Consider the following 230,686-nt stretch of genomic DNA (forward strand, 5'->3'; position numbering starts at 1 on the left):
GCAGGCTAGGTATGAAAGAGAGCAACAGGGCTGCTGCTCCCGTTACCAGATGGACGATTTTCAACATTTTAAAAAGCTCACATGCAAGAAGGATTACAAGAAATAGCTGGTAACGTCCGGTACGCTTCTGAACAAGATGAGGCGTGATGCACGAACGCTGGGCCAGCCTATGTGCCAGCGCTGAATGACAACTCGTTGGCGACACGCCGTGTATTTAACAGCAAAGCCTGATCCTACTCAAATCAGCAATCGATAATGGTGCCGGTGCCTGTCCGTCCCTGGCATCACGTTGTCCTTTAGTACCTCTGCACATGCTGAAACAGAGCGCTCTGGCGGATTTTGCTGATTATTCTTCAATTTTCTGCTCCTGGCAGCCCGCTGCGAACACGCAGTAATCGCCGTGGCATTGGCGTGAGTCGCTGCCAGCAGCCAGCGTCGTACCAACGGAAAGCTGCGCCATTCGGGTTCTCTTGATAGAGTAGCGGTCTTTACTGCTTTTCAATCCTCACCAAAAGGGCATGAAACATGGCAATCGATATCGGTATCAGTGAAGAGGATCGCAAATCGATCGTGGACGGTCTGTCGCATCTGCTGTCGGATACTTATGTGCTTTACCTCAAGACTCACAACTTTCACTGGAATGTCAGCGGGCCGATGTTTCGCACGCTGCATTTGATGTTTGAAGAACAGTATAACGAACTGGCACTGGCGGTTGATTCCATCGCCGAGCGTATTCGTGCTCTGGGCTTTCCGGCACCGGGTACTTATTCGACGTATGCGCGCCTGTCTTCCATCAAGGAAGAAGAAGGCGTACCAAGTGCTGAAGATATGATCAAAAGTCTGGTGCAGGGTCAAGAGGCTGTTGTCCGTACTGCTCGTAGTATCTTTCCTCTTCTTGACAAGGTGAGTGACGAGCCGACAGCTGATCTGCTGACGCAACGCATGCAGGTGCATGAGAAAACGGCCTGGATGTTGCGCTCGATGCTCGAGTCGAAGTAACGGCCAGGGACGAGTGGCTTCAAGTGCCACCCGTCCCGCTCCTGAACTGTTGATCCCCCGCCGTATCTGGTACTTCCTGTACCTGCCTTCATTGCGCAATCGCTCCGGCAATTCAAGGCCCTGCAGTCGCGCGTTGTGCTGCAGTTCTCCTCGCTTTTATTGGCGGCTCCTTCAAGGTTAATAACGCTATTCCGCTGTTTCCTGTAGCCATCTCCTACAGTGACAAAGTGTAGGGGCTTCTGGCTATAAAATCGTCAATCATGTTTTATACATCGGGACATTTATTTGTTTTTGAATATTTCTTTTGGTGTTTAAAACTCAATGATTCGAAGGTGACGGTTATGATGTTACGAAGTGCTGAGCGAGAGCTTAAGTTGCTGCATCGGGAGGTGGAAATACGCCATGACCCTTTTGTCGAGGATTTCAATATGACGCTGGCGCAACCACACTCCAAATCCGTTCGGCTTAACGGTCTGGCTACGTGCCTGCGTCTGGAGAACGTGTACTGGAACATTCTTTCAGGTATCGCCAGTTCCAATGAGTGCTCTGTCAATGCGGTACTGTCCTACATTGATCGGGAGGTTCACTTGCGGTACGGGGGCGTAAAGAATTTCAGTGGTTTGATTCGTGTTGTCTGTGTGGCGCATCTTTTGAAGGGCGACTGCCTGGAAAATTCCCACGTCTAGCATAGCTTTATCCTCATTCCTGTGGGCCCGCTCAGGTGTGCCTGCGCTTTCCCCCGCAGCGCGAGTGAACGGCTCGGCTGCGCGGGGTGGTCACGAACTTATCCGGTCGTTAATAGGTTCGTCCGGCTGCACGGTGCCAATTAACTCTATATAATCCTCCGTCTTGCTAGCGGGCGTGACTCTGCGTGGGTCAGGGCTGGCTTTGGCCTTGTGCCGGTGCCTTGTACCTCTGAGCGCAAGCCAGGAGCGAAATCGCCACCGAATTCGAATTACGAGAAGTGAAAACACCATCATGATGCGCAGCCATTATTGCGGCCAACTGAACGAGAGTCTGGAAGGCCAGGAAATTACCCTTTGCGGATGGGTCCACCGTCGTCGTGACCACGGGGGCGTTATCTTCCTCGATATCCGCGACCGTGAAGGCATGGCTCAAGTCGTGTTCGACCCTGATCGGGCCGACAGTTTCGCTGCCGCTGATCGCGTGCGCAGCGAGTACGTGGTCAAGGTCGTGGGCAAGGTTCGTGCTCGTCCGGCAGGTGCCGTGAATGCGAACATGGCGTCAGGCGCCATCGAGGTTCTGGGTTACGAGCTCGAGGTGTTGAACGAGTCCGAAACGCCGCCGTTCCCTCTGAATGAGTATTCCGACGTCGGCGAGGAAACACGCCTGCGCTATCGCTTCATCGACCTGCGCCGTCCGGAAATGGCCGAGAAGCTGCGTCTGCGTTCGCGTATCACTACCAGTATCCGTCGCTATCTGGATGACAACGGCTTCCTCGACGTCGAGACGCCGATCCTGACCCGCGCCACACCAGAAGGCGCTCGCGACTATCTGGTTCCAAGCCGCACACACCCGGGCAGCTTCTTCGCCCTGCCGCAATCGCCTCAGCTGTTCAAGCAACTGCTGATGGTCGCCGGCTTCGATCGTTACTACCAGATCGCCAAGTGCTTCCGCGACGAGGACCTGCGTGCCGACCGTCAGCCGGAATTCACCCAGATCGACATCGAAACCAGCTTCCTCAATGAAGAGGACATCATCGGTCTGACCGAGAAGATGGTTCGTCAGTTGTTCAAGGAAGTCCTGGACCTGGAGTTCGGTGATTTCCCGCACATGACCTTTGAAGAGGCCATGCGCCGCTACGGTTCCGACAAACCGGACCTGCGCAACCCGCTGGAACTGGTGGATGTTGCCGATCAGCTCACCGGCGTGGAATTCAAGGTGTTCAGCGGCCCGGCCAACGACCCCAAGGGGCGCGTTGCCGCACTGCGTGTACCGGGCGCCGCCAGCATGGCGCGCAGCCAGATCGACGACTACACCAAGTTCGTCAGCATCTATGGTGCCAAGGGGCTGGCCTACATCAAGGTCAACGAGCGCGCGAAGGGGCCGGAAGGCTTGCAGTCGCCGATCGTCAAGTTCATCCCGGAAGACAACCTGAACGTCATCCTCGATCGCGTTGGTGCGGTTGATGGCGACATCGTCTTCTTCGGTGCGGACAAGTTCAAGATCGTCAGCGAGGCCCTTGGCGCGCTGCGCATCAAGATCGGTAATGACCTCAAGCTGCACACTTGCGAGTGGGCACCGATGTGGGTCGTTGACTTCCCGATGTTCGAAGAAAACGACGACGGCAGCTTCACCGCCTTGCACCACCCCTTCACGGCACCCAAGTGCACGCCTGAAGAGCTGGAAGCCAACCCGGCGACCGCGCTGTCCCGTGCCTACGACATGGTGCTCAACGGCACCGAACTGGGCGGCGGTTCGATCCGTATCCATCGCAAGGAAATGCAACAGGCGGTCTTCCGTCTGCTGGGCATTGCCGAAGACGAGCAGCAGGAGAAGTTCGGCTTCCTGCTCGATGCCTTGAAATATGGTGCGCCACCGCACGGTGGTCTGGCTTTCGGTCTGGACCGTCTGGTAATGCTGATGACCGGCGCGCAATCGATTCGTGAAGTGATCGCGTTCCCGAAAACCCAGAGCGCGGCTGATGTCATGACCCAGGCGCCTGGCGTTGTCGATGCCAAAGCGTTGCGCGAGCTGCACATCCGTCTGCGCGAGCAGCCAAAGGCCGAGTGATGCCGGGCAGGGCGTATCAATGATGCGCCCTGCATTTACCCCTTATTGAGTGAAGCTTTTTGCCCGTCTGTTCAGGGCGAAAGGTGAAGGTGTTTCAAAAAGAATCTGGAGCGAAAAATGGCAGGTCATTCTAAGTGGGCGAACATCAAGCACCGCAAAGAGCGTCAGGATGCCAAAAAAGGCAAGATTTTCACCAAGTGGATCCGTGAGCTGACCGTTGCTGCGCGTCAGGGCGGTGGTGATCCCGGTTCCAACCCGCGTCTGCGTCTGGCGCTGGACAAGGCGCTTGGTGCGAACATGACCCGTGACACCATTGATCGTGCGGTGGCGCGAGGGGTAGGGGCCTCCGACGGTGATGATGTCGAGGAGCTGGGTTACGAGGGCTACGGTCCGGGCGGCGTGGCGATCATGGTCGAAACCATGACCGACAACCGCAACCGTACCGCGGCGGCTGTGCGCCATGCATTCACCAAATGCGGCGGCAATCTCGGCACCGACGGCTCTGTTGCCTACCTGTTCGATCGCAAGGGGCAGATCTCCTTCGCTGCCGGGGTCGATGAGGATTCGCTGATCGAGGCTGCCATGGAGGCTGATGCTGACGATGTCGTGACCAACGAAGACGGCTCGATCGATGTGTTCACATCGTTCTCCGGGTTTTATGCGGTGCGTAACGCATTGGAGGCTGCGGGTTTCAAGGCTGCAGACGCAGAGATTGTCATGCTGCCGACCACCAGTGCCGTGCTTGATCTGGAAACCGCTGAAAAGGTACTCAAGCTGATTGATATGCTCGAAGACCTGGATGACGTGCAGAACGTGTATTCAAATGCGGAGATCCCGGACGAAGTGATGGAGCAACTGGGCTGATCGCTTGCAGGTAACACCAGGTCGGAAGCCGGGGGAACGAAGCTGTGAGCAACGCGCAGCTATCGGCCCCCGGCTTCTGCCTTTATGCTGCACCTATTGTTTTGCGTGACTTCCTCAAGCTGCAGGCGTTATGACTCTTATTCTTGGTATCGATCCCGGTTCGCGAATCACCGGCTATGGCGTGGTACGCGACACCGGGCGCGGCTGTGTCTATGTCGCGTCGGGCTGCATCCGCACCGGCAGCGGCGAGCTGCATGAGCGTTTGCAGATCGTTTATCGCGGTGTGCGGGAAGTCATCAAGACCTACGAACCAGTGACGATGGGCATCGAAAAGGTTTTCATGGCGCGTAACGCCGATTCGGCATTGAAGCTGGGGCAGGCCAGGGGCGCAGCCATCGTGGCGGGTGCCGAAGAGGCGCTGGAAATTGCAGAATACACCGCAACCCAGGTCAAGCAGGCAGTTGCAGGAACCGGCGGTGCCAATAAGGAACAGGTGATGATGATGGTCATGCACCTGCTCAAGCTGACCCAGAAGCCGCAAATCGATGCGTCCGATGCCCTTGCCATCGCCCTGTGCCACGCGCATACGCGTTCCAGTCTGATTCCTCACGGCTTGGGCACTGCGCGCAGTCGCGGCGGCCGCTTGCGGCTCTAGAGGCATTATATGTCCGCTTATTTTCTATGATGACGGTGTTCAACTTCTTCGCGCGAGCGACAGGCAACACGAAAGGATCTGAAACGTGATTGGACGTTTACGCGGCTCTCTCGCCGAAAAGCAGCCTCCGCATCTGGTGCTGGATGTCAACGGTGTCGGCTATGAGGTGGAAGTGCCGATGACCACCCTGTACCGGCTGCCGCATGTTGGCGAGACGGTGACTTTGCACACCCACCTGGTGGTCCGCGAGGACGCGCACCTTTTGTACGGCTTCTACGAAAAACGCGAGCGCGAACTGTTTCGTGAGCTGATCCGGCTCAATGGCGTCGGCCCCAAGCTGGCACTGGCGCTGATGTCCGGTCTGGAAGTCGATGAGCTGGTACGTTGCGTACAGGCGCAGGACACGTCGGCGCTGACGCGTATCCCCGGTGTGGGCAAGAAGACTGCCGAGCGGCTGCTGGTCGAGCTCAAGGATCGTTTCAAGGCCTGGGAGGCCTTGCCAGGCACCTTTACGCTGGTTTCCAATGGTCCCAATCAGGCTGAGCCTGTGGCATCGGCAGAGTCCGATGCGGTCAGCGCACTGATTTCGCTGGGCTACAAACCTCAGGAGGCGAGCAAGGCTGTCTCCGCCATCAAGGAAAAAGATTTGAGCAGTGCGGATCTGATTCGCCGTGCGTTGAAGGGGATGGGTTAAGTGATAGACGCCGACCGTCTGATAACTGCCACTGGTGGCCGTGATCGTGATGAACAGATGGACCGCGCGATTCGGCCACTGAGCCTTGCGGATTACATCGGCCAGCCGACCGTACGCGAGCAGATGGAGTTGTTCATCCAGGCTGCCCGTGGTCGCAGCGAAGCGCTGGATCACACGCTGATCTTCGGTCCGCCCGGTCTGGGCAAGACCACGCTCGCCAACATCATCGCTCAGGAAATGGGCGTGTCGATCAAGAGTACGTCCGGCCCGGTCCTCGAGCGGCCCGGCGATCTGGCAGCGATCCTGACCAACCTTGAACCCAATGACGTGCTGTTCATCGACGAGATCCATCGTCTGTCGCCGATCGTCGAGGAAGTGCTGTACCCGGCAATGGAAGACTTCCAGCTCGACATCATGATCGGTGAAGGCCCGGCAGCGCGCTCGATCAAGCTTGATCTGCCGCCGTTCACGCTGGTCGGTGCGACCACTCGAGCCGGCATGCTGACCAATCCGCTGCGCGACCGCTTCGGCATCGTGCAGCGACTCGAGTTTTACAACATCGCCGATCTTTCCACGATCGTGTCGCGCTCGGCAGGCATTCTTGGGTTGGTCATCGAGCCGCAAGGCGCTTTCGAGATCGCCAGGCGCGCCCGTGGCACGCCGCGTATCGCCAACCGCCTGTTGCGTCGGGTGCGGGATTTTGCCGAAGTTCGTGGCAACGGGCAGATCACCCGGCAGACAGCCGACAAGGCCCTAAACCTGCTGGACGTCGACGAGCACGGCTTCGATCATCAGGACCGGCGTTTGCTGCTGACCATGATCGAGAAGTTCGACGGTGGTCCGGTGGGCGTGGACAGCCTGGCGGCGGCCATCAGCGAAGAGCGTCATACGATCGAAGACGTACTCGAGCCCTATTTGATCCAGCAAGGCTATATCATGCGCACACCTCGGGGGCGTGTGGTGACCCGGCATGCGTATCTGCATTTCGGCCTGAATATCCCGTCGAGGATGGGCGAGATACCGGTACCGGACGATTTCGGCGACGAGCCCGTGGATTTATAGCAATGGCTTGCAATTTATTTGCGGTCTCTGTGGTCACATTGCCAGTCCTGCCGCCGATACCAGTAACTAAGTGGCAAATCGTTGAAAAACAGTTGCCTGACCCGATTGGCAACCTGAGGAGTAAGCTCTAGAGTATGCGCGCGCAAAACGGGGTTCAGTCGTTCGCACATCGCTGTCGCGTTTATTACGAGGACACCGATGCCGGCGGCATCGTCTACTACGTCAATTATCTGAAATTCATGGAGCGGGCTCGTACCGAGCGGCTACGGGAATTGGGCTTTGCCCAATCCGAACTGGCGCAGGAAAACCTTTTATTTGTCGTGCACTCCAGTGAGGCTCGTTATCACCAGCCGGCGCGGCTGGATGACGAGTTGCTCGTCAGTGCAGAAGTAACCGAATTGAATCGCGTCAGCCTGCGCTTTAAACAGCAGATCAGGCGGGCGTCGGATGCAACGCTGCTCTGTGAAGGGCAGTTCCTGGTGGCGTGCGTGCGCGCCGATAGTTTTAAACCCCGGGCCATTCCCGAAGCTCTGCGAGCGGCCTTCGCCGACCAGAGCGGCGCGGGCATACATTCAGAGCAGGAGATAAAGCGTGGAAGCTAACGTCGTCGACCATTCCTCCATGTGGAGTTTGGTCAGCAATGCCAGCATTGTTGTTCAGTTGGTAATGCTGATTCTGGTAGCTGCTTCGGTCACTTCGTGGATCGTGATTTTTCAGCGCAGCAACATGCTGCGCGCAGGTCGACGTGCGCTGGACAGCTTTGAAGAGCGTTTCTGGTCGGGTATCGATCTGTCCAAGCTGTACCGTCAGGCGGGCAGCAACCCCGATCCGGATTCGGGCGTCGAGCAGATCTTCCGTGCCGGTTTCAAGGAGTTCTCGCGTCTGCGTCAGCAGTCCGGCGTCGATCCTGATGCGGTCATGGAAGGTGTGGCGCGCGCCATGCGTGTTGCCATCTCCCGCGAGGAAGAGAAACTCGAAGCCGGTCTGCCGTATCTGGCGACCGTGGGCTCTACCAGTCCTTATGTCGGTCTGTTCGGTACTGTCTGGGGGATCATGAACTCCTTCCGCGGTCTGGCGACTGCACAGCAGGCAACACTGGCTACCGTGGCACCGGGTATTGCCGAAGCATTGATTGCAACGGCCATCGGCCTGTTTGCAGCCATTCCGGCCGTTATTGCCTACAACCGTTTCGCCGCGCGCAGTGAGACCTTGATCAGCCGTTACTACACGTTTGCTGACGAGTTCCAGGCCATCCTGCACCGTAAAGTGCACACCAGCGAAGAGTGAGCAGGTAATTCCCCATGGCTTTAATCGCTCGAGATCGTCGCAGAAAACGCAAGCCGGTCGCCGAAATGAACGTAGTGCCCTACATCGACGTGATGCTGGTGTTGCTCGTGATTTTCATGGTGACGGCTCCCATGATCAACCAGGGCGTGAAAGTCGACTTGCCCAAGGTCTCCAGCGAGGCTTTGCCGCAAGACAACAACAATCAGGTCCTGACCATTTCGATCAAGGCTGACAAGACCTATTACTGGAACCTTGGCAGCGAAGTCGATACCGACAAGCAGATGGACAAGGCAATGACCCTGCCACAGCTGACTGCCGCAGTGACCAAGATCGTCGCTGCCGGTCGTGACGCAGGCAAGCAGACGCAGGTTTTCATTCGTGGTGACAAGACCGTCGATTACGGCTCGGTCATGGGCACGATGGGCGGGCTGCAGAAGGCTGGGGTCGGGAATGTTGGCTTGATTACCGAGGCACCCTGATGCAGCCGATTCGAGAGCCGTCCGCCTCGGAAAGCTACTTCTGGCCCAGTGTCTGGGCCGTGGCATTGCATATTCTGATTTTCGGCATGCTGTTCGTCAGCTTTGCCATGACTCCGGATCTGCCCGAAGCCAAGCCTATCGTTCAGGCAACGCTCTATCAGCTCAAGTCCAAGAGCCAGGCCACTACCCAGACCAACCAGAAGATTGCCGGTGAGGCGAAGAAAACCGCTGCGCGACAAACAGAAGTCGAACAGCTGGAGCAGAAAAAGATCGAGCAGCAAAAACAGGAAGCTGTAAAAGCTGCGGAACAAAAGAAAGAAGAGTCTGCTCAAAAAGCCGAAGAGCAGAAAGCAGCCGACGAAGCCAAAAAGGCCGAACAGAAAGCAGAAGAGGCCAAAAAGGCTGACGATGCCAAGAAAGCCGATGAAGCCAAGAAGGTTGCCGACGCCAAAAAGCTTGAAGAGAAGCAGCTGGCTGATATAGCCAAGAAGAAGGCCGAAGACGAGGCGAAGAAAAAAGCCGAAGAAGACGCCAAGAAAGCTGCTGCCGAGGAAGCCAAGAAACAGGCTGCTGATGAGGCCAAGAAAAAGGCCGCAGAAGACGCCAAGAAAAAGGCTGCCGAGGACGCGAAGAAAAAAGCCGCTGCCGATTCCGCCAAGAAGGCGCAGGAAGCAGCCCGTAAATCCGCTGAAGACAAGAAGGCGCAGGCACTGGCCGATTTGCTGTCCGATAAACCGGAGCGGCAACAGGCTTTGGCTGACGAGCGGGGCGATGAAACGGCTGGCAGTTTCGATGACCTGATTCGTGTAAGGGCTTCGGAAGGCTGGAGTCGTCCACCATCGGCACGTAACAACATGTCGGTAACGTTGCAGATCGGGATGTTGCCGGACGGTACGATTGCTTCTGTATCGATTGCCAAATCCAGTGGTGACGGACCGTTTGACAGCTCTGCGGTTGCTGCGGTGAAGAACATTGGACGTTTGACAGAAATGCAGGGTCTGAAGCCGGCTGACTTCGCGCCCTATCGTTCATTCAAGATGACATTCACACCTGGAGATCTAGCCTTGTGATCAACCTTTTTCGAGGACTGCTGGTCGTTCTCTGTTTCGCATCCGCAATGGTGTCGGCAGAAGAAAAGAACATTCTGGTCACCAGCGGCAGTGACCGCGCAGCGCCAATCGCTGTTGTGCCTTTCGGATGGCAGGGCGGTAGCGTTCTGCCTGAAGACATGGCCGAAATCATAAGCAACGATCTGCGCAACTCCGGCTACTACGCGCCGATCCCGAAGCAGAACATGATCAGCTTGCCGACCCAGGCCAGCGAAGTCATCTTCCGTGACTGGAAAGCGCTGGGTGCCCAGTACGTCATGGTCGGCAACATCACGCCTGCCGGCGGACGTCTGCAGATCCAGTACGCGCTGTTCAACGTGGCCACCGAGCAGCAGGTGCTGACCGGTAACGTGTCGGGTACCAATGATCAGTTGCGCGACATGGCGCACTACATTGCCGACCAGTCGTTCGAGAAGCTCACCGGTATCAAGGGTGCGTTTTCCACTCGTATGCTTTACGTGACGGCCGAACGCTTCTCGGAAAACAACACGCGTTACACCTTGCAGCGTTCGGATTACGACGGTGCTCGTGCAGTAACCCTGTTGCAATCCCGTGAGCCAATCCTGTCGCCGCGTTTTGCGCCGGACGGCAAACGTATTGCCTATGTCTCGTTCGAACAGAAGCGTCCACGCATCTTCGTTCAGCACATCGACACCGGTCGTCGCGAACAGATTACCAACTTCGAAGGCCTGAACGGCGCGCCTGCCTGGTCGCCGGATGGCAGCAAGCTGGCATTCGTACTGTCCAAGGACGGCAACCCGGAGATCTATGTAATCAATCTGGCGTCGCGTCAATTGAGCCGCGTGACCAACGATTCTTCGATTGATACTGAACCTTTCTTCGGCAAGGACGGGTCTACGCTATACTTCACGTCGGACCGTGGCGGCAAGCCACAGATCTACAAGACCAATATCAATGGCGGCGGTGCCGAACGCGTGACGTTCGTGGGTAACTACAACGCCAACCCGAAATTGTCAGCCGATGAAAAGACGCTGGTAATGATTCACCGGCAGGACGGCTTCACTAATTTCAAGGTGGCAGTGCAGGATTTGGCCCGCGGTAGCGTAAAAATCCTCACAGATAGCAACCTTGATGAGTCGCCTACTGTTGCGCCCAACGGCACCATGGTAATCTACGCCACCCGCCAGCAGGGCCGGGGAGTCTTGATGCTCGTGTCCATTAACGGACGCGTAAGGCTCCCGCTTCCTACCGCTCAAGGCGAAGTCAGAGAACCTTCCTGGTCCCCTTACCTGAACTGACGCGGCGCTACACGATTTGCTTAACACACTGGGGTTCATTAGGAGTTTCAAGATGGAAATGCTGAAGTTTGGTAAATTTGCTGCGCTGGCTCTGGCCATGGCTGTAGCTGTAGGTTGCTCGTCCAAAGGCGGCGACAATGCCGGTGCAGGCGGTGCTGCTGTTGATCCTAACGCTGGTTACGGCGCCAACTCGGGTGCTGTTGACGGCTCCCTGAGCGAAGAAGCTGCTCTGCGCGCAATCACCACCTTCTACTTCGAATACGACAGTTCGGACCTGAAGCCAGAAGCCATGCGCTCCCTGGACGTGCACGCCAAAGACCTGAAAGCTAACGGCGCTCGCGTTGTTCTGGAAGGCAACACCGACGAACGTGGTACTCGCGAGTACAACATGGCACTGGGCGAGCGTCGTGCGAAAGCCGTTCAGCGCTACCTGGTACTGCAAGGTGTTTCCCCAGCCCAGCTGGAACTGGTTTCCTACGGCGAAGAGCGTCCAGTTGCTACCGGCAACGACGAGCAGTCTTGGGCTCAGAACCGTCGCGTCGAACTGCGTAAGTAATTTGACATGCGAACGTGCCGACGTGCTCTAACCGTTTTGGCCCTCGCCCTTCCGCTTTCAGCGTTGGGTGCGGCACCTGTGGTCGATAACAATTCTGGCTCTGGCAGCAGCAGTTATCCGCCAGCGGGTTATGGCACGTCCGGCGCCTATGCCGGGGGAGGGGTTACGGCCCCTGCCTCGGCACAAGGTCAGCTGTTCATGCAGCTGCAGCAGATGCAGGACGAAATCGCGCGTTTGCGCGGTGTTGTCGAGGTCCAGCAAAATGACATCCAGCGCATGAAGCAGGAAGCTCTGGAGCGTTATCAGGAACTCGATCAACGTATAGCCAGTGGCTCAGCCGCTCCGGCTACCAATAATTCCCAACCTGCTGGTGGCGCTATCGACGCCGGCGGGACGCCTTCGGCCCCCGCGGCTCAGCAGGCACCGGCAGCAGGCACCGAGCCTCCTGATCCGGCGAAGGAAAAGCTTTATTACGAAGCCGCCTTCGATTTGATCAAGGCAAAGGATTTCGACAAGGCCAGCCAGGCCTTCACCGCTTTCCTGCGCAAATACCCAAACAGTTCGTATGCGGGCAATGCCCAATACTGGCTGGGTGAAGTCAATCTGGCCAAAGGCGACCTTCAGGGCGCCGGTCAGGCGTTCGCCAAAGTCAGTCAACAGTATCCGAAGCATGCCAAGGTGCCTGATTCGCTGTACAAGCTGGCTGATGTCGAACGCCGTCTGGGTCATACCGACAAGGTGAAAGGCATATTGCAGCAGGTCGTTGCCCAGTATCCTGGCACTTCAGCTGCACAATTGGCGCAGCGAGATCTGCAGCGCCTTTGATGTGTTGACCCGCTGATCAAGAAAGCCGCGCTAGTCGCGGCTTTTTTCGTTAGAATCTCGCACCCGAAATTCCGGTACACCTTACGCTTTTCTGGATTCCGCGATTGCCGAGTCCCTTGAAGTGCCTGACGGAGGCGGACGGCCTGTTTAGCTGTTACGCCCGTGGCTGATATGCAAGACACATTACGCATCACCGAAATCTTTCACTCGCTGCAGGGTGAAACCCGTACGGCTGGCCTGCCCACCGTATTTGTCCGCCTTACCGGCTGCCCGTTGCGCTGCCAGTACTGCGACAGTGCCTACGCGTTCAGCGGCGGCACTATTCAGACGCTGGACGACATCCTTGGACAAGTGGCTTCCTATCGCCCTCGTTATGTCTGCGTCACCGGTGGCGAACCGCTCGCCCAGCCCAATGCCATTGCGTTGCTGAGGCGTCTTTGCGACGCGGGCTATGAAGTATCGCTGGAGACCAGTGGTGCTTTGGACATCTCGGCGGTGGATCCTCGTGTCAGTCGCGTCGTAGACCTCAAGACCCCGGGGTCAAAAGAAGTCTCGCGTAACCGCTACGAGAACATGGAGCTGCTGACGGCGAACGATCAGGTCAAATTCGTGATCTGCTCGCGTGAGGATTATGACTGGGCGGTTTCCAAGCTGATCCAGTACGGTCTTGATCGTCGTGCGGGCGAAGTTCTGTTCTCGGCCAGTCACCACGAGCTCAAGGGCCGTGATCTGGCGGATTGGATCGTGGCTGACAACCTGCCGGTACGCCTGCAGATGCAGTTGCATAAAATTCTTTGGGATGACGAGCCGGGGCGCTGATATGAGTGAATTGACCAAGACTGAAAAAAGAGCCGTGATCCTCCTGTCTGGCGGCCTGGACTCTGCGACCGTCGTAGCCATGGCTCGCGCCGAGGGTTACGTCTGTTACACGATGAGCTTCGATTACGGCCAGCGTCATCGCGCCGAGCTGGATGCCGCTGCGCGCGTTGCCGGTGATCTCGGTGCCGTGGAGCACAAGGTCATCGGCCTGAACCTCAACGGTATTGGTGGCTCGGCATTGACCGACAGCTCCATTGCCGTGCCTGAGTCGCCTTCTGAAGGCATTCCGGTCACCTACGTACCGGCACGCAACACCGTCTTCCTGTCGCTCGCTCTGGGCTGGGCAGAGGTCCTTGGCGCGCGGGATATCTTCATTGGCGTCAATGCCGTGGATTACTCGGGTTATCCGGATTGCCGTCCCGAGTTTGTCGAGTCATTCGAGCGCATGGCCAATCTGGCGACCAAGGCCGGTGTGGAAGGGCAGCGCTTCACGATCAGGGCGCCGCTGCAGAATCTGAGCAAGTCGGACATCGTCAAGGCAGGCACTGCATTGGGGGTCGATTACTCGCTGACGGTTTCCTGCTACCAGGCTGACGATCAGGGCCGTGCCTGTGGCAAATGCGACAGCTGCCGCTTGCGCGCCGAGGGCTTTACCGCTGCCGGTATCGCAGACCCGACTCGCTATTTTTAAAGTTTTTCAAAAAAGGTGTTGAATTACTCATAAAAATCAGTAATATACGCGCCACACAACAGAGGGTCGTTAGCTCAGTTGGTAGAGCAGTTGGCTTTTAACCAATTGGTCGTAGGTTCGAATCCCACACGACCCACCATTTCGAAAATCTGGAAGGCCCATGAAAATGCGGATTTCCAGGTTTTTTTTTGCGTTGCGGATTGTCATGGTCGGATAGCTGCTCTGGGCTTCCGTCATGGGGCTGATGCAACGATCTGTAAGGCAGCTGGCAAATCTTTCGAAGCTGAAGGCAGTAAGCACCGATTGAGCGTGATGTGCACCCAGACAAGCAGCCGTCTGAACTCCCGATGGGTTTTTTCGGTTTCGCCCCTAACCCCGATTATTCTCTGGCTCGGATCTACGTTCTCATACCTCAAGCAGAGCAATGCGTTAAGTATTATGCCCGTGTAGTAGAAGGTTACCCCACTAACGACGTGCGCTTGATGACCAGGGCGGCGAACGAGGCAGTGAATCGTTTGTTTCGACCGGAGTTCAAGTACAGCAAGGCAGAGGTACTGTTGCTGGATCTGCGGCAGCCTGGCGAGTTTACGGATGACATGTTCGCAGCTTCGCAACTGGCGTCTGCGGAGAGGATGATGGGAGGCCTGGACGAGATCAGTACACGCTGGGGCAGAGGGGCTTTACGAACCGGGAGTGTTCCTTTCAATCCGGGATGGGCTATGCGCCGCGAGCTGATGAGTGAGAGTTATACAATCAGGCTCGATCAGTTGTGGGAGGTGAAAAGTCTGTAAGAGCTCTGTAAGGATCAAGGCGCGGATGCACTTGGGTTACTAGAGTTACCACGCCTACTTCGTCAAAATCTTCGAATCGAGATTTAGATAGAGCAGTTTTTTGTAGACGCAAAGTGATACGTTTGCAGTCATTCGCTAGTGAAATTTTAGTATTTCTGATTGTCATCTAATAGCTCCATTGAACTGACATCGTACATCCATCACTAAGCCAGCTGTCTAATTGATATCACCAGTTCGCTTCGGTGGTGAGAAGGAAAAGCTGTCTTCATATAATAAAGCTTGACTCGTCGCTTTTGAGAGGATAATTTTTATTCAAGTCTGATGTTGGATCCGAACGATGCAGATTTTTTAGCTCTGACGATTAGGCCGTTTCGCGATAGCATGATTGATGCCGTTGTATTTTAATGTATGCTAAAGCCATGTTGACTGCCTTTTTCTGTTGGGGCATATACTTCTTTTGCAGGCGGAAAGTTGGCAGTGCTGTGGGTCTTTAAACCCTCCGACGTAGGCTTTCGCTCAGCTCGGCTGATCGTACCGCGAACTCGGCGGCAAAGGTATTAGTATTATTTATGGAAATAGGTGCATTGCTGATTGCGATGCGAGCTCGGCAGTTGGCGGGGCGGGGCGGGGCGCCAGCCTTAGAAAGCCTCATTCCCCACAGCCTTATATAGAGATTGGACGCTCGGTATATGATTATGTTGCTCCGCTTTAAGGCGGCTCATCTTTGATGTCTGCAGGGGCGTTAAGGAATTCGGTCAGGTCGAAAAAAGTCGGTATACGCAAGCCAATGCGTGGTCGACCAGCGGTCGTTAATGCTTGCTAATCTTAGCGGACTAATAGGGTTTGAAGGGATTGGTTTAGGAATTTTGGATGTTGACGACTGCTGTGCACAGCTGCCGTTTCAGCTTTAGTTTAAAAAAACGTAACCGGGCAGCACGTCAGGTTGAAGAGGATAGCGTCACGTTATGGATGACCATTTTAATTCACCCAGTATTGATATTTTGTACGACTACGGTCCCTTTCTGAAAAAATGTGAGATGACGGGAGGCATAGGCAGCTATTCATCCGGAACGCCCACCCCTCGGGTAGCGATAGTCGGTGCCGGCATCAGTGGGCTGGTCGCTGCAACTGAATTATTACGTGCGGGAGTCAAGGACGTTGTTTTATATGAGTCGCGTGATCGAATCGGGGGGCGGGTATGGTCTCAAGTGTTCGATCAGACTCGTCCACGTTACATTGCAGAAATGGGTGCGATGCGCTTTCCTCCCAGCGCAACTGGCCTTTTCCACTACCTGAAAAAGTTTGGTATTTCAACGTCGACCACCTTTCCGGATCCAGGTGTGGTGGACACGGAGCTGCATTACCGTGGTAAACGCTATTACTGGCCAGCGGGCAAAAAGCCGCCCGCATTATTCAGGCGAGTTTATGAGGGGTGGCAGTCTTTATTGCGCGATGGTTACCTCCTTGAAGGCGGTTCTTTAGTTGCCCCGCTGGACATTGCCTCCATGCTCAAGTCGGGTCGTTTTGAAGAGGCAGCGATCGCATGGCAAGGATGGCTCAATGTATTCCGAGATTGTTCATTCTACAACGCGATTGTCTGTATTTTTACCGGCCCCCACCCGCCAGGCGGTGACCAATGGGCTCGCCCTGAAGACTTTGAGCTGTTCGGCTCGCTTGGCATAGGCTCGGGTGGTTTTCTGCCAGTCTTTCAGGCTGGCTTCACGGAAATACTCCGGATGGTCATCAATGGATACCAAAGTGATCAGCGACTGATTCCGGACGGGATATCCAGTCTGGCCACGAGACTCGCTGATCAGGCATTTGACGGCAAAACGTTAAGGGAGCGCATTTGTTTTAGTCGGGTAGGCCGCATTTCCAGAGACTCTGAAAAAATCATCATCCAGACAACAGCAGGAGAACAGGGCTTATTTGATCGAGTGATTGTCACTAGCAGTAATCGAGCCATGCAAATGATTCATTGCCTCACGGACAGCGAGCGCTTCCTGAGTCGTGACGTCGCTCGTGCTGTCCGCGAAACCCACCTGACCGGATCATCGAAGCTTTTCATTCTCACCCGTACCAAATTCTGGATAAAAAACAAACTTCCGACCACCATCCAGTCGGACGGCTTGGTGCGCGGCGTCTATTGTCTGGATTATCAGCCCGATGAACCTGATGGTCACGGAGTTGTTCTGCTCAGTTACACGTGGGAAGACGACGCTCAAAAAATGCTGGCGATGTCTGACAAAAAGACACGTTGTCAGGTACTGGTTAATGACCTCGCTGCGATGCATCCGACGTTCGCCAGTTATCTCCTGCCTGTTGAGGGGGATTATGAGCGGTATGTATTGCACCATGACTGGCTCACCGATCCCCATTCTGCGGGCGCTTTCAAACTCAATTACCCCGGCGAGGATGTTTACTCGCATCGATTGTTCTTTCAACCGATGACAGCGAACAGTCCCGATAAAGACACGGGGCTCTATCTGGCTGGCTGCAGTTGCTCTTTTGCCGGAGGGTGGATCGAAGGTGCTGTCCAGACAGCATTGAACAGTGCCTGTGCCGTGCTGCGCAGCACCGGAGGGCAGGTGTCAGAAGGCAACCCGCTTGACTGTATTAACGCCTCCTATCGCTATTAGCAGTCCTGAGAGAAGCGCTTATACAGGGAGAAGAGTATGCGCGAAATGATCACACTTGAATCGCTGTGCCGGGCATTGGCCGATGAACAGATTGCCGCTGAAGAGCTGCGCGGGCGGGCGCTCGACACTGAGGCCCGCTTGACCCTTTTGAACTGTTTCATACGCGAGGGCGATGCGGTCAGCCAGTTTGGCGAGGCTGATCAAGCAAGGAAGGGTACTTCACTCTGGGGCGTGCCAGTTTCCTTCAAGGATAATATCTGTGTTCGCGGTCTGCCGTTGACGGCCGGGACGCGAGGGATGTCCGGTTTCATAGCTGATCAGGATGCTGCGATTGTCAGTCAACTCAAAGCCCTCGGGGCTGTGGTTGCTGGCAAGAACAATATGCACGAACTTAGTTTCGGGGTGACATCCATCAATCCTCATTGGGGAGCCGTGGGAAACCCCGTTGCCCCCGGGTATTGTGCCGGGGGCAGTAGTGGTGGAAGTGCCGCCGCAGTGGCAAGTGGAATCGTTCCGCTGTCGGTGGGGACCGATACGGGGGGCTCGATAAGAATACCGGCGGCTTTTTGCGGCATTACGGGCTTCAGACCCACTACTGGACGCTTGTCAACGGCAGGCATTATCCCTGTTTCTCATACAAAGGATTGCGTTGGGTTACTGACACGAACAGCAGGCGACGCCGAATTTGTGTATGGGCTGTTGTCAGGCAAGCAGCAGTCTTTTCCTCTGAACAGGACGGGTCCCTGTCGAATCGGCCTACCGGTCTCCATGTGGTCTGATCTGGATGGCGAGGTGGAGAGGGCATGCATTAATGCACTCAGCCTGCTGCGCAAGACAGGGTTCGAGTTTGTTGAAATTGATGATGCCGATATTGTGGAACTGAACCAGACACTCACGTTCACCGTTCCGCTTTACGAATTCTTTGCCGACTTTGCTCAGTCATTGCTCTCCTTGGGCTGGAAGCACGGTATCCATCATATTTTTGCGCAGGTTGATGATGCCAACGTAAAAGGCATCATCAATCACCATCTTGGAGAGGGCGCTATAAAACCGGCTCACTATTTGAGTTCACTGCAAAATGGCGAGCTGTTGAAAAGAAAAATGGATGAGCTATTTGCTCGTCATCATATCAAGCTCCTGGGGTATCCCACGGTACCTTGCCGGGTACCTCATCTGGATCATGCTGACCGACCAGAGTTTTTCAGTCAGGCCATTCGCAATACCGACCTGGCCAGCAACGCGATGCTCCCCTCTATAACGATTCCCGTCGGGCCGGAAGGGCGGTTGCCGGTCGGCTTGAGCTTTGACGCGCCCAGAGCGCGAGATGCTTTTTTACTGAGCAACGTGAGTCTTATAGAGAAAGTATTAAAGGGTTGAGGTTTCAGTTGCCGACGCTTGTTGACGGGGTGTCGCGGTGTCGGCGTTTATCTACGCAAACCGACGTCAGGAGTTTCGATGAGCGTTTCCGAAAGACGCGTCTCTAGGTTGTTTGATCCAGGTAGTTTCAAGGAGGACCTCGAGGGCCAGAACACCCATTTCATCTGCGGGGCAGGAACGATCCACTCAATCAAGACCTATGTTGCGATGAGTCGCGGTCGTGACTGCGAGTTTCAAAGCAGTCGGCAATGGAGTACGGCTCAGCAAATTATAAAAACGGTAGGTTTGGCACGAGCTGCTGAAGCCCCGCTTATCTATATTCAAGATAAAATCGGGGATAATAATGATACTGAAGGCTTTGATACAGCCAGGGTTTTTTCTTCAGATATGTCAAGTTTGCTTCTTTCCCCGTCCGGGATGGGCAGCGTCAGCGCATCGCTGGCAGAGTTGGCAAAACTCAATTTGCTGATGTCCGTGATTTTAGGGCCGACATCAGGGCCTTTGGCGTTACCTGTGATGCTCGCCGATCTGGTGCTGATGACTCGTCGAGGAGCTCTGTGCATGGGACGACCTGACATGGTCAAGGCGATGCTCGCTCAACAGACCGATCTTTATTCCCTCGGCGGGTCCGATATCCACAGTACCGCGTCTGGGTCCGTGCACTTGGTTTTTGACGACGAGGCTGATCTGTTCGCCGATCTGAGAAAACTGCTCTTATATCTGATTGCTGGAAAAAGCTCGACGTACGGTGAGTTTTCAACCCCACTTGAAGTGGATTTCAACCGCCTGCTGCCCCCGTCTCATAATATTCCTTTTGATGTGCAGCATCTGGTACGTTCATTTGTCGATAGCGACAGCCTGATCGAAATCGGTGCCTCTCATGCGCCTGAGGTTTTAGTCGGGCTGGCCAGCCTGCAAGGGCAGGTTTTTGCCGTGGTTGCCAACAACTCCGCGCATGGCGGCGGCGTCATCTACAAAAGGACCGCCCGTAAAATGATTCATGTCATTGACCTGGCTGGGAAAATGAGCTTGCCCATTTTGTTTATCGCAGATATTCCTGGGATCATGATTGGGGAAGAGGCTGAACGCGATGGGATTTTTGCCGCTGTGGCAGATTTATTCAGAGCACATACCCGATGCAAGGTAAAAAAATTATTGTTGGTTGCTCGGAAGGCGTACACCGGTGGTGTTTATGCCATGAGCGGGCCAGGCTTTGAACCTGTCGCCGTGCTGGCCTATCCTGACGCCAATATAGGCGTTTTCAGTACCCTTACCATGGAAAAGATCATCAAGTCCTCAAGCATGACCGATGCGCAGAGAGCTGTGGTGTCCGCATTGGATGAAGAAATCAGATCGCCGTTATTGCTCAAAGACAAGGGCTTGATTACCGATGTCATCAGTGTGCGAGATACACGGCAGGCAGTGTTCAAGTATCTGTTTCATTAGGAGTGTTCAGCTCCGTACCTGACGGCGTCCCAGTGGTGGGCACCAGCAATTACTGCCCTGGGTTGCGTGCCCCTTCGCAATTGCAAAACTTGATGAGGGAATGACAGAAAACGTCTGGGTTGCCAAACAGATTGGACGGCCTGCGATCAAGGGCTTCAACACCGTGCTGGCTTATACCTTGGCAGAGCCAGGCTTTCCGAAGGGTTGCCCAGGACGCTTGGCAGCAGCTGTGGCAGGTAACGATCAAGGCAACGGCCTTCCTCATCTACCATGTATTCATCGGCGACCTATTTCGCCAAGAACGATTGTCCTGCAGTCCATAGCTGAACCTCGACACTCCAGAACGGTTTGGGTACGAAGTTTGAGATATCCCGGTCGCCGTCAACCACCAGCCGAAGGGGCGGTGCTTGAACGCTTCCGACGGAGAGCACACCGGTATACTCGGACTGTCGGCCCAGCAAGGTGAAAAGCCGCGAAAAAGTTCATGCCGGTGAGCCGGTCCGCTCTGGAGCGAGCGCGGAGAGATACAGCGGGTAGGTTTCAGAGCCTTGTTTGACGCTGTTGAGTGCCTGGTGGATGGATGCTTCGTTGAGCGCTGACAGCCAAAGCCTTTGAATCGGTCCCCGGTGCCCACAATAGTCGATCAGCGCGCGATCATCTCCCGCGGTCAGCGTTCGTCGCAATCACGAGCTCGGTGGCCTGCTTGAGTAGTTGCTTGACGATCTTGAACTGATCGGCTGTTTTCGGCTTGACGAGCACTTTCCATTCCGCAGGCAGGATTGTAAGTATGTCAAGCTCCAGTTTTTCAGGCGCTCTCCATAGGCATCGGGAGGAGCTGTTTTCAGTAGGTGTCCGCCCCCCCCCAGCTCACGGCCACACCATTGCCTTTGATGCAGCCGTCACCTCGTGTTTTGGCTCCGAGCACGGCGGCGATGTCTTTACCTCTCGCACAGATACAAGCGCATAAGTAGCGCCCGTTCATCAATATGCTACCTCCGACGGATTCTGGTACAAGGCTCGGACACGTTTCGCGGCGGCCGGCGCTGCATCTGAGATGAGATTCGTAGCATGTAGATGGATGCCGAGATGGAGCGCTGGCAGCACCTATTGCCCGAGCCGGTACATGAGCGCTTGCGGCATGAATCTATGGCCTCGGATCAATCGCCTGCTATCAAGGTGAAATGGGACGCGTATTGCGGTCTATGCCGGGAGGATTGATCTCGCTTGAGGAAGGCGGGCGCTGACCCACGGCGGCGCGCTGTTCCGGCATCTGGCTGCGGTAAGATTGGCCGTGTAGTGGTTTGTCAATATCAATAACCCGTGTACCCGCCGGGCTTATCAGATCGCCCTGCAGGACTTCTGCAGTTTCGTCGGCTCGGCCTAGGCGTTTCGCGCCGTGGCGCGCTCAGTTGGATTTCTGATTCGTCCGATATCAAACTCATTGCCCGCGCTTTGGTGTCGTATGCGCTGATCGTCTTGCCATAGCCAACGGCAAGCGTGCCTAACGACAACAGCGTCCATTAGGTCTTTTTAAAATCGGTGCGTCAGAGAGGACAAATAATGCAAGTGCTCTGTTCGATAATAAAGTTAATTATTCGCTGCCTCTCTGTGTAACTCATTATTATGAGTTGTGGATTTGGGGTTGCCAGGCGTGCGCCGAGACGAATTTTAGTCGTCCGTTCGTCGACATGCGTCAAAAAAATTATAGAAAATGAAAAGAGTGACGACATAGTGGCTTATAGCCATGGAGCGGCCTTTTATCTTTAGTTCGAGACCCTCGGTTATGAACAGGCTTATCCTGCCTCGGCACCTCTTTGTCCAGAAAACACATACAGTTCGAGTATTTACTCAAGTACGTCAATGGCCCTCCGGATGACGCCGCAGTGAGTTCAGATCTGTGACGTGACCTTTTTACCGAGCGTGTCGAGGGTTTCAGCAGATTCACATTATCAATTCATCCTGATGCGTATCGGACTCTATGTTCCGCTACCTGTCCGGCGGACTTTTATTTTCAAAAAATCAATGAGTAAAGATATATGTCCAGCGCAACATCTGGTGTGTTAAGTAATATGACGGTTCGGGCGAAGCTACTGGTGGGTTTCGGACTGTTGATTTTAATGATTTTGTTAATGGCTTATACGGGAAAGGATGCCACCGATACGTTGAAGCGTCGGGCTGAACTGTCTGGGGATATTGCTCAATTCAGCTCGATCGCCCGAGACATGCGTATCGAGCGTTTGGTTTATTTTTTAAAAGCGGATGATGCACAGGCTTCAAAGTGGTTGGAGGCACTCGAGCGGACGGAGCGTCAGCTGGTGAGCATCTCGCCCCGTTTCAAAACAGCCAATAACATCGCGCTGCTCAAAGAAGCCCAAACGACGATGCAGCTTTACCGTGGGTTCTATACTCGATCAGTCGAGGCTACTCGAGAGCGTGAGCAACTGCGGACCCTTGCCGGCGCTTCGGGCGAAACGATTAACGGTTTGTTGCTGAAGATCGCAGAAGCCGCCAACGACGAGAGCGGGAATGCCGCGGATCGTCAGAAACTCCCTGCACTGTTTATCTCTGTCCAGAAGATGCGAACCGCGTTTCGCTCTTATACGGCATCCCCGAGTAAAAGCGGGGAAGACACTGTCCGTCAGGCAATAGCGCAGGTGGTGGCCAGTATCGACACGCTCAAAGATACCAGTTTGCCCCGTGCTGACGTTCAAGCGTTGGCGGCAGGAATGGCCACCTATAGCGGGCAACTGGAAACATTAGTTGCCGCTCAGGCCAAAGTTGATGAGGCTCAAGGCGGTATCACAACGTCGATCGCCACCATTCTTGGCATTACGGACAAGATGACGGCTATCCAGAATGAGTTTCGTGCCTCCGATGCAGAGAAAGCACAGGAGAAGATTTTGCTCTGGCTGGGCCTTTCTGCTCTCTTGGGTGTTCTTGCGGCCTGGTTGATTACTCGATCAATTGTTCATCCACTCAAAGAGACTGTTGAAATCGTTGAAGTCGTTGCAGAAGGGGATTTTACGTACAAAACGCAAGTGACTCGAAATGATGAGTTGGGCGCGTTGCAGGGCAGCATGCTGCGCATGACGTCCGGGCTCCGAAGCTTGATTGGGGAAATGAAAGAGGGAATCGTGCAGGTGGCAAGCGCGGCAGAGCAGCTTTCAGCAGTAACCGAGCAGACCAGTGCGGGCGTGAACGCGCAGAAGCTGGAGACTGAGCAGATTGCCACTGCGATGCAGCAGATGACAGCCACTACTCATGAGGTATCTCGTAATGCAGCCCAAGCCGTAAATACTGCGCAAATCGCCAGTCAGTTGGCCCAGAAAGGTGGGCAAGTCGTTGACAGGACTCGTTCCCAGATAGAGACCCTGGCGCGTGAGATGAACATGACCAGAACAGCGATGGCGGCGCTTAGAGGGAATACTCAGAGCATCGGTGGCGTGCTGGATGTGATAAAAACGGTGGCTGATCAGACAAACCTTCTGGCGTTGAACGCGGCCATTGAAGCTGCGCGTGCCGGGGAGGCAGGACGTGGTTTCGCTGTCGTCGCGGACGAGGTAAGAGGCCTGGCCGTGCGCACCCGCACGTCGACAGACGAGATCGCGCTGCTTATAAACGAACTGCAAACCAGTACCGATCATATGGGCCAGGTTCTAGAGCAAAATCTGGCACTGACGGACAGCAGTGTCGAACTGTCTACGCAAGCCAGCGAAGTGCTGCAGAGTATTACCGCATCTGTTCATGAGATTGAGGTGATGAACGAACAGATCGCCGTTGCTACTGAGCAGCAAAGTAACGTCGGTGAAGAAATAGGCAGGGGCGTCACGAATGTCAGGGACATTTCAGACCAAACAGCCGCCGCCAGTGAAGAGACAGCGACATCGAGTGTTGAATTGGCCAGAGTCAGCGCCAGACTGCAGGAGATGACCAACCGGTTTAAAGTCTAGCCTGAAGGTCTGGCCCAATGCGTTTGTGGCTTGGGTCAGGCCTCAACAAGACCAGATCGAGTTCATACCGCGTTGCGGCACTCAGCCGCCATGCATGGGCTGCCGGTACGGCTGAAAAGAGCGGCCGCACAAGAGAATTGGCTATCTACAAAGACGAGTACCTATCGAGTCATCCGGGCGACGGGGGGGGGAGGTGGGACTGATCTGAAGCAAGCGTTCAAAGCGTCGGAAAACTTATTGAATGTTGCTCCCAAGGGGTGATCTATAGGGGCGGCGTTTTTGAATATTGCGAGGCTGTAGCAATTGTCGTGGTGGGTGGTCCCGGCGCCGCCATTCCGGGCGTCGATTCGGTTCAGCCCCACACCAAAAGATTCAGGAAAAGTAGACATGGAAAAAGAGGCTTTTTTGCAACTGCTGGCTGCCGAAGGGTTCGGCACCGTTGTTGAAGTCGAGCGCGAAGCGTTTGGTACGCTGGACTCGCATGCCCACAACTTCGAGGCGATGGCGCTGGTTCTGCACGGCAGCCTGGTCATCCATAAATCTGATGGCGATTTCACCTACAACTCAGGAGATATTTTTCACCTGGAATGTAACCAACCCCATTCGGAAGTGTTTGGTGAACATGGCGTACGGTACCTGGTGGGAAGAAAGTGACGAAGCTGGCATTTCAGCCTGGATTCATGTGATGTCAGACGTACAGGAAAGACCATGTTCGAACATCTTGACCTCAACGCGCTGATCGCCGCCTACGGCTATTGGGTCATTTTCCTGGGCTGTTTGCTGGAAGGCGAAACAGTGTTGATCCTTGGTGGTATGGCTGCGCACCAAGGTGCTCTGCAATTGCTGCAAGTGATCGGCTTGGCCACGTTGGGCGGTATGCTCGGCGATCAGTTGCTATTCTGGACCGGACGTTATTCCGGGGAGCGCCTGCTGCCCAGACTCAAACGTCACCAATCTGCCATCAAGCGGGTCGAGGGTCTTATCCAGCGTTACCCCACGACCTCCGTATTCGCTGTTCGCTTCCTCTACGGCATGCGCCTGGTGGGGCCTATGGTGATAGGTGCAAGTGGCCTGTCACCCTGGCGTTTCGCCCTGATCAATGTGCTGAGTGCGGCAGTCTGGGCAACCCTGTTCGTCTGCGCCGGCTATTGGGCGGGGGAAGCGTTACAGCATCTACTCGGCGACCTGAAGCCCTATCGTCTGCCGATCTTCCTCGCGGTGGTAGCACTGGTGATTCTTGCTGCGTTGGTGCGGTATGTGCACCGCCGATCCAGGGCAACGGATCGTTGAGACGGTGGCGTCGGCATGCAAGGCTGTAGCGCGCCTTGCCGACGTCGAGGTCGACAGCCAGTACCGGGCTTTCCGTGCCCTCGGCAAGCGGTCTTCAAGAACGCTTCTCATCGCTGCCTGCTGAGCCAGAAACAGCTGTTAAATCAGTTTTTTGGCGCTAGAATCGGCGCGCCTTAAGAAGTCTGGCCGGTGTCCACCGGATATCAGCCATAAGCCTTTGTACAGATGGCGCAGCCTCTGTCAGGCTTTTTTTATTGCCTGTATTTCGGGTGTAAACTTGCCTTTCGCGCACTGGCGCTTTCAGGTCCCGTGAACATGACACAGATCTCCGAACGTTTCCTGGTGCAGGCGCATCTCGATGCCAAACAGCCCAGGACGTTGAGCCCGGCAGAGCAGGCGCGTTACCGTGCCGACATTGCTGCTGAACTCAAGAAGCAGGACGCCGTGCTGGTTGCTCACTATTACTGTGATCCGGTTATCCAGGCGCTGGCCGAGGAGACCGGTGGCTGCGTGGCCGACTCCCTGGAAATGGCGCGCTTCAGCAATAACCACGCGGCCAGCACTGTATTGGTGGCGGGTGTGCGTTTCATGGGCGAAACCGCGAAGATCCTCAACCCGGAAAAACGCGTGTTCATGCCGACGCTTGAAGCCACCTGCTCGCTTGACGTGGGGTGCCCGGTCGACGAGTTTTCCGCCTTTTGCGACCAGCACCCGGAACGTACCGTGGTGGTGTATGCCAACACCTCGGCAGCCGTCAAAGCCCGCGCGGACTGGGTGGTGACCTCAGGCTGTGCGCTGGAAATCGTTGAGAGCCTGATGGACAACGGTGAGAAAATCATCTGGGCGCCAGACAAGCACCTGGGTCGCTACATCCAGCGTGAAACCGGTGCCGACATGCTGTTGTGGGACGGTGCCTGCATCGTTCACGAAGAGTTCAAGTCCAAGCAGCTCGAAGACATGAAAGCCCTGTACCCCGAGGCGGCGATTCTGGTTCACCCGGAGTCGCCGGAAGCGGTCATCGAGCTGGCTGACGTGGTCGGCTCGACCAGTCAGATGATTGCCGCAGCGCAACGCCTGCCCAACAAGACGTTCATCGTTGCCACTGACCGGGGCATCTTCTACAAGATGCAGCAGCTGTGCCCGGACAAGATCTTCATCGAGGCGCCTACGGCCGGCAACGGCGCGGCGTGCCGGAGTTGTGCACATTGCCCATGGATGGCGATGAATACGCTTGAACGCACCTTGCAGTGCCTGCGTGAGGGCAGTAACGAGATATTCGTCGACCCGGCGCTGATCCCCCATGCTGTACGCCCCTTGCAGCGCATGCTGGACTTCACTCAGGCAGCGCGTTTGCGACAGGCCGGCAACGCCTGACAGCGGTCATGAAAAAGCCCGACTGAAGCGTCGGGCTTTTCATTGTTGTACGTGTCAAGCCGTCTTGCGACGCCGGACGATCAGTTCATCATGTCCTTGACCATCCGCTCCTGCTCGATCAGATCCTTTTGCCGCGCATCGATACGTGACGCCAGCTGAAAATTATTGGCCGCACGGCGTTTGGCGAAGTCCAGCTGCTGGATCGCCTGACGGAAATCACCGACCAGCGCAAAATACTCGGCGCGCGCCTGATGCAGGCCGATCGTGTTGCCGTTCAGGCCACGGGTTTCCGCCACGACGTACCAGATGTCCGGATCATCCGGGCGGGTCTTGAGCAGTGCTTCAAGGCTTTTCTCGGCTTCGGCCGTGCGGTTCTGCTTGAGCAGCACGTCGATACGCACGTCATTGAGCGGATAATTGCCGGGGTACAGCGTCAGCATGCGATCGACACGCTGCTGCGCATCGGCCAGGCGGTTATTGGTGATGTCCAGGTCGATCTGCGTCAGGTTGTAGGTAATGTCATTCGGCGCTTTTTCGAGCAATGGCTTGAGGGTTTCCCTGGCCTCGTTCAGTTGTCCGCCCTTGATCTGCGCGATGGCCAGGCCATAGCGCGCCGGATCGGATTTCGGGTTTTCAACCAGTTGCGCACGGAAGCGTTTGGCGGCAATGCCTGGGGTTTCTTCGTAGATCAGCGCCACGCGGGCGCGCATCAGTTGGTACAGCAGACTGTCTTCCTTGCCGCCCGGTTTGGCCTGCTCGGCACGGTTGCGTGTGTCGGCGATCCGCGACTCGCTGACCGGGTGAGTCAGCAGAAACTCCGGAGGCCTGGCGTCGAATCGATACTGGCGCATGAGGCGCTCGAACATGGTCGGCATGTTGCGCGGGTCATAACCGGCCTTCTCCAGGTTGAGAATGCCGATGCGGTCGGCCTCCTGCTCGTTCTGGCGCGAAAAGCGCCGTTGTTCCTGGATCGCGGCAGCCTGTGAGCCGGCGATGGTGGCGATACCCGCGTCACCGGCGCCTGCGGCTGCCATGACGATACCCGCCAGCATCGCGGCCATGACCGGCACCTGCATGCGTTGCTGGGCCTCGATGCCCCTGGCGAAGTGGCGTTGTGACAAGTGAGCCAGTTCGTGAGCCAGTACCGAGGCATACTCACCCTCGGTCTGAGCGTTGAGAAACAACCCGCCGTTGACGCCGATGATGCCGCCGGGTGCGGCAAAGGCGTTGAGCTGCGGGCTGTTGATCAGGATGAATTCAAGCCGCCGGTCCTGAACCTGACTGGTCTCGGCAAGGCTGTAGACCGAAGTCTCGACGTAGTCCTTGAGTTGCGGGTCCGACAGCTGCGCCACCTGGCCGCGCAGCAACCCCAGCCACGCACGGCCCAGACGGTGCTCCTGTTCGGGGGAGACAATCGAGGAGCTGGCGTCACCAAGCGAGGGGAGGTCATCCGCCATGCCGTGTGTAGCGAACAGGCAAGCGAGGGTGAGCAGTGTAGGACGCAAAAAATTCATGCATGAAGCTCTGGTCAGAAGAACCTGTACTGTAGCTGGCTCAATGGCGTGCTGACCAGAGTGAGGTATTCTTGCCGCCTTGTTCGTCCTGCCTTTTCGGACCTGCTTTGTAATTCGATGTGTCCGCCTGGAGATAAACGATGTCTGACGCTGTAGTGCGCCCCGAGGCCTGTGACGCCGAACTGGATGCCAGTGGTCTCAACTGTCCGCTGCCCCTGCTGAAAGCCAAGATGGAGCTCAACCGCCTGGCCAGCGGCGCGGTGCTTAAAGTAATTGCCACCGATGCCGGTTCGCAGCGCGATTTTCGAACCTTTGCCAGGCTCGCCGGGCACGAGTTGCTGCATGAAGAGGTCGATGCCGGCATTTATCGTTACTGGCTGCGCAAGGCCTGACCCACTGCCGCGTTTTTTCCGAAAAGGATGTTTGATGTTCAATGTGCTTCGCAATTGGGTGCAACGCTACTTCTCTGACGAGGAGGCGGTGGTCCTGGCGGTTTTGCTGTTTCTGGCGTTCACCCTTGTCCTGACGCTGGGCGGCATGCTGGCGCCGGTCCTCGCCGGTCTGGTGCTGGCGTTTCTGATGCACGGGCTGGTCAGTGCCCTGGAGCGCCTGCGCATGCCCGAAATGGCCGCCGTCGGTCTGGTGTTCACCCTGTTTATCGGCGTATTGCTGGTGTTCCTGCTGGTATTGGTGCCACTGCTCTGGCACCAGTTGATCACTTTGTTCAACGAAGCCCCGGGTATGCTCGCCAAATGGCAATCCGTGCTGCTATTGCTGCCCGAGCGTTATCCGCATTTGGTGTCCGACGAGCAGGTGCTGCTGGCCATCGAGGTCGCCCGGGGTGAAGTGGGCAAGATCGGTCAACTGGCGCTGACGTTCTCGATCTCCAGCCTGCCGCTGCTGGTCAACCTGATGATCTATCTGGTGCTGGTGCCGATTCTGGTGTTCTTCTTCCTCAAGGATCGGCACATGATCGGCCGCTGGGCGCGCGGCTATCTGCCCCGTGAGCGCGCTTTGATCAACCGGGTGGCGGATGAGATGAAGCGCCAGATTGCCAACTATATTCGTGGCAAGGTCATCGAGATTTTTATCTGTGGTGGCGTGACCTACATTGCTTTCGCCGCGCTCGGGCTCAATTACGCAGCGTTGCTGGCAATGCTGGTAGGCATATCAGTGGTCGTGCCCTATGTCGGCGCGGTAGTGGTCACCGTGCCGGTGGCGTTGATCGGTCTGTTCCAGTGGGGCTGGGGTGACCAGTTCATCTACCTGATGATCGCTCACGGCATCATTCAGGCGCTGGATGGCAACGTGCTGGTGCCGCTGCTGTTTTCCGAGGCCGTCAATCTGCACCCGGTGGCAATCATCTGCGCCGTGCTGCTGTTCGGCGGGTTATGGGGGTTCTGGGGGATCTTCTTTGCGATTCCGCTGGCCACGCTGTTCAAGGCCGTGCTCGACGCCTGGCCGCGCAATGAGCCGACGGTAGCCCCGTTGCTTTGACGCGATAGCCGCGACAGCAGGGCTGAATCGCTGCGGCACCTTGCGCGCCGCAGCGGGGCACGCGGATCAGCCTTTGTTCAGGGCTTCGGCCTGCGCCAATACTTCAGCCACATGGCCCGGCACTTTCACGCCGCGCCATTCCTGACGCAGTACGCCTTCCTTGTCGATCAGGAAGGTGCTGCGGTCCACGCCCAGGTATTCCTTGCCATAGAGCTTCTTGAGCTTGATGACGTCGAACAGCTGGCAGACGGCTTCGTCCTTGTCCGAAATCAGCTCGAACGGGAAAGACTGCTTGGCCTTGAAGTTTTCATGGGTCTTCAGGCTGTCGCGGGAAACACCGAGCACAACCGTGTTGGCTGCCTGAAACTGCGCGATATGGTCACGAAAGTCCTGACCCTGCGTGGTGCAGCCGGGCGTGTTGTCTTTCGGGTAAAAATAAATCACCACCTGCTGGCCCTTGAGCGCAGACAGCTCGACAGCCTGTCCGCTGGTAGCGGGTGCCTGAAAATCGGGAACCGGATGATCTACTGTGACAGTCATGAGGACTCCTTACATGGGGGCTTGTGGGCGCCAGGGTTCGATCAGTGCGTCCAGATTCAACGCGTCGGCGAAATCGAGGAATTGATCGCGCAGCCAGCTGATCTGCGTCCCGGCAGGCAGTGTCACCGTGAACGTGGCGTTGAGCATGGTGCCGCCGGTCTGCGGAGCCTGATAGGTGTCGCAGATCAGGTTCTCCAGCTCGACGTTGTGGTCGATGAAGAACTGGCACAGCTCATTGATGATGTCCGGGCGGTACGCCGAGCTGACGTAGGCCACGTAGGGCAGGGCCTCAGGACGGTTCTCAAGAGTGGCGCTGCGCACGACGCTGGTCGTGAACGCATGCTTCTTGGAGAGGCTCGACAGACCGGTTTCAAGGCGCGCCAGAGCGTCCCAGCTGCCCGACACCTGAAGAATCAGCGCACTGCACTCGCCGTGGCGGGTGAGGCGCGAGGTGACGACCGAGCAGCGGTTTTCATGGCTGGCGCGGCACAGGACGTTGGTCAGCTCCATGGGGTTTGCGCCAAGGGCACTGATGACAAGGAATTGTTCGCGAACTGTGGGGGTGGACGACATGCAGCATTCCTAGACGATGAGCGGTCGGTACTTTTTCGGACTTGCGGGGCTGTTTCGACAATCGATGGCGCAAGATTACTTGCCGGGTCCCTCGGCGCCTGGCTCGCATGGATATACCATGACTGGGCTGGAGTGCGCTGGGGCGGGGCTTCTGGCGACAAATTCGACCGATTGAGCGAGGTGCGCAGGTGACCAGTACCGATCAAAGGACGAAGGGTAGCGAAAACCATCGCTCAGGGGAATGCTCAGAGCGCGGTACTTCGCTTGTACAAGGCTGATAGCGCCAGTACCATTACGGCTCTCTTTTTCCGGCAGGAGCGGTTGCATGATTGCGGGCAGTATGGTGGCACTGGTCACACCAATGGATGCACAAGGTCGTCTGGACTGGGACAGCCTGAGCAAACTGGTTGACTTCCACTTGCAAGAGGGCACCCACGCCATTGTTGCCGTAGGCACCACCGGTGAATCGGCGACGCTGGATGTGAACGAACACATCGAAGTCATCCGCCGGGTGGTCACTCAGGTTGCAGGTCGCATTCCGGTCATCGCCGGTACAGGCGCCAATTCGACGCGTGAAGCTGTCGAACTGACCACCAACGCCAAAAATGCGGGTGCCGACGCGTGCCTGCTGGTGACGCCTTACTACAACAAGCCGACTCAGGAAGGCCTGTTCCAGCATTTCAGCCACATCGCCAATGCCGTCGACATCCCGCAGATCCTCTACAACGTGCCGGGCCGTACGGCCTGCGACATGCTGCCAGAGACCGTTGCGCGTCTGTCGACGGTAAAAAACATCGTTGGTATCAAGGAAGCCACCGGCAACCTGCAACGCGCCAAGGACATCCTGGCCAGCGTCAGCAGCGATTTTCTGGTGTACTCCGGCGACGACGCTACAGCAGTCGAATTGATGCTGCTGGGCGGCAAGGGCAATATTTCCGTCACCGCCAACGTTGCACCGCGCGCCATGAGCGATCTGTGCGCAGCGGCCATGCGTGGCGATGCGCAAACGGCCCGGGCGATTCACGAAAAGCTCATGCCGCTCAACAACACCCTGTTCATCGAATCCAACCCTATCCCCGTGAAGTGGGCCTTGCATGAAATGGGTCTGATGCCAGACGGTATCCGTCTGCCGCTTACCTGGCTCAGCGAAGCCTGTCATGAACCGCTGCGTCAGGCCATGCGCCAGTCCGGCGTCCTGGTTTAATTGAGGAAGTATCACGCAATGAAGCGATTGGCCGGACTTTCCGCACTTGCTCTTATTATCTCCAGCACCAGCGGTTGCGGTTGGCTCTGGGGCGAAGATGGTTACTTCCGTGATCGCGGCAGCGATTACCTCCAGGCGACCCAGACCCCACCCATGCAGTTGCCCGCCGATGTCAGCGGCGTCAAGCGTCTGGATCCTTTGCTGCCGATCCCGCGTAACGTGGCTGACAGCACTCAGAAAGACGGCGAGTACACAGTGCCGCGTCCTCAGCCGCTGGGCACGACTTCCGAGTCGAGCGACTTCAGCCTGCAGAAGAGTGGTGATGCGCACTGGATCCTGGCGCAGCGTCAGCCCGCCGAAGTCTGGCCGGTGGCTCATCAGTATTTCGAAGACAACGGTTTCCGTATCGCTGAAGAGCGTCCACAGACGGGCGAATTCAGCTCCTCGTGGCAGCGCCTCGATGAGCTGTCCGCTTCGGTGGCCAAGCGTCTGAGCGCTGCTGGCGTCTCGGCCGACTCGGAAACCCGTGTACGGGTTCGCATCGAGCCGGGCGTGCAGCGCAATACCAGTGAAGTCTACGTGGTCAGCGTCGAGCGTCCTGCCGGCAGCACTGCCGACGTGGCCTTCCCGACACGCACCACCAACCTGGGCCTTGATGCCGCACTGACCGACGATCTGCTGGCCAGCATGGGCCGCAACGCCGAGAAGGGCGGTTCGATTTCCCTGCTGGCGGCACGTGACTACGACACCCCAAGCCGTGTTGCCTTGAGCGAAGACGGCAGCGGCAACCCGGTCTTGAACCTCGGTGCCGATCTGGACCGCGCATGGTCGAGCGTTGGCCGTGCGCTGGATCAGGGCGACTGGCGTGTCGAGGACATCAACCGCAGCCTGGGTCTGTACTACATCAACCTGGCTGAAAAGGCCAAGACGCCTGAAAACGAGCCTGGTTTCTTCGGCCGCATGTTTGGCAGCAAGTCGACCAAGGAAGAGATCGATGCCCGTGCCGAGCGCTATCAGGTCCGCCTGAGCAAGGTCGGTGACAACGTTCAAGTGACCGTCGAGAAGAACATCAACACCGTTGCACCTGCGGATATCGCACGTCGGGTGTTGAGCGTTATTCAAGACAACCTGGGTTAAGTGCGTTTCGCGGTTCTCGGCAGCGGCAGTCGTGGCAACGGCACGCTGGTCGCAAGCAACGATACGTACGTACTGGTCGATTGCGGTTTCTCCCTGCGGGAAACCGAGCGGCGCCTGGCTCGTCTGGGCGTCTCGGCAAGCCAGCTGAGCGCCATACTGGTGACCCACGAACATGCCGATCATGTGCATGGCGTGGGTTTGCTGTCGCGGCGCTACAATGTGCCGGTCTACCTCAGCAGCGGGACGTTGCGCGGAATGCGCAAGCCGGTTGAAATTGCCGGCCTGCTGGCAGGCGGGGAGAGTCTGCAGATCGGCGCACTGGACATCGACGTGGTGTCGGTCGCCCACGATGCGCTTGAACCGACGCAGTTCGTCTTCAGTGACGGCAAGCGCCGCTTCGGCCTGTTGACCGACCTTGGCTCTTACTGCTCCAACGTATTACAGCGTTATCAAGGCCTGGATGCCTTGATGATCGAGGCCAATCACTGTCGCGACATGCTTGCCCGAGGCCAGTATCCGGTCTTTCTCAAGCAGCGCGTGGGCTGTGAAACCGGTCATTTGAACAACCATCAGGCCGCCAATCTGGTGAGCGAACTGGGATGGCAGGACCTTCAGCACCTGGTGCTGGCGCATCTCAGCAGCAAGAACAATCTGCCGCATCTGGCCCGGCAATGTTTTGTCGATACCCTCGGGTGCGACCCGGACTGGCTGCAACTGGCCGATCAAGATTCAGGGCTCGACTGGCGACATATCGCCTAGCCCAACTACTTAGCAAGCGGAGCCCATCATGGAAAAACGTGAAGAACTCTACCGCGGCAAAGCCAAATCGGTTTACAAGACCGACGACGCTGACCGCTTGATCCTGCTGTTCCGCAACGACACCTCGGCGTTCGACGGTAAGCGCATCGAACAGCTCGACCGTAAAGGCATGGTGAACAACAAGTTCAACGCCTTCATCATGCAAAAGCTCGAAGAAGCGGGTATTCCAACCCAGTTCGACAAGCTGCTGGGCGACAACGAGTGCCTGGTCAAGAAGCTCGACATGATCCCGGTCGAATGCGTCGTGCGTAACTACGCGGCTGGCAGCCTGGTCAAGCGTCTGGGCATCGAAGAAGGCACCAAGCTCAACCCTTACACCTTCGAACTGTTCCTCAAGGACGACGCCAAGGGCGACCCGTTCATCAACGAATCCCACGTTGTGGCGTTCGGCTGGGGCACCGCCGAGCAACTGGCTCGCATGAAAGAGCTGTCGATCAAGGTCAATGACGTGCTGACCAAGCTGTTCGACGACGCCGGCCTGCTGCTGGTCGACTTCAAACTCGAATTCGGCGTATTCCACGGTGAAATCGTCCTCGGCGACGAATTCAGCCCGGACGGCTGCCGCCTCTGGGACAAGGACACCCGCAAGAAAATGGACAAGGACCGCTTCCGCCAGGGTCTGGGCGACGTCATCGAAGCCTACGAAGAAGTCGCAAACCGTCTGGGCGTGCCGCTGTAAGCGGAAAAAAACACGCAAGCGCTTGATAGCACGAAAAAAAACAGCAGAAGGGCTTCGCCTTCTGCGTTGATGCTGTTATGATGCGCGCCGTTGGAGAGATGCCAGAGTGGCCGAATGGGACGGATTCGAAATCCGTTGTACCCTCACCGGTACCTAGGGTTCGAATCCCTATCTCTCCGCCATATTCAGAAAACCCCTGTAATTCAAAGAGTTACGGGGGTTTTTATTTTTGGGTTGTACTACTCGTTTGTACTACTCAATCTACCCGCTGGCTGCCCTAAGTGCTGAGTTATTTTCTCGAGTACGGATTCGGGTGCCACAAAACTGATCTTCCCTCCCTCAAGCTTGACCTCAGTCTGAGCAAGCTCTGTCTCGTCAAGGAAGCCTTCAAGCTTCTTTTGTGTAAGCTGCACGATGCCAGCGTTGAGGTCAAAATTGCCGCTACGACGGACAGGCATTTTTCCCATACTCCCCTGTGAATGAGCCTTCAATGTAGCAGTATTTTCTGTGCTATTCGGGCAACTGATGGCGGTTTGCAATGCTTGCGGATAACCTCAAGAAACAACACATGGACGATAGCCGTTAAGGGGGCGTTATGAGGCGAGGAGAGGTTAATTGGCACGAGGCCATGGAGAATGCCGTGGAGTCGGTGGTGACCGAGATCAACGACATCAAGAGATTTCAGCAGGACTGCGAGCGCGACAAAAATATCGCGATGATGATGCAGATGGCTGAAAAGCAGATGACGCACTCAACCAGCTACACAAACCTCATTTTGGTTGCCGGGTACGCTGGGTATTTTGCGTTTTGGTCGACACTGGTGACAAAGCTTCCAAGCTGGCTGTACGCACTGAGCGGCCTGCTTGCTCTGCTGTCCCTCCTGCTTTTCATCTCTTGGGAAGTGACCAAGATGACATGGGGCACAGTGCATCTGAACCGTATCAACAAGATGATTATCAAGACGGTACGCGGGCCAAATTTCCTGCAAATCATCGATGCGGCTTCGTCCTTGCACAATGTCAGGATCAATAAGCTTTGGCTGTGGTTCTTGGTGCCCACTCTCATATCTGGGATAGGGGCCGGGCTGCTGCTGTTGGGATATTTCGCTGTTGAGGTATGGAAGAGCGTTCACTGACTCTCGCTATGCCTCAGTCCTAAAGGCTTCGAACGTGTGGCAAATTGATACCCATCAACCAAAACTATGGATGAGTTATGGCAATCCCTAATGAAGTGCTTCAGCAAGTGCGTGACAACCCAATTGAAGGGGGCATCAGCGTCTGCCGTTTCGCGTTGAAAACAGCGGATTCGGACAGAAATTACGATGGCCGTTGGAGTGAGGAAGATCATGGCGTCTTGATGGAGGGCGCTGCGATTATTCTGCATCTAGAGGAGCAATCTCTGATTTCGCACCTCGTTGCCCCTCCTGATGTGGATAGCGGCATGGAGTACGTATGCGGCAACCTGCGGAAGTTTTTGCAGGATGTACAGCACGAACTGATTGGGCAAACCTCCGCTAGCAAGCTTGATAGCTTGAAGAAGCAATTCGCCGTTACCTTGACGAATGGATTTGGATACGAGTTCACCGATGGTGACTTGAGGCGTATCCAGCAACTGATAAATGAGTTGCGTGAGATGGTGAGTGCAAACACCGAGTTGGATGAAGGCCACAAGCAACGCATGCTCAAGCGCCTTGAGAAGATGCAATCGGAGTTACACAAGAAAATGTCCGACATCAGTCGCTTCTACGAATTGATGGGGGATGCTGGTGTGGCTCTAGGAAGGCTGGGCGAGGGCGCCAAGCCATTTGTGGATAGGATCAAAGAGATAGTCGATATTGGGTGGAAGTCGCAGGCTCGTGCAGAGCAGTTGCAATCAGATGCCGAGAATCCAATGATCGGACATGAGCCAGAGCCAAAGCTTTTAGACTGATGCACGCCAATGTTCCTGTCATAGCCCCGATAACGTCGTGTCACCACACACCAAAAGAATGATCATGAAGGTATGGATTGGGGCGATTGCCCTGTTGGCTCTGGCAGAATGTGCCAATCACCCTTTGGGCTGCTCGATGGGTGTGGCACGGCACGACTCCCTTGTCGGCACCACCGGTTAACCTACAGTGTTGACTCAGGCGTCTCAGGTCAAATCATTGCTGGCGTGTGCACGGGCGAACGCTAGGCTAACTAGCTTCAGGCTCCTCCGGTTAGTTCGCCTACCAGTGCCGCGTGGCAATTGGAAAAAATCTCTGCCACCTGCTTCAACGTGTGGATGATCTCTTTGGCCTGTGTGTCGTCGTGTGAGAAGGTTTCGACCACGTTGTCATGCTGATCAAGCATCAGTAGCGTCTTGGTCAGCTTTTGGTGCTGTCCCATTCTTGAAAGCAGGGCATCGTAATCGTCCTCCCGGATGACGGACTTCTGTTTGTCTTTTTCCTTGTCCTTCGTAACTGGGTAGCGGAAGAACGTACTTGATGAGTCCGTTGCCTCGATTTCACTGATCCATTGCCCTAGCTCGGCGGGTAAGCTCCAATCTGTGTTTGTGTGGGTAGTTAGATACTCGGCGTGGTCTTCAAAAAGCGAGCAGAAGTGTTGATAAAGCTGTTGAAGGCCGTGGACGTTATGCATGGGCTTCCACTTCTCTCCGACAGGGATTTGAGGTTCGCCGGTTGCTGGTATGGCGCCGTACGGGATGTTGAGTTTCCTGTGCAAAATGATGATCGCTGACTTCAGGAAAAGCTCTATAGCGTGCCGGTAGAGAAAGCTCACAGGTAGATGAGTATTCAAGGTCGGGGTGTCTTCAAGAGCGTCAGCAGCGTCCCTAAACGAGTCTGCGACTGCACCAAACCCTGAGTCAAAATGCCTATCTAGCGGTAGCATCATGTAAAGCATTACTTGCCTCCTATGGAGATGGCGTATAAGCGAAAGCTCTATCACCCAGTTCTTTGCTGCCCTGTAGGCTCCACGGCGCATGATGAGGCGGTCTTGGTGTGGTAAACAGAGCTGTGTTCCTGGGATTGTGGCAGGATCGGTGCAAGACGCACGATGTGTATTCGAAGGGGGCGAGCCCTGTCCAAAAGCTGGCGGCAATCTCTGTAAAGGGCGGCTGATCACGCAAGGTTGCTGTTAGACCTCTGTATAAGGTGGGTCATTCTTTTCAACGCCTGATCGTTCTGCAAAGATGGTGTTCTGCTTAGCGGTACTTAGCCGAAACATCCGAAAAGCCAAGACGGCCTAACGCCTTTTCATAAAATCAGGAGCTAATCTTGGACGATGAGCATCAGAAATACTTCCTAAAGCTCGAAGTGATTCCGCCTAAGTTACTGGCTAAAATCCTAATAGAAAAGCGTCAGCCAAAAGGCTTTTCGGGCTGGATTCTAAAAAACGAAATCAGACCAATAAGCATCTACTGTTACCTATATGCCAAGTATGGTCCACCTAATGGCTTCATGAATTTTTTGAGGAATGATTCCTCAGACAACTTGGTGCATTGGGAATGGACTTTGATGAATAATGACGGCATGGTCATGTTTCAAGGTCACAACTACCGGACCGAGGTTCAATTTTTAGGAAACTTTAACCGGCCAGAGATTACCAAAGCTAATCTTGTATCGCAAATCAAGGCAGACCTTGGTGCTTATGGCAAACAGATGACGGCCATTCGCACGCAGCTTGAAAAGTGGACTGAGTTTGTTAATCCTTACCACAGTATAGAATCTACGATTGAGACTCAATTCAACAAGCTGAGAGAGCTTAAATTATCACCCGCAGTAGATAGAGTGCATACCCCAACTTCCGCAGATGAGTTGAAAACTTATCAAGAAAGATTCTCGAAGATGGCTGAAAGATACACCTTCGGCACTGGACTTGCGTTCGGCTTGAGATGCATGCTTCCTGTACAGGCAGAAACCTTCATCAATCTTTTAATCTTCGCACTAGCCAAAAGCGAGATAAGGGAAGATGACCTCAAGTACAGAGACTTTGTCTCAGACACCATATCAAATAGACTGCAACTTCTGCACATTAACTGCATGGGGTTTGAGCGGCCCGTTGATCATTCGCACGTCTCTTGCAGGAATTTCTATCAGCTCATGAATGACAGAAACGATTTGCTGCACGGAAACTTTAACGTAAATAAGTTAAAAATCGGTGATGTGTACTTTAATGGTAACGTGCCAGTGAAATATGAGTATGGCGATCTATGGCAGGATACTCTTGGTGTTAGAGTCGAAAGTGTTAAGCTTGAGCATATAGAGGCTAACTACTCTATCGTTCGGGAGTTTATCTCCTATTTATTGTCACTGCTCTCGCAGAAGGTTAAAGATCAGATTGAGCTCATCATGAGCGTTCGTGATCTTGGGTATAGCGAAAAGATGAGTAGAATGGGGGTGCTTTTCTCTTCAAGAACTATAGAGGGTTTTATGTTCTTTGAAAGTGAATTCATGACCTCAGAGTCTCCATCTGGCGAATGACCTTTTACGGCATACCCATTTGGATACGAAAAATGCTATTGGGTGCTTGATGCATGGCGCCCCCATGATTATAGAGATACGCTTGATCCTCTTATCAATGACAAGGAATGATCAACATGAACCCGTTCTCACCGGAAGGTGGTCGAGACACCATTTACTTAGAGCGCGACGGACACCGGTCTGGGCCGTTTAAGTGCAATTTTGGTAGCAAGAAATTTGGGCTGTATTACCCGGATATAGATGTCTCTGAAGGAGACAAGGTGATCAGGATTGTGCCGAATAAGGAAGAGGTCTACACGATCCATGAGGTGGATTACAGTTCGGGCTTGGGAGGCATGTCCGGAATACCTCCGCACTGGACGCTGTCGGTAACGAAAGACGCCGCGATTCCCAGAAGTCAGCCACGCACCACAACCAATCACATCAACATCCATGGTTCTACAGGGATCCAGATTGGCGACCACAACGTACAAAACCTCCAAGTGGCTTTGAGAGAGGTGCTTGCATCAATCGACAAGGCCGATGCACCACGGGAAGAGCGAGAGGAAGCCAAAAGCAGGTTGAATTCTTTCCTTGCTCACCCACTGGTGGCCGCTGCGGTCGGTTCCGGACTTCCGGTAGCCCTTGGACTCTTGAGCTGAAGGCGAGGTCTAAGCGCGATCATGCTTGCAAAGCGCGTAGTAAGGTTTCTACTCAGCCGTGGGTGTCTTTGCACGACATCCTAGACGGTGAGCGAGGTTGAACGACTCCTCTTTTGACAGGCACGTATGGATGCGTTAGCAACGCACTACAGAAGCGCTCACACGAGCGACCCTGTGGTGGTGTTTTGTAACGTATTGCTGCCGGTCACCTAACTGGCGGGTGATTTGTTGCTGATAGTCAACCTTGGGTGCGAGCGGCAACAGGGTGTTGGGATAGGCCGGAAGTCAGTCGCAAAAACTAGATTTGTATTTTGTATGCCGATCCAATCGGGAAAAAATGGAGTAATTCATCCTTCCATTGATGCTATCCAATGCTCAGTGAGCGGCTTTCTGGATTGCTGGGAATCAACCTGTAGCACTGGTGACGGAGGGCTGCAGGCCTTTTTTTGCCCAGTACCCAGACACAATGGAAGTGTACCGTGCTGTGCTGAGCGGTTTACCTCCTTTGGAAACGGGCTCACTCGTTCGAGTACTGTTCTGCCTCGTTGATGCAGTTCTCGCAGAGAGCGCTGCTATGGCAGGCCACTTGTTCGAGTGATATTGCCAACTCTTTGCCTTCAAGGACTATCTAGCAACCCTTGCGGTAGCTGCCCGGGTCCGTCAGACCCTCGCATGCTCTCTGGCGATGAGCGCAATGACTGCATTTTGAAGGGCGCTCAATTGGTCGGAACCCTTGGCAATGGCGAGCTTGGCTATTCCGCTAACCTTGGCGTGCTCATTGGATTTTTGCAGTGTTCAGGCGCTCGTTCCGCTCGTGCAGTACACGAACAATGAATACGACCTGGGTGCGAACCACATAGCTCACTACGAAGGGGTAGCGGGTAAGCACCAGCTCGCGCACGTCCGGGGTTTGGGAAGGGCGTCCCATCCCCGTAAACGTTGCAAGCTGCTCAATGGATTCCAGAATGGTATTTATGACTTCGTCAGCTCTCTGGTGGCCCATCAGCCCCGCGTAATGCTCATGAATCGCTTCCAGATCGCTATCGGCTTTTTCACTTAACTCGATTTGCGGCACGTGCTACCCACTTGGCTTTAACGGTTTCCAGATCGATCGTCTTCCCTGCATTGATGTCGGCCAAGCCTTCATCAATGGCTTTCAGATGCCACGCTTCTGCTTCAACGTAGCGAGACAGAGCACGTTTCAGGTGGTACTGACGATCACGGTCCGTGGCAAGGGCAAGCTGGTCGAGCATTTCGACCAAGCCTTCTTCTACTCGGAATGACAGAACAGGCGATGCCATATTGGCCTCCACGGCTGCTAGCTGTAAACAATGTATACAATAAATGAATCGGTATACTCAGTGTACTTGCTAGCGCACCGGGTGTGTCAACGTTCAGTCAAAACAGATTTTACCGAGAGTTTACGTTTATCGGCTTCTCATCCGTCTAGCGGTTCAGTCAGATGCCGTACAAGCCTATCCCTGAGGACTTCCAGCTCGTCGTCATTCAGACCCAACTGCTTACGGCAAGGATATGGCTGCGCTGACACAGTTGCCGGTGCCCTGCTGAAAGGCAGCTTTCACCGTGAACCCAGCCGAGACACCGCTCGAACGCAGCGCCCCGGCCGTTAGATCAAGCGCGGTAAGGCGCGTAGTCGATGTAGCCGTGCGCATCGCCACCGTAGTAGCTGTCACGGTCCGGGGTCGTCAGGGGCCAGCCGTTTTTCAGGCGGGCGACCAGGTCGGGGTTGCCGATGAAAGGCTGGCCAAACGCAGCCAGGTCGATCAGGTTTTCTTCCAGCAGCGCATCAGCGCGTTCACGGGTCATGTCGCCGGCGAGGATCAGCGCGGTGTTGCCCAGTTCGGCCTTGCAGTGCTTGAGCAGTTTGCGCAGTGCCTGTTCTTGCGCGGCGGAGCTTTCGCCGGCCATAAAGAAGTGCGTCTGGTCCATGACGTGTACATAGGCGATGCCGCGTTCGCGCATGCCTGCGCACAGCGCCGAGTAGGTTTCGTCGATCTCCGGGTAGAGCGGCATGTCGAACAACTGACCATAGGGCGAGATGCGAATACCAACGCGGTCGGCACCGATTCTGGCGCAGGCGGCATCGACCACTTCGAAGACGAAGCGCAGGCGATCTTGCAGGTTGCTCGCGCCGTACTGATCGCTGCGGTCGTTCACCAGGGGATTGAGGAACTGCTCCAGCAGGTAACCATTGGCGCCGTGAATTTCCACGCCGTCGAAACCGGCGTCGATCGCATTCTGCGCGGCCTGGGCGAAATCCTCGACGACTCGCGCCACTTCTTCGGTGGTGAGCGGGCGCGGCACGGAGGTGGGCACGAAGCCGGGTTCGCCGTCTTCTCCATAGGCGAATGCGACTGCGCCCTGTGCTTGTCTGGTGGTGGCGCTGACCGGTGCTTTGCCGTCGATCTGGATCGAGGTGTGGGACACGCGGCCGACATGCCAGAGCTGCGCGAACATGCGACCGCCGACGCTGTGGACCGAGTCGGTCACCAGCTTCCAACCCTGGATCTGCTCTGGGGTATAGATGCTTGGATTGAACAGGTAGCCCTGGCCTTCACGAGAGATCGGCGTACCTTCCGAAACGATCAGGCCGGCGGTGGCGCGCTGGGTGTAGTGCAGCGCGATCTGTTCGGTGGCGATATCCTCGGGGGCACGCGAGCGGGTCATGGGCGCCATGACGACGCGGTTGCTGAGGGGCGTGTTGCCGAGTTTGAATTCATTGAACAGAGTCAAGGCAGTTTCTCCTGTGGAGGGGGAATCAAAAGGACAATGACGGCAGCAGCCTTGGGGAAAGCGGCTGTCAGGGGATTACTGGCGACGTGTCGGCAGCAGCGCAACGATCACTCCGATGCCCATTGGCCACCCGCCAGCTTGCCAGGCAGGGATGTTGCGGCCGCCATCATCAGGACTGATAGTCCGAGCGTGAGGTGTTGTCCGGGGCCAGTTCAGCGCTGCGTGAGGGTTAACGCCGAACAGGTTTTGACATAGTCTATTGGAGAAACAGCGTTTTATTTTTGCTGGTTTCTATCAAGTGAGTGGAATGGAATTCATTAATCGGAGTGTCTATGTTTTCGTCTGAGCGCCTCAAGGGTATCGATGTGTTCGTCATCGTCGCCGATATGGGCAGCTTCACGGCCGCAGCTGAACGGTTGAACCTGACCAACTCGGCGATCAGCAAGAGCATTGCGCGATTGGAAGGGCGTCTGCGCACCCGGTTGTTCCAGCGCACTACGCGTCGGCTGTCGCTCACCGAGGCAGGGGAAACCTTCTACCGTACCTGCACAACGGTCCTTTCGGATCTGGAGGAAGTCGAGATTGCGCTGACTTCGACCCAGACCGAGCCACAGGGCAAGGTGCGTATTGATTTGCCAGCTTCGTACGGGCGTTTACATGTCTTGCCGTTGATTCTTGATTTCATGAAGCAGCACCCCAGGCTGCAGCCCCATGTGTCTTTTTCCGATCGCTACGTCGACCCGGTGCACGAGGGCATCGATATCGTCGTCAGGATCGGTGGTTCAGATGCCTGGCCAGCCGCCATCGCTCACCAGTTTTTTGGAACGCAGAAGCTGATTTTTTGCGCGTCACCCGAGTATGTGAACCAACATGGCGAGCCCAAAACGGTGTCGGACCTCGATGATCACCAGTGCATCGGCTATGGGCAAAATGACGGTATGGCGATCCCCTGGTATTTCAAGGGTCGCCAACCAGGGGATATGGAGCGCAGGATCATGCATCCGCACATTGCCGTGGGAGACGGAGAGGGTGAGGTGATGGCGGTATTGGCGGGGCTTGGCATCGCTCAGCTACCGACCTGGCTGGTCCAGGTGCATCTGAACAGCGGCAGGCTGGTGGAGGTGCTGCCGGATCTTGCTACCGAAGGCCTTCCGATGAATCTTGTCTGGCTTCGAAGTCGCGAGGCGCTGCCAAAAGTCAGCGCTTTGGTCGCCTACCTGGGAGCCAATCTCACGCCTGCCGGGCGTGTTGAGCGGCTTGAATAATCATCGAATCCGGGATGATCGCAAAGCCGCTGACAACACAGAAGCGCGAAGCCGTCCCTGTCTCCTCAGCCTGACGTGATCGAAAACTCGGGGAGGATGTGCTCCTGAAGTTCATCGATCAGCTCCAGAGAGGGGCGCCGCGTGGGCTTGAGGTTCAATGCAACATGATTGATCCCGGCTTCGCGTTGCCGCGAGAAGAAGTCTTTTAGCGCCTTTCGACCTCCCCGCAGCATCCGCCCCGTTTGTAGCGGCGCGTCAGGATTGGTGTCGAGATCGAACATCGCGCCATAGCCGAAAGGGACGAATCCCCTGGAAGCGGTTGCCTCACGCCAATGGGGTACAGCCTCCGGCATGCGCAGCGCGTCGCCATGCCAGATCCAGGCATCTACATTGGCTGCAAGCCACTCCAGGCTCTGTCCAGCACGACCGATGGCAATGATAGGGACGCGTTGAGCTGCGGGTTTGGGGACCAGATCGATATCGCCCCGCAACTGGCCGAAATGCTGTGTCTTCAGGCGCGGAAATGACTCTGAAATCAGCGTTTTGATCAGCGTTAGCGCTTCCCGATAGCGTTCCGCCCTGCTGGCAAAGTCGACCCCGAAAGCCGGGTACTCTGTTGCCCGGTCACCCGAAGCCATGCCAGCGAGAAAGCGGCCTCCCAGGAGTTGGTCCGCCGTAGCGATCTGCTTGGCGGTGATAACCGGCTCTCGCAACGGGCTGACGATGCCGGCAGTGCCGATGGCGATTCTATGAGTGAGCGCTGCCAGCCAGCCCGCGTACACCAGCGGATCGAGGACCTGGCCGGTATCGCCAAATGACGGATCGTAAAACGGCACATCGCGCAGCCACAGCGCCGCAGCATCGCTCTGATCGAGGCGCTGCACGATCTCGGCCTGGTCCTCCAGGCTGGGAAAAGGGCCGTCAGGATAGCCGCGCGCGGGCGAGATGAATCCGATGGTCAACTGATCGGGCTGGAATGTACCGCTGAACGCCGTATGGTTCTCCAGGCCGAGCGATTGATTGTTCTGAGTCATCGTTTTACTCCGTTTCGGAAATCGATCATTCGATTCTATAGATGACCTTTAGGCGGATCTCCGATCTTTTGGATCAGTCATTGTGAAAAAAAATCACCAATATGCTGTCTGCAACATTTAGGCGAACGACTGGCTGCCCATGCAGATTACAAGCACTGACATCATCCTCCTGCGAAATTACGTGGTTTTCATACCTACCCTTTGGCCATTCGCAAACTAATCCTGCCTCCCGGTTTCGCTTTCGCCCTTTCTGATCTATACCTTGGGTTCAACGTTTTGTGAGGCGAGGAGCTTTCAGATGTCAGACGTAGATCAGGTACAAAAGTCGCAACCTTCTCCCAGCCAGAGCCACGATGACGTGATTGCTCAGTTCAAGTGGCAGGGCAAGCAGATCGACTGGTTGCTGCAATGGCTGGTCAAGTTTGTTGCCAACACCAAGGTTGAGATGGGCGTGACGCTGTCGGTGGGCGGGAATCTGGTTTCCGGGCATCTGATTTCTCACGATGCGTATTTCGAGCAGTTGGCCGACGATATCTCGGCACCGTTCAGCTCGTTCGCCAACGGTACTGACGCGACCATGAAAGAGATGATCCTGTCCTTCAAGCCCGGTGAATCGTCTGAAGACACCCCGGCCTTCCATTTCATTCACTTGAAGGACTGCCGCACCTATTCCACCGACGGCAACCCGATTTGTGACGCCGGTGTGCTTTGGCGGGGGCGGATCTCGGCAGTCGACGGTTTCACCATCGGGCTTATCGCTGAAAAGCCTGGCGCAGCCTGACCCCATGGAGCCCCGACGTCCGTCGGGGCTTTTTCAACCCAAGACCAAGATGGCTTCCAGCGTGCCGACTGCACTGGCTGGTCACGGGATGCTGTGCCTGCAATAGCGTCACTTAGCCACTCTTTGCGCGACAAAATGTCGCAAGCCGCTGTCAGGCGAGTAATATGTTCGCCCTGACCTTATCTGCCGAATGGTTTTCGGCATGGCCTGATAAAGAGCTGGCGACAAGAAAAAACAACAAGAACTGAGCCAGGCTGCCCGCCCCGGTCGACGTAAAGAATTAATGAGTAGACGAAAAAGGCGATTAGAGAAAATGACCAAAACTTCGCGACCTTTGTACATTTCCTACGCAGGACCCTCACTGCTGGAAATGCCCCTGCTGAACAAAGGCAGTGCCTTCACCCCGCAAGAGCGGGTCGAATTCAATCTGATCGGTCTCCTGCCGCAGAACGTAGAGACGATCGAAGAGCAAGTCACCCGGGTCTACAGCCAGTACAAACAGTGTGCGAGCGACCTGGACAAGCATATCTACCTGCGTTCGATCCAGGACAACAACGAAACCCTGTTTTTCCGTCTGCTCGACTCCCACCTGGACGAGATGCTGCCGATCATCTACACGCCGACGGTGGGGCAGGCCTGTCAGGAATTCTCCAAGATCTACCGCACGCATCGCGGCCTGTTCATTTCCTACCCCGAGCGTGACCGCATCGATGACATTTTGCGCAGCGCGACCAAGGATCGGATCAAGATCATTGTCGTGACCGACAGCGAGCGAATTCTCGGTCTGGGCGATCAGGGCATCGGCGGCATGGGCATTCCGATCGGCAAACTGTCGTTGTACACCGCTTGCGGCGGGATCAGCCCGGCCTACACGCTGCCGATCGTGCTGGATGTCGGCACCAACAATCGTGAGCTGCTGGACGACCCGATGTACATGGGCTGGCGTCACGAGCGGGTATCGGGCAAGGAATACGAAGACTTCATCGCGCTGTTCATCGACGCGGTGCAGCGTCGCTGGCCGGACGTGCTGTTGCAGTTTGAAGATTTCGCCCAGTCCAACGCCATGCCGCTGCTCGAAAAGTATCGCGACGAACTGTGCTGCTTCAACGATGACATCCAGGGCACCGCTTCGGTTGCCGTGGGTACGTTGTTGGCGGCCTGCAAGGCCAAGAATGAAACCCTCGGCCAGCAGAAGGTGGTGTTTGTCGGAGCCGGTTCGGCAGGCTGCGGGATCGCCGAGCACATCATCGCAGCGATGCGCATTGAAGGCCTGAGCGAAAGCGAAGCGCGCAAACGTATCTTCATGGTTGATCGTTTCGGCCTGTTGACCGAAGGCATGGACAACCTGCTCGACTTCCAGAAACGACTGGCGCAAAAGACCGCCGACGTGTCTGGCTGGACTGCCGGATCAGAAGCCTTCCCGCAGTTGCTCGACGTGGTCACCCACGCCGGTGCCACAGTAATGATCGGCGTATCCGGGCAGCGCGGTCTGTTCACCGAGCAGGTGATTCGCGAACTGCACAAGCATTGTGCCAAACCCCTGGTCATGCCGCTGTCCAATCCGACGTCCAAAGTGGAAGCCACGCCGGAAGAAATCCTGCGCTGGACTGACGGCAATGCGCTGGTGGCCACCGGCAGTCCGTTTGCGCCAGTGGAAATCAACGGTCGCACGGTGCATATCGCCCAGTGCAACAACTCCTACATCTTTCCGGGCATCGGCCTCGGCGTGGTGGCCTGCAAGGCATCGCGCATCACTGACCGGATGCTCATGGCGGCGTCCAATGCGCTGGCCGAGTGCTCGCCGATGGTGACAGGGAAGGGCGATGCGGTGTTGCCGCCGCTCAAGGAAATCCAGCAGGTCAGCCGCAAGATCGCGTTGGCTGTGGCCAGGGAAGCGCAAGCCGAAGGGCTGGCGCTGGAAACTACCGAAGAGGCACTGCTTGAGGCCATCGAGCGTAATTTCTGGTTGCCGGGCTACCGGGCCTACCGCCGTCGCTCGGTCTGATCAGGCGCATTTGAAAGGATGACGTCTCCGCAAGCTTGCTTGCGGAGACACGCTGCTCTGCAAATGCGGTAATGCTGCAACGAATTTCTTTACAGTGAAATAAGCTTCATTCAACCCAATCCTCTCACCATTTTCACATAAAATTGATGATGCGCTGCCTACAGTGCGCGCCATCGGGGAGTTCACTGGCTCCTGAATGCCCGATGCATATTCATTCGATAAGCAGACCACGATGCCGACACCCAGAACTGTTCGTCCAGAAGTTGTAACCCTACTTGCCAGTGCGTTTCTGTTACTGGGTTTCAATATCAATCTCTGGCAGCATCTTTTCTCGATTACCAGCACCGATAGTAAAGGGTTGGCCATGCGCTTTGCGTTTGGCTTGATGATTTTTTGCGTGTTCAATATCGTGCTGACGCTGTTGGCATTCCGTCGTGTGTTTAAACCGGTGTTGATCAGTCTGTTTATGATCAGCGCGGGGGTGGTTTATTTCATGACCGAATACGGGGTCATGATCGACGCTGGCATGTTTCGAAACTTCGCCGAAACCAACGTTACGGAAGTGCAGGGGCTGCTGTCTTTAAAACTGGCCTTGTATATCCTTCTGCTGGGCGTAGTACCCTCGCTGATACTCTGGAAACTGCCGATCAGCTACCGTCGCTGGCACCTTGAACTGTTCAGCAAACTGCTGGTGACGGTTGCGTGCTGCGTGGCAATCGGCGGCGTTGCACTGGCCAATTACCAGGGGCTGTCGTCATTGTTTCGCAATCACCATGAGTTGCGCCTGATGGTGGTGCCAAGCAATTACATTGGTGCGTCGCTGGGCTACCTGAGTGAGCAGGTACTCTCTGCAAGGCGCCCGTTCGTCAAGATCGGCGAGGACGCCAAACGTTCTGCTGATTGGGCCACGCATGCTCGCAAATCGTTGACCGTGCTGGTGGTCGGCGAAAGTGCCCGGGCCGAGAACTTCGGAATCCTTGGTTACGGCCGCAACACCACACCCAACCTGAACAAGGAAAGCGGGCTGGTGGCGTTTACCGATGTGTATTCCTGCGGCACCGAAACCGCCGTGTCGGTGCCTTGCATGTTCTCCAACATGGGGCGCAAGAATTACAACGCTACCCAGGCGCGCAATCAGGAAGGCTTGCTGGATGTACTGAAGCGCGCGGGCATAGACGTGATATGGCGTGACAATCAGGCCGGCTGCAAAGGCACCTGTGATCGAGTGACCTTCCAGGACGTGAGCAATCTCAAGGACCCGCTGTTGTGCAACAACCATGAATGCCGGGACGAGATACTCTTGCAAAACCTGCAGACCTTTATCGACAGCCTCGACAAGGACACGGTGCTTGTTCTGCACCAGATGGGCAGCCACGGGCCTGAATACTACAAACGTTACCCAAAAGAGTTTGAAAAGTTTACCCCGGTGTGTGAAAGCAATGCGCTGAACAATTGCAGCCGGGACAGCATCGTCAATGCGTACGACAATACGTTGCTTTACACCGACCATGTACTGTCCACGCTGATTGATCTTTTACGCGCCAATCAAAACAAGGTCGATACCGCCATGGTCTACCTGTCGGACCATGGCGAGTCGCTGGGCGAGTACAACCTGTTCCTGCACGGCACGCCTTATGTGCTGGCGCCTGATCAGCAAAAGCATGTGCCGATGATGGTCTGGTTGTCCGATACCTATCAGAAGTCCTTTGCCGTCACGCCGGAGTGCCTGGCCAAACAGCGTAACGCACCGTTGAGTCAGGACAATCTTTTCCATTCCATGCTCGGCCTGCTGAAAGTCGACACCAAGGTCTATGACCCCAGTCTCGATATGTTTGCCGGATGCCGCAGCGAGTTGGCGGGCACCGACAAGTAACGACGCGCACGGTGTTCCGGGTATTGATCGTCCTCTCACGTTATGGGGACGATCATCGGCAGCGCGTTTGCCCGGCAGTCGCTGTTCCCGTCCGTCATTTGCATGAAGATGCGCCAGACCCGGACGACAGACGCGCGATAATCTCCCATGACGATATATACTGCGCGCCATTGTTGAAGGGAGAGCCATGTGGCCATCGATATTCACTGGATTCGCGACGACGACAGCCTCGCCCGGCATTGCGCACAATGGCAGTCACTGCCTTTCGTGGCGCTCGACACCGAGTTCATGCGGGTCGACACTTTTTATCCGATCGCCGCGCTGCTGCAGATCGGCGACGGGCAGAGCGCCTGGCTGATTGATCCTTTGCTGATCAACGACTGGCGGCCGCTGTCTGCGTTGCTCGAAAACCCCGACGTCATCAAAGTGGTGCATGCGTGCAGCGAAGACCTCGAGGTGTTGCTGCGCCTGACCGGCAGCCTGCCGGTTCCGCTGTTCGATACCCAGTTGGCAGCCGCCTACCTGAACCTCGGTTTTTCCATGGGCTACTCGCGCCTGGTGCAGGAGGTCCTCGACATCGACCTGCCCAAGGGCGAAACCCGTTCCGACTGGCTGCAACGCCCGTTGTCGGAAACGCAGATCAGCTACGCTGCCGAAGACGCCGTGCACCTGGCCGAGTTGTTCACCATCCTGCGCCCGCGCTTGTCCGACGACAAATACGCCTGGCTGCTGGATGACGGTGCCGAACTGGTCGCCAACCTGCGCCGTGAGGTGGACCCGTACGAGGTGTATCGCGACGCCAAGCTGGCCTGGAAGCTGTCCCGCGCCCAGCTGGCGGTGCTGCGCGAGTTGTGTGCCTGGCGTGAGCGTGAGGCGCGCGCCCGTAATCTGCCGCGCAACCGTATCGTGCGTGAGCACTCGCTCTGGCCATTGGCCAAGACCCAGCCGGACAACCTCGGCGCGCTAGCGCGGATCGAGGACATGCACCCGCGTACGGTCCGTCATGACGGCGAGTTTCTGCTCGAGCTGATCAAGACCGCGAGCGTGTTGCCTCCCGAAGAGTGGCCACCTGCGTTGCCCGAGCCACTGCCCATCGATGCGGCCGGGTCGATCAAGCGTCTGCGCGCAATCGGCCAGCAATACGCCGAGCAACTGGACATGGCCCCGGAGCTGATGCTGCGCAAGAAGACCCTCGAAGCCCTGCTCAAGAGCGGCTACCCCGACGGTCCTTACCAATTGCCCGACTCGCTGCGTGGCTGGCGTCGCGAGTTGATGGGTCAGGCGCTGCTGGACAGCCTGGCCACCCCCGGAGAACCGTCTTGAAGCGCATCTGCTCGATTTATCGCAGCCCGAAAAGAAACGAGATGTACCTTTACGTTCTGAAAAGCGACGTCCTCAAGCGTGTGCCGCCAGAGCTGCTGGTAGCCTTCGGCAAGCCCGCTCATGCATTCGATCTGGTGCTGAGCCCTGAGCGGGCGCTGTCGCGCGAAGATATCAATGTGGTGCTGGAGAACCTCGACAGCCAGGGCTATCACTTGCAGATGCCGCCGGCTGAAGACGATTACATCGAGCACTTGCCCGAAGAGCTGCTGCGCCGCAACGATCCCATGTAATCGTTGCTCACGTTGTAAAGCGGCCCACATCGACGTGGGTTGCCTGTCCTGTTTTTAAGGTTTTTGAAACATGCGCGTTCTGATTGCCGAGCACGATTACCACGTTTACACCCAATTGTTGCGCAAGGCTGCGCCTGATCTGGAAGTTTTCAGCACTGGCGATTCTGCCGAATTGTCGCGCATGGCCAGCGACTGCCCGGTCTGGCTGGGGCAGCCGGACCTGATGGCCAACCTGTTGCGGCAGGGGCACACGCCGCAATGGCTGCAATCCACCTGGGCGGGCATCACACCGCTGCTGGCTGACAGCCTGTCGCGGGACTATCGCCTGACCCGCGCGGTCGGGATTTTCGGGCAGGTCATGGCCGAATTCGTTTTGACCTACATGCTTGGCCATGAGCGCGAGGTGCTGGCGCGCCTGATGAGCCAGGTCGAGCGCAAGTGGGACAACCGCACCGGGCAGAGCCTGTCGGGCCGCAAGGCATTGATCGTCGGTGCCGGTGATATCGGTCAGCGCGTTGCCGAGTTCCTCCTGCCGTTCGGCGTGCAGGTGTACGGTGTGGCTTCCAGTGCGCGCACTCAGGAACCGTTCATCGAAGTGACGGCGTTGTCAGACATGACGCGTCTGCTCGGCGAGATGGATTACGTCATCAACCTGCTGCCCAACACGCCCGAGACGCACGACCTGTACGACGCCAAGCTGTTCGCCAGCTTCAAGCCCACGGCGCTGTTCATCAACGTCGGACGCGGGGTGGCGGTCGTCGACGCAGATCTGGTCGAGGCGTTGAAGGAAGGGCATCTGGCTGGCGCGGTGATTGACGTCTGCCGTCAGGAGCCTTTGCCGCAGCGGCATCCGTTCTGGACTGCCTACGGTCTGCTGTTGACCGGTCACAGCTCGGCGCCTACCTCACCTATGGCCATGACCGAGCTTTTCGTGCATAACCTGAACGCTTTTCAGGCCGGAGGAACGCTGCGCGGCGAGGTCGATTTTTCGCGAGGTTACTGACGCCCTTGCCAGCGAGCCGACGTTTCAGGCGTCGGCTCGCAGGTATCGATCACCGCAAACAGTCGGTTACAGCGAAAAATCACCTTCGGCGGCCAGTTCTGCCAGCGGCTTGCGCGGGCTTGGCACTTCGCGGCCTTGCAGGTAGTCCGGCAGGGTCGATTTGTCACCCAGCTTGCCAATCGCGACGGCCGCGTGCACTGCGTAGCCCTCGGGAATATTCAGTTCCTTGCGGGTCAGGTCCTGATCGAAACCAGCCATACCGTGGGTGTGCCAGCCGCTCAGGCTGGCCTGCAGTGCCAGGTAACCCCATGCCGAACCCGTGTCGAAGGTGTGCCACAGGGCCGGGCTCTCTTCGCTTGCGCCGGGGGCGACGAAGGTGGTCTTGGAAATGACGATCACCAAGGCCGCTGCGTGTTGCGCCCAACTGCGATTGAACTCGTTCAGCAAGCCCAGGTAACGCTCCCAGTTCGGCGTATCGCGACGTGCATAGAGAAAGCGCCAAGGCTGCGAGTTGTACGCCGAGGGCGCCCAGCGTGCGGCTTCGAAAAAGCTCAGCAGGGTTTCCTGGTCGATGCTTTGGCCGTTGAAGGCACGTGGCGACCAGCGTTCGGTGAATTGCGGGTCGATCGGGTGATCGGCGATGCGAGGGTTCGTGCTCATGAGAGTCCTTGATAGCGAAGGTTGAAAACGAGCGTGGCTTGATGGGCCGTGGTCGGCAGGCATCGCTTGAACGCACTGAAAACCCGTTAACGCTACTGTTTTGCCCTGTCGCTGACAAGTCCCGGCTACCGGCAGTCGCAAGTGCTTGGCCCGCACCCCGTGTACCTCTAGACTGGCGGCCTTTTCATTATCGATACCGTTATCCGAACCATGGCCGCTAAAGTTGAACCCTTCTGGATGCGCAAGACCCTTGACCAGCTCGATACCCAAGAGTGGGAGTCTTTGTGCGATGGCTGTGGCCTGTGCTGCCTGCAGAAGCTTGAGGATGAGGAAGACAACGCGGTTTATTACACGCGAATTGCCTGCAAGCTGCTGGATCTGAAAACCTGCCAGTGTTCCGATTACGCAAACCGTCGTGCCTCGGTGCCCGATTGCATTCAGTTAACGCCCGGTCAGGCAGATGAGTTCAAATGGCTGCCACCGACCTGTGGCTATCGCCTGGTCAGCGAGGGCAAGGATCTGCCGCTCTGGCACCATCTGGTGTGTGGTGATCGCACGGCCGTGCATCACGAGCGTATCTCCCAGTCAGGTCGCATGCTCAGCGAGAACAATGTGGCCGAAGACGACTGGGAGGATTACCTGATTTTTCGCGCAGGTTGAACGCTTAAATGACCGGTTTTGGCTCGGTCAGCTCTTCCACGCCTTTGGCAGCCGCCGTCTTCACGGCATGTTCAGCGTCGTCCTTGAGGGTGTTCAGTTGCGCACCGGCACGTTCGATGGTCGAGCGTGCGCTCTGCAGATCGCTGCGGCCTTTTTCCATCAGGCTCTTGGCCGAGCAGTGACCACTGATGCCGCGTGCCAGCGCCGCGCCGCCGATGGCCAGTTGGATCAGGCCCAGAAAGCCGCCACGACGGACGCCTTTACCCATCAGCAATACGCCGCCAGCCAGCGAGCCGATACGCTCCCAGCCCTGGACATTCTGCTCGGGTTTGCGTTGAAGCAGTTCAGGTGTGTCGATGCGTTCGATGATTGGGGTGTCGCGCATGATGGCTCTCCATGAGGTAGTAGGTCGGAGTTGGCAGATTGGAAGCAGTTGCTCGATTCACAGAAACTGACTGCCCATGCGCGACACAGGTTCAATGCTTTTCCGTCAGCGGTCGCTGGCCGGATCAATTTTCTCGCGACCGAACTGCGGACCCGAACGGGTATTGATACCTTTGGCCATGCGGTCATAGAGAACAACGTTGACGGTCGCCGCCAGATTCATGCAGCCCTCGGTCGGGATATAGACCACGTCTTCGCACCAGTCGCGAATCTCCTGATCCAGCGAGCCATCTTCCGGGCCGAAGATATACAGCGCGCGATCAGGGTGCGTGTATTCGGGCAATGCGCGGGCGCCGTCGACCAGTTCGACAGCCACCGGAATGCAACCCAGCGGCAGAATGCTTTTGAGGTCTTCGATGCCGATCAGCGGGATGTCCTGATGGATTTTCTTGGTGTCGGTGATGAAGTCCCGCGCGCGTTCATAGCGTTTACCGGTATAGAACACCGACGCCACGCCGTAACAGCCGGCCGCACGCATGACGGAGCCGACGTTTTCCGGGGACTTGGGGTTGTAAAGACCGATGCAGGCGTACCGTTTGTTGGCCACGGGGAGGGTGCTCTGAAGAAAACCGGGGATTATACGGCAGCCTCGGAGCAATACCATTGACTGTGTTCAGAACCACATGCGCACGCCGACCACCAGTCGCGCGTCCTGGGTGTCTTCGTCGTCCTCGCGCGCGTAATCGGCCGTCTTGCCGTAGGAGCGGTCCCAGCTCACCCCGACATAAGGGGCGAATTGCGGGGTGATCTCGTAGCGCAGTCTGAGGCCGAACTCGCTGGTCGACAGGCCCGAACCATTGCCGCGTTGCGGGTCGTTCTTGCCGTAGAAGTTCAGCTCCGCGGTGGGCTGCAGCACCAGATTGTTGGTCAGTTGGAGGTCGTAGTCGGCCTCCAGGCGAGCGGCGGTCTGTCCGGCTTCGCCGATGAACGCGGTGGCCTCGATATCCAGATCCGAAATGGCTTGGCCCTGCAGGCCGAAGGCGGCCCAGGTTTGCGGCGCGCCCGGTTTGAAATCCTGACGTGCTCCGGCGACCACGTCCCACCAAGGGCTGATCGAGTGGCCCCACAACGCCTGGATTTCCGCTTCTTCGGTCTTGCCGTTGGTTCGCTCACCTTCGGAGCGCAGCAGCAGGCGGTCGATATCACCGCCAATCCAGCCGGACAGGTCCCAGGCCAGAGCGCTGCCGTCGTTGGCGTCCTGCCATTCCAGCTTGTCGGCCAGAAAGTAACTGTTGATGGCGCTGTCATGAACCTGATGGCCGGCGTGGCTGGTGTACACCGCAGCCCGGTCCGCATCAGTGATCGGCGGGATCGGGGTTCGGCTCTGGTTGGGCGCAGCCTGTGTCGAGGGCGTGTCCTCGCTGTCGCCGGCGTTCATGTGCATCGCATGGCTGTCGTGGTCCATGCCCTCCATTTCGGCAGCCAAGGTCGAGGCCCACGGCGTGGCGGTCAGCCCGGCGGCCAGCAGCAGCATCGGCAGGCGGGGAGAATTCAGCGTTCTGCTCAACATCAAGGTCCTCATTCTTCCACCCGCACTTCGCGGAACATGCCCATTTCCATGTGGTACAGCATGTGACAGTGATAAGCCCAACGGCCCAGCGCATCGGCGGTCACGCGATAGCTGCGGCGTGATCCTGGTGGCATGTCGATGGTGTGTTTGCGCACCATGAACTGTCCATTCTCGTCTTCGAGGTCGCTCCACATGCCATGCAGATGGATGGGGTGGGTCATCATCGTGTCGTTGACCAGCACGACACGCACCCGCTCACCGTATTTGAGCATCAGCGGTTTGGCGTCCGAGAACTTCACACCGTCGAATGACCAGGCGTATTTTTCCATGTGCCCGGTCAGGTGCAGCTCGATCGTGCGACTGGGCTCACGGCCGTCCGGGTCTTCGAAGGTGCTGCGCAGGTCAGCGTAGGTCAGGACTCTGCGGCCATTGCCCCTGAGGCCGATGCCCGGATCGTCGAGCTTTGGCGAGGTGCTCATGGCTTGCATGTCGACCAGCGGGTTGTTGTTTTCGCTCTCGGGGTGCGATTGCGGAGTCGGCGTTTTCTGGGCCGGCGTCTGCGCGTGGTCCATTCCGGGCATCGCGTCGTGGCCCATCTTGCTGTGGTCCATGCCCGCCATGCCCATATCATCCATGCTCAACAGCGGGCGTGGATCGAGGGGCGGCACGGCAGCCTGCAGGCCGGGCCTGCTGGCCAGGGTGCCACGGGCATAACCGGTGCGGTCCATCGACTGGGCGAACAGCGTATAGGCACCTTCCGCCGGTTCGACAATCACGTCGAAGGTTTCCGCTACTGCGATGCGCAACTCATCGACGGTCACCGGCTTGACGTGCAGGCCGTCGCTGGCCACCACGGTCATCTTCAGGCCCGGAATACGCACGTCGAAGTACGTCATTGCCGAGCCGTTGATCAGCCGCAGTCGGATCCGCTCGCCAGGCTTGAACAGCCCGGTCCAGTTCATGTTCGGCGCCTGACCGTTCATCAGGTAGGTGTAGGTTGCGCCGCTGACATCCGCGAGATCGGTCGGGTCCATCCTCATCTGCGCCCACATCCAGCGATCACGGGTGGTCTCGCTCCAGCCTTTTTCACCCACGTCGTTGATGAAGTCGCCGACGGTGCGCTGGTTATTGTTGTAGTAATCGGACTGTTTCTTGAGCGTTTTCATCAGCTGGACCGGCTCTTCGTCGGTCCAGTCGCTGAGCATGATCACGTGTTCGCGGTCGTATTCGAACGGCTCCGGCTCTTTCGGGTCGATCACCAGTGGCCCGTAGACCCCCGACTGTTCCTGGAAGCCGGAGTGGCTGTGATACCAGTAGGTGCCATGCTGCCTGACCTTGAAGCGGTAGACATACAGGCCATCCGGCGCAATACCGTCAAAGCTCAACCCCGGCACGCCGTCCATGTTGGCCGGCAGGATGATGCCGTGCCAATGGATGGATGTGGCTTCGTCGAGCCGGTTTTTGACCCTCAGGGTCACGGTGTCGCCTTCGCGCCAGCGCAGCAGCGGGCCGGGAATACCGCCATTGATGGTCTGCGCGGTCTTGGCATTGCCGGTGATGTTGACCTGGGTTTCGCCGATATACAGATCGAACTCGGTGCCGGACAACCCGTTGGGCTGGCCCGGATTGGCCACCGCCCACGCCGGACTGCGCCACAACCCGAGGCCGCCGAGCAGGCCACTGGCGGCCAGCCCTTTCACAAAGGTTCGTCTTGAGGTTCGGGTGGGCATGGCGAGATATCCGGTCGGTCGGGTGGCCGCAGGCCAGGGGAAGTGCGGGTAGGGCAGGGGAGCGTGGCTGGTCGAAAGCGCCGAGGTTACTCGTCCTTTTTCATCAGCCCGGCCAGTGCAGCGAACGGGTTGTGAGTGGCCTTGGCGGTTTTCGGACTGCCCAGGGAGCCATCGGCGAAGTACTGCTGATCGGTGTAGCGCGAGTGCTCGTTATCGTGGCAATACAGGCACAGCAGCTCCCAGTTGGAGCCGTCCTGCGGGTTGTTGTCATGGTTGTGGTCGCGGTGGTGTACGGTCAATTCGCTGAGACGTTTGCCTGCGAACTCGCGCGCGCAGCGGCCGCAAACATGCGGGTACATGCGCAGCGCCTTGTCACGGTAGCCCATCTCGCGGTCGCGCTGGGCGTCGGCCAGGATGCGGTCCAGCTTGGCAGTATGGGAAGGAGGATTGGCCGTGCTCATGGTGTCACCTGTGCGTGTGCGCATTGAAAGCGGAATATCGGCAAGTTTAGCGCCAGATAGGCAAACTCACACCTGTTGGGAGAGTAATTGACCATCGACCATGCGCAGGCGCTTGGACAACGAGATGGCCAGGGCACGAATGATCTTGGCGGCGATTTTCGGTGCTTCCTCGAGCATCTTGTCCAGCGAATCACGGCCCAGGTTCAATAACTGGCAACTGGTGGCTGCGATACAACTGGCCGAGCGGCGCTCGCCATCCAGCACCGCCATTTCTCCGAAGGCGCGGCCGTGGCGCAGAACGGCGATTTCCACCTGTTGACCGTCTGCGGCAAGCTTCTGCACAGACACGGTGCCCTGATGGATGATGCACATGAAGGTTCCGGCGTCGCCCTCGGCAAAGATGGTCTCGCCTTTATCGATATCGGTAATGCTGAAATAGCCGGCTACGGTAAAGAAATCGCCCGGCAGCAGGGTGTCGAACAGGCCGCAATCGAGCAGCATGTCGCGTATGGCGTTGTTCAGGTTGGACAGTGGTTCTGACATGTTAGGTCTGGTAATCCTGACAAAGGGGCAACTCCGCTGCCCCCGATCCTAGTAAGACAGGTGTTTCACACCAAGTTCATTCAGCGATCTGCAATACCTTGAAGATAAATGCGTACTCCAGCGCCACGTCACGCAAGCCTTGGTAGCGACCGCTCATGCCACCGTGCCCGGCGCCCAGTTCGGTCTTGAGCAGCAACGGATTATCGTCGGTCTTGGTGGCGCGCAATTTAGCCACCCATTTGGCGGCTTCCCAATACTGCACACGGCTGTCGTTGTAACCGGCGATGACCAGCATGGCCGGATAGGCCTGAGCCGTGACGTTTTCGTAGGGCGCGTAAGCCTTGATGCGCGCGTAGACCTCCGGCTCCTGCGGGTTGCCCCATTCGTCGTATTCGGTGACGGTCAGCGGCAGGTCCGGGTCGAGCATGGTGTTCAGCACGTCGACGAACGGCACTTCGGCAATCGCTGCCTTGAACAGCTCGGGCCGTTGGTTGAGCACCGCACCGATCAGCAGACCACCGGCGCTGCCACCGCTGATCACCAGTTGTCCGGCGCTGGTCAGGCCCTGGGCGACAAGGTGTTCGGCGCAGGCAATGAAATCGCCGAAGGTGTTCTGTTTGTGTTCCTGCTTGCCGTTGCGATACCAGGCCTCGCCCAGCTCGCCGCCGCCGCGTACATGGGCGATGGCGAACGCCACGCCACGGTTGAGCAGGCTCAGGCGCGCGTGGGAAAACCACGGGTCGAGGCTCTCGCCATATGCGCCGTAGCCGTACAGGTACAGCGGGGTGGCCTGTCCGGCCAGTTCGCGCTTGACCACCAGGCTGATCGGCACCTGGGTGCCATCGCTGGCCGTGGCCCACAAACGCTGGCTGACGTAGGCATCGGCGTCGAAGGTGCCCAGTACCGGCGTTTCCTTGAGCACCACTTGCTCGCCGCTGGCCAGGGTCAGTTGACGGACCTGGGCCGGACGGTTCAGCGACTGGTAGCGCAGGCGGATTTTGTCGCTGTCGAATTCCAGCGTGTCCTGCACATACAGGCTGTAGGCGGCGTCAGGTAGCTGCACGCGATAGGTCGGCAGCGCTTGCGGACGTACTTCGATGATCGGCAGGCCGCCCTCGCGCAGGCTCAGGCTGATGCCTTTGGCGTTGAGGCTGACGCCTTCGAGCATGACCTTGTCGTCGTGCGCGACCAGCGTCTGCCAGTCCTCGCGCACCGGTACGCCACTGTCCTGTTGCGCAGCCTGATACAGCGCGAAGTTGATACCGCTCTGATTGCTGCGGATGAACCAGGTCCAGACGCCGTCGAGCAGCCCGTGGTCCGGGTAATATTCGTGACCTTCGCTGCGCGGTGCGAGGCAGGTGAAGGCCTGTTGCGGATGATCGGCGTCCAGCACCCAGGCTTCGCTGGTGGTTTTGCTGTTGAGCAGAATGATCAGTTGGCGCTCGGAGCTGCTGCGGAAACAGTGCAGGAAGAAGCGGCCGTCCGGCTCGTCGAACACCTGCTCGGCCGATGCCGTGCCCAGGGTATGGCGATGCAGCCTGCCCGGGCGATGGGTTTCGTCCAGCTCGCCGAAAAACAGGGTCTGGCTGTCGTTGGCCCAGGTCATGCTGCCGTCGCAGTTTTTGAAGGGCAGGCTGCTGATCTGACCGGTGCTCAGCTCCTTGACGTAAAGCTCATATATCTCGTCGCCACTGGTGTCCAGGCTGTAGGCCAGACGCTGGTGGTCAGGGCTGATGCTGAACGCGCCCAGCGAGAAAAAGCCGCCATCGGCCATCTCGTTAGGGTCGAGCAACAATTCCTCAGCGCTTTCGTCCACTGTGTTGCTGTCGTCGGCCGGGCGCGGGCAGCGGTAGTGCCGGGCGTATTCATCGCCTTGTGTGGTGCGGGTGTAATAAAGGTAGGGCCCCCAGGGGGAGGGCAGCGACAGGTCGGTTTCGAGGATGCGGCCCTTGATTTCCTCGAACAGGCTTTCGCGCAACCCGGTCTGTTCTGCCAGTTGCTGCTCCTGCCAGGCGTTTTCGGCCTTGAGGTAGTCGAGCACTTCGTCGGTGTCGCGGTTCTGCAGCCAGGCATAAGGGTCGGGACCGTCGGCCTTGCGAGCGATCGGGGCGCTGGAGGTTGCATTCGGGAAGGACATGCTGGGCTCTCTGTTAAGGCATCAATCAGGAAAATATCGGTACACGCTGAACCGAATACTGAAGCGAGGCAAGCCGCGTCAGGCAAAAGCCGTTATCATAAGCGCCTCTTTACCTGGCTTACCACGGACGTCATGACCGAAAACGACTATCTGATCGCCTGGAGCGTCTACGCCTTCGCCGCGTTGGGTTGCCTGCTGGTATGGTTTCTGATGACCCGCTGGATGTGGCGGTACCTCAAGGAGCCGTTGCTGGTGGCGGTCGCGGTGCTGCTGTTTACGCCGACCATGGTCGACCCTGCCAAGGACGCGATGGCGCCAGCCGTGGCGATCACTGCGCTCGACCTGATGTTCAAGGTCGGCAGCAATATCTGGACCGCCGTGTCGGACCTGGCCATGTATGGCATGTTCGCCTTCGCCGCGTACCTGCTGTTTGTGCTGATCCGCTGGCCGATCGAACGTAGCCGCAAGGCACGTCAACCGCAGCCGGTTGCTCAACCCGTCGAAACAGACCCCGCTGACGAGCCGTTTGCCGAGGATGACTCGTACGCCCGCAGATCCGCTGCGCCCATTCCTCCGGCCAGAGGCACGCGGGTCGAGCCGCGGTTGTAGATCCCGCTTCGTTGGCAAGCGCTGTTCACTGCGGCGCATGACCCGCTGCAAAACGTCTTGAAGCGAGAACCTGAGCATGTGTGAACTACTGGGCATGAGCGCCAACGTCCCGACCGACATTGTCTTCAGCTTTACCGGGCTGATGCAGCGTGGCGGCCGCACCGGTCCGCATCGCGATGGCTGGGGCATTGCCTTCTACGAGGGCCGTGGCCTGCGTCTGTTTCAGGACCCGGCAGCCAGCAGCGAATCGGAAGTCGCACAGCTGGTGCAGCGTTATCCCATCAAGAGCGAAGTCGTGATTGGCCATATTCGGCAGGCCAACGTCGGCAAGGTCTGCCTGTCCAACACCCATCCTTTCGTCCGTGAACTCTGGGGCCGTAACTGGTGCTTTGCCCATAACGGTCAGCTGGCGGATTTCACCCCGGGCGTTACCTTTTATCGGCCGGTGGGCGATACCGACAGCGAAGCGGCATTCTGCGACCTGCTCAATCGCGTCCGCGAAGCCTTTCCCGAGCCCGTCGACGTCGAGAAATTGCTGCCTACGCTGATCCAGGCGTGTGCCGAATATCGCAGCAAAGGCGTGTTCAACTGCCTGTTGAGCGACGGTGACTGGCTGTTTTGCTTTTGCAGTACCAAACTGGTTCAGATCACCCGCCGTGCTCCGTTCGGTCCGGCGAGGTTGAAAGATGTCGACGTGATTGTCGATTTTCAGGCTGAAACCACACCGCACGACGTGGTCACGGTCATTGCGACCGAGCCCTTGACCGAGAACGAAAACTGGAACCGCTATGAGCCGGGCCAGTGGAGCCTGTGGCGCAAGGGCGAGTGCGTGGTGCAAGGCTCGGTCGACACCGTCACCGAGACTGCCAGGCCGTAATACACCAGCACATCGGCTTACTGGATAAAAAAGAAGAGGGATATTGATGCTGCGAAGTTATCTGCGATTGGTCCTGTTCACCATGGGCCTGCTGTTCGGGGTCCAGATTCCCGGTTTCATCAGTGACTACAGCAAGCGTGTCGAAGCGCATCTGATCGAGGCGCAGCAAGCCGTAAAGGGCTATACCGCCACTGCGCAGCAGTTCTTCAAGGGCGATATCCAGGCGCTGATCCAGCACTATCGCAGCAGTGAGGACCCGGTTTTTCGCAGCGATGCGGACACCATCGATACCCTGATGAACCGCACGCATATCCTTGAGCGTCAGTGGCTCGGGCTCCAGGGGCCGTGGTATTCCAAAGCCATCTTCGTGGCCACCTCTTCCGATCCGGATATCCGTCGCGAAACCTTCAATGGCTATACGTGGCAAGTTCTGCTGGCCCCGGAAGTCATCGCCTGGGGCATCATCAGTGCGTTGCTGCTGGCGCTGGTCATCGAGAGCTTCGTGCTGTTGCTTGGCTGGGTTTTCAACGGCGGACGGCGCAAGCCGCAGCTGGAACGTGACTGGAGTTGACTGTGGGGCGGGGCATAGCGAAACATCGGCGCGCAGCTCATATGACTGCCCGTGTTTCATTATGTAGATAGGCGAGTACCGTTTCAGGTGCGTTCCACATCAGCACGTCGATGATTGAAAGGTTTTCGACGAAATTCAGAGGTCCCGTGGAATAACTGAATGAAGCGGGCTCGAGAAACCTCAGTTCTATGCCTCGTTCCTGCCATTCGCCGGGTATGAAAATTTCGCGTCCACCGGTGGCGTTGATGTACTGGCGCGCCCCCAGCACGGTGCTTATTTCCAGCGCCCATTGGCCTGCATGTTCAATGGGCGGCAGATCCAGGTTCATCGCCGCACAGCTTTCCCAGTTAAAACTCATGCCTAAATACTCGCAGACCACTTTCAGCGCGCGCGTGTTGAGTTCACACAGGTGGGTGGCAGGTGTGCCGAATGTCTGCTCGACCACCTGCAAGGTTTCCCGGAAGTACGGCGCCTGGCTTCGATAGTGTTCAAGCTGATTCTTGATTCGTCGGTGGGCACAGGCAAGGTCGATGATGGTCGCGTCCTTGATCAGTGCGCCCTCGCTGACACAGACCGGAACATTGATGTATTGCCAGTCGCCTTTGCTGCCCAGTACCCGATTGCGGTTCATCCAGCTTTTGCGTTTGTATTTGACGATGTCAAAGACCAGCCCGCGCTGGACCGCCGCAATGAGCTGGAAGTAACCGATGTAGGGGAAAAAGTAAGGCTGCATGATCCCGAGCGTTTCGTTCATAAGTAACCCGCGACGTCGCGACGTCGCGACGGCTGCTCAGGCAAAACGATGGAGTAACTGCAAAACGACCTACTCAATCAGCACTTTTGCGTCTGATTGGTTGTGTGGAACTGTCAGCGTAGTTTGGGTGTTCAAAATGATCATGCTGCTGGTCGGGTTGTATCGGTCGGTCGATGACCGGCTTATACAGCATTGGCAGCAGCCTTATTTCATTTCGCCAGGTAGCGCATGCCTTCTTCCAGACCGCTGAGGGTCAGCGGATACATCTGACCTTCAATCAAATCACGCACGATATGCGTCGAGGTGGTGTAGTCCCAGGCATCTTTCGGGTAGGGATTGATCCAGATGATCTTCTTGAATTTGGCCATGAAGCGCTGCATCCATACATAGCCCGCCTCTTCATTCCAGTGTTCGACGCTGCCGCCGGGCTGGGTGATTTCATAGGGCGCCATCGAGGCGTCGCCGATGAAAATCACTTTGTAGTCCTCGCCATACTTGTGCAGCAGGTCCTGGGTAGCGGTCCGCTCCGAGCTTCTGCGCAGGTTGTTCTTCCACACCGATTCATAGATGAAGTTATGGAAGTAGAAATACTCCATATGCTTGAATTCGGTCTTGCATGCGGAGAACAGTTCTTCACAGACCTTGACGTGCGAATCCATCGAGCCGCCGATGTCGAACAGCAGTAATAACTTGATGGTGTTGCGCCGCTCCGGACGCATCTGAATGTTCAGCAGGCCGGCATCGCGTGCGGTGTGATCGATAGTGCTGTCGATGTCCAGTTCATCCGCAGCGCCCTGACGAGCGAACTTGCGCAGGCGACGCAGGGCCACCTTGATATTGCGCGTCCCCAGCTCAACCTGATCATCCAGATTCTTGTACTCGCGCTGGTCCCAGACTTTGACGGCCTTGCCTTTGCGCTCGCCGGCCTCGCCGACGCGGATGCCTTCCGGATTGTAGCCACCCGAACCGAACGGGCTGGTGCCACCGGTGCCGATCCATTTGTTGCCACCGGCATGGCGTTCCTTCTGTTCTTCCAGACGTTTCTTGAACTCCTCGATCAGTTTGTCGAGGCCGCCCAGCGACTGGATCTGCGCGCGTTCCTCGTCCGTCAGCGAGCGCTCGAACTCTTTGCGCAGCCAGTCTTCCGGGATCAGCGCCTGCAAATGCTCGTCGAGGTTTTCCAGGCCGTTGAAATACGCACCGAAGGCGCGGTCGAACTTGTCGAAATGGCGCTCGTCCTTGACCAGAATCGTGCGCGCCAAGAAGTAGAACTCATCGATGTCGGCGAACACGACCCGCTGTTTCAGCGCATTGATCAGGTCCAGCAGTTCACGCAGAGACACCGGCACTTTGGCCGCGCGCATTTCGTTGAACAGGTTGAGCAGCATGGCTGTCGCCCTTTTACATGGCAGGTTGGATAGACACGATCAGCGATTGCCGCGACGGCTCATGAACGCCAGACGTTCCAGCAGATGTACGTCCTGCTCGTTCTTGACCAGCGCGCCGGCCAGTGGCGGAATGGCCTTGGTCGGATCGCGTTCGCGCAGCACGGCTTCACCGATGTTGTCGGCCATCAGCAGCTTCAGCCAGTCGACCAGCTCGGAAGTGGAGGGCTTCTTCTTCAGCCCCGGCACCTTGCGCACGTCAAAGAATACGTCCAGCGCTTCGCTCACCAGGTCTTTCTTGATGTCCGGGTAATGCACATCGACGATGCGTTGCAGCGTGGCCCGATCCGGAAAGGCGATGTAGTGAAAGAAGCAGCGACGCAGAAAGGCATCCGGCAGCTCCTTCTCGTTGTTGGAGGTAATGATGATGATCGGTCGCTTTTTGGCCTTGATGGTTTCATCGATCTCGTAAACGTAGAACTCCATCTTGTCGAGTTCCTGCAACAGGTCGTTGGGGAACTCGATATCGGCCTTGTCGATTTCGTCGATCAGCAGAATCACACGCTCCTCGGACTCGAAGGCTTCCCAGAGCTTGCCCTTTTTCAGGTAATTGCGTACGTCGTGGACCTTGTCGACGCCCAGTTGCGAGTCGCGCAGACGGCTCACCGCATCGTACTCGTACAGACCCTGATGGGCCTTGGTCGTGGACTTGATATGCCAGGTAATCAGTTTCGCGCCGAAGGACTCGGCCAGTTGCTCGGCGAGCATGGTCTTGCCGGTGCCGGGCTCGCCCTTGACCAGCAATGGACGCTCCAGCGTGATGGCCGCGTTGACCGCCAGCTTGAGATCGTCAGTGGCAACGTAGGCCGGCGTACCTTCGAACTTCATTGATCCATCCTTTTTCGCATGGGCGCGCGTAACCGGTCGGCACGCACGCCGTAAGAGGGGCAAGCAATGCCCTGACTATAACGTGGCGGCCCGATGGCTGTGAACGAAGACGCCTCATTCAGTTCTTGAATGGCGCGTCACGCTGTGACCGGGTTTAAATTGTAACGCTGCTTCTGGTATGGCTAATTTGGCGATACCGTGCGTGCCATGTCGACCAAATACAAATTCAGGGATAAATACAGGATTCAGCTGAGAGAAAAAGACCACCTGCCGCCGCATGTTCACCTGACTGGTGGGGGGCTGGACGTGCTGATTTGCCTTGAGCTTGTAGAGCCCATGCGCGGAACTGCACCGGCTGTTGTATTAAGGGAAGCTCTTGAATGGATACGCATTCACCGTAACGAACTGATGGAGGAATGGAAACGATGGCATCCATGAAACGCCCACGGCTCAAGGAGGTTCATGCCCAGTCCGGATATCGACTAGCCTTGACGTTCATCGACGATCAGCAATTCGTGCTCGACATGAGCGCGGATGTGCAGACTTTTCCTGGGTTACGGCCTTTGATCGCTGCCGATGCCTTTGCCCAGGCCCAAGTGGGCGATGATGGCTGGACGGTTGAATGGCCGGAGCCGGATATCCAGATCGGTGCCGATACCTTGTACCTTGACGCTCAGGCTCAAGCGGCCACCGATGAAAACACGCGTATTTTCATCGGGTGGCGGGCCCGCACGGGGTTGCCCCTGGCCCAGGCCGCAAAAGCATTGGGTGTGAGCCCGCGCAGCATCACCCGCTACAGCAACTCCCGCGAGCCGACACCACGCACCCTTGCGCTGGCTTGCCTGGGCTGGGATGCATTGCAGCAACAGGCACAGGCCGCCGAAGGGCGGGGTGTATACGGCACAGACAAAAAAACACGCTAGGAACCCTTGCTGCTCTCATAGCGCGCATTGAATGCCTGCACGAACGCATTGCGCAGGATCTGCAGAAACGCCTGGAAGCCGCTGATGTCCTGCTGATGGACACTGCCGCTGAGGTCGACGCGTGTGGCGAACTGGTTTTCCCGCTGGTTTTTCAATACGGTTTCGCTGGTGCCGACCAGCGCTTCCCAGATCGAACGGAAAACGCCCTTGTCCTTGTTTTCGACATCCTGCTGCCAGTTGAATACGTCCACATTGCGCAACAGCGGCTTTATGTAGCCCTTGAGCTGGCCTTTGTCGGCCTGCGCTTCAATCACCACGTCGCCATCGCCGGCGTTGAAATCGAACTTGCCGTAGGCCGACGAGAAGTCGTTGAGTTTCTTGAGCTGGATGCCGGTGGCGCGCAGTTTGAAGTCGAAGTCTTCAAAGTTGCTGAACGGGTCGAATCTGGCTGTGCTCTCCAGATCGGCGTGGCCCAGCAGGCGCGCCTTGCCCTTGAACTCGGCATCGCGATTGCCTTCCACGTCGACCACGTTAGTCAGGTTATAGATGCTGGCATTGACCTGATCCGCCTCGATTTTTACCTTGGGCGTGGAGTTGAAGTTATTGAACGTGATGCGCCCGTCGTCGATGCGCAATTCGTTGAGGGTGATAGGCAGCAACTTGTTCATCTGGGTACGCCAGTCGGTGCCTTGACCGGTCTGCGAGTCCTGCTTGCTGCCGCCGTCCACGAAGTTGATCTGCGGGCCAGTGAACAGGGCTTTCGCGACCACTGCATGGTCATACCAGAGAGAGTGCCAGCTGACTGCCAGTTCGATCATCGGCGCGTCGAAGAAGGGCACCGGAACCTTGCCATCGGTCTTGACGATCTTCAGCCCCTTGATCCGGTACGCCCCTCGCCACAGTGCCAGGTCCACATCGGTGATCTCGCCGCGGTAGTCACCCATATCGGCCAGTTTGTCGTTCAGATAGTCACGCACCAGATACGGCAGGGCGATATTGACAGCGATCAGCAGGACTACCAGAGCGGCCAGGGTCCATAGCGGCCAGCTGTAGCGACGTTTCATGACATGAGTCTCCTGTTTCAATGAAGGATTGACTGCTCGCGTCGTCATCCGTTCGGTCAGACTGGACGCCCCAGAGTTGGCGGCATAGGCTTTGGGTCTTTAACCGATGTGCACAAGGACACCCTCATGAGCCGTATCTACGCTGATAACGCCCATTCCATCGGTAATACGCCGTTGGTGCAGATCAACCGTATTGCGCCGCGCGGTGTCACCATCCTGGCCAAGATCGAAGGGCGTAATCCGGGCTATTCCGTCAAGTGCCGTATCGGCGCCAACATGATCTGGGACGCCGAAAGCAGCGGCAGGCTCAAACCGGGCATGACCATTGTCGAGCCGACCTCGGGCAACACCGGCATCGGTCTGGCCTTCGTTGCCGCTGCCCGTGGCTACAAGCTGATGCTCACCATGCCCGCTTCCATGAGCATAGAACGTCGCAAGGTACTCAAGGCACTGGGCGCAGAACTGGTGCTGACCGAAGCGGCCAAGGGCATGAAAGGCGCGATTGCCAAGGCCGAAGAACTGCTGGCAGGCAACCCCGAGAAATATTTCATGCCGGCGCAATTCGAAAACCCGGCCAACCCGGCCATCCATGAAAAGACCACTGGCCCGGAAATCTGGGCAGACACCGACGGTGCCATCGATGTCCTGGTGGCAGGCGTAGGAACTGGCGGGACTATCACCGGTATCTCCCGGTATATCAAGCACACCGAAGGCAAACCGATCCTGTCGGTCGCGGTCGAGCCGGACGGTTCGCCGATCATCACCCAGGCGATGGCCGGTGAAAAGATCACCCCCAGCCCACACAAGATTCAGGGCATCGGCGCCGGCTTCATCCCGAAAAACCTCGACCTGTCGATTGTCGACCGGGTAGAGCGTGTCACCGATGAAGAGTCCAAGGCCATGGCGCGGCGTCTGATGCAGGAGGAGGGCATTCTCTGCGGTATTTCCTGCGGCGCGGCAATGGCGGCGGCCGTCCGTCTGGCTGAAAAGCCGGAGATGCAGGGCAAGACGATCGTGGTGGTGCTGCCGGACTCCGGCGAACGTTACCTGTCGAGCATGCTGTTCAGCGATCTGTTTACCGATCAGGAGCTTTCCCAGTAACACATCTTCGCAAGTGCGCACTTCATGCGGGCAACGCAAGGGTTTATGATGGCCAGCTTACAACTCGCCGGACGATGAGCGCTGTCCGCCCGGCGTGCCAGTGATTATTCAGAATCATGCATCAGCACTGCCCGCGTGACGTTTGGCGTTATCTGCCCGCTTCAAGGAGAGCTTCATGACCCTTTCATTTGTTGCCAAGGCATCGATCCTGATGCTGTTTCTGGGCAGCACGCTGTACGTTCATTTGCGCGGTCGGGCCCGATTGCCCCTGTTGCGGCAGTTCGTCAACCATTCTGCATTGTTCGCACCGTACAACGCACTGATGTACCTGTTTTCCCGCGTGCCGTCCGAGCCGTATCTGGACCGCAGCAAATTCCCTGAACTGGACGTTCTCAAGGACAACTGGGAAACCATTCGCGACGAAGCCATGCACCTGTTCGACGAAGGCTATATTCGTGCGGCGGAGAAAAACAACGACGCCGGTTTTGGCTCGTTCTTCAAGAAGGGCTGGAAGCGCTTTTACCTGAAGTGGTACGACAAGGCCTTGCCGTCTGCCGAGGCGCTGTGCCCGAAAACAGTCGAACTGGTCAACAGCATTCCCAACGTCAAGGGCGCGATGTTCGCGCTGTTGCCGGGTGGCAGTCACCTCAATCCGCACCGCGATCCGTTTGCCGGCTCGCTGCGTTATCACCTGGGCCTGTCCACGCCCAACTCCGATGACTGCCGGATCTTCGTCGATGGCAAGGAATACGCCTGGCGTGACGGTCAGGACGTCATGTTCGATGAGACCTACGTTCACTGGGTCAAGAACGAGACCGACCAGACTCGTGTGATTCTGTTCTGTGACATCGAGCGTCCGCTGACCAACCGCTTCATGACCCGTATCAACCGCAGCGTCAGCGCGTTTCTGGGCCGCGCCACCGCTCCGCAGAACCTTGACGACGAGCGCGTCGGCGGAATCAACCAGGCGTATGCATTCAGCAAGCGTTTCAGCGATGGCTTCAGTGGCAAGGTCAAGCAGTTCAAGCGCGCCAACCCCAAGGCTTACCGCGTACTGCGCCCTGTTCTGGCAGTGGCGGTACTGACGCTGCTGGGCTACTGGTTGTTTGGTTAAGCGACAGTTTTTCCTGTTATTCCGCTCTGATCCGGTTGTTCGTGGCCTCTGCGAACAACCGGCATTCCGTTACCCGTCCAGACTCACATGCCGGCTCAACAGTGCGCGCAGCGCTGCAGGCTTGACCGGCTTGGGCAGATAATCGAGTCCCGCCGCATGCACCTGAGCGATCAACTCTGCCCGCCCATCGGCACTGATAAGCACGCCCGGCACCGGTTGACCCAGTCGGGTGCGTAGCCAGACCATGAGTTCAGTACCGGTTTCGCCTTCATCCAGGTGGTAATCCACCAGGGCAATCTGCGGTCGAACGCCATTGTTCAACAGCGCTTCGCATTCCTGGCGATTGCGCGCGGTCCAGACCTGACAGCCCCAGCGTGACAGCAGACTGTGCATACCGATCAGGATGCTGTCTTCGTTGTCGACACACAGCACCTGTGTGCCGTTCAGCGCGGGGCGGCTGACATCGGGCAGCGTAGCGGGGAGTGCCGCCTGGGGCGCGGCCAGCGGTACCCGGACGCTGAACACGCTGCCTTTGCCGGTCCATGAGCGCACCTGCAAAGGATGCTCGAGAATGCGGCACAAACCATCGGCAATCGCCAACCCCAGACCCAGCCCCTTGGCCGCGTGAGTCTTGTGGCTGTCGAGGCGTTTGAATTCTTCGAAGATCACCTTGCGCTTGTCCTCGGGAATGCCCGGCCCCCGGTCCCAGACTTCCAGACTCAGGCTCTCACCGTAGCGCCTGACACCCAGCAGAATGGGGCCTTTGGCATAGCGGAACGCGTTGGTCAAAAAGTTCTGCAGCACCCGGCGCAACAGCTTGATATCGCTGTCGACGCGCAGTGAACTGCCCCTCACACGAAAACTCAGGCCCTGCTCCTGAGCCAGCGCCTTGAATTCGGCACCGAGGGTGTCAAACAGCGCGCTGAGCGGAAACGGCTGGCGGTCCGGGGTGATCTTGCCGTTTTCGATGCGGGAAATATCCAGCAGGTCGCTGATCAGGTCTTCGGCAGAGCGCAGCGAGCTGTCCAGGTGCCGAACCAGTTGCTGAGCGTCGCTGGAAATCCCTTCCTGTTGATGTGACAGCGCGGCGGAGAACAGTCGTGCAGCGTTCAACGGCTGCATCAGGTCATGACTCACCGCGGCCAGGAAGCGGGTTTTCGATTCGTTGGCAGCTTCAGCGGTACCCTTGGCTTCGGTCAGCGCCTGGTTGAGCTGGGACAATTCGTGGGTACGTGCGGCTACCCGCTGCTCAAGGCTTTCATTGACGCCTTTGAGGGCGTGTTCGGCAGCGCGGAACTCGGTGATGTCGGTGAAACTCATGACGAACCCGCCGCCCGGCATCGGGTTGCCAATCAGTTCGATCACCTGGCCATTGGGAAACAACCGCTCCGAGGTATGAGCGCGGCCCTGGCGCATCCAGTGCAGACGGCGCGCAACGTGAACTTCTGCCTCGCCCGGTCCGCAGAGCCCGCGTTCGGCGTTGTAGCGGATGATGTCGGCAATCGGCCGGCCAACGCCGATCAGGCCTTCGGGGTAATTGAACAGCTCAAGGTAGCGACGATTCCAGGCCACCAGCCGCAGGGACTGGTCAACCACGCTGATGCCCTGGGTAATGTTTTCGATGGCACCCTGCAGCAGCGCGCGGTTGAACTGCAGGACTTCGGAGGCTTCGTCGGCGATGCGTACGACGTCTTCCAGCTGCATGTCGCGACCTTCGATAGCGGCCTTGACCACCGCGCGGGTCGAGGAGGTGCCGAGCACGCCGGCCAGCAGTCGCTCGGTATGCGCGATCCACTCACCGTCGGCATTCAGGCTGGGGTTGAAACCCTTGCCCTGCCTTTGGGCGAAACGGATGAAACTCTGCCGCGCGCGGTCTTCACCGACGAAGCGTGCCGACAGGCTGAGCAGGTCCTCGATCTGCACCGCAAGCAGCGGGCGGCTGAAGTCGCGCCCCTGGGTTTCCTGACCGATGAAACGCCCCGCCTGCCAATGCTCGGCCACTCGCGTGCGCGACAACATCGACACCCAGGCGAACAGCGTGCAGTTGCCGGCCATCGACAACACGACCCCCTGGGTCATCGGCGAGATAGGCAGGTCGAACGGGTTGCTGTGCAGCCAGGAAAGCAGCGGGAAAGTGCTCAGCGACCAGCCCATGCCATGCGCCGCCACTGGCAGCACGAGGGTGTAGAACCAGATGAAGATACCGGCCGCCAGCCCTGCGAAGACGCCACGCCGATTGGCCTGCTTCCAGTACAGCGCACCGAACATGGCGGGAGCCAGCTGGGTGATCGCGGCAAACGCGATCTGGCCGATGGTCGCCAGACTCGCCGTCGATCCGAGCATCCGGTAGCTGACATAGGCCAGCAGGAGAATCATCACGATGCTGATGCGTCTGACAGAAAGCATCCAGTGACGAAACGCTTCGAACGGCCGCTCGGTGTTTTTGCGTCTTAACAGCCACGGCAGCAGCATGTCGTTGGAAATCATCGTCGACAGCGCCACGCAGGCGACGATCACCATGCCGGTTGCCGCCGATGCTCCGCCGATGAAGGCCAGCAACGCGAGTGACGGGTGAGCGTGCGCCAGCGGCAGGCTGATCACGAACGAGTCGGGCAGCATGGAGCCGGGCAGGAGCATTTGTCCGGCCAGTGCAATCGGCACCACGAACAGCGCGGCCAGCGCCAGATAGGCCGGGAACACCCATTTGGCGAGATTCAGGTCCTGAGGCTCGATGTTCTCGACCACCGTCACGTGGAACTGGCGGGGCAGGCAGACAATCGCCATCATCGCCACGCCGGTCTGCACGAACATCGACGGCCAGTTGATCGTGTCTTTCCAGTATTCCTCAAGGCGTGGCGCGAGTTTGGCCTGATTGAACAGGTCGTCGAATCCGTCATACAGGCCGAACGTGACGAACACGCCGACTGCCATGAACGCAAACAGCTTGACCAGCGCCTCGAAGGCAATGGCCAGCACCATGCCGCGATGGTGTTCGGTGACATCCAGATTGCGTGCGCCGAAGACGATGGTGAACAGCGCGAGAATCAGCGACACCACCAGCGCAGTGTCCTGAGCGCGGGTGCCGGTGGAATCGGCCACGGCACCGATCAGGATATTCACCCCCAGCACGATGCCTTTGAGCTGCAACGCGATGTACGGCAGCATGCCGATCAGGCAGATCAGCGCCACCATCACCGCCAGGGACTGGGACTTGCCATAGCGCGCCGCGATGAAGTCGGCGATCGAGGTGATGTTTTCCTGCTTGCTGATCAGCACCATTTTTTGCAGCACCCAGGGTGCCAGCACCATCAGCACGATGGGCCCCAGATAAATCGGCAGAAACGACCATAACTGCTCGGCGGCCTGGCCCACTGCGCCGAAAAACGTCCAGCTGGTGCAGTACACCGCCAGCGACAGGCTGTAGACCCAGGCACGCATGGTCGGGCGCAGGGATGCGCTGTAGCGGTCGCCGTAGAAGGCGATGGCGAACATGATGGCCATATAGGTAAGGGCAACGGCCGCAATCAGCCCGCTGGACAGCGACATATCAAATTCCACACCGTATCGATAACGCGCAGTCTCGCACGATGGCCGCACTTCGTCTTTGTCGACCAAGGTCGAGCGTGGCGCGGTGTCGCAGCTGCCCCGACAAAGCCCGAAGTGATAAAAAAAGCGACACAGGTTTTGTAAAAGAAAATGTCCTATCGACATTCGGCGGCGTTACGTCTTCAATGTGCCTCGGATTGGCCGCTGCGTCAGTTCTCCCCAGCCTCTCAGGACCACGGACGATGAGCCAACAGTCACAATTCAGCCTGCTCGGGAAACGCCGTTTCCTGCCGTTTTTCATCACGCAGTCCCTCGGGGCATTCAATGACAACATCTTCAAGCAGTCATTGATCCTTGCCATTCTTTACAAGCTCAGCATCGATGGGGATCGCTCGATCTACGTCAATCTGTGCGCATTGCTGTTCATCCTGCCGTTCTTTCTGTTCTCGGCGCTGGCCGGGCAGTTCGGCGAGAAATACCCCAAGGACAAGTTGATCCGCATCATCAAGTTCGGCGAGATCGTCATCATGGTGGTCGGCGCCGCAGGCTTTCTGCTCAATCATCTGGAGTTGATGCTGGCCGCGCTGTTCGCCATGGGCACGCACTCGGCGCTGTTCGGGCCGGTCAAGTATTCGATCCTGCCCCAGCACCTGCGCGAGAGCGAACTGGTCGGCGGCAATGCGCTGGTCGAGATGGGCACCTTTCTGGCGATCCTGGCCGGCACCATCAGCGCGGGTGTGATGATGTCTTCTTCGCAATACGCCTGGGTGGTGGCGGCTGCCATCGTGCTGGTCGCCTGCCTGGGGTTCCTGGCCAGCTTCGGTATTCCGCGCGCCGAGGCTGCCTCGCCGGAGATGAAGCTCAACTGGAACATCTTCACCCAGTCGTGGGCGACCTTGCGTATGGGTCTTGGGCAAACGCCCGCGGTTTCGCGCTCGATTGTCGGCAACTCGTGGTTCTGGTTCGTGGGCGCTATCTACCTGACGCAGATCCCGGCCTATGCCAAGGAATGGATGTACGGCGACGAAACGGTCGTTACGCTGATTCTGGCCGTATTTTCCATCGGCATCGCGCTCGGCTCGTTGCTCTGTGAGCGCTTGTCCGGGCATAAGGTCGAGATCGGGCTGGTGCCGTTCGGCTCGATGGGCCTGACAATTTTTGGCCTGCTGCTGTGGTGGCATTCGGGCGGTTTCCCGCAGAACGTGCAGGCCAACGACTGGCTGGCAGTGCTGTCCTCCGGGCAGGGCTGGCTGGTGCTGTTCGACATTCTGGGTATCGGCGTATTCGGTGGCTTTTATATCGTGCCGCTGTACGCCTTGATCCAGTCGCGCACGCCGCTGAAAGAGCGCTCGCGCGTCATTGCCGCCAACAACATTCTCAACGCGCTGTTCATGGTGGTCTCGGCGATTGTCTCGATCCTGCTGCTGAGCGTTGCCAAGCTGTCGATTCCGCAGCTGTTTCTGGCCGTGTCGGTGATGAACATCGCGGTCAATATCTACATCTTCAAGATCGTCCCCGAGTTCACCATGCGCTTCATGATCTGGCTGCTTGGCCATTCCATGTACCGCGTCGAACACCGCAATCTGGACCGGATTCCGGACGAAGGCGCGGCGCTGCTGGTCTGCAACCATGTGTCCTTTGTCGATGCATTGCTGATTGCCGGTGCGGTGCGGCGCCCGATCCGCTTTGTCATGTACTACAAGATCTACCAGCTGCCTGTGCTTAACTTCATCTTTCGCACCGCCGGGACCATCCCCATTGCCGGGCGTAACGAAGACATGGACATCTACGAAACATCGTTCAAGCGCATCGCCCAATACCTCGCGGAAGGCGAACTGGTGTGCATCTTCCCGGAAGGCAAACTGACCACCGACGGCGAAATCAACGGCTTCAAGAACGGCATGAGCCGCATCATCCAGGAAACCCCGGTACCGGTCATTCCACTGGCACTGCAAGGCCTGTGGGGCAGCTTCTTCAGCCGCGACCCGAGCAAGACCCTGTTTCGCCGCCTGTGGTCTCGCGTCGTGCTGGTGGCCGGTTCGCCCATCGCAGCGGACGTGGCAACCCCCGTGGACGTACGTGAAGAAGTGAAAGCGCTGAGAGGAAAAGTGCAGTAGCGCCGGCGCTCCGTACGACTGACGTGCCAATCACTCCGCATTGGCACGATAGTCATCAGTTCCCGAGCCGTGTATTTAGCCAAATTGCTCTGAAGCGCTTTTCAACCACGATGGCACAGGCGACGCAGAGTGCGACGTTAGTGACGGCTGAGTCCTGGCGCTGATCCGGGGGTAGCCTGGCAGGACGCCAGGCAAGCCGCACCGTGCCATGGATGGCGCGTTGCGGCGACCCCCGGATCAGTGACAGGGCGAAGGAACCCGACGAAGTCGGGCCGGAAACGGAGCCAGGGGGTTTGCTTACTTTGGCCCCATCAAAGTAAGTCGCCGAGGGGCGAAAAGGTGACCTGAGCCGAACCCCGATCCACCTGACACCGCAGAACCGCCGTGTGACGCAGAGCGTCACGAACTGCATTCCCACGCGGAGCATGGGAACGATAGTCAACCGTCCAACTTTTTGGGGGCAGTTCACTGGAGCGTGAGGAACGATAGTCAACTGGCATCAACGGACGGACGTATTCTCTTCCTCCGGCATCTTCCTGAAATACGTCGACAGCAACGCCCCGGAAATATTGTGCCAGACACTGAACAGCGCACTTGGCACCGCCGCCAGCGGCGAAAAATGTGCACTGGCCAGCGCAGCGCCCAGCCCCGAGTTCTGCATACCGACCTCCAGCGCCAGCGACTTGCGTTGCGCCAATGGCAGCTTGAAAACCTTGCCAGTGAAATAACCCAGCAGAAAACCGAACGTGTTATGCAGAATCACCACCGCCATGATCAGCAGGCCGGATTCAGCGATTTTCGCCTGACTGGCGGCGACCACCGCGCAGACGATCATCACAATACTGACCACCGACACCAGCGGCAGCACATCGACCGCATAGCTGACCCGCGCGCCCAACAGACGCTGGGCAATCACGCCCAACACAATCGGCAGCATGACCAGTTGCAGGATCGACCAGAACATATCCAGAAAGGACACCGGCAGCCACGCCGACGCCAGGAACCAGATCAAGGTCGGGGTCAGCAGCGGGGCGAGCAGGGTAGTGACCGCAGCGATTGCCACCGCCAGCGCCAGATCACCCTTTGCCAGCCAGGCCATGACGTTGGATGAAGTGCCGCTCGGACAGCAGCCGACCAGAATCACACCCACAGCGATCTCCGGCGGCAGTTGAAACACCTGGCACAGCAACCAGGCCACACCGGGCATGATCACAAAGTGCGCGATCACACCCAGCGCCACTCGCCACGGGTTACGCGCCACTTCAGAGAAGTCTTCGAGTTTCAGGGTCAGGCCCATGCCGAACATGACCAGCCCCAGCAGCGGCACGATCCAGCTCTTAAGGCCAATGAATGCCTGCGGAAACAGAAATGCCAGAATGGCGAACAGCAAAACCCAGTAGGCAAACGTGTTGCCGACAAAACGACTCAAGGCTGCCAAAGCACGCATGGCCTGTTCCTTATTGTTGAATAACCGGGGTGAAATGAATGCGCCGTCTGACGAGACGGCGCGGTGTTTCGAGCGGCAGTGCTGCAAGAGCGGGTATCAGATGCCCTGCGGAATCTCTTCGCCGCCCAATGCCTCGAACAGCTCCGGCAGGAACTCGCCGAAGGTCAGCATCATCAGCGTGAAGCTGGCGTCCAGTTGTCCCAACGCTTCGTCGCCACCGTCCTGTTCGGCCTGATCCTGCAGCAGGTCCTCGAACTTCAGACGCTTGACCACCAGTTTATCGTCCAGCACGAACGACAGCTTGTCCTGCCAGGCCAGCGACAGTTGGGTCACGACCTTGCCTGTGCTCAGGTGCAGCTGGATTTCATCGCCGGTCAGGTCCTGACGCTTGCAACGCACGATGCCGCCATCTTCATGGGTGTCGCGCAGCTCGCACTCGTCCAGCACGAAGAAGTTGTCGGCCGCTTTCTGGGTCTTGACCCAGTCGGTCATGGTCGCACTCGGTGAAACCTTGACCGTCAGCGGACGTACCGGCAGCGAGCCGATGACTTCGCGCAGGGTCGACAACAGGTCCTCGGCGCGTTTCGGGCTGGAGGCATTGACCAGGATCAGGCCCTGTTTCGGCGCGATGGCGGCGAAGGTGGCGGAGCGACGGATAAACGCACGCGGCAGGAACGCCTGGATGATTTCATCCTTGAGCTGATCGCGTTCCTTCTTGTAGACCTTGCGCATCTGCTCGGCTTCGATCTCGTCGACCTTTTCCTTGAGCGCGTCACGCACGACGCTGCCCGGCAGAATGCGTTCTTCCTTGCGTGCTGCGATCAGCATGAAGTCCTGACTGATGTGTACCAATGGAGCGTCTTCGCCCTTGCCGAAAGGAGCGACGAAACCATAGGTGGCTACCTCCTGGCTGGCGCAGGCGCGCGCCGGCTTGGTCGCCAGTGCTGTCTCCAGCGCTTCGGCATCAAAAGGCACGTCCTGGGTCAGGCGATAGACAAGCAGGTTTTTGAACCACATGAGGTGAATCTCTCTTTCTATACAAAGGCGGGCATTATTCGCTCCTCAGCCGCTGGGGCCAACCCTGTACAGAGCGTTTGTAAGCCTTTGGAAGGATTATAAAAATTATTTAAAAAAGTGCTTGCCAGAGTACAGGTCGCTCCGTAGAATGCGCGCCACACCGAGAGTGAAGGGTGATTAGCTCAGCTGGGAGAGCAGCTGCCTTACAAGCAGCGGGTCGGCGGTTCGATCCCGTCATCACCCACCAAACTCGCTTTTAGTGTTACGCGCAGCGGTAGTTCAGTCGGTTAGAATACCGGCCTGTCACGCCGGGGGTCGCGGGTTCGAGTCCCGTCCGCTGCGCCATATTCCGCTTCAAGGCCCTTGAACTCCTTGAAGCAAACAGAAAGCCCGCCCAGTGCGGGCTTTCTGCTTTCTGTCGTTTGGAAATTCCAACCCCCTCGTGCAATGCCCCCGCGGCAGTTCTATTGAAGTTCTGTAAGAATTATTCTTCGCGAATGTAAGTAATGTCCTTAATTAGTGAAGTTTAAACCAGGCTTGTTAGTTAGCCTTGGTGAGCGCTTGATTTATCCTCTTTGCTGGTATTAGCTGAATGGGTTGATGGGGTATCCAGACATTAAACGTTTTTTGATGATCCCAGATAATTAATCCAGACCGACCGCCGAATCGAGGCGGTCTGATACGATAATGAGCAAAGGAATGACTATGAAAAATCGTTTTAAACTGTTTGTAGGCACTACGGCCTTGATCCTCTCTGCGAGCGCGCTGGCCAAGCCAGTACTGCACACGGCGACCATCGACCAGCACGGCAATATCGTTGCTCAGTCGTCGCCCTGGATCAAGTCTGTAAGTTACAGCAGCCAGAAAGACTACTTCGCGACGTATAAAGTGCTCTTCAAGGAAGGGCAGTTTAAAAAGTCTCCAGGGTTCTGCTCGGTGTCTTCCATTGATACCAGTGATCATGAGCGGCTGTTCTACGGGCACGCCAAGTTGGGCGGCGCTGCGACAACAGAACAGGTCAATGTATTGGGACTTATGGTCGGTAAGCGGGGGGCTTCGGGTGACTCCTCAATGAGTTTCCAGTTGGCCTGCAGCAATTGATTCAATGAACCCCGCCTGGTGCGGGGTTTTTTACGGCGGTCTGATCTGGAGGCGCACCTTCCGGCTTTCCATCCAGCGCATTTGCGCAGATCATTCCTCCACCTCCCAACAAGAAAGGACGTGTCATGAGCCTGCCTCTTCAGGGCATCAAGGTGGTGGAACTGGGTCAGCTCATTGCCGGGCCGTTCGCGACGAAGATTCTCGCCGAGTTCGGTGCCGAGGTCATCAAGGTCGAGCCGCCATTGACCGGTGATCCCCTGCGCAAATGGCGTTTGCTGCATAACGGCACGTCCGTCTGGTGGGCGGTGCAGTCCCGCAACAAACAGTCGGTAACCCTCGATCTGCGCCAGCCTCAGGCGCAGGAGATGGCACGGCGGCTGATCCGCGATGCCGATGTACTGGTCGAGAACTTCCGCCCTGGCACACTTGAGGGCTGGGGGTTGAGCTGGGAAGCGCTGCACGCCCTCAATCCGAAACTGATCATGCTGCGTGTCTCCGGCTACGGGCAGACCGGGCCGTATCGCGACCGGCCGGGTTTTGGCGTGATCGGTGAGGCCATGGGCGGTCTGCGTCATCTGTCGGGTGAGGCAGGGCGCACGCCAGTGCGTGTCGGCGTATCGATTGGCGATTCGCTGTCTGCGCTGCACGGTGTGATCGGCATTCTGCTGGCGCTTCGTCATCGCGAGCAGAATGGCGGCGACGGGCAGCAGATAGATGTCGCGTTGTACGAGTCAGTGTTCAACATGATGGAAAGCCTGATTCCCGAGTATTCGGTATTCGACACTGTCCGCGAGCCGGCTGGCAGCAGCCTGCCAGGCATCGCACCGAGCAATGCCTACCGCTGCAATGACGGCAAGTACGCGTTGATCGCGGGCAATGGCGACAGTATCTTCCGGCGCCTGATGGAAAAGATCGGCCGCGCGGACCTGGCCAGCGACCCCGAGCTTGAGCACAACGACGGGCGGGTCAGGTACGTAGCGCGCATCGATGCGGCCATCTCGACCTGGACCGCCGAACGCTCGATGGACGAAGTTCTTGCAGCGCTCAACGAGGCCCGTATTCCGGCAGGCAAGATCTACGACGCAGCCGATATCGCCAGTGACCCGCATTATCAGGCGCGGGACATGCTGTTGCAGGGCACGCTGGATGACGGAACGCCCGTCACCCTTCCGGGTATTGTGCCTAAACTTCAAGACACGCCGGGGCAGGTACGATCGTCTGCGCCAACACTCGGTCAACACACCGATGCTGTGCTTGAAGCGCATGGCATCGACGCTGCCACCCGTGCCGAGTGGCGTCGGCTTGGCATTATCTGATCCGAAACCTGACCATTGTCGTAAACAGAACTCTATTCCAAACGGAGCTGATCCCGTGATTGATCATCTGGACCACCTGGTACTGACCACTGCCGATATCGACGCCTGCAAGGATTTTTACGTACGCGTTCTGGGTATGACCCCTGAACGCTTTCGTCAGGGACGTCTGGCATTTCGCTTCGGCAATCAGAAAATCAACGTCCATGAACGCGGCAAGGAGTTCGAGCCCAAGGCCCATTTGCCAGTGCCGGGTGCGCTGGATCTGTGTTTCATCGCCACCATCCCGCTGGAGCAGGTGATTGTGCACCTGCAGGAGCAGGACTGGCCGATCGTCGAAGGTCCGGTCGAGCGCACCGGTGCTACCGGGCCGATCTGGTCGGTGTATGTGCGTGATCCGGATCTGAACCTGATCGAAATTTCCGAGCCGGCGGCTGATGTGTCGATGTAATCGCGCTCGATGAGGGCGGTTGCATCACTGCATCAGCAGCCCTTCGCAGGCGCTCCGTCCTTCGGCACGAACGCGCCTTTTTCGCCTGGCTTGGTGATGATATACGCACGTCGCCACGGCTGATCGTCGATCAGTTTCCAGCGATGGCCGGGGCCGGTGGTGTCCTGCGCCAGCAACACTTCCCCAGGGTGCAGGATAAAGTTCTCGCCGCCGGTGGTGGAAAATTCCAGCGTGCCGGACAGGGTGATCACGTACTGCTCTTCGGGGGCCGGATGCCAGTCAAAGGTCGAGTGTGCCGGGGTTTCCTTGAAGTGCAGGGCGCTGACATCGGTCATGGCTTTTTGATCGATCGAACCCTCGATGACGTGTGACAGATTGTCGGGGCCTGTGCACAGGCGGTAGGCCTTGATGCCCTCAGTGACAACCAACGGCGGCTTCTTGGCGGCATAGGCTGCGCTGACCGGTAACATGGCTGCGGCGGCGATTACGGCCAGGCTTGCCAACTGGCGAGCCGTCGAGCGCGTTGAGCGAAAACGAGTGGTCGGTTGCATAAAAATGTTCCTGAGCACGACAAACTGCGTGAGCCCTGGTCGCCAGTCGCGATGGTCGATGCAGGGTCTGGGCCGATTCGCCCACGCCGTGGATCGAAGCACATCCCGGGATGCTTAAAAATTATCTTTAATTTCATGTTGTTCGGCGCCGGCAGGCGTACGTAACGTCATATTCATCTATGTCACTTGCCGTCTCGGGTTTCCTTACGCTCATGACTCAATCAGTCAGGCTTCCAAGGAGCCCCGCATGCACCCCAGAAAAAGGCGCTACAAACGATCCATCGATCACCACCCCGGCATGCCGGCGCTCAGCGCGCCGTTCGATCATCCTGATGATGCGGCGCGTTATGCCCACGAGCGGATCGGCAATCGGCGTGATCGCGAATACGGTGGTTTCATTCTGGTTCGCAAGGATGGTAAATACATCGCGACCGAACCCATGAACGGCAGCGAGTTCAGCTTCGATCCCAATGAAGTCTTCCCGCGCAATGACCAGGAAGGTTACGTGCTCTACCCGCAAGGGCATGACGACTATGCGGTCTACCATTCTCATCCGTCACTGCAGGCCGGGCTGGACGAGTGGCCGGAGAGTGAAAAGGTCACGTACCCGAACAGTTTTTCAGTCGGCGACATTTATGCGGTGATCGATGATCAGGAGGTGTGTGCGGCGACGTATCTATCCGGGCCTGACGGCTCCCTGATCAAGTACACGCTGTCGCGCTCTGCCGCCGAAGACACATTGTTTGCGCGCGTCTCCGGCCCGCGCAGCATGCCGCACCTGTGTGAACTCAGCCAGATCCACAAGGCGCTGCAGAACCTCAGCATGATGCCCAGTGATGTGGTCCGCCTGCTGGCCGGTGCCGGGGATCTGCACGTGATAGTGCCCAGCCGCCTGTGGGGGCAGGCAGGCAAAGTGCCGGCCGACTGGCAGCCTTACCCGGACGATGCTGCCGCTCGTACACCTCCCGCCAAATCGCCTGCAAGCTGCGAAGCGCAATGGCCACCCCGACCTCTGAGCCTCAGCGCGCCGTTCAACAGTGCCGATGAGGCTGCACGTTACGCACATGGCCGTATCGGCAGTCGTATTCATTCGCAGATCATCGGTTTTCTTCTGTTCAATCCGGTCGCACGAGCCTATCGGATTGCCGAGCCGATTCTCGATGACGGCATGCCGGTGTATGCACCGTGTTCGGCATTTCATCCCGATGCCTATTATCGGCCTGCATTACCTGACGGCTACCGTGTGGACGGCATGTATTTCTGCTCAGCCAATCTGGCCGTCGAGGGCGGACGTGACGTCATCAACGATTTCTTCGAGCCGGATGACCTGCATCGGATGTTCAGTTACCGGCACAAACCGGCACAACGCCGTAAAGGCCTGCCGATTCGCTATGGTTTCGAGATGTCGGCGGTTTATTTCTCGGCAGCCGACGGCGCGCTGCTCTGTTACACCCCAAGCCAGTCCGCCGAGGAGTTTCAACTGTTGCAAAGCGTATCGCGAGTGTACTCCGGGGCCGAGTCCGTTCAAGCGCAACTCGCTGCCGGTAACCTCAGCGTGCAGGATTTCGCCCTTCGAGTGGCGCGGGCCGGGCTTCTGCGCGTGCTGCAGACCAGTGAGCGCTGGCCTGATGCCGGTGTGATCAGTCCCGTGGCCTGAGCCCTGTGCAGCGAGCCAGCGCCTTGCCTTCGCGAATCACAAACTGAACTGCAACTGAACAATGCGGTACAGATCCGGGAAAACCTTTGGATACCTGAACTTATCGGCGTTTTCTCCCTCTCATGCCGGTAGCCATTGATCGCGGCGGCCTGATAAGCTCGCGGCTTTACTCGTTTGCCCTTTTGGCGCATGAACAAGGAATTAGCATGAAACAGCATCGGTTGGCAGCGGCGATTGCCCTGGTCGGTCTGGTACTCGCAGGTTGTGACAAGCAAGCCAGCACCGTAGAGCTGAAAACCCCAGCACAAAAAGCGTCTTATGGCATCGGTCTGAACATGGGCAAAAGCCTGGCTCAGGAAGGTATGGATGATCTGGATTCCAAGGCTGTAGCCCTGGGTATCGAAGATGCTGTTGGCAAGAAAGATCAGAAACTCAAGGACGAAGAGCTGGTTGAAGCCTTCTCCGCGCTGCAAAAGCGTTCCGAAGAGCGTCTGGCGAAGATGAGCGAAGAGGCTTCTGCCGCTGGCAAGAAATTCCTCGAAGAGAACGGTAAGAAGGACGGCGTGGTCACCACCGCTTCCGGCCTGCAGTATCAGATCATCAAGAAAGCCGATGGCGCTCAGCCCAAGCCTACCGATGTTGTGACTGTTCACTACGAAGGCAAGCTGATCGACGGCAAGGTCTTCGACAGTTCCGTTGAGCGCGGCAGCCCGATCGACCTGCCGGTTGGCGGTGTGATTCCGGGTTGGGTCGAAGGTCTGCAACTGATGCACGTCGGCGAGAAGATCAAACTCTTCATCCCGAGTGATCTGGCTTACGGCGCACAGAGCCCGAGCCCGGCGATCCCTGCCAACTCGGTACTGGTGTTCGATCTTGAACTGTTGGGTATCAAGGACCCTGCAGCGGCACCGACTCCTGGTGCTGATGCCGACGAAGAAGAGGCAGCTCCTGCCGCTTCGGCTCCGGCCAAGAAGTAACGCACCACCTGGCTACAGAAAACGCCCTGTCTCGACAGGGCGTTTTTGTGTCCGGCTTATTTCCCGAACGCTTGGCCATTCGGGCAGTCCCACTATCATGGATGCATGCAAAGGCATTGTCCGACAGTCCGGCAAGATCAAGGCACTCGTTTAATAGAGGGTGTCGGGTTCACACGTTTGTAGTTTTTTTGTGAGTAAAAAACGCCCGATTTGACTACGGCCCCCCGAAAACGGGGGGTTGAGGCTGGAAAGAAGCCGCTGTTCACAAGGTTATCCACAATTATTGTGGATAACCTTGTGGCACTGGCCGGGCAGGTTCGGCGAATCTGCTTTTATCGAACGACATTTTGCTCAACGGGAGTGGGTATGAAAGCACCGTGGAATTTTATCCGTTATCTGCCCGGAGCCCGGCGTTTGCTGGCCGCTGGACGATTGCCAGGACTGTTGTTCGCTGTCGCGCGCAAGGGCAACAGTGAAGGTAATCGTCTGGGCAAACTCAAGGAAGACCTGCGTTTGCTGCAGGCCTTGTGCCTGGCTTACTGGCGGGGCGAATACCGCGCCATCAGCCCCAAAGCGATCCTGTCCATTGTCGCCGGTCTGATGTACTTCCTCAGCCCGCTGGACGCGATCCCCGACTGGATACCCGGCCTCGGCATGCTCGATGACATCGCCGTGCTGGCGTGGGTTACCAAGCACCTGAGCAATGAGCTGGACGCTTTTCGTGAATGGCGCGCGCAGCAATCGCCCGAGAAACTCATCGTGGTCGAGCAACTGCCGAAGACTCAGGCCCTGCTGGAGCAAGAGCGGGGTAAGGTGTAAGTCTCACGGATTGAACACAAGCCCTGGCGTTCCGCTGTTAAGATGCTTGCCTATGGATCAAGCCTGATCAGTATGCGGTCGTGTAGTACAAGGTGACTCTATGGATCTTCAAGTGATATCCCGTGACGGGGAGCCGGAATACGCCGTGCTGCCCTGGGCGCAGTATCAAGCACTGCTCAAGGCCGCCGGCCTGGCCGGCAAGCCTTCCGAGCCGGCTGCCTCGACTGGCGGCACCACCGCCAGTGAGCTTCCCGGGTTCGATGAATTGCGTGCACTGCGCGAGGCCAAAGGCCTTGAAGCGGCGAGTCTGGCGCGTACCGTCGGGATCAGCCCGTCCTATCTGGAACTGATCGAGAACGGTACTCGGCAGCCGGACGGCGCCATCAAACGCAGCCTGGCGTGGGAGCTTGGAGTGCCGGGCTGGCGAGGTGAGTCGTGAGCGTGCGCATCAGTCGTCAGCATTGGGATGGACTGCTCAATGAGCTCGATCTGGCCCGTCGCCAACGGCACCTGCTGACCTATCGCGCTCTGGTGGAACGCCTGCAACTGCCCAGCCCGGCCATGCAGACCCTTACGGCCGCCCTTGAGCACCTCGCCGCCATGGATGCCCGCGCTGAACAGCCCTTGCGCAGTTCGCTGGTCATCAGCCAGGGCGCCAGCCGCCTGCCGCGTCCCGGTTTTTTCGAGTGCGCCGAACGCCTTGGCCGTTTCTCCGGACCTTCGGACGGCGTCGCGGCAGCGTCATGGCACGCCTCGGAAGTGGTTCGGGTGTTTGAATACAGTTATCCGCAAGTGCAAGCGCAGTAGGGGTATGGCGCCGGCGCTCATGCCTGCATCAACAAATCCAGTCGCGTCGAATCGATGACGTGAATGCTGGCGCCGGCGACATCCTTGGCGAAGTGCTTGGCCTGTGAAGCGAGGTCGGCCAATTGGCTGGCATCGACCAGCGTGCAGCTTGCTTCATGCAAGTGCACCACGCCAATCGACAGTGACAACAGGGGGAATTCCTGGCGTTGGCCCTGACGGTTGAGGGCGATGAAACAACCGGCTTCCAGGTGTTCTGCGCGGTAGAAACGCCGGCATTGATTCTGAAAATCATCCAGCAGGGTTTTCAGGCGTCGTTCCCAGTCATCAAAGCCCAGCACCATCAGAAAATCATCCCCGCCGATGTGCCCGACAAAGTCCCTGGCCGGATCGATGCGGTCGTTCAGGCATTGCGCCAGACACAGCAGCACCTCGTCGCCACGCGCATAACCGTAGATATCGTTGAAGGGCTTGAAGCTGTCGATGTCCACATAGCAGATCATCGACGCACGGCCTTGCTGCAGCAGTCGAGTCAGGCATTGCTGAATCGGAACGTTGCCGGGCAGCAGGGTCAGCGGGTTGGCGTAACGTGCCTGCTGGATCTTCATTTCGGTAATCAGCTTGAGCACGTCGATCACTCGTCCGAGGCCCAGATAGGCACCGTTCGAGGTGATGATGAAATCCTCCTCGATGCGCTGCCGGGCACGGCTGGTCAACAGCCGGCTGACCTGTTGCAGCGACTGGCTGACCTCCACGGCGAGAAAGTCACTGCTCATCAGACGGCTGATCGGTTTGCGGGCAAACAGCTCGGTGCCGAAGGGCTTGAGCAGGGCCTCGGACAACGAATGCCGGTGCACGATGCCGCACGGTCGGGCGTCGTCATCCAGCACCGCCAGAGAATTGAGGTTGGCCTGCCTGCGAAACGCTTCCAGCACTTCAGCCGTGGGTGTCGACTGGCTGACTGATGGCTGCGGATTGAGCAGGGCAGACAGGTCGGCCGCTTCTTCGTTGAGCGGCGCTACTGCGGTTTCTGTCCTGGGCGGCATGGCGCGGGTGTCGCGCGGCGGGCGCTCCTGAGGTCGGGCCAGCAGATAGCCTTGAACCAGGTTCACGCCCATGTCTTTCAGCGTCGCCAGCTCTCCGGGCAATTCAATGCCTTCGGCAATGACCGTCGCTCTGGAGGCCTTGGCCATCTGCAGCATGGAGCCGACGAATTCGCGCTTCACCGCATCCTGGTGAATGCCGTCGATGAAGTGCCGATCGATTTTCACGTAGTCCGGGCGCAGCTCCGACCAGAGTCGCAAGCTCGAATAACCGGCACCCAGATCGTCCAGCGCGATGGAAAAGCCCATGTCGCGGTAGTGGTGCAACGCTTTGTACAGCAGGTCGAAATCGTCGGTGGGCATCTGCTCGGTCAACTCGATGACCACGTCCTTGGGCGCGATGTGGTAGCGACGCAGCATCTCCAGAGTCCGCCCCGGTGGATGCGAGGTTTCGAGCAGCGATTCGGGGGAGACGTTGAGAAACAGCTTGCCCGGCAACTTCTGCTGACTGAAACGTCGGCAGGCGCTGTCCCGACAACTCAACTCCAGCTCGCTCAGACGACCGGCCTGGCGGGCGATGGCGAACAGGTTCAGGGGCGAGTGCAGGGCGCTGTTGGACGGGCCGCGGGTCAAGGCTTCATAGCCCAGGATCCGGTGTTCCGACAGCGAGACGATGGGTTGGAACAAACTGTGCAAATCACCACGAGCCAGAATGGAACTCAGTGCGCTCAGCTGCTCTGTTATGGTCATGGTCGTCTCGAAGAGAATGAAAAAGGGCTGAGCGCTTTCGCGTTCAGCCCCGTATTTCACGACAGCTTCATGACTGTTTGATGACGTTGAAGCTAAATGGCCATCAATGAACCTGCGTTACTTTTTCGCGACAGCGGCACTCAGACCCAGGTAGTCGATGAGAATGCGCCCGGTCTCTGCCAGATAGGCATCGTCCTCGGGTTTGGTTTTCTCGTCTTCCACCGGCAGCGCGTCTTCGTCTTCCTTCTTCAGCTCTTTGAGCGGCTCTTCACCCTTGGCCTTGCGGCGGGTGTTTTCCAGCGCAAGTTGCTTGCTTTCGATAGACGCATGCTCGGCACGACGGTCGGCTTCATTGAGGCTGACGGTCTTCTCGTTCATCAGCTTCTTGGCCAGCGCCAGGCGATCCTCGATGAACACGAACTCGGCGTCTTTTGCCGAACGTGCCTCATGACGCGCCTGCAGTTGGGCCAGGAACGGCCTGAACGGGTCGATCGCCGGCTTGATCGCCGGTTTGATGCTGTCCCACGGCATGGCCTCGGGCAGCGCGCTCTCGCCGATTTCCTTGGTGTCGATCAGCGACGGGTAAGTGATGTCCGGTACCACGCCCTGATGCTGGGTGCTCTGACCGGAAACCCGGTAGAACTTGGCCAGGGTCAGTTTCAGTTCGCCGTGATTGAGCGGCTGAATGGTCTGCACGGTGCCTTTACCGAAGGTCTGACCACCGATCACCAGCGCGCGGTGATAATCCTGCATGGCCCCGGCGAAAATCTCCGACGCCGACGCAGACAGACGGTTGACCAGCAGTGCCATCGGGCCTTTGTAGAACGCGCCCTTGGCTTCGTCTTCCAGCACGTCGACCTTGCCGTCGGCATTGCGCACCAGCACGGTCGGGCCTTTGTCGATGAACAGGCTGGTCAGCTCGGTGGCTTCCTGCAATGAACCGCCACCGTTGTTGCGCAGATCCAGTACCACACCGTCGACCTTCTCGGCCTGCAATTCGGTGAGCAGTTTCTTCACGTCACGGGTGGTGCTCTTGTATTCCGGATCGCCAGCCCGGTAGGCCTTGAAGTCCAGATAGAAGGCCGGAATGTCGATGACCCCGAGCTTGTAATCCTTGCCGTCCTGCTTGAGGTGCAGGATCGACTTCTTGGCCGCCTGCTCTTCAAGTTTCACCGCTTCACGGGTGATGGCGACGATCTTGGTGGTCTGGTCGTTCGGCGCATTGCTGGCCGGGATGATCTCCAGGCGTACCACCGAGCCTTTCGGACCGCGGATCAGCTTGACCACTTCATCCAGACGCCAGCCGATCACGTCGACCATTTCCTTGTCGCCCTGAGCGACGGCCACGATCTTGTCGGCCGGGGCAACCTGCTTGGTCTTGGCCGCCGGACCTGCCGGCACCAGACGCACGATCTTCACGTTGTCATTATCGCTCTGCAACACGGCGCCGATGCCTTCCAGCGACAGGCTCATGTTGATGTCGAAGTTCTCCGCGCTGTCAGGTGACAGGTAGTTGGTGTGCGGATCGTAGGACATGGCGAACGTGTTGATGTAGGCCTGGAAGATATCTTCGGCGCGAGTCTGATTCAGACGCGCCTGCTGATTCTTATAGCGCTTGGTCAGGGTTTCCTGAATCTTCGCCGGATCCTTACCTGCAATCTTCAACCGCAGGACTTCATCCTTGATGCGCTTGCGCCACAGTTCGTCGAGCTCGGCGGTATCCTTGGGCCATGCGGCGTCCTTGCGGTCGACCAGCAGGGTTTCCTTGGTATTGAAGTCGAGCTTGTCGACGCCCTTGCCCAACTCGCCCAGCGCGAAGTTCAGACGCGCGTTGACGCGGTCCAGATAGCGCTTGTAGATGATGAAGCCGGCGTTCAGGTCGCCACTCTTCAGGAAGTCGTCGAACTGGAACTGCCATTTGTCGAACTCGGCAATGTCGCTGGCCATGAAGTAGCTGCGCGAGGGGTCCAGTTGCTTGATGTAGCTCTGGTAAATAATCGCTGAACGCTTGTCGTCCAGGGGCGGCTTGCTGTAGTGATGTCGTTTGAGCAGCTCAACCACGTTGAGACTGGCAATCACTTCGTCGCGGTCCGGCTGAAGATTATCCCAGCTGTTGGCGGCAAAGGTACTGGCTGACATCGGCAAAACGCTAAGGCCGACAAACAGTGCGAGGGCAGTGCTGGGGAATAGTTGCTTCATGCTGATTCGACGCGAGGACAATTGATAACGCATATTAGGCCGTCTTTGAGGTCGCCGGTTCCTTTGGACCCGGCCGCATAATGCAAAAGCCCGGGCAAAACAGCCACGGGCTCAGTCTGGACTCACTATGGAGGCACCGTGAAAGCATTGCAAGGCGTTGAAGGACATGTGGAATGGGTCGAGGAGCCGAGTCCGGCCCTCGATGTGGGGCAGGTACGTATCAAAGTGGCTGCGGCAGGTTTGAATCGTGCCGATCTGTTACAGCGCGAGGGCAAGTATCCGCCGCCGCCCGGAGTCACTCAGACGCTGGGTCTGGAGTGCTCCGGCGTGATCGCCGAAGTCGGTCCGGGTTCGTCCTGGGTGGTTGGAGACCGCGTCTGCGCGCTGTTGGCGGGCGGGGCGATGGCCGAAGAAGTGGTGGTCGATGGGCGACACGTGCTGCCGGTGCCGGAAGGGCTGTCGCTGCATGAGGCGGCAGCCATTCCCGAGGTCTATGCCACGGCGTGGCTGAACCTGTTTGAGCTCGCCGGGCTCAAGCCAGGCGAGAAGGTGTTGTTGCACGCTGGCGCAAGTGGGGTTGGTTCAGCCGGGATTCAGCTTTGCAAGGCGTTTGGCAACCCGGTCTGGGTCAGCGTCGGCTCGGCAGAACGGCTGGCCTATTGCGTCGAACTGGGTGCTCAGGGCGGCGTGGTGCGCAGCGAAAGTCTTGAAGGCCTGAACGATTTTGCACCGTTCAACGTCATCCTCGACCCGGTGGGGGCGAGCTATGCCGAACTCAACGTCAAACTGCTGGCCCTTGACGGCCGCTGGGTGCTGATCGGCGTCATGAGCGGCCGCGAGGCGAAAGTGGATCTGGCTCATGTGCTGGGCAAGCGTATCCGGTTGATGGGCTCGACCTTGCGCAGCCGCGACGACACGTTCAAGGCCGACCTGCTCAGTGACCTGGGACAGCACGTCTGGCCGCTGTTCACTGAAGGCCGCCTCAAGCCGCAACTGGCGAAATCCTTTGCGATCAAGGATGCCGAAGCGGCGTTCGAAGAGCTGGCGACCAATACGGTGTCCGGCAAGATCGTGCTGGTGATCGACGAAAGCCTGGTCTGACCCGGCGGCGCCTCTGGACTCAGCTCCAGTCGTGCACCGGCCAGCCTGCTTTCTGCGCGTGTTCCAGTAACACGGCATCGGGGTTGACCACGTTAGGGTGGTCAACCTTGAGCAGCAGCGGCAGGTCATTGCGCGAATCAGAATAGAAACTCGCACCCTCGAGATTTTCCCCCTCGGCATCCAGCCACTCCATCAGGCGCGTGATCTTGCCTTCCCGATAGGTCAGCACGCCGACAGTGGCCCCGCTGTAGACGCCATGCTGCACGTCCAGCTCGATACCCAGCACTTCGTCGATGCCAAGGCGTTCGGCGATCGGCTTGACCAGGTGCACGCCCGAAGCCGAGATCACCAGAATCCGGTCACCCTTGGCGCGGTGCTTTGCAATGCACGTGCAGGCGTCGCTGTAGATGATCGGTTCGATGACGTCCTCGACCCACGGGCCGACCAGATGCTCGATTTCTTCGGGGGTACGGCCAGCCATGGGCTCCAGGCTGAAGGCCATGTAGTCTTCCATCGCGAGCTTGCCCTCGCTGTAGGCGGCCATCAGTTCGTCGTTGCGTTGCATGAACGACGTCGAGTCAACCCAGCCCAGGCGACCCATCTGCTCGCTCCAGAGCGTGGCGCAGTCACCACCGATCAGGGTCTCGTCCAGGTCGAAAATTGCCAGGGGCATGTGTGCTTATCCTCAGTGTTGGTTACGTTAGCTTCAAGCTTCAAGCTTCAAGCTTCAAGCTTCAAGCTTCAAGCTTCAAGCGAAAGCTCGGCGGTTGCGTCAGTCAAGCGCGCACAGCGCCGACGGTTCAATGTTCAGTGTTACACGCCTTCCGTCCGGGTGCAGGTCGTCGGCGCTGCGGTTCAGTACGTCAACCACCAGTTCCACGCCACGGGCCTGTACCCGGTAACGTATGACGTTGCCGAGCAGACTGTGACTGCGTATTTCGCCTTCCAGTTCGCCGGTCAGGCTCAATTGGATCGATTCAGGGCGGATCGCCACACGGCTGTTGATCGGGCGCTGCATCAGGCGCGTGGCGTCGTCGGCTTCCAGCAGGTTGTAGTTGCCGATGAAGCCTGCGGCGAAGACGTCCACAGGCGCGGTGTAGAGGGTTTCGGCGTCGCCGCTCTGCACGATCCGGCCCTGGTTCATCAGGAAGATACGGTCTGACATGGTCAGTGCTTCTTCCTGGTCGTGGGTCACGAAAATGGTGGTCAGGCCCAGCTCGCGCTGAATGGCACGGATCTGTTCGCGCAGGTTCTTGCGAATCCGCGCATCCAGCGCCGACAGCGGCTCATCGAGCAACAGCAGACGCGGGCGAGTGACCAGTGAGCGCGCCAGCGCCACGCGCTGGCATTGCCCGCCGGACAACTGATGCGGGTAACGCGTGGCAAAATCGTGCAGCTCGACCATGCGCAGAATCTCGGCGACGCGCCGTGTACTCTCGTCGGCACTGACTTTCTGAATGCGCAGCCCGAAGGCGACGTTTTGCTCGACGGTCATGTTGGGAAACAGCGCGTAACTCTGGAACACCATGCCGATGTTGCGCTTTTGCGGGGTGAGCGGCACCAGATCGCTGCCATCGAGCAGAATGCGCCCGCTGTTGACCGGGGTCAGCCCGGCGATGCAGCGCAATAACGTGGATTTGCCGCAGCCCGACGGGCCCAGCAAGGTAACGAATTCACCCTTCGCAATGCTGCAGTTGATGTCGCTGAACACTGACGTGCTGGCGTAGCTTTTCTGCAGGTTTTCAATGCTGACAAAACTCATCTCAGTCTTTGTCCTTGTTCAGTCGATTGGCGGCCCAGGTCAGCACCAGCACGAAGAGGAAATAGGAAATCACCAGCGCGCTGTTGAAGTGACCGCTGCTGTTGCGCATGTTGTTGAGGTACACCTGCAGGGTTTCATAGCGCGTGCCGACCAGCAGGTTGGCGAACACGAATTCGCCGAACAGGAACGAGAACGACAGCAGCAGGGCAATCATCAGGCCCTTGCGCAGGTTGGGCAGCACCACCATGAATGCCGCCTGCCAGGTGCTGGCACCGAGCAACCGGGCGGCGTCCATCAGGTCTGTCAGGTTGATGGCTTGCAGGTTGTTGGTGATGGCGCGGTACATGAAGGGCAGGGCGACGGTGAAGTAACAGCCGATCAGAATCCACGGTGTGCCGACCATCGCCATGGGGCCTGAGCCATACAGCTGCAGCAGGCCGACCGAGGAAACCACGGGCGGCACGGCAAACGGCAGCAGGATGAGGATGTTCATCAGCCCGTCGAGGCGCGGAAAGTAGTAATGCACGACGAACAGCAGGGGCAGAATCAGCACCACCGAAAGGATCAGTGCGCCGACGCAGACCAGCAGTGACTGGCCGAACGCCGTCAGAAAGCGTGGGTCGCTCCACAGCGCCACGTACCATTTGAAGGTCAGGCCACTGGGCAGAATGGTCGCCGACCAGCTGGTCGCGATCGAGTACAGGAAGGTGCCGGCCAGCGGCAGCAACAGGATCAGGAACAGCAGGCAGACCACCGTCTTGTGATAAATGCTCGCAGGCCCTCGTTCAACGCGTGACATGGTAGCTCCTTCTCAACAGCCACTGATGGACCACCGTGACCAGGGTCATGAGACCGACCAGAATCATCGCCAGCGCGCTGGCCATGTTCGGGTCCAGCGTGATATCGCCCGCGACCATCGCCGCGATGCGGATGGGCAATACGTTGAAATTGCCGGTGGTCAGCGCGTAGACCGTGGCATACGCGCCCAGCGCGTTGGCCAGCAGAATGACGAAGGTGCCGAGCAGCGCCGGGGTCAGCACCGGCAGGCCGATGTAGCGCCAGAACTGATAGCTGCTGGCCCCCAGCAGCGCTGCCGACTCGTTCCAGTCTTCGCGCACGGCATCGAATGCGGGGTAGAGCAGCAGCACGCCCAGGGGAATCTGGAAGTAGGTATAAAGGATGATCAGTCCGGTCTTGGAATACAGGTTGAAGTCATCGATGATCCCGGTCTGCTTGAGTATCAGGGTCAGCGCGCCGTTGAACCCCAGCAGGATGATGAATGCGAACGCCAGTGGAACGCCGGCAAAATTGCTGGTCATGTTGGCGAATGAATTGACGAAATCGCGCAGCCGCGAATCCACCTTGCGCAGCGAATAGGCACCCAGAACGGAGATGATGATGCCGAACAGGCTCGACCAGAAGCTGATCTCCAGGCTGTACTGAATGGCCTGCCGATAGAACTTCGAGCTGAACGCCCGGGTGAAGTTTTCCCAGCCCCAGCCGGCATCGCTTTGCAGGCTGTGGATCGCGACCCACAACAGCGGTGCGATCTGAAACACGATGAAAAATACGGCGAACGGCAGCAGGCACAACAGCCCCAGCCACTTGCCTCGGGAAAAGGTCGTCAATTGAAGATCTCCCGGCAGACCGGTTTGTCGTGAGGGATACCCAGCAGCTCGCAAACGGTGCCGCACAGATCGGTCTGGCGCGGCGCTGCGTCGACATTCAGGCTGAAGGCATCGCCGATAACGAACAGCGGTACTTCACGCTCTTCCGGCAACAGCCCGTTGTGCGAGCGGTCGTTGTTCATGCCGTGGTCGGCGGTTACCAGCACCTGATACCCCGCATCCAGCCAGCGTTGCAGATAGTCAGCCAGAATGATGTCGGCGCTGCGGGCGCTGTTGCGGTACTGCGCAGTGTCGAGGCCGTGCTTGTGCCCGGCGTCGTCGATGTTCATGGGGTGGATCAGCAGAAAGTTCGGGGCGTGGCTGAGGCGCAGACTTTCGGCGTCGGCGAACAGGTGCGAATCAGGGTAGTGGTCGGCCCAGTAGAACAGCCCGTGCTGGATCGGCAGGTCCGCTGCCTCGGTGTGGCGGTCGCGTGCCGGGTCGAACGGCGTGCGGTTGTACAGCTCGCTGACCCAGTGATAGGCCGCCGCTGCCGTGCTCAGTCTGGCGTCGCGAGCATAGTGAAAGATGCTGCGCTGATTCGACAGGCGTGAGACGTTGTTATGCACGATGCCGCTGTCGATGGGCGCGACACCGGTCAGTATGCATTCGTAAAGGGGGCGGGAGAGGGCGGGCAGTTCGCATTCGATCTTGTAGAGCGCGGCCCTGCCTGCATCATGCCAGGCTTGCAGGTGCCCCATCGCATGGCGTGCGACTTCGTAATTGAGGCCGTCCAGCACGATCAGGATGACGTTGTGTTTCATGGGCAACTCGCTTTGAAAGAACGGGCGAGACTGGCTCGCCCGGTGTACACGACTTCATCCCTGAGCCGCAGGAGAGGATCAGTTCATCTCGATGATGACCTGCTCGTTCCACATCTGCGGCAGCGCTTTGGAGGTTTTCTCCCAGGCGTCTGCGTTCTTGATCGGCTTGGCGTTTTTGTACTGGTCTTGCGGCAGCAACTTGGCTTGAACATCTTCAGGCAATTTGATGTGCTCTACGCGAATCGGGCGCGCATTGCCTTCTGCCAGCCTGATCTGACCCGCGTCGCTGAAGGTGTACTCACGCGCCAGCTTGGCGGCGTTCGGGTGTTTGGCATACTTGTTGATGATGGTGGTGTAGCCGGAAATCACCGAGCCGTCCGACGGGATCAGCACGACGTAATCATCGGGTTTGGTCATCTTGGCTTTGTAGCTCAGGCCATTGAAGTCCCAGACCACACCGACTTCGATTTCGCCTTTCTCGATGGTCTGAATGGTCGGGTTGGCCAGCGACAGACGCTTCTGTTTGGCCAGATCGGTGAACAGTGCCAGGCCCGGTGCGATGTTGCTTTCGTCACCTTTCATGGCGATGGCCGCTGCCAGTACACCGTTGGCAGCCTGAGCCGCAGTGCTCACATCGCCGATGGAAACCTTGTATTTGCCGGTTTTCAGGTCAGCCCAGCTTTTCGGGATATCAGAGCCGTGCAGCAGGTTTTTGTTGACGATGAAGGCAATGGTGCCCGTATAGGCCAGCGCCCAGTGGCCGTCCGTGTCCTTGGCCCAGGTCGGGATCTGCTCCCAGGTGGTTGGCTTGTAAGGCTGGGTGACGCCTTTTGCTGCGGCGATAGGGCCGAATGCTGCGCCTACGTCGCCAATGTCACCGCTGGCGTTGTCTTTCTCCGCTTCGAACTTGGCGATCTCCTGGGCCGAACTCATGTCGGTGTCCATGTGCTTGAGGCCGTATTTGGCTTCCAGGTCTTTCCAGATGCCGCCCCAGTTTGCCCAGTCATCCGGCATGCCGAGGCTGTTGACTGCGCCTTCAGCCTTGGCCGCAGCCTCCAGCGTTTTAAGATCCGTGTCCGCCGCCATGACCAGCGAACTCATTGCCATGGCTGAACCGAGGAGTGATGCCAACAAAAGATGTTTCATTCGGAGCTCCTAGTGCACTTCTTGCAAGAAGTGTTCGTTGCGGATTGTTTGGTCTAGATCAGCAATACCTGAGCCAAGTTAGGCTTTTTGCATGACATTTTCGTGTCGTGTCGCGTAGACAAAAGCGTTTTTCAAGGGCCCTGGCAGTGCCTGGCGCTAAGCGTAGACCATCGCAACGTGCGCGCTGAGCAGGGGGTTCGGGGCTGTTTTCAGCACAGTTGGCATGCAACGTGATTTGTCCTGTAACAGGACAGTCATGTACCCGGCCTAGGCTCACAGCAAGGGAGTCAACGGCGTTGACCGCACTGATGTATGCCTCGTAACAGGGCTGGTCTAGTCCAGACGGATACCGGAATGCGCGAAGATGTACCACGGGCGGTAACAACGATTTGCCATGCGCTGCAGGAGCAGATCGAACACGGCTTGTTGCCGCATGGCAGCAAGTTGCCTGCAGAGCGCAAGCTCAGTGAGGTATTCGCCACCACGCGCATCACCTTGCGTGAAGCGCTTTTGCAACTCGAGTCGCAGGGGCTGATTTACCGCGAAGAGCGGCGTGGCTGGTTCATCTCGCCGCCGCGGCTGGCCTATGACCTGATCAGGCGCAGCCATTTCCACGCAATGGTCTGTGCCCAGGGAAGGGTGCCTCACACCCAGCTTCTTTCTGCACGCCTGCAACCTGCTTCAGCGATGATCTGTGAAATGCTGGAACTGCCGGCGCTTTCGAGCGTGATCCAGATCTGTCGCGCGCGGCGCATCGATCAGCGCCTGGTGCTGTATGTCGAGCACTACCTGAGGCCGGAGTTGTTCCCCGGCATTCTCGAACACGATCTGAACGAATCGCTGACCGCACTCTACGCCCGCTGCTACGACATTCACTGCGGCCGGGTGCGCTTCGACATGGTTCCCACGTCTTTGCACAGCGAAGCATCCGCAGCACTGAAGGTTTCACTGGGTAGTCCGGGCCTGCGCATTGCACGAGTCAATTACGACCGCAAAGACCGGTTGATCGATTGCGATCTCGAATACTGGCGTCATGATGCTATTCATGTGCGCGCTGAGGTGCATGGCGACTGAACGCCTGTATTTAAAACCTGCTTGCCAGGCACGGTCTGCACCGTCGTTAGTTGCCTGTTTTCTATAAGTAAATGCTCATTTCAGTGATCGGAAACTTGCGAGGTACAGGGCCTGTTTAATAGGCTCTGTGTAACGCATGCGTTTAACTAACAAAAAAAATCAATGAAGATAACGCTGTTGTCTCTTGGGGCGTGGGCGTAGATTAGTTGGTTTTTGTCATCAGGATTTTCAGAGTAATTATTCTAATATTCCATGAAGAATTTACAAAAAAGTTAGTATTAATTAATGTTTTTTAGTGGGGTGTGGTAGGTTTTTTAGTGCGGAAGGATGTGCGCTGTTAGTGGCTGTTTTGTGCACCATCGTTCCACATTGGATTAAGGCTGACATGGCGGTTGTCCTGTAAAGCAATGCTTGATAAGTGCAGCTGCTTTTATTTAAAGGATCTATGAGGATGCTGTAATGAATCTCGACAAGGCGTTGGTGCTGCGTACCTGTGCAAATAACATGGCCGATCATTGCGGCCTTATATGGCCCGCTTCCGGGACGGTTGAATCCAAATACTGGCAGTCAACCAGGCGTCACGAGAATGGTCTGGTGGGTTTACTGTGGGGCGCTGGAACCAGCGCTTTTCTAAGCGTGCATGCCGATGCGCGATGGATTGTCTGTGAAGTCGCCGTTGCAGACATCATCAGTCTGGATGAGCCGGGAATGGTCAAGTTTCCGCGCGCTGAGGTGGTTCATGTCGGCGACAGGATCAGCGCGTCACACTTCATTTCGGCGCGTCAGGCCGACCCTGCATCAACGCCCCCGCCCACGTCAATGACCACGCCCCCGCCCACGCCTGCGGCAGCACATGTCACATTACCTGTGGCGGCAAGTGTCACGTTACCGGTGGCCGAACAGGCCAGTCATGAAGTGTTCGATGTGGCGTTGGTCATCGCAGCGGCCCCCTCAGTAAATACCCTGCCGGTAACGACGCCGCAGAATTTGCAGACCGCCACTTACGGCAGCACGTTGAGTGGCGACAACCACAGTCGGCTCATTGCCGGTTATGGCAGTAACGAGACCGCTGGCAACCACAGTGATCTGATTGCCGGTTATGGAAGTACAGGAACCGCCGGTTCCGACAGCTCGCTGGTCGCAGGCTATGGAAGCACCCAGACTGCCGGAGGGGACAGCGCGCTGACGGCGGGTTACGGCAGCACCCAGACCGCCCGCGAAGGCAGCAACCTGACGGCAGGGTATGGCAGTACGGGAACAGCTGGCTCGGATAGTTCGTTGATCGCCGGTTACGGCAGTACTCAGACTTCCGGAGAAGACAGCTCGCTCACAGCGGGTTACGGCAGCACGCAGACGGCCCAGGAAGGCAGTAATCTGACGGCCGGGTACGGCAGCACCGGCACGGCGGGCTCCGATAGCTCGCTGATCGCCGGTTATGGCAGTACACAGACCTCTGGAGGTGACAGCTCGCTGACGGCGGGTTACGGCAGCACGCAGACGGCCCAGGAAGGCAGTAATCTGACGGCCGGGTACGGCAGCACCGGCACGGCGGGCTCGGATAGTTCGTTGATCGCCGGTTACGGCAGTACACAGACTTCCGGAGAAGACAGCTCGCTCACGGCGGGTTACGGCAGCACGCAAACGGCTCAGGAAGGCAGCAACCTTACCGCTGGGTACGGCAGCACCGGCACGGCGGGCTCGGATAGCTCGTTGATCGCCGGTTACGGCAGTACCCAGACTTCGGGCGGCGACAGTTCGCTGACCGCGGGCTACGGCAGTACGCAGACGGCTCAGGAAGGCAGCAACCTGACCTCCGGGTACGGCAGCACTGGTACCGCAGGTGCCGACAGCTCGCTGATCGCCGGTTATGGCAGCACGCAAACCTCGGGCAGTGACAGCGCCCTGACCGCCGGCTACGGCAGCACGCAAACGGCTCAGGAAGGCAGCAATCTCACTGCTGGGTATGGCAGCACCGGCACGGCAGGTTCCGACAGCTCGCTGATCGCCGGTTACGGCAGCACGCAAACCTCGGGCAGCGACAGTTCGCTCACGGCGGGTTACGGCAGTACGCAGACGGCCCAGGAGGGCAGCAATCTGACGGCGGGGTACGGCAGCACGGGTACAGCAGGTGTCGACAGCTCTCTGATCGCGGGATACGGCAGCACGCAGACCTCGGGAAGTGACAGTGCGCTGACAGCAGGTTACGGCAGTACGCAGACGGCCCAGGAAGGCAGCAATCTGACGGCGGGGTACGGCAGCACTGGCACGGCAGGTGCCGACAGTTCGCTGATCGCCGGATACGGCAGCACGCAGACCTCGGGAAGTGACAGTGCGCTGACAGCAGGTTACGGCAGTACGCAGACGGCCCAGGAAGGCAGCAACCTGACTGCGGGTTATGGCAGCACTGGTACGGCAGGTGCCGACAGCTCGTTGATCGCCGGATACGGCAGCACGCAGACCTCAGGCAGTGAAAGTTCGCTCACCGCGGGTTACGGCAGTACCCAGACGGCCCGTGAAGGCAGCACGCTGACAGCCGGGTATGGCAGTACGGGAACAGCTGGCGCTGACAGTTCGCTGATCGCCGGTTACGGCAGCACGCAAACCTCGGGCAGTGAAAGCTCGCTCACGGCAGGTTATGGCAGTACCCAGACCGCACAGCAGGGCAGCGTACTTACATCCGGCTATGGCAGTACGCAAACGGCGGGGGCTGCCAGTAACCTGACCACCGGTTATGGAAGTACCGGCACTGCGGGTCATGAAAGCTTCATCATCGCCGGTTACGGGAGTACACAGACAGCGGGCCACAAAAGTATCCTGACCGCGGGCTATGGGAGTACTCAGACTGCCAGGGACGGTAGCGACCTGATTGCGGGCTATGGCAGTACAGGAACCTCAGGCTCAAGCAGTTCGCTGATCGCAGGTTATGGCAGCACCCAGACCGCGAGTTACAAAAGCATGCTGACCGCCGGTTATGGCAGTACTCAGACGGCCAGAGAACACAGTGACCTTGTCGCAGGCTATGGCAGCACGTCAACGGCAGGTTCAAACAGTTCGCTGATCGCCGGATACGGCAGCACCCAGACGGCGGGCTTCAAAAGCATACTGACCGCCGGTTATGGCAGTACCCAGACGGCACAGGAGCGCAGTGATCTGGTCGCCGGCTATGGCAGCACGTCGACTGCGGGCTACTCCAGTTCCTTGATCGCCGGCTATGGCAGCACGCAGACGGCAGGCTACGGGAGCACGTTGACGACCGGTTATGGCAGTACGCAGACCGCGCAGGAAAACAGCTCGCTCACCACCGGTTACGGAAGTACCTCCACTGCGGGCTATTCCAGCTCGCTGATCGCGGGTTACGGCAGTACGCAGACGGCAGGCTACGAGAGCACGTTGACCGCCGGTTACGGCAGTACGCAAACCGCACAGGAGCGCAGTGACCTGGTGACAGGTTATGGAAGTACTTCCACTGCCGGCTATGCGAGTTCGTTGATTGCAGGTTATGGCAGCACGCAGACGGCAGGCTACGAGAGCACCTTGACCGCCGGTTACGGCAGCACGCAAACCGCACAGGAAAACAGCTCGCTCACCACAGGCTATGGGAGCACTTCCACCGCCGGCTTTGCCAGCTCGCTGATCGCCGGTTACGGCAGTACGCAAACAGCCGGCTACAAAAGTACCCTCACGGCCGGCTACGGCAGTACTCAGACCGCAGAGTACGGAAGTTCACTCACTGCGGGCTATGGCAGCACTGCGACGGCCGGGCAGGACAGCTCGTTGATCGCCGGTTATGGCAGCTCCCTGACCAGCGGAATCAGAAGTTTTCTGACGGCAGGCTATGGCAGTACGCTGATCGCCGGACTTCGCAGTGTTTTGATCGCCGGTTATGGCAGTAGCCTTACATCGGGCATTCGCAGCACATTGACTGCGGGTTATGGCAGTAACCAGATTGCAAGTTACGGCAGCTCGTTGATTGCAGGCCATGAAAGCATTCAGGTCGCCGGAAATAAAAGCATGCTGATCGCCGGCAAGGGCAGCTCGCAGACCGCAGGTTTTCGCAGCACGCTGATTGCCGGTGCGGGCAGCGTACAACTGGCGGGTGATCGCAGCCGTTTGATTGCCGGTGCAGACAGTAATCAGACCGCGGGTGACCGCAGCAAACTACTGGCCGGTAATAACAGTTATCTGACCGCCGGCGATAGAAGCAAACTCACCGGCGGGCATGACTGCACCCTGATGGCGGGCGATCAAAGCAGATTGACCGCTGGAAAGAACAGTATCTTGACGGCCGGCGCGCGTAGCAAACTTATTGGCAGTGAAGGCTCGACGCTCTCGGCTGGAGAAGACTCCACGCTGATTTTCAGGCTCTGGGACGGGAAGAGGTACAGGCAACTGGTTGCCAAAACGGGTGAGAACGGTGTTGAAGCCGATATACCGTATTACGTGAACGAAGATGACGATATTGTCGATAAACCCGACGAGGAAGATGACTGGATAGAGGTAGAGTAGCCAGCGATATTCAAGCACTCCACTACTGAATCATCGACAGGGTGTGTCGATGGAGTTCGGGACATGAAGTCCCTTTATAAACGAATGATCTTTTGTTGCGTAAGATATGGCTCAGGATCATGCAGGCAAAAGCAGCTTTTTTATCGTTGTGATTAGAGAGGTTTTATTTTTTTTCACTGGCGTTTACCGGGGGTCAATACTGACACGCGAGAGCAGCAGGCCGCTCCCGCGTTACCGATGATCGCCTCAGTCGTTATGGCAGCTCGTGGCTGGCATAGAACGCGCTCAATACCTTGACCAGATGCGCCAGGTCATGGCTGCCGGCCAGTTCGCGGATCGAGTGCATGGCGAACGTTGGCAAGCCGATATCTACCGTGCGGATACCCAGGTGGCTGGCAGTGATCGGTCCGATGGTCGAGCCGCAACCCATGTCGCTGCGTACCACAAAGCTCTGCACCGGGACTTCTTCGGCCATGCACAGATGGCGGAAGAAACCGGCGGTTTCGCTGTTGGTGGCGTAACGCTGGTTGCTGTTGACCTTGATCACCGGCCCGGCGTTGAGCTTGGGGCCGTGATTGGCGTCGTGCTTGTCAGCGTAGTTGGGATGAATGCCGTGGGCGTTGTCGGCTGAGATCAGCAGCGACTTCTGAATCGTGCGCACGTAGTCTTCGCTGCTTGGCAACAGGCGCTGGACGATCTGCTCAAGCATCGCGCCGTCTGCGCCACAGGCAGAAGACGAGCCAACCTCTTCGTGATCGGTGCACACCAGCAGGGCGGTTTCGTCGCTCTCGGTGTTGAGCAGTGCCTGCATCCCGGCGAAACACGACAACAGGTTGTCCAGGCGTGCGCCTGCCAGGAAATCCCCGTTGAGGCCGACCACAGCGGCGCCCTGGGTGTCGTAGAAGCTCAGCTCGTAATCGAGCACCACATCGGCATTGAGCCCGTGTTCGCGGGCCAGTTGGTCGGTCAGCAGCGCACGGAAGTCCGCGCGCTCGTCACCGGCTACCTGCGCCAGGATGGGCGGCAGTTCGTTTTGCGCGTTGATCGCCCAGCCTTCGTTGGCAGTGCGGTTCAGGTGAATGGCCAGATTGGGAATCACGGCGATCGGCAGCTTGAAGTCGATCAGTTGGCTTTCGACCTTGCCGTCGCGGCGGAAAGTGACGCGGCCGGCCAGCGACAGATCCCGATCAAACCAGGGGGCCAGCAAGGCGCCGCCGTAGACTTCGACGCCCAACTGCCAAAAACCCTGACGTTGCAGTTCCGGTTGCGGCTTGACCCGCAGGCACGGGCTGTCGGTGTGTGCGCCGACCATGCGGATGCCGCCCGTGAGTGGCGACTGACGGCCCATGCGGAAAGCGACGATGGAGGAGTCGTTACGGGTGACGAAGTAACGACCTCCGGTTTCTACTGCCCACGTATCACGTTCGTCCAGCCGCTGAAAACCTGCGGCTTCAAAGTGTTGCACGAGGGTGGCAGTGGCGTGGAATGGGGTAGGAGAAGCCTTCAGGAAATCAATAAGGCCTTTGTTCAACTCTGCGCGCATAAATAGCTCCAGACAACAATGGCGCGAGTTTACCGTATTGGATGATTTGCTGCCTTCGGTTGCGCTCATCGCGCAGCTCTCGTGCCGACGCGCTGTGTGACGCAGAGCGTCACGAACTGCATGCCGACGCGGAGCGTCGGCACGATAATCAAAACCGCAGTCATTGCCGCAAAAGTGCTTCTCAACCACGATGTCACTGACGACGCAGAGTGCGACGTTAGTGACGGCTGAGTCCTGGCGCTGATCCGGGGGTAGCCTGGCAGGACGCCAGGCTAGCCGCACCGCGCCATGGATGGCGCGTTGCGGCGACCCCCGGATCAGTGTCAGGGCGAAGGAACCCGACGAAGTCGGGCCGGAAACAGGAGCGGGGACTTTGCTCACTTTGGTCCCTCAAAGTGAGTCGCCGAGGGGCGAAAAGGTGACCTGAGCCGAACGTCAATCCACCTGATGTCGCAGAACTGCTGTGTGACGCAGAGCGTCACGAACGGCATTACCACGCGGAGCGTGGGAACGATAGTCAATCGATGACACCCCAGAGTCGCAGTATGTCGCTCACCGCCCAACTCAAATCAGAACGGCGCAGCACACTCGAAGGTCATTCGCTCGCCAGTCCCGGGATGCGTGAAGCTCAGCATGCTGGCATGCAGACACAGACGTGGATAGGCCGCCAGCGCTTCCGGATGCGCGTACAGCCCATCACCCAACAGCGGATGCCCGATCGACAGCATGTGCACACGCAACTGATGCGAGCGGCCAGTGATCGGCGTGAGCTCGACGCGACAATAAGTGTCATGCCGCTCGACAACCTTCCAGAACGTCAGCGCGTGTTTGCCACCCTCGTGGTCCACCACATGCCGGGGCTTGGTAGGCGGGTCGTAGCGCAACGGCAGATCGATGCTGCCGCTGTCCAGGGACGGTTGGCCCCAGCACAGCGCGGTGTAGGCTTTCTCGGTTTCGCGGTCATGAAACTGACGCGACAGTTCGCGATGCGTATCGGCATCGCGGGCCAGCAGAATGATGCCCGAGGTTTCCCAGTCCAGACGATGGACGATACGCGCTTCGGGGTAACCGTTTTCCTGCAGGCGGGTAATCAGGCAATCCTTGTTGTCGTCGGCACGACCGGGAACGGAAAGCAGCAGGGTAGGCTTATCGATCACCAGAACGGCGGCGTCCTGATGAATGATGCGGATGTTCGACAACGGCATGCAACGGCCTCGAAACGCTAGAAACGCCGACGGCGGCAAGGGCGCAGCTTCCGGAGAAGTGCGCCGATACCGCCGCGAGCGACTGCCTGATCAGCGATCGGGCAGGGTGATATTGAGTTCCAGAATAGAACAGCTGCCCTGGCTTTCCAGAGCGACCTGTACCTGATCAGACTCGATATTGACGTATTTACGGATCACTTCCACCAGCTCTTTCTGCAGCGCAGGAAGGTAGTCCGGGGTACTGCGTTGGCCGCGTTCGTGAGCAACGATGATCTGTAGACGCTCTTTCGCTACCGAGGCCGTGCTTCCTTTTTTGCGGTCACGAAAGAAGTCAAAAATATTCATTAATTACCCCCGAACAGGCGTTCAAAGAATCCTTTCTTATGCACATCCAGAAACCGGTGCTCAAGTGTTTTGCCCAGCAGGCGGTCGACCGCATCGCTGTAGGCCTGACCCGCGTCGCTCTGGTCATCGAGAATGACCGGCACGCCCTGGTTGGAAGCTTTCAGTACAGCCTGGGATTCGGGAATCACGCCGAGCAGGGTAACGGCAAGGATTTCCTTGACGTCTTCCACGCCGAGCATTTCGCCCTTGCTGACGCGCTCAGGGTTGTAGCGGGTCAGCAGCAAGTGTTCCTTGATCGGGTCTTCGCCGCGTTCGGCGCGACGCGATTTGCTGGCCAGCAGGCCCAGCATGCGGTCGGAGTCACGCACCGACGAGACTTCAGGGTTGGTCACGACGATGGCTTCGTCGGCGAAGTACATGGCCAGGTGAGCACCGGTTTCGATGCCGGCCGGCGAATCGCAGACGATGTATTCGAAGGATTCCTTCAGCTCCATGAGGACTTTTTCAACGCCCTCCTTGGTCAGTGCTTCCTTGTCGCGGGTCTGGCTGGCGGCCAGCACGAACAGGCCTTCGATCTTCTTGTCCTTGATCAGCGCCTGTTGCAGGTTGGCTTCACCATTGACCACGTTGACGAAGTCATACACGACACGACGTTCGCAACCCATGATCAGGTCGAGGTTACGCAGACCGACGTCGAAGTCGACGATGACTGTCTTGTGGCCGCGCAGTGCGAGGCCGGTACCGATGGCGGCGCTGGTGGTGGTCTTGCCCACACCACCCTTGCCGGATGTAACAACGAGAATCTTGGCCAAGGTGTATCACCCCTAGAGGAAAAGGACATTGAGTCCCTGAAAGGCATCTCCTGGCGCCGCGCACGCCGAAGCATTCTGGAAGTCCTGGGGTCTGATTCCGGAAAGCTAGCACTAAGCTATTACTTTCGACTCATATACCCGCTGAAAAGCAGTGCTTTTCAGAACTTCCTGCCGCCTTCACGACAATTTCGCGACGAATCAGAGATGCTTTGAAAATTGCGGCAGTATCCGTTAAAGACGAATGATGTTCAACACATCACCTGACAAGCTGATCTGGACCGGCGAGCCCCATAACGGGTCCCTGCGCAAGTCCTCGGACACCTTGTATTGCCCGGCAATCGAAATCAGCTCGGCACTCAACTGCTGACAGAAGATGCGTGCCTTGGTATCGCCCTTTATTCCCGCCAGTGCCCTGCCACGCATCGGGCCGTAGACATGGATGTTTCCATCGGCGAGAAGTTCCGCACCAGGACTGACCGGCGCGACTACCACCAGGTCGCCGCCCTGAGCGTAGATCTGCTGCCCGCCGCGTACCGGAGCGGTTATCACGCGGGTCGGCTTGATCAGTGGCTCGGGTGGTTTTTCCGGTATTTTTTTCGGTGCTTCGGCCTCGACCGGGTCGATCACGCGTTCACGTGCGCCGGACGGCGGCAGGACCGGGAGGTCGACGGCAATCGCCGCAGCAATGTCTTCGATGCGGTTGGCGCGGATCGCCAGGGTGCGCAGGCCATGCTGGCGACAGATGCGCACCAGACCCGGGAGATCCACCGGCCCCTCGTTCGGTGCGAGTTTGTCCAGAGCCAGGATCAACGGCGTATTGCTGAAGAAGTTGGGGGCTTGTGCCACCTTGGCGGCCAACTGCCTGTCGAGCGCTTCAAGGTTGGTTCGGGCCAGCTCCATCACGGTGATGGCGAGCATGCTGCCCTTGAGCTGAAATACAGGTTCCGGGTTTTGCGATTCAATCTGGCTCATGGTTGATATACACAACAGCTTGTCGCTAAAAGTGCCGAGACTTATAGCGAGAACGCCCGCGAGCCGCAAGCGGCCAGAACCGTTGTAGAATGCGCGGCCTTTGTTCTGACGGAAGCCCAAATGGATCGCCCGCGTCTTAAAGCCAGTTTCCTTCACCCCCGTTTCTGGCCGCTATGGCTGGGGCTGGGGCTCTTGTGGCTGATTGTTCAATTGCCATTTTGTGTTCTGCTGGTCATCGGTCGGGCACTGGGCGCCATCATGTACCGTGTGGCCACTGATCGAAAAAAAATCGCGTCGCGCAATCTGGAGCTGTGCTTCCCGCATTTGTCCGCGGCCGAGCGCAAGCGTCTGCTCAAGGAAAACTTCGCCTCCACCGGGATTGCCTTTTTCGAGATGGCGATGAGCTGGTGGTGGTCGAAAAAACGTCTGGCCAGGCTTGCCCACGTCGAAGGGCTCGAGCATTTGCAGAATGCCCAGGAAAAAGGCGAGGGCGTGATTCTGATGGCGCTGCATTTCACCACGCTGGAAATCGGCGCGGCGCTGCTGGGCCAGCAGCACACCATCGACGGCATGTATCGCGAGCACAAGAGCCCGCTGTTCGACTTCGTCCAGCGTCGCGGGCGCGAGCGCCATAACCTTGATTCGCTGGCTGTCGAGCGCGATGACGTGCGCGGCATGCTCAAGTTGCTGCGCGCCGGCCGGGCCATCTGGTATGCGCCGGATCAGGACTATGGCGCCAAGCAAAGCATTTTTGTGCCGCTGTTCGGCATCCAGGCCGCGACCGTGACCGCCACCAGCAAGTTCGCCCGCCTGGGCCGTGCGCAGGTTGTGCCCTTCACTCAGTGGCGTCTGGCAGACGGCAGTGGTTACCGGCTGGTGATCCATCCGCCGCTGGATAACTTTCCGGGGGAAAGCGACGAAGCCGATTGCCTGCGCATCAACCAATGGGTGGAAAAGGCCGTCACTGAATGCCCGGAACAATATCTTTGGGCCCATCGACGCTTCAAAAGTCGACCGCCAGGTGAACCGAAGCTATACAACAAGCATAAATAAAACGCGTCTTCGATCACCGAGGTCAGTTGTAGATGCCAGATCCTGCTGTTGCGATCAATGCTGTGAGGAGTCCGGTCGAACCGGTAACCGGGCTCATTCTTTCAGGTGGTGGTGCACGTGCCGCCTATCAGGTCGGGGTGCTTGCAGGCATTGCCGACCTGTTGCCTGCCGGGGCGCCCAACCCTTTTCCGGTCATTGTCGGCACGTCGGCAGGGGCGATCAATGCAGTGAAACTGGCCAGCGGTGCGCTGCACTTTCGCATTGCCATTCACCAATTGACCGAGTTCTGGCAGTCATTTCGCAGTCATCAGGTTTTACGCAGCGACTGGTCGGGTGTGATCCACCAGGCCAGCCGGTTTTTTGGCCGCAGCCTGATGGGCTTCGGACGAAACATTCCCGTTGCCTTGCTCAACAGCTCACCGCTGCGTGAACTGCTCAACGAGCGGCTGGACCTTTCCGGGATCGAAGCGGCGATCAATGCTCACCACCTGCGCGCGGTGGCGGTGACAGCCTTTGGCTACGAGTCGGGGCAAGCGGTCACGTTTTATCAAGGGCGGGGCACCATCGAGCCGTGGTTACGTCATCGGCGTATCGGTCGTCCGACGCAACTCACCGTGGATCACCTGCTTGCCAGCTCGGCTATCCCGTTGCTGTTCGCTCCAGTGATGCTCGATAAGGAATACTTTGGTGACGGAGCCGTGCGTCAATCTGCACCGATCAGCCCGGCGCTGCATCTAGGGGCCAATCGGGTGCTGGTCGTGGGTGTCAGCGGCAATCCGCGCGGGCTTAAAAGCGAACGACCCGCACCACGTCCACCGAACGGCATGCAGCCGAGTCTGGCGCAGATCAGCGGGCACATGCTCAACAGCACCTTTATTGATAACCTGGAAAGCGATATCGAATTGCTTGAACGACTGAACACGGCCAGCGCGTTGCTGCCCGATGAGCAGATCAGGCAGCCGGGCATGGAGCCGGTGGAAGTGCTGGTGATTTCGCCGAGCCGTCCGCTGGATGAAATCGCGGCCCGCCACCGCCGTGAACTGCCCCCCGCACTGCGCACGTTCCTGCGCGGGCCGGGCGCGACCAGGAGCAGCGGTGCCAGTGTGCTGAGCTATCTGCTGTTCGAGTCAGGTTATTGCAGCGAATTGATCGAGCTGGGGCGTCACGACGCGATTGCTCAGGGTGCCGAACTGAAGCGCTTTTTGCGTCTGACCTGACGTCGCCACGGCAGGAGCGAGCCCTGCCGTGGAGCGCGCTGTTATCTCACTCGGCGTACCTGCAACTGACCGCACGGCGGACCGCTCAGTTGCTCCCCGGTTTCGAGGCTGAACACCGAAAAGTGCAGGGGACAGGTGATGGACCGGCGTTTCTCGTTGACCACTCCATGCTCCAGCCATCCTTCACGATGCGGGCAACTGCTCGGTATCAGGTATTGCTCCTGGCCAATGTGTACGGTGAACGTGTCGGGACGACGAAACTCAGCAGGCTCGTTCAAGGCTGACCTCCTTGTTGAAATGCTTGAGCCGACGGGCTTTTTCTACCGCCAGGTCGAACGCCAGGTTGGTGATCTCGCGTCCCATGCAGATGCCGCGCCAGGCTTTTACCGGATCCAGATCCCCGCTGACGTCCATGGCCTTGAGCAGGCGCTGGCCCTCGATGGCGTGGAAAACGTCGATATGAACGTGTTCTGAATAGTAGGTATGAGCCTTGATCTGCAAGCGCTCGCAAAGCTGCGTGTAGCACTCGAAAAAGAACGGTACCACGGTCTCGAAGTAGGTGATGACGCCGGCAAACCATGACGCATCGTCCGCCCGCATCGCCAGCCAGCAGAACATATTGGGAAAGGTGAAACCGGCGCTGGAGTTGGCGTCTACGTAAAACTGCAGGTCCAGCGGCATTTCCAGTTCGCGCAACAGGTCCTGATAGAGCGTGGTATGCGAGCGTTTGAGGTTCCCCGAGCCGAACTCGTCGATCATCATGCGCAGCATGGGCATCTGTGCGGGAAGGCTGAGCCTGGGCATCAGGTGATAGAACACCTGTGCTTCGGTCAGGCCATCCAGTGCAAACTCCTGAACCAGAATCCGGAATTCGTCGAGGGTCATGTCGTTGGCGACATACTGTGCGCTGGGCGGTACTTCGCTGCTCTCCTGTTCGACCAGCTCGGCCAGCATTCTGCGCAGACCGGCAAGGTCATCAGGCGCATCTGCCGTCATGCTGCGTTCGATGGCATCCTCGATCCAGTGTTGCTCGAACGCCAGAATCGCCTGTGGCATGGGCACCCGCTTTTCGATAAGCGCACGGTTGGCCAGAAACAGTTGCTTGTGCAGGTCTTCCATCAGGCAGCCTCCTCGGTGACGACACGCTCGCTGTTGATCACGCCCCTGGCTCTGAGCTCGCGCTTGATATGCGCGTACCAGTCCGGGGCATTGAGCAGATAACCCTGGTTAAGCGTGGCGACTTGCTGGCTGAGTGCCGGCTGCTGCCGGGCAGCCGCTGTCCGGCACAGCAGCGGTTCCAGATTGGCCAGGGAAACCACATTGCCGTCGGACTCCAGGTCTCCGGCCAGCTGCATTTCCCAGCCGATGAAGTAGTCGACGCCCTCCTGTCGAATGGCATCTACCTGAGCCTGCGGGCGCGACAGCGAGGGCGAGTCCTTCAGGCCAATGACTCTGGGTAACTGCGCGATGGCCTTGAGGGTGGCGAAGGACTTTTCGTTGCCCGACAGGGCGGCCTCGTTGTACATGAAGATATCCATGTGCGTCGCGTCATGAATGGTCTGGTAATGCTCGATGATCGCCTGCTGGCTGATACCGGGCGTCAAGGGTGAGGTAAACATCACTGCTTGAGCACCGGCATCCTGAGCCAGGAGGGCAAAGTCCAGCACCTCCTGCGTCGAATGGCGTTCGATCCCGGCGATGACGCTGCGCTCGCCCGCGTGCCTGAGGGTCAGCGTCAGCATCTGCAGCCATTGCTGACGCGACAGCCGCCAGCCCTCTCCGGAGGTCAGGCATGGAATGTAGCCATCGACATGGGGCGCGAGGCTACCCAAAAGGCGTTCGAGGCTGGCTTCGCAGACTTGCTCCTGCGCGTTCAGAGGCGTTATCAGGGGGACCAGAATGCTTTTACCAGACATGTTGAAAGTCCTCGTTGCTGATCACCATGGCGCAGGACTGGTCATAGAGACGCTGGAGCATCTTCGGGAACGTCTGCCGTCGAATGGTGCTTTCGAATGGTTGAAGGAAAGGCTGCAGCACTTGCAGGCGCAGCAACTCCGGATCGTGGGTATAAAACGGGATTTCCTGCTCCAGCACTTGAGCAGCCAGCAGTTTCTTGTCGGCCGGCAGACCTCTGAACAGCGTTTCACCTGCTGCGCGCTGGAGCACCTGTTCGCTATAGCCCTCACGCTGTATTGCCATGTCGGTGTGCAAGACATCCATGAACGGGTAATAGGCGTCCTGCAGGGCACGGCCTTTCTTCCAGATGATGGCGTCGCAAATGCCTATCTGGGCGAAATTCATCTGCACGCTGCTCTCGTAGAACCGGGAGAAGAACTCCAGGGATTTGTCACGCACGCCGGGATCGGCATGGTGCATGCCCATGAAAACCGTGGCATCGATCATCGGCAGGTCGAAGTCAGACATGGAGGTTCTCCAGTGCCTGCGCAATTGCCTGAACGGCGGCCTCGAATTCGTCCGGCTTGCGTGCCAGTGCCAGGCGTATGTAGCGCTGGCCTTTTTCCGGCTGGCTCCAGTAGAAATACTTGCCCGGCAGTACGTAGACGTCCGATTGCAGCAGATAAGCCTGCAAGTCATCGGCGTTCACGCCGGCGGGTAGAATCTCGAACCAGGCCACGCTGGTATCGATCATCGGTTGCACATACTTCAAGACCTTGCCTTCAAGGCAGGCACGCGCCTTGCTGCGGTTGAGGTCCAGCACCGAGCGCACGGAGTCGAAGTCATCGTCGTTGCTGTCCTCGATGTAGCGGGTCACGACGTTGAGGATGAACGGTGAGACATTCAGCAGGACGCTGGTGACAATGCTGTAGATATCGGCGTTGATGTCGCGGCTGGCCATGAGCGTGGCGCATTTGGTGTCCTGCAGGGGCCAGGTCTTGCCCGTATCTTCCATGACCAGGTATTGAGTGCCGATGTCGTCGAGAATCGCGTAGGCATCCACGCGCTGCTTGCCGGAGGCTCTGAAGAACGAGGCGAAACAGAAATCGAGGATCAGCAGCTTGTTGTAATCCCGGCAGTAGCGGGCCACTTCGACAAACGTGTCCGGCCCCTCGGCAAACAGGCTGGAACCTGTCGGGTTGTTGGGATCGACCAGAAAGATTGCGTCCAGTCCGATGGCGGCCTTCTGCAACGTTGCGTACACCTCGGTCGATGACTTGAACAGGCTTTCATCCAGTGCCGACATGGGCACTTCCATGTGTTTCAACAGGTCATGCAGGTTGTCGAAACAGGGCTCGATCAGCCCGACGCTCATGTTCTTTTTGCGCAAGTAGGTCGCAGTGATATGCATGGCGATGGACGCGGCGTAGACGAGATAGATTTCGTCGTGGCGTTTCAACGCATGATGCTGGCCGTGGAAGGTGAAGAAGGCCTGAATGAACGTCTGTTCACTCTGATACTGCGTCTGGTTCTGTGCCCGATACCACAGCTCGGGCAGGCTGGCGACGATCATGCGCTGGGTCTCGCTCTGATCCTGGTGCGTGTGGGCATCGGCCAGATTGAAGCGGGTCTTGAGGGCAGAAATTTCGTGTTGGGTAATATCGTCCAGAACAGGAACTGCGTTCAAGGTGTCGATACCGGCATACAGACTATTCATACCATTATCCCTGTGGCGTCATTATTGTTTGGGAAGCCGCCGTCCTGGATATCCAGAACGCCGGAGCAGATTTCCTTATTTTCGGCGCCAATAACACTGTACCTAAGTGCAAACAGCAGGGCGTTAGTGTTTCAGCGTGTTGACCTGTTCTTAAGTACAGTAGATTTGCCTATTTAAATAAGTAATGCTTCACGCTGGTGACGCCGGGTGGGTTTTAGAATGTCGAGCGGGTTTGAATTTCAGGTAGCCAGTTACAGTAAAGTGCCCGTCACGTTGCTGGAAACGCTGTATGCCCTGCGCAAGAAGATCTTTTCGGATCGGCTTGAATGGAAGGTTCGTGTCAGTCAGGCGTTCGAGTTCGATGACTATGACAGTGCCGCTGCGACTTACCTGATAGGCAGCTGGAACGGGGTTCCGCTGGCCGGGCTCAGGCTGATCAACACCTGTGATCCGTACATGCTGGATGGACCGTTTCGCAGTTTTTTCGACTATCCGGCGCCCAGAAATGCTGGCATGGCGGAGTCGAGCCGGTTCTTTGTCGACACGGAACGTGCCCGGTCGCTGGGTATTCTGCACGCGCCACTGACCGAAATGCTGCTGTTCTCGATGCACAATCACGCTGCCTCGGCTGGTCTGGAGTCCATCATCACGGTGGTCAGCAAGGCGATGGCGCGGATCGTGCGCAAGTCCGGGTGGGAGCACCGTGTTCTGGCAACGGGGGAGGCTTCACCAGGCGAGACGGTATTGTTGCTGGATATGCCTGTGAACGCCGACAACCATCAACGGCTGCTCGGCAGCATTGCCCGCAGGCAGCCCGTCACGGATGACCTGTTGCGCTGGCCAATACCGCTCGATGCATCAGCATCCTTGCAGCGAGCACGCATGGACAGCGCAGCCTGAGTCAGACCATGCCCATATTAATGGCTTTGTACACGGCCTGTTTGGCAGTGCGCACTTCGAGTTTGCTGGAAACGTTGGACATGTGAAATTTCACGGTGCGTTCCGAAATGGAAAATATCTCGGCGATTTCGCTGTAGGCCTTGCCCATGGCTACCCATTTCAGCACGCCTATTTCGCGGCTGGATAATTTGCATCGGGTGGGCTGCGGGAAGAGTTCGTGGGGCGCCTGTGTCTTGGTCAAACGGTCATGAAAGCGGATGAGGCTCATCTGGATATCAGCGGCCTTGTCGCGGATTCGCTGATCGAAGTCAGTCTGTTGCCTGGCATTGCAAAGACTCAGAGCGGCAAAAAGCCCGCTTGCATCGTGCAGGGTGAAAGTGGCCCCGGAGGACAGCTGGTATTTGGCCGAGCGCTTCAGGAAGTCATCGGTCTCGACGCCCTGAATGGCATGCCGGGCCTCTCTCCAGAAAAATGGCGTAATGCTATGCCAGGCATGTTTGATGATGGGATCGGTAAGGTGATAGTTGGAGGCAATATACGACTTCAGCCAGGAATCAGGATAGTTGGACAGGATGACCGGTTTGACAGTGCGTGTCTTTGGGCTGGAAAAGTAGGCATAGGTGAAATCGCCAATACGATGCAGATCGTTTTCGAAGTCTTCAATCAATTGACGCAGCGGAGCAGGGGCTGCGTTGATCTTGAGGGGCGGGCAGTCAAGTTGGGTGTGCACGGTACGAACCTCCATGTAATACCTTGTCTATTGTTTGTTTGCGGCCTGGCCGTCTTCATTATCCTCATTTGTATTTTCCGCAGTACATGAAAACATGGACTGCGTGTGTCTTTTGTCTTTGAACAAGGGCTTAGCCGTTGAAAATAATACGCTCATCGACCTGCCGAGTTGCGAGCGCACGCATGTTCGGGGACTGGCCATCGCGCTGCGATGAGGCGTGTCAGTGATTTTTATTGCGATTGCAATCATATTCTTGGTTCCATCAAGGTGCAAGGATGCTTGTCCGACAGCAAGGAGTAGTGATGAACAGCGCAAACAGTCATTCGTTGGCACCCCAGACCCGGTTCGCGGCGTTGGCCTGCATGGACAAGATTCAGGCGGTCACGGGGCTTGCGCTGCGTGGGTGTTGTTCACCCCTGTTCGCGATGGCCGATATCGTCGAGCGTCTGACCAGAGATCCGTCCACCTCGCGGCGGATATCGGTGGTACGGGCCAGCAAACACATGTCACGCGGACAGGAAGGCATGCTCGCCAGCGCCTGGCCGCTGAGATTTGCTGCGCAGGCTGGCGCGGTGGAGTTGCCGCTGATTTACATGATCAGCAGCGAAACCTCCGCCGAGTTGAGCGCGCTCGCATCGGAGTCGTTCCAGCGGGGCATCTTCTGCAACGATATCGAGACGCTGCCGTCACGCTGGCCCAAGGGTGCCCATCCCTGGTTACCGCTGTGGCTGCTGTCGAACCGCAAATGCCAGCCGTTTGACCCTGCGGATGCTGCCGAAGCGCGGGCGATCACACTGCACGCCCTGCACAGTCTGTATGTCGAAGGCCGGAGCGGCTTCTATTACATGGCCTTGCACGACGAGTCCAATGAGGAAGTCAGTGAACTGAGCGATGCTCAGGCTGTGGCGGCCGTACAGGGCATGTACCGGATTGGCGACGCCGTTTGCGGTCATGAAGGCCGTCGCGTACGCCTTCTGGGGGCGGGTCTGGCGCTGCGCTCGGTACGCCAGGCTGCCCGCCTGCTCCGTGAACACTGGGACGTCGATTGCGAAATCTGGAGCTGCCCCAGCTATACCCGAGTGGCCCGCGATGCCGCAGCCGCACGACGCTGGAATCGTTTCCATTCTGCACAACCCGCACGATCCTGGCACCTGCGCGATTGCCTGGGCGAGGGGCAGGACGCGGTGGTAGCCGTCACCGGCTACCCGCAGGCCGTGGTTGAACAGCTGCGTGAGCATGTCCCGGGGCGGTTCGTCGGGCTGGGTGCCGATTCCGCGGCCCCGCAGGGTACGCCTGCAACCCGTCCGGAGTGGATCGTCGTACAGGCCCTGACTGCGCTTGCGGAAGGCGGGCAACTGGGCTACGAGCCGCTGAAACTCGCCTTGCGACGCTATCAGCTGGTCTGATGTCAGCCTTTTCCACCGCTTTGCCGGGCGGCCAGTGCGGCACGCTCCAGCGCGTCGGCGAACACGCGGCGCTGCTGGTCGTCGAATTGCGTCAGAAACAGCTCGTCGACTGCCGTTTCGTAAACCTGCCACATCTGTTTGCGCAGGGTCCGGCCCTTGTCGGTGATCGCTGCCACGGCGCCTCGTCCATCGCTGTCGGACCTGTGGCGCGCCACCAGCCCTTCGCTTTCAAGCCGGTCGACCAGGCGAGTCAGGTTGTAGCGTTCAATGGCCATGACGTCGGCCAGCTCATGCATGCGGCGCATGCCTTGCGGGCCGCTTTCAATGCCCCAGAGCGCGTCATACCACGCATAGGCAGGCAGCCCGGCCGCCGCCAGACGTCGTTCGATTTCGCGAATCAGACAGCGGTGTGCCCTGACGAATCTGAACCACGTATCCGGTTCGGCTGACGACATGATTCACCTTTGTCTGAAATTCTTGAGGGTTGCAATAGTAACCGAGCGCGGGATAAATTCCGGTATTTGATTGCAATTGCAATCAGATTTTTCAAGGCAGACGCCTGTCCGGCGTCCACTGCCGCATCACAGTAGGAGACGACGATGGCACAGCAACCCCGGTTTCTTGACGAGGATCCGCAAGAAACCCGCGAATGGCTCGAATCGATTGAGTCGGTACTCAACACTGAAGGGCGCCCGCGCGCGCACTATCTGATCGATCAGTTGCTGGACTTCGACGTCGCCCAACATGGCGATTTCTACGGTCGGGTCACCACGCCTTACGTCAACACCATCCCCAGTGACCGCCAGCAGCCTTATCCGGGCGACCTTCAGGTTGAAAAACGTATCAACGCGTTCATCCGCTGGAACGCCCTGGTGATGGTGCTGCGTGCCGGCAAGCATTCCGGCGTGGGCGGCCATATCGCTTCCTACGCATCTGCTGCCGTGCTTTACGACGTCGGGTTCGACCACTTCTTCCGCGGGCGTACCGAGCAGTTTGCCGGTGACCTCGTCTATATTCAGGGGCATTCTTCGCCGGGCATTTACGGCAGGGCGTATCTGGAAGGTCGTCTGAGCGAAGAGCAACTGGACAACTTCCGTCGCGAAACCGATCGTGACGGCATTTCTTCCTATCCGCACCCGCGCCTGATGCCGGACTTCTGGCAGTTCCCCACCGTCTCCATGGGGCTGGGGCCCATCACTGCGGCGTATCAGGCACGCTTCATGCGCTACCTGGAGAATCGCGGACTCAAGGAACATCAAGGACGCAAGGTCTGGGCGTTCCTGGGCGATGGCGAGATGGATCAGCCTGAGTCACAGGCAGCCATTGCTCTGGCCGGGCGCGAGAAACTCGACAACATCATTTTCGTCGTCAACTGCAACCTGCAACGCCTTGACGGGCCGGTACGCGGCAACAGCAAGGTCATTCAGGAGTTCGAAAGTCTGTATCGCGCCGCAGGCTGGAACGTGATCAAGGTCATCTGGGGCGGCGGTTGGGATGCGCTGCTCGAGAAGGACAAGAGCGGGCTGCTGCGTCAGCGCATGATGGAATGCGTGGATGGCGAGTACCAGAACTACAAATCCCAGAATGGCGCCTACGTTCGCGAGCATTTCTTCGGCAAGTACCCGGAGCTGCTGGAACTGGTCAGCGACATGAGCGATGACGACATCTGGAAGCTCTCGCGTGGCGGCCACGATCCGGAAAAAGTCTACAACGCCTACGCTGCCGCAATGCGCCACAAGGGTGGGCCGACCGTGATCCTGGCCAAGACCGTCAAAGGTTTCGGCATGGGCGAGGCGGGTGAGGGGCAGAACATCAACCACCAGTTGAAGAAGCTTGGGGCAGAGGCGATCAAGGCCTTTCGCGACCGCTTCTCGCTGGACATCACCGATGACCAGCTGGGCGACATGCCGTACCTGAAACCGGCCGAGGGCAGTACTGAAGCGCTGTACCTCAAGGCCCGCCGGGCTCAACTGGGCGGTTACATTCCGGCCCGTTTCAGTGACGCTGCCACCCTGCAGATTCCGCCGCTCTCGGTGCTGGATACCCAGCTCAAGAACACCGGCGATCGCGGCATATCCACGACCATGGCCTTCGTGCGCATCCTCTCGACGCTGCTCAAGGATCCGAACATCGGCAAACTGATCGTGCCGATCGTGCCGGATGAGTCACGAACCTTCGGTATGGAAAATCTGTTCCGTCAGATCGGTATTCATTCCCACGTCGGTCAGTTGTACACGCCGCAGGATGCAGGGCAACTGAGCTACTACAAGGAAAGCACCGACGGGCAGATCATGCAGGAAGGTCTGAATGAGTCAGGTGCGATTTCTTCCTGGATCGCGGCCAGTACTTCCTACGCCAACCACGGTGTGATGACCGTGCCGTTCTATATCTTCTACTCGATGTTCGGCTTCCAGCGTGTAGGCGATCTTGCCTGGGCAGCGGGCGACGCCAGGGCGCGGGGTTTTCTGCTGGGCGCCACGTCAGGCCGAACCACGCTGATGGGCGAGGGGCTGCAGCATGACGACGGGCACAGCCATGTCATGTCGTCGACGATACCGTGCTGCGTGTCTTACGACCCGACGTTTGCCTTCGAGCTGGCGGTGATCATTCAGGACGGCATGCGTCGTATGTTTGCCGAAAATGAGGATATCTATTACTACATCACCTTGCTCAACGAGAACTACCCGCACCCGGATCTGCCCGAAGGCGCAGAAGCCGGCATTCTCAAGGGGATGTACCCGTTGCAGGCCAGTGCATCGATCAATACCGGCAAGCACGTGCAGTTGATGGGCTGCGGGTCGATCCTGCTGGAAGTCATCGCGGCCGCCAGACTGCTCGAAGACGACTTTGGCGTGAGCAGCGAAATCTGGAGTGTCACCAGCCTGACCGAACTGCGTCGTGAAGGTCAGGATGCCGAACGCTGGAACCTGCTGAATCCCGAACAGGAGCCGCGTCTGAGCTACGTGGAAAGCTGTCTGGCAGACAGGGAAGGGCCGGTGATTGTGGCGACCGATTACATGAAAATCTTCGCCGACCAGATCCGTCCCTTTGTACCCATGCGCCGTTTCGTGGCACTGGGCACTGACGGTTTTGGCCAGTCCGATACGCGTGAGTCGCTGCGCCACTTCTTCGAAGTGGACCGTTACTTCGTGGCGGTGGCTGCACTCAAGGCGCTGGCCGATGACGGCAAGGTCGAGCGCAAGGTGGTGGCGCAGGCCATCGAACGTTACAAGATCGACCCAGGCAAGCAGAACCCTGTGCTGGTCTGAGTCGCGCTCGTATCTGCTCTGACACCAGCAAAGCGGTCCGCCTTGCTGGTGAAGGGGCTGCTACAGACGAAGGGAAGTCTGACGGTCCGAACCGGGTTCACGCCGTCAGACGATCTTCCCGGAAGTCACGAATCGCCTGCTCGATCTCTTCCTTGGTGTTCATCACGAAGGGGCCGTATTGCACGATCGGCTCACGCAAGGGCTTGCCTGCAATCAGTAACAGCCGTGCACCCGCGGTGCTGCTGATCTGTACGGCACCGCTGTCGGACAGCCTTGCCATATGGCGTTTGCCGATCGGCTGGGCGCTGCCTTCCAGCTCGACACTGCCTTCATAGACGTACAGCAGCACAAGGTGCCCTTCGGGTACGTGCGGGCTGATACGACTGCCGGCAGGCATATCAAAGTCAAAGTACAGAGGCTCGGTATCCGGGCGCTGTACTGCCCCGGCCTGTTGAACCTGACCATCGTCGAAATGCCCTGCCAATACCACCACCTGCACACCGGCCTGAGTGGTGATACTCGGAACGTTTTCCGGCTGGATGTCCTGATAGCTGGCGTCGCTCAGCTTGTTCTTGCCCGGTAGGTTCAGCCAGAGCTGAAAGCCGCGCATGGTGCCTTCTTCCTGTTCGGGCATTTCGCTGTGAATGATCCCGCGTGCTGCGGTCATCCACTGCACACCGCCGCTCTGCAGAAGGCCGACATTGCCCATATGGTCTTCATGACGCATACGGCCTTCAAGCATATAGGTCACCGTTTCGAAGCCACGGTGCGGGTGAGGTGGAAAGCCGGCGATGTAGTCATCCGGCTTGTCCGATCCGAACTCGTCCAGCATCAGAAACGGGTCGAACTGCTCCACACCACGCCCGCCGAAGACGCGCGTCAGTTTGACGCCCGCGCCATCGGACGCTGGCTGACCCGTTTGAATGGACAGGACTTTACGAAATTGAGTCATGGGAGAGGGAGCACTCCTTATCAGATGATACGAAGTGTCATGGTATGCCTGTCTATTCGATAAATTGATTCGAATGCCGGGACTTAATGATCGTATTGATCGATGTGTTGCGCGGTGGGTGTATTGGCGCGGGGTGACAGGCAACCTGCCCGGAATGACCTCCGGAGCAGGCTTGAAGCCAAAGGATGCTCAGTGCTTGCTGCCCTGCGTCGACATGCTCAGCAGCTGTTTCTCCTGATTCCAGTCAAACGGTTCTTCGTTCTGCTCGGCGTCGTAGCGGCGCTCTTCCAGCGCCTGATACAGCTCGATTTCATCATCCGGCATGAAATGCAGGCAGTCACCGGCGAAGAACCACAGCAGGTCGCGCGGCACCAGGTGCGCGATTTGCGGGTAACGCTGGATGACCTGGCAGAGGATGTCCTGACCCAGGTACTGGCTTTCGATGGGGTCCTGCGGCAGCAGCTCGACCAGTTCGTCGAAACGCTCCATGAACAGCGCGTGGCTTTCTTCCGGAACCTGCTCGGCCTCGCCCAGCGCGACCAGAATGCTGCGCAGGTGTGCCAGCAGGCCAAGTTGGTGATCGAGAGTGGCGTCGGCCATTGGGTAATCCTCAAATGCAAAAACAGGCGCGAGAGTATAAAGCTCTACGCGCCTGCTGTGTGGTGTGACCTGACTATCAGCGAATCTTGCCGGCTGCCAGGGTCAGTTCTTCCTTGTCGAAATCATCCACATCGATCACCTTGCGGCGGGCTGCCTCGGCGGTACGCAGGGTCTGCGCTTCGTCGGCCTGCAACACACCGAGGCGCAGCGCGGCGTCGATGACCGGCTCGCCAGCGTCCGGCTTGACCTGACCACTCTTGATGGCCACTTGCAGCTTCTTGTGCAGCGGATACGCAGCGCTGAGCAGGTCGATGGCCTGTTGCAGTGCGCCGACCGGATCGTCTGCCGATTGCGGGCGATAGCAGCCTGCCAGCAACTCTTCCAGCGTCGGATCGCCCTTGGCGCGGCCCAGTACCTGAGCAACTTCGGCATCCAGTCTGTCCGACGGCCCCTTGTGCCGGCGACCGAACGGGAACACTACGGCACGCAGCACCCCGCCCAGTATCCGGTTGGGGAAGTTGCTGAGGATCTCGTCCATTGCCCGTTCCGAATGCCCGAGGCTTTCTTCCATGGCCCAGCGGAACAACGGGCTCATGTGGTCCGGCGAACCGAGGTCGTGATAACGCTTGAGCGCTGCCGAGGCCAGGTACATATGGCTGAGCACGTCGCCCAGGCGGGCCGACAGGCGTTCGCGGCGTTTCAGCTCGCCGCCGAGCAGCATCATGCTCAAGTCGGCGAGCATCGCGAACGCTGCTGCCTGGCGGTTGAGCGCCCGGAAGTAGCCCTGGCTCAGGCCGTTGCCCGGCGCTCTTTCGAAATGGCCAAAACCCAGGTTGAGGATAAAGGTGCTGGCGGCATTGCTCACCGCAAAGCCGATGTGTTTGAGCAGCAGGCTGTCAAACTCGATCAGCGCCTGCTGTTTGTCCTCACGCCCGGCCAGGGCCATTTCCTTGAGTACGAACGGATGGCAGCGAATCGCGCCCTGGCCGAAGATCATCAGGTTGCGCGAGAGGATGTTGGCGCCCTCGACAGTGATGAAGATCGGCGCACCTTGCCAGTTGCGACCCAGGTAATTGTTCGGGCCCATGATGATGCCCTTGCCGCCATGCACGTCCATGGCGTGACCGATACACTCGCGGCCGCGCTCGGTCAGGTGATATTTGAGGATCGCAGAGAGCACTGAAGGCTTCTCGCCCAGGTCGACCGCATTGGCCGTCAGCATGCGCGCACTGTCCATCAGCCAGGCATTGCCGCCGATGCGCGCCAGTGCTTCCTGGATGCCTTCGAATGCCGAGATAGGCACATTGAACTGCTCACGCACCTTCGCGTACTGGCCGGTGACCAGGCTGGTGTACTTGGCAGCGCCGGTGCCGACGGCCGGCAGCGAGATCGAACGACCCACCGACAGGCAGTTCATCAGCATCATCCAGCCCTTGCCCAGCATCGGCTGACCGCCGATCAGGTAGCTCAGCGGGACGAACACGTCCTTGCCGGAGTTGGGGCCGTTCATGAACGCTGCTCCCAGAGGCAGGTGACGGCGGCCGATCTCCACGCCGGGCGTATCGGTCGGAATCAGCGCCAGGCTGATACCCAGATCTTCTTTTTCGCCGAGCAGGTGCTCAGGATCGTGGGCCTTGAAGGCCAGGCCGAGCAGAGTGGCGACCGGGCCGAGGGTGATGTAGCGTTTTTCCCAGGTCAGGCGCAGGCCGATGACTTCTTCACCCTGCCACTGACCTTTGCAGATGATCCCGGTGTCGGTCATCGCGCCAGCATCGGAACCGGCCAGCGGACCGGTCAGCGCGAAGCAGGGAATGTCTTCGCCGCGTGCCAGACGTGGCAAGTAGTGATTGCGTTGCTCGTCGGTGCCGTAATGCAGCAGCAATTCGGCCGGGCCGAGGGAGTTGGGCACCATCACTGTGGACGCCAGGTCGCCGCTGCGGGTGGCCAGCTTCATGGCCACCTGAGAGTGGGCGTAGGCCGAGAAGCCCTTGCCACCGAATTCCTTGGGGATGATCAGCGCGAAGAAGCCGTGCGCTTTCATGTGCGCCCAGGCTTCGGGCGGCAGGTCCATGGCCTGGCCGATTTCCCAGTCGCTGACCATTGCGCAGAGTTCTTCGGTCGGCCCGTCGATAAAGGCCTGTTCCTCTTCGGTCAGCTGGACTTTCGGGTAGGCCAGCAGCTTGTCCCAGTCCGGACGACCGCTGAACAGCTCGCCATCCCACCAGACCGTGCCGGCATCGATCGCATCGCGCTCGGTCTGCGACATCGGCGGCAGGACTTTTTGAAACCAGCTGAACATCGGCGCAGTGAAATGCTTACGGCGCAGATCGGGCAGCATTACCGGAACGAACACTGCCAGCCAGAGCAACCAGAACACTGTCTGCAGCCATCCTGGCGCGTGACTGAAAATACCCATGGCCAGCAGGTAGACAGCTACCACGCCAAGCGCCGGGAGCGGGGCGGTTCGCCGATGAGCCAGCCAGGCAATGCCGACGACCAGCACAACAATCCACAACAACAGCATAAGTATTCCTCCGTGATGACCGCCGCTGTGGCAGCGATCAAACTGGTCGCCAGGCAGTGGTGAGGCGACATCGATAGTGACCCCTGGTTGACGAGGAAGTTGCCGCCGCTTAGGGGTAGACTGTGAGCCTTTATTTATCAGCGACTGCGAGGGGAACGCAATGCTCAAGATCTGGGGACGGAAGAATTCCAGCAATGTGCGCAAGGCACTCTGGATTGCCGAGGAAGTGGGCATACCCTACGAGACGCAGGACGCTGGTGGTGCATTCGGCCTGGTCAACGAAGCGGCCTATCGCGCGAAAAACCCTAACGGCCGGATTCCGATGATTGAAGACGGCGACTTCGTGATGTGGGAGTCCAACGCCATCGTGCGCTATCTGGCCGCCCGGCATGCCCCCGATTCTGATTTATACCCCGCAGACCTGCAGGCCCGCGCCAATGCAGACAAGTGGATGGACTGGACCACCTCGACCATCGCCGCGCCGTTCAGCCCGGTGTTCTGGGGCGTAGTACGCACGCCGGCCGAGAAACAGGACTGGCCGGCCATCGAGCAAGGCATCAAGACGCTGCACAGCCTGCTGCTGGTGGCCGACGAGGCGCTGTCGCGACAGCCCTATCTGTCTGGCGATGCTTTCGGCATGGGCGATATTCCCCTGGGATGCTTCGCCTACGGCTGGTTTGAAATGCCGATTGAACGTCCGCCGCTGCCTCACCTCCAAGCCTGGTATGAGCGTCTCAAGACGCGCCCGGCTTATCGCAAGGCGGTCATGACCCCGTTGACCTGAGCATGTGATGTGAACAGGTGAAAGGGCTGATCGGGCGCATGTCCGGCGCTCGATATTTACTATTAACAGATGTGTCTGTACTTGAACGACGCAGCCGAGCACCATTGCGCGGCTGGGTCGTCACGGCAGGCGGCTGGTGACAGTCATCTTCAATTCCTTTTTCTGATGAGTACCTTTCCCGATATGTCTTCCGCTCTGTCCATTCGGCAGTTAACCAAAACCTACGGCAACGGTTTCCAGGCCTTGAATGGCATCGATCTGGACGTCGCCGAAGGTGATTTCTTCGCCTTGCTGGGCCCCAATGGCGCTGGCAAATCCACCACCATCGGCATCATCTCGACGCTGGTCAACAAGACCAGTGGCACGGTGAACATCTTTGGTCACGACCTGGATCGCGAGCCCGCTGCGCTCAAACGGTGCATCGGTGTCGTGCCGCAGGAGTTCAACTTCAACCAGTTCGAGAAGACCCTCGACATCGTCGTCACTCAGGCGGGCTACTACGGCATCCCGGCGAAAATCGCCAAGGAACGCGCCGAGCAGTACCTGACGCAGCTGGGGCTGTGGGAAAAGCGCGATGTGCCGTCGCGTTCACTGTCCGGCGGCATGAAGCGGCGCCTGATGATCGCCCGTGCGCTGATTCACGAGCCGCGCCTGCTGATCCTCGACGAACCCACCGCAGGTGTGGACATCGAGTTGCGCCGTTCGATGTGGACCTTTCTCACCGAGCTGAACAGCAAAGGCATCACCATCATCCTCACCACGCACTACCTGGAAGAGGCTGAACAGCTGTGCCGCAACATCGGCATCATCGACCACGGGGTGATCGTGCAGAACACCGGCATGAAGCAGTTGCTCAGCACGTTGACCGTCGAGACGTTCGTGCTCGATCTCAAGGCCTCCTGGCAGAGCGCGCCACAATTGCCCGGTTTCCCTTGCCGCCTGCTCGACAGCCACACCCTGGAAGTGCAGGTCGACAAGAACGTCGGCATCACGGCACTGTTCAGTCAGCTCGCCTTCCAGAACATCGAAGTCTTGAGCCTGCGTAATAAATCCAATCGCCTTGAGGAGTTGTTTGTGTCCCTGGTGGAAAAAAACCTCGCGAAGGTGGCGGTATGACCGTACCCAACGGCGAGTTGCGCCCCAACCTGATCGCCCTGAAAACCATCGTCTACCGTGAAGTGCACCGCTTCATGCGGATCTGGCCGCAGACCCTGCTGCCGCCAGCCATCACCATGGTCCTGTACTTCGTCATCTTCGGTAACCTCATCGGTCGCCAGATCGGCGACATGGGCGGCTTTACCTACATGCAGTACATCGTGCCGGGGCTGATCATGATGTCGGTGATCACCAACTCCTACGGCAACGTGGTCTCGAGCTTCTTTGGTGCCAAGTTTCAGCACTCCATCGAAGAACTGATGGTGTCGCCGGTCTCGCCGCACACCATTCTGGTCGGTTACACCCTGGGCGGTGTATTGCGTGGTCTGATGGTCGGTTTCATCGTCACCATGCTGTCGATGTTTTTCACCGACCTGCAAGTACATCACTTGGGCGTGACCATTATCGTGGTGGTGTTGACCGCGACAATTTTCTCGCTGCTGGGCTTCATCAACGCAGTGTTTGCGCGCAACTTCGATGATATCTCGATCATCCCGACCTTCGTCCTGACCCCGCTGACTTATCTGGGCGGCGTGTTCTACTCGATCAACCTGTTGCCACCGTTCTGGCAGACCGTGTCGCTGGCCAACCCGGTCCTGCACATGGTCAATGCCTTCCGCTACGGCATTCTGGGCGTCTCCGACATCAAGATCAGCATCGCCCTGGCGTTCATGATCGTGGCGACCTTCGTGCTGTATATCGGCTGCGCCAAGTTGCTGGTGAGCGGTCGCGGTATGCGTCAGTAACACATTGGCTTCGACCCGCCAGGCTGGCGGGTCGAGCGCTGGCCGGGACCGGCCGTTCAGATTCTGCAACACACCACCCCTTCCGACATTTCCCCTGTGCGCTGATTCTTGAGGCTTTCCGCTGCAAGGAACCGTCATGCGCACAGGGATGATCGCGCTCGCGCTCGGGCTGCTTGCCCTGCGTTTTCTACCGGCCCTGCCGCCGGCCTGGCTTCTGCTGCTGATGCCGATACTGGCGTTGATGTTGCTGCCGTTCCGTACCTATCCGCTGGCGTTCTTTCTGCTCGGTTTCACCTGGGCCTGCGTTTCGGCGCAGTGGGCATTGAGTGACCGCTTGGCGCAGCGTCTCGATGGTCAGACGCTGTGGGTGCAGGGCAAGGTGGTCGGTTTGCCGAGTGTCGCCGAAGGTGTGGTGCGCTTTGAACTGGAAGATGCCTGGTCACGACGTGCCAGGCTGCCGGCGCGAATCCGCGTGGCGTGGTACGGCGGCCAGCCCGTAAACAGCGGCGAGCGCTGGCGCATGGCGGTCAAACTCAAGCGGCCGGCCGGGCTGGTCAATCCGGATGCTTTCGACTATGAAGCCTGGCTACTGGCGCAGCGCATCGGTGCGACCGGCACGGTGGTGGATGGTCAGCTGTTGGCACCTGCGCGTGCCGCCTGGCGCGATGCCATTCGTCAGCGTCTTCTGACGGTCGATGCGCAGGGCCGGGAGGGCGGTCTGGCTGCGCTGGTGCTGGGCGATGGCTCAGGGCTGTCGAGCACCGACTGGCAGGTGTTGCAGGATACTGGCACTGTGCATCTGCTGGTCATTTCCGGCCAGCACATCGGTTTGCTGGCCGGGGTGATCTACGCGCTGGTCGCAGGCCTGGCGCGCTGGGGGCTGTGGCCACGCTTTTTGCCCTGGCTGCCGTCGGCGTGTGCACTGGCGTTCAGTGCTGCACTGGGCTACGGACTGCTGGCCGGTTTCGAGGTGCCGGTCCGGCGAGCCTGTGTGATGGTCGCGATGGTGCTGCTGTGGCGCTTGCGTTTTCGTCACCTGGGCGTGGTCTGGCCTTTGTTGCTGTCCTTCAACGCGGTGCTGATCTTCGAGCCGCTGGTGACGCTGCAGCCGGGTTTCTGGCTGTCCTTCGCGGCGGTCGGCATTCTGATCCTGATTTTCAGCGGGCGTCTTGGCGCCTGGAGCTGGTGGCAAAGCTGGACACGGGCGCAATGGCTGATCGCCGTTGGCTTGTTGCCGATCCTGCTGGCGCTGAACCTGCCGATCAGCCTCAGCGGCCCGTTTGCCAACCTGCTTGCGGTGCCTTGGGTCAGCGTGATTGTCCTGCCGCCGGCATTGCTCGGAACGCTGTTGCTGCCAGTCCCCGTGGTCGGGGAAGGTCTGCTCTGGCTGGCGGGCGGGGCGCTGCAGGGGCTGTTCGTATTCCTCGGCGCGGTGGCCGCCGCATTGCCGGCCTGGTTGCCCAGTGCCGTGCCGGTCTGGGCATGGTGGTTGAGTCTGCTCGGAGCCTTGCTCCTGTTGCTGCCCAAGGGCGTGCCCCTGCGTCCGCTGGGCTGGCCGTTGCTGTTGCTGTGCGTTTTTCCGCCGCTCGAATCAGTGCCTGAAGGTCAGGTCGATGTGTTGCAACTGGATGTGGGGCAGGGCCTGGCGATTCTCCTGCGCACCCGCAATCACACACTCCTGTATGACGCAGGTCCACGTTTCGGTGAGTTCGATATCGGTCAGCGCGTGGTCGTGCCCGCCATGCGCAAGGCGGGTGTCCGCCATCTTGACCTGATGTTGATCAGCCATTCCGACGCAGACCATGCCGGAGGTGCAGCAGCGGTTCATCAGGCCTTTCCGGTGGCCCGCGTGCTAGGCGGTGAGCTGGCCCGCCTCGCGCCGCAACTCGACGCCCGACTGTGCGAGAGCGGTGCACGCTGGGAGTGGGATGGCGTGGTGTTTTCCACGTGGCGCTGGGAGCAGGGGCCTGACGGCAATCCGGCCTCCTGCATCCTCAGCGTCGACGCTAGGGGCGAGCGTCTGCTGCTGGCGGGCGATATCGACGTGCACGCCGAGCGTGCGGCGATCGACAGCGGGTTCGACCTTCGTGCCCACTGGTTGCAGTCGCCGCATCACGGCAGCCGTACCTCGTCGTCCAAAGCATTTCTGCGCGCCGTGGCACCGGTTGGCGTGCTGATTTCCCGTGGTCGCAACAACGCGTTCGGTCACCCGCATCCGTTGGTCATGGCGCGCTATCGAGGCCTGGGCATCGCCAGTTACGACAGTGCCGAGCTGGGCGCGGTCCGTCTGCAACTGGGGACATTCGGAACGCCACAGGCCGAGCGCGCGCAACGGCGCTTCTGGCGTGATTGAGTGAATGGATATCGATCTCGGCGTTCGGCACTTGGCGACCCTATGGTAGAGTGGCGCCAATTTTTCGAGGGAGTGATCACTGTGTGGGAACTGGTCAAATCTGGCGGCTGGATGATGCTGCCGATTATTCTGAGCTCCATCGCCGCCGCCGGCATCATCATCGAGCGCCTGTGGACGTTGCGTGCCAGCCGTATCACGCCACCGCACCTGCTCGGGCAGGTCTGGCAGTGGATTCAGGAACAGAAGCTGGACAGCGAAAAGCTCAAGCAGCTGCGCGCTGACTCGCCGCTGGGCGAAATCCTTGCCGCAGGGCTGGCCAATTCCAGGCATGGTCGCGAGATCATGAAGGAATGCATCGAAGAAGCCGCTGCCCGGGTCATTCATGAACTGGAGCGCTACCTCAGCGCACTGGGCTCGATCGCTGCCATGGCGCCGTTGCTTGGTTTGCTCGGCACGGTGCTGGGCATGATCGATATCTTCGGCTCGTTCAACAGCTCCGGGGCCACCGCCAATGCCGGTGTGCTGGCAGGTGGTATTTCCAAGGCGCTGATCTGTACCGCGTCGGGTCTTATCGTAGCGATCCCGGCGATTTTCTTTCATCGCTTTCTGCAGAGCCGCGTCGATGAGCTGGTAGTCGGCATGGAACAACAGGCCATTCGTCTGGTTGAAGTGGTGCAGGGCGACCGCGATGTCGATCTGATCGACGCCAAGATCGATCTCAAGTCGCTGGCCAGAGCGGGCGGGGGCAAGAAGAAGTGAAATTTCGCCGTCGCAGACCCCGGGAAAACATCGACATCAATCTGGTCTCTCTGATTGATGTGGTGTTCATCCTGCTGCTGTTCTTCATTGTGACGACCACCTTTACCCGTGAAACCCAGTTGCGGGTGGATCTGCCCCAGGCCGTAACCGGAACGCCGGACGTGGATGCCAGCGCCAAACAGCTGGACATTGCCATCAACGCCGACGGGATTTTCTCGCTGAACAATCAGTTGTTGCCAAAAAACGACCTGGCGACGCTGATCGAGGCGCTGCAGCGCGAGTCGGGGGGCGATACCAGCCTGCCGCTGTCGATCAGCGCCGACGGCAAGACCCCGCACCAGTCGGTCATCACGGCCATGGATGCGGCGGGCAAGCTGGGCTTCAGTCATCTGCGCATGACCACTGTCGAGGCCACACCGGCTAACTGATGGCATTCACTGACCGTTTGCTCGACGCCTGGTACAAGGGCCACCCTGCGCTGGCGCTGTTGCGCCCGCTCGAAGGTCTTTACCGGCGTGTCGTAGAGCGCAAACGGGCGCGGTTTCTGGCGGGCGAAGGTGATATCTATCGAGCGCCGGTGCCGGTCATTGTGGTGGGTAATATCACCGTCGGTGGCACGGGCAAGACGCCGTTGATTCTCTGGATGATCGAGCATTGCCGCCGTCGCGGTTTGCGTGTCGGTGTGGTCAGCCGTGGCTACGGCGCCAAGCCGCCAAGCCTGCCGTGGCGTGTCCTGCCTGAACAAAGTGCCAGCGAGGCGGGGGACGAGCCGTTGCTCATCGTGCAGCGCTGCGGTGTGCCGCTGATGATCGATCCGGATCGCAGTCGCGCCGTACAAGCCTTGCTCGCTGCCGAATCGCTGGATGTGATTCTTTCCGACGACGGCTTGCAGCATTACCGGTTGGCCCGCGACCTGGAACTGGTGCTGATCGATGCCGCCCGTGGTCTGGGCAATCGCCGCTGTCTGCCTGCCGGGCCGTTGCGCGAACCGGCCGAGCGGCTGAACAGTGTCGACGCCTTGCTTTATAACGGTGCCACGGCTGACAGGGACGACGGCTATGCCTTCAGGCTCAAGCCTTCGGCACTGATCAATCTGCGCAGTGGCGAACGTCAGCCAGTGGATTATTTCCCGGCCGGGCAGGCGCTGCATGCGGTCGCCGGAATCGGCAATCCCCGACGTTTCTTCAATACCCTCGAAGGATTACACTGGCGACCGGTGCCTCACGCGTTCGCCGACCATGCTGTCTACAGTGCCGAAGCGCTGACATTTGCACCCGCGCTGCCCTTGGTCATGACCGAGAAGGATGCGGTGAAGTGTCGTGCCTTTGCCGCTGATGACTGGTGGTATCTGGCAGTGGATGCAGTACCTTCCGATGCCTTTGTCGGTTGGTTCGACCAGCAACTGCTACGTCTTTCTCCATGATTGCTTCAGGATCTCCTATGGACACCAAACTACTCGATATCCTCGCTTGCCCTGTCTGCAAGGGACCATTGAAGCTTAGCGCCGACAAGACCGAGCTGATCAGCAAGGGCGCAGGCCTTGCCTATCCGGTGCGCGACGGCATCCCGGTGATGCTCGAAAGCGAAGCTCGCACCCTGAGCACCGACGAGCGGCTGGAAAAATGACCGCAGCGTTTACCGTTGTCATTCCTGCGCGCTACGGCTCCAGCCGCTTTCCGGGCAAGCCGCTGAAAACCATTGCTGGCAAACCCATGGTTCAATTGGTCTGGGAGCAGGCCTGCAAGAGCAGCGCCGAACGCGTGGTGATTGCCACCGACGATGCGCGCATTGTCGAAGCCTGTCAGGCTTTTGGTGCCCAAGTGCTGCTGACGCGCGACGATCACAACTCCGGCACCGATCGTCTGGCCGAGGTGGCCGCGCAATTGGGCCTGGCGGCTGACGCGATTGTCGTCAATGTGCAGGGCGACGAGCCGATGATCCCGCCTGCGGTGATCGATCAGGTGGCGTCCAATCTGGCCGCCCATCCCGAAGCCGGCATGTCCACGCTGGCCGAGCCTATCGACGACGTGGCCGCGTTGTTCAACCCCAATATCGTCAAGGTGGCTACGGACATCAACGGCCTGGCGCTGACGTTCAGCCGGGCTCCCTTGCCGTGGGCGCGCGATGCGCTTGCAGCAAATCGCGACCAGCTGCCTGCCGGCGTGCCTTATCGTCGGCACATCGGGATCTACGCTTATCGTGCGGGTTTCCTGCATGACTTCGTCAGTTGGGGCCCGTGCTGGCTGGAAAACACCGAAAGCCTGGAACAATTGCGGGCGCTGTGGAATGGCGTGCGAATTCACGTTGCCGACGCGCTTGAAGCGCCACCCGGTGGCGTCGATACCCCCGAAGACCTGGAGCGCGTAAGGCGCTTGCTGGAGGGTTGATGCGCTTCGTCCAGTGTTCCGGGAAGGCGAGGGCATGAGCTTGCAGGTGCAATCAGCGATTTCCCTCAAGCCGTTCAATACGTTCGGTGTGGATGTTCAGGCCCGGTTGTTTGCCGAAGCGCACAGCGATGATGATGTTCGCGAGGCGCTGGCCTACTCGGCCAGGCATGACGTGCCGCTGCTGGTGATTGGAGGTGGCAGCAACCTGCTGCTCAGCGCTGACGTGCAGTCATTGGTGGTGCGCATGGCCAGCCGCGGCATTCGCATCGTGCACGAGGACTGTCTCGAGTCGATTGTCGAGGCAGAAGCTGGCGAGCCCTGGCATCCGTTCGTGCAGTCCTGTCTGGAGCTGGGGCTGGCGGGGCTGGAAAACCTCAGTCTGATCCCAGGCACCGTTGGCGCGGCACCCATGCAGAACATCGGTGCTTATGGCGTCGAGATCAAGGATGTCTTCCATAGCCTGACTGCGCTGGATCGTGAAACCGGCGAATTGCGCGAGTTTTCTCTGCAGGACTGTGCGTTCGGCTACCGCGACAGCGTGTTCAAGCATCAGGTCGCGCGCTGGTTGATCCTGCGTGTGCGTTTCAAGCTCAGTCGCGTAGCTCGCCTGCACCTCGAATATGGCCCGGTTCGTCAGCGTCTCGACGAGCAGGGTATCGATCGGCCGACGCCGTTCGATGTCAGCCGTGCGATCTGCGCCATTCGCAGTGAAAAGCTGCCTGACCCAGCAATGCTGGGCAATGCCGGCAGTTTCTTCAAAAACCCGATTATCACTGCCGAACTGTACGCAACGATCAAACAGCAGCACCCAGGCGTCGTCGGCTACCCGCAGGACGGTGGTCGAGTGAAGCTGGCGGCCGGGTGGCTGATCGAGCAGGCAGGCTGGAAGGGCTATCGCGATGGTGACGCCGGCGTGCACAAGCTCCAGTCGCTGGTGCTGGTCAACTATGGGCAGGCCAGTGGCTTGCAGCTACTAAGTCTGGCGCGCCGTATACAGACCGACATCGCTGAACGTTTTGGTGTCGAGCTGGAAATGGAGCCGAACCTCTACTGATAGCCTGGGGATGGTCTCTTGTGAGAGGGAGCTCGCTCGCGAAGAGATCAGATCAAGCGCCGCGTATTGAAGATGAGCGTGGTGCAAGCCTCAATCAACGGACATGAAAAAGCCCCGCCTGTTTGCACAGGCGGGGCTTTTTCATGGGCCGGGGTTAGACGAGGGGTTTAGGCTCGTTTTCTTTCTCGGCTTCATGTTGCGGTTTAACTGCTGGTTGCTCAGTTGCCGCTTCTTCGGTCTTTTCCTCGGCTGCCGGTGAAGGCTGGGCCGATTCTGCTTCAGCGGCAGCAGGCGCCGCCTCGACGACTGGAGCGCTGGCAGCAGCGGCTTCCTGTTGACGACGTGCTTCTTCTTCACGCTTGCGGCGACGAACTTCACGAGGATCGTTCGGTGCGCGGCCCGTGCTGCTGACCACTGGTGCAGGCGCTGCTTCTACCGCCGCAGGTGCCTGCTCTTGTGGGGCCGGAGCCTGTTCTTCAACGACCGGCTGAGGCGCGACGTAAGGAGCAGGTTCTTCTTGCAGCGCTACCGGCTCGACGACAGCAGCAGGTGCAGGCGTTGGCAGTTCGGATGATTCAGTGGCTGGCACTTCCTCATGAGCCGCTGCTTCGACCGGCGCCTGTGGTGCTGGCTCTGGCGTCGGCTTGAACGGCACTACGCGTTCTGCGTGAGGTGCTTCGAACAGTTCGGACTGCGCAGCAATGGCAGGTGCTTCGACCGCTGCCGGCTGAACTTCAACCTCTGGAGCAGACTGTGCTACAGGAGCATCGTCTGCCACAGGGGCTTCAACGGCCGGTGCTTCGACAGTCGACTCGGCAACGGTCGGTGCTTTTTCGGCAACCGGTGCTTCGGTGGCTGGCGTTTCAGCTACTGGCGTTTCGGTCGCAGATGCTTCGGCAGCAGCTGCCTGATGCGCCGGCTCGGCGTCTGCAGCGGCTGCGTTGCTGTTGGCACGTTCGGCCTGCTGATGCGCGTCGGCTTCTGCAGGCGCGCTGATCACGCTGCTGGCAGCGGACGCTGCGGCGGTGAAGCCCAGACCCGCCGACAGGTCGGTGGCGCTGCCTTCTTCTTCGTTGCCGTTCTCTTCGGAGCCTTCGATCACGTTGCCATTGGCATCGCGCTGACGCTCACGACGATTGCTGCGACGACGCTGGCCACGCGAGCGGCGGCGAGGGCGGTCGCCTTCGCTACCGTCGTTGCCTTCCTGGTTCTCGTCGTTGGTCTGCTCTTCGTTGAGCAGCACTTCCTCTTCTTCGCTCGCGGCAGCCGCGGCCTGTTCGGCGCGTGGTTGACGTTCTTCACGAGGCGCGCGCGGCTGGCGCTCTTCGCGTGGTGCGCGTTCAGGACGCTCCTCGCGAGCGAGGTTCACTGCCGGGGCTGCATCCAGAGGCTCGCGCAGTTCGCGAACCGGGCGATCTTCGCGCGCTTCACGTGGCTTGCGCTCGCGGGTGGTACGGGCTGGACGCTCTTCGCGCGGAGCCGACTCCTCGCGGGCTTCACGCGGTTCGCGAACGGTGCGCTCTTCACGAGGTGCACGTTCCTCACGCGGCGCACGCTCTTCGCGAGGTGCGCGCTCTGCACGTTCTTCGCGGGGGGCGCGTTCTTCACGAGGCTTGCGCTCTTCGTCGCGGCGATTGTTGCGGCCACGGCTCTGCTGGCGGCCGTTGCGGCGTTCTTCGTTGCGGGCTGGACGCTGTTCTGCAACAGGTTTCTCGACCACGACCGGAGCAACAGGCTCTTCCTTGGTCGCGAACAGGCTGACCAGAGATTTCACCAGACCCTTGAACAGGCTTGGCTCGTGAGCGACAGGTGCGGGTGCAGGCGTTGGTGCAGGGGCAGCGGCTTCTACCGGGACCGGCGCATTGGCGCGAGCCGGGGCAGTCTTGACGGCTGCTTCCTGACGAACAAGGGTGCGGGTTGCAGCGGCCAGCGGGGCAATTTCTTCCACTTCGGCAGCGGCAGCAGCGATTTCGTAGCTGGTCTGGCTGCTGTGCGCTTCAGGGCTGTCATCACGCAGACGCTGAACTTCGAAGTGCGGCGTTTCCAGCTGATCGTTCGGCAGAATGATGATGCGGGCACGGGTGCGCAGTTCGATCTTGGTGATCGAGTTGCGTTTTTCGTTGAGCAGGAAGGCCGCGACCGGGATCGGCACCTGAGCGCGCACTTCGGCAGTGCGGTCTTTCAGGGCTTCTTCTTCGATCAGGCGCAGGATGGCCAGCGACAGCGATTCAACATCACGGATGATGCCGGTGCCGTTGCAGCGAGGGCAGACGATGCCGCTGCTTTCGCCCAGCGATGGACGCAGGCGCTGACGGGACATTTCCAGCAGGCCGAAGCGCGAAATACGACCGATCTGCACGCGGGCACGGTCGGCTTCCAGGCTTTCGCGGACTTTCTCTTCCACGGCGCGCTGGTTCTTGGCCGGCGTCATGTCGATGAAGTCGATGACGATCAGGCCGCCGATGTCACGCAGACGCAGTTGACGGGCGATTTCCTCAGCCGCTTCAAGGTTGGTCTGCAGGGCGGTTTCTTCGATGTCGCTGCCTTTGGTGGCGCGCGCCGAGTTGATGTCGATGGACACCAGGGCTTCGGTCGGATCGATGACGATGGAGCCGCCGGAAGGCAGTTCGACAACGCGCTGGAAGGCGGTTTCGATCTGGCTTTCGATCTGGAAGCGGTTGAACAGCGGGACGCTGTCTTCGTAAAGCTTGATCTTGCTGGCGTACTGCGGCATCACCTGGCGGATGAAGGTCAGTGCTTCTTCCTGGGCTTCGATGCTGTCGATCAGGACTTCACCGATATCCTGACGCAGGTAGTCACGGATGGCGCGGATGATGACGTTGCTTTCCTGGTAGATCAGGAAAGGGGCGGAGCGATCGAGGGACGCTTCCTTGATGGCGGTCCACAGTTGCAGCAGGTAATCGAGGTCCCACTGCATTTCTTCGCTGCTGCGGCCCAGGCCTGCAGTACGAACGATCAGACCCATGTCGGCTGGCGCGATCAGGCCATTGAGGGCTTCACGCAGTTCGTTGCGCTCTTCACCTTCGATACGACGCGAGATGCCGCCGGCACGAGGGTTGTTGGGCATCAGAACCAGGTAGCGGCCGGCAAGGCTGATGAAGGTGGTCAGGGCTGCGCCCTTGTTGCCACGTTCTTCTTTCTCGACCTGAACGATGACTTCCTGGCCTTCGCTCAGGACGTCCTTGATGTTGACGCGGCCTTCAGGGGCTTTCTTGAAGTACTCGCGGGAGATTTCCTTGAGGGGCAGAAAGCCGTGGCGCTCAGAGCCGAAATCGACAAAGGCAGCCTCAAGGCTGGGTTCGATGCGAGTGATTCGGCCTTTATAGATGTTGGCCTTCTTCTGCTCGCGTGCACCTGACTCGATGTCCAGGTCGTAGAGGCGCTGGCCGTCTACCAGTGCAACACGCAACTCTTCGGGTTGAGTTGCGTTAATCAGCATTCTTTTCATGTAGTACCGTCGGTTTCCGGGCTGCCGGAAACGGCGTTCGGCACACACGACTTCTCACGGTCGGTGTCAGGGCACGTCAGGAGTGGTTGGACACTCCAGTGTCTAGCGAGGTCCTCGCCCAGAGGGGGCGGAGGGTCGCGACGACGTTTCCTGCTTGCTGTGGTGGCATAAGACACCCCTTTCAGCAAAAGCTTTGTCAGGAGGAGGAATCGACCATCGGTAGCGGACGAGATGAAGCGTCTAGAACAAGCCTTGTGCTACACAGTCCGATGGTTGTGCGTCTCCACCCTACACGTATCCCTGATAATTCGGGTGCTGCCGCGCGCAGAATCCGCAGCGGGTTGGCATTTACCGCGACCTTCGATAGGGAAGGTCGCGCATCATGGCTTGAGGCGTTGTTCCCGAAGCATTCGCTCGTAGCGTCTGAAAGCGACTGCACTTTGTGAACTGGCCATGAACTGTCCGCACTGGCCGCGAGCTGTCTGCTCTGCTGTCAGGCGTGTTTCCGGCCTCATGTCACCTGCGCTTGTTACGTTTTCAGCGTGCTCCGTTGTCACCGAACACCGCGTAGGACGGCCTCCCGTCCTTGTGAATTGCGTTGGTCAGGGCCGGTTGTCAACCGTTGGTCCGCTGTCCGGCCGCTTTTGGCGGCGTTCGCGACTATAGCAGCAATCATTAAGTGCTTCAAATCCATAAAAAATTGTTATCATTTGCGGCATGACGAATATTGCCCCTCCAACCCCCGGCGTCCAGCTGGTTGAGGTTGCCCCGGAACTTGCCGGTCAACGCATCGATAACTTTCTGATCACTTATCTCAAGGGTGTGCCCAAAACCTTGATTTACCGCATTTTGCGCAAAGGCGAAGTGCGTGTGAACAAGGGGCGGATCAAGCCGGAGTACAAGTTGCAGGCAGGCGATATCGTGCGCATTCCTCCTGTGCGCGTGCCTGAGCGCGACGAGCCCGTGCCGGTTGCGCAGGCGCTGCTGCAGCGTCTCGAAGCGGCGATCGTCTATGAAGACAAGGCGCTTATCGTGCTCAACAAGCCTGCAGGTATTGCCGTGCATGGCGGCAGCGGCCTGAGCTTCGGCGTGATCGAAGCGTTCCGCCAGTTGCGCCCGGATGCCAAGGAGCTCGAGCTGGTGCACCGCCTCGATCGCGATACATCCGGTCTGCTGATGATCGCCAAGAAACGCAGCATGCTGCGGCATCTGCACGAAGCCCTGCGCGGCGACGGCGTCGACAAGCGCTACATGGCGCTGGTCCGCGGTAACTGGGCAACGGCGCTGAAGCAGGTGCGTGCGCCATTGATGAAAAGCAACCTGCGCTCCGGCGAGCGCATGGTCGAAGTGAATGAAGAGGGCAAGGAAGCCCTGACGATTTTCAAGGTGCTGCGTCGTTTCGGCGACTTTGCCACCATGGTCGAAGCCAAGCCGGTCACCGGGCGTACTCACCAGATCCGCGTGCACACCTTGCATGCGGGTCATGCGATTGCAGGTGACACCAAGTACGGTGACGAGAATTTCAGTCGCGAAATTCGCGATCTGGGCGGCAAGCGTCTGTTTCTGCACGCTTACATGCTGACGGTGCCGATGCCCGATGGCAGCAAACTTAATGTGCAGGCGCCTGTCGATGACATGTGGGCCAAAACAGTGGAGCGTCTGAGTGCGCCGTGATTACGATCTGTTGATTTTCGACTGGGACGGCACACTGGCCGACTCGGTCGGGCGCATCATCCTGTCGATGCGCACGGCGGCCATCGAGACCGATCTTGAAGTGCGCGACGATACGGCGATCAAGGGGATTATCGGCCTGGGGTTGCCCGAGGCGATTCGAACCTTGTATCCGCAGATCAGTGGCAATCAGCTGATCGAATTTCGGCAGCACTACGCGGACAGTTACATGGCAATGGATAACGTGCCTTCGCCGCTGTTCGAGGGTGTGGTGGAGTCGATGCAGGCGTTTCGCGAGGACGGCTATCGTCTGGCGGTCGCTACCGGCAAGGCGCGTCGCGGGCTCGATCGGGTGCTGAAGGCCAATGGCTGGCTGGATTACTTCGATGCTACCCGCGCGGCCGACGAGACCGCCAGCAAGCCTGATCCGCTGATGTTGAACGAGATCATGGCGCACTGCGGGGTTACGCCGCAGCGTTCGCTGATGATCGGCGATGCTTCGTTCGATCTGCTGATGGCTCGCAACGCGGGTATGGATTCGGTTGCGGTGGGTTATGGCGCTCAGCCGCTGGAGTCGCTGCGCCAGTTCGAGCCGCGGCTGGCTATCGAGCATTTTTCCGAGCTGCGCACCTGGTTGAACGGGCGCAGCGTCTAGTTTTCGGGTTGGAGTGATTGGAACATGTCTGACGAATGGAAGGCACCCGTTTCGCAAAGCGCGGACGAGGGCATCAATGGCAGGGAAGAGGCTAAAAGCTGGAAGCTTCTTGAAAAGACGCTGCTGGCCAGTGTTCAGGAACAGCGCCGCGCGCGTCGCTGGGGGATCTTTTTCAAGCTGCTGACGTTCGCGTTCCTGTTTGTTGCAGTGATCGTTCCGATGCTGGATTTCGAGGGCGGCACTTCGCGCCGTTCCAGCCACACTGCGCTGATCGATGTGCAGGGCGTGATTGCCGACAAGGAGGCGGCCAGTGCCGAGAACATCGTCACTGCGCTGCAGAAGGCCTTCGAGGATGAAAAGACCAAGGGTGTGATTCTGCGTATCAACAGCCCGGGCGGCAGTCCTGTGCAGTCGGGCTATGTCTACGACGAAATCCGTCGCCTGCGCGCGGCGAAGCCGGACATCAAGGTGTATGCGGTCATTACCGATCTCGGTGCTTCGGGCGCTTATTACATCGCCAGCGCCGCTGACCAGATCTATGCCGATAAGGCCAGTCTGGTGGGGTCGATCGGTGTGACGGCAGCAGGTTTCGGCTTTGTCGGAGCCATGGACAAGCTCGGCGTTGATCGTCGTACCTATACCTCCGGCGAGCACAAGGCGTTCCTTGACCCGTTCCAGCCACAGAAGGCTGACGAAACGCAGTTCTGGCAGGGTGTGCTGGACACGACTCATCGCCAGTTCATTGCCAGTGTCAAACAGGGTCGTGGCGACCGCTTGAAGGACAAGGACCACCCAGAGCTGTTCTCCGGGCTGATCTGGACCGGCGAGCAGGCTGTTGCGCTCGGTCTGGTGGATGGGTTGGGCAGTGCGAGCTATGTCGCGCGGGATGTGATCAAGGAGAAGGACATCGTCGAGTACACCGTCGAAGAGTCGCCTTTTGATCGCTTTTCGAAAAAGCTGGGCACCAGCATCGCCGAGCGAATTGCCATGCTGGTCGGTTTCAACGGCCCAAGCCTGCGTTGATGGCTTGATGCAGATATAAAGAACCCGGCCACTGGCCGGGTTCTTTGTCTGAGTGTCAGGGTACGCTGACGCCTTCCTTTATTAGCATGTCCACCAGACGTATCAGGGGGAGACCGATCAGGCTGGTCGCGTCGCTGCCTTCGGTGCTACGAAACAGGCTGACGCCAAGGCCTTCTGCCTTGAAGCTGCCCGCGCAGTCATAGGGCTGTTCGGCATGCAGGTAGCGTTCGATGCTGGCCCGGTCGAGTTCGCGCATGTGCACTGTAAAAGGCACGCAGTCGACCTGGCACTCGCCGGTCGAGCTGTTGAACAGGGCCAGGCCGGTCAGGAAGGTCACGCTTTTGCCGCTCGCCGCCGTCAGCTGTTCCAGTGCGCGTTTGAAGCTGTGCGGCTTGCCCAGGACCTGTTCGTCAAGGACGGCGATCTGGTCGGAGCCAATGATCAGGTGGTGAGGATGCTCTGCAGTGAGTGCTTGGGCTTTCTCCCGGGCAAGGCGCTGTACGAGGTCGAATGCAGCCTCGTCCGGTCGCCGGCTTTCATCGATATCCGGAGACCTGCAGGTGAATGGCAGGCGCAGGCGGGCGAGCAGTTCGCGGCGGTATGAGGAGCTGGAAGCGAGGAGCAGGGATGGCATGCGGTTCTCCGTAGGCTGAACGTTGATTCTAAAGAGTGGCCGGAGTGACGAACAGGCCTGAATTTCCTTTGACATGCCCGGGGGGCATCCCTAGAATGCTGCGCCTATGTTGAATGACCCGATTCCATCTCACGTTGACCCGCGCAAATTGTCCGATCGCGGCACTACCCTTCAGGGTGAAGTGCTGCTGGGCGATCTGAAGAGACTCTGCGACCCGCTTGCCGACACTGTCGGTACGGTGCAGGCGAAATTCGTTTTTGAGCGTGACGAACGCCGTTCTGTGGTTATCCACAGTTCGATAGACGTCCCGGTCAAGATGGTTTGCCAGCGTTGTCTTGAGCTGGTGACCCTGCCGATCCACAGCGAATGCAGTTACGTTGTGGTGAAGGAGGGTGCGAATACCCAGTCGTTACCGAAAGGTTATGACGTGCTGGAACTGGGCGAAGATCCTTTGGATCTGCTGGCATTGATCGAGGAGGAGCTATTGCTCGCCTTGCCCATTGTGCCTGCTCATCATCCTGAAGAATGCCAGCAACCGGCGGGTCTCGATGAGCCCGAACCGAGCGTGGACGAGGTAACGCGGTCCAACCCGTTCAGTGTATTGGCGCAGTTAAAGCGTGACCCAAACGTTTAGGAGTTAATCAATTATGGCTGTTCAGCAGAACAAAAAATCCCGCTCTGCCCGTGACATGCGTCGTTCGCACGACGCTCTTGAGGCAAGCACTCTGTCGGTAGAAAAGACCACTGGTGAAATTCACCTGCGTCACCACGTATCGCCAGAAGGCGTATACCGTGGTCGTAAAGTGATCGACAAGGGCGCTGACGAGTAATTTCTTGTCCGCTCCGATCATCGCGATCGACGCAATGGGCGGGGACTTCGGTCCCCGCAACATTGTTCAGGCAAGCCTCGCGTGCCTGACCGCTACTCCCTCGCTTCACCTGGCCCTTGTCGGCCAAGCCTCCCTTATTGAAGAACTTGTCTCTGCCCATGAAGCAGTGGACCGCTCGCGCCTGCGTGTCATCCATGCCAGTGAAGCGATTGCGATGGACGAGCGTCCGTCTCAGGCGTTGCGTGGCAAGCCTGACTCTTCCATGCGCGTTGCTCTCGAGCTGGTGGCCAGCGGTCAGGCCCAGGCCTGTGTCAGTGCCGGCAATACCGGTGCGCTGATGGCGCTTTCGCGGTTTGTGCTTAAGACCTTGCCAGGGATTGATCGCCCGGCAATGATCGCAGCCATTCCCACTCGCTCAGGTCATTGCCAGTTGCTGGACCTGGGGGCGAACGTCGATTGCAGCGCCGAGGCGCTCTATCAGTTTGCAGTAATGGGCTCGGTGCTTGCCGAGATCCTGGGTGTCGCAACGCCCAGAGTGGCCTTGCTCAATGTGGGTACTGAAGACATCAAGGGCAATCAGCAGGTCAAGCGTGCTGCCGGTCTTTTACAGGCTGCCTCGGGGCTTAACTACATTGGCTACGTCGAAGGCGACGGGTTGTACAGGGGAGAGGCTGACGTGGTGGTGTGTGATGGTTTCGTCGGCAACGTGTTGCTCAAGTCGAGTGAGGGGCTGGCGACCATGATTGCGGCCAGAATCGAGACGCTGTTCCAGCGCAATCTGCTCAGCAGAGCGGTCGGCGCGCTGGCGTTGCCCTTGTTGAAGCGTTTGCAGACCGACCTGGCGCCCGCCCGTCATAATGGTGCGAGCCTGCTCGGATTGCAGGGGGTCGTGGTGAAAAGCCACGGTTCTGCAAGTGTTTCAGGTTTTCAGAGTGCGATTCAGCGAGCGGTCGTCGAATCCCGTGAAAACCTGCCACAGCGTTTGAAGGGGCGGCTTGAAACGATGTTTCAGGACGGCCGAACCTGAAAATGTGACGCATCAGACTGGTCAGTCATCCAACCGATCAGTCATGTAAATTAGAATTCCCGCGTTCGGCCTGTCCGGACGCCCATTTTGGCGACAATAATTCAGAGGCTTGTCAAATGTCTGCATCCCTCGCATTCGTCTTTCCGGGTCAAGGGTCGCAATCGCTCGGTATGCTCGCCGAGCAAGGCGCGCACCATCCGCTGATCCTCGACACTTTCGAGCAGGCTTCCGAAGCCCTCGGCTATGACCTGTGGGCATTGACTCAGAACGGTCCTGCCGAGCTGCTCAACCAGACCGACAAGACCCAGCCGGCCATTCTGACCGCTTCCGTTGCCTTGTGGCACGTGTGGCTGGCCGAGGGCGGTGCGGTTCCTGCATTCGTCGCCGGTCACAGTCTGGGTGAATACAGCGCACTGGTAGCCGCGCAAAGCCTGAGCCTGGGCGACGCCGTAAAGCTTGTCGAGCGTCGCGGTCAGTTGATGCAGGAAGCGGTGCCAGCGGGTCAGGGCGGCATGGCCGCCATTCTGGGTCTGGATGACGCCGACGTTATCGCAGCCTGCGCCGAAGCGGCACAGGGTGAGGTCGTCAGTGCCGTGAATTTCAACTCGCCGGGCCAGGTGGTGATTGCCGGTTCCGCCGAGGCCGTCAAGCGTGCCATGGAGCTGTGCAAGGCCCGTGGCGCCAAGCGCGCCTTGCCATTGCCGGTCAGCGTGCCATCGCACTGCGAACTGATGCGCCCGGCCGCCGAGCGTTTCGCCGAGGCCGTTGAAGCCATCGAATGGCAAGCGCCGGAAATTGCGCTGGTACAGAACGTCAGCGCCAGTGCCGTCAGTGATCTGGCGACGCTCAAGCGTGATTTGCTGGAGCAGTTATACAAGCCGGTGCGTTGGGTCGAGTCCATTCAATGCCTGGCGAGCCGCGGTGCGACCCAGCTCGTGGAATGCGGTCCGGGCAAAGTGCTGGCCGGTCTGAACAAACGTTGCGCCGACGGCGTGATGACCTACAACCTTGATACCCCGGACGCCTTTGCCGCCGCGCGCGCGGCACTGGCCTGATTAGGAGAAGCCTGCATGAGCCTTCAAGGTAAAGTGGCACTGGTAACCGGTGCAAGTCGCGGCATTGGCCAAGCCATTGCTCTGGAATTGGGACGCAACGGTGCTGTTGTCGTGGGTACCGCGACGTCAGAGTCCGGCGCCGAGCGCATCAGTACGACGTTCAAGGAAAACGGCATCGAAGGCTTTGGCCTGATGCTGGATGTCTGCGACGCCGAGTCTGTGAATTCGGTTCTGTCCACCATTCAGGAGCGCGTCGGCGCACCGTTGATTCTGGTCAATAACGCCGGTATCACCCGTGATAACCTGATGATGCGCATGAAAGATGACGAATGGTATGACGTCGTCAACACCAATCTGAACAGCCTTTTCCGTCTTTCCAAGGGCGTTTTGCGTGGTATGACCAAGGCGCGTTGGGGGCGTATTATCAGCATTGGTTCGGTTGTGGGTGCCATGGGCAACGCCGGTCAAGTAAACTATGCTTCCGCGAAGGCCGGTCTGGAAGGCTTCAGTCGGGCTCTGGCCCGTGAAGTGGGCTCGCGGGCGGTCACCGTGAATTCGGTGGCACCGGGTTTTATCGATACCGACATGACGCGTGAGCTGCCTGAGGCTCAGCGTGAGTCACTGATTACCCAGATACCCCTGGGCCGTTTGGGGCAAGCCGAAGAGATTGCGCACGTAGTCGCTTTTCTTGCGTCCGAAGGCGCAGGCTACGTTACCGGGGCCACAATCCCTGTTAACGGCGGCATGTACATGAGCTAATGTGACGACCTGTTTCAAAAAAATGTCATACGAGCTGTCTAAAATCCGTTATAAAGCTGCAATCTATGAATGGGCAAAGGTACGGTTGGGCATAAAAGGGGAGAGCGTTAAGCTTGAAATTCGCAAAACCTCTTCTATACACTTACCCACTGGCCAGATGCCTGAACATTTCCACTAGGAGTTAAAACTAGGTATGAGCACCACATCCATCGAAGAGCGCGTCAAGAAAATCGTTGCAGAGCAACTTGGCGTCAAACAAGAAGAGGTTGTCAACACTGCTTCTTTCGTTGAGGACCTGGGCGCTGACTCCCTGGACACCGTCGAGCTGGTAATGGCTCTGGAAGAGGAATTCGAGACCGAAATCCCTGACGAAGAAGCGGAAAAGATCACTACCGTTCAAGCAGCAATCGACTACGTCACTAGCCATCAGGCTTAAGATTTGTAATCGCTGACTGCTGTCACGGGAAAACCGCACTGCTTTAACCGGCGTGCGGTTTTTTCTTTAAAAAACGCTGTGATTGTTCCGTAAACAAGAGAGAAGGAGAGTCCTGTGTCGCGTAGACGCGTCGTGGTCACCGGGATGGGCATGCTTTCGCCACTGGGCAATGACGTGCCCAGCAGTTGGCAAGGCATTCTGGCGGGCCGCAGTGGCATTGGCCTTATCGAGCACACGGACTTGTCAGCCTTCACCACCCGCTTCGGCGGCTCGGTCAAGGGTTTCAACGTCGAAGAATACCTCGCGCCCAAAGAAGCGCGCCGCCTCGATCTCTTTATTCAGTATGGCCTTGCGGCCAGCTTTCAGGCCGTGCGTAATGCAGGCCTCGAAGTCACTGATGCAAACCGTGAGCGCATCGGCGTTGCCATGGGGTCGGGCATCGGTGGTCTGACCAATATCGAAAACAGCAGTCGCCTGCTGCACGAGCAGGGTCCGGGACGGATTTCACCGTTCTTCGTTCCTGGCTCGATCATCAATATGATTTCCGGTTTCCTGTCGATCCACCTGGGCGCACAGGGACCCAATTACTCCATCGCGACGGCTTGCACGACTGCAACCCACTGCATCGGCATGGCGGCTCGCAACATCGCCTATGACGAAGCGGACGTGATGATCGCCGGTGGCGCTGAAATGGCCGCCTGTGGACTCGGTCTGGGCGGCTTCGGTGCAGCGCGTGCGCTGTCGACCCGCAACGATGACCCGACCCGCGCCAGTCGCCCCTGGGACAAGGGCCGTGATGGCTTTGTCCTGTCCGACGGTGCCGGTGCCATGGTGCTCGAAGAGCTTGAGCACGCCAAGGCGCGTGGCGCGACCATTTATGCAGAACTGGTCGGGTTCGGCATGAGCGGCGACGCCTATCACATGACCTCGCCACCTGATGACGGCGCCGGTGCTGCACGCTGCATCGTCAATGCGCTGCGTGATGCCAAGGTCAATCCCGATCAGGTGCAGTACATCAACGCACACGGTACGTCGACGCCTGCAGGCGATCTGGCCGAAGCTTCTGCGATCAAGTCGGTATTCGGTGATCACGCCTACAAGCTGGCAGTCAGTTCGACCAAGTCGATGACCGGCCACCTGCTGGGCGCCGCCGGTGCTGTCGAAGCGATCTTCAGCGTCCTGGCAATGGTTGATCAGGTGGCTCCGCCGACCATCAACCTGGATGAGCCAAGCGAAGGCTGCGATCTGGACTTCGTGCCTCACGAAGCGCGCCGCATGCCGATCGACGTCGTTCTGTCGAACTCCTTCGGCTTTGGTGGCACCAACGGCTCGCTGGTATTCCGTCGGTTCGCCGAGTAATGCCCGACTGGGTCGATGGCTGCCCCGCAGACGCCTTGTCCCTCAAGGACCGAGGGCTGGCCTACGGCGATGGACTGTTTGAAACCATCGTCGTCAAGGCCGGGCAGCCATTGCTTCTGGAGCGTCATCTGCAGCGTCTCGAAAGCGGCTGCGCGCGCTTGTCGATCGCAACCGATCACGCGCTGATCCGTGCTGAAATGACCCGCTTCGCTGCAGAGCTTGGTGATGGGGTCATGAAGCTCATCCTGACCCGTGGCGACAGCCAGCGCGGCTACGCTCCTGCCCCCAATGCCCAATCGCGTCGAATCCTGCAGGGCGGCCCTGCGCCAGCCTATCCCGGTGCGCATGCCGAGCAGGGCGTGCGCCTGTTTGCCTGCCAGACGCGACTGGCGGAACAGCCGCTTCTGGCCGGCCTCAAGCACCTCAATCGTCTGGAGCAGGTACTGGCCCGCTCCGAGTGGCGTGACAGCGAGCACGCCGAGGGCTTGATGCGTGACACGTCAGGACGACTGATAGAGGGTGTCTACAGCAACCTGTTTCTGGTCAGTCAGGGCCGTCTGCTGACTGCTGATCTCAGTCGCTGCGGGGTCGCAGGTGCGATGCGTGCAGAGCTGCTGGATCAGGCACCAAAGCTGGGAGTGGCTGTCGATATCCGTGACCTGCACATGTCTGACCTTGAATCGGCAGACGAAGTGTTTCTATGCAACAGCGTGTACGGCGTCTGGCCGGTTTGCAGCTTTGCAGCGTTGAACTGGCCGGTCGGGCCGCTCACCCGTAAACTGCAAGGTATTGCTCGCACCCTTCTGGATATCTGATTTTGATCCGAAAAATATTGGTGTTGCTGGAAACAGCGGTTGTCCTGGCAGGTTTGCTGTTCGGCTTTGCTTTCTGGCAGCAGTACCAGGCGCTGAACCAACCGCTCGAGGTGGCTCAGGAACAACTGCTGGACGTTCCGGCCGGTTCGACGCCGACCGGCGTACTCAATCGATTGCAGGCCGATGGCGTAATCAAGGACGCTTTCTGGCTGCGTCTCTACTGGCGTTTCAACCTGTCCGGACAGGCCCTGCACAGCGGTGAATACCGCATGGTGCCGGGGATGAACGTCAAAGGCCTGTTCGACGTCTGGAAGCGCAAGGAAGTCGTGCAATACAGCCTGACGCTGGTCGAAGGCTGGAATTTCCGCCAGGTGCGTGCTGCGCTGGCCAAACAGGCCAAGCTCGATCAAACGCTGGCAGGTCTGTCCGACAGTGAGCTGATGGCGAAAATAGGCCATCCCGATGTGTTCCCTGAAGGCCGTTTCTTTCCGGACACCTATCGCTACGTGCGCGGCATGACCGATGCCGAATTGCTCAAGCAGGCTTATAGCCGTCTGGAAGAAGTACTCGACGAGGAATGGAATGCGCGGTCGCCAGAGGCGCCCTATTCAAACCCTTACCAGGCGCTGATCATGGCGTCGCTGGTCGAGAAGGAGACTGGCGTACCTCAGGAGCGCGGCCAGATAGCCGGCGTGTTCGTGCGTCGCCTGAAGCTGGGCATGCAGTTGCAGACCGACCCGACCGTGATCTACGGCATGGGCGAGCGCTACAACGGCAAGTTGACCCGCGCCAACCTCAAGGAAGCCACGCCCTACAACACCTACGTGATCGCTGGCCTGCCGCCGACGCCCATTTCGCTGGTAGGGCGTGAAGCGATTCATGCTGCTCTTAACCCGGTGGACGGCAGCAGTCTGTATTTCGTGGCCAAGGGCGATGGCAGCCATGTGTTCTCGGACGATCTGGATGCCCATAACGCGGCCGTGCGTGATTATCAGCTCAAGCGCCGTGCGGATTATCGCTCCAGCCCGGCACCTGCCGCACCTGCCACACCGGCACCCGTAACTGACTCGCCCCCTTCGGAAAGCGTGCCTGCGGATACTCCGGATGCGCCGCAGTCCGAGCCGAATGCACAATGATGACGATTAAGGATGACCTGTGACTGGCTTGTTTATCACTCTTGAAGGCCCGGAAGGTGCAGGCAAAAGTACCAACCGTGACTACCTGGCGGCGCAATTGCGTGCGCAGGGTGTTCAGGTACTGCTGACCCGCGAGCCGGGTGGTACTCCGCTGGCCGAGCGTATTCGCGAGCTGTTGCTGGCGCCCAGCGACGAGGCCATGAGCGCCGACACCGAGCTGCTGCTGGTGTTTGCGGCGCGTGCACAGCATTTGGCCGAAGTCATTCGTCCAGCGCTGGCGCGTGGCGAGGTGGTGCTCTGTGATCGGTTTACCGATGCCACCTACGCCTATCAGGGCGGCGGCCGCGGCCTGTCCCATCAGCGTATTGCAGCGCTGGAACAGTTCGTTCAAGGCGACCTGCGCCCTGACCTGACGCTGGTCTTCGACCTGCCGGTGGAGATCGGTCTGTCACGCGCCGCTGCACGCGGTCGGCTGGATCGCTTCGAGCAGGAAGGCAGAGCTTTCTTCGACGCTGTGCGCAGCACCTATCTGGAACGGGCCAGGGCCGAGCCTGCGCGCTATCGCCTGGTAGACGCCGCACAGACTCTGGCCGACGTTCAGGCTTGCCTCGACACCTTGCTGCCTCAGTTGCTGGAGCTGCAACGTGGCTGAAGCCTACCCCTGGCAGGCTTCGCTCTGGCAGCAGATGGCCGGTCGCGCCCAGCACGCTCACGCCTATCTGCTGCACGGGCCGGCGGGTATCGGCAAGCGCGCTCTGGCTGAACGACTGATGGCCAGCCTGTTGTGCAAGACCCCTGAAGGGCTTGATGCCTGTGGACACTGCAAGTCCTGTCTGCTGCTGGCGGCTGGCAGCCACCCTGACAACTACGTGCTCGAGCCGGAAGAGGCGGACAAGCCGATCAAGGTCGATCAGGTGCGTGATCTGGTCAGTTTTGTGGTGCAGACCGCTCAGATGGGCGGGCGCAAGGTGGTGCTCGTCGAGCCTGTGGAAGCGATGAATACCAACGCGGCCAATGCGTTGCTGAAAAGTCTGGAAGAGCCTTCAGGCAATACCGTTCTGTTGCTGGTCAGTCATCAACCGAGCCGCTTGCTGCCAACGGTCAAGAGCCGTTGTGTGCAGCAGGCGTGCCCGTTGCCCGGCGAACAGATGAGCCTCGACTGGCTGAGCGGCGCATTGCCCGATTGCACGCAGGACGAACGCTTCGAGTTGCTGACGCTGGCCGCCGGATCGCCGCTGGCTGCGGTGGCGCTGCACACGCAGGGCGTTCGCGAACAGCGCGCGCTGGTGGTCGACGGCGTCAAGAAGCTGCTCAAGCAACAACAGTCGGCTACCCAGCTGGCCGAGGGCTGGAAGGATATTCCGCTGTTATTGCTGTTCGACTGGTTCTGTGACTGGTCGCACCTGATCCTGCGCTATCAGATGACCCAGGACGAGGAAGGCCTTGGCCTGGGTGACATGCGCAAGGTCATTCAATACCTGGCGCAAAAATCTTCTTGCGCCAAAGTGCTGGAAATTCAGGACTGGATTCTGGCGCAGCGCCAGAAAGTCATGTCCAAGGCCAACCTCAATCGGGTTTTGCTGCTTGAAGCGTTGTTGGTGCAGTGGGCAGGCCTGCCGGGACAGGCGTAGACTCTGCGTTATCCGGAACCGTTGAGGTGTTGTCATGAGTCTGCCGCCGAGCACAGGTCCACGTAATGGCATTCTGTCCCTGACCATCAAGGACAAATCCGTTCTTTACGCTGCTTATATGCCGTTCATCAGAAACGGCGGGCTGTTCATTCCGACCAGCAAAAGCTACAAGTTGGGCGATGAAGTGTTCATGCTGCTCAATCTGATGGACGAACCGGAGAAGGTTCCGGTTGCCGGCCGCGTGGCCTGGATCACGCCAAAAGGTGCACAGGGCAATCGCACCGCTGGCGTTGGCGTGCAGTTCAATGACGGCGACAACACCGCCCGCAATCTGATCGAAACTCACCTGGTCGGCGCTCTCAAGTCCGATCGTCCAACCCATACGATGTAGTTGTGTTTTAAGCCATGCTTGTAGATTCCCATTGTCACCTCGATCGCCTTGACCTTGCCCAGCACGACGGCTCTCTGGATGCCGCACTCGACGCCGCGCGCGGCAGAGGGGTCGGGCATTTTCTCTGCATCGGTGTCAGCGCCGACAATGCGGGGGCGGTCAAGGCACTCGCCGAACGCTACGCGGATGTCGATTGCTCGGTGGGCATTCATCCGCTGGACGTGAAGCCCGGCGAAATGCCGCCCCTGGACTGGTTGCTCAAGGAGCTGGATCACCCACGGGTGGTGGCCATTGGCGAGACCGGTCTGGATTATCACTACGAACCTGAAGCGGCCGAGATTCAACAAGCGTCTTTCCGTGTTCACCTCGAGGCGGCCAGAATCACTGAAAAACCGGTGGTCATCCACACTCGGGGCGCACGTGCCGATACGCTCAGCCTGCTGCGTGAGGCTGCCTTGCCCCACGCCGGTGTCCTGCACTGTTTCACCGAGGACTGGGAGATGGCCAAGGCCGCGCTGGACCTGGGGTACTACATTTCGCTGTCCGGCATCGTGACGTTTCGTAATGCCGATGCCCTGCGCGACGTTGCAAGGCAGGTGCCCGCCGATCGTCTGCTGGTCGAGACCGATTCCCCGTACCTCGCGCCGATCCCTTACCGGGGCAAGCCGAACCTGCCCCAGTACGTACGTGAGGTTGCCGAGTTTCTGGCAATGCTGCGAGGCGAGTCCTACGAGCACTTTGCCGAGCAGACCACCGCCAACTTTGCCCGCCTGTTTCCGCTGGCGCACGTTCAGCGCTGACGGATGCTCAAATCCGCGGGCAGACAAATCGCAGGCAAAAAAAACCCGGATTCTGGGGGGTGAAGCCGGGTCAAGACCATTAGGAGTAAAACAAAGGCGCGCGAGTCCTTTGGCACCTCTACTGCCGAGTCATTTGGGGAATGATGACGCGTCAGCAGCTTAAGTATTGTTCAGGACGGCGTAGCGTCCAGTGTCTTTTGATCGTTTTTTAAACAGTTTTGGAATACTAAAGCCCTCCTTGAGTGCTCGATGAACACTTTGTATCGGGCGAAATGCGGGGGCGCTGCAGTCATGGAGTGGTGGGGTGGAGTTTTCCAACGGTTTTCTGCTGAGTCTGTCCTTGTGTCTGGACATTGGTCTGGCCAACATCGCCATGATCACGCTGTCCATGCAGCGCGGTTTTTCCAGGGGGCTATGGCTGGGGCTGGGAACCTGCGTCGGTGATCTGGCCTACGCAATCCTGGCGATGCTCGGCATGGCCGTGCTGCTGCAATATGAAGCCGTGCGCTACGTGCTGTGGATTGGCGGCACAGCAGTGCTGGCCTGGTTCTGCTTCAGGATGATCATCAGTGCCACTACCGTCAGCACCGGTCTCGACAGTCAGAAGGTTGAATCGGAAAAATCCAGCCTGGCGCTGTTCCTGCGCGGGATCTTTCTGGCGATGTCCTCGCCCAGCGCCATCCTCTGGTTCGCCGCAGTCGGCGGGGCGCTGATTGCCCGGCAAGGCTCTGATCTTGTCAGCGCTTCGACCTTTCTCGCCGGGTTCGTCGCTGCGGGCGTGGTCTGGTCGACCTCGCTGTGTGCGCTGGCTCATCAGGGTGGGCGATTCATGGGCGAACGAATGTTGCGCTGGTCATACATTGCCTCGGCGCTGATCTTTGCCTACTTCACGTTGTATGTGGTGATCACGGGTTATCTGGAGTTTTTCGTTGCCTCTCCAGCGTTGCCAGCGCACTAGGTTGCCACCGCACTGGAACGGTATCGGGCGCCCGGGCTGACCGGTGCGAATCGTTCATGCAGGTCGACAAGTATGGATGAACCGTGCAATTTAGCGCCGATTGGGCATAATACCCGGCTTCGATTTCGATCCTGACAGACCTCTCTATGCAGAAAGAACCTCGTAAGGTCCGTGAATTTCGCCGCCGTGAGCAGGAAATTCTCGACACCGCGCTAAAGCTGTTTCTCGAGCAAGGCGAAGACAGCGTCACTGTCGAGATGATCGCGGACGCCGTCGGCATTGGCAAAGGCACCATCTACAAGCACTTCAAGTCCAAGGCGGAAATCTACCTGCGCCTGATGCTCGACTACGAGCGGGACCTGAACGAGCTGCTGCATTCGGCCGACGTCGACAAGGACAAGGAATCGCTCTCGCGCGCCTACTTTGAATTCCGTATGCGTGACCCGCAGCGCTATCGTCTGTTCGACCGTCTGGAAGAGAAGGTGGTCAAGGGCAATCAGGTGCCTGAGCTGGTCGAAGAGCTGCACAAGATCCGCGCCTCCAACTTCGAACACCTGACGCTGCTGATCAAAGGCCGCATCAGCGAAGGCAAGCTCGAAGATGTCCCGCCTTACTACCATTACTGTGCTGCCTGGGCGCTGGTACATGGCGCTGTTGCGCTGTATCACTCGCCGTTCTGGAGCAACGTGCTGGAAGACCAGGAAGGCTTCTTCCACTTTCTCATGGACATCGGCGTACGCATGGGCAACAAGCGCAAGCGCGACGGCGACGTCAGCGCCGAACCCACGCCAGATCCCGCCGCCGAATAACGCGCCGCCCCGGTCTTGAGCATCAGCTTCAAGGCTTTGGCGTCGGCTGCGCCAGAGATGGCGCGGAAGCTGCATCCGACGACCATTCGCCGGTTTTCCGTCACCGGTATTTGGGAGGGGATAATGCGTAGCCTGGTTATGCTGCTCGCGCTTCTGGCGTTGAGTGGCTGCATGAAAGTCAGCGACATGGGCGAAGGTGTTCGCGAGCAATTCAGCGATGCAGGTCTGCTCGACCATAGCGAAACCCGTCGTACTGCCAACTGGCGCGTGCAGCCTGACTCGTTCATTTACATCGCTCAGGGCGCCTTCGTACCGCCAGGCAACGCCTATCCGCGGCCTAACGTGGTGGCTGAAGAAGCCTTCAAGGGCTTTATCGAGTACTTCCCGATGGTCCGTCGTGCCCGCGGCCCGCTGGGGCTGGATGAAGCCATGGTCGAGGCGCGTGCTGCGGGCGCGCATTATTTGCTCTACGCACGTTTCGCCAAGGCTGACGACCGCATCGGCAATGGCGATCAATGGGCCGATCAGGAAGCGGTGGACCGTCTGGGTGTCGACAGCGGTGTCATTCAGCTGATGCTGATCGAGACCGGGACCCGTTACCTCATCGACAGCGCACGTATTCGCAGCCGTGGCGGATTGCTGACGCTTTACGACAAAAGCCCCGAGGATTTGCTGGGGCCGCCGCTTGAGGACTACGCTCGTACCTTATTGGGTGTCGAACGCTAGGGCCCGTATCAGGAGAATGGAGTGAGCGATTCAAACAAGGCGGGTGATCTGTTCGCACAGATCCCCAAAACCAAAGGGTTGCCGCCTGTTCATTTGTGGAATCCGGACTTCTGCGGCGATATCGACATGCGTATCGCCCGCGACGGTACCTGGTATTACCTGGGCACGCCGATCGGCCGCAAACCGATGGTTCGGTTGTTCTCGACCATCATGCGCCGTGACGGCGATGACTATTTCCTGATCACTCCCGTCGAGAAGGTCGGCATCACCGTTGATGACGCGCCCTTTGTCGCCGTCAGCCTTGAGGTGCTGGGGGAGGGCGAGGGCCAGGTGTTGCGCTTTCTGACCAATGTAGAGGATCAGAGCGAAGCGGGACCGGAACACCCTTTGCGGGTTGTCACCGACCCTGATACCCAGGAACCGGCGCCGTACATTCACGTGCGGAGCAATCTGGAAGCGCTGATTCACCGCAATGTTTTCTATCAGTTGGTCGAGCTGGCCGTTTCCCGCGATATGGACGGACAGCGCTGGCTGGGCGTCTGGAGCCATGGCGTGTTCTTCCCGATAGGGCTCGAGCCTTGAAATACACACCTGATTGCCGGCTTGAATTGCCTGTCGGCAATGCGGCGGTTAAAGTGCCGCTCCCTGATTTTCCTGAGGTTTTTGCATGAGCCAGTCCTTTGATATCGCCGTAGTCGGCGCAACCGGTACTGTCGGCGAAACCGTTGTGCAGGTTCTGGAGGAGCGCAATTTTCCGGTGGGCAATCTGTACCTGTTGGCCAGCATCGAATCCGCAGGCCACTCGGTGCCGTTTCGAGGCAAGAATGTGCGCGTACGCGAAGTCGACGAGTTCGACTTCAGTAAGGTGCGCATGGCGTTTTTCGCTGCGGGACCTGCGGTCAGTCGCAGTCACGCCGAAAAGGCGGTAGCGGCGGGGTGCACGGTCATCGACCTGTCGGGGACATTTACCTCAACCCAGGCGCCGAATGTGGTGCCGGAAATAAATGCTACGCTTTTGCACAGCCGTGGCGTCGCTCCTTGTCTGGTTGCCAGCCCCAGTGCTTCTGCCACTGCGGTTGCCCTGGCTCTGGCGCCGTTGCGCGGCCTGATCGATATCCAGTCGGTGACGGTAACGGCGTGTCTGGCGGTATCGGCACTGGGGCGTGAAGGCGTCAGTGAGCTGGCACGTCAGACCACCGAGCTGTTGAATGTCCGTCCGCTGGAAACCCGGTTTTTTGATCGCCAGATGGCGTTCAACCTGCTGGCTCAAGTGGGGACTCCAGATGCGTCGGGGCACCTGCCGCTGGAAAGGCGTCTGGTCGAAGAATTGCGCGAACTGCTGGCGCTGCCATCGCTCAAAGTGTCTGCGACCTGCATTCAGGTACCGGTGTTCTTTGGTGACAGCTTCACTGTAGCGCTGCGCACGGCCGGAGCGGTCGACGTGGCGGCGGTCAACGCTGCACTCGAGTCTGCAGACGGGGTCGAGCTGGTCGATGCGGGTGATTACCCTACGCCGGTGGGCGATGCGGTGGGCCAGGACGTGGTTTATGTGGGACGCGTCAGGACGGGAACCGACGATTCCGAGCAGCTCAATCTGTGGCTGACCTCGGATAATGTGCGCAAAGGCGCTGCGCTCAACGCTGTGCAGGTTGGCGAATTGTTGATAAAAGACTATGTGTAAAAGATACTTGGCAACAATTTGAATAATTGTTTTAGCGGCGATACGCCTTACACCCAAATGCAGGACTACCTCCCCGGATCTCGGGGAATCTTTAAACAAGGGATGGGCTATGGTTCAGGTTCGTAAACTGGTATTAGCAATCGCTGCGGCATCAGCGCTGTCATCGGGTATGGCGCAGGCGCTGGGGCTCGGGGAATTGTCGGTCAAGTCGACCCTGAATCAGCCATTGGTAGCGGAAATCGAGTTGACCGAGGCTCAGGGGCTCAACGCAACGCAAGTTGTGCCCAGCCTGGCCACCACGGCCGACTTCGCGCAGGCGGGGGTGACCCGTCAGGCATTTCTCAACGATCTCACCTTTACCCCGGTTATCAATGCCAGCGGTAAAAGTGTCCTGCGCATTACATCCAGCAAGCCGGTGCGCGAGCCTTATGTGAAGTTTCTGGTTCAGGTGCTCTGGCCCAATGGCCGGTTGCTGCGTGAATACAGCCTTCTACTCGATCCGCCGAAATTCTCTCCCGAGGCAGCCGCTGCGGCCGCTGCCCCGGCCCCCGCTGCCGCGCCCGCCGCGCCTGCGCAACTGGCAACGGTAGCCCCTTCGGCAGAAGCGCCGGCAGCCGAGGCACCAGCGCCGGCACCGGCTGCCAACCCAGCCGCAGTGCCGCCGCCAGCCGCCGACAAGCAGTCGCAGTACGTCACCGCCAATAACGACACCTTGTGGGAAATTGCTGCGAAGGTGCGTACGGGCGGGACTGTCCAGCAAACCATGCTGGCGATTCAGGCGTTGAACCCGGATGCGTTCATTGGTGGCAACATCAACCGTCTGAAAAAGGGGCAGGTGCTGCGTCTTCCAACGCCGCAACAGACCACCGCGCTGCCGCAATCACAGGCAGTGGCAGAAGTTTCCCGCCAATACAGCGCCTGGCGTGAAGGTCGCCGTCTGCCGGCCGGTACCCGTCAGGTCGATGCTACCCGTCGTGACCGTGCGGGTGCGGCGCCTTCTAAAGTTGATACCTCCGACAACCTCAGCCTGGTTTCGGCAAGCGGCAAGCCTGCGGCGAAAGGTGCGGCGGGCGACGGTGACCTTGGCAACAAGCTGGCCGTGGCTCAGGAAGCGCTGGATACCACACGTCGCGACAATGCCGAGCTGAAAAGCCGCATGAACGACCTGCAAAGCCAGCTCGACAAGTTGCAGCGTCTGGTCGAGTTGAAAAACGGTCAGTTGGCCAAGATGCAGGCCGCTGGCGCCGCCGTGCCTCCTCCTGCCGCCACTCCTGATGCCGCGACGCCTGCCAATGCGGCAGTGCCTGCCTCGCTGGTCGACGCTAACGGTGCGCCGGTCAAACCGGCTGGCGAGATCGCGCCTGAAGATGCGCTGCCTGCCGGTGCTGCCGAAGTTGCGACGCCGGCGCCAGAGCAGCCGCTGGCGGTGGAGCCGGTTGCTGCAACTGACGAGGATGAGGATGCACTGCAGAAAATCATCAACAACCCTGTGCTGCTTGGCCTGATCGGCGGTGCGGTGTTGCTGATTCTGGCCTTGCTGCTGTTGTTCCTGGCGCGTCGTCGCGCGGCGAAGGCCGAGGCCGAGAAGCACAAGCGCATGGCGCGTGCGCTGGCCGAGGAGTCTGATTTCGTCTCTGACATGGACATGAATGCACCGCCCGCCAGCTTCGACGGGCTTGATGTGCCGCCGCCCAACGTGCGTATGGGCGGCGCCGCAGCCGCCGCTGCCGGTCGTGAACGTCCTGCCGATCCGCTGGTTCAGGCCGAGATCCATATCGCTTACGGGCGTATGAATCAGGCGATCGAGTTGCTGGAAGAAGCCGTCAACGAAGACCCCAAGCGCGACGATATCCGTCTGAAACTGATGGAAATCTACGCCGAGCAGGGTAACAACAAAGCCTATGCCGCCCACGAACGTAAACTGGTGGCTGCGGGAAAGCTTGAAGCTGAGGTCGAGCAGCGGGAAGAACTTAACTCGACCATGAAGCCGGTGGCACCTGTTGCTGCGCCGCTGGCTTCTGAAGCCTCATCGGCTGCTCCTGCCGTCGCTGCAGCCGCCGCGGCGGCTACAACAGCCGCACTGGTTGCAGAGCTTGATGCCAAATATCTCGAAGAACTGCTGGCCGATGATGCGGCAGAGCAGGATGCCGAGCCTGAGCCTGAGCCCGAGCCCGAGCCCGAAATTGTTGCTACACCTGAACCTGAGCCGGCAGTAGTCGCGCCGCTGGCCGCAGAGCCTGTTGAAGAGGCAGACCCGTTCGATAACGATTTTGACTTGAGCCTGGACGAGTTCGAAGAACCGTCTGTGCCTGAAGTCTCTACTGTGAATGACATCGATGACCTGATGCTCGACGAGCCCAAGGTATCGGCGGTAGCCGATGACGAAGAGCTGAGCTTCGAGTCGGTCATGCAGCAGCAGGAAGAGGCCCGTGCAGCGACAACGCCGCAAGACCTTGCCGACTTCGACCTCGATCTGTCCGAGGAAGACCCGGCCCTCAAGAGCGAAGATGATTTCCTGCTCGGTCTTGGCGAGGATCCACTGGATTTGGGTGAAACCTCGCCTGTACCGCCGGTCAGTGATGACCTGGAGCTTCCAGAGGATTTCGACCTGTCGCTGGCGGACGAGATTGAGACCGATCAGGCAAGTCAGGCGTTCGCGACTGAAATCGATGACGTCAATGCCGAGCTTGAGCGTCTTTCGCAGAATCTTGAGCATCCGCCGCTCGATGAGCCGAGATTCACTGCCGAGGATGCGGCAGCGCTGGATGACGAGCCGGACTTCGACTTCATGGCCGGTACTGACGAAGCGGCGACCAAACTCGATCTGGCGCGTGCCTACATCGACATGGGCGATGCGGACGGCGCTCGGGATATTCTTGATGAGGTCGTCACCGAGGGCGATGACGGTCAGAAAAGCGAAGCGCGGGAGATGCTTTCGCGGCTGGCCTGATTCAACTCCGGCAACCTGCACACGGCCGCTTATGCGGCCGTTTGCATTTCAGATGTCCCGCTTGAGTAGCGTGTTTTTTTTGCGGCCGTATAATGGCCGACTTTTCGCGAACCGACAGGCTGTACCACTTTGGCGAATATAGATAACCCGGCCGCCGAGATGGCGGCCGAGGGCTTTTCCCGAATCGCGCTGGGCGTTGAATACAAGGGCTCGCGCTATTGCGGCTGGCAGCGTCAGGCGTCCGGCGTGCTGACCGTGCAGGAAACCCTTGAAGACGCGTTGTCAAAAGTGGCCGCGTCACCGGTTTCACTGATGTGTGCCGGTCGCACGGACGCGGGCGTGCATGCCTGCGGTCAGGTGGTGCATTTCGACACCCAGGCCGAGCGCAGCATGAAGGCCTGGGTCATGGGCGCCAATATCAATCTGCCCCATGATGTCAGTGTCACCTGGGCCAGAGTCATGCCCGCCACCTTTCATGCGCGCTTCAAGGCCATTGCCCGGCGTTATCGTTACGTGATCTACAACGATCAGATCCGTCCGGCGCACCTGAACCAGGAAATTACCTGGAACCACCGCCCGCTGGATGTCGAGCGCATGGCGCAGGCTGCCGAATATCTGGTGGGTACTCACGATTTCAGCGCCTTTCGCGCCGGTCAGTGTCAGGCCAAGTCGCCGGTCAAGCAGTTGCACCATCTGCGCGTGACCCGTCACGGCAAGATGATCGTCATTGATGTGCGCGCCAATGCCTTTCTTCATCATATGGTGCGCAATATCGCCGGTGTACTGATGACCATCGGTACCGGAGAGCGACCGATCGAGTGGGCGCGGGAGGTGCTGGAAAGCCGGATTCGGCGCACCGGTGGTGTCACGGCCCATCCTTACGGGTTGTATCTGGTCGGGGTTGAGTACCGTGATGAATTCCCGCTGCCCGAGCGCTATATCGGCCCCCATTTTCTTACGGGCTTTGCGGAATTGGACGGCTGACGATCCGGGCCGCATTTGCTAACATCCGGGACTTTCCGAAAGGCCTGAGGTTACTCACGACATGTCAGCCGTTCGCAGCAAGATCTGCGGGATTACCCGCATAGAAGATGCACTGGCTGCCGCCGAGGCAGGTGCCGACGCGATCGGCCTGGTGTTCTACCCGAAAAGCCCGCGTGCGGTGACGGTATTGCAGGCGCGTGCCATTATTGCCGCGCTGCCGCCGTTCATCACCACGGTGGGCCTGTTCGTCAACGCCAGTCGCTGCGAGCTCAACGAGACACTGGATGCGGTTGCGCTGGACATGCTGCAGTTTCATGGCGATGAGACACCCGAGGAATGCGATGGGTATCATCGCCCGTACGTCAAGGCGCTGCGGGTCAAGGCCGGTGATGACATTGCCGGGGTCTGCCGGACCTATCGCAATGCACGCGGCGTGCTGCTCGATACCTACGTCGAAGGGGTGCCCGGCGGTACCGGAGAAACCTTCGATTGGGCATTGATTCCGGACGACCTGGACAAGCCGGTCATTCTGGCAGGCGGGCTGACGTCGGCCAATGTGGCGCAGGCCATCGCTCAGGTCCGGCCCTATGCAGTGGATGTCAGCGGCGGCGTTGAAAAGAGCAAGGGCATCAAGGATCGGGAGAAGATCCTGGCGTTCATGAGTGCGGTGCACGGCACCTGATGTGACGGCTATTGATCGGCCGCCGTCCATAAGCCTGTCCGCGCCAAGAGGCACGCGGGTCGAATCGAGTAAGCGGTGGTGCCACTGAGCAACGCCGTCGTTGTGAAAAATCGGGGTGAGGGGTGCGCAGGTCCGGCCGTGAGTCGATCGCTATCCTTTCATCGTCGTCCATATACGAATTTATCCGAGGGCATGCGACTGGCGTTTGATTTGTCAGTCGTTCGAGCCACACCGGTACTGGAGATATAAAGCATGAGCAACTGGTTGGTAGACAAACTGATCCCATCGATCATGCGTTCCGAGGTCAAGAAGAGCTCGGTTCCCGAAGGCCTCTGGCACAAATGCCCGTCCTGTGAGGCGGTGCTGTATCGCCCTGAGCTGGAAAAGACCCTGGACGTCTGCCCCAAGTGCAACCACCACATGCGTATCGGCGCACGTGCACGACTGAACATTTTTCTGGACGTCGAAGGGCGCGAAGAGCTGGGTGCCGATCTTGAGCCGGTCGACCGTCTGAAATTCCGCGACGGCAAGAAGTACAAGGATCGCCTGACCGCTGCGCAGAAGCAGACCGGTGAGAAGGACGCGCTGATCTCCATGAGCGGCACCTTGCTGGGCATGCCGGTAGTGGCTTCGGCATTCGAATTCTCGTTCATGGGTGGTTCGATGGGGGCCATTGTCGGCGAGCGTTTCGTACGTGCCGCCAACTACGCGCTGGAAAATCGCTGCCCGTTCGTCTGCTTCGCCGCTTCCGGCGGTGCGCGCATGCAGGAAGCGCTGATCTCGCTGATGCAGATGGCCAAGACCTCGGCTGTTCTGGCGCGCCTTCGCGAAGAAGGGCTGCCGTTCATCTCGGTGCTGACCGACCCGGTCTACGGTGGCGTTTCCGCCAGCCTGGCCATGCTGGGTGACGTTATCGTCGCCGAGCCCAAGGCGCTGATCGGTTTTGCCGGTCCGCGGGTCATCGAGCAAACTGTTCGCGAGAAGCTGCCTGAAGGCTTCCAGCGCAGCGAATTCCTGCTGGATCACGGCGCTATCGACATGATCGTCTCGCGCAGCGAGCTTCGTCCGCGCCTGGGTAACCTGCTGGCACAGATGATGAACCTGCCGACCCCTCGTTTTGTCGCCCCCGTTATCGAGCCAATCGTCGTCCCGCCGGCCCCTGCGACGATATGACTTCTACGTCCCTGAGCGACTGGCTCGCTTACCTGGAGCAACTGCATCCGTCTGCCATCGACATGGGGCTGGACCGGTCTCGACAGGTGGCGCTGCAGCTGGGGCTTACCCGCCCGGCGCGCCGGGTGATCACGGTGACGGGCACCAACGGCAAGGGTTCAACCTGCGCCTTTGTCGCCGCCTTGTTGCAGGCTCAGGGTCTGAAGGTCGGTGTCTACAGTTCCCCGCATCTGATTCGCTATAACGAGCGGGTAAAGGTGCAGGGCGTCGAGGCAACCGACCTGGAATTATGCGATGCCTTCGCTGCGGTCGAAGCGGCACGCGGCGACGTCACGCTGACTTATTTCGAAATGGGCACGCTGGCGGCATTCTGGCTGTTCGAGCAGGCCCGGCTCGATGCGGTCGTTCTGGAAGTCGGTCTGGGCGGTCGCCTGGATGCGGTCAATCTCGTCGATGCGGATATGGCGCTGGTCACCAGTATCGGGGTCGATCATGCCGAGTACCTGGGCGACACCCGTGAGTCGGTCGCCTTCGAGAAAGCCGGGATCTTTCGCGCCGGTTGTCCTGCGCTGTGCGGTGATCCGGCGCCACCCGAGCCGCTGCTGGCCAAAGCCCGCGAGCTGGGCTGTCCGTTGTTGTTGCGTGGCCGGGATTTCGATCTTTCCATAGGCGATGACAGCTGGGACTGGCGCGGTGTCGCTCATGGCGAACAGGTCGAGTTGCGCGGTCTGCCGCTGCTCGACCTGCCCATGCAGAATGCAGCGCTGGCACTTCAGGCTTTCGCCCTGCTGGGGTATCCACTGCAACCGGATGCGACCGGCAAGGTGCTTGCCGAGACCCGGCTTGCCGGTCGTCTCGATCGCAGGGTTGTCAGGTGGCACGGCAAGCAGCTCAACCTGCTGCTGGATGTAGGCCATAACCCTCATGCGGCCCGGTTTCTGGGGCGGCGTCTTGCGCGCCAGCCGCTTGGCGGCAAGCGCCTCGCGGTATTTGGTCTGCTCAGCGACAAGGATCTCGACGGCGTGGTCGCGCACCTGGCGCCGGTCATTGAAGAGTGGGCTGTTGCGTCGCTTCCGACCTCGCGCAGCCGGCCGGCAGAGGAGTTGCAGACGGCCTTGCAGAACCTTGGCGCCCGCGTGACGTCCTATCAGAGTATCGCGTTGGCGCTGGAAGCTCAGTGTGCGCATGCCACGCCCGATGACGAGATTCTGCTGTTCGGTTCATTTTACTGTGTTGCCGAGGCCCTGGAATGGTTGGCCCGGTACACCGATGAGGACGCTGCAAATGGCTTTGCTGGATAACGTATTCAAGCAGCGAATGGTGGGAGCACTGGTGCTGATCGCCGTGGCGGTCATCTTCCTGCCCATGCTTTTCACGCGTGAAGATGAAACACGTCAGGTGCAGGTCGAGGCCCCAGCCGCGCCCCAGGCGCCCGCGGCTTCGCAGGTGCGGGTCGATCCGGTGCCTGTTCCGGAGCCTCAGGTTCTGCCTCAGGAGCCTGTGCCGGGTGACGATGACATGAGCAGCAGCCAGCCGCCTTCCATGCCGATCGCGCCTGCGCCGACCGCCCAGACCGCACCTGCCGCTCCGGCCTCCAAACCAGCTGCCAAACCGGCACCTGCACCTGCACCTGCACCGGCGACAGCGGCTGCACCTGCGGCCCCCGCGGCCCCCGCCAAACCTGCGGCACCTGCTGGCGTCGACGCCAACGGCCTGTCGATCAGCTGGTCGGTGCAGTTGGCGAGCATGTCCAATCGTGCGAATGCCGACAATCTGCAAAAGACGCTGCGCACCCAGGGCTACAACGCCTACATTCGCACCGCTGATGGCGTGAACCGGGTGTTTGTCGGCCCGCTCATCGAGCGCGCCGAGGCTGATCGCCTGCGCGATCAGCTCGATAAACAGCAAAAGCTCAAGGGCATTGTGGTGCGCTTTCAGCCCGAGCGCGGTTGACCGTTCGGCACCTGGTGCCCCTGGCACAAAGGAAAATGCCTCGCGCCGGTAATCGCTGCTTACCGGCAGGCGGGCGCTCTGCTAAAATGCGCCGCCTTATCCGTCTGCAGGCTGCAACGTGCCATTTACTCCGGTTGACTGGGCAATTCTCGGAATTGTCGCCATCTCCGCCCTGATCAGTCTGAAGCGCGGCTTCGTAAAAGAAGCACTGTCGTTGACGACGTGGATCATTGCAGGTGTTGTGGCCTGGATGTTTGGCGCAGGGCTGTCGCAGTATCTGGTCAATTACATAGAAACACCTTCGGCCCGCGTGATCGCGAGCTGTACCATTCTTTTTGTCGCCACCCTGCTGGTAGGCGCCATGGTCAATTTTCTGATAGGCGAGCTGATTCGCGTCACCGGGCTTTCCGGGACCGATCGTTTTCTCGGCATGGTCTTCGGCGCAGCGCGCGGAGGCCTGCTTGTCGTTGTGGCGGTAGGGCTGTTGAGCCTGGGGCCGGTGCAACAGGATCAATGGTGGCAGCAGTCCAGGCTGGTGCCGCAATTTCTCATGGTCGCTGACTGGTCGAAAAACCTGATTCTCGGGATGTCCAGCAAGTGGCTCGCCAGCGGCATCAGCGTACCCGCTGACATGCCGTTCAAGGAACAGATCCTGCCGTCTACAATGCCGCAGGATGTGCTCGGTAAATCCAGTTCCACTAAGTAGGGGTTGTGTCGCATGTGTGGCATCGTCGGTATCGTCGGCAAGTCGAACGTCAATCAGGCGCTGTATGACGCGCTTACCGTCCTCCAGCACCGCGGCCAGGACGCTGCCGGTATCGTAACCAGCCATGATGGCCGGTTATTCCTGCGCAAGGACAACGGATTGGTGCGCGATGTGTTTCATCAACGTCATATGCAGCGTCTGGTCGGGCATATGGGCATCGGTCATGTGCGTTACCCCACCGCGGGCAGTTCGACGTCGGCCGAGGCTCAGCCGTTCTACGTCAACTCGCCTTACGGCATCACGCTGGCGCACAACGGCAACCTCACCAACGTCGAGCAGCTGGCCAAGGAAATTTACGAATCCGACCTGCGCCATGTGAACACCAATTCCGATTCGGAAGTGCTGCTCAACGTGTTCGCCCATGAACTGGCCGTGCGTGGCAAGTTGCAGCCAACCGAAGAGGATATCTTCGCGGCCGTGACCGACGTGCACAATCGCTGCCGCGGTGGTTATGCGGTCGTGGCCATGATCACCGGCTACGGTATCGTCGGCTTCCGTGACCCGGACGCCATTCGTCCTATCGTGTTCGGCCAGCGTCACACCGACGAAGGTGTCGAGTACATGATCGCCTCGGAAAGCGTATCGCTGGACGTGCTGGGCTTTACCCTGATTCGCGACCTTGCACCGGGCGAAGCGGTCTACATCACCGAAGACGGCAAGCTGCACACCCGTCAATGCGCGGCCAACCCCAAGTACGCACCGTGCATCTTCGAGCACGTCTATCTGGCGCGCCCGGATTCGATCATCGACGGCATCTCGGTCTACAAGGCGCGCCTGCGCATGGGCGAGAAGCTGGCCGACAAGATCCTGCGCGAGCGTCCGGATCACGATATCGACGTGGTCATCCCGATTCCGGACACCAGCCGTACTGCGGCGCTGGAGCTGGCCAACCATCTGGGCGTCAAGTTCCGCGAAGGCTTCGTCAAGAACCGTTACATCGGCCGGACCTTCATCATGCCGGGCCAGGCTGCGCGCAAGAAATCCGTACGCCAGAAGCTCAACGCCATCGAGCTGGAGTTCCGCGGCAAGAACGTGATGCTGGTGGATGACTCCATCGTACGCGGCACCACCTGCAAGCAGATCATCCAGATGGCCCGCGAAGCCGGTGCCAAGAATGTCTACTTCTGTTCTGCAGCCCCGGCTGTGCGCTACCCCAACGTCTACGGCATCGACATGCCGAGTGCTCACGAGCTGATTGCCCACAACCGCACCACGCAGGACGTGGCCGACCTCATCGGTGCCGACTGGCTGGTCTATCAGGATCTGAATGACCTGATCGAAGCGGTCAGCGGCAGCAAGAAAATCAAGATCGACAACTTCGATTGCTCGGTTTTCGACGGCAAGTACGTGACCGGCGACATCGACGAGCATTATTTGAACCGGATCGAGAGCGCGCGTAATGACGCCTCCAAGATCAAGACTCAGGCAGTGAGCGCGATCATCGATCTGTACAACAACTAATTGGGCAAGGAGTGGGCGGCATGACTCAGGAATGGGATGCAGGTCGGCTGGACAGCGACCTTGAAGGCGTAGGTTTCGATACCCTAGCCGTACGTGCCGGGCATCACCGCACACCGGAAGGAGAGCATGGCGAGCCCATGTTCTTCACCTCCAGTTACGTATTTCGCACCGCCGCCGACGCGGCTGCGCGTTTCTCCGGTGAGGTGCCGGGCAACGTCTACTCGCGTTACACCAACCCGACGGTGCGTTCGTTCGAAGAGCGCATTGCCGCACTGGAAGGTGCCGAGCAGGCCGTCGCTACGGCGACCGGCATGGCGGCAACCCTGGCTGTGGTGATGAGCCTGTGCAGCGCCGGTGATCATGTGCTGGTGTCACGCAGCGTTTTCGGCTCGACCATCAGCCTGTTCGACAAGTACTTCAAGCGCTTTGGTGTCGAGGTGGATTACGTTCCTCTCGCCGATCTGAGCGGCTGGGATGCGGCGATCAAGCCCAACACCAAAATGCTCTTCGTCGAATCGCCGTCCAATCCCCTGGCCGAGCTGGTCGACATCGCGGCGCTGGCCGAGATCGCCCACGCCAAGGGCGCGATGCTGATCGTCGACAACTGTTTCTGCACGCCGGCCTTGCAGCAGCCGCTGTTGTTGGGCGCTGACATTGTCGTGCATTCGGCCACCAAGTTCATCGATGGCCAGGGCCGTTGCATGGGCGGTGTGGTTGCCGGGCGCAGCGAGCATATGAAAGAAGTGGTCGGCTTCCTGCGTACTGCCGGGCCAACCCTCAGCCCGTTCAACGCGTGGATCTTCCTCAAGGGCCTCGAAACCCTGAACCTGCGGATGCGCGCTCACTGTGCCAATGCCCAGACGCTGGCCGAGTGGCTCGAGCAGCAGGACGGCATCGAAAAAGTCCATTACGCCGGACTGAAGAGTCACCCGCAGCACGAGCTGGCCCAGCGTCAGCAAAAGGGTTTCGGCGCGGTGGTGAGCTTCGAGGTCAAGGGCGGCAAGGACGGCGCATGGCGTTTTATCGATGCCACGCGACTGATTTCGATCACGGCCAACCTGGGTGACAGCAAAACCACGATCACTCACCCGAGCACCACCTCCCATGGTCGTCTGGCACCTCAGGAGCGTGAAGCCGCAGGTATTCGCGACAGCCTGATTCGGGTTGCAGTGGGGCTGGAAGACGTGGCTGACCTGCAGGCTGACCTGGCTCGTGGTCTGGCGGCGTTGTGAGTAGCGAGGCCAGCAATCCGGCCAGTGGCAAGCCGGGCGAGGAGTGGGCGCTGAAATTTGCCAGTGTCCACAACGGTCGTGTCGCTCTGGTGACTGGTTCCGCTCGCGGTATCGGGCTCGGCATTGCAGCGTGGCTGATTGCCGAGGGCTGGCAAGTGGTGCTGACCGATCTGGATCGTGCGCGTGGCTCGAAAGTGGCTGATGCGCTGGGTGAAAATGCCCTGTTTATTGCCATGGACGTTGCCAGTGAAGAGCAGGTCGCAGCGGGCGTGGCCGAGGTGCTTCGGCAGTTCGGTCGTCTCGATGCGCTGGTGTGCAACGCAGCGATCGCCGACCCGCACAACACGACGCTGGAAAGCCTTGAGCTGTCGCACTGGAACCGTGTGCTGGCAGTCAACCTCGGCGGTCCGATGCTGCTGGCCAAGCATTGTGCGCCATACCTGCGTGCGCATTGCGGCAGCATCGTCAACCTGACCTCCACACGCTCTCGCCAGTCGGAGGCCGATACCGAAGCTTATGCAGCCAGCAAGGGCGGTCTTATGGCGCTGACACATGCGCTGGCGATCAGCCTGGGGCCGGAGATTCGCGTCAACGCTGTCAGCCCTGGCTGGATCGACGCGCGTGACCCCTCGTTGCGCAGAGCCGAGCCGTTGTCCGAGACCGATCATGCCCAGCACCCGGCCGGCAGGGTAGGGACGGTGGAGGATGTTGCGGCGATGGTTGCCTGGCTGTTGTCCAGAAACGCCGGTTTCGTCACCGGGCAGGAGTTCGTGGTCGACGGCGGCATGACGCGCAAGATGGTGTACGCCGAGTAGTTTGCGCGGGCGAGCTTCGATTGAGCTATTGCTTGTGCTTTTGGTGTGTGGTGAGGGTTTTGTGATTGAGGCGGTTTTTAAAAAAACTTCAATCAGGCTATTGACTTAGGTTCGTTAGGTGCGTAAATTTCGCGGCCTCAACGAAGCAAAGGGTGATTAGCTCAGCTGGGAGAGCAGCTGCCTTACAAGCAGCGGGTCGGCGGTTCGATCCCGTCATCACCCACCATCGTTGAGTTTGAAAGCTGAAGTACGAGGGCTTTCAAAAGTGATTTTACAAAGCTTTCACGGACGCAAGTCCACAATGCGCAGCGGTAGTTCAGTCGGTTAGAATACCGGCCTGTCACGCCGGGGGTCGCGGGTTCGAGTCCCGTCCGCTGCGCCATATTTGTACAGATCGGGTTCGCCGGGTCTGCGATTGAAAAGCCCAAGGGTCTTTCAGTCACGTGTACAGGAAGCAGCCTACCCAAGGTTTGTTTCAAACAGGTTTACAGCGATACGCAGCGGTAGTTCAGTCGGTTAGAATACCGGCCTGTCACGCCGGGGGTCGCGGGTTCGAGTCCCGTCCGCTGCGCCATACACCGCTTCAAGGCCCTTGAACTCCTTGAAGCAAACAAGAAAGCGGCCCTAGGGTCGCTTTTTTGTTGTCTGCGTTTTGTGTGTCTGCGAGCCGGGGTTCGTGCGCCTGGGCATGGGTTGTATCCAAATCCTTTTGAACTGTACGTTGATCCAGCGTCGACCTTGTTGCAGACTTACCGCCATTTACCAGTTCGCAGTCTTGCTGGCAGTCTTTTCCTTCCTCAGGATTTTCGATGTTTAAGCTACTGAACGTTCGTACCGCCTTCTGGATTTCTGCCGTGTTGATGGCAGCCGGCTGTTCATCGCCCAAGCAGGCGGTTTACGATCATGAACACTTCGACGACGCCGGAACCTTCTCCCGAAGCTATCCTGCGACCGACATGGCTTACTGCGAGGCAGGGCGGCGTGCCTTGCTTAGTCAGGGCTATATCATTACCAGCAGCGACCCGAAGATGATTGCCGGCCGCAAGAGCTTCCAGCAGACCGGCGATACGCATATCGAGATCAGCTTCAATCTGGTGTGTGCCGCCGATGCGAAGGATGGCAATTCCACCATGTTTGCCAACGCCCTGCAGGACCGTTACGCGCTGAAGAAAACCAACAACTCGGCCAGCCTCGGTGTAGGCGTGCTGGGCTCCGTGTCGATGCCGATAGGCTCGACTGACGACTCGATGGTCAAGGTCGCCAGCGAGACCGTCTCGTCAGCGAAGTTCTACGAACGCTTTTTCGGTCTGGTGGAAAACTTCCTGCCGCCTGAAGTGAAAAAGGCTGCGCATATTGTCGAGAAGCCCAAGGCCGACCTGGGTGTGCCTGACACCGCTCCCGCAGCCCCGGCGGCTCCCGCCAAGGCTGCCGAGCCTGCGAAGCTGGCGCCTGCGTCGTCAGAAAACGCGCCGAAGGCCGAGCATGCTGCCGAACCGGTTACGCCTGCTGCAAGCGAACCTGTGCCTGCGCCGTCTGAACCGGCTTCGTTCAAGACAGAAACGGTCGAAACACCGGCCGCAGAACCTGCAGAAAGTACCACTCCCACGCCAGTCGAGCCCGCCCCGGCGCAGTAAAGTTTGGTGCGGAGCGTCGGTAACGAAGCCTGTCTTGCCCACGCTCCGCGTCCTGCCCTTGTGACGCAGAGCGTCACGAACTGCATTCCCACGCTGGAGCGTGAGGAACGATAGTCGTCAGGGATAACACCATCGTGCCCATGCTCCGCGTGGGTACGCCGGTCCGGACGCTCTGCGTCCTCTTGCGACGCGGAGCGTCGTGAACTGCATTCCCACGCTGGAGCGTGAGGAACGAGAGATATCCTCGGCCTCAGCCCAGAAACAGCCGGTACGCCGGGTTCTCGCTTTCGTCCCAATACCGGTAACCAATCTCGTCCAGCGCAGGGCCGACCAGATGCCGCTCTTCCTCCGGCACCACCAGCCCGGCAACCACTCGGCCATCGGCTGCGCCGTGGTTGCGGTAGTGGAACATGGAGATGGTCCAGCGCCCGCCCAGGCGGTTGAGGAAGTTGAACAGCGCGCCCGGTCGCTCCGGGAACTCGAAGCGCAGCACCACTTCATCGTCGACCCGCTCGGCATGCCCGCCGACCATGTGGCGGATGTGCAGTTTGGCCAGTTCGTTGTCTGTCAGGTCCAGCACCGGGAAGCCTTGCCCGGTCAGGCTGGCGATCAGGGCGCTGCGTGGGTCGTTCTCGGGATGGGTCTGCACGCCGACGAAGATGTGCGCCTCGCGGTCGGTGTGATAGCGGTAGTTGAATTCGGTGATCTGCCGCTTGCCGATGGCCTCGCAGAACGCCTTGAAGCTGCCCGGTTGCTCGGGGATGGTCACGGCAATGATCGCCTCGCGGCCTTCGCCCAGTTCGGCGCGTTCGGCCACGTGCCGCAAGCGGTCGAAGTTGACGTTGGCCCCGGAATCAATCGCCACCAGCGTCTGGCCGCTGACGCCGCGCTGCTCGACATATTTCTTGATCCCGGCCACGCCCAACGCGCCGGAGGGCTCGGTGATCGAGCGGGTGTCATCGTAGATGTCCTTGATCGCCGCACAGATCTCATCCGTGCTGACGGTGATCACTTCATCGACATAATGGCGGCACACTTCAAAGGTGTGATGGCCGATCTGCGCGACCGCCACGCCATCGGCAAACAGCCCGACCTGGCTCAACACCACGCGCTCCCCGGCGGCCATCGCCGCCTGCAGGCAGTTGGAATCGTCCGGCTCGACGCCGATCACCTTGATCTCCGGGCGCAGGTATTTCACGTAAGCCGCGATACCGGCAATCAGACCGCCACCCCCGACCGGAACAAAGATCGCATCCAGCTGACCCGGTTGCTGACGAAGGATCTCCATCGCCACAGTGCCTTGCCCGGCGATGGTGTCAGGGTCGTCATACGGATGGATGTAGACGAAACCTTGTTCGTCGACCAGCTTCAGCGAGTAGGCCAGCGCTTCCGGGAACGAATCGCCGTGCAGCACCACGGTGGCCCCCCGCGAGCGCACGCCCTCGACCTTGATCTCCGGCGTGGTGCGCGGCATGACGATGGTCGCCTTGATCCCCAGCTCACGCGCCGCCAGCGCCAGGCCCTGGGCATGATTGCCTGCCGAGGCCGTCACCACGCCCCGTGCGGTCTGCTCTGCGGGCAATTGTGCGAGCTTGTTGTACGCACCGCGAATTTTGAACGAGAACACCGGCTGCAGGTCTTCGCGCTTGAGCAGCACCTGATTGCCCAGCCGTTCGGACAGCTGGCGAGCGCCTTGCAGCGGCGTTTCGATGGCAACGTCGTAGACGCGCGAGGTGAGGATTTTGCGCGCGTAATAGTTGAGCAGAGCGTGCGGGGCCTGGCTCATCGCATCGCCTCTTCATACGTCGTGCCTGGATACCCGGCGAACGCGCGCGGCAGACCGATAATCAGGTCCAGAGAAGCGAGAAGGGCGATAGAGCGAGGGATGGCGATCATGTCTGACTCCTGATTCGGCAATTGTTGCCCGGGAGACAGAAGAAACCCGCCTCCAGGGCGGGTTTTTGGCAAACGTCGGCTAACCCGCCATGACTGGAATGACGGTAATAATCTGGCCGAGGTTGTGCTTGATGAGGTTCATGAGCAGGAGGTTAGGTCGACACTGGCATGCAAGTCAATAGCGCCCGTCAGCTACGGGGGTGACGTGAATACTGAATCGACCACGGTCTTTTTCGTCTGTTTGACAGGAATCAACATTTTTATTTCACATTGGCACTTTAATGTTGATCTTGCGGTCAGTTATTTCAGCTTTGATTATCACCCCCACTCACTCAGCCAAGAGGACGAAGAAATGGACGAATACCAGGAAGAACTACTCGAATACCGTGCATCGGAACTGGACCCGGTAGAGCCTGCCGACGACGCTACCGAACTGTGAACGGCTTCATGCGCTTTGACGCTGGCTGCGGCGGAACTCTCCCGGAGTCTGCCCGTTCCAGCGTTTGAAGGCGCGTTGAAAGGCTTCGGCAGAAGCGAATCCCAGCAGGTAGGCGATCTCCCCGAACGCCAGTTCAGTGTCGCGAATGTACGTCATTGCCAGGTCGCGCCGCGTGCCATTGAGCACTGCGCGAAAGCAGGTACCTTCCTCGGCCAGCTTGCGACGCAGCGTCCAGGTCGGCAGTTTGAGCCTTGCTGCCACTTCCTCCAGATCCGGTTCACTTCCGCCGTTCAATAACGGCCCCAGCAATTGAATGATGCGTTCACGCAGGCTGCGGGTGCGGGTCTGTTGTTCCAGTTCGCTTTCGCACAACTGCAACAGGTGCCGCCAGGTGCTTGGGCAATGGTCGGGGTTGCGCAATGCCAGGCTGGTCTGGTCCAGACGCAGTTGGTTGGTCGCCGCGCCAAACACCACCGGGTTATCACTCAGTACGGCGTATTGCGCGGCATAGTCAGGCGCTTCGAATTCGATCTCGACGCGTTGTGCGCGCAGTTCGGTGCCTGCCAGCGTGGAAAGCTGAGCCAGCCAGCCAGCTAAAATCGAGTCCACCACAAACCTGTTGTAAGCGTTATAGGGGCTGATTGAATAGAAGCGCATCCAGGCGCCGCCCGCGTCCTCATGGAAGCTCGACTGACCGCGATAATTGGAGCCATACAAGGGTTCAAAGCGGATCAGGGTGCGTGCCGCCTCGCGCACGTTGGGTGCCTGGGCCGCGGTGATACCGGCCAGACCTGCCTGCGCGAAACGACTCAGCTGGCCCATGCGCAAGCCCAGCCCGGGCTGGCCGGTCAGCTGGATGGCAGCGTGTCCCAGGCGCATGTAGCGCGGGATCGACAGCCGCGCCCGCGCCTGGCTCAGGCGAATCGGGTCAAGACCGTACTGCTCCAGCAGCGCGTCAGGGTTCCTGTCGAAACTGTTGACCGCATCGCTCAGGCTCTGGATGAAACCCACTGACAGATCACCCAGGCGCAGGGTCAGGGTCGGCATCGTCAAAGCCAGAGGTTGATCAGGCGCGCACCGCCAGCGGCAGCATTTTCCTGCTGCGGCTCGGCGATCGTCTGCCCAGCGTGGCTGGCAAAACTTTGCCCGGCCACGCCCTGATTCCAGAACTGCCCGCGCATGAACACGCTGATCCCGGCTTGCGCAGTGCTTTGCGGAACACGCCCGGTCAACGTCAGGTGATGCCAGGCTTCGCCCTCGCTGGGCGTGTCGGTCGGCACGTCGATGTCTGTATGCCTTGGCTTGCGCCACGGTTCGGACCAGGCGGCCTTGCCGATGACGAAGGCCGGCACTGCAATCAGTTGCGCACCGTTCTGGTTCAGGCGCGCGTAATTATCCGGGTACCAGCTGTCGCTGCCGATCAGCACACCCAAGCGCCCGGCCGGGGTGTCGATCACATTCAACGGTGCGTCGCTTGCCGTGCGCACATAACGCTTCTGATAGCGCTCGGGGTACAACTGACGCTGCGGCTGACCGAGCGGCAGCCCATCGCTGCCAAACGTCAGGCTGCTGTTATACAGCGCGCCACTGCCGACCTTCAGCTGGCCATCTTCAACGCTGGGATCGGGCAGCACAATCGAGCCTGCCACCAGTGTGACGCCGAACTCTCTGGCCAGGCCGCCAAACAGTGTCTGATAGTCCCGCGCCATCGATCGGGCCTTGATCCGCAGGTGGGCGTCATCCAGACGGTCCCTGCCTTCGGCCCCCAGGATCGCCGTGATAAATTGCAACGGATTGCTCCACGACAGCCATTCCATGGCGTCATCCAGCGTGGCGGCTTGATAGAGCTGATCCTTCTCGCCACTGGCGAACAGCCAGGTGCCGATATGTTCCGGCAGTACCACCACCGTGCGTGAGTTGATCAGCCCCTTGTCACGGGCCTGTTGCAAATAAGCGGCGAGCTTGCGGTGCAGTCGCTCGGTGTTCTGGTAATCAGTCGGAAACAGCTCGGGCTCGATCCCCAGCAGGTTGCCGCGCTCACCGGGCTGGCCTTCATTGATGGCCAGACGAATGCGCAGATCGGACAGGTAGTGACCCGCCGGACGTTGATCGGTCCAGATCGCGTAGCTGACGAGGCTGGCAACGCTCAGCAGAACCAGGCAGATGGCGAAGAATTTGCGCATAAAAAGATCGAATGACGGCCATCGGGAAATTGTCGACTAGGGTAGGGCGGCGTCAGGCGCTTGCCAAGTGCCACTGCGCGTTTGGATCAATAACTTGTCACTTTCGGTCATTGAGTGTGTGGCGGGATGCGTCTTTACTGGTGCCCATGAACCAGAGGACCCGCAGAGGTCCTTGCTATTCCGTGATTGACTCGATGGAGCTTCGCCATGACTGCTGCTCATTATCCGCACCTGCTGGCCCCGCTGGACCTGGGCTTCACGACCTTGCGCAACCGCACCCTGATGGGCTCGATGCACACCGGTCTCGAAGAGCGGCCGGGCGGCTTCGAGCGCATGGCGACCTATTTTGCCGAACGCGCCCGTGGCGGGGTCGGGCTGATGGTCACCGGCGGCATCGCGCCCAACGAAGAGGGCGGGGTGTATGACGGCGCGGCAAAACTCACCAACGCCAAAGAAGCGGAGCGCCATCGTATCGTGACCCAGGCGGTCCACGACGCTGGCGGCAAGATCTGCCTGCAGATCCTCCATGCCGGTCGCTACGCCTACAGCCGCAAGCAGGTCGCGCCCAGCGCCATTCAGGCGCCGATCAACCCGTTTACGCCGCGAGAACTGGATGAAGAGGGCATCGAAAAGCAGATCGCTGATTTCGTGACCTGCTCGACACTGGCCCGCAGTGCCGGTTATGACGGTGTCGAAATCATGGGCTCGGAAGGCTATTTCATCAATCAGTTCCTGGCCGCGCATACCAACCACCGGACCGACCGTTGGGGCGGCAGCTATGAAAACCGCATGCGGCTGGCGGTCGAGATCGTCAGGCGCGTGCGTGAGGCGGTCGGGGCGCAGTTCATCATCATCTTTCGCCTGTCGATGCTCGATCTTGTGGAAGGCGGCAGCAGTTGGGAAGAAATCGTCGAGCTGGCCAAGGCGGTCGAGCAGGCCGGTGCAACCCTGATCAACACCGGCATCGGCTGGCATGAAGCGCGCATTCCGACCATCGCCACCAAGGTGCCGCGCGCCGCATTCAGTAAGGTCACTGCGAAACTGCGCGGCTCGGTTAGCATCCCGCTGATTACCACCAACCGGATCAATACCCCGGAAGTTGCCGAGCGCATTCTCAGCGAAGGTGATGCAGACATGGTCTCGATGGCTCGTCCGTTTCTGGCCGATCCCGAGTTCGTCAACAAGGCCGCTGCGGGCCATGCCGAACGCATCAACACCTGCATCGGCTGCAACCAGGCCTGCCTCGACCACACCTTCGGCGGCAAGCTGACCAGCTGTCTGGTCAATCCGCGTGCCTGCCACGAGACCGAGCTCAATTACCTGCCCACCCTGCAGATCAGGAAAATTGCCGTAGTGGGTGCCGGGCCTGCCGGTCTGGCCGCGGCGACCGTCGCCGCACAGCGCGGGCATGAGGTGACGCTGTTCGATTCGGCCAGCGAAATCGGCGGCCAGTTCAATATCGCCAAGCGCGTGCCGGGCAAGGAGGAGTTCGCCGAAACGCTGCGTTACTTCCGCAACAAAGTGCAGGAGACGGGTGTTCAGTTACGTCTTGGCAATCGGGTAAAGGCTGCAGACCTGCTGGACGCAGGCTTTGACGAGGTGATTCTGGCGACCGGCATCGCGCCGCGCACACCGGCCATCCCCGGCATCGATAACCCCATGGTGTTGAGCTATCTGGACGTCATATTGCAGCGCAAGCCGGTCGGACGCCGCGTGGCGGTGATAGGCGCGGGTGGTATCGGTTTCGATGTGTCGGAATTTCTCGTGCATCAGGGCGTGGCCACCAGTCTGGATCGCGAGGCTTTCTGGAAAGAGTGGGGCATCGATATGACGTTGCAGGCTCGCGGCGGTGTCGCCGGGGTCAAACCCGAAGTCCACGCGCCGGCACGCCAGGTGTTTCTGTTGCAGCGCAAGAGCTCCAAGGTGGGCGACGGCCTGGGCAAAACCACCGGCTGGATTCACCGCACGGGGCTCAAGAACAAACAGGTGCAGATGCTCAATGCCGTTCAGTACCTGAAAATCGACGATGCAGGGCTGCATATTCGCATCGGCGAAGACGGCGAGGAAAAGCTGCTGGCGGTGGATAACGTAGTGATCTGTGCCGGGCAGGACCCGTTGCGTGAGCTGTATGACGATCTGCTCAACGCCGGGCAAAGCGTGCACCTGATCGGCGGCGCGGATGTTGCCGCAGAGCTGGACGCCAAGCGGGCCATCGACCAGGGCTCACGTCTGGCCGCCACTCTGTGACAGACAATGCCTGATCAAGGGTTTTGCAACGCAGCCTGCTGACCGGCGAAGACCCTGAAACGGCTTGTCTGTAAACTGCGGCGCATGATGCTCGACGCCCTCGGCTGGCAACCCACTGCTCCCCTGGAACGCTTGAACCTGCCCTGGCTGCAAGACGCCGGGGTCGAGGTTGCGATCCTGCGCCTGGACCTTATCGACGCGCTGATCAGCGGTAACAAATGGTTCAAGCTCAGCGAGCACCTCAGTCTGGCTGTTGATTCGGGGGCCGAGGGGTTGATCAGCCTCGGCGGCGCACATTCCAATCATCTGCGTGCCCTGGCCGCTGCAGGCAAACGCTTCGGTTTCCCGACGGTCGGCCTGTTGCGCGGTCATGCCCAGCAGACGCCGACGGTGCTCGATCTGCAGGCTTTCGGCATGCAACTGCACTGGCTGGGTTATGCCGGCTATCGTGAGCGGCATGCTGCGGGCTTCTGGTCGCCGTGGCAGGCCCGCTATCCCGGTCTTTATCCGATTGCCGAAGGCGGTGGCGGGCTTGCCGGTGCATTGGGTTGCGGTCGGTTGCGGGCAATGCTCGACGAGCAGCTCGGGCACCTGGGCTGGGACGATTACCACGGATGGTGGTTGGCGGCAGGCACCGGCACCACTCTGGTCGGCTTGCTGTTGGCAGAGGCGGGCGCCCGGCCGGTGTATGGGGCGATGGCTGTGCCCGAGGATCACGGGGTCGCGCAAAATATCATCGCGGTGCTGAATGAGGCGGCCGGTGCGCAAACCGATGTCGCGCCGCGCCTGCCACCCACTTGTATTCTGCTCGATGCCAGCCGCGGCGGTTTCGCCAGAACCGACGCGGCGCTGCTCGGTTTCATTGCCGACAGCGAGGCACAGAGCGGTGTACCTCTGGAGCCGCTGTACACCGGCAAGGCGTTGCTGGCCCTGCATGATGAAGTGCTGGCCGGTCGTTTCGCGCCCGGCACCCGGCTGGTCTTCGTCCACACCGGCGGCCTTCAGGGGCGGCGTGCGATGGGCCTGTAAGCCACGTGGCAGAGCCTTTGGCATGAATTCTGCGCAGAACGATGCGAGACGTCGGCCCTGACTACGTGGATGACACTTCTGGAGAGGGGCATCCGGGTCGCTGTCTCGATAATCGATCCATTCCAGATCAACACGCCGAGGCCCGCCATGACCACTACTACCGTAGAGCAAGTCGACCCTGCCACGCTGAAAAAAGTCATCGTCGCTGCGGCCATCGGCAACTTCGTCGAGTGGTTCGATTTTGCCGTCTATGGATTTCTGGCGACGACGATCGCGCTGCAGTTTTTCCCCAGCGGCGACAGCAGTGCAGCGTTGTTGAAAACCTTTGCCGTGTTCGCCGTGGCCTTTGCATTCAGACCGCTGGGCGGGATTTTCTTCGGCATGCTGGGTGACCGGATCGGGCGCAAGAAAACCCTGGCCATGACCATCCTGCTGATGGCCGGCGCCACCACACTGATCGGCCTGTTGCCGACCTATGCCGCGATCGGTGTGATGGCACCGGTGCTGCTGACCATCATTCGCTGTGCGCAGGGTTTCTCGGCCGGCGGCGAGTATGCCGGTGCCTGCGCGTACCTCATGGAGCACGCGCCGCGCACGCAACGTGCCTGGTACGGCAGCTTCGTTCCGGTCTCGACGTTCTCCGCATTCGCTGCCGCAGCAGTAGTGGCCTACGCGCTTGAGTCGTTGCTGTCGACCGAGGCCATGGGCAACTGGGGCTGGCGTCTGCCGTTTCTGATTGCTGCGCCGCTGGGGCTGGTCGGGCTGTACCTGCGCTGGAAGCTCGATGAAACCCCGGCGTTTCAGGCGGTTGCTCAAGAACACGCCGTGGCTCACTCGCCGCTCAAGGATACCTTGCGCCATCACGCCGCGGCGATGTGCTGTCTGGGCGCATTCGTGTCACTGACGGCGTTGTCGTTCTACATGTTCACCACCTACTTCGCGACCTACCTGCAAGTGGCCGGTGGACTGAGCAGGGCAACGGCGCTGCTGGTCTCGTTGATCGCGCTGGCCTTCGCCGCCGCCCTCTGCCCACTGGCCGGTGCCTATTCGGATCGGGTAGGGCGCCGGGTCACCATGGCAACGGCCTGCATTCTGTTGATGGTCGTGGTGGTTCCATCATTCCTGATGGCCAGCTCCGGCTCGTTCATCGCCTCGATCATCGGCGTCATGCTGCTCGCCGTGGGCGCAGTGCTGTGTGGCGTGGTAACAGCCGCACTGCTGTCGGAAACCTTTCCCACCCGTACCCGCTACACCGCCTCGGCGATCACCTACAACATGGCCTACACCCTGTTCGGCGGCACCGCGCCGCTGATGGCAACCTGGCTGATCAGCATGACCGGCAGCAACCTGTCGCCCGCGTTCTACCTCATCGCCGTGGCAGCACTGGCAATGGCCGGCGGCATGGCCCTGCCGGAAACCTCGAAAATATCGTTGCATGATGTACCTGTTACAGGCGAGGAACCGGTGGTGGGGTCAATTGCCTGAGGGCAGAGGCCGGAAACGAACATGGCTCGCATCGCAGAGCGCTGTGTGACGCAGAGCGTCACGAACTGCATTCCAACGCGGGGAACGATAGTCAAAACAATCTCATGCCTTACTCGCAGCCACTGGCGCAAAAGCGCTTTTCAACCGCGATGTTACTGACGACGCAGAGTGCGACGTTAGTGATGGCTGAGTCCTGGCGCTGATCCGGGGGTAGCCTGGCAGGACGCCAGGCTAGCCGCACCGCGCCATGGATGGCGCGTTGCGGCGACCCCCGGATCAGTGACAGGGCGAAGGAACCCGACGAAGTCGGGCCGGAAACCGGAGCGAGGGGTTTTGCCTACTTTGGCCCCATCAAAGTAGGTCGCCGAGGGGCGAAAAGGTGACCTGAGCCGAACGTCAATCCAGCTAATGTCGCAGAACCGCTGTGTGACGCAGAGCGTCACGAAAGGCATTACCACGCAGAGCGTGGGAACGAGAATCTGAGGCGAACCCCAATCCGCCTGATGTCGCAGAACCGCCGTGTGACGCAGAGCGTCACGAACTGCATTCCAATGCGGAGCGTTGGAACGATAGTCAACAGAATCCCATGTCTTACGCGCAGCCACTGGCGCAAAAGCGCTTTTCAACCGCGATGTCACTGACGACGCAGAGTGCGACGTTAGTGACGGCTGAGTCCTGGCGCTGATCCGGGGGTAGCCTGGCAGGACGCCAGGCTAGCCGCACCGCGCCATGGATGGCGCGTTGCGGCGACCCCCGGATCAGTGACAGGGCGAAGGAACCCGACGAAGTCGGGCCGGAAACCGGAGCGAGGGGGTTTGCCTACTTTGGCCCCATCAAAGTAGGTCGCCGAGGGGCGAAAAGGTGACCTGAGCCGAACGTCAATCCAGCTGATGTCGCAGAACCGCTGTGTGACGCAGAGCGTCACGAAAGGCATTACCACGCGGAGCGTGGGAACGAGAATCTGAGTCGAACCCCAATCCGCCTGATGTCGCAGAACCGCTGTGTGACGCAGAGCGTCACGAAAGGCATTACCACGCGGAGCGTGGGAACGAGAATCTGAGTCGAACCCCAATCCGCCTGATGTCGCAGAACCGCCGTGTGACGCAGAGCGTCACGAACTGCATTCCCACGCTGGAGCGTGGGAACGAGAATCTGAGTCGAACGCCAATCCAGCTGATGTCGCAGAACCGCTGTGTGACGCAGAGCGTCACGAAAGGCATTACCACGCGGAGCGTGGGAACGAGAATCTGAGTCGAACCTCAATCCAGCTGATGTCGCAGAACCGCCGTGTGACGCAGAGCGTCACGAAAGGCATTTCCGTCAGCAAAAATGCAACAAAACGTGGCACAGTCGCCCCGAAAAATGGCACATTGGCGCGCCCCGGTACGCGTGACACATCTTGTAATCATTCGTACCGGGCGGCCCGCGAACCCTTTTACGGATAAATACCATGGCGACCAGTGCTCCGCCCGCGACGGCGAAGGCCTCGACCACCCCTCAAGCCAGCCCGCTGGTGATGCGCATCATCGGTGCTGTTGCCCTCGCGCACCTGGTCAACGACCTGATTCAAGCCATCCTCCCGTCGATCTACCCGATGCTCAAGGCCAGCTACGACCTGAGCTTCACCCAGATCGGCCTGATTACCCTGACATTTCAGATCACAGCCTCGCTGCTGCAGCCCTGGGTCGGTTATTACACTGACCGCCATCCCAACCCGCTGGTACTGCCCGTCGGATCGATCTGCACGCTGATCGGCATCGTCATGATGTCGATGGTCGGCAGTTTCCCCTTGATCCTGCTGGCCGCCGCGCTGATCGGCATCGGCTCGTCAACGTTCCACCCGGAAGCCTCGCGTATCGCGCGGCTGGCCTCCGGTGGTCGTTACGGGCTCGCGCAATCGACCTTTCAGGTCGGCGGCAACACAGGCACGGCATTCGGACCGTTGCTGGCGGCGGCGATCATCATCCCGTTCGGCCAGGGCAATGTCGCCTGGATCGGCCTGTTTGCGTTGTTCTCGCTGGGGCTGCTGTATGCGATCAGCCGCTGGTATCGCACGCACCTCAACCTGTTCAAGCTCAAGGCCGGTCAGGCAGCCACTCATGGTCTGTCCAGAAAACGCGTGATTGCCTCGTTGGCAGTGCTGGCGTTCCTGGTGTTTTCCAAGTTCTTCTACATGACCAGCCTGACCAGCTATTTCACCTTCTACCTGATCGAGAAATTTGGTCTGTCGGTCGCCAGCTCGCAGTTGCACCTGTTCCTGTTTCTGGGCGCCGTGGCGGCGGGGACCTTTTTCGGCGGGCCGATCGGTGACCGAATTGGCCGCAAGGCGGTGATCTGGTTCTCGATTCTTGGTGCCGCGCCGTTCACCCTGGCGCTGCCCTATGCGGATCTGTTCTGGACCAGCGTACTCAGTGTGATCATTGGCTTCGTCCTGGCCTCGGCGTTTTCCGCCATCGTGGTCTACGCCCAGGAGCTGGTGCCTGGCAACGTGGGCATGATCGCCGGGCTGTTCTTCGGCCTGATGTTCGGCTTCGGCGGCATTGGCGCTGCCTTGCTCGGTTATCTGGCTGACAGCCACGGCATCCTGTTCGTCTACACGCTGTGCTCGTACCTGCCGCTGCTCGGTATCCTCGCGATTCTTCTGCCTCGGACCAAATAATGCTGATAGCAACGCTGATTTTCCTGTTCACCATCACGCTGGTCATCTGGCAACCCAAGGGCCTGGGTGTAGGCTGGAGTGCCGTATTGGGGGCAATTCTGGCGTTGCTGACAGGCGTCGTGCACGTCAGTGACATCGCTGTGGTGTGGGGCATCATCTGGAATGCCACGGCGACGTTCATTTCGCTGATCATCATCACGCTGCTGCTCGATGAGGCCGGTTTCTTCGCCTGGGCAGCGCTGCATGTGGCGCGCTGGGGCAAGGGCAACGGGCGCCGTTTGTTTGCCCTGTTCGTGCTATTCGGTGCGCTGGTGTCCGCCTTGTTCGCCAACGATGGCGCGGTGCTGATCCTCACCCCGATCGTCATTGCCATGATGCTGGCGTTGCGTTTCTCGCCTGCGTCGACGCTGGCGTTCGTCATGGCGGCCGGTTTCATCGCCGATACGGCCAGCCTGCCGCTGGTGGTCTCGAACCTGGTGAACATCGTGTCGGCGGATTACTTCAAGATCGGTTTCAACCGTTACGCAGCCGTCATGGTGCCGGTGAATCTGGCCAGTGTCGCCGCCACCCTGGCCGTGCTGATGTGGTATTTCCGTCGGGATATTCCCGCCGAGTTCGAGCCCGAACAGCTGGACAAGCCGGAAACGGTCATCCATGACCGCGCCACGTTTCTGGCCGGTTGGGCGGTGCTGGTGATTCTGCTGGTGGGCTGTTTCGCCCTTGAACCGCTGGGCATCCCGATCAGCGCGATCTCGTCGGTGTGTGCAGTGTTGCTGCTGGCCATCGCCGCCAAAGGGCATACGATCAAGACCCGCAAGGTGATGAAAGAAGCACCGTGGCACATCGTGGTCTTTTCGCTGGGCATGTACCTGGTGGTCTATGGCCTGCGTAACGCCGGGCTGACCGATTACCTGGCCAATCTGCTGGACTGGTTCGCGGGCTATGGCATCTGGGGCGCGGCGATGGGCACCGGCGTGATGACTGCGTTCCTGTCTTCGATCATGAACAACATGCCCACGGTACTCATCGGGCTGCTGTCCATCGACGCAAGTCATGCCAGCGGTGCGATCCAGGAAGCCATGATCTACGCCAACGTGATCGGTAGCGACCTCGGCCCGAAAATCACCCCCATCGGCAGCCTGGCCACGCTGCTCTGGCTGCATGTGCTGCAGCGCAAGGGCATCACTATCAGCTGGGGCTACTACTTCAAGGTCGGTATCGTGCTGACCGTGCCTGTGCTGCTGGTCACACTGGCTGCGCTGGCATTGCGGTTGAGTTGAGCGGATGACTGGTATCGGCGAGGTTCGGCCACATGTCCGACACCAGAAACAGCCGTTCGGCTTCTTCCCAGTGGCCCTCGGCATTCTCCCTGAGGCGCACCAATAGCTGCGCCGGGGCCAGCGGGTCGAGTTCACTCAGCCATTCGTGCAATTGTTGATCGCTCCATGCCTCGTTATAGAGTGCCGGCGCCAGCCAGGCATGGCGCGGCAGGGGCTGCCAGCGTCCCGGTTGGCTTTGCGCCAGGAACGACTTCCAGTCACGTTGATGTAGCCAGCGACCCTTGAGGTGCTGCGGATGAACGCCGGCAGGGGACTGGCATGAGCCTGGCCACGGATACAACAGGTAGCCGCCCAGCCACAACCGCGCAGTGAACGCTTCGACCCCCAGCGCTGCCAGCGTCGCCCGGCTTTCCGGGCGTGCCGACATCGGCAACTGATGCTGGCTCAGATGCGTCAGTTTGCGGTCCAGCCGGTCCTGACAGCCAGGCCCCAGCCAGTGCGCCGGGTCGCTGCCATCGCCGTCCTGTGGCCCCAGGTAGAGCTTGATCGCCAGTTCGACGTGGTGCACGCCTTCGCGATCACGCAGCAGCATGTCCAGCTCGCCCAGGGTCTGGCTGCCAAGCCTGATCGGCAGGTTGGCGGCGATTATTTCCACCCCCGGCGCATGCTGCAGGGCGAATTGCCAGAGCCGTTCGTAATAGCGGCCCAGTCTTCGTGTGGTGGCCTGCGCCAGCCAGTCTTCGAGCGGGCGGCTGTCGCGGTCCAGTTGCCAGAGAAAGTCCGCCAGTTGCTGTGGCGCTTTTACCCAGTCGCTGCCCGCCAGTGGATGGCGCTGCGGCCAGGGCGCGGTTTCAAGCATGGGCGGCGCGAGGATCACCCAGGCAAGGTCGCGCACTTCGGAATGCCGCAATTGGCGGGGGAGATCGATCAGGTCGGGGAATAGAGTCATGTGTCGAGGATAGCGTGAGTCGCCGCCGACAAACAGCGTGTTGCGCAAACAGCATATGCACGCCGGTGTTTTTGCTTTCGACGACAACGTATGACGTACGATGTGCGACAGGATGATCATCGAATATAAAAAGGTTATTGATAATTATCAGGCGCCTTCTCTTTGTGCACACTGTCATTCATATCCAGTATATTGTTGGCGTCAAACAGTTCAGGCGCCAGTCAAGGATGTTCATTGGCCGGTGTTTCTCAATGGTGGTCACCGTGTGGTGAACGTCATTCAATCAGTCGGTCGACTCGTGGGCTGCTTTATATAGGTGGTCTTCATGCGGCGGATATTCGACTCGGCAAATCGGATGCCTGGAGTTTTCTATGAACGGTGACATGCAGACCCGGATAAAACAACTGCTCTCACCCGCCATTGCACGTGTGCAATGTATTGCCATCGTTTGTTGGCTGGTTGTTCTGTCGGTCACGCCGTATCTGCAATTCGGTCTGCTGGAAGTACTGCTGACCCTTGGCCTGCTGGGCGCGTGCGCCTGGCAATATCGCGCAGTCGACTTCCGGGTCTGGCGATGTATGGGCATGGCCTTCGTGATCATTGTGGCACTGTGCTTTTCAAGGGCGGGCCATTTACGCACCGGAACGGACATCAACTGGTCACTCTCGGTCGCCGTAATGATTATTCTGTGTTCGACATTGTTAGTGGTGTATACCCGGGATTATCTGCTGGTGGCGGTACTCGCCTGGTGTATTCTTTCTCCCGCTCAGGGGATCGATACCGACAGTGTCGCGACGCTGTTCATGACACTGTTCTTTATCACGTCGGTCAGTCTGGGCAGTGTGCTGAATCATACTTACACGCGCACACTTCGTACGGTATTGAGTCTGGAGCATCAGTTTCGCGAATTGTCGATGACCGATGACCTGACCGCTATATTGAATCGCCGTGCACTGATGCAGGCACTGGATAATCATGTGCTGAATAATTCCGCGGGTTATTTTCTGATGCTCGACATTGATGACTTCAAAACCATCAATGATCAATTCGGCCACGACGCCGGTGATCAGGCGCTTCGGGTGATGGCTGGCTGCCTGCAAAAGACCGTGGGCAGTCTCGCCTTCGGACGCATGGGCGGAGAGGAGTTCGGCGTGATCCTGCCAATGTGCAGTGAAGACGACGCTCGTGATTATGTGCTGGACCTGTTGGAGTGCATCAGAAAATCCCTCGCTGTCAGCCCGCTGACCTGCAGTGCCGGGCTGGCCGACATCCCTGCGGCAGCGGACAGCTCGGCAGTGCTCAAGACCGCCGACATCAATTTGTATCAGGCCAAGCGGGGCGGCAAGGACCGGGCATTCTGGCGAGGTGCGCAGATAGGCGGCCAGCAGGCGCACGGGAGTGTGGAATGCGACAAAACCCGCGCCCTGACACGATAGGCGGCCATCGGACTTCATCGCGCCGCCCGTACCCTGTTGCAAGGTCCGCGAAACCCTTTTTTAACCCCGGTTTGCTGCTGTCAGGCCCTTTCGCCCATAATCACGTTTTTAAAGTCGTATCGAACCCGCAGCAGGAGCCTCATGGAGCAATTTCGCAATATCGGCATCATCGGTCGCCTGGGCAGTGTTCAGGTGCTCGAGACCGTTCGCCGACTCAAGAGATTCCTGCTGGACCGCCACCTGCACGTCATTCTCGAAGAAACGATCGCCGAGGTCCTGCCCGGTCATGGCCTGCAGACCTCATCGCGCAAGATGCTCGGCGAGGTCTGCGACATGGTCATTGTGGTCGGCGGCGACGGCAGCCTGCTGGGCGCGGCGCGGGCACTGGCCCGGCATAACGTTCCGGTGCTGGGCATCAACCGTGGCAGCCTGGGCTTTCTGACCGACATCCGCCCCGACGAGCTGGAGGTCAAATGCGCCGAAGTGCTCGACGGGCATTACCTGGTGGAAAACCGCTTTCTGCTCCAGGCCGAAGTGCGTCGCCACGGCGAGGCCATCGGTCAGGGCGATGCGCTCAACGACGTGGTGCTGCACCCCGGCAAGTCCACGCGCATGATCGAGTTCGAGATCTACATCGACGGTCAGTTCGTGTGCAGTCAGAAGGCCGACGGCCTGATCGTCGCCACACCGACCGGTTCGACCGCCTACGCGCTGTCGGCAGGCGGGCCGATCATGCACCCCAAGCTCGATGCCATCGTCATTGTGCCGATGTACCCGCATACCTTGTCCGGGCGGCCCATCGTGGTCGACGGCAACAGCGAGCTGAAAATCGTGGTGTCCAAGGACATGACCATTTACCCGCAAGTGTCGTGCGACGGCCAGAATCACTTCACCTGCGCGCCGGGTGACACCATTACGGTCAGCAAGAAACCGCAGAAACTGCGTCTGATCCATCCGCTGGATCACAACTATTACGAGGTCTGCCGCACCAAGCTCGGCTGGGGCAGCAAGCTCGGCGGCGGGGGCGATTAATGCTCGATCCGGCGCGTGGCTATGATCTGATCGGTGACGTGCACGGGTGCGCCCATACCCTCGAGCACTTGCTGGAGCTTCTCGGTTACCGTCTGCAGGCTGGCGTGTGGCGCCATCCTGAGCGCATCGTCATCTTCCTCGGCGACATCATCGACCGCGGCCCGCGTATTCGTGAAGCGCTGCACATCGTCCGCGACATGGTCCAGGCCGGTCAGGCGTTGTGCATCATGGGCAACCATGAGTTCAACGCGCTGGGCTGGGTGACCCCGGCCCTTTCCGAAAGCGGTCATCAGTTCGTGCGCGAGCACACCCCGCGTCATGCGCGGCTGATCGGCGAGACCCTGGCGCAGTTCGAGCAATATCCGGATGAGTGGAGCGAGTTCGTCAACTGGTTCTACGAGTTACCGCTGTACCTTGATGCCGGTCGCTTCAGGGTGGTGCACGCCTGCTGGGATGCGACCCTGATCGATCCGCTGCGTGGCCTGCATGGTACGGGGTGTATCGACAAGCATTTCGTCCAGGCATCGGCAGTGCCCGGCAGCTTCGCCAGTAATGTCTTCAATCGTCTGCTGCGTGGCACCGACATGCGCCTGCCGCACGGCCTGACCCTGACTGGCGGTGATGGCCTGACCCGCGAATTCTTCCGCACCAAGTTCTGGGAGGATGATCCGCAGACTTACGGCGACGTGGTCTTTCAGCCGGACGCCTTGCCCGAAGGGGTTGCCAAGACGCCATTGACCACGTCGGAAAAGAACGCCTTGCTGCGGTATGGCATCAATGAGCCGCTGCTGTTTGTCGGTCATTACTGGCGCAGCGGCATCCCTGCGCCTATCCGGCCGAACCTGGCCTGTCTGGATTACAGCGCCGTGCTCTACGGCAAACTGGTCGCCTATCGGCTGGACCAGGAAACACAGATCGATCCGGACAAATTCGTCTGGGTCGACGTGCAGCGTCCCGAGGTTTGAGAATGAGTCCTGTAGCTGTCCTGCGTTTGCCGCTGACCACCGACCTGAGCGGTTTTGTCAGGCTGTTGCTGCGCTTGCAGATTCCTCACCGGGTCAGTGAAGAGGCTGGCGAGCAAGTCCTGTGGGTGCCGGACGCGCCGCGACTGGTCGAAGAAGTGCGCGAGTTGTACACGCGCTTTCCCGAAGGCGACGAGCACGTTCAACTGGCGCAGGACAGCGCGAGCTCCACTTACAAGCCGCCCGGCCTGATCGAGCAGTTACGCAACAGCCCCGTGACGGCTTTGGTATTGCTGGTCACCTTGCTGGTGGCCGGCCTGACGCTGCTGGGCGATAACCTCGAAGCCGTCCGCTGGCTGACCTTTCAGGATTTCCGCATCAATGGCGAGTACGCAACGTTTCTGCCGTTGTCCGAAAACCTGGCGTCCGGGCAGTGGTGGCGGATCATCTCGCCCATGCTGATCCACTTCGGCATCCTGCACCTGGCCATGAACGGCATGTGGTTCTGGGAGCTGGGGCGGCGGATTGAAATTCGTCAGGGCAGCCTGTCGCTGCTGTTGCTGACCTTGCTGTTCTCGTCGGTTTCAAATTACGTGCAATACCTGTTCAGCGGCCCAAGCCTGTTTGGCGGACTGTCCGGAGTGCTGTATGGCCTGCTCGGGCATTGCTGGATTTTCCAGATGCTGGCACCCAACCCGGTCTACCGCCTGCCGCGCGGCGTGTTGATCATGATGCTGGTCTGGCTGGCACTGTGCCTGTCCGGGCTGGTGAGCATGCTCGGCTTCGGCGAAATCGCCAACGGTGCGCATGTCGGCGGGCTGATCATCGGTTGTGTCACCGGGCTGCTGGGTGGTGCGATTGCGCGCCGCAAGGCCTAGAATTACCCGCTATTTTCTGGAGTGCGCCATGTCGTCTTTTATAGAAATGATCGAAAACATCACCCCGGATATCTACGAGAGCCTGAAACTGGCTGTGGAAATCGGCAAATGGTCCGACGGTCGCAAGCTCACTCAGGAACAACGCGAGCTGTCCCTGCAGGCGCTGATTGCCTGGGAAGCGCAGAACCTGCCGGAAGACCAGCGCACCGGCTACATGGGGCCGCAGGAATGCGCCTCCAAATCGGCCCCGGTGCCCAATATCCTGTTCAAATCGGATGCAATTCATTGATCGAAATTGGTCGCGGAGCAGTCAACAAAATGTCGGCGCGTCAGGATGACACGTCGTGTGTGCAATACGCTTTTCGCCTGGGCGAGACCGAGATCGCGGTCAACCCGCTGATCGGCAAGACGCTGCGTCTGGAGTTTCTCGGCGCCATTCATTGCAGTCATTGCGGGCGCAAGACCAAGTCCAGCTACAGCCAGGGTTACTGCTACCCGTGCATGCTCAAGCTGGCGCAGTGCGACCTGTGCATCATGAGCCCGGAGAAATGCCATCACGATCAGGGTACCTGCCGTGATCCGGCGTGGGGCGAGCAGTTCTGCATGACCGATCACATCGTTTACCTGGCCAATTCGTCAGGCGTGAAAGTCGGTATTACCCGCTCAACGCAGTTGCCGACCCGCTGGCTGGATCAGGGCGCAAGCCAGGCACTGCCGATCCTGCGTGTGGCAACCCGTCAACAGTCCGGCTTCGTCGAAGACCTGCTGCGCAGCCAGGTGGCCGATCGCACCAACTGGCGTGCCTTGCTCAAGGGCGACGCTCAACCCGTCGACCTCAAGGCCATTCGCCAGGAGCTGTTCGACAGTTGCGGCGCAGGGCTGCTGGGATTGCAAGAACGATTCGGGCTGCAGGCCATCCAATTGCTACATGACGCCGAGCCTGTCGAGTTTCGTTACCCGGTCGAGGCGTATCCGACCAAGATTGTCAGCTTCAATCTGGACAAGAACCCGATTGCCGAAGGCACGCTGCTGGGGATCAAGGGCCAATACCTGATTTTCGACACGGGCGTGATCAATATTCGCAAATACACGGCCTATCAGTTGGCCGTGCATCAGTAGAAGGATTCCAGCATGCGCACCGAACAACCGAAAATGATTTACCTGAAGGATTACCAGGCTCCCGAGTACCTCATCGATGAGACGAACCTGACCTTCGAACTGTTCGACGACCACTCGCTGGTCCACGCGCAGCTGGTCATGCGCCGCAACCCGGAGCGCGGTGCAGGCCTGCCACCGCTGGTGCTGGATGGGCAGCATCTGGAACTGCTTTCGGTCAAGCTGGGCGATGTGGAGCTTGGCGCTGCCGATTATCAGCTGACCGACGACCACCTGACCCTGCACCCGCAGGCTGACAGCTTTACGGTCGACAGCACCGTGCGCATCCATCCGGAATCCAACACCGCACTGGAAGGGCTGTACAAGTCCAGCGGCATGTTCTGCACCCAGTGCGAGGCCGAAGGCTTCCGCAAGATCACCTATTACCTCGACCGTCCTGACGTGATGAGCAAGTTCACCACCACCGTCAGCGCCGACAAGCAGGGCTTCCCGATCCTGCTGTCCAACGGTAACCCGGTGGCCAGCGGCGAAGAAGAGGATGGCCGGCACTGGGCGACGTGGGAAGATCCGTTCATGAAACCGGCCTACCTGTTTGCGCTGGTGGCCGGCGATCTGTGGTGTATCGAAGACACGTTCACCACCATGAATGAGCGGAACGTGACCCTGCGTATCTACGTCGAGCCGGAAAACATCGACAAGTGCCAGCACGCCATGACCAGCCTGAAGAAGTCCATGCGCTGGGACGAAGAGACCTACGGTCGCGAGTACGACCTGGACATCTTCATGATTGTCGCGGTCAACGATTTCAACATGGGCGCGATGGAGAACAAGGGCCTCAATATCTTCAACTCCAGCGCCGTGCTGGCGCGTGCCGAGACGGCGACCGATGCCGCACACCAGCGTGTCGAAGCGATCGTCGCCCACGAATACTTCCACAACTGGTCGGGCAACCGCGTGACCTGCCGTGACTGGTTCCAGCTGTCGCTCAAGGAAGGCTTCACGGTGTACCGCGACGCCGGTTTCTCGGCCGACATGAACTCGGCCACGGTCAAGCGTATCCAGGACGTTGCCTATCTGCGTACTCACCAGTTCGCCGAAGATGCGGGGCCGATGGCTCACGCTGTGCGCCCGGACAGCTTTATCGAAATCTCCAACTTCTACACCCTGACCGTGTACGAAAAGGGCTCGGAAGTGGTCGGCATGCTTCACACCCTGCTGGGGGCTGAAGGCTTCCGCAAGGGCAGCGATCTGTATTTCGAGCGCCACGACGGCCAGGCCGTGACCTGCGATGACTTCATCAAGGCCATGGAAGACGCCAATGGCGTCGATCTGACTCAGTTCAAGCGCTGGTACAGTCAGGCGGGCACGCCGCGTCTGGCGGTCAGCGAGTCTTACGACGCTGCGGCCAAGACCTACAGCCTGACCTTCCGCCAGAGCTGCCCGACCACACCGGGCCAGCCTGGTGATCAGAAACAGCCTTTCGTGATTCCGGTCGAGCTGGGCTTGCTAGACAGCAAAGGTGGCGAGATCGCCCTGCGTCTGGCCAACGAAACCGCCGCAACCGGCAGCACGCGGGTGCTTTCGGTGACTGAGGCCGAGCAGACGTTCACCTTTGTCGATGTCGCTGAAAAGCCACTGCCGTCCTTGCTGCGTGGCTTCTCGGCACCGGTCAAGCTGAGCTTCCCGTACGACCGCGATCAGTTGATGTTCCTGATGCAGCACGACAGCGACGGCTTCAACCGTTGGGATGCGGGCCAGCAACTGTCGGTTCAGGTGTTACAGGAACTGATCGGCCAGCATCAGCAAGGCCAGGCGCTGCTCATGGATCAGCGCCTGATCACTGCGCTGGGCACCGTGCTGGCGGATGATGGCCTGGATCAGGCGATGGTCGCAGAAATGCTGTCGTTGCCGGGCGAGGCTTATCTGACCGAAATCAGCGAAGTGGCCGATGTCGATGCGATTCACGCCGCTCGCGAATTTGCCCGTCAGCAGCTCGCAGAGGGGCTGTTCGATGGGCTGCTGGCGCGCTATCAGGCCAACCGCGAAGTGTCGAAGGTCACGCCTTATGTGGCCGAAGCCGCGCACTTCGCCCGTCGTGCCCTGCAGAACATCGCGCTGTCGTACCTGATGCTCAGCGGCAAGCCGGAGGTACTGGCAGCCACTATCGACCAGTTCGACACCAGCGACAACATGACCGAGCGCCTCACCGCGCTGGCCGTGCTGGTCAATTCGCCGTTCACTGCCGAGCGCGACAAGGCGCTTGACGTGTTTGCCGAGAACTTCAAGAGCAATGCGCTGGTCATGGATCAGTGGTTCAGCGTTCAGGCGGCGAGCACGTTGCCGGGCGGCCTGCAGCGTGTTCAGGAACTCATGAAGCACCCAGCCTTCAGCATCAAGAATCCGAACAAGGTGCGTGCCTTGATCGGTGCCTTTGCCGGGCAGAACCTGGTCAACTTCCATGCGGCAGATGGCTCCGGCTATCGCTTCCTGGCAGACCTGGTGATCGAGCTGAACGCGCTGAACCCGCAGATCGCTTCTCGTCAATTGGCACCACTGACCCGCTGGCGCAAATACGACAGCGCCCGTCAGGCGCGGATGAAAGCCGAGCTGGAACGCATCCTCGCCTCCGGAAAACTGTCGGCGGACGTGTATGAAGTGGTGAGCAAAAGCCTGGCTGAATGAGGGTTTGTGCTGTGCCTATTGCCTGAACTGCATGGGTGATAAAGGCGCTGTCTGCTGATGCGGACAGCGCCTTTTTTGCGTCCCGTTGATGGGGGGGGCGATTGTCTGCTATCCGCGCATCACGCCTTATTCAGCACTCGCTAAAGTTCTTATGGCTCATGGACAAAAAATAAGTCTTTTTAGATGAAATTTAGGTAATGGAACCGTCTTCGGGACAAGGCCACACAGTGTTGGCAGCGCTGTAGAGGCCGTCCTGTCTTGAAAGTAATCAAGATCACGGAGGTCTGTTTTCAGCGGTGCCTGGTGCGGAAAAAGTACTTTCGCTCACTCCCGTTAAACTGACTTTAAATAAGGTGAAAAGTGTTCAGGATCAATACCGGATCGTCGTCATATAATGTTCAAAGTTCCGCATCCTATGAAGGTTCTGAGGGCGTAAAATCGTATGGTTTGCATGATAATTTAAATGTAAGGGCCAACACCACAAAGGTCACTGATTATGTGGGTACCAAGGCCGCCAATCAGATTCCTTGCCTTCTAAGCAACGCGACGTTCCAGGGCGACGTTATATCCGTAGCAAACTCAATGGCAGTCCTTGCTGCAATGGGGCAAGGGCACGGTAATGTTATTGTCGCCGACCTGGATAAGGCACACCTTGCCGGCGTGCAATCAGTCCTCGCAATTGCTCAATCATCTGGCAGTCAAGAGGCATGGTTGAGAGAGGTGAAACGCCAGCATAAGTCCGGCTATGCAGATCATCTTGAACTATTGATACAACGCAATCAGGAGCATCTGTCATTCGACTCGTTAAAGCAGCGCCTGCATCGCGGAGGCGTCAGCATCGTCCAGGCAGATATGGCCAGTGACAGCGCAACAGAGTTGGCCGGGCTGGCCCCGCATGGCGTATCCGGAATGTACGTGAGTAATATTGAAATGTACCTCGGCGGTTTTCTTGATAAAGCCAACACTTCCATCAACGAGAGGCAGCAGGCACTGAACACGTTCAAGAATAATATCGTCTCGCTTATGGGGGCCGAGGCATTTCTTATTCGTGGCGAATCGGTAGGTATGCAGGTTCACAATAAGAATGCCGCTATCAACGACTGGATACCCCAAGTCCGTTAACGACCAGGCTGGGTCACACCATCGACAGGAAGGTCTTTTCTTCCCCGCCTTCCTGTCTCTAACCTTGTTCGAACCTTCCGCCCGCTCGGGCGTTTTCAAATGACGTTGGCGCTGAAATAAGTTGCCAATACGGGTGCCTGCGGTCAGCAGTTGCACGGTCAGGGCTTTACCTCCTCGCGATCAATCAGCACGTACAGAGTGCTGCGGCGTAGTGCTATTCAAAAAGGACGGTCCTTCCTATAAAAAATCTCACATGTGATGCATATCTATCTTCAGAAACATCTGCTACGTTGCTTACCTGATTCACGGCCAGCAGCAAGGGGAAGCGCCAATGCCTCGTAAAACCCAGGGCGATAACGCAGCGGTCCCGGCCAAGGTTTCCAAGAGTTCCACCGATTACATGCGTGAAATGCGCCTGCGGCTCAAGGAGGCGGGGCTGGTGAAGCGCGAATTCTGGATCCGGCCGGAAAATGTCGATGCCCTGCGGGGTATCGAAAAAGCCTTAAGACAGCCCTTTTTGGGCGACAGAATAAAACTGGAGGACTTCATGACCGAGAATACCCACTGGACCATCAGCTCTCTGCAGAAGGCACTCAGCGAACTGGAACTGGTGACGAACGGCAAGATCGAGCTCGACGTGACCGAGGGCGATGCCTCGGGGATCAGGCTGACCATGGCTGACTACGGCGACCTGCCGATCTACATCGCCGTAGAAGGCGAGCAGATTCTCGCCGACGCGACCTTGATCGAAGTGAACAAGATCAAGAACGTGCAAGCGTTCAACGACGTTGTCCTGCGCAGCCGCGACCTGTTTCCGCTGTCGTCGGTCGGCATCGAAAAGCTGGGCGGCGGTCAGGAAGTCTACTGCCTGTTCGGCGCATTGAGCGCGGCATCGTCGCTCACGGTCGTGGTGCAGGAAATTCTCACCCTCGCGGACAACGTGATCCGTGCGGCCGATGCTTTTGAAGATCATTTCATCTACTGAACAGCGCTGTCAGGCGGAGAACATTCATGACTACAAGTATCTGGAAAAAACTGGTGACCGCTGTTCGTGGCGGCGCTTCCGAAGTGGGCGAGTCGATTGCCGACGCCAATGCCATCCGCATTCTGGACCAGGAAATCCGCGACGCCGAGAACGCGCTGGTCAAGGCCCGCGACGGGCTGATCACCATCAAGGCCAAGCACAAACTTTCGGCACAGCGTCTTGAAGAGCACGCTACCAGCATTGCCAACTGGGAAGGCCGCGCCATGCAGGCCCTGAACAAGGGTGAAGAAGCCCTGGCCGTAGAATGCGCGAACAAGATCGCCGAAATCGAAGCCCTGCGTGATCAGGAGCAGGAACTGGCCGACCAGTTCAGCAAGCAGGTCAACCTGCTGCAGGATCAGGTGATCAAGGCCGAATCGCGAATCAAGAGCCTCAAGCAGCAGGTCGAGATGGCCAAGGCCCGTGAAACCGTGCAAAAGGCCCGCGTTGCAACGGCTACTGCAACCGGTGGTGCCAGCGGCGCCGTCGAAACCGCAGTCGGCTCGCTGGCACGTCTCAAGCAGCGCCAGGATGAACAGGACGCCAAGCTCGAAGCGGCTGAAGAGCTGGCCACCGAGTCCAGCGGCAGCGATCTGGAGCGTCGTCTGCAGGATGCCGGAATCGGTGCCAAAAGCGGCGGTGCGCAAGATGTACTGGCGCGCCTGAAAGCTAAAAGTCAGACGCCGGCTCAGTAAGCGCTGCAACAAGGCAGGCGAGGGTGGTGCATGGCGTTTTCCCGACGACTCAAGGTCATCCTCGTCCTGTCGGCCGTGTTGATTGCGGTACAGGCAATCAACTCGATGACCAGCAACAGTCTGCTGCAGTTCGGTATCATGCCGCGCAGCCTCACCGGGTTGCGCGGCATTGTGTTTGCCCCCTTTTTGCACGGGTCGATTCAGCACTTGCTCAGCAATCTGTTGCCGTTCATTGTGCTGAGCTGGCTGGTGGCGACCGAGGGTGTCAGGCGGTATGCATGGGTCGCCGGGCTGGTCTGCCTGCTGGGCGGTTTGCTGGTCTGGAGCTTCGGTCGCAGCAATATTCATGTCGGCGCAAGCGGTCTGATTTTTGGTTTGTGGGCTTATCTGCTGGCGCGGGCGTGGTATCAGCGCAGTATCGCCAGTGTGCTGATCGCGCTGCTGGTGCTGGCCGCTTACAGCGGGCTGGTGTTCGGCTTCGTTCCGGTGGCCGGTGTGTCGTTCGAATCACATATCGCGGGTGCACTTGCAGGCGTTTGTGTGGCCTGGCTGATGCATTCCAGGGCATTGCTGGCGCAGAAATGAGTCAGTCTCGCGCTCGCAGGCAGTGCGCCTGTTGCGCTTGAAGAGCGTTATATATCGTCACCCGTCACTGCAAGGAAACGGATTATGAGTTGGTTCAAACGGGCCATGGGCCTGGAAGCCCCCAAGGCATCAGGCCGGGACGGCACACAACCGGTCAGCACGGTCAGTCCGCTGGGGCTGGCGTCCGGACGGATGCTGTGCCTGGACAGTTCGCTGAAACTGTTGCTCGACGGTCACTCGGAAGTGGTCGTTCCGGGCGATGAAAAGGTCTGGTCCGTGGGGCATATCGATCTCGGCCAGTCCATGGCGCTGCATCGTTTCTACCTCGATAACGAGGACTATTTTCTGCAAGTGGTCAGCACTGGCCCCAACCCGGAAGACGTACAGGACATCATCCTGTTCGGCTACTACGGCGCCGAGCCGATCACCAGCGAGGATGAGTTGCTGCGCCTGACCGGCCCGTCGTCGAAGATCGGCCTGCCGACCTACGAGCACGATGGCGAGGTCTTCGAGCGGCAATGGGGGACTTCACCCGGCCAGACCGAGCTGACGCCACTCGATGAAGACATTGTCAGTCCTGACGCGACTTATCGTGTCAGGCACCTGAGCATGCTGTACGCCCGCGAAACAGGACTGATCAACCGCCGTGAGTTTCTGCTGTTTTCCGTAGAGGAAGACGAGGAGGGCAGCATCACGCTCACCACGGCGGTCGGCATAACGCTGCAATCCACTGATATCAACGTTCTTTGACAAGGAAATCCTCATGATCGACGCGCTGCGTATGTCGCTCAATGCCACTGCTGTATTCGGCTTCGTCATGTACATCCTGGTGGCGGCGATTCTGTTCGCGCTGTTCCAGCTCATCTACAGCCGGATCACGCCGCACAAGGAATTTGCGCTGATTCGCGAGAATAACAGCGCAGCGGCAGTTGCCCTCGGTGGCTCGCTGATCGGTTTCGCGCTGCCGGCCAGTAACATTATCAGCTACAGCATCAGCATTCTGGACGTGGTCGTCTGGGCAGTGATCGCCGCCGTCGTGCAACTGCTGGCGTTCGGCGTTACCAGCCTGGTGCTCAAGGGCCTGTCGACGCGTATCGCCAAGGGTGAAATGGCGGCAGCCATCTATTCGGCCAGCGTCGCGATCAGCGTCGGTCTTCTCAACGCGGCCTGCATGACCCCGTCGGTCTGACGGCAGCCTTGAACAAGGAGACTCACGATGAGACGTAGTTCAGTAAAACTGGTACTCGCCGGTGCGCTGCCGCTGGCCCTTGCCGGTTGCGGTCCGTCCGAGAAAAAGGACACCGTCAACGCCAAGGCCAATTTCAGTTCGGTGCAGGAATGCGTCGATGCCAAGGTGCCGGTAAATATCTGTTCGGATGCCTACATGCAGGCGCTGTCCGACCATCGCCGCATTGCGCCGACCTATGATGACAAGGCGTCCTGCGACGCGGACTTCGTCCCGGATTATTGCCAGGTCACCTCTGACGGCAAGTACATGCCTAAACTCGGCGGCTTCGAACTGGGCTTTTCCGGGCAAGTGCCGAAAGAGGCGCTGGACCGCGCCAATCAGGAAGTCACCCAGTCTGCTCCGTCGGGCATGAGCGGCACCACCGGGCTGATGGCCGGCCTGCTGATCGGCAATCTGCTCAGCAACGGCTTCGGCAATAACCGCTATTACTCGCAGCCCATTTACCAGACGCGCGATGACCGGGGCGGTTATTACAGCTCGTCCCTGCCGAGTCAGATCGATCGCGGCAAGACCTTCGGGCGCTCGACCCAGGCGCAATCCAGCCCGGATCGCAGCTACGGCAAGAGCACCCTGGGGCGCAACCTGGGCAGCTCGGGTTCCGGCTCGTCTTCGGTGTCATCGACCATCTCGCGCGGCGGCTTCGGCAGCCAGGCCTCGGCACGCAGTGGCTGGGGCGGCAAGAGCAGCAGTGGCAGCAGCAGTTTCGGAGGCTGACGGTTCGCGGCATGAAAAAGATCAGCATCGAGGAACGTCCGGACTGGCGCACCACCGCCGAGCGTGAAGGGTTCAACTTTCACACCATCGATGGCGAGCGTTACTGGGACGAGCGCGGGTATTACCTGTTCAGCGAACAGCAGATTACCCGCGATCTTGAAGCGCCCACCCAGGAGCTTCACCAGATGTGCATGGATGCCGTGGCGCGAGTGGTGGACAGCGAAGCGCTGCTCCATCAACTGGCGATCCCGGAAGCGTTCTTCGACCTGATCCAGAGCTCATGGAAGGAGGGACATCCGCATCTGTACGGACGCTTCGATTTTGCCTACGACGGCACGGGCCCGGCAAAGATGTACGAAATCAATGCCGATACGCCGACCAGTCTGATGGAAGCCGGGGCGGTGCAACTGCTCTGGCTGGAAGAGCAGATGGCGCGCGGCGTGCTGCCTGCGCATGCCACCCAGTTCAACTCGATTGCCGAGGATCTGGTTCGGGCCTTTGCCGAGTTTCCCGGTACGACTCCGTTCTACTTCTCGGCGATGTCCGGTTCCATCGAAGACCGGGGCACCACCGATTTTCTGCGGCGTATGGCGGCACACGTCGGCATCGATGCGAGGCATATCGATATCGAAGACATCGGGCTCGGCGCTGACGGGCGTTTTGTCGATCTGGACGGGCGCTGGATCGAGCGCTTGTTCAAGCTGCACGCGTGGGAGCATATCTTTCACGAGGAATTCGGTCAGCACGTGTCAGCGAGCGGCACTCAGTTTGTCGAACCGGCGTGGAAGGCGATTCTCAGCAACAAGGGTATTCTGCCGTTGTTGTGGCAGTTCAACGAAGGCCATCCGAACCTGCTGCCCGCGCATGTCGACCAGGACGCGAACAAAGCGGTCCCCAAAGGCTGGGTACGCAAACCGTACTTTTCCCGTGAGGGCGCCAATATCGAAATGCGCACGCCTGGCGATCAGGTGATCTCGGTCGATGGGCCCTACACCGATGCGCCCTACATTCTGCAGGCGTACTCGCCGCTTCCGCGATTCGGCGACAGCTACACGCTGATCGGCTCCTGGGTCATCGGCGATCTTGCGTCCGGGATCGGCATTCGTGAAGACGACAGCCTGATCACCAAGGACACCAGCCGCTTCCTGCCACACGTCGTCATCGACTGAGCCCTGCCTGTCATCACCCGGTGTTACTGGCTTGAAGCAAGTAACACTCTTGTTGTTACCACACGTTCATATACCCGCCATCAAGCAGCGATAATAAGTGGTTTTATGAGTGTGCTGTCTGACAATCAAACAGACGATGTTGTTGTTTTTAATCCTGGTCATAACGCGGGGGCACGACGTTTCAGATCTGTACCTTATATAAGGTGTGATCTGTTCTTTATCGCCTGTTGGCATTCACGTTGCATTACTGTGGGCTATTCCGGGTGCCTGCTTCATTGGTGTTTAACAGCGCGTTGTCGATTCTTCTTGTTCTGTGAAGTTTCCTACAGACATATTCCCGATAGATAACCTGTTCGCGGTAAGAATACGTGGGCAATTCGGTTTGCCTGTTAAACAAACGGTTATTGGCCGAACGTCAATAACCGTGTCGCCCTTACAACCTGCCGTTTACACGGAACTATTCCCGGCCTGGACGCCAGACACGCGTCCCGACGTGGCCATGCAAGGAGAGCCCACATGCTCATGAAACTTCGGCTGGGCGGCGCGCTGACGCTGCTGTTCGCGATCGACACCTGCCAGGCAGTGGATGCCACGTTGCTCGGGAGTCGTTTGACCCCACTGGGAGGCGAGATGGCAGGTAATGCCACGGGGACCATTCCACCCTGGACAGGCGGAATCACCCGGCCCCCGCCCGGGTACAAAGGCTCGGGCACTCGGCATGTCGATCCGTATTCCGCTGACAAACCCCTGTTCACCATTACTCACGCCAATATGCAGCACTACCGCACGCGCCTGACGCCTGGGCAGGTAGCGATGTTCGACACCTACCCCGACAGCTACCGGATGCCGGTATACCCCACGCGACGTTCCGGATCGGCGCCGCAATGGGTCTACGACAACACCCGCCGCAATGCGCAGAAAGCCCGGTTGATCGGCGGCGGCAACGGTTTTGTCGATGCCTACGGCGGCATTCCATTTCCGCTTCCGGAAAAGGGCATTCAGGCCGTGTGGAACCACATTGCACGGTATCGCGGCCATTATGCGGTGCGACGTACTTCGGAAGTTGCCATACAGCGCGACGGCAGTTTCAAACTGAACACTTCGCGTCAGGAAGTGCTGTTTCGTTTCTATGATCCTGCGGGCAGCTTTGCCAGTCTGGATAACGTGCTGTTCTATTACCTGTCGTTTATCCAGTGCCCGACGCGCATGGCCGGTTCTGCCGTGCTGGTCCACGAAACACTGGACCAGATCCAGGAGCCGCGGCAGGCGTGGACCTACAGTGCGCGGCAGCGTCGGGTACGCCGCGCGCCGAGTCTGGCTTACGACATGCCGATCCCGGCCTCTGAAGGCTTGCGCACGGCCGACGACACCGACATGTTCAATGGCTCGCCGGATCGTTACGACTGGAGGTTACTGGGCAAACGCGAGGTCTATATTCCCTACAACAACTACCGGATTTCCAGTCCTGACATTACCTATCGCCAATTATTGCAGGTAGGGCATCTTAACCCGGCCTATACGCGCCATGAGCTGCATCGCGTATGGGTGGTGGAGGGCACGCTCAAACCGACCGCGCGTCATGTCTATTCAAGACGCACGCTGTACCTGGACGAGGACAGTTGGCAGGCTGCAATCGTCGATCAGTACGACGCTCGGGGGCAGTTGTGGCGCGTCTCCATGGCGTACCTGAAGAACTATTACGAACTGCCGACCACCTGGTCCGCACTGGACGTTTTCCATGACTTGCAGGCGCGGCGTTATCACGTGCAGAACCTCGACAATCAGGAGCCTGGCACCAGTGACTTCTCTCAGCCGGTACCCAGCGTGAACGCCTTCAAACCAGCGGCCTTGCGGCGCAGGAGCATTCGCTGACCGGCGTCTGGTCAATCTGTCCGATCAACCGTCGTTATGTTTCATCAATCACATTCAGCACGCTTAACAAAAGATAACGACATGTCGATTGTCAGGCATTTGCAAAGCTGCCTAGGATGGCCGAGCTTCCAGACAGGTAACGCCATAGCGCTGCGGGCGTCGACATCGATATGAGTTATCCGGCACCCGCACCCGATAACAGCCACCTGATAATAATAAGAGCGGAAAAGTCCATGCGTGAGTCTTTCCATCGTCGCACCCGGTTATGCGCGGGCATGTTTCTGGCTGCCGTTGCGTCATCCGTGTTTGCGCTGCCAGCCATGGCCGGTTCCGAGGCGCCAGCCCCTGCCGCCGCTGCAGATACGCCTGTTTACGCCATCGAGTCGGCCAAAGCCTCTCGCACGTTGTTGCTGGACGTCGCCCATGCGGGGGCGCGGCTGGTCGTGGTGGGTGACCATGGGCATATTCTGCTTTCCGATGATCAGGGCAAGACCTGGAGTCAGGCCCGCGTGCCTACCCGGCAGTTGTTGACGGCCGTATTTTTTGTGGATGAACAGCATGGCTGGGCGGTCGGTCACGACGCGCAGGTACTGGCCAGCAGCGATGGGGGCAAGAGCTGGAACAAGCAGTTCGAGGACTTGAAGCGCGAGGCTCCGCTGCTGGATGTCTGGTTCAAGGACCTCGACAACGGCCTGGCCATCGGTGCCTACGGCCTGCTGCTGAGCACGGCCGATGGCGGGCAGCACTGGGAAGATGTCAGCGACCGGCTGGACAACGAGGATCAATACCACCTGAACGGCATTGCTCAGGTAAAGGATGCCGGCCTGTTCATTGTCGGCGAAGCGGGCAGCATGTTTCGCTCCCGCGACGAGGGGCAGACCTGGGAGAAAATCGACGGCCTGTATCAAGGCTCGTTATTCGGCGTGATCGGCACGGCTCAGCCGTCCACGTTGCTGGCCTATGGTCTGCGCGGCAATCTGTTTCGCTCCAGCGATTTTGGTGACAGCTGGCAGCCGATCGAACTGAAGGGCGCGCGCGGGCCTCTCGAGTTCGGCCTGGCCAGCGCTACGCTGCTGGCCGATGGCTCGCTGGTGCTGGTCGGCAATGGCGGCAGTGTCATGCGCAGCACCGATGACGGGGAAACATTCGCGGTCTTCAATCGACCTGATCGCATCTCGCTGGCCGGGGTTACCGGCAATTCTCAGGGCAATCTGATTCTGGTAGGACAGGGCGGCGTTCGCCTCACCTCGTCGACGGGCGCCGATACGACCCAACAATAAGACCTTTCAGGGCGGGATATTCAGGCATGAGCACGCACCAGCACGCGCAAGATCCGGATGAAAAGGCAACCTTCCTTGAACGCCTGATTTTCAACCATCGCCCGGCAGTGATTCTCCTCTGCCTGCTGGCCAGCCTGTTTCTGTTCTGGCAGGCCACGCAGGTGCGGCCTTCCACCAGTTTCGAGAAGATGATCCCGCTGTCTCATCCGTTCGTTCAGAACATGCTCAAGCATCGTAACGATCTGGCGAACCTTGGTAACACGGTGCGCATATCGGTCGAAGCGGTGGACGGCGACATCTTCTCCAAGGAGTACATGGAGACCCTGCGCCAGATCAGCGACGAAGTGTTTTACATCCCCGGCGTGGACCGCTCCGGGCTCAAGTCGCTGTGGAGCCCCAGCGTGCGCTGGACCGAAGTGACGGAAGAGGGCTTTGCGGGAGGCGAGGTGATCCCGCAGAGCTACGACGGCTCGGAGGCCAGTCTGGACCAGTTGCGCAACAACGTGCTCAAGTCCGGACAGGTCGGGCGCCTGGTCGCCAATGATTTCAGGTCGAGCATCATTGATGTTCCGCTGCAGGAGTCCTACCCGGACCCGGCAGACCAGGGCAAATTACTGGCGCTGGACTATCAGCAATTCTCCCACCAGCTCGAAGAAAAGATCCGCGACAAGTATCAGGCGCAAAACCCCGACATCAGGATTCACATCGTCGGCTTCGCCAAGAAGGTCGGCGACCTGATCGACGGTCTGTTCATGGTGGTGATGTTCTTTGGCATCGCCTTTCTGATCACGCTGGTGCTGCTGATCTGGTTCACCCGGTGTATCCGCAGCACGGTGGCAGTACTGAGCACCACGCTGATCGCGGTGATCTGGCAATTGGGGCTGATGCATGTGGTCGGCTTCGGTATCGACCCGTATTCGATGCTGGTGCCGTTTCTGATTTTCGCCATCGGCATCTCTCACGGTGTGCAGAAAATCAACGGTATTGCCCTGCAATCCAGCGAGGCCGACAACGCCCTGACCGCTGCGCGGCGGACGTTTCGTCAGCTGTTTCTGCCCGGCATGATTGCGATTCTGGCCGATGCGGTGGGCTTTATCACGCTGCTGATTATCGACATCGGGGTGATCCGCGAGCTGGCCATCGGCGCTTCCATTGGTGTGGCGGTGATCGTGTTCACCAACCTGATCCTGCTGCCGGTGGCGATTTCCTACGTGGGCATCAGCAAAAAGGCAGTGAGCCGCAGCAAGCAGGATGCGGTCTCCGAGCATCCTTTCTGGCGATTGCTGGCGAACTTTGCCAGCGCCAGAGTCGCGCCGGTGTCGATTGTGCTGGCGCTGCTGGCCTTCGGAGGGGGGCTTTGGTATAGCCAGAACCTGAAGATCGGCGACCTGGATCAGGGCGCGCCCGAACTGCGCCCCGACTCGCGTTACAACAGGGACAACGCGTTCATCATCAACCATTACTCGACCAGTTCCGATGTGCTGGTGGTCATGGTCAAGACAGGCCCCGAGGGTTGCTCGGCGTATTCGACAATGTCAGCGATCAACGAGCTGGCCTGGAAGATGGAGAACACCCAGGGCGTGCAGTCGGCCATTTCCCTGGTCACGGTGTCGAGACAGATGATCAAGGGCATTAACGAGGGCAACCTGAAATGGGAGAGTCTGTCGCGTAACAAAGACGTGCTGAACAACTCCATCGCCCGCGCCGACGGCCTGTACAACACCGATTGTTCGCTGGCGCCGCTGCTGGTGTTCCTCAACGACCATAAAGCCGAAACCCTCGACCGGGCGGTGCATGCAGTGCAGGACTTCGCCAGACAGAACGATACGCCGGACCGGCAATTTCTGCTGGCCGCCGGCAATGCCGGCATCGAGGCCGCGACCAACGAAGTGATCAGGCAGTCCGAGTGGGTGATTCTGCTGCTGGTCTACCTCTGCGTGGCCGCGATGTGCATGATCACCTTCCGCTCATGGGCCGCCACGCTGTGCATCGTCCTGCCGCTGGTGCTGACCTCGGTGCTGGGCAACGCCCTGATGGCCTTCATGGGCATCGGCGTCAAGGTCGCGACCCTGCCGGTGGTGGCGCTGGGCGTTGGCATCGGCGTCGATTACGGCATCTACATTTACAGCCGTCTCGAGAGTTTCCTGCGCGCCGGACTGCCATTGCAGGAAGCCTATTACGAAACCCTCAAATCCACCGGCAAGGCCGTGCTGTTCACTGGCCTGTGTCTGGCCATCGGTGTGTGCACCTGGATCTTCTCGGCGATCAAGTTCCAGGCCGACATGGGCCTGATGCTGACCTTCATGCTGCTGTGGAACATGTTCGGCGCACTGTGGCTGCTGCCTGCGCTGGCGCGGTTTCTGATCAGGCCGGAGAAGATGGCGGGGAAGGTGGGGAATTCGTTGTTTTCACATTGAGACACACATGAGGTTATCCATCCTCTTCTTGGTGACGTGTCTTCGCTCTGTGCTGAACGTTTCGCAGCGCGCGGTTGCTTTGCTGAACGGCTTGTGTCGGGTCAAGGTTGCCTTGCACTGGAAAAGGGGGACAAGGGGGTGAAAAAAAGGGCGAAAAATAGAGTTTTTAGGGTGATAGAGTTAAGGTTTTTATGAGACGCCTATCAGAAACATCAAGATATTGTTCTGTCGGGCGGGGCTATTAGTGTGCGGCTTAATAAGATGTCGTAAGAAATACTATAATCGCGCAAAGCGAGTGATAGTGTGGGGCAATGTGCCGGTATTTAAAGTCTGAGAGTTACTTAAGTTGCGTGAAGGGTGGTGCATAGTTATCATAATTTGCATGGGCTTCTCACTTGAGAGTTAGCCATTTCAAGTAGTTCATGGAGTAGAGTGATGGCACTTTCATTGCGCGGTGATACGGTTGGCCATGAAAAAAGCACCGGCAGACAAAAGCTGGAATGGGAGTTCGAACAGAGTGCAAGTGAGCGGGGTGTTCATCACTATACCTATTTTTTTTATCATCACGCGCCAGCGTTACGGCAACATGGCTTTGTTCTGGTCAGCGGTCCGGAGGCAGGGAAAAATAATAGTCATTGCGCAGAGCGGCAGGACGTCGCGGATGCGATTTGGGACGTTGCTTGCTCTGAGCCACTATTTACCGGTTTACTGAACAGGCCGACATCATCAAATGACCGCGGCGAAATGATCGACGCCGGTACCACCTCTGACGGGATGACGGCGTTCTACCTCGGCGAAGAGAAGGCATTCAGTTTACTGCGGTTTGCAAATAAAGAAACCGGAACAGGAAGTACGCAAGGCGAGTACAGTCTTGCGGCAGAGGTGAAGTCGCTGGTTCGTGAGTTTCATCATAAGTTGACGGGCCTGGTCATGGGCGTCAATGAGTCGGACGAAACCTTCACTATTACGGACCGTGAAAAGGAGGTGTACATATGGACAGCCATCGGCAAGACCTGTAATGAAATTGCCGTCATTCTAAATATATCCAAAAGAACGGTAGATTTTCATATTTCCAATGTCATCTCGAAGTTGGGTGTCAGAACCAAACTCCAGGCCTGCATACAACTGACCAAGATGGGAATTTTGTAAGGGGTTTTTGGAACCCATGACGACTGGGTTGAGTGGCGGGCGCCAAGGCAGTCAACGCGTTGAGTGAGCCTGGATTCTTCTTGTGCGATTCCGACACAGCGCGAGGCCGATCGGAATGCTCATTGACCCCATCTGGATGCCCGCGCGATGGCTATCGGTCATCGCCATTCGTGGTCTGCGTACCTTCTCGTGCCGACTGTTCGCACAGTGTCTGCGGTGCAGTGCCGTATGGCGAATGACGTCTGTTTTGCAGGCGATAAATACTCAGTATCTGGCGCATGACCGATTGCGTATCGCGACGACCCGAGATGATGCCACCCTTGGCCAGATTGGCTTCGGCATAGTCAGGGTCTTGCAGGAGAATGGAGTGTGCCTTGTGCAGGTTCCAGTAGGGGATGCCTGCGAACAGGTGATGGGTCAGGTGCAGGTTGTCCCCGTGCATGCCGATAAACAGCCTCTCCCACCAGGAGGGAAAACGGTTGCGGGTGATACGCAAGGCCTCCTGCTCCCTGCCGAATAATCCAAAATGTTCAGAAACTTCCGACAGCCAGCCGATGACCTGAAAGGCCGTCAGATAAGGAACGAGCCAGAACATCAAGTAACCGTACACGCCCGTGGTGGCATAGAAAAGCGAGAATAAAACAGCGTGTACCGCGATCAGTGTCAGGGCTTTGCGAGGGGATTTCAACAGTGCGCCCAACCGATGAATGACGAGGTAGCGCAGGTAGCTGAATATATTCAGAAACAGCACGGTTCTAAGCAGGTGGTTGAACATGAAGTCGAATCGATCTTCGGTCGCCTGCAGCCCGGATTCAATATAGTAACGATAGTCCGGGTCCTTGTCGGCGTCACCGAGATGATGGTGATGCATGTGCACATGCGAATGTCGATAAGCCTCGTAATCCTGAAAGATGGGTAATCCGGTCAGGTAGTGGCCAATGGCATAATTGAGGCGGCGGCTTTGGGTCAGGGTTAAATGGGCTGCTTCATGAACGAGAGAGGCAAGGGCGCGTTGCCGTGAACCGATAATCAGCACACTGAGGGGGTAAGCATACAATGACCATTGGGTAAGTGCGACAGCGGAAGCAATGACAAGAACATCCCCCGACCAACCCAATAGCCATCGCCAGTTATTCTTTTTATAAAGACACGTCAGTTCAAGTTTTAGTGCATTTGTACAGTGAAATCGTTGGACGGTCTGCATCGTTTACCTCGACAGGTTGTGCTCTGCAATGCGTTGGTAATTAGGGCGTTATATAGACTAGAGAGGGGCGGGGAGCCGCGTAAGCTGCTATTTTTTACAGGTAGACAGTTGGCGGTGGCGTGTGGTCTTTTTAAAGAAGTCAATCACCGCTAACAAAAACGGATACACCGGTTTTTTTACGAGGTTGATGTCACCTGATCAATATGTTATCCGAGGCCGTCATGAACAGTTTTGAGAAAAATAATACCGCACCGTCACGCTCTCAAGATCTCGCTATGCGGGCCGGCGCACAGCATATAACCGGTACTGAAGGGCCACTCTCCATGTCTCAGGAACAAGCCTGGTTTCTTGAGACGTTAGTACCAGAGAGTATTGCTTATAACTTTCAGGCCATGCTGAACATTCGCGGCAACCTTGATATCAACGTGCTTGAACGTGCGCTGAACAGGGTGGTTGAACGCCATCAGTCACTGTCCACTGTTTTTGATGAGGTTGACGGAGAACCACGGCAAACTATCCAGGACGCCTGGTCCGTGAACATTCCGATCGTTGACCTGTCTGCCAGCAGTGAAGCGGTACGGCAGACCTACATGAATTCTATTGTGAAAGCTGAAATTGCCCAGAAGATCGAAGTGGCGAAACTTCCGCTGATTCGCTGGGTACTGTTCAAATTCAGCGATCAGTTCCACGTATTGCTGCATATCGAACACCACCTCATTCATGACGGCTGGTCATTCCGGCTGTTTCTCAAAGAGCTGAATCATTTTTACAATGAAGAAAAGGGCCGCGCGAATCAGGAGCCCCTTGAGCCGGTGATCCAGTTCATCGATTACTGCCAATGGGAGCGCGACTGGCTGGATTCGGCTGAAGGCCGTCAAGGCCGAGACTTCTGGTACGGACGTCTTGAAACCTGGCCGGCCTACACGCATTCGCCGTTTCCGGCAGAGAAGGACGCGCAAGCCGCATTGGATTTTGTCGGAAGTTCGGTGTCGGTGCCGCTGCCGGGTAAGTTGATCAGCGCACTGCAGGCGTATGGGTCGGAAAATAAATCCACCCTGTTCGAGACCATGTTTTCGCTGTTTGCCTGCGTGGTAGCGGCGCGTTCGGGTCAGACGCAACAGCTGATAGGCACCGCCGTCGCCAACCGTGACTTGCCGGGCATCGAAAACACCATCGGTATGCTGGTCAACATGTTGCCGCTGCGCATCGACATTGATGCGAATACGTCCTGGGCGCCTTTACTGGCAGCCGTGAAAGAAGAAATCCGCACGGCTTGCCTGCAGTCGCATGTACCGTTTTCAACAATGGTTGCCGATCTGAGTCCGGATCGTGTCACTCAGCAATTGCCGTACATCCAGGTTGCTTTCAGCTTTCATAACTCCATGTCCCGCACCCTGGACTTTGCGGACATTGATGTCGAGGTGGTGGAAGGGCTGGCAAACGGTTCTGCGAAATTCGACCTCAACGTCATTTGCGTTTTCGATGACGAAGTGAACCCGGCCGCTGGTGGTCGCTTCATGCTTGAGTACTCCACCGCTGTCGCCAAAGAGGCAGATGTCAGAGCGCTGATGGCCGATTTTCTTCACCTGGCTGGCGCCTGGCTCGAGCAACCTGCAGAAAGTCTCGCCAATGTACGCAAGGCTGCTGTGCTGGCCGCGCCGTCAGGCAGTTCTTCTGTCAATCCTGGTGTGGAATTCTGGAAACAATCACTCGACCTCGAAGCTTCGGGGCTTCTGCCTGACCATGCGCTTAATCGCGCAGTCAGCGGGCCGCTTGCGCGTCATGAAATCCCTCTTCCGGATGAAAGCCTTGCGCGCCTGTTTCAAGCGTGTGAGCAGCGCAACATTGAACCTGAGGCAGCGCTTTTTTCTCTCTATGCCGTAACCATGGCTCGTTATGGCGGGCATCAAACCGTCGTGGCCGGTCTGGGTACTGCTGCCGATGGACAGCGTCTGGCCATACCGTTGCCACTCAAGTTGACGCTCGCTGCGCATGACACGTTTGCCGATGTCTTCCTGCGCGCACAACAGCACTGCGAGCAGGCTCGTCACTGGCACAAATCTTCTGCCCAGGGTCTGGAACAAGCGCTTGATGACAGTGTTGCGGCCTCGGGAAGAGCGCCGCAGTCATTGATACAGTCGGTATTCTGCGACGGTGTTTCCGCGCGTGCAGAGCAGGGAGGCGCGTCGGGCAGTCTGCACTCGCCTCTCGAATTCGTCCTGGACCGTTCCAGCACAAAGGCCTCGTTGTCACTCGGCTATGCTGCTGATCTGTTCGCTCAGGAAACAGCCACTTCAATGGCCGGGCATTACGTCCAGTTGCTGGAAAAGGCCAGCGAATCACTGGACGAAACGCTGGCGCAAAGTCTATCGGCCCAGCACCAGGCTGCCATTCAGACACAGTGTGAAGGGCTTGACTCAAGCTATCCTGAAACGTCCCTGCACGCCATCGTCGAGGCCTTTGCGGCCACACAGCCCGAGGCCATCGCTGTGCGGTGCGGCGATGCAGTGCTGACGTACGCTCAGCTCAATGAATCCGCCGACAAAGTTGCCGACACATTGCTTCGCAAGGGCGTGCAGCCGGGTGACGTCGTGGGCATCTGCATGATGCGCTCCGAATTGCTGGTTGCGGCGCTGTTGGGCGTGCTCAAGGCCGGTGCATGCTACCTCTCGATCGACTGTGCATTGCCTGCAGAGCGTCGTAATTGGCTTCTGGAGGAGGCGGACGTCAAGTGGGCACTGATCGATGAGAGTGCTCCGGCTTTACGTGATGCAACCTCAACACTGTTGATAGGGCAGTTGGTGAATGAGCAGGACGACCCACGCGTGTCGCCGCTGGCCAAACCTGTCATCAGCGCGGATGCTCGCTGCTATTACATGTTTACATCGGGTTCCACGGGCACTCCGAAGGCCACGGCCAGTACCCACCGCGCGGTGGTGAGTCTGGTCAAGGGTACGGACTATATCGATATCAAGGGTGACGACCGCTTCCTGTTTTTCGCGCCCCTCGCGTTCGATGCGTCGACCTTTGAAATCTGGGGCGCCTTGCTGAACGGCGCGCAGTTGGTGGTTCAGCCTGGCGAAGCCGGCGGACTGGATGACCTGGCACACACACTGGAAAATCAGCAGGTCAGTGTGCTCTGGCTGACGTCCGCATTGTTCCAGGAGATGGTCGATCAATATCCTCAGGCGATGGCTGGCGTCAGGCATGTACTGACCGGCGGTGACGTTGTTTCGCCGCAAAGCATGCGCAGTTTGCTGGCACGCTCCACCGGGACGCTCACCATCTGTTACGGCCCGACTGAAGGCACGGTCTTTACCACGGCCTACAGCATGGACAAGGTCGAACAAGTGACTGACAAACCCTTGATCGGATGGCCGATTGCACAGGCCGATGCCTACATCGTGGATGTTTTCGGGCAGCTTGCCGAGCCCGGTGTTCCAGGGGAGTTATTCATCGGCGGCACAGGGATCACCGGTGCCTACCTCAAGCGTCCGGAACTGAGCCAGGAGCGGTTTGTGACGCTGGAGCGGTTCCCCGGCAAAACACTCTTCCGCACCGGTGATCTGGCGCGCTGGACCCCGGGCCGCGGTATCGAGTTCCTTGGACGCAGTGACAGTCAGATAAAGATCCGTGGCTTGCGTATAGAACCGGGTGAGGTCGAGCAGGCGATACGTCAATTGCCGGGTGTCACAGCGTGCTCACTGATTCTGCGCACATTGAACCTGGACAAACAGCTGGTCGCCTTCGTCAGTCTGGACGGCAGCGTTGCACTGGATGAGCAACAGATTCGTGTGGCGTTGAGAGAATGCCTGCCCGACTACATGGTGCCTGCCGAAGTGCATGTGATCGAGCAACTGCCGGTCAATGCGAGCGGCAAGGTCGACAAGCGTGCCTTGCTTGAACTGGCGACTCAAAACGGCCGTGCAAGGGTTACCAGCGAGCGACCGTCGACGGCTCTGGAAAAATCCATTGCCGAGGTCTGGGCGCACATCCTCAACGTGCCGGACGTGGGTAGAAATGAAGACTTCTTCTCCATCGGCGGACACTCGTTGGCCGGTATGCGGATCATGTCGAGGCTGAGCAAGCAATTTGGCACTCGTCTGTCGCTGAATCTGCTCTTCGAGTATCCCAGCGTCGAGACGCTTGCAGGTGCTATCGAACGCTCGGCCGAGCCGTTGACGGCCTGACCGTTTTTCAGGCGCGTGGTGGGTAGCAACAGCACCCCCACGCGCTTTCTCACCTCTAAGCCTCCCAATTTACCTTCCTCGCAGCGACATCGGTCGCTGTCGAGGTGGAGATGGTCATGTCTCAAAAAAAGCCGGTCACTTCAACCACCGAGTCCGCTGTCAGGATGCCGACCCCGGCAGCCGGAGGTTTCCTGAATTTATCGCCTGCGCAAAAAAGCCTCTGGTTCATGCACCAGATGGAAGATGCCAGCGCCACGTACAATGTGCCTTTTGCGCTGCGTATTGACGGGGCACTGGATCGCGCGGCCCTCGAGCGGGCAGTGGACAGTGTCTATCAGCGCCAGAGTGCACTGCGCTATCGTTTTCCCTGTATCGATGGGCAGCCGGTGATTCGCCTTGTCGATGAGCAACTGCTGATTCGCAAGGTTGACCTGCGAGCCGAACCGGACAGCGAAGCCGCGCTGAAAGCGTTCGAGCAAAGCGAAGCGCGTTATGTTTTCGATCTTGAGCATGAAGCGCTTCTGCGCGCGACGTTGCTGCACTGTGCGACCGACGAGCATGTTCTGTTGATCAATGTTCATCACATCGTTTTCGACGGTTGGTCGATGCAGATCTTCCTCTCCGAAGTGGCCTCAGCCTATTCGGCGCTGGTGCGGGGCAGCGAGGTAAACGCGGAGCCGTTGAACTTCGACTTTGGCGATTATTTGAGTCTGAGCCCATCGAACGCTGAACGGGCTCCCGATATCGACCACTGGCAGCGGCGATTGGTCGGTGCGCCGCCGGTATTGCCATTACCGCTGGATAACAAGCGTCCGGCCGTTCAGCGTTACGCAGGCCAGCGTTGTCATTTTCAAGTGCCTGAAGCCGTCTCGGACGCGCTGAAAAACCTGGCAAGGGAGTGTCGCGTCACGCCCTATATGGTAGGGCTCGCGGCCTTTTCCGTGCTGCTGTATCGCTATACGCAAGAGGCGGATCTGGTCATCGGATCGCCGATGTCGAATCGGCAGTCCTCTGACCTGGAAGGCGTGATCGGTTTCTTCGTCAATACGCTGCCAAACCGGATCGATGCATCGGGTTCTCCTTCTTTCGTCGAGTTGCTAAAAAGAGTTCGTGCCTCGGTGCTCGATACGTTCGAGCATGCCCATGTGCCCTTCGATCAGATTGTCGAGGCCATTCAGCCCCCACGTTCCCTGAGCCATGCGCCGGTGTTTCAGGTGCTGTTCGATATGGCCAACGAAGATTTTTCGGTCGAGCTGGAAAACCTGCGCACTCGTGTTTATACGCTCGACTCCTGTACCGCCAAATATGACCTGAGTCTTACCCTGGCACTGACTGCGCGCGGCATGAGCGGCGCAATCGAGTATGACACCGCATTGCTGGATGAGCGCGCAGTGCAGGGGATGATTGATAGCCTGCTGATCATTATGGAGCAGGTGTCGCGCAACCCGGACGGGGCCATTGACGATTTTTCGCTATTGTCGTGCGAAGCTGTGGAGCAGGCGTTGCGCCTGGCCAATCATCAGCCCGCAGCGCCGCAGGCGCCCTTTGCACCTTTTCATCAATGGTTCAAACGCAGTGCCGCGCAATGGGGCGAGGCGGATGCGCTGGTCTATGAAAACCGTCGTTACAGCTATGCGCAACTGGATGCAGAGGCCCGGGTACTGGCGGGCCACATGCATGCTGCCGGCGTTCGGCGTGGTGACCGGGTTGCAGTGGTGCAACGCTATGGGCCAGAGGTCATCATCGCGTTACTGGCGGTGCATCAGGTCGGGGGCATTTATGTGCCGCTGGCGATCGACGATGCCCGTCATGCTGATCTGCTCAAGGACATCGAGCCCAGACTGGTGCTCACACTGAGCGCCTGTCAGGAGCAACTGAGGGGTTATCCATGCCTTGTGCAGGATGATTTGCCGCAGGCCACCGGCACACTGCACGAGAACGAATTCGAGGGGCGCAACACACAGCCGGAAGACATCGCCTACATTATTTTTACCTCCGGTTCTACCGGGCGTCCCAAGGGCGTCAGTGTCTCCCACGGCAGTTGGGTAAGTCTGCTCCAGGCGCTGGAGCAGACTTACGGTCAGACCGAGCCAGGTGTCACCGGCATTTTGCAGATGGCCAATTTCACGTTTGACGTATTCATGAGCGATGTGGTCCGCGCGCTGGCGGTTGGCGCACGGTTGATAATGTGCCCGCGGCAGAGTCTGGCTGACCCTGAACAACTCTATGAGCTGATCACGGCTGAACGGGTGACGTTGCTCGAGTTCGTGCCGGCGGTCCTGCGGCAGATGATACGTTACCTGGAAGAGACGGGACGGCGTCTGGATACCCTGCGTACGCTGACCTGTGGCGCGGATGTCTGGTTCGTCCACGAGTATCGGAAAATGCAGACGCTGTGTGGACCGCAGACCAGGGTTGTCAGTGTTTACGGAGTCACCGAGGCAACCTGCGAAAGCGCTACGTTCGAGCCCGATGCGGGGTGGTATGACCCTGAGCGCAGCTTGCCAATCGGCGGTCCGTTGCCGAACACGTCCCTGTACCTGGTCGACGCAACGCTGAATCTGGTACCGCGCACTGTCCCCGGCGAATTGTTGATTGGTGGCGGCGCAGTGGCGTCCGGTTACATGAATCGCCCTGAACTGAACGAGAAAAGCTTCCTGACAGGTTCGTTCTCGGCCAGCGGACGGTTTTTACCTGGCGTCGGCGAGCAGCGGTTCTATCGCACCGGCGATCTGTGTCGGCACATGCGCGACGGCACCATCGAGTTTCTGGGCCGCAGTGACAACCAGGTCAAGATTCGTGGCTTCCGCATCGAGTTGGGGGAAGTCGAGAGCGTACTTGCCGACCATCCGGACGTGAATGAATGCGCGGTGGTGACCCGCCAGTCACCAGGCGCTGAGGCCGAGCTGATCGGTTATGTACAAACCCGCGCTACAGCGCAGCAACTCAATGCCTACCTTGGCGAGCGCCTGCCGGGCCACATGGTGCCGCGCCTGTTGGTGGTCCTGGCGGCACTGCCCTTGACCGCAAACGGCAAGATCGATCGCAAGAGCCTGCCGGAGCCCGATTGGACGCAGGACTCACGCGCCTATGCCGCACCGCGTAACAGTCTGGAAGAGCAGCTTGTCGAAGACTGGCAACACCTGCTCAACGTGCCGCGTGTGGGCATTGACGACAATTTTTTCGAGAGTGGCGGGCATTCTCTGCTGGTCACCCAGGTCATTGCGCAGATCAAAAAACGCTTTGGTGTGGCGCTCAGCATTGCCAACCTGTTCGAAGGGCCTACCGTCGCCCAGGTCGCCGAAAAGATTATGCTGAGTATGATCCAGATCTCCCAAGGGGCCAGTGTCGCTTCCAGGCCGGCCGCGATCGGTCGCAGCAGCGGTATCGAGCGTCAACGTCTGTCGTTTGCCCAACGCCGACTGTGGTTGACCCAGCACAGTGAACCGGGCACTGCCTACAACATGCCGGAAATATGCCGGCTGACCGGGCAACTGGATATTCCTGCGCTGGAAGGTGCATTGAATCTGCTGCTTGAGCGCCATGAAGTCTTGCGCACGCATTTCACCCGTGAGCTTGAAACGTTTGTAGACACGCAGGGCGTCACGCAGAAAGAGCCGTTGGTTGTGACAAGCCACGCTGACAGCGCACGTGTACCGTTCAGGCTGCAAACCATCGCTCGCGAAGCGCTCACGGCTGCGCTGGAGGTGGAGGTGCACACGCCGTTCGTGCTGGACAAGGAACTGCCGATACGCGCGTTGCTTCTGCAGACGGCGTCGGATGAGCATGTTCTGTGCCTGACGCTGCATCACATCGCCTACGACGGCTGGTCGAGTGCCTTGCTTCGTCAGGAGCTGGCAGTGTTCTATCGGCACTTGACGCAAGGTGAGCGCATCACACTGAGCCCACTGGAGGCTCAGTATCAGGACTATGCGGCCTGGCAACGAAATCAACTCGAAACCGGGGCCTTCACGACTCAAATCGATGCCTGGAAGGCATCGCTGCAGGACTTGCCGCCGCCTCTGGTACTGCCTGTACGTTCCAGTCCGCGAGAAGGAAATCCGTTGGCTGGCGACTACGTTGCGCTGACTCTGCCTGGCGACTGCTCGGCAAGGCTCGATCAGCTTTGCCTGCGTCTGCAATGCACGCCGGCCATGGTCATGCACGCCGCGTTCGCGCTGCTATTGCATCGCTACACCGGGCAGGACGACATTTTGATCGGCATGCCATTCTCGGGAAGGGACCATGATGAAAGTACGAACCTGATCGGGTTTTTCGTTAACCTGCTTCCGTTACGGCTGCGTTTGCGAGGCCCTCTGCGTGTGGCGCAGGTTATCGAACAGAGTCGTCAGGCCCTGCTTGCCGCCGAGGCAAATCAGTCGGTGCCGATCGATTACCTGGCGCAAGTGCTCAACCCGCAGCGGCTGCCGGGCAAGCATCCTTTTTTCCAGGCAGGCCTGGTGGTGCAGAGTACGACGGCCGTACCGCTTAGCTTGCCGCACGTGAAATCGGAAGAAATCTCCTTGGCCTCCACTGAGGTGAAGCTGGACCTGATGCTGGAGTTGCGTGCTGTCAAAGGCGAAGGGGTGAGTGGGGTATTCAAATATCGCACGTCGCTGTTCGAGCGTTCTGTTATCTCGGGCATGGCAGGGCATTTCCAGTGTCTGCTGGAAAATATGCTGGCTAATGACGAGCAGACCGTCGCGCAGGTGAAGATGCTGTCTGCAACCGAACAGCAGAGGCTGATCAGCCAGTTCAACGATACGGCGCGCGACTTTGGCGATGGCGATGTCGTCAGCCGTTTTGAACAGCGTGTACGTCAGACTCCCCAGGCTATGGCCCTTCAGTTGCAACAACGCTGCTGGACATACGCCGAACTGGACCGGTTAGCCAACGGCATCGCCCACGCGTTGATAAAGAAGGGTGTGCAAGCCGGTGAGCACATCGGCCTGTTCACTGGACGGCATCCCTATCTGGTGGCAGGCATGCTTGGCATCCTCAAGGCGCGCTGTGCCTTTGTCCCCTTGAATCCGCAGGATTCGATGGAAGGTGCGCTGGGCTACATGATCAAAGACGCAGCATTGCACCGCGTGGTGGGTCATCGAGGCTTGGCACACGAGCTTGCCGCTCTGGGGCTGGAGACGTTGCTGGTCGACGACTTCGAAGGTGACCAGGGCGAATGGTCTGCTCCGGCCTGCCAGCGTGAGCCTCAGGATCTGGCCTATATTCTTTACACCTCTGGCTCGACCGGGCAGCCCAAGGGGGTAATGGTTTCGCAGCGCAATATCGATAACACCGCGAATGCATTTGCGCGAACACTGGAACTGACTGGTCAGTCGCGCCAGCTGCAGTACTTTTCGCCAGTCTTCGACGGGGTTTGTGGCGAGGTGTTTCCGGTACTGATCAGCGGCGCCACACTGGTATTTGCAGCCTCTGAACAGCTGCTCCCGGGGCCGGATCTGGTGACGCTTCTGCGCGAGCAACGTATCACTCATCTGCAGATCACGCCGACGGCCCTGCGCTTGCTCCCCCATGCCGAGCTTGCCGAGCTTAAAGTCATCATCAGCGCCGGTGAAGCCTGTCCGGCCAACGTCGCCCAGACCTGGGCAGCCGGCAGACGTTTCCTCAATGGTTACGGTCCGACCGAAACGACGGTGTATGCATCTGCCCGGGATTACTGGGATGAACGAGGTGCCTTGGTATTGCGGCCTCTGGACAACGTCAGAATGTATGTCCTTGACCGGTATCTGAACCCTCTTCCCTGCGGTGTACCCGGCGAGCTTTACATTGGCGGGAGCGGGGTGGCACAGGGTTATCTGAATCTGGATGAGCGCACCGCGCAAGCGTTTCTTCCCGACCCATACGGCGTTTCGCCCGAGGCGCGGCTGTACCGCACTGGCGACTTTGTCGTGCGTCAGTTCAACGGAAGCCTGAGCTATGTCGGGCGTATCGATAATCAGGTCAAGATTCGCGGTTTTCGCATTGAGCTGGGCGACGTCGAAACGCGCTTGAACGCGATAGCCGGGCTGGAGCAGGCCGTCGTGGTGGTCAAACAGGATGACCAGGGGCACAAGGCTCTGGTGGGGTATTACGTCGGCAAACCGAGCGTTGCACAGGTACGTGCAGAGCTGGCCAGGGTGCTGCCGGCACATAGTGTGCCGGAGCGTCTTGTCTGCTTGCCCGAGCTGCCGCTCAGCCGTACTGGCAAAGTCGATCGCAAGTCGCTCGAAAATCGCGTTGATCAGCGCGCTCAGGAAGGCACTGCGGTCGGGACGCCGGCGGCAGCCGTCAGGCCTGCTGGAAAACGTCTGCACAACACGGTCAGAAAGATCTGGCAGGAAGTGCTCGATTGCCAGGAAATCGATTCGGACGACAATTTTTTCGATCTCGGTGGCCACTCGTTACGCATCGTCGAGACGCAAAAACGTTTGAGCGAGCTTTTGCAGGCGCCCGTGGCCATGACAGACCTTTTCGAATACCCGACGCTGCGTGGTCTGGTCGCTCACCTGGAACGCTTGCATGGGCCGCTGCCGGAGGTTGGCCAAGCCAGCGAGGCATCACCTGCCATTGATCCAGGGAATCGCACGCTGGCGGTCGTCGGCATGGCCGGGCGCTTTCCGGGCGCCGCTGACCTGAGCGAGTTCTGGCAGAACCTCACCGAAGGGGTGGAGTCGACTCTTTACTTCAGTGATGAGGTCATGCTCGCGCATGGCGTAAACCCCGATCTGCTGGAGCGTGCCGATTTCGTCAAGTGTGGCAATCGTCTCGAGGACGTCGACAAGTTCGATGCCGAGTTCTTCGGCTTTTCACCGCGTGAAGCACAGCTGATGGATCCTCAGCAGCGCATCTTTCTTCAATGCGCGTGGGCCGCGATGGAAGCCGCCGGTTACGGCGGCGCTCTGAACGATTTGCGTGTGGGCGTATTTGCAAGCGCGAGCACCAGCCATTACCTGCTCGATCACGTTTACCCGAGGCGCCAGGAGCTGCAACTGGAGAACATCCAGTGGTTGTTGGGTAATGGCCGCGATTTCATGGCTTCGCGTGTGGCTTACAAACTCAATCTCGCGGGACCTGCGATTACCGTCGAAACGGCTTGCTCCTCGTCACTGGTGGCGGTCCAGATGGCCTGCGAAAGCTTGCTGCGAGGCGAGTCGGATATGGTGATCGTCGGCGGTGCTTCGGTCGAAGCTCAATACTACGGTTACCAGGCGGCACCGGGCAGCATCATTTCCGTCGATGGCCATTGCCGGCCGTTCGATGCCCAGGCCAGTGGCACCACTGGCGGCAGCGGTTGTGCAGTGTTGGTCCTCAAACTGGCTGACAGGGCAATCGAAGATCGCGACCATATTCATGCCTTGATCAAGGGCGGGGCGATCAATAACGATGGCTCCAGTAAGGTCAGTTACACCGCGCCCAGTGTTCATGGGCAGGCCCAGGTGGTGAGCGCTGCACTCGATGCAGCGAATATCAGCGCAGATTCCATTGGTTACGTCGAGGCGCATGGCACCGGCACTCGTCTGGGTGACCCGGTAGAAGTCCGTGCGCTGACGCAGGCCTATACCAGCGCTTTGCCACATTTCACGCCGGGCTTTTGTGCCCTTGGTTCGTTGAAGAGCAACATCGGTCATCTTGATGCGGCCTCAGGCATCGCCGGGCTGGTCAAAGCCATACTTGCCGTGCAACACAACGTGCTGCCTGCAAGCCTGAACTTCACGCGGGCCAATCCCGAAATCGATTTCAGCGACAGCCCGTTTTATGTCAACACGACCTCCAGGCCGTGGCCGGCAGCGGCCTCGCCACGTCGGGCAGGCGTCAGCTCCTTCGGCATCGGCGGGACCAATGCGCATGTCATTGTCGAGGAACCTCCTCAACCGTCGGTACGCCCGCATGACGATAGCGAACGCTGGTACATACTGCCGTTCTCTGCACGCTCCGCAGCAGCGCTGGATCATCAGCGTCGGCAACTGATCACCTGTCTGCAGAATCCCGCAGCCGATCTACGCGATATCGCCTTCACGCTGGGAGAGGGTCGTACACGTTTTGCCTTCAGGGACAGCGTCGTCAGCCAGAGTATTGCCGGAGCCTTGCACGCGCTGCAGGCGCCTTCGTCCACAGCGCTAATGGAACGCAGGCAGGACCGTCCGATCGTGTTCATGTTCTCCGGGCAGGGCAGCCAGTACGCGGGAATGTTCAAGGGCCTCTACGACAGTGAGGCAGTATTTCGGCAGACAGTTGACCGCTGTGCAGTCATATTGCAGCGTTATGGCGTCGACATTCTGGCCTGTCTGTACCCGCCAGCGGGTAGCAAAACAGGCGACGCCCTGAGCCGGACGGAGATCGCGCAGCCGGCACTTTTTGTGGTCGAGTACGCGTGCGCCCTGTTGTTGCAAAGCCGCGGTATCCACCCGCAGGCGCTCATAGGCCATAGCCTTGGGGAGCTGGTGGCTGCCTGTTTTGCCGGGGTCTACAGTGTTGAAGACAGCTTGAAACTGGTTGTCGAGCGGGGCCGCCTGATGCAACGTCAAGCGCCCGGTGCGATGCTTGCCGTTGGCCTCTCGGAAGCAGACTGCGCGCGTTTTCTGGAGCCCGGCGTGGAGCTGGCTACCGTCAATGGGCCGCTGCAATGTGTCCTGGCGGGTGATTTTGAAGCCATTGCGCGGGTCGAGCGACAACTGGCCGAGGAAGGGCTCGTAGGGCGTGTACTGGATACCTCGCACGCTTTTCATTCCCGCATGATGGCTCCAGCTGCGCACGCGTTGAAGGCCGTTGTTAACGGGTTCTCTGTTCAGCCCCCGACTATCGCGCTCGTGTCCAACCACAACGGTGGTTGGTTCTCGATCGATTCGAGCAGCCAGAGTGATTATTGGGCGTCTCATCTGCTGGAAACCGTGCGCTTTTCTGACGGTATCGGGCTGCTTGCCGACGAACTGGAAGACCCGATTTTTCTCGAAGTCGGCCCGGGCCGTGCTCTTCAGAGTGCACTGAAATCCTATGCTGAGCCCTTGTGCGTGCTTGGTTGCACTCGGCATGCACGGGACAGCCGGTCGGACGAGGCGGCATTGGCGCAAGGCATCGCGTCATTGTGGAGGCAGGGGGCACGTTTCGGTTGGGCGCAGGCCACAGGGTGTACAGACGGCGCACGCGTGCCGCTGCCGACCTATCCGTTCGCGCGGGACAGCCACTGGATCGAGGCTGCCGGGACGGCTTCTTCAGCGCAGCACGAGGCACCGTTGTTCCTGCATTGGCAGCGTATGAATGGTAATCGCCGGCAGTTCCGGTTGAGCCTTTCGCCGCAACTCTGGCTGGTGGACGAACACCGGGTTTTCGAAGGAAGGCCAGTGCTTTCCGGCACCGGATGCGTCGAACTGGTGCGCAATGCCTATGCGCGTATGGAAGGTGTCGAGTCGATCGAGCTGAGTGATGTTTACTTCCCGACACCTCTGGTTCTGGAAGATGAGCAGGCCTCGCAACGCGTGCTGATTACGTTCAAGGATCATGCCGAGAGCACCGAGTTTTTCCTCGAGTCGGTATCGGACGAGGGTAACGGTCCGCAGCAGCGCACGATGCTGCACGCCCAGGGCTTCATCAAGCGCCACGACCGGGAGCGTTCCGTACCCACAGCGTTGATGCAGCTTCAGGCCGACCATGCTGACTGTCTTGCCGATGAAGTCGAACATGCGGCATTGAACACGCGTCTCGGCTTGTTCGGGCCTCGCTGGAAGTGCTTTCGTTCTATCTGGCTTAGTGAGGATGAGGGGTTGGCGCTCCTGGAACTCGATCAGGCGTTTGCCGCTGATGTTGAGCACTTTGCGCTGCATCCGGCGTTGCTCGACATGGCGACTGGTTTTCTCTCGATCATGGAAAACCGCGCCCGCAGATTGCCGTTCCATTACCAGCGCCTGACTATTCATGCACCACTGCGCTCCCGGCTTTACAGCCATGCACGGCGGGTCCGCAGTAATGTTTATGATGTGCAACTGTTCGAAGTCGACAGCGACGGCGGAGTCGGGGCGCTGCTGGCCGAGGTGACAGGCTTCACTTTGCGCGAGGAGCGAGTGGCATCGGAAGCACAGCGCACTGAGCCCCTGGACTGGTGCCAGGCGCCTGCATGGCGCCCGGCATTGCCGCCGAGGAGCGACTCGCCATTACAAGGGCCCTGGCTGGTTGTGATGCGCGGCGTTGCAGCCGATAACAGCATGCTCTTCTCGCTGCCGCCGGACAGTGTCTGCATAGCAGATGCCGGTGATTCCGGCACTGCGGTCGCGACAATTGCTCGCGGCGATGCTCAGGCGTATGAGCAACTGTTCAATACACTGGCGGCGCAAGATGCCTTGCCGAGTCAGATCATTTACATGGCTGGTCAGGCGCAACCGACGCACGGCGAACACGCTGCCATTGGGCTGTTTACCGATCTTATGTCGCTGGTACAGGCGTACATCCCTCATGCCGCAAACACCACTGTGTTGTCACTGGTGACCGAAGGTGCCTGCCAGGTGGATGACGATGAGCCGGTCAACAGCTGTGTAGCGACCTTGTCTGGAGTGGTTCGCACACTTGCGTGGGAGCTGCCACAGATTCAGTGCCGTCATTTCGATCTGCCGCTTGCCAATGCGGCAGAGAACGAGACGCTGCTGCTTCAGGCACTCCAGCACATCGATCCAGACCAGGCATCTCCGCTTGCTTCGACCCTGGCGTTGCGCAAACAGACGTTCCATGAGCCTTGCCTGCGAGCGCTGCAAGTCTCGCCACCTTCGCAGCCGTTCGAGGAGGGCGGGACCTACGTGGTTACCGGTGGTCTGGGCGGCATGGGGCTTGCGCTGGCCAGTCATCTGGCTGCGAAGGCAAAAGCCGTCACGTTAGTCCTGATGTCCCGTTCTGCGACAGTCACGGATGAGGTCGGGCAAGCGCTGCAGGCGTTGGAACAGCAGGGCGCGCGGATTCAACACATGGCGGTCGATTGCGCTGATCGCGAGGCTTTCACTGCAGCGCTGCACCAGGTCAGACTTCAGCATGGACGTATCTCTGGAGCCATACACGCGGCAGGCGTGCAAGCCAGCGGTCTCATTCAACTGAGCCAGGCAACTGCATGGGCACAGGTCATGGGCAGCAAGGTAGTCGGCACCGATGTGCTGATAGAGGTTTTGCGCCAGGAACCTGTCGATTTCATATTCCTGTGTTCGTCGTTGGCGTCGGTGCTGGGTGGTCTGGGCCAGGCGGATTACGCCGCCGCCAACGCTTACCTGGATGCTCGGGCGCAGGCGTGTCGTCAGGAGGGCATACCAGTGGTTTCGCTCAACTGGGATGCATGGGCGCAGGCAGGTATGCGTGTTGCCTATGACAGGGCACACCCCGAGCAGGCGCCGATTGATAATGTGCGCGGGCTGACCAACGCAGAAGGTTGCCAGCTGTTCGAGCTGGCCCTGGCGCAGAACACGGCTCAGGTCATCGTGAGCAAGGCGCAGGATCTGCAACAACTGATCGAGCAACTGCAGCGCGGCGGTGCGACATCGGCTGGCCGTGCAACACCGCTGTTCGACTCCGGGGCCGAGCGTGTTGCGCCACGCAATGCGGTGGAACAGGAAGTCGCGCAGTTGTGGCAAGAGCTGCTAGGCGGCGATATGCCGGGTGTGCTGGATAACTTCTTCGATCTGGGCGGGCACTCGCTGTTGGGCTCCCAGCTGATTTCGCGAATTCGTTCGCGCTTTCAGCAGTGCCTGACGTTGGCCGAGTTTCTCGATGAGCCGACCATCGAGCGAATCGCCCGTTCATTGGGCAGTGGCGCCGACGATACGCCCATCGATGCCGATGAAGCCGCCGTCCGCTACTGTCTGGTGCCGGTGCAGCGAAACGGCGAGGGGAGACCATTCTTCTGTCTGCCGGGCATGGGGGGCAACGTCAATCAAGTGCTTGGGTTGGCCAAGGCCATGGGTACGCAGCGGCCTTTTTACGGTCTGCAATGCCTTGGGCTCGATGGCAAGGCTGAGCCTCACCTCAGCGTCGAGGATATGGCCGAACACTATATTCGCTGCATGAAATCGGTTCAGGCGCACGGGCCGTATCTGTTGGGCGGGCATTCACTTGGCGGAAAAGTAGCGTATGAAATCGCCAGGCGTCTCGAAGCGCGTGGCGACCAGGTGGGCTTGCTGGCGCTGTTCGACTCGGCGGCACCGCCCTATACGCAAATGCAGGTGCCCACTGATGCTCAGGTACTGGGTTCGCTGCTGAGTATCTTCGGGCATTACTTCGACAAGCCGATCAAGCTTGGCCGCGAGGAGTTGCAGGCGCTCGAGCATCTGGATGATGAGGAAAAGATCCGCTACCTGAAAGACACACTGGAAAGTCACGGGTTGCTGGATGCGCGTGGCGATGAGGGAAGCATCCGGGGGCTGTTCAACGTGTACAAGGCTGCTGCCGCATTCGGTATGCGCTATGACCCGCCCAAAGTTGCGCTTGATGCCTCGCTGGTGCTGTTTCGCGCGGTCGACTCGATGCCCTCCGGCATCAACCTGCCCGAGATCCGCGACACGGATGCCTGGGGCTGGGAGTCGTTCAGTGCGGCGAAGGTAAGAACGGTCGATGTCTCGGGAGACCACTTTACCTGCCTGTCCGTCCACGCCCGGCAAATTGCCGATGTATTGATCGAGCAACTCGCCGAGTGTGATCGATAACCCGTTCTTTGCGGAACATGGCGAGCAGGCTCAGCGCCTGCTCGCCTACATTAATCAGTCTGAGGTCTACATATGTCTGGAGGTTACTCAAAAGGTGACACCCGTCCACCCATGCGCTTCATTCTTCTGATATTGGGGCTCGATGTGCTTGGCATCGGTCTGGCGATCCCTGTCATGCCGACGCTGATCGCGACTATCTGGCCATCGTCTACCGAGCATGTCTCGTTGGCGCTGGGTGTGGCGTTGACACTTTATTCAGCGATGCAGTTTCTGTGTGCGCCGCTGCTGGGGGCGCTGAGCGACTGCCATGGGCGTCGACCGATATTGCTTCTGGCGCTGGCCGGCATGTGCCTGGGCAATCTGATGGCTGGCTTCGCCGGCAGCCTGACGGTCTTGCTGATAGGCCGTGCCATCGCAGGAATCACTGCCGCCAATATCGCCACTGCGATGGCCTATATTGCGGACATCAGTGAGGGTGAGCAGCGCACGCATTTCTACGGTGCAGCGGGCAGTGTCATCGCCATAGCGCTTGTTTTCGGCCCGGTCATAGGCGGGGGACTTGCGTCTTACGGACCGCACTTGCCCTTTCTGGTCGCTGGCGGCCTGGCGGCAATCAACCTGCTGTATGGCTACATGAGGTTGCCGGAAAGCCTTGCGGCCGAGCATCGGCGTGCCTTCGAATGGCGGCGAACCAACCCGTTTGGCAGCCTGCGAGGACTCTGGAGTACGCAAGGCCTGCGGCCGTATCTGCTGGCTGCGACGTGCTCCTGGTTCGCCTACGGGATATTTCAAAGCTGCTTTGTGCTGGCCAATCAGATGCGTTATGGCTGGAGCATGCTTGAAGTGTCGTACGCATTGGCGGCACTCGCTCTGGGCATGGCGTTCGCGCAGCGCGTACTGGTACGCAAGCTGACGCCAATCATGTCCAACCAGCGGATCATCGTTACAGGTTATGCCTGTTGCCTGCTGGGTTATGGTTTCTATACGGCTGCTGCAAGCGTCTGGCTGACGGTGGTGGGCATGTGTTTCCATGCTGTCGGACTGATCGCCGAGCCGGCATTGCGCAGTGAGCTCTCGCGTCATGCCAGTGCAGGGCATCAGGGCGAGTTGCAGGGCGGGCTGACATCCCTGTTGAGTCTGGTGGGCGGTGTAGCGCCAGTGATTGGCGCCCTGATATTTGCGGGTAACGTTGGCTCAGGCCAGCATGTCCTGTGGCTGGGCGCTCCCTTTCTGGTCAGCCTGTTGATGTACGTGCTGGCGATAGGCTGCATCCAGAGGGGGAGAACTTCAGCCGCCTGTAACGGTTGATCCTCGCGCTGGTAACCCATCAGCCTCCGCCGAGCACCACACTCAGCGCGTTGCGTGCATCGTCCAGTTGCACCAGCGAGGCGTGGCGTGCGCCCAGCGCGTCGCGGTTCTGGATGGCGGTGAGGATCGCCTTGTGACGCGGCATGGCCAGTTCGTGCAGGTTGGGACGCTTGTTGGAGTATTTGAGCGCTTCGCGCAACGCCAGTGACAGCATGTTGCACAGGTGAGCCAGCAAGTCGTTGTGGGTGGCGTCGGCGATGCGGCTGTGGAAGTCGAGATCGGGTTGCAACAGGTCTTCCGGCGTCGGTGCGGCTTCCATGCGCAGGTAGGCTTCGTGGATCGACTCGATCTCTGCGTCGGTGGCATGCTGCGCGGCCAGTGCTGCAACTGCTGGTTCGATGACAGCGCGTACGCTGGTCAGCAGATTGAAGAAATCATTCTGCGGCGAGCTTTGCATGACCCAGTGCAGTACGTCCGGGTCCAGCAGATGCCATTCGCGACGCGCCTTGACCACCGTGCCGACACGCGGCCGCGAATAAACCAGACCCTTGGCCACCAGAACCCGCGTGGCTTCACGCAGGACCGGGCGGCTGACGGCATACTCTTCGCAGAGCAACGCTTCGGCAGGCAGCTTTTCGTCAGGCTTGAAACGGCCGGACACGATTTGCATGCCCAGTTCCTGGACAATACGGGCGTGCATGCTTTTTCGGTCGGAAGGCTTTCGATAATCCATGGGAACGCTGGTCGGTCCTGGCGGTAATTGCTGGGCATCATACCATTGCGTAACACTTGCGGCGGCTGCCTGCGTCAGGCAAACCGCCGCTTTGGTCAGTGCGAGTGGCGGGGCACTTCGGAACCTCTGCAGCCGACCAGGAAGTCGAAATCACAGCCCTGATCCGCCTGCATCACCCGGTCTACGTACAGTTGACGGTAGCCACCGAGCAACAGCTGCTGCGGTGCCTGCCAGTCGGCGAGGCGCGATGCCAGTTCGGCTTCCGGGATGTCCAGATGCAGACGCCCGCCAGCGCAGTCGAGCTCGATCCAGTCGCCTTCCTTGACCACCGCCAGCGGGCCGCCCGCTGCGGCTTCCGGCGCAACATGCAGAACCACGGTGCCGTAAGCTGTGCCGCTCATGCGCGCATCGGAAATGCGCACCATGTCAGTCACGCCCTGCGCCAGCAGCTTGGCTGGCAAGCCCATGTTGCCGACCTCGGCCATGCCCGGATAGCCCTTGGGGCCGCAGTTCTTGAGCACCATGACCGAGTTGGCATCAATGTCCAGATCCGGATCGTTGATCCGTGACTTGTACATCTCGAAATTCTCGAACACCACTGCGCGTCCACGGTGTTGCATCAGCGCCGGCGTCGCGGCCGAAGGCTTGAGCACGGCACCCAGCGGCGCGAGGTTGCCGCGCAGCACGCAAATCCCGCCGTCGGCGCGGATCGGGTTGTCCAGCGCGCGGATTACCTGATCTTCACCATAGATCGGTGAGTTGCAGGTGTTTTCGCCGATGCTCTTGCCATTGACGGTCAAAGCATCCGGGTTGGGCAGCAGCTTGGCTTCGTTCATACGGCGCAGCACGGCGGGCAGGCCGCCGGCGTAATAGAACTCTTCCATCAGGAAGCGCCCCGACGGTTGCAGGTCGACAATCGTCGGCATGCCACGGCCCATGCGTGACCAGTCATCCAGGTCCAGGTCGACGCCGATGCGTCCGGCGATGGCCTTCAGGTGAATCACGGCGTTGGTCGAGCCACCGATGGCCGCGTTGACCCGGATGGCGTTTTCGAATGCAGCCTTGGTGAGAATCTTCGACAGGCGCAGGTCTTCACGGACCATATCGACGGCGCGCATGCCGGACATGTGCGCCAGCACGTAACGCCGCGAATCCACCGCCGGAATGGCCGCGTTGTGCGGCAGCGAAGTGCCCAGCGCTTCGGCCATGCAGGCCATGGTCGAGGCCGTGCCCATGGTGTTGCAGGTGCCTGCCGAGCGCGACATGCCGGCTTCGGCGGAGAGGAATTCATCCAGGCTGATGGTCCCGGCCTTGTAGGACTCGTGCATCTGCCAGACGATGGTGCCGGCGCCGATGTCCTTGCCTTCATGCTTGCCGTTGAGCATCGGTCCGCCGGTGACGACGATGGCGGGGATGTCACAGCTGGCAGCCCCCATCAACAGGGCAGGGGTGGTCTTGTCACAACCGGTCAACAGCACGACCCCATCGATAGGGTTGCCGCGAATCGCTTCCTCAACGTCCATGCTCGCCAGGTTGCGGGTGAACATTGCGGTAGGGCGCAGGTTGGATTCGCCGTTGGAAAACACCGGAAACTCCACCGGCCAGCCGCCTGCTTCAATCACGCCACGTTTGACATGCTCGGCGATCTGCCGGAAATGCGCGTTGCAGGGGGTCAACTCCGACCAGGTATTGCAGATGCCGATGATCGGCTTGCCCTGAAACTGGTGGTCGGCAATACCCTGATTCTTCATCCAGCTGCGGTACATGAAGCCATTCTTGTCGGCGGTGCCAAACCACTGGGCAGAACGGAGGGTCGGTTTTTTATCGGAGTCAGACATGATCGGCTCTCTTATTGTAAGACTTAATGGCGATACTGCTGGCTAAGGTAAGCCTAAAAAACGCGTATTGGAAGAGTTGTCAGTTTAAATAGTATTACTATATAGTCGGTTGTAGACGAGGGATCATCTGGCGCATGTGCTGCGTTATTCAGCCCCCAGGCACAGAGGCGATCCCCGCAGGTTCCATAACAAAAACAATGGGAGACCGCCTACATGAGCCAGGAACTGCGGCTTATACGCCGCATCACGTTCAAACTGATTCCTTTCCTCATCCTGCTGTACCTGATCGCTTATGTAGACCGCTCTGCCGTGGGCTTTGCCAAGCTGCACATGGGCGCGGACATCGGTATCGGCGACGCCGCCTACGGGCTGGGTGCCGGGCTGTTCTTCATCGGCTACTTCCTGCTGGAGATCCCCAGCAACCTGATGCTCGAGCGTTTCGGCGCACGTCGCTGGTTCGCGCGGATCATGATCACCTGGGGCGCGATCACCATCGGCATGGCCTTCGTCCAGGGGCCGCACAGCTTCTATGTGATGAGATTTTTGCTGGGCGCTGCCGAGGCGGGCTTCTTTCCCGGTGTGCTGTACTACATCACCCAGTGGTTTCCGGTGCGCCATCGCGGCAAGATTCTTGGCCTTTTCATCCTCTCGCAACCCATCGCCATGATGATCACAGGGCCCGTGTCCGGCGGTTTGCTGGGCATGGACGGCACACTCGGCCTGCATGGCTGGCAATGGCTGTTCATCGCCATCGGCACGCCAGCGATTCTGCTGACCTGGCCGGTGCTGCGCTGGTTGCCGGATGGTCCGCAGCAGGTCAAATGGATGGACCAGGCCGAGAAGGACTGGCTGACCGGTGAGCTGAAAAAGGACCTTGAAGAGTACGGCCAGACTCGCCACGGCAATCCGTTGCATGCCTTGAAAGACAAACGCGTGCTGTTGCTGGCGCTGTTCTACCTGCCGGTGACCTTGAGCATCTACGGTCTGGGCCTGTGGCTGCCGACGCTGATCAAACAGTTTGGCGGCAGTGACCTGACCACCGGCTTCGTGTCATCGGTGCCTTACATTTTCGGCATCATCGGCCTGCTGATCGTGCCGCGCAGCTCTGACCGTCTCAACGACCGTTACGGGCATCTGGCCGTGCTTTATGTGCTGGGGGCCATCGGCCTGTTCTGCAGCGCCTGGCTGACCATGCCGGTGGCGCAGCTGGCTGCATTGTGCGTCGTGGCGTTCGCGCTGTTTTCCTGCACGGCGGTGTTCTGGACCTTGCCGGGGCGGTTCTTCGCCGGTGCCAGTGCCGCAGCCGGTATCGCGCTGATCAATTCGGTCGGCAACCTGGGCGGCTACATCGGTCCGTTCGTGATCGGCGCGTTGAAGGAAATCACCGGCAGTCTGGCATCAGGCCTGTATTTCCTGTCGGGCGTCATGGTCTTCGGGCTGCTGCTGACCGGCATCGTTTATCACGTGCTGGAGCGCAAGCATGTGCTGCCAGCGTCCGACTTCGCGGCGAGTGCCAGGGCGAGATAGGTTTTCAGCGGCCCATTATCTGGAAGGAGAATTTCATGCGGTTAGTACAGTTTGAATTGAGCGACGGTCAGCGCCGGGTCGGGCTGGTCGACGGTGATCAGGTGCGTGAGGTCCAGGGTGTCGAGAGTGTTCGCGAGCTGGCGCTGGCGGCTATCGAGGCAGGTTCGGCGCTGGCGCATCAGGTCGAGCAGCGTGGCGTTGGCGAGACGCACGACTATTCGCAGTTGCTTGAGGAGTTGCGGATCCTGCCGCCGCTCGACCATCCTGATCCGGCGCACCTGCTGGTCAGCGGCACCGGGCTGACACATCTGGGCAGTGCGTCGGCACGCGACAAGATGCACCAGCAGTCCGGCGACGAAGCCTCGATGACCGACACCATGCGTATCTTCAGATGGGGCGTCGAAGGCGGCAAGCCGACGGCGGGGCAGGCCGGTGTTCAGCCCGAGTGGTTCTACAAGGGTGACGGCAGCATTGTCGTGCGTCCCGGACATTCGTTTTCGCTGCCGCCCTTTGCCGAAGACGGCGGGGAAGAGCCTGAGCTGAGCGGCCTGTATGTGATCGGTCATGACCGCAAGCCTTATCGCCTGGGCTTCGCCATCGGTAATGAATACTCCGATCACGTCATGGAGCGTCGCAACTACCTGTATCTGGCGCATTCGAAACTGCGCGCCTGTTCGTTCGGGCCGGAGTTGCGCGTGGGCGACTTGCCGCAAAGCCTGTCGGGCACCAGTCGGGTCTGGCGCGATGGCAAGGTGCTGTGGGAGAAAGAGTTCCTCAGTGGCGAAGCGAACATGTGCCACAGCCTGGAAAACCTTGAATACCACCACTTCAAGTACGCGCAATTCCTCAGGCCGGGTGACGTGCATGTGCATTTCTTCGGCACCGCCACCCTGTCGTTCGCCGATGGCGTGCGCACCCAGCCGGGCGATCGTTTCGAGATCAGTCAGGCCGAGTTCGGTCAGCCGCTGGTCAACGGCCTGGCACCGAGCGAGCCGGTGTTTCAGCCGGGCGGCATCGGCAAGCTGTAAGCGCAGACGCGGATTGCTCACCGTGCCAGCGCTCGGCGCTGGTACGGCTCTGCGTCCTCTCCTGACTGTGTGACGGCGATCACCAGTGTATCTGTGCCCGCGTTTTGCCCTATCATTCGCGCTTTTGCTGGCCGGATGAATTTCATGACTACCACGCCCACCACACTGTTTGCCGCCCTCAAAGCCACCACCATGCTGGAAATCGACGGCCTGCACGCCTGGGACTTCTCTCTGGGCGAGGAACTGAACGTCGAATGCATGGACGGCCGCGAGCGCAAGGTATGGCGTTTCACCACGGCGCAAATCGACGCTGCGACCTTCGATGAATCCCTGCAAAGCTGGGTGATCAATGACGGCAACGCCGATCACCGGATCATCTGCTGCCTGGATGCCTTTACCTCTTCCGATGAAGATGATTCCGCGCAGGATTGAGTAAATGCGGGCTGGCGCTGTCATAGACCCGACCGTGCCGTAACAGGCATCAATAACCTCAACAAAATGGATGCCCCCATGCCCCATAAATTTCTGCCGTGGCTGGCGATTGCCAGTGCCATGAGCGCATTTACCCTGCAGGCCCAAGTCATGCCCGATACTGAATTGCTGATCGGTTCCTACACGCAAGGCAAGAGTGAAGGGATCTATCGTTTTGCCTTCGACAGTAAAACCGGGATGATCGACGCCAAGCCGCTGCAAGTGGTCAAAGCCGAAAACCCGTCGTGGCTGACCGTCTCCAGAGACCAGCGCTATCTGTTCGCAGTCAATGAAAACGGCCCCGGACAAAAAGACGTGGTTGGTAAGGTCAGCAGCTTTGCGATCGACCCGAAAACCCGTCAGATCACGCCGATCAATCAGGTTCAAAGCCGCGGCGAAGAACCGACGCACTCCAGCCTGAGCTACGACGGCCGTTACCTGTTCGTGGCCAACTACGCGGTAAACCCTGACCCGGGCGGCGCGCTGACCGTGGTGCCGGTGGGCAAGGACGGCACCTTGAGTGAAGCCGTTCAGGTCCTGCCGCTGGGGCCTGGAAGCAAGGTCAACAGTGAGCGGCAGATGTCCTCACATGTGCACCTGGCCGTGCCGACCCCGGATGACAAGTACGTGGTGACTGCCGACCTGGGCGCTGACAAGCTGTTCGTTTATCACTACGACGCAAGCCAGGCCAAGCCATTGCAGCCAGCCAAGGTGCCGTTCGTGCAGTTGCCGGGCGGCTCCGGACCCCGTCATACGCTCTTCAGCGCTGATGGCAAGCATGCCTGGCTGGTGCTGGAAATGACGGCTCAGGTCGTGGTGTTCGACTACCACGACGGCGTCTTCAAGCAGACCCAACTGGTCGACATGAAGAACAAGGGCGTGGACGAGAAAAACGGTGGTGGCGCCTTGCACACTTCACCGGATGGCAAATTTCTGTACGTGACCAATCGGGGTGACGCGAATCAGGTCGTGGTGTTCCGCATCGATCAGGCCAGCGGCAAGCTTGAAGAAATTCAGCGTCGTTCCCTGGAAGGCAAGGAGCCTCGCGAGTTCGCTTTCGATCCGACCGGCCAGTTCATGCTGTTCGCCAATCAGAAGAGCAACCAGATCGTGACCGTACGCCGTGATCCGCAGAGCGGCAAGATCGGTGAAACGGTGCAGAAATTCGATGCAGATGCACCTTCTTACCTGCGTTTTCTGACCGACAAGTAATCCGCTTCGGCTCCAGCCCGCACGATACAAGGGCTGGGGCCGTTATCATTCTTGATGATATGGGTTAGTGCTACAAAAGATTTCTGCTGAACCACCCTCGGGCGTAAGTTTGAGTCACGGCCATAACGGTCAGGACTTCAAACCAGCGTACAGACAGACAAGAGGGGTGACCGACATGAATTTCAATCTTTTCTCCATCATCGCTGCATCTGCTATCTCGGCAAGCGTCGCTCTCCCGGCCAGCGCCAGCGTCGAAGTGAACGACAAGAAAGCCCACTCGACTCAGACCTACACCACCAAATACCTGCAACAGAGCGCTAATTTCTACGCAGCGCTGGACCACAAATCCGCTCAATGATTGATCAGCCGTCACGCTTTCGCGAGCATGTTCGCCCACACAGGTCCCTGCGACTTACTGCCCAATGCGCGGCAGACCAGGCATGGAATGTCAGGCGAGCCTGTTCGCGAAAGCGCTGATGGCGGCACATCCGCGCCTGGAAACAAGGCTTCTGCCCAGCGGGCGTAGGAGCGAACTTGTTCGCGAAGGCGGTACTTCGGGCGCTACATTTTCTCTGAATTTAACGTCCCTTTCGCGAACAAGCGAAGCGTCGCCCGGTCCACTCCTACGCCCTCCCGGGCAGAATCAAAAGCTGAAGACTGTCAGGCGAGCCTGTTCGCGAAAGCGCTGATGGCACAACATTCAAGAGCGGACGCAGAGCGTCCAGAACGGCATTCCCACGCGGAGCGTGAGGAACGATAGTCAACTGCCGTGCCTCACGTTCTGCGTCACAGGTCTCTCAGTGCCCCACCTCGATGGTGCTCAATCCATTGCCCTGACGACGCACCTTGATCTGCACCGGGATTCGTTCGTGCATTTCCTGGACGTGGGAGATCACGCCGACCTTGCGACCCTGTGCCTGCAAGCCGTCGAGAGCGTCCATCGCCAGTTGCAGCGACTCCGGGTCGAGGCTGCCGAAACCTTCGTCGATGAACAGTGACTCGATGCGCAAGGTGCTGGATGCCATGGAAGCGAGGCCCAGCGCCAGTGCCAGCGAGACAAGGAAGGTTTCCCCGCCGGACAGCGAGTGAACCGAGCGCAGTTCGTCGCCCATTTCCGTGTCCATGACCAGTAGACCGAGCATGCTGCCGCCGCGTTTCAGGCGGTAGCGGCGCACCAGTTGCCTGAGCTGCGCATTGGCGTGATGGACCAGCAAGTCGAGGTTGTAGGCCTGGGCGATTTTGCGAAACCTGTCGCCTTCTGCCGAGCCGATCAATGAGGCCAGACGTGCCCAGCGCAGGTATTCGCTGTTGGCGTCGGCGATGCGCGCCTGCAGTTCGCTGTTGGCGTTGCTGCGGCGCTGATCTTCACTGAGCTCGGCCCGCAGGTCGGCGCAGTGCTGCTCGCTGAGCGCCGACTGTTCAAGGGCCTGTTGCAGCGCTGTCGCCAGTTGCGCACTGTCGGTCAGGTCACTGTGTTGCGCCTGATGCTGTTGCAGACGCTGAT

Annotated in this window: 198 protein-coding genes, 7 tRNA genes and 4 pseudogenes (2 of these 209 only partly in view); 149 read left to right on the top strand and 60 right to left on the bottom strand. The window is 58.9% G+C overall.

Annotated features, from left to right (window positions below; translation table 11 throughout):
- A protein-coding gene (locus AC54XV_RS07755; RefSeq protein WP_004406145.1) for a cold-shock protein crosses the window boundary here: on the bottom strand, nt 1–67 show its 5' end (the start). Its footprint begins 542 nt before the window's first position; only the first 67 of its 609 coding nucleotides appear in the window; the start codon lies at nt 65–67; its stop codon lies beyond the left edge, outside the window.
- A gap of 458 nt (nt 68–525) precedes the next feature.
- On the opposite strand from AC54XV_RS07755, the gene AC54XV_RS07760 reads away from it, so the two are divergent.
- The 17 genes from AC54XV_RS07760 (at nt 526) to AC54XV_RS07840 (ending at nt 14,192) form a co-directional block, all read left to right on the top strand.
- Nucleotides 526–999 (top strand): Dps family protein, encoded by a 474-nt coding sequence (locus AC54XV_RS07760; RefSeq protein WP_003314356.1) that lies wholly within the window; start codon nt 526–528, stop codon nt 997–999.
- A 341-nt stretch (nt 1,000–1,340) separates the two neighbouring features.
- A complete protein-coding gene (locus AC54XV_RS07765) occupies nt 1,341–1,685 on the top strand; it encodes a ribbon-helix-helix domain-containing protein (RefSeq protein ID WP_004406139.1) in 345 nt (114 codons plus the stop codon).
- 292 nt (nt 1,686–1,977) lie between these two features.
- The gene (gene aspS, locus AC54XV_RS07770) at nt 1,978–3,753 is read left to right on the top strand and encodes an aspartate--tRNA ligase (protein ID WP_002554661.1); all 1,776 of its coding nucleotides are present in this window, start codon (nt 1,978–1,980) and stop codon (nt 3,751–3,753) included.
- A gap of 117 nt (nt 3,754–3,870) precedes the next feature.
- Nucleotides 3,871–4,617: a YebC/PmpR family DNA-binding transcriptional regulator gene (locus tag AC54XV_RS07775; RefSeq protein WP_003339485.1), complete on the top strand. Its 747-nt coding sequence runs from the start codon at nt 3,871–3,873 to the stop codon at nt 4,615–4,617.
- A 130-nt stretch (nt 4,618–4,747) separates the two neighbouring features.
- Complete coding sequence (gene ruvC / locus AC54XV_RS07780) at nt 4,748–5,272, top strand: crossover junction endodeoxyribonuclease RuvC (RefSeq protein WP_011266999.1); 525 nt, start codon at nt 4,748–4,750, stop codon at nt 5,270–5,272.
- 85 nt (nt 5,273–5,357) lie between these two features.
- The gene (ruvA, locus tag AC54XV_RS07785; RefSeq protein WP_004406125.1) at nt 5,358–5,966 is read left to right on the top strand and encodes a Holliday junction branch migration protein RuvA; all 609 of its coding nucleotides are present in this window, start codon (nt 5,358–5,360) and stop codon (nt 5,964–5,966) included.
- Nucleotides 5,967–7,028, top strand: a complete 1,062-nt coding sequence (gene ruvB / locus AC54XV_RS07790) for a Holliday junction branch migration DNA helicase RuvB (RefSeq protein ID WP_003409396.1) — start codon at nt 5,967–5,969, stop codon at nt 7,026–7,028.
- 134 nt (nt 7,029–7,162) lie between these two features.
- Nucleotides 7,163–7,630: a tol-pal system-associated acyl-CoA thioesterase gene (gene ybgC, locus AC54XV_RS07795; protein WP_004406122.1), complete on the top strand. Its 468-nt coding sequence runs from the start codon at nt 7,163–7,165 to the stop codon at nt 7,628–7,630.
- Nucleotides 7,620–8,315 carry a protein TolQ gene (gene tolQ / locus AC54XV_RS07800; RefSeq protein ID WP_002554655.1) on the top strand — a complete coding sequence of 232 codons (696 nt, stop codon included), beginning with the start codon at nt 7,620–7,622 and terminating at the stop codon, nt 8,313–8,315. Before ybgC ends, tolQ begins: the two co-directional genes overlap by 11 nt.
- 14 nt (nt 8,316–8,329) lie before the next feature.
- Nucleotides 8,330–8,794: a protein TolR gene (tolR, locus tag AC54XV_RS07805; protein ID WP_002554654.1), complete on the top strand. Its 465-nt coding sequence runs from the start codon at nt 8,330–8,332 to the stop codon at nt 8,792–8,794.
- Nucleotides 8,794–9,864, top strand: coding sequence for a cell envelope integrity protein TolA (gene tolA / locus AC54XV_RS07810; RefSeq protein ID WP_004406115.1), 1,071 nt, complete (start codon nt 8,794–8,796; stop codon nt 9,862–9,864). The genes tolR and tolA overlap by 1 nt, the downstream gene beginning before the upstream one ends.
- A gap of 47 nt (nt 9,865–9,911) precedes the next feature.
- Complete coding sequence (gene tolB / locus AC54XV_RS07815) at nt 9,912–11,162, top strand: Tol-Pal system beta propeller repeat protein TolB (protein WP_218961292.1); 1,251 nt, start codon at nt 9,912–9,914, stop codon at nt 11,160–11,162.
- A 52-nt stretch (nt 11,163–11,214) separates the two neighbouring features.
- Nucleotides 11,215–11,718 carry a peptidoglycan-associated lipoprotein Pal gene (pal, locus tag AC54XV_RS07820; RefSeq protein WP_003314369.1) on the top strand — a complete coding sequence of 168 codons (504 nt, stop codon included), beginning with the start codon at nt 11,215–11,217 and terminating at the stop codon, nt 11,716–11,718.
- Between the two features lie 6 nt (nt 11,719–11,724).
- Nucleotides 11,725–12,543, top strand: a complete 819-nt coding sequence (ybgF, locus tag AC54XV_RS07825) for a tol-pal system protein YbgF (RefSeq protein ID WP_057449775.1) — start codon at nt 11,725–11,727, stop codon at nt 12,541–12,543.
- Nucleotides 12,544–12,714: 171 nt separating this feature from the next.
- On the top strand, nt 12,715–13,362 hold the full coding sequence (gene queE, locus AC54XV_RS07830; protein ID WP_004406110.1) for a 7-carboxy-7-deazaguanine synthase QueE: 648 nt from the start codon (nt 12,715–12,717) through the stop codon (nt 13,360–13,362).
- Nucleotide 13,363: 1 nt separating this feature from the next.
- Nucleotides 13,364–14,053, top strand: coding sequence for a 7-cyano-7-deazaguanine synthase QueC (queC, locus tag AC54XV_RS07835; RefSeq protein WP_032656440.1), 690 nt, complete (start codon nt 13,364–13,366; stop codon nt 14,051–14,053).
- A gap of 63 nt (nt 14,054–14,116) precedes the next feature.
- Nucleotides 14,117–14,192: transfer RNA gene (locus tag AC54XV_RS07840), tRNA-Lys, on the top strand.
- Between the two features lie 199 nt (nt 14,193–14,391).
- On the opposite strand, the pseudogene AC54XV_RS07845 reads toward AC54XV_RS07840, so the two are convergent.
- A pseudogene (locus tag AC54XV_RS07845) lies at nt 14,392–14,508 on the bottom strand (site-specific integrase); the annotation flags it as partial.
- Between the two features lie 3 nt (nt 14,509–14,511).
- On the opposite strand from AC54XV_RS07845, the pseudogene AC54XV_RS07850 reads away from it, so the two are divergent.
- The 4 genes and pseudogenes from AC54XV_RS07850 to AC54XV_RS07865 all read left to right on the top strand — a co-directional run.
- A pseudogene (locus AC54XV_RS07850) lies at nt 14,512–14,844 on the top strand (DUF4113 domain-containing protein); the annotation flags it as partial.
- 965 nt (nt 14,845–15,809) lie between these two features.
- On the top strand, nt 15,810–17,483 hold the full coding sequence (gene iaaM / locus AC54XV_RS07855; protein ID WP_004406103.1) for a tryptophan 2-monooxygenase: 1,674 nt from the start codon (nt 15,810–15,812) through the stop codon (nt 17,481–17,483).
- A gap of 36 nt (nt 17,484–17,519) precedes the next feature.
- Nucleotides 17,520–18,860 carry an amidase family protein gene (locus AC54XV_RS07860; protein ID WP_004406102.1) on the top strand — a complete coding sequence of 447 codons (1,341 nt, stop codon included), beginning with the start codon at nt 17,520–17,522 and terminating at the stop codon, nt 18,858–18,860.
- A gap of 78 nt (nt 18,861–18,938) precedes the next feature.
- Nucleotides 18,939–20,306, top strand: coding sequence for a carboxyl transferase domain-containing protein (locus tag AC54XV_RS07865; protein WP_032656442.1), 1,368 nt, complete (start codon nt 18,939–18,941; stop codon nt 20,304–20,306).
- Nucleotides 20,307–20,596: 290 nt separating this feature from the next.
- Here the strand turns inward: AC54XV_RS07865 and AC54XV_RS07870 are convergent.
- A pseudogene (locus tag AC54XV_RS07870) lies at nt 20,597–21,271 on the bottom strand (DNA topoisomerase); the annotation flags it as partial.
- Nucleotides 21,272–22,435: 1,164 nt separating this feature from the next.
- Here AC54XV_RS07870 and AC54XV_RS07875 point away from each other — a divergent pair.
- From AC54XV_RS07875 to nadA, 5 genes and pseudogenes are all read left to right on the top strand, one after another.
- Nucleotides 22,436–23,398 (top strand): annotated as a pseudogene (locus AC54XV_RS07875) (methyl-accepting chemotaxis protein); the annotation flags it as partial.
- A gap of 27 nt (nt 23,399–23,425) precedes the next feature.
- Nucleotides 23,426–24,256: a methyl-accepting chemotaxis protein gene (locus AC54XV_RS07880; RefSeq protein ID WP_373686961.1), complete on the top strand. Its 831-nt coding sequence runs from the start codon at nt 23,426–23,428 to the stop codon at nt 24,254–24,256.
- A 387-nt stretch (nt 24,257–24,643) separates the two neighbouring features.
- On the top strand, nt 24,644–24,910 hold the full coding sequence (locus tag AC54XV_RS07885) for a cupin domain-containing protein (RefSeq protein ID WP_011267084.1): 267 nt from the start codon (nt 24,644–24,646) through the stop codon (nt 24,908–24,910).
- Between the two features lie 54 nt (nt 24,911–24,964).
- The gene (locus AC54XV_RS07890; protein ID WP_011267085.1) at nt 24,965–25,546 is read left to right on the top strand and encodes a DedA family protein; all 582 of its coding nucleotides are present in this window, start codon (nt 24,965–24,967) and stop codon (nt 25,544–25,546) included.
- A gap of 315 nt (nt 25,547–25,861) precedes the next feature.
- Nucleotides 25,862–26,920 (top strand): quinolinate synthase NadA, encoded by a 1,059-nt coding sequence (gene nadA / locus AC54XV_RS07895; protein ID WP_011267086.1) that lies wholly within the window; start codon nt 25,862–25,864, stop codon nt 26,918–26,920.
- 80 nt (nt 26,921–27,000) lie between these two features.
- Here the strand turns inward: nadA and AC54XV_RS07900 are convergent, their stop codons facing one another.
- A complete protein-coding gene (locus AC54XV_RS07900) occupies nt 27,001–28,434 on the bottom strand; it encodes a M48 family metalloprotease (RefSeq protein WP_003409438.1) in 1,434 nt (477 codons plus the stop codon).
- Between the two features lie 140 nt (nt 28,435–28,574).
- On the opposite strand from AC54XV_RS07900, the gene AC54XV_RS07905 reads away from it, so the two are divergent.
- Nucleotides 28,575–28,826 (top strand): sulfurtransferase TusA family protein, encoded by a 252-nt coding sequence (locus tag AC54XV_RS07905; RefSeq protein ID WP_003317380.1) that lies wholly within the window; start codon nt 28,575–28,577, stop codon nt 28,824–28,826.
- Nucleotides 28,827–28,860: 34 nt separating this feature from the next.
- Complete coding sequence (locus AC54XV_RS07910) at nt 28,861–29,931, top strand: AI-2E family transporter (RefSeq protein WP_011267087.1); 1,071 nt, start codon at nt 28,861–28,863, stop codon at nt 29,929–29,931.
- 66 nt (nt 29,932–29,997) lie between these two features.
- Here the strand turns inward: AC54XV_RS07910 and AC54XV_RS07915 are convergent, their stop codons facing one another.
- On the bottom strand, nt 29,998–30,471 hold the full coding sequence (locus tag AC54XV_RS07915) for a peroxiredoxin (RefSeq protein ID WP_058398533.1): 474 nt from the start codon (nt 30,469–30,471) through the stop codon (nt 29,998–30,000).
- Nucleotides 30,472–30,480: 9 nt separating this feature from the next.
- Nucleotides 30,481–31,044, bottom strand: a complete 564-nt coding sequence (locus AC54XV_RS07920) for a glycine cleavage system transcriptional repressor (protein ID WP_003317383.1) — start codon at nt 31,042–31,044, stop codon at nt 30,481–30,483.
- 325 nt (nt 31,045–31,369) lie between these two features.
- Between AC54XV_RS07920 and dapA the strand changes: the two genes are divergently transcribed.
- The 7 genes from dapA (at nt 31,370) to AC54XV_RS07955 (ending at nt 36,812) form a co-directional block, all read left to right on the top strand.
- Entirely contained in the window at nt 31,370–32,248 is an 879-nt protein-coding gene (gene dapA, locus AC54XV_RS07925) for a 4-hydroxy-tetrahydrodipicolinate synthase (protein WP_003317384.1), read from the top strand.
- Nucleotides 32,249–32,266: 18 nt separating this feature from the next.
- Nucleotides 32,267–33,385 carry an NlpB/DapX family lipoprotein gene (gene bamC / locus AC54XV_RS07930; protein ID WP_004406091.1) on the top strand — a complete coding sequence of 373 codons (1,119 nt, stop codon included), beginning with the start codon at nt 32,267–32,269 and terminating at the stop codon, nt 33,383–33,385.
- Entirely contained in the window at nt 33,386–34,144 is a 759-nt protein-coding gene (locus tag AC54XV_RS07935) for an MBL fold metallo-hydrolase (protein ID WP_004406084.1), read from the top strand.
- A gap of 28 nt (nt 34,145–34,172) precedes the next feature.
- Nucleotides 34,173–34,883, top strand: a complete 711-nt coding sequence (gene purC / locus AC54XV_RS07940) for a phosphoribosylaminoimidazolesuccinocarboxamide synthase (protein WP_024651789.1) — start codon at nt 34,173–34,175, stop codon at nt 34,881–34,883.
- A gap of 92 nt (nt 34,884–34,975) precedes the next feature.
- Nucleotides 34,976–35,065: transfer RNA gene (locus AC54XV_RS07945), tRNA-Ser, on the top strand.
- 470 nt (nt 35,066–35,535) lie between these two features.
- On the top strand, nt 35,536–36,018 hold the full coding sequence (locus AC54XV_RS07950; protein WP_173402403.1) for a hypothetical protein: 483 nt from the start codon (nt 35,536–35,538) through the stop codon (nt 36,016–36,018).
- Nucleotides 36,019–36,095: 77 nt separating this feature from the next.
- Complete coding sequence (locus AC54XV_RS07955) at nt 36,096–36,812, top strand: hypothetical protein (RefSeq protein ID WP_024692239.1); 717 nt, start codon at nt 36,096–36,098, stop codon at nt 36,810–36,812.
- 257 nt (nt 36,813–37,069) lie between these two features.
- Here AC54XV_RS07955 and AC54XV_RS07960 read toward each other — a convergent pair whose 3' ends face one another.
- Complete coding sequence (locus tag AC54XV_RS07960) at nt 37,070–37,768, bottom strand: hypothetical protein (protein WP_058398534.1); 699 nt, start codon at nt 37,766–37,768, stop codon at nt 37,070–37,072.
- 374 nt (nt 37,769–38,142) lie between these two features.
- Here AC54XV_RS07960 and AC54XV_RS07965 point away from each other — a divergent pair, with 374 nt between their 5' ends.
- Together AC54XV_RS07965 and AC54XV_RS07970 are read left to right on the top strand one after the other, a co-directional pair.
- Nucleotides 38,143–39,348 carry a hypothetical protein gene (locus tag AC54XV_RS07965; RefSeq protein ID WP_129450725.1) on the top strand — a complete coding sequence of 402 codons (1,206 nt, stop codon included), beginning with the start codon at nt 38,143–38,145 and terminating at the stop codon, nt 39,346–39,348.
- A gap of 116 nt (nt 39,349–39,464) precedes the next feature.
- Entirely contained in the window at nt 39,465–39,989 is a 525-nt protein-coding gene (locus AC54XV_RS07970) for an RIP homotypic interaction motif-containing protein (RefSeq protein ID WP_024692242.1), read from the top strand.
- A gap of 775 nt (nt 39,990–40,764) precedes the next feature.
- Here the strand turns inward: AC54XV_RS07970 and AC54XV_RS07975 are convergent.
- From AC54XV_RS07975 to AC54XV_RS07985, 3 genes are all read right to left on the bottom strand, one after another.
- Nucleotides 40,765–41,064, bottom strand: a complete 300-nt coding sequence (locus tag AC54XV_RS07975; protein WP_080395982.1) for a type II toxin-antitoxin system RelE/ParE family toxin — start codon at nt 41,062–41,064, stop codon at nt 40,765–40,767.
- Nucleotides 41,042–41,290, bottom strand: a complete 249-nt coding sequence (locus tag AC54XV_RS07980; RefSeq protein ID WP_058398537.1) for a CopG family ribbon-helix-helix protein — start codon at nt 41,288–41,290, stop codon at nt 41,042–41,044. Before AC54XV_RS07980 ends, AC54XV_RS07975 begins: the two co-directional genes overlap by 23 nt.
- A gap of 331 nt (nt 41,291–41,621) precedes the next feature.
- Nucleotides 41,622–42,743, bottom strand: a complete 1,122-nt coding sequence (locus AC54XV_RS07985) for an alkene reductase (RefSeq protein ID WP_058398538.1) — start codon at nt 42,741–42,743, stop codon at nt 41,622–41,624.
- A gap of 332 nt (nt 42,744–43,075) precedes the next feature.
- On the opposite strand from AC54XV_RS07985, the gene AC54XV_RS07990 reads away from it, so the two are divergent.
- Nucleotides 43,076–44,008, top strand: a complete 933-nt coding sequence (locus AC54XV_RS07990) for a LysR family transcriptional regulator (RefSeq protein WP_054092081.1) — start codon at nt 43,076–43,078, stop codon at nt 44,006–44,008.
- A gap of 65 nt (nt 44,009–44,073) precedes the next feature.
- Here the strand turns inward: AC54XV_RS07990 and AC54XV_RS07995 are convergent, their stop codons facing one another.
- A complete protein-coding gene (locus AC54XV_RS07995) occupies nt 44,074–45,042 on the bottom strand; it encodes an LLM class oxidoreductase (protein WP_058398539.1) in 969 nt (322 codons plus the stop codon).
- Between the two features lie 298 nt (nt 45,043–45,340).
- Here AC54XV_RS07995 and gvpU point away from each other — a divergent pair, with 298 nt between their 5' ends.
- The 6 genes from gvpU to AC54XV_RS08025 all read left to right on the top strand — a co-directional run bounded on the left by gvpU (nt 45,341) and on the right by AC54XV_RS08025 (nt 52,317).
- Nucleotides 45,341–45,823, top strand: a complete 483-nt coding sequence (gvpU, locus tag AC54XV_RS08000) for a gas vesicle accessory protein GvpU (protein WP_010432140.1) — start codon at nt 45,341–45,343, stop codon at nt 45,821–45,823.
- Between the two features lie 313 nt (nt 45,824–46,136).
- The gene (locus AC54XV_RS08005; protein ID WP_003409449.1) at nt 46,137–47,828 is read left to right on the top strand and encodes an NAD-dependent malic enzyme; all 1,692 of its coding nucleotides are present in this window, start codon (nt 46,137–46,139) and stop codon (nt 47,826–47,828) included.
- 232 nt (nt 47,829–48,060) lie between these two features.
- Entirely contained in the window at nt 48,061–49,701 is a 1,641-nt protein-coding gene (locus AC54XV_RS08010; protein ID WP_058398547.1) for a phosphoethanolamine transferase, read from the top strand.
- 189 nt (nt 49,702–49,890) lie between these two features.
- Nucleotides 49,891–51,024 carry a ribonuclease D gene (rnd, locus tag AC54XV_RS08015; protein ID WP_010432132.1) on the top strand — a complete coding sequence of 378 codons (1,134 nt, stop codon included), beginning with the start codon at nt 49,891–49,893 and terminating at the stop codon, nt 51,022–51,024.
- Nucleotides 51,021–51,314: a YcgL domain-containing protein gene (locus AC54XV_RS08020; RefSeq protein ID WP_024639940.1), complete on the top strand. Its 294-nt coding sequence runs from the start codon at nt 51,021–51,023 to the stop codon at nt 51,312–51,314. The genes rnd and AC54XV_RS08020 overlap by 4 nt, the downstream gene beginning before the upstream one ends.
- A 70-nt stretch (nt 51,315–51,384) precedes the next feature.
- A complete protein-coding gene (locus AC54XV_RS08025; protein WP_058398540.1) occupies nt 51,385–52,317 on the top strand; it encodes a D-2-hydroxyacid dehydrogenase in 933 nt (310 codons plus the stop codon).
- A gap of 66 nt (nt 52,318–52,383) precedes the next feature.
- Here the strand turns inward: AC54XV_RS08025 and AC54XV_RS08030 are convergent, their stop codons facing one another.
- Nucleotides 52,384–52,977, bottom strand: coding sequence for a nitroreductase family protein (locus tag AC54XV_RS08030; protein ID WP_011267101.1), 594 nt, complete (start codon nt 52,975–52,977; stop codon nt 52,384–52,386).
- A gap of 210 nt (nt 52,978–53,187) precedes the next feature.
- Here AC54XV_RS08030 and AC54XV_RS08035 point away from each other — a divergent pair, with 210 nt between their 5' ends.
- Nucleotides 53,188–53,637, top strand: coding sequence for a YcgN family cysteine cluster protein (locus AC54XV_RS08035; protein WP_003407229.1), 450 nt, complete (start codon nt 53,188–53,190; stop codon nt 53,635–53,637).
- A 4-nt stretch (nt 53,638–53,641) separates the two neighbouring features.
- On the opposite strand, the gene AC54XV_RS08040 is transcribed toward AC54XV_RS08035, so the two are convergent.
- The 7 genes from AC54XV_RS08040 to AC54XV_RS08070 form a co-directional block, all read right to left on the bottom strand.
- Nucleotides 53,642–54,022: a YgaP family membrane protein gene (locus AC54XV_RS08040; protein WP_011267102.1), complete on the bottom strand. Its 381-nt coding sequence runs from the start codon at nt 54,020–54,022 to the stop codon at nt 53,642–53,644.
- A 105-nt stretch (nt 54,023–54,127) separates the two neighbouring features.
- The gene (locus AC54XV_RS08045; RefSeq protein ID WP_003317406.1) at nt 54,128–54,628 is read right to left on the bottom strand and encodes an RNA methyltransferase; all 501 of its coding nucleotides are present in this window, start codon (nt 54,626–54,628) and stop codon (nt 54,128–54,130) included.
- A 66-nt stretch (nt 54,629–54,694) separates the two neighbouring features.
- A complete protein-coding gene (locus AC54XV_RS08050; RefSeq protein WP_419178398.1) occupies nt 54,695–55,591 on the bottom strand; it encodes a copper resistance protein B in 897 nt (298 codons plus the stop codon).
- An 8-nt stretch (nt 55,592–55,599) separates the two neighbouring features.
- Nucleotides 55,600–57,321: a copper resistance system multicopper oxidase gene (locus AC54XV_RS08055; RefSeq protein WP_496718304.1), complete on the bottom strand. Its 1,722-nt coding sequence runs from the start codon at nt 57,319–57,321 to the stop codon at nt 55,600–55,602.
- A gap of 86 nt (nt 57,322–57,407) precedes the next feature.
- Nucleotides 57,408–57,782, bottom strand: coding sequence for a YajD family HNH nuclease (locus tag AC54XV_RS08060; RefSeq protein ID WP_003317410.1), 375 nt, complete (start codon nt 57,780–57,782; stop codon nt 57,408–57,410).
- Nucleotides 57,783–57,848: 66 nt separating this feature from the next.
- Nucleotides 57,849–58,325, bottom strand: coding sequence for a cyclic nucleotide-binding domain-containing protein (locus tag AC54XV_RS08065; RefSeq protein WP_011267105.1), 477 nt, complete (start codon nt 58,323–58,325; stop codon nt 57,849–57,851).
- Nucleotides 58,326–58,401: 76 nt separating this feature from the next.
- Nucleotides 58,402–60,462 carry a S9 family peptidase gene (locus tag AC54XV_RS08070; RefSeq protein WP_058398543.1) on the bottom strand — a complete coding sequence of 687 codons (2,061 nt, stop codon included), beginning with the start codon at nt 60,460–60,462 and terminating at the stop codon, nt 58,402–58,404.
- 132 nt (nt 60,463–60,594) lie between these two features.
- Here AC54XV_RS08070 and AC54XV_RS08075 point away from each other — a divergent pair, with 132 nt between their 5' ends.
- The 3 genes from AC54XV_RS08075 to AC54XV_RS08085 all read left to right on the top strand — a co-directional run bounded on the left by AC54XV_RS08075 (nt 60,595) and on the right by AC54XV_RS08085 (nt 62,519).
- Entirely contained in the window at nt 60,595–61,071 is a 477-nt protein-coding gene (locus AC54XV_RS08075; protein ID WP_024641149.1) for a hypothetical protein, read from the top strand.
- 76 nt (nt 61,072–61,147) lie between these two features.
- The gene (locus tag AC54XV_RS08080) at nt 61,148–61,948 is read left to right on the top strand and encodes a class II glutamine amidotransferase (protein ID WP_024641148.1); all 801 of its coding nucleotides are present in this window, start codon (nt 61,148–61,150) and stop codon (nt 61,946–61,948) included.
- A 46-nt stretch (nt 61,949–61,994) separates the two neighbouring features.
- Entirely contained in the window at nt 61,995–62,519 is a 525-nt protein-coding gene (locus AC54XV_RS08085) for a DUF2937 family protein (protein ID WP_024659525.1), read from the top strand.
- A gap of 37 nt (nt 62,520–62,556) precedes the next feature.
- On the opposite strand, the gene AC54XV_RS08090 is transcribed toward AC54XV_RS08085, so the two are convergent.
- The 3 genes from AC54XV_RS08090 to AC54XV_RS08100 all read right to left on the bottom strand — a co-directional run bounded on the left by AC54XV_RS08090 (nt 62,557) and on the right by AC54XV_RS08100 (nt 65,546).
- Nucleotides 62,557–63,273 (bottom strand): WbqC family protein, encoded by a 717-nt coding sequence (locus tag AC54XV_RS08090; protein ID WP_032656456.1) that lies wholly within the window; start codon nt 63,271–63,273, stop codon nt 62,557–62,559.
- Between the two features lie 209 nt (nt 63,274–63,482).
- The gene (locus AC54XV_RS08095) at nt 63,483–64,661 is read right to left on the bottom strand and encodes a vWA domain-containing protein (RefSeq protein WP_003407247.1); all 1,179 of its coding nucleotides are present in this window, start codon (nt 64,659–64,661) and stop codon (nt 63,483–63,485) included.
- Between the two features lie 39 nt (nt 64,662–64,700).
- Complete coding sequence (locus AC54XV_RS08100) at nt 64,701–65,546, bottom strand: AAA family ATPase (protein ID WP_003407249.1); 846 nt, start codon at nt 65,544–65,546, stop codon at nt 64,701–64,703.
- Nucleotides 65,547–65,753: 207 nt separating this feature from the next.
- Between AC54XV_RS08100 and AC54XV_RS08105 the strand changes: the two genes are divergently transcribed.
- Both AC54XV_RS08105 and AC54XV_RS08110 read left to right on the top strand, forming a co-directional pair.
- Nucleotides 65,754–65,984, top strand: a complete 231-nt coding sequence (locus tag AC54XV_RS08105; RefSeq protein WP_079998151.1) for a DUF4160 domain-containing protein — start codon at nt 65,754–65,756, stop codon at nt 65,982–65,984.
- Nucleotides 65,981–66,469, top strand: a complete 489-nt coding sequence (locus AC54XV_RS08110) for a DUF2442 domain-containing protein (protein ID WP_024639948.1) — start codon at nt 65,981–65,983, stop codon at nt 66,467–66,469. The genes AC54XV_RS08105 and AC54XV_RS08110 overlap by 4 nt, the downstream gene beginning before the upstream one ends.
- Here AC54XV_RS08110 and AC54XV_RS08115 read toward each other — a convergent pair.
- A complete protein-coding gene (locus tag AC54XV_RS08115) occupies nt 66,466–67,533 on the bottom strand; it encodes a DUF748 domain-containing protein (RefSeq protein ID WP_003407252.1) in 1,068 nt (355 codons plus the stop codon). The genes AC54XV_RS08110 and AC54XV_RS08115 overlap by 4 nt on opposite strands.
- Nucleotides 67,534–67,659: 126 nt before the next feature.
- On the opposite strand from AC54XV_RS08115, the gene cysK reads away from it, so the two are divergent.
- Together cysK and AC54XV_RS08125 are read left to right on the top strand one after the other, a co-directional pair.
- Complete coding sequence (gene cysK, locus AC54XV_RS08120) at nt 67,660–68,634, top strand: cysteine synthase A (protein ID WP_058398545.1); 975 nt, start codon at nt 67,660–67,662, stop codon at nt 68,632–68,634.
- A 175-nt stretch (nt 68,635–68,809) separates the two neighbouring features.
- Nucleotides 68,810–69,748, top strand: a complete 939-nt coding sequence (locus AC54XV_RS08125; RefSeq protein WP_003407254.1) for an aspartyl/asparaginyl beta-hydroxylase domain-containing protein — start codon at nt 68,810–68,812, stop codon at nt 69,746–69,748.
- Nucleotides 69,749–69,817: 69 nt separating this feature from the next.
- Here the strand turns inward: AC54XV_RS08125 and AC54XV_RS08130 are convergent, their stop codons facing one another.
- Nucleotides 69,818–73,294: a hybrid sensor histidine kinase/response regulator gene (locus AC54XV_RS08130; protein WP_024639952.1), complete on the bottom strand. Its 3,477-nt coding sequence runs from the start codon at nt 73,292–73,294 to the stop codon at nt 69,818–69,820.
- A 242-nt stretch (nt 73,295–73,536) separates the two neighbouring features.
- Between AC54XV_RS08130 and AC54XV_RS08135 the strand changes: the two genes are divergently transcribed.
- Nucleotides 73,537–75,411 carry an MFS transporter gene (locus AC54XV_RS08135; RefSeq protein WP_058398546.1) on the top strand — a complete coding sequence of 625 codons (1,875 nt, stop codon included), beginning with the start codon at nt 73,537–73,539 and terminating at the stop codon, nt 75,409–75,411.
- A 499-nt stretch (nt 75,412–75,910) separates the two neighbouring features.
- Here AC54XV_RS08135 and AC54XV_RS08140 read toward each other — a convergent pair whose 3' ends face one another.
- Complete coding sequence (locus AC54XV_RS08140) at nt 75,911–76,858, bottom strand: bile acid:sodium symporter family protein (RefSeq protein WP_011267112.1); 948 nt, start codon at nt 76,856–76,858, stop codon at nt 75,911–75,913.
- Nucleotides 76,859–76,954: 96 nt separating this feature from the next.
- Nucleotides 76,955–77,875, bottom strand: a complete 921-nt coding sequence (rdgC, locus tag AC54XV_RS08145) for a recombination-associated protein RdgC (protein ID WP_003317427.1) — start codon at nt 77,873–77,875, stop codon at nt 76,955–76,957.
- Between the two features lie 171 nt (nt 77,876–78,046).
- Between rdgC and AC54XV_RS08150 the strand changes: the two genes are divergently transcribed.
- The 5 genes from AC54XV_RS08150 to AC54XV_RS08170 all read left to right on the top strand — a co-directional run bounded on the left by AC54XV_RS08150 (nt 78,047) and on the right by AC54XV_RS08170 (nt 80,740).
- Nucleotides 78,047–78,122: transfer RNA gene (locus tag AC54XV_RS08150), tRNA-Val, on the top strand.
- A gap of 21 nt (nt 78,123–78,143) precedes the next feature.
- A tRNA-Asp gene (locus tag AC54XV_RS08155) sits at nt 78,144–78,220 on the top strand.
- A gap of 360 nt (nt 78,221–78,580) precedes the next feature.
- Nucleotides 78,581–78,976, top strand: coding sequence for a hypothetical protein (locus tag AC54XV_RS08160; RefSeq protein WP_011267113.1), 396 nt, complete (start codon nt 78,581–78,583; stop codon nt 78,974–78,976).
- 125 nt (nt 78,977–79,101) lie between these two features.
- Nucleotides 79,102–80,292, top strand: a complete 1,191-nt coding sequence (locus AC54XV_RS08165) for a CaiB/BaiF CoA transferase family protein (protein ID WP_058823153.1) — start codon at nt 79,102–79,104, stop codon at nt 80,290–80,292.
- Between the two features lie 55 nt (nt 80,293–80,347).
- Entirely contained in the window at nt 80,348–80,740 is a 393-nt protein-coding gene (locus AC54XV_RS08170) for a VOC family protein (RefSeq protein ID WP_058823152.1), read from the top strand.
- Between the two features lie 32 nt (nt 80,741–80,772).
- Here the strand turns inward: AC54XV_RS08170 and AC54XV_RS08175 are convergent, their stop codons facing one another.
- Nucleotides 80,773–81,291: a cupin domain-containing protein gene (locus AC54XV_RS08175; protein WP_004408551.1), complete on the bottom strand. Its 519-nt coding sequence runs from the start codon at nt 81,289–81,291 to the stop codon at nt 80,773–80,775.
- A gap of 247 nt (nt 81,292–81,538) precedes the next feature.
- Between AC54XV_RS08175 and AC54XV_RS08180 the strand changes: the two genes are divergently transcribed.
- The 5 genes from AC54XV_RS08180 (at nt 81,539) to AC54XV_RS08200 (ending at nt 85,551) form a co-directional block, all read left to right on the top strand.
- Complete coding sequence (locus tag AC54XV_RS08180) at nt 81,539–82,948, top strand: DUF4329 domain-containing protein (protein ID WP_011267115.1); 1,410 nt, start codon at nt 81,539–81,541, stop codon at nt 82,946–82,948.
- 206 nt (nt 82,949–83,154) lie between these two features.
- Complete coding sequence (gene bamJ / locus AC54XV_RS08185) at nt 83,155–83,925, top strand: BamJ family beta-barrel-assembly machinery protein (protein ID WP_003346532.1); 771 nt, start codon at nt 83,155–83,157, stop codon at nt 83,923–83,925.
- Nucleotides 83,926–84,291: 366 nt separating this feature from the next.
- On the top strand, nt 84,292–84,744 hold the full coding sequence (locus AC54XV_RS08190; RefSeq protein ID WP_004408555.1) for a YkvA family protein: 453 nt from the start codon (nt 84,292–84,294) through the stop codon (nt 84,742–84,744).
- Between the two features lie 100 nt (nt 84,745–84,844).
- On the top strand, nt 84,845–85,183 hold the full coding sequence (locus tag AC54XV_RS08195) for a helix-turn-helix domain-containing protein (RefSeq protein WP_011267116.1): 339 nt from the start codon (nt 84,845–84,847) through the stop codon (nt 85,181–85,183).
- Nucleotides 85,180–85,551, top strand: a complete 372-nt coding sequence (locus tag AC54XV_RS08200) for a hypothetical protein (protein ID WP_024639956.1) — start codon at nt 85,180–85,182, stop codon at nt 85,549–85,551. The genes AC54XV_RS08195 and AC54XV_RS08200 overlap by 4 nt, the downstream gene beginning before the upstream one ends.
- 17 nt (nt 85,552–85,568) lie before the next feature.
- Here the strand turns inward: AC54XV_RS08200 and AC54XV_RS08205 are convergent, their stop codons facing one another.
- The gene (locus AC54XV_RS08205; RefSeq protein WP_058823155.1) at nt 85,569–87,341 is read right to left on the bottom strand and encodes a GGDEF domain-containing protein; all 1,773 of its coding nucleotides are present in this window, start codon (nt 87,339–87,341) and stop codon (nt 85,569–85,571) included.
- Nucleotides 87,342–87,458: 117 nt separating this feature from the next.
- Nucleotides 87,459–89,540 (bottom strand): carboxy terminal-processing peptidase, encoded by a 2,082-nt coding sequence (locus AC54XV_RS08210; RefSeq protein WP_173427833.1) that lies wholly within the window; start codon nt 89,538–89,540, stop codon nt 87,459–87,461.
- A 138-nt stretch (nt 89,541–89,678) separates the two neighbouring features.
- On the opposite strand from AC54XV_RS08210, the gene AC54XV_RS08215 reads away from it, so the two are divergent.
- Nucleotides 89,679–90,641: an NAD(P)H-quinone oxidoreductase gene (locus AC54XV_RS08215; RefSeq protein WP_024643193.1), complete on the top strand. Its 963-nt coding sequence runs from the start codon at nt 89,679–89,681 to the stop codon at nt 90,639–90,641.
- Between the two features lie 19 nt (nt 90,642–90,660).
- On the opposite strand, the gene AC54XV_RS08220 is transcribed toward AC54XV_RS08215, so the two are convergent.
- From AC54XV_RS08220 to AC54XV_RS08245, 6 genes are all read right to left on the bottom strand, one after another.
- Nucleotides 90,661–91,314 (bottom strand): HAD family hydrolase, encoded by a 654-nt coding sequence (locus tag AC54XV_RS08220; RefSeq protein ID WP_024643192.1) that lies wholly within the window; start codon nt 91,312–91,314, stop codon nt 90,661–90,663.
- A gap of 99 nt (nt 91,315–91,413) precedes the next feature.
- Nucleotides 91,414–92,403: an ABC transporter ATP-binding protein gene (locus AC54XV_RS08225; protein WP_060406079.1), complete on the bottom strand. Its 990-nt coding sequence runs from the start codon at nt 92,401–92,403 to the stop codon at nt 91,414–91,416.
- Nucleotide 92,404: 1 nt separating this feature from the next.
- Entirely contained in the window at nt 92,405–93,202 is a 798-nt protein-coding gene (locus AC54XV_RS08230; protein ID WP_004408565.1) for an ABC transporter permease, read from the bottom strand.
- Complete coding sequence (locus tag AC54XV_RS08235; RefSeq protein WP_003421288.1) at nt 93,189–94,031, bottom strand: ABC transporter permease; 843 nt, start codon at nt 94,029–94,031, stop codon at nt 93,189–93,191. Before AC54XV_RS08235 ends, AC54XV_RS08230 begins: the two co-directional genes overlap by 14 nt.
- Nucleotides 94,028–94,834, bottom strand: coding sequence for an alkaline phosphatase family protein (locus tag AC54XV_RS08240; protein ID WP_496718318.1), 807 nt, complete (start codon nt 94,832–94,834; stop codon nt 94,028–94,030). The genes AC54XV_RS08235 and AC54XV_RS08240 overlap by 4 nt, the downstream gene beginning before the upstream one ends.
- A 78-nt stretch (nt 94,835–94,912) precedes the next feature.
- Nucleotides 94,913–95,980: an ABC transporter substrate-binding protein gene (locus AC54XV_RS08245; protein WP_011267124.1), complete on the bottom strand. Its 1,068-nt coding sequence runs from the start codon at nt 95,978–95,980 to the stop codon at nt 94,913–94,915.
- A 354-nt stretch (nt 95,981–96,334) separates the two neighbouring features.
- Between AC54XV_RS08245 and AC54XV_RS08250 the strand changes: the two genes are divergently transcribed.
- The gene (locus AC54XV_RS08250) at nt 96,335–97,054 is read left to right on the top strand and encodes a UTRA domain-containing protein (protein WP_024639961.1); all 720 of its coding nucleotides are present in this window, start codon (nt 96,335–96,337) and stop codon (nt 97,052–97,054) included.
- A gap of 459 nt (nt 97,055–97,513) precedes the next feature.
- Entirely contained in the window at nt 97,514–101,560 is a 4,047-nt protein-coding gene (locus tag AC54XV_RS08255; protein ID WP_496718319.1) for a beta strand repeat-containing protein, read from the top strand.
- Between the two features lie 253 nt (nt 101,561–101,813).
- Here AC54XV_RS08255 and AC54XV_RS08260 read toward each other — a convergent pair whose 3' ends face one another.
- From AC54XV_RS08260 to minC, 5 genes are all read right to left on the bottom strand, one after another.
- On the bottom strand, nt 101,814–103,103 hold the full coding sequence (locus AC54XV_RS08260; RefSeq protein WP_003368366.1) for a M18 family aminopeptidase: 1,290 nt from the start codon (nt 103,101–103,103) through the stop codon (nt 101,814–101,816).
- A gap of 569 nt (nt 103,104–103,672) precedes the next feature.
- Entirely contained in the window at nt 103,673–104,308 is a 636-nt protein-coding gene (locus tag AC54XV_RS08265) for an RluA family pseudouridine synthase (RefSeq protein WP_011267128.1), read from the bottom strand.
- A gap of 90 nt (nt 104,309–104,398) precedes the next feature.
- Nucleotides 104,399–104,653, bottom strand: a complete 255-nt coding sequence (gene minE / locus AC54XV_RS08270) for a cell division topological specificity factor MinE (protein WP_003317453.1) — start codon at nt 104,651–104,653, stop codon at nt 104,399–104,401.
- Nucleotides 104,653–105,465 carry a septum site-determining protein MinD gene (gene minD / locus AC54XV_RS08275; RefSeq protein ID WP_003317454.1) on the bottom strand — a complete coding sequence of 271 codons (813 nt, stop codon included), beginning with the start codon at nt 105,463–105,465 and terminating at the stop codon, nt 104,653–104,655. The genes minE and minD overlap by 1 nt, the downstream gene beginning before the upstream one ends.
- 231 nt (nt 105,466–105,696) lie before the next feature.
- Nucleotides 105,697–106,437: a septum site-determining protein MinC gene (minC, locus tag AC54XV_RS08280; RefSeq protein ID WP_003368369.1), complete on the bottom strand. Its 741-nt coding sequence runs from the start codon at nt 106,435–106,437 to the stop codon at nt 105,697–105,699.
- 120 nt (nt 106,438–106,557) lie between these two features.
- Between minC and AC54XV_RS08285 the strand changes: the two genes are divergently transcribed.
- Together AC54XV_RS08285 and AC54XV_RS08290 are read left to right on the top strand one after the other, a co-directional pair.
- Nucleotides 106,558–107,490 carry a lipid A biosynthesis lauroyl acyltransferase gene (locus AC54XV_RS08285; protein WP_024660968.1) on the top strand — a complete coding sequence of 311 codons (933 nt, stop codon included), beginning with the start codon at nt 106,558–106,560 and terminating at the stop codon, nt 107,488–107,490.
- A 32-nt stretch (nt 107,491–107,522) separates the two neighbouring features.
- The gene (locus AC54XV_RS08290) at nt 107,523–108,707 is read left to right on the top strand and encodes a patatin-like phospholipase family protein (RefSeq protein WP_004408362.1); all 1,185 of its coding nucleotides are present in this window, start codon (nt 107,523–107,525) and stop codon (nt 108,705–108,707) included.
- Nucleotides 108,708–108,748: 41 nt separating this feature from the next.
- On the opposite strand, the gene AC54XV_RS08295 is transcribed toward AC54XV_RS08290, so the two are convergent.
- The 5 genes from AC54XV_RS08295 to AC54XV_RS08315 are packed head-to-tail and all read right to left on the bottom strand — an operon-like array spanning nt 108,749 to nt 112,320.
- The gene (locus AC54XV_RS08295; protein ID WP_004408361.1) at nt 108,749–108,985 is read right to left on the bottom strand and encodes a Rieske (2Fe-2S) protein; all 237 of its coding nucleotides are present in this window, start codon (nt 108,983–108,985) and stop codon (nt 108,749–108,751) included.
- The gene (locus AC54XV_RS08300; protein ID WP_011267130.1) at nt 108,969–109,826 is read right to left on the bottom strand and encodes an iron-containing redox enzyme family protein; all 858 of its coding nucleotides are present in this window, start codon (nt 109,824–109,826) and stop codon (nt 108,969–108,971) included. The genes AC54XV_RS08295 and AC54XV_RS08300 overlap by 17 nt, the downstream gene beginning before the upstream one ends.
- Nucleotides 109,826–110,623: a dihydrodipicolinate synthase family protein gene (locus AC54XV_RS08305; RefSeq protein ID WP_058822897.1), complete on the bottom strand. Its 798-nt coding sequence runs from the start codon at nt 110,621–110,623 to the stop codon at nt 109,826–109,828. Before AC54XV_RS08305 ends, AC54XV_RS08300 begins: the two co-directional genes overlap by 1 nt.
- Complete coding sequence (locus AC54XV_RS08310) at nt 110,613–111,131, bottom strand: DUF6190 family protein (RefSeq protein ID WP_004408355.1); 519 nt, start codon at nt 111,129–111,131, stop codon at nt 110,613–110,615. Before AC54XV_RS08310 ends, AC54XV_RS08305 begins: the two co-directional genes overlap by 11 nt.
- Nucleotides 111,124–112,320: an aminotransferase class I/II-fold pyridoxal phosphate-dependent enzyme gene (locus AC54XV_RS08315; RefSeq protein WP_024639303.1), complete on the bottom strand. Its 1,197-nt coding sequence runs from the start codon at nt 112,318–112,320 to the stop codon at nt 111,124–111,126. Before AC54XV_RS08315 ends, AC54XV_RS08310 begins: the two co-directional genes overlap by 8 nt.
- Before the next feature lie 219 nt (nt 112,321–112,539).
- Between AC54XV_RS08315 and AC54XV_RS08320 the strand changes: the two genes are divergently transcribed.
- Nucleotides 112,540–113,220, top strand: coding sequence for an acyl-homoserine-lactone synthase (locus tag AC54XV_RS08320; protein ID WP_024639304.1), 681 nt, complete (start codon nt 112,540–112,542; stop codon nt 113,218–113,220).
- 1 nt (nt 113,221) lies between these two features.
- Here AC54XV_RS08320 and AC54XV_RS08325 read toward each other — a convergent pair whose 3' ends face one another.
- Entirely contained in the window at nt 113,222–113,965 is a 744-nt protein-coding gene (locus AC54XV_RS08325; protein ID WP_496718324.1) for a helix-turn-helix transcriptional regulator, read from the bottom strand.
- A gap of 287 nt (nt 113,966–114,252) precedes the next feature.
- Between AC54XV_RS08325 and AC54XV_RS08330 the strand changes: the two genes are divergently transcribed.
- Complete coding sequence (locus AC54XV_RS08330; protein WP_004408349.1) at nt 114,253–115,356, top strand: transketolase-like TK C-terminal-containing protein; 1,104 nt, start codon at nt 114,253–114,255, stop codon at nt 115,354–115,356.
- 2 nt (nt 115,357–115,358) lie between these two features.
- Here the strand turns inward: AC54XV_RS08330 and AC54XV_RS08335 are convergent, their stop codons facing one another.
- On the bottom strand, nt 115,359–115,811 hold the full coding sequence (locus AC54XV_RS08335) for a MarR family winged helix-turn-helix transcriptional regulator (protein WP_004408348.1): 453 nt from the start codon (nt 115,809–115,811) through the stop codon (nt 115,359–115,361).
- A 144-nt stretch (nt 115,812–115,955) separates the two neighbouring features.
- On the opposite strand from AC54XV_RS08335, the gene aceE reads away from it, so the two are divergent.
- Nucleotides 115,956–118,625, top strand: a complete 2,670-nt coding sequence (gene aceE, locus AC54XV_RS08340; protein ID WP_003415662.1) for a pyruvate dehydrogenase (acetyl-transferring), homodimeric type — start codon at nt 115,956–115,958, stop codon at nt 118,623–118,625.
- A gap of 97 nt (nt 118,626–118,722) precedes the next feature.
- Here aceE and AC54XV_RS08345 read toward each other — a convergent pair whose 3' ends face one another.
- The 3 genes from AC54XV_RS08345 to AC54XV_RS08355 form a co-directional block, all read right to left on the bottom strand.
- The gene (locus tag AC54XV_RS08345; protein WP_058822896.1) at nt 118,723–119,577 is read right to left on the bottom strand and encodes a pirin family protein; all 855 of its coding nucleotides are present in this window, start codon (nt 119,575–119,577) and stop codon (nt 118,723–118,725) included.
- 189 nt (nt 119,578–119,766) lie between these two features.
- On the bottom strand, nt 119,767–120,177 hold the full coding sequence (locus AC54XV_RS08350) for a PA2817 family protein (RefSeq protein ID WP_004408346.1): 411 nt from the start codon (nt 120,175–120,177) through the stop codon (nt 119,767–119,769).
- Nucleotides 120,178–120,253: 76 nt separating this feature from the next.
- Nucleotides 120,254–122,701: an acyl-CoA dehydrogenase gene (locus AC54XV_RS08355; RefSeq protein ID WP_496718328.1), complete on the bottom strand. Its 2,448-nt coding sequence runs from the start codon at nt 122,699–122,701 to the stop codon at nt 120,254–120,256.
- 160 nt (nt 122,702–122,861) lie between these two features.
- Between AC54XV_RS08355 and AC54XV_RS08360 the strand changes: the two genes are divergently transcribed.
- From AC54XV_RS08360 to murB, 10 genes are all read left to right on the top strand, one after another.
- A complete protein-coding gene (locus AC54XV_RS08360; RefSeq protein ID WP_058399308.1) occupies nt 122,862–123,485 on the top strand; it encodes a glutathione S-transferase in 624 nt (207 codons plus the stop codon).
- A gap of 183 nt (nt 123,486–123,668) precedes the next feature.
- On the top strand, nt 123,669–124,601 hold the full coding sequence (locus AC54XV_RS08365) for an ABC transporter ATP-binding protein (protein WP_011267141.1): 933 nt from the start codon (nt 123,669–123,671) through the stop codon (nt 124,599–124,601).
- Nucleotides 124,598–125,386, top strand: coding sequence for an ABC transporter permease (locus tag AC54XV_RS08370; protein WP_054091477.1), 789 nt, complete (start codon nt 124,598–124,600; stop codon nt 125,384–125,386). The genes AC54XV_RS08365 and AC54XV_RS08370 overlap by 4 nt, the downstream gene beginning before the upstream one ends.
- A gap of 136 nt (nt 125,387–125,522) precedes the next feature.
- Entirely contained in the window at nt 125,523–127,739 is a 2,217-nt protein-coding gene (locus AC54XV_RS08375) for a DNA internalization-related competence protein ComEC/Rec2 (RefSeq protein ID WP_024651332.1), read from the top strand.
- Between the two features lie 42 nt (nt 127,740–127,781).
- Nucleotides 127,782–128,498, top strand: coding sequence for a flagellar polar localization protein PocA (locus AC54XV_RS08380; RefSeq protein ID WP_011267143.1), 717 nt, complete (start codon nt 127,782–127,784; stop codon nt 128,496–128,498).
- Nucleotides 128,495–128,926 (top strand): flagellar polar localization protein PocB, encoded by a 432-nt coding sequence (locus AC54XV_RS08385; protein WP_003317468.1) that lies wholly within the window; start codon nt 128,495–128,497, stop codon nt 128,924–128,926. The genes AC54XV_RS08380 and AC54XV_RS08385 overlap by 4 nt, the downstream gene beginning before the upstream one ends.
- A complete protein-coding gene (lpxK, locus tag AC54XV_RS08390; RefSeq protein WP_054091479.1) occupies nt 128,926–129,921 on the top strand; it encodes a tetraacyldisaccharide 4'-kinase in 996 nt (331 codons plus the stop codon). The genes AC54XV_RS08385 and lpxK overlap by 1 nt, the downstream gene beginning before the upstream one ends.
- Before the next feature lie 17 nt (nt 129,922–129,938).
- Nucleotides 129,939–130,124: a Trm112 family protein gene (locus AC54XV_RS08395; RefSeq protein ID WP_002552679.1), complete on the top strand. Its 186-nt coding sequence runs from the start codon at nt 129,939–129,941 to the stop codon at nt 130,122–130,124.
- Complete coding sequence (kdsB, locus tag AC54XV_RS08400; RefSeq protein ID WP_024639315.1) at nt 130,121–130,885, top strand: 3-deoxy-manno-octulosonate cytidylyltransferase; 765 nt, start codon at nt 130,121–130,123, stop codon at nt 130,883–130,885. Before AC54XV_RS08395 ends, kdsB begins: the two co-directional genes overlap by 4 nt.
- A 34-nt stretch (nt 130,886–130,919) precedes the next feature.
- Entirely contained in the window at nt 130,920–131,939 is a 1,020-nt protein-coding gene (gene murB / locus AC54XV_RS08405) for a UDP-N-acetylmuramate dehydrogenase (RefSeq protein WP_058399309.1), read from the top strand.
- A 154-nt stretch (nt 131,940–132,093) separates the two neighbouring features.
- Here murB and rne read toward each other — a convergent pair whose 3' ends face one another.
- Nucleotides 132,094–135,399, bottom strand: a complete 3,306-nt coding sequence (rne, locus tag AC54XV_RS08410) for a ribonuclease E (RefSeq protein ID WP_060409235.1) — start codon at nt 135,397–135,399, stop codon at nt 132,094–132,096.
- 726 nt (nt 135,400–136,125) lie between these two features.
- Here rne and rluC point away from each other — a divergent pair.
- From rluC to sppA, 3 genes are read left to right on the top strand one after another with little or no spacing between them, the layout of a single operon-like run.
- Nucleotides 136,126–137,082, top strand: a complete 957-nt coding sequence (gene rluC / locus AC54XV_RS08415) for a 23S rRNA pseudouridine(955/2504/2580) synthase RluC (RefSeq protein WP_003317474.1) — start codon at nt 136,126–136,128, stop codon at nt 137,080–137,082.
- Nucleotides 137,072–137,734 (top strand): HAD-IA family hydrolase, encoded by a 663-nt coding sequence (locus AC54XV_RS08420; protein ID WP_024661286.1) that lies wholly within the window; start codon nt 137,072–137,074, stop codon nt 137,732–137,734. Before rluC ends, AC54XV_RS08420 begins: the two co-directional genes overlap by 11 nt.
- 24 nt (nt 137,735–137,758) lie before the next feature.
- Entirely contained in the window at nt 137,759–138,757 is a 999-nt protein-coding gene (gene sppA, locus AC54XV_RS08425) for a signal peptide peptidase SppA (RefSeq protein ID WP_011267147.1), read from the top strand.
- Nucleotides 138,758–138,812: 55 nt separating this feature from the next.
- Here sppA and AC54XV_RS08430 read toward each other — a convergent pair whose 3' ends face one another.
- Complete coding sequence (locus AC54XV_RS08430; RefSeq protein WP_058399204.1) at nt 138,813–139,391, bottom strand: Maf family protein; 579 nt, start codon at nt 139,389–139,391, stop codon at nt 138,813–138,815.
- A gap of 106 nt (nt 139,392–139,497) precedes the next feature.
- Here AC54XV_RS08430 and AC54XV_RS08435 point away from each other — a divergent pair, with 106 nt between their 5' ends.
- The 32 genes from AC54XV_RS08435 to AC54XV_RS08590 all read left to right on the top strand — a co-directional run bounded on the left by AC54XV_RS08435 (nt 139,498) and on the right by AC54XV_RS08590 (nt 167,454).
- Nucleotides 139,498–140,025, top strand: coding sequence for a YceD family protein (locus AC54XV_RS08435; RefSeq protein WP_003390869.1), 528 nt, complete (start codon nt 139,498–139,500; stop codon nt 140,023–140,025).
- A 13-nt stretch (nt 140,026–140,038) separates the two neighbouring features.
- Nucleotides 140,039–140,221 carry a 50S ribosomal protein L32 gene (gene rpmF / locus AC54XV_RS08440; RefSeq protein ID WP_002552688.1) on the top strand — a complete coding sequence of 61 codons (183 nt, stop codon included), beginning with the start codon at nt 140,039–140,041 and terminating at the stop codon, nt 140,219–140,221.
- A gap of 4 nt (nt 140,222–140,225) precedes the next feature.
- Nucleotides 140,226–141,248, top strand: a complete 1,023-nt coding sequence (gene plsX, locus AC54XV_RS08445; protein WP_054091481.1) for a phosphate acyltransferase PlsX — start codon at nt 140,226–140,228, stop codon at nt 141,246–141,248.
- A 116-nt stretch (nt 141,249–141,364) separates the two neighbouring features.
- Nucleotides 141,365–142,303 carry an ACP S-malonyltransferase gene (gene fabD / locus AC54XV_RS08450; RefSeq protein ID WP_054091482.1) on the top strand — a complete coding sequence of 313 codons (939 nt, stop codon included), beginning with the start codon at nt 141,365–141,367 and terminating at the stop codon, nt 142,301–142,303.
- A gap of 15 nt (nt 142,304–142,318) precedes the next feature.
- On the top strand, nt 142,319–143,062 hold the full coding sequence (gene fabG, locus AC54XV_RS08455) for a 3-oxoacyl-ACP reductase FabG (protein WP_024639323.1): 744 nt from the start codon (nt 142,319–142,321) through the stop codon (nt 143,060–143,062).
- 193 nt (nt 143,063–143,255) lie between these two features.
- Nucleotides 143,256–143,498 carry an acyl carrier protein gene (acpP, locus tag AC54XV_RS08460; RefSeq protein WP_004408315.1) on the top strand — a complete coding sequence of 81 codons (243 nt, stop codon included), beginning with the start codon at nt 143,256–143,258 and terminating at the stop codon, nt 143,496–143,498.
- Nucleotides 143,499–143,612: 114 nt separating this feature from the next.
- Nucleotides 143,613–144,857: a beta-ketoacyl-ACP synthase II gene (gene fabF / locus AC54XV_RS08465; protein WP_003390862.1), complete on the top strand. Its 1,245-nt coding sequence runs from the start codon at nt 143,613–143,615 to the stop codon at nt 144,855–144,857.
- Nucleotides 144,857–145,672 carry an aminodeoxychorismate lyase gene (gene pabC, locus AC54XV_RS08470; RefSeq protein WP_032656551.1) on the top strand — a complete coding sequence of 272 codons (816 nt, stop codon included), beginning with the start codon at nt 144,857–144,859 and terminating at the stop codon, nt 145,670–145,672. Before fabF ends, pabC begins: the two co-directional genes overlap by 1 nt.
- A gap of 2 nt (nt 145,673–145,674) precedes the next feature.
- Nucleotides 145,675–146,808 carry an endolytic transglycosylase MltG gene (gene mltG / locus AC54XV_RS08475; protein ID WP_024639325.1) on the top strand — a complete coding sequence of 378 codons (1,134 nt, stop codon included), beginning with the start codon at nt 145,675–145,677 and terminating at the stop codon, nt 146,806–146,808.
- 19 nt (nt 146,809–146,827) lie between these two features.
- Nucleotides 146,828–147,460 carry a dTMP kinase gene (gene tmk / locus AC54XV_RS08480; protein WP_024639326.1) on the top strand — a complete coding sequence of 211 codons (633 nt, stop codon included), beginning with the start codon at nt 146,828–146,830 and terminating at the stop codon, nt 147,458–147,460.
- Complete coding sequence (locus AC54XV_RS08485) at nt 147,453–148,439, top strand: DNA polymerase III subunit delta' (RefSeq protein ID WP_024643099.1); 987 nt, start codon at nt 147,453–147,455, stop codon at nt 148,437–148,439. The genes tmk and AC54XV_RS08485 overlap by 8 nt, the downstream gene beginning before the upstream one ends.
- A 34-nt stretch (nt 148,440–148,473) precedes the next feature.
- The gene (locus AC54XV_RS08490) at nt 148,474–148,830 is read left to right on the top strand and encodes a PilZ domain-containing protein (RefSeq protein WP_003409617.1); all 357 of its coding nucleotides are present in this window, start codon (nt 148,474–148,476) and stop codon (nt 148,828–148,830) included.
- A 14-nt stretch (nt 148,831–148,844) separates the two neighbouring features.
- Nucleotides 148,845–149,630, top strand: coding sequence for a TatD family hydrolase (locus tag AC54XV_RS08495; RefSeq protein WP_004408301.1), 786 nt, complete (start codon nt 148,845–148,847; stop codon nt 149,628–149,630).
- A gap of 304 nt (nt 149,631–149,934) precedes the next feature.
- Complete coding sequence (locus tag AC54XV_RS08500; RefSeq protein WP_058399206.1) at nt 149,935–150,588, top strand: LysE family translocator; 654 nt, start codon at nt 149,935–149,937, stop codon at nt 150,586–150,588.
- A 146-nt stretch (nt 150,589–150,734) separates the two neighbouring features.
- On the top strand, nt 150,735–151,397 hold the full coding sequence (locus tag AC54XV_RS08505; RefSeq protein WP_003368424.1) for a TetR/AcrR family transcriptional regulator: 663 nt from the start codon (nt 150,735–150,737) through the stop codon (nt 151,395–151,397).
- A 123-nt stretch (nt 151,398–151,520) separates the two neighbouring features.
- The gene (locus AC54XV_RS08510; protein ID WP_003318496.1) at nt 151,521–152,123 is read left to right on the top strand and encodes a DUF4823 domain-containing protein; all 603 of its coding nucleotides are present in this window, start codon (nt 151,521–151,523) and stop codon (nt 152,121–152,123) included.
- A gap of 21 nt (nt 152,124–152,144) precedes the next feature.
- Complete coding sequence (locus AC54XV_RS08515; RefSeq protein ID WP_057457496.1) at nt 152,145–152,705, top strand: DUF1285 domain-containing protein; 561 nt, start codon at nt 152,145–152,147, stop codon at nt 152,703–152,705.
- 85 nt (nt 152,706–152,790) lie between these two features.
- A complete protein-coding gene (locus tag AC54XV_RS08520; RefSeq protein WP_024661280.1) occupies nt 152,791–153,804 on the top strand; it encodes an aspartate-semialdehyde dehydrogenase in 1,014 nt (337 codons plus the stop codon).
- Between the two features lie 109 nt (nt 153,805–153,913).
- Nucleotides 153,914–156,754 (top strand): motility hub landmark protein FimV, encoded by a 2,841-nt coding sequence (locus tag AC54XV_RS08525; RefSeq protein ID WP_496718344.1) that lies wholly within the window; start codon nt 153,914–153,916, stop codon nt 156,752–156,754.
- A gap of 159 nt (nt 156,755–156,913) precedes the next feature.
- Complete coding sequence (gene truA / locus AC54XV_RS08530; protein ID WP_004408281.1) at nt 156,914–157,738, top strand: tRNA pseudouridine(38-40) synthase TruA; 825 nt, start codon at nt 156,914–156,916, stop codon at nt 157,736–157,738.
- Between the two features lie 61 nt (nt 157,739–157,799).
- Entirely contained in the window at nt 157,800–158,420 is a 621-nt protein-coding gene (locus tag AC54XV_RS08535; protein ID WP_004408280.1) for a phosphoribosylanthranilate isomerase, read from the top strand.
- Between the two features lie 252 nt (nt 158,421–158,672).
- Nucleotides 158,673–159,593, top strand: a complete 921-nt coding sequence (accD, locus tag AC54XV_RS08540) for an acetyl-CoA carboxylase, carboxyltransferase subunit beta (protein ID WP_003318491.1) — start codon at nt 158,673–158,675, stop codon at nt 159,591–159,593.
- Nucleotides 159,590–160,894 carry a bifunctional tetrahydrofolate synthase/dihydrofolate synthase gene (gene folC, locus AC54XV_RS08545; protein ID WP_058399208.1) on the top strand — a complete coding sequence of 435 codons (1,305 nt, stop codon included), beginning with the start codon at nt 159,590–159,592 and terminating at the stop codon, nt 160,892–160,894. The genes accD and folC overlap by 4 nt, the downstream gene beginning before the upstream one ends.
- Entirely contained in the window at nt 160,878–161,546 is a 669-nt protein-coding gene (locus AC54XV_RS08550; protein ID WP_024641120.1) for an SPOR domain-containing protein, read from the top strand. Before folC ends, AC54XV_RS08550 begins: the two co-directional genes overlap by 17 nt.
- Before the next feature lie 118 nt (nt 161,547–161,664).
- Nucleotides 161,665–162,252, top strand: a complete 588-nt coding sequence (locus tag AC54XV_RS08555; RefSeq protein WP_003318487.1) for a CvpA family protein — start codon at nt 161,665–161,667, stop codon at nt 162,250–162,252.
- A gap of 12 nt (nt 162,253–162,264) precedes the next feature.
- Nucleotides 162,265–163,773 (top strand): amidophosphoribosyltransferase, encoded by a 1,509-nt coding sequence (purF, locus tag AC54XV_RS08560; protein ID WP_003347797.1) that lies wholly within the window; start codon nt 162,265–162,267, stop codon nt 163,771–163,773.
- Between the two features lie 20 nt (nt 163,774–163,793).
- Entirely contained in the window at nt 163,794–165,005 is a 1,212-nt protein-coding gene (locus AC54XV_RS08565; protein ID WP_054091487.1) for an O-succinylhomoserine sulfhydrylase, read from the top strand.
- The gene (locus AC54XV_RS08570) at nt 165,002–165,820 is read left to right on the top strand and encodes an SDR family oxidoreductase (RefSeq protein WP_024639336.1); all 819 of its coding nucleotides are present in this window, start codon (nt 165,002–165,004) and stop codon (nt 165,818–165,820) included. The genes AC54XV_RS08565 and AC54XV_RS08570 overlap by 4 nt, the downstream gene beginning before the upstream one ends.
- 150 nt (nt 165,821–165,970) lie before the next feature.
- Nucleotides 165,971–166,046, top strand: a tRNA-Val gene (locus tag AC54XV_RS08575).
- Nucleotides 166,047–166,125: 79 nt separating this feature from the next.
- Nucleotides 166,126–166,202 (top strand) — tRNA-Asp (locus AC54XV_RS08580).
- 115 nt (nt 166,203–166,317) lie between these two features.
- Nucleotides 166,318–166,394: transfer RNA gene (locus AC54XV_RS08585), tRNA-Asp, on the top strand.
- Between the two features lie 235 nt (nt 166,395–166,629).
- Entirely contained in the window at nt 166,630–167,454 is an 825-nt protein-coding gene (locus tag AC54XV_RS08590) for a DUF2242 domain-containing protein (protein ID WP_058399210.1), read from the top strand.
- A 250-nt stretch (nt 167,455–167,704) separates the two neighbouring features.
- Here AC54XV_RS08590 and ilvA read toward each other — a convergent pair whose 3' ends face one another.
- Nucleotides 167,705–169,240 (bottom strand): threonine ammonia-lyase, biosynthetic, encoded by a 1,536-nt coding sequence (gene ilvA / locus AC54XV_RS08595; RefSeq protein ID WP_080278059.1) that lies wholly within the window; start codon nt 169,238–169,240, stop codon nt 167,705–167,707.
- Between the two features lie 315 nt (nt 169,241–169,555).
- Between ilvA and AC54XV_RS08600 the strand changes: the two genes are divergently transcribed.
- Nucleotides 169,556–169,789, top strand: coding sequence for a hypothetical protein (locus tag AC54XV_RS08600; RefSeq protein WP_225650612.1), 234 nt, complete (start codon nt 169,556–169,558; stop codon nt 169,787–169,789).
- 6 nt (nt 169,790–169,795) lie between these two features.
- On the opposite strand, the gene AC54XV_RS08605 is transcribed toward AC54XV_RS08600, so the two are convergent.
- Nucleotides 169,796–170,836, bottom strand: a complete 1,041-nt coding sequence (locus tag AC54XV_RS08605) for an AraC family transcriptional regulator (protein WP_024650822.1) — start codon at nt 170,834–170,836, stop codon at nt 169,796–169,798.
- 2 nt (nt 170,837–170,838) lie between these two features.
- Complete coding sequence (locus tag AC54XV_RS08610) at nt 170,839–171,972, bottom strand: carbon-nitrogen hydrolase family protein (RefSeq protein ID WP_032656536.1); 1,134 nt, start codon at nt 171,970–171,972, stop codon at nt 170,839–170,841.
- 207 nt (nt 171,973–172,179) lie between these two features.
- Here AC54XV_RS08610 and AC54XV_RS08615 point away from each other — a divergent pair, with 207 nt between their 5' ends.
- From AC54XV_RS08615 to arsB, 5 genes are all read left to right on the top strand, one after another.
- Nucleotides 172,180–174,219, top strand: coding sequence for an NADPH-dependent 2,4-dienoyl-CoA reductase (locus AC54XV_RS08615; protein ID WP_011267166.1), 2,040 nt, complete (start codon nt 172,180–172,182; stop codon nt 174,217–174,219).
- An 84-nt stretch (nt 174,220–174,303) separates the two neighbouring features.
- Complete coding sequence (locus AC54XV_RS08620) at nt 174,304–175,248, top strand: 1-aminocyclopropane-1-carboxylate deaminase/D-cysteine desulfhydrase (protein ID WP_496718352.1); 945 nt, start codon at nt 174,304–174,306, stop codon at nt 175,246–175,248.
- Nucleotides 175,249–175,395: 147 nt separating this feature from the next.
- Nucleotides 175,396–176,733, top strand: a complete 1,338-nt coding sequence (locus tag AC54XV_RS08625) for an MFS transporter (RefSeq protein WP_011267168.1) — start codon at nt 175,396–175,398, stop codon at nt 176,731–176,733.
- A 1,450-nt stretch (nt 176,734–178,183) separates the two neighbouring features.
- Nucleotides 178,184–179,392, top strand: coding sequence for an MFS transporter (locus AC54XV_RS08630; RefSeq protein WP_011267172.1), 1,209 nt, complete (start codon nt 178,184–178,186; stop codon nt 179,390–179,392).
- Nucleotides 179,392–180,672 (top strand): arsenical efflux pump membrane protein ArsB, encoded by a 1,281-nt coding sequence (arsB, locus tag AC54XV_RS08635; RefSeq protein WP_011267173.1) that lies wholly within the window; start codon nt 179,392–179,394, stop codon nt 180,670–180,672. The genes AC54XV_RS08630 and arsB overlap by 1 nt, the downstream gene beginning before the upstream one ends.
- Here arsB and AC54XV_RS08640 read toward each other — a convergent pair.
- Complete coding sequence (locus tag AC54XV_RS08640; RefSeq protein WP_054091623.1) at nt 180,638–181,621, bottom strand: DUF1853 family protein; 984 nt, start codon at nt 181,619–181,621, stop codon at nt 180,638–180,640. The two genes, arsB and AC54XV_RS08640, sit on opposite strands and share 35 nt — an antisense overlap.
- Nucleotides 181,622–181,992: 371 nt before the next feature.
- On the opposite strand from AC54XV_RS08640, the gene AC54XV_RS08645 reads away from it, so the two are divergent.
- From AC54XV_RS08645 to AC54XV_RS08735, 19 genes are all read left to right on the top strand, one after another.
- Entirely contained in the window at nt 181,993–183,057 is a 1,065-nt protein-coding gene (locus tag AC54XV_RS08645) for a GGDEF domain-containing protein (RefSeq protein WP_024641250.1), read from the top strand.
- Nucleotides 183,058–183,198: 141 nt separating this feature from the next.
- Nucleotides 183,199–184,089, top strand: a complete 891-nt coding sequence (locus AC54XV_RS08650; protein WP_003409651.1) for an NAD(+) kinase — start codon at nt 183,199–183,201, stop codon at nt 184,087–184,089.
- Nucleotides 184,089–185,054, top strand: a complete 966-nt coding sequence (locus tag AC54XV_RS08655) for a metallophosphoesterase (RefSeq protein WP_024639081.1) — start codon at nt 184,089–184,091, stop codon at nt 185,052–185,054. The genes AC54XV_RS08650 and AC54XV_RS08655 overlap by 1 nt, the downstream gene beginning before the upstream one ends.
- Before the next feature lie 2 nt (nt 185,055–185,056).
- Complete coding sequence (locus tag AC54XV_RS08660; RefSeq protein WP_057457397.1) at nt 185,057–185,929, top strand: rhomboid family intramembrane serine protease; 873 nt, start codon at nt 185,057–185,059, stop codon at nt 185,927–185,929.
- Between the two features lie 28 nt (nt 185,930–185,957).
- Nucleotides 185,958–186,218: a YeaC family protein gene (locus AC54XV_RS08665; RefSeq protein WP_003368468.1), complete on the top strand. Its 261-nt coding sequence runs from the start codon at nt 185,958–185,960 to the stop codon at nt 186,216–186,218.
- Nucleotides 186,215–187,048, top strand: coding sequence for a DUF2797 domain-containing protein (locus AC54XV_RS08670; protein ID WP_024639083.1), 834 nt, complete (start codon nt 186,215–186,217; stop codon nt 187,046–187,048). Before AC54XV_RS08665 ends, AC54XV_RS08670 begins: the two co-directional genes overlap by 4 nt.
- Before the next feature lie 12 nt (nt 187,049–187,060).
- On the top strand, nt 187,061–189,727 hold the full coding sequence (gene pepN / locus AC54XV_RS08675; RefSeq protein ID WP_058398659.1) for an aminopeptidase N: 2,667 nt from the start codon (nt 187,061–187,063) through the stop codon (nt 189,725–189,727).
- A 360-nt stretch (nt 189,728–190,087) separates the two neighbouring features.
- Nucleotides 190,088–190,849, top strand: coding sequence for a hypothetical protein (locus tag AC54XV_RS08680; protein ID WP_225650784.1), 762 nt, complete (start codon nt 190,088–190,090; stop codon nt 190,847–190,849).
- 331 nt (nt 190,850–191,180) lie between these two features.
- Nucleotides 191,181–191,834, top strand: coding sequence for a YjfI family protein (locus tag AC54XV_RS08685; RefSeq protein WP_003346660.1), 654 nt, complete (start codon nt 191,181–191,183; stop codon nt 191,832–191,834).
- Between the two features lie 26 nt (nt 191,835–191,860).
- Complete coding sequence (locus AC54XV_RS08690; RefSeq protein WP_496718359.1) at nt 191,861–192,568, top strand: PspA/IM30 family protein; 708 nt, start codon at nt 191,861–191,863, stop codon at nt 192,566–192,568.
- A gap of 30 nt (nt 192,569–192,598) precedes the next feature.
- Entirely contained in the window at nt 192,599–193,153 is a 555-nt protein-coding gene (locus AC54XV_RS08695) for a rhomboid family intramembrane serine protease (protein WP_024660143.1), read from the top strand.
- Between the two features lie 84 nt (nt 193,154–193,237).
- Nucleotides 193,238–193,903, top strand: coding sequence for a DUF2491 family protein (locus tag AC54XV_RS08700; RefSeq protein WP_024660144.1), 666 nt, complete (start codon nt 193,238–193,240; stop codon nt 193,901–193,903).
- A gap of 13 nt (nt 193,904–193,916) precedes the next feature.
- Nucleotides 193,917–194,342: a DUF350 domain-containing protein gene (locus AC54XV_RS08705; protein WP_024660145.1), complete on the top strand. Its 426-nt coding sequence runs from the start codon at nt 193,917–193,919 to the stop codon at nt 194,340–194,342.
- Between the two features lie 27 nt (nt 194,343–194,369).
- Nucleotides 194,370–195,116: a DUF1190 domain-containing protein gene (locus AC54XV_RS08710; protein ID WP_011267181.1), complete on the top strand. Its 747-nt coding sequence runs from the start codon at nt 194,370–194,372 to the stop codon at nt 195,114–195,116.
- Between the two features lie 11 nt (nt 195,117–195,127).
- Complete coding sequence (locus AC54XV_RS08715; protein ID WP_003406507.1) at nt 195,128–196,285, top strand: glutathionylspermidine synthase family protein; 1,158 nt, start codon at nt 195,128–195,130, stop codon at nt 196,283–196,285.
- A gap of 516 nt (nt 196,286–196,801) precedes the next feature.
- Complete coding sequence (locus tag AC54XV_RS08720) at nt 196,802–198,157, top strand: DUF1329 domain-containing protein (protein ID WP_011267182.1); 1,356 nt, start codon at nt 196,802–196,804, stop codon at nt 198,155–198,157.
- 233 nt (nt 198,158–198,390) lie between these two features.
- Complete coding sequence (locus AC54XV_RS08725) at nt 198,391–199,437, top strand: WD40/YVTN/BNR-like repeat-containing protein (RefSeq protein WP_046722227.1); 1,047 nt, start codon at nt 198,391–198,393, stop codon at nt 199,435–199,437.
- Between the two features lie 26 nt (nt 199,438–199,463).
- A complete protein-coding gene (locus AC54XV_RS08730; RefSeq protein ID WP_058398660.1) occupies nt 199,464–201,854 on the top strand; it encodes an efflux RND transporter permease subunit in 2,391 nt (796 codons plus the stop codon).
- Nucleotides 201,855–202,289: 435 nt separating this feature from the next.
- The gene (locus AC54XV_RS08735) at nt 202,290–203,003 is read left to right on the top strand and encodes a LuxR C-terminal-related transcriptional regulator (protein WP_032657434.1); all 714 of its coding nucleotides are present in this window, start codon (nt 202,290–202,292) and stop codon (nt 203,001–203,003) included.
- Nucleotides 203,004–203,154: 151 nt separating this feature from the next.
- On the opposite strand, the gene gntB is transcribed toward AC54XV_RS08735, so the two are convergent.
- The gene (gntB, locus tag AC54XV_RS08740) at nt 203,155–204,207 is read right to left on the bottom strand and encodes a guanitoxin biosynthesis L-arginine gamma (S) hydroxylase (protein ID WP_024660149.1); all 1,053 of its coding nucleotides are present in this window, start codon (nt 204,205–204,207) and stop codon (nt 203,155–203,157) included.
- Nucleotides 204,208–204,530: 323 nt separating this feature from the next.
- Between gntB and AC54XV_RS08745 the strand changes: the two genes are divergently transcribed.
- From AC54XV_RS08745 to AC54XV_RS08755, 3 genes are all read left to right on the top strand, one after another.
- Nucleotides 204,531–208,397 (top strand): non-ribosomal peptide synthetase, encoded by a 3,867-nt coding sequence (locus AC54XV_RS08745; protein WP_032657437.1) that lies wholly within the window; start codon nt 204,531–204,533, stop codon nt 208,395–208,397.
- Nucleotides 208,398–208,513: 116 nt separating this feature from the next.
- Nucleotides 208,514–221,065, top strand: a complete 12,552-nt coding sequence (locus tag AC54XV_RS08750) for an amino acid adenylation domain-containing protein (protein ID WP_496718365.1) — start codon at nt 208,514–208,516, stop codon at nt 221,063–221,065.
- A 111-nt stretch (nt 221,066–221,176) separates the two neighbouring features.
- On the top strand, nt 221,177–222,373 hold the full coding sequence (locus AC54XV_RS08755) for a tetracycline resistance MFS efflux pump (RefSeq protein WP_003406518.1): 1,197 nt from the start codon (nt 221,177–221,179) through the stop codon (nt 222,371–222,373).
- A gap of 19 nt (nt 222,374–222,392) precedes the next feature.
- Here AC54XV_RS08755 and AC54XV_RS08760 read toward each other — a convergent pair whose 3' ends face one another.
- Nucleotides 222,393–223,106: a FadR/GntR family transcriptional regulator gene (locus tag AC54XV_RS08760; protein ID WP_003368499.1), complete on the bottom strand. Its 714-nt coding sequence runs from the start codon at nt 223,104–223,106 to the stop codon at nt 222,393–222,395.
- Between the two features lie 95 nt (nt 223,107–223,201).
- On the bottom strand, nt 223,202–224,944 hold the full coding sequence (locus tag AC54XV_RS08765) for an IlvD/Edd family dehydratase (RefSeq protein WP_060406487.1): 1,743 nt from the start codon (nt 224,942–224,944) through the stop codon (nt 223,202–223,204).
- A 213-nt stretch (nt 224,945–225,157) separates the two neighbouring features.
- On the opposite strand from AC54XV_RS08765, the gene AC54XV_RS08770 reads away from it, so the two are divergent.
- The 5 genes from AC54XV_RS08770 to AC54XV_RS08790 all read left to right on the top strand — a co-directional run bounded on the left by AC54XV_RS08770 (nt 225,158) and on the right by AC54XV_RS08790 (nt 229,540).
- A complete protein-coding gene (locus AC54XV_RS08770) occupies nt 225,158–226,471 on the top strand; it encodes an MFS transporter (protein WP_496718368.1) in 1,314 nt (437 codons plus the stop codon).
- A gap of 35 nt (nt 226,472–226,506) precedes the next feature.
- The gene (araD1, locus tag AC54XV_RS08775; protein WP_496718370.1) at nt 226,507–227,499 is read left to right on the top strand and encodes an AraD1 family protein; all 993 of its coding nucleotides are present in this window, start codon (nt 226,507–226,509) and stop codon (nt 227,497–227,499) included.
- A 144-nt stretch (nt 227,500–227,643) separates the two neighbouring features.
- On the top strand, nt 227,644–227,931 hold the full coding sequence (locus tag AC54XV_RS08780) for a DUF5629 family protein (RefSeq protein ID WP_058398663.1): 288 nt from the start codon (nt 227,644–227,646) through the stop codon (nt 227,929–227,931).
- Between the two features lie 78 nt (nt 227,932–228,009).
- Entirely contained in the window at nt 228,010–229,182 is a 1,173-nt protein-coding gene (locus tag AC54XV_RS08785; RefSeq protein ID WP_058398664.1) for a lactonase family protein, read from the top strand.
- A gap of 175 nt (nt 229,183–229,357) precedes the next feature.
- Nucleotides 229,358–229,540 carry a hypothetical protein gene (locus AC54XV_RS08790; RefSeq protein WP_003406532.1) on the top strand — a complete coding sequence of 61 codons (183 nt, stop codon included), beginning with the start codon at nt 229,358–229,360 and terminating at the stop codon, nt 229,538–229,540.
- A 439-nt stretch (nt 229,541–229,979) separates the two neighbouring features.
- On the opposite strand, the gene AC54XV_RS08795 is transcribed toward AC54XV_RS08790, so the two are convergent.
- Nucleotides 229,980–230,686, bottom strand: partial view of an AAA family ATPase gene (locus tag AC54XV_RS08795; protein ID WP_024641679.1) — the 3' portion only. It continues 2,938 nt past the right edge of the window; the window shows 707 of its 3,645 coding nt (coding positions 2,939–3,645); its start codon lies beyond the right edge, outside the window; the stop codon is at nt 229,980–229,982.

Source organism: Pseudomonas fragariae (ex Marin et al. 2024) (assembly GCF_059621105.1).

Coding starts and splice junctions, on each gene's coding strand:
- AC54XV_RS08355 (WP_496718328.1), bottom strand. CDS start 122,701: ATGCTGTTGTTGTGGATTGTTGTGCTGGTCGTCGGCATTGCCTGGCTG.
- gntB (WP_024660149.1), bottom strand. CDS start 204,207: ATGCAGACCGTCCAACGATTTCACTGTACAAATGCACTAAAACTTGAA.
- AC54XV_RS08040 (WP_011267102.1), bottom strand. CDS start 54,022: ATGCGCGACACCCCAATCATCGAACGCATCGACACACCTGAACTGCTT.
- arsB (WP_011267173.1), top strand. CDS start 179,392: ATGCTGATAGCAACGCTGATTTTCCTGTTCACCATCACGCTGGTCATC.
- AC54XV_RS08685 (WP_003346660.1), top strand. CDS start 191,181: ATGCCTCGTAAAACCCAGGGCGATAACGCAGCGGTCCCGGCCAAGGTT.
- rdgC (WP_003317427.1), bottom strand. CDS start 77,875: ATGTGGTTCAAAAACCTGCTTGTCTATCGCCTGACCCAGGACGTGCCT.
- AC54XV_RS08335 (WP_004408348.1), bottom strand. CDS start 115,811: ATGTCGTCAGCCGAACCGGATACGTGGTTCAGATTCGTCAGGGCACAC.
- AC54XV_RS08665 (WP_003368468.1), top strand. CDS start 185,958: ATGTCGTCTTTTATAGAAATGATCGAAAACATCACCCCGGATATCTAC.
- AC54XV_RS08725 (WP_046722227.1), top strand. CDS start 198,391: ATGCGTGAGTCTTTCCATCGTCGCACCCGGTTATGCGCGGGCATGTTT.
- AC54XV_RS08115 (WP_003407252.1), bottom strand. CDS start 67,533: ATGAAACGTCGCTACAGCTGGCCGCTATGGACCCTGGCCGCTCTGGTA.
- AC54XV_RS07915 (WP_058398533.1), bottom strand. CDS start 30,471: ATGACTGTCACAGTAGATCATCCGGTTCCCGATTTTCAGGCACCCGCT.
- sppA (WP_011267147.1), top strand. CDS start 137,759: ATGTCTGACGAATGGAAGGCACCCGTTTCGCAAAGCGCGGACGAGGGC.
- folC (WP_058399208.1), top strand. CDS start 159,590: ATGACTTCTACGTCCCTGAGCGACTGGCTCGCTTACCTGGAGCAACTG.
- AC54XV_RS08285 (WP_024660968.1), top strand. CDS start 106,558: ATGGATCGCCCGCGTCTTAAAGCCAGTTTCCTTCACCCCCGTTTCTGG.
- AC54XV_RS08565 (WP_054091487.1), top strand. CDS start 163,794: ATGACTCAGGAATGGGATGCAGGTCGGCTGGACAGCGACCTTGAAGGC.
- bamJ (WP_003346532.1), top strand. CDS start 83,155: ATGAAACAGCATCGGTTGGCAGCGGCGATTGCCCTGGTCGGTCTGGTA.
- AC54XV_RS08715 (WP_003406507.1), top strand. CDS start 195,128: ATGAAAAAGATCAGCATCGAGGAACGTCCGGACTGGCGCACCACCGCC.
- cysK (WP_058398545.1), top strand. CDS start 67,660: ATGAGCCGTATCTACGCTGATAACGCCCATTCCATCGGTAATACGCCG.
- AC54XV_RS08640 (WP_054091623.1), bottom strand. CDS start 181,621: ATGACTCTATTCCCCGACCTGATCGATCTCCCCCGCCAATTGCGGCAT.
- iaaM (WP_004406103.1), top strand. CDS start 15,810: ATGGATGACCATTTTAATTCACCCAGTATTGATATTTTGTACGACTAC.
- AC54XV_RS07955 (WP_024692239.1), top strand. CDS start 36,096: ATGGCAATCCCTAATGAAGTGCTTCAGCAAGTGCGTGACAACCCAATT.
- ilvA (WP_080278059.1), bottom strand. CDS start 169,240: ATGAGCCAGGCCCCGCACGCTCTGCTCAACTATTACGCGCGCAAAATC.
- AC54XV_RS08095 (WP_003407247.1), bottom strand. CDS start 64,661: ATGCTGCTCAACCTGTTCAACGAAATGCGCGCGGCCAAAGTGCCGGTG.
- AC54XV_RS08370 (WP_054091477.1), top strand. CDS start 124,598: ATGACCGTACCCAACGGCGAGTTGCGCCCCAACCTGATCGCCCTGAAA.
- AC54XV_RS08650 (WP_003409651.1), top strand. CDS start 183,199: ATGGAGCAATTTCGCAATATCGGCATCATCGGTCGCCTGGGCAGTGTT.
- rluC (WP_003317474.1), top strand. CDS start 136,126: ATGACGAATATTGCCCCTCCAACCCCCGGCGTCCAGCTGGTTGAGGTT.
- AC54XV_RS07920 (WP_003317383.1), bottom strand. CDS start 31,044: ATGTCGTCCACCCCCACAGTTCGCGAACAATTCCTTGTCATCAGTGCC.
- AC54XV_RS08745 (WP_032657437.1), top strand. CDS start 204,531: ATGTCTCAGGAACAAGCCTGGTTTCTTGAGACGTTAGTACCAGAGAGT.
- AC54XV_RS08255 (WP_496718319.1), top strand. CDS start 97,514: ATGAATCTCGACAAGGCGTTGGTGCTGCGTACCTGTGCAAATAACATG.
- AC54XV_RS07765 (WP_004406139.1), top strand. CDS start 1,341: ATGATGTTACGAAGTGCTGAGCGAGAGCTTAAGTTGCTGCATCGGGAG.
- AC54XV_RS08325 (WP_496718324.1), bottom strand. CDS start 113,965: ATGGAGGTTCGTACCGTGCACACCCAACTTGACTGCCCGCCCCTCAAG.
- AC54XV_RS08305 (WP_058822897.1), bottom strand. CDS start 110,623: ATGTCTGGTAAAAGCATTCTGGTCCCCCTGATAACGCCTCTGAACGCG.
- AC54XV_RS08720 (WP_011267182.1), top strand. CDS start 196,802: ATGCTCATGAAACTTCGGCTGGGCGGCGCGCTGACGCTGCTGTTCGCG.
- AC54XV_RS07885 (WP_011267084.1), top strand. CDS start 24,644: ATGGAAAAAGAGGCTTTTTTGCAACTGCTGGCTGCCGAAGGGTTCGGC.
- AC54XV_RS08375 (WP_024651332.1), top strand. CDS start 125,523: ATGCGCACAGGGATGATCGCGCTCGCGCTCGGGCTGCTTGCCCTGCGT.
- pal (WP_003314369.1), top strand. CDS start 11,215: ATGGAAATGCTGAAGTTTGGTAAATTTGCTGCGCTGGCTCTGGCCATG.
- truA (WP_004408281.1), top strand. CDS start 156,914: ATGGCGGCCGAGGGCTTTTCCCGAATCGCGCTGGGCGTTGAATACAAG.
- AC54XV_RS08690 (WP_496718359.1), top strand. CDS start 191,861: ATGACTACAAGTATCTGGAAAAAACTGGTGACCGCTGTTCGTGGCGGC.
- AC54XV_RS08610 (WP_032656536.1), bottom strand. CDS start 171,972: ATGCGCAAATTCTTCGCCATCTGCCTGGTTCTGCTGAGCGTTGCCAGC.
- AC54XV_RS08320 (WP_024639304.1), top strand. CDS start 112,540: ATGTCGAGCGGGTTTGAATTTCAGGTAGCCAGTTACAGTAAAGTGCCC.
- AC54XV_RS08135 (WP_058398546.1), top strand. CDS start 73,537: ATGAGCCAACAGTCACAATTCAGCCTGCTCGGGAAACGCCGTTTCCTG.
- AC54XV_RS08025 (WP_058398540.1), top strand. CDS start 51,385: ATGCGCGTTCTGATTGCCGAGCACGATTACCACGTTTACACCCAATTG.
- AC54XV_RS08505 (WP_003368424.1), top strand. CDS start 150,735: ATGCAGAAAGAACCTCGTAAGGTCCGTGAATTTCGCCGCCGTGAGCAG.
- AC54XV_RS08550 (WP_024641120.1), top strand. CDS start 160,878: ATGGCTTTGCTGGATAACGTATTCAAGCAGCGAATGGTGGGAGCACTG.
- AC54XV_RS08525 (WP_496718344.1), top strand. CDS start 153,914: ATGGTTCAGGTTCGTAAACTGGTATTAGCAATCGCTGCGGCATCAGCG.
- AC54XV_RS08060 (WP_003317410.1), bottom strand. CDS start 57,782: ATGAGCACGGCCAATCCTCCTTCCCATACTGCCAAGCTGGACCGCATC.
- AC54XV_RS08245 (WP_011267124.1), bottom strand. CDS start 95,980: ATGAAACATCTTTTGTTGGCATCACTCCTCGGTTCAGCCATGGCAATG.
- AC54XV_RS08050 (WP_419178398.1), bottom strand. CDS start 55,591: ATGTTGAGCAGAACGCTGAATTCTCCCCGCCTGCCGATGCTGCTGCTG.
- AC54XV_RS07865 (WP_032656442.1), top strand. CDS start 18,939: ATGAGCGTTTCCGAAAGACGCGTCTCTAGGTTGTTTGATCCAGGTAGT.
- AC54XV_RS08765 (WP_060406487.1), bottom strand. CDS start 224,944: ATGTCTGACTCCGATAAAAAACCGACCCTCCGTTCTGCCCAGTGGTTT.
- AC54XV_RS07860 (WP_004406102.1), top strand. CDS start 17,520: ATGCGCGAAATGATCACACTTGAATCGCTGTGCCGGGCATTGGCCGAT.
- AC54XV_RS08590 (WP_058399210.1), top strand. CDS start 166,630: ATGTTTAAGCTACTGAACGTTCGTACCGCCTTCTGGATTTCTGCCGTG.
- AC54XV_RS07960 (WP_058398534.1), bottom strand. CDS start 37,768: ATGCTTTACATGATGCTACCGCTAGATAGGCATTTTGACTCAGGGTTT.
- AC54XV_RS07775 (WP_003339485.1), top strand. CDS start 3,871: ATGGCAGGTCATTCTAAGTGGGCGAACATCAAGCACCGCAAAGAGCGT.
- kdsB (WP_024639315.1), top strand. CDS start 130,121: ATGACCGCAGCGTTTACCGTTGTCATTCCTGCGCGCTACGGCTCCAGC.
- AC54XV_RS08080 (WP_024641148.1), top strand. CDS start 61,148: ATGTGTGAACTACTGGGCATGAGCGCCAACGTCCCGACCGACATTGTC.
- AC54XV_RS08070 (WP_058398543.1), bottom strand. CDS start 60,462: ATGTCCTTCCCGAATGCAACCTCCAGCGCCCCGATCGCTCGCAAGGCC.
- AC54XV_RS08365 (WP_011267141.1), top strand. CDS start 123,669: ATGTCTTCCGCTCTGTCCATTCGGCAGTTAACCAAAACCTACGGCAAC.
- AC54XV_RS08180 (WP_011267115.1), top strand. CDS start 81,539: ATGCACCCCAGAAAAAGGCGCTACAAACGATCCATCGATCACCACCCC.
- tolR (WP_002554654.1), top strand. CDS start 8,330: ATGGCTTTAATCGCTCGAGATCGTCGCAGAAAACGCAAGCCGGTCGCC.
- acpP (WP_004408315.1), top strand. CDS start 143,256: ATGAGCACCACATCCATCGAAGAGCGCGTCAAGAAAATCGTTGCAGAG.
- AC54XV_RS08520 (WP_024661280.1), top strand. CDS start 152,791: ATGAGCCAGTCCTTTGATATCGCCGTAGTCGGCGCAACCGGTACTGTC.
- rne (WP_060409235.1), bottom strand. CDS start 135,399: ATGCTGATTAACGCAACTCAACCCGAAGAGTTGCGTGTTGCACTGGTA.
- pabC (WP_032656551.1), top strand. CDS start 144,857: ATGCCCGACTGGGTCGATGGCTGCCCCGCAGACGCCTTGTCCCTCAAG.
- ruvC (WP_011266999.1), top strand. CDS start 4,748: ATGACTCTTATTCTTGGTATCGATCCCGGTTCGCGAATCACCGGCTAT.
- accD (WP_003318491.1), top strand. CDS start 158,673: ATGAGCAACTGGTTGGTAGACAAACTGATCCCATCGATCATGCGTTCC.
- queE (WP_004406110.1), top strand. CDS start 12,715: ATGCAAGACACATTACGCATCACCGAAATCTTTCACTCGCTGCAGGGT.
- aceE (WP_003415662.1), top strand. CDS start 115,956: ATGGCACAGCAACCCCGGTTTCTTGACGAGGATCCGCAAGAAACCCGC.
- AC54XV_RS08380 (WP_011267143.1), top strand. CDS start 127,782: ATGGTAGAGTGGCGCCAATTTTTCGAGGGAGTGATCACTGTGTGGGAA.
- AC54XV_RS08785 (WP_058398664.1), top strand. CDS start 228,010: ATGCCCCATAAATTTCTGCCGTGGCTGGCGATTGCCAGTGCCATGAGC.
- AC54XV_RS08085 (WP_024659525.1), top strand. CDS start 61,995: ATGCTGCGAAGTTATCTGCGATTGGTCCTGTTCACCATGGGCCTGCTG.
- AC54XV_RS08490 (WP_003409617.1), top strand. CDS start 148,474: ATGAGTCTGCCGCCGAGCACAGGTCCACGTAATGGCATTCTGTCCCTG.
- AC54XV_RS07980 (WP_058398537.1), bottom strand. CDS start 41,290: ATGGCATCGCCTGTTCTGTCATTCCGAGTAGAAGAAGGCTTGGTCGAA.
- AC54XV_RS08035 (WP_003407229.1), top strand. CDS start 53,188: ATGGCCGCTAAAGTTGAACCCTTCTGGATGCGCAAGACCCTTGACCAG.
- AC54XV_RS08030 (WP_011267101.1), bottom strand. CDS start 52,977: ATGAGCACGAACCCTCGCATCGCCGATCACCCGATCGACCCGCAATTC.
- fabG (WP_024639323.1), top strand. CDS start 142,319: ATGAGCCTTCAAGGTAAAGTGGCACTGGTAACCGGTGCAAGTCGCGGC.
- AC54XV_RS08535 (WP_004408280.1), top strand. CDS start 157,800: ATGTCAGCCGTTCGCAGCAAGATCTGCGGGATTACCCGCATAGAAGAT.
- AC54XV_RS08605 (WP_024650822.1), bottom strand. CDS start 170,836: ATGCCGACCCTGACCCTGCGCCTGGGTGATCTGTCAGTGGGTTTCATC.
- AC54XV_RS07995 (WP_058398539.1), bottom strand. CDS start 45,042: ATGACTCAGAACAATCAATCGCTCGGCCTGGAGAACCATACGGCGTTC.
- AC54XV_RS08165 (WP_058823153.1), top strand. CDS start 79,102: ATGAGCCTGCCTCTTCAGGGCATCAAGGTGGTGGAACTGGGTCAGCTC.
- AC54XV_RS08330 (WP_004408349.1), top strand. CDS start 114,253: ATGAACAGCGCAAACAGTCATTCGTTGGCACCCCAGACCCGGTTCGCG.
- AC54XV_RS08730 (WP_058398660.1), top strand. CDS start 199,464: ATGAGCACGCACCAGCACGCGCAAGATCCGGATGAAAAGGCAACCTTC.
- ybgF (WP_057449775.1), top strand. CDS start 11,725: ATGCGAACGTGCCGACGTGCTCTAACCGTTTTGGCCCTCGCCCTTCCG.
- AC54XV_RS08660 (WP_057457397.1), top strand. CDS start 185,057: ATGAGTCCTGTAGCTGTCCTGCGTTTGCCGCTGACCACCGACCTGAGC.
- AC54XV_RS08760 (WP_003368499.1), bottom strand. CDS start 223,106: ATGGATTATCGAAAGCCTTCCGACCGAAAAAGCATGCACGCCCGTATT.
- AC54XV_RS08360 (WP_058399308.1), top strand. CDS start 122,862: ATGCTCAAGATCTGGGGACGGAAGAATTCCAGCAATGTGCGCAAGGCA.
- pepN (WP_058398659.1), top strand. CDS start 187,061: ATGCGCACCGAACAACCGAAAATGATTTACCTGAAGGATTACCAGGCT.
- minC (WP_003368369.1), bottom strand. CDS start 106,437: ATGAGCCAGATTGAATCGCAAAACCCGGAACCTGTATTTCAGCTCAAG.
- AC54XV_RS07890 (WP_011267085.1), top strand. CDS start 24,965: ATGTTCGAACATCTTGACCTCAACGCGCTGATCGCCGCCTACGGCTAT.
- AC54XV_RS07905 (WP_003317380.1), top strand. CDS start 28,575: ATGTCTGACGCTGTAGTGCGCCCCGAGGCCTGTGACGCCGAACTGGAT.
- AC54XV_RS08345 (WP_058822896.1), bottom strand. CDS start 119,577: ATGACTCAATTTCGTAAAGTCCTGTCCATTCAAACGGGTCAGCCAGCG.
- AC54XV_RS07910 (WP_011267087.1), top strand. CDS start 28,861: ATGTTCAATGTGCTTCGCAATTGGGTGCAACGCTACTTCTCTGACGAG.
- dapA (WP_003317384.1), top strand. CDS start 31,370: ATGATTGCGGGCAGTATGGTGGCACTGGTCACACCAATGGATGCACAA.
- AC54XV_RS08750 (WP_496718365.1), top strand. CDS start 208,514: ATGTCTCAAAAAAAGCCGGTCACTTCAACCACCGAGTCCGCTGTCAGG.
- AC54XV_RS07900 (WP_003409438.1), bottom strand. CDS start 28,434: ATGAATTTTTTGCGTCCTACACTGCTCACCCTCGCTTGCCTGTTCGCT.
- AC54XV_RS08300 (WP_011267130.1), bottom strand. CDS start 109,826: ATGGAAGACCTGCACAAGCAACTGTTTCTGGCCAACCGTGCGCTTATC.
- AC54XV_RS08700 (WP_024660144.1), top strand. CDS start 193,238: ATGAGTTGGTTCAAACGGGCCATGGGCCTGGAAGCCCCCAAGGCATCA.
- AC54XV_RS08705 (WP_024660145.1), top strand. CDS start 193,917: ATGATCGACGCGCTGCGTATGTCGCTCAATGCCACTGCTGTATTCGGC.
- AC54XV_RS08780 (WP_058398663.1), top strand. CDS start 227,644: ATGACTACCACGCCCACCACACTGTTTGCCGCCCTCAAAGCCACCACC.
- AC54XV_RS08655 (WP_024639081.1), top strand. CDS start 184,089: ATGCTCGATCCGGCGCGTGGCTATGATCTGATCGGTGACGTGCACGGG.
- AC54XV_RS08190 (WP_004408555.1), top strand. CDS start 84,292: ATGAAAGCACCGTGGAATTTTATCCGTTATCTGCCCGGAGCCCGGCGT.
- AC54XV_RS08710 (WP_011267181.1), top strand. CDS start 194,370: ATGAGACGTAGTTCAGTAAAACTGGTACTCGCCGGTGCGCTGCCGCTG.
- AC54XV_RS08630 (WP_011267172.1), top strand. CDS start 178,184: ATGGCGACCAGTGCTCCGCCCGCGACGGCGAAGGCCTCGACCACCCCT.
- AC54XV_RS08755 (WP_003406518.1), top strand. CDS start 221,177: ATGCGCTTCATTCTTCTGATATTGGGGCTCGATGTGCTTGGCATCGGT.
- araD1 (WP_496718370.1), top strand. CDS start 226,507: ATGCGGTTAGTACAGTTTGAATTGAGCGACGGTCAGCGCCGGGTCGGG.
- AC54XV_RS08430 (WP_058399204.1), bottom strand. CDS start 139,391: ATGCCATCCCTGCTCCTCGCTTCCAGCTCCTCATACCGCCGCGAACTG.
- AC54XV_RS07970 (WP_024692242.1), top strand. CDS start 39,465: ATGAACCCGTTCTCACCGGAAGGTGGTCGAGACACCATTTACTTAGAG.
- AC54XV_RS08265 (WP_011267128.1), bottom strand. CDS start 104,308: ATGCCGTTGTCGAACATCCGCATCATTCATCAGGACGCCGCCGTTCTG.
- AC54XV_RS07760 (WP_003314356.1), top strand. CDS start 526: ATGGCAATCGATATCGGTATCAGTGAAGAGGATCGCAAATCGATCGTG.
- AC54XV_RS08620 (WP_496718352.1), top strand. CDS start 174,304: ATGATGCTCGACGCCCTCGGCTGGCAACCCACTGCTCCCCTGGAACGC.
- AC54XV_RS07990 (WP_054092081.1), top strand. CDS start 43,076: ATGTTTTCGTCTGAGCGCCTCAAGGGTATCGATGTGTTCGTCATCGTC.
- AC54XV_RS08695 (WP_024660143.1), top strand. CDS start 192,599: ATGGCGTTTTCCCGACGACTCAAGGTCATCCTCGTCCTGTCGGCCGTG.
- aspS (WP_002554661.1), top strand. CDS start 1,978: ATGATGCGCAGCCATTATTGCGGCCAACTGAACGAGAGTCTGGAAGGC.
- rpmF (WP_002552688.1), top strand. CDS start 140,039: ATGGCTGTTCAGCAGAACAAAAAATCCCGCTCTGCCCGTGACATGCGT.
- AC54XV_RS07880 (WP_373686961.1), top strand. CDS start 23,426: ATGAAAGAGGGAATCGTGCAGGTGGCAAGCGCGGCAGAGCAGCTTTCA.
- purF (WP_003347797.1), top strand. CDS start 162,265: ATGTGTGGCATCGTCGGTATCGTCGGCAAGTCGAACGTCAATCAGGCG.
- gvpU (WP_010432140.1), top strand. CDS start 45,341: ATGTCAGACGTAGATCAGGTACAAAAGTCGCAACCTTCTCCCAGCCAG.
- AC54XV_RS08110 (WP_024639948.1), top strand. CDS start 65,981: ATGAAACGCCCACGGCTCAAGGAGGTTCATGCCCAGTCCGGATATCGA.
- AC54XV_RS08225 (WP_060406079.1), bottom strand. CDS start 92,403: ATGAGTTTTGTCAGCATTGAAAACCTGCAGAAAAGCTACGCCAGCACG.
- AC54XV_RS08790 (WP_003406532.1), top strand. CDS start 229,358: ATGAATTTCAATCTTTTCTCCATCATCGCTGCATCTGCTATCTCGGCA.
- ybgC (WP_004406122.1), top strand. CDS start 7,163: ATGCGCGCGCAAAACGGGGTTCAGTCGTTCGCACATCGCTGTCGCGTT.
- AC54XV_RS08615 (WP_011267166.1), top strand. CDS start 172,180: ATGACTGCTGCTCATTATCCGCACCTGCTGGCCCCGCTGGACCTGGGC.
- AC54XV_RS08205 (WP_058823155.1), bottom strand. CDS start 87,341: ATGACCATAACAGAGCAGCTGAGCGCACTGAGTTCCATTCTGGCTCGT.
- nadA (WP_011267086.1), top strand. CDS start 25,862: ATGACACAGATCTCCGAACGTTTCCTGGTGCAGGCGCATCTCGATGCC.
- AC54XV_RS08090 (WP_032656456.1), bottom strand. CDS start 63,273: ATGAACGAAACGCTCGGGATCATGCAGCCTTACTTTTTCCCCTACATC.
- AC54XV_RS08140 (WP_011267112.1), bottom strand. CDS start 76,858: ATGCGTGCTTTGGCAGCCTTGAGTCGTTTTGTCGGCAACACGTTTGCC.
- AC54XV_RS08175 (WP_004408551.1), bottom strand. CDS start 81,291: ATGCAACCGACCACTCGTTTTCGCTCAACGCGCTCGACGGCTCGCCAG.
- AC54XV_RS08310 (WP_004408355.1), bottom strand. CDS start 111,131: ATGTCTGACTTCGACCTGCCGATGATCGATGCCACGGTTTTCATGGGC.
- bamC (WP_004406091.1), top strand. CDS start 32,267: ATGAAGCGATTGGCCGGACTTTCCGCACTTGCTCTTATTATCTCCAGC.
- AC54XV_RS08010 (WP_058398547.1), top strand. CDS start 48,061: ATGCCGACACCCAGAACTGTTCGTCCAGAAGTTGTAACCCTACTTGCC.
- AC54XV_RS08510 (WP_003318496.1), top strand. CDS start 151,521: ATGCGTAGCCTGGTTATGCTGCTCGCGCTTCTGGCGTTGAGTGGCTGC.
- AC54XV_RS08065 (WP_011267105.1), bottom strand. CDS start 58,325: ATGTCAGAACCACTGTCCAACCTGAACAACGCCATACGCGACATGCTG.
- fabD (WP_054091482.1), top strand. CDS start 141,365: ATGTCTGCATCCCTCGCATTCGTCTTTCCGGGTCAAGGGTCGCAATCG.
- AC54XV_RS08075 (WP_024641149.1), top strand. CDS start 60,595: ATGACCGAAAACGACTATCTGATCGCCTGGAGCGTCTACGCCTTCGCC.
- AC54XV_RS08735 (WP_032657434.1), top strand. CDS start 202,290: ATGGCACTTTCATTGCGCGGTGATACGGTTGGCCATGAAAAAAGCACC.
- AC54XV_RS08195 (WP_011267116.1), top strand. CDS start 84,845: ATGGATCTTCAAGTGATATCCCGTGACGGGGAGCCGGAATACGCCGTG.
- AC54XV_RS08625 (WP_011267168.1), top strand. CDS start 175,396: ATGACCACTACTACCGTAGAGCAAGTCGACCCTGCCACGCTGAAAAAA.
- AC54XV_RS08350 (WP_004408346.1), bottom strand. CDS start 120,177: ATGGCCGACGCCACTCTCGATCACCAACTTGGCCTGCTGGCACACCTG.
- AC54XV_RS08290 (WP_004408362.1), top strand. CDS start 107,523: ATGCCAGATCCTGCTGTTGCGATCAATGCTGTGAGGAGTCCGGTCGAA.
- AC54XV_RS08130 (WP_024639952.1), bottom strand. CDS start 73,294: ATGTCGCTGTCCAGCGGGCTGATTGCGGCCGTTGCCCTTACCTATATG.
- AC54XV_RS08210 (WP_173427833.1), bottom strand. CDS start 89,540: ATGAAGCAACTATTCCCCAGCACTGCCCTCGCACTGTTTGTCGGCCTT.
- AC54XV_RS08315 (WP_024639303.1), bottom strand. CDS start 112,320: ATGAATAGTCTGTATGCCGGTATCGACACCTTGAACGCAGTTCCTGTT.
- AC54XV_RS08100 (WP_003407249.1), bottom strand. CDS start 65,546: ATGAAGTTCGAAGGTACGCCGGCCTACGTTGCCACTGACGATCTCAAG.
- queC (WP_032656440.1), top strand. CDS start 13,364: ATGAGTGAATTGACCAAGACTGAAAAAAGAGCCGTGATCCTCCTGTCT.
- AC54XV_RS08220 (WP_024643192.1), bottom strand. CDS start 91,314: ATGCCCCTGGCAATTTTCGACCTGGACGAGACCCTGATCGGTGGTGAC.
- minE (WP_003317453.1), bottom strand. CDS start 104,653: ATGAATATTTTTGACTTCTTTCGTGACCGCAAAAAAGGAAGCACGGCC.
- AC54XV_RS08250 (WP_024639961.1), top strand. CDS start 96,335: ATGCGCGAAGATGTACCACGGGCGGTAACAACGATTTGCCATGCGCTG.
- AC54XV_RS08240 (WP_496718318.1), bottom strand. CDS start 94,834: ATGAAACACAACGTCATCCTGATCGTGCTGGACGGCCTCAATTACGAA.
- AC54XV_RS08125 (WP_003407254.1), top strand. CDS start 68,810: ATGACCCTTTCATTTGTTGCCAAGGCATCGATCCTGATGCTGTTTCTG.
- AC54XV_RS08495 (WP_004408301.1), top strand. CDS start 148,845: ATGCTTGTAGATTCCCATTGTCACCTCGATCGCCTTGACCTTGCCCAG.
- AC54XV_RS08395 (WP_002552679.1), top strand. CDS start 129,939: ATGGACACCAAACTACTCGATATCCTCGCTTGCCCTGTCTGCAAGGGA.
- AC54XV_RS08105 (WP_079998151.1), top strand. CDS start 65,754: ATGTCGACCAAATACAAATTCAGGGATAAATACAGGATTCAGCTGAGA.
- AC54XV_RS08055 (WP_496718304.1), bottom strand. CDS start 57,321: ATGCCCACCCGAACCTCAAGACGAACCTTTGTGAAAGGGCTGGCCGCC.
- AC54XV_RS08005 (WP_003409449.1), top strand. CDS start 46,137: ATGACCAAAACTTCGCGACCTTTGTACATTTCCTACGCAGGACCCTCA.
- tolB (WP_218961292.1), top strand. CDS start 9,912: ATGGTGTCGGCAGAAGAAAAGAACATTCTGGTCACCAGCGGCAGTGAC.
- murB (WP_058399309.1), top strand. CDS start 130,920: ATGAGCTTGCAGGTGCAATCAGCGATTTCCCTCAAGCCGTTCAATACG.
- AC54XV_RS08160 (WP_011267113.1), top strand. CDS start 78,581: ATGAAAAATCGTTTTAAACTGTTTGTAGGCACTACGGCCTTGATCCTC.
- AC54XV_RS08435 (WP_003390869.1), top strand. CDS start 139,498: ATGTTGAATGACCCGATTCCATCTCACGTTGACCCGCGCAAATTGTCC.
- AC54XV_RS08230 (WP_004408565.1), bottom strand. CDS start 93,202: ATGTCACGCGTTGAACGAGGGCCTGCGAGCATTTATCACAAGACGGTG.
- AC54XV_RS08645 (WP_024641250.1), top strand. CDS start 181,993: ATGAACGGTGACATGCAGACCCGGATAAAACAACTGCTCTCACCCGCC.
- AC54XV_RS08770 (WP_496718368.1), top strand. CDS start 225,158: ATGAGCCAGGAACTGCGGCTTATACGCCGCATCACGTTCAAACTGATT.
- purC (WP_024651789.1), top strand. CDS start 34,173: ATGGAAAAACGTGAAGAACTCTACCGCGGCAAAGCCAAATCGGTTTAC.
- tolA (WP_004406115.1), top strand. CDS start 8,794: ATGCAGCCGATTCGAGAGCCGTCCGCCTCGGAAAGCTACTTCTGGCCC.
- lpxK (WP_054091479.1), top strand. CDS start 128,926: ATGGCATTCACTGACCGTTTGCTCGACGCCTGGTACAAGGGCCACCCT.
- AC54XV_RS08260 (WP_003368366.1), bottom strand. CDS start 103,103: ATGCGCGCAGAGTTGAACAAAGGCCTTATTGATTTCCTGAAGGCTTCT.